182 protein-coding genes, 2 rRNA genes, 8 pseudogenes and 6 riboswitches (1 of these 198 only partly in view) are annotated in these 186,234 nt (G+C 35.7%); of the genes and pseudogenes, 151 read left to right on the forward strand and 41 right to left on the reverse strand.

Annotated elements, in window-relative coordinates; genetic code table 11:
• Both AC3WVZ_RS28355 and rrf read left to right on the forward strand, forming a co-directional pair.
• Nucleotides 1–1,936, forward strand: a 23S ribosomal RNA gene (locus tag AC3WVZ_RS28355) (it extends 986 nt beyond the left edge of the window).
• A gap of 48 nt (nt 1,937–1,984) precedes the next feature.
• Nucleotides 1,985–2,100, forward strand: a 5S ribosomal RNA gene (gene rrf, locus AC3WVZ_RS28360).
• 43 nt (nt 2,101–2,143) lie between these two features.
• On the opposite strand, the gene AC3WVZ_RS28365 is transcribed toward rrf, so the two are convergent.
• Nucleotides 2,144–2,395: a hypothetical protein gene (locus tag AC3WVZ_RS28365; protein ID WP_233935751.1), complete on the reverse strand. Its 252-nt coding sequence runs from the start codon at nt 2,393–2,395 to the stop codon at nt 2,144–2,146.
• 275 nt (nt 2,396–2,670) lie between these two features.
• A riboswitch (purine riboswitch) is annotated at nt 2,671–2,772 on the forward strand.
• Between the two features lie 110 nt (nt 2,773–2,882).
• Here AC3WVZ_RS28365 and purE point away from each other — a divergent pair.
• The 12 genes from purE to purD all read left to right on the forward strand — a co-directional run bounded on the left by purE (nt 2,883) and on the right by purD (nt 15,985).
• Entirely contained in the window at nt 2,883–3,368 is a 486-nt protein-coding gene (purE, locus tag AC3WVZ_RS28370; protein WP_000839365.1) for a 5-(carboxyamino)imidazole ribonucleotide mutase, read from the forward strand.
• Nucleotides 3,365–4,516, forward strand: coding sequence for a 5-(carboxyamino)imidazole ribonucleotide synthase (gene purK / locus AC3WVZ_RS28375; RefSeq protein WP_233935753.1), 1,152 nt, complete (start codon nt 3,365–3,367; stop codon nt 4,514–4,516). Before purE ends, purK begins: the two co-directional genes overlap by 4 nt.
• Nucleotides 4,513–5,820: an adenylosuccinate lyase gene (gene purB, locus AC3WVZ_RS28380; protein ID WP_000625682.1), complete on the forward strand. Its 1,308-nt coding sequence runs from the start codon at nt 4,513–4,515 to the stop codon at nt 5,818–5,820. The genes purK and purB overlap by 4 nt, the downstream gene beginning before the upstream one ends.
• 88 nt (nt 5,821–5,908) lie before the next feature.
• A complete protein-coding gene (gene purC / locus AC3WVZ_RS28385) occupies nt 5,909–6,628 on the forward strand; it encodes a phosphoribosylaminoimidazolesuccinocarboxamide synthase (protein ID WP_001170544.1) in 720 nt (239 codons plus the stop codon).
• On the forward strand, nt 6,621–6,875 hold the full coding sequence (gene purS / locus AC3WVZ_RS28390; protein ID WP_000278823.1) for a phosphoribosylformylglycinamidine synthase subunit PurS: 255 nt from the start codon (nt 6,621–6,623) through the stop codon (nt 6,873–6,875). Before purC ends, purS begins: the two co-directional genes overlap by 8 nt.
• Nucleotides 6,872–7,555: a phosphoribosylformylglycinamidine synthase subunit PurQ gene (gene purQ, locus AC3WVZ_RS28395; RefSeq protein ID WP_000666774.1), complete on the forward strand. Its 684-nt coding sequence runs from the start codon at nt 6,872–6,874 to the stop codon at nt 7,553–7,555. The genes purS and purQ overlap by 4 nt, the downstream gene beginning before the upstream one ends.
• Nucleotides 7,539–9,758: a phosphoribosylformylglycinamidine synthase II gene (gene purL, locus AC3WVZ_RS28400; RefSeq protein ID WP_000055564.1), complete on the forward strand. Its 2,220-nt coding sequence runs from the start codon at nt 7,539–7,541 to the stop codon at nt 9,756–9,758. Before purQ ends, purL begins: the two co-directional genes overlap by 17 nt.
• Nucleotides 9,743–11,158 (forward strand): amidophosphoribosyltransferase, encoded by a 1,416-nt coding sequence (gene purF, locus AC3WVZ_RS28405; RefSeq protein ID WP_000879025.1) that lies wholly within the window; start codon nt 9,743–9,745, stop codon nt 11,156–11,158. The genes purL and purF overlap by 16 nt, the downstream gene beginning before the upstream one ends.
• A 105-nt stretch (nt 11,159–11,263) precedes the next feature.
• Nucleotides 11,264–12,304, forward strand: a complete 1,041-nt coding sequence (gene purM, locus AC3WVZ_RS28410; protein WP_001262439.1) for a phosphoribosylformylglycinamidine cyclo-ligase — start codon at nt 11,264–11,266, stop codon at nt 12,302–12,304.
• Nucleotides 12,301–12,888 carry a phosphoribosylglycinamide formyltransferase gene (purN, locus tag AC3WVZ_RS28415; protein WP_000088589.1) on the forward strand — a complete coding sequence of 196 codons (588 nt, stop codon included), beginning with the start codon at nt 12,301–12,303 and terminating at the stop codon, nt 12,886–12,888. The genes purM and purN overlap by 4 nt, the downstream gene beginning before the upstream one ends.
• Nucleotides 12,889–12,912: 24 nt before the next feature.
• The gene (purH, locus tag AC3WVZ_RS28420; RefSeq protein ID WP_000745439.1) at nt 12,913–14,448 is read left to right on the forward strand and encodes a bifunctional phosphoribosylaminoimidazolecarboxamide formyltransferase/IMP cyclohydrolase; all 1,536 of its coding nucleotides are present in this window, start codon (nt 12,913–12,915) and stop codon (nt 14,446–14,448) included.
• 265 nt (nt 14,449–14,713) lie between these two features.
• A complete protein-coding gene (gene purD / locus AC3WVZ_RS28425) occupies nt 14,714–15,985 on the forward strand; it encodes a phosphoribosylamine--glycine ligase (RefSeq protein WP_065211609.1) in 1,272 nt (423 codons plus the stop codon).
• A gap of 36 nt (nt 15,986–16,021) precedes the next feature.
• Here the strand turns inward: purD and AC3WVZ_RS28430 are convergent, their stop codons facing one another.
• The 3 genes from AC3WVZ_RS28430 to AC3WVZ_RS28440 form a co-directional block, all read right to left on the reverse strand.
• Nucleotides 16,022–16,186 carry a type II toxin-antitoxin system antitoxin gene (locus tag AC3WVZ_RS28430; protein WP_001085171.1) on the reverse strand — a complete coding sequence of 55 codons (165 nt, stop codon included), beginning with the start codon at nt 16,184–16,186 and terminating at the stop codon, nt 16,022–16,024.
• Between the two features lie 15 nt (nt 16,187–16,201).
• A complete protein-coding gene (locus AC3WVZ_RS28435; protein WP_000660669.1) occupies nt 16,202–17,047 on the reverse strand; it encodes an SPFH domain-containing protein in 846 nt (281 codons plus the stop codon).
• A gap of 219 nt (nt 17,048–17,266) precedes the next feature.
• Nucleotides 17,267–17,644: a YgaP family membrane protein gene (locus AC3WVZ_RS28440; protein ID WP_000812345.1), complete on the reverse strand. Its 378-nt coding sequence runs from the start codon at nt 17,642–17,644 to the stop codon at nt 17,267–17,269.
• Nucleotides 17,645–17,981: 337 nt separating this feature from the next.
• Between AC3WVZ_RS28440 and pcrB the strand changes: the two genes are divergently transcribed.
• The 6 genes from pcrB to pruA all read left to right on the forward strand — a co-directional run bounded on the left by pcrB (nt 17,982) and on the right by pruA (nt 26,757).
• Nucleotides 17,982–18,671, forward strand: coding sequence for a heptaprenylglyceryl phosphate synthase (gene pcrB / locus AC3WVZ_RS28445; RefSeq protein ID WP_000272103.1), 690 nt, complete (start codon nt 17,982–17,984; stop codon nt 18,669–18,671).
• Nucleotides 18,672–18,683: 12 nt separating this feature from the next.
• A complete protein-coding gene (gene pcrA, locus AC3WVZ_RS28450) occupies nt 18,684–20,933 on the forward strand; it encodes a DNA helicase PcrA (RefSeq protein ID WP_033695235.1) in 2,250 nt (749 codons plus the stop codon).
• A gap of 14 nt (nt 20,934–20,947) precedes the next feature.
• Complete coding sequence (ligA, locus tag AC3WVZ_RS28455; protein WP_000031450.1) at nt 20,948–22,957, forward strand: NAD-dependent DNA ligase LigA; 2,010 nt, start codon at nt 20,948–20,950, stop codon at nt 22,955–22,957.
• 16 nt (nt 22,958–22,973) lie between these two features.
• Complete coding sequence (locus AC3WVZ_RS28460; protein WP_000717030.1) at nt 22,974–24,170, forward strand: CamS family sex pheromone protein; 1,197 nt, start codon at nt 22,974–22,976, stop codon at nt 24,168–24,170.
• Between the two features lie 96 nt (nt 24,171–24,266).
• Nucleotides 24,267–25,037, forward strand: coding sequence for a TSUP family transporter (locus AC3WVZ_RS28465; protein WP_000391974.1), 771 nt, complete (start codon nt 24,267–24,269; stop codon nt 25,035–25,037).
• A gap of 172 nt (nt 25,038–25,209) precedes the next feature.
• Nucleotides 25,210–26,757: an L-glutamate gamma-semialdehyde dehydrogenase gene (pruA, locus tag AC3WVZ_RS28470; protein ID WP_000259555.1), complete on the forward strand. Its 1,548-nt coding sequence runs from the start codon at nt 25,210–25,212 to the stop codon at nt 26,755–26,757.
• Nucleotides 26,758–27,007: 250 nt separating this feature from the next.
• On the opposite strand, the pseudogene AC3WVZ_RS28475 reads toward pruA, so the two are convergent.
• Nucleotides 27,008–27,573, reverse strand: a pseudogene (locus AC3WVZ_RS28475) (cysteine hydrolase family protein).
• Nucleotides 27,574–27,815: 242 nt separating this feature from the next.
• Nucleotides 27,816–27,922, forward strand: a riboswitch (SAM riboswitch).
• Nucleotides 27,923–28,045: 123 nt separating this feature from the next.
• Between AC3WVZ_RS28475 and AC3WVZ_RS28480 the strand changes: the two are divergent.
• From AC3WVZ_RS28480 to AC3WVZ_RS28545, 14 genes are all read left to right on the forward strand, one after another.
• The gene (locus tag AC3WVZ_RS28480) at nt 28,046–29,065 is read left to right on the forward strand and encodes a methionine ABC transporter ATP-binding protein (protein WP_139020148.1); all 1,020 of its coding nucleotides are present in this window, start codon (nt 28,046–28,048) and stop codon (nt 29,063–29,065) included.
• The gene (locus tag AC3WVZ_RS28485; RefSeq protein WP_233935754.1) at nt 29,055–29,720 is read left to right on the forward strand and encodes a methionine ABC transporter permease; all 666 of its coding nucleotides are present in this window, start codon (nt 29,055–29,057) and stop codon (nt 29,718–29,720) included. The genes AC3WVZ_RS28480 and AC3WVZ_RS28485 overlap by 11 nt, the downstream gene beginning before the upstream one ends.
• A gap of 21 nt (nt 29,721–29,741) precedes the next feature.
• The gene (locus tag AC3WVZ_RS28490) at nt 29,742–30,596 is read left to right on the forward strand and encodes a MetQ/NlpA family ABC transporter substrate-binding protein (protein ID WP_000721599.1); all 855 of its coding nucleotides are present in this window, start codon (nt 29,742–29,744) and stop codon (nt 30,594–30,596) included.
• Nucleotides 30,597–30,965: 369 nt separating this feature from the next.
• Nucleotides 30,966–31,202 (forward strand): YiaA/YiaB family inner membrane protein, encoded by a 237-nt coding sequence (locus tag AC3WVZ_RS28495; protein ID WP_001254393.1) that lies wholly within the window; start codon nt 30,966–30,968, stop codon nt 31,200–31,202.
• 141 nt (nt 31,203–31,343) lie between these two features.
• The gene (gatC, locus tag AC3WVZ_RS28500; RefSeq protein ID WP_000086999.1) at nt 31,344–31,634 is read left to right on the forward strand and encodes an Asp-tRNA(Asn)/Glu-tRNA(Gln) amidotransferase subunit GatC; all 291 of its coding nucleotides are present in this window, start codon (nt 31,344–31,346) and stop codon (nt 31,632–31,634) included.
• A 15-nt stretch (nt 31,635–31,649) separates the two neighbouring features.
• On the forward strand, nt 31,650–33,107 hold the full coding sequence (gene gatA / locus AC3WVZ_RS28505) for an Asp-tRNA(Asn)/Glu-tRNA(Gln) amidotransferase subunit GatA (protein ID WP_000051433.1): 1,458 nt from the start codon (nt 31,650–31,652) through the stop codon (nt 33,105–33,107).
• Nucleotides 33,108–33,121: 14 nt separating this feature from the next.
• Nucleotides 33,122–34,549, forward strand: coding sequence for an Asp-tRNA(Asn)/Glu-tRNA(Gln) amidotransferase subunit GatB (gene gatB, locus AC3WVZ_RS28510; protein ID WP_001047685.1), 1,428 nt, complete (start codon nt 33,122–33,124; stop codon nt 34,547–34,549).
• 557 nt (nt 34,550–35,106) lie between these two features.
• Nucleotides 35,107–36,012 (forward strand): diacylglycerol kinase, encoded by a 906-nt coding sequence (locus tag AC3WVZ_RS28515; RefSeq protein ID WP_000977679.1) that lies wholly within the window; start codon nt 35,107–35,109, stop codon nt 36,010–36,012.
• A 140-nt stretch (nt 36,013–36,152) separates the two neighbouring features.
• The gene (locus AC3WVZ_RS28520) at nt 36,153–36,881 is read left to right on the forward strand and encodes an HAD family hydrolase (protein ID WP_098678380.1); all 729 of its coding nucleotides are present in this window, start codon (nt 36,153–36,155) and stop codon (nt 36,879–36,881) included.
• A 154-nt stretch (nt 36,882–37,035) separates the two neighbouring features.
• Nucleotides 37,036–38,400 carry a 4-aminobutyrate--2-oxoglutarate transaminase gene (gene gabT, locus AC3WVZ_RS28525; protein ID WP_001093019.1) on the forward strand — a complete coding sequence of 455 codons (1,365 nt, stop codon included), beginning with the start codon at nt 37,036–37,038 and terminating at the stop codon, nt 38,398–38,400.
• Between the two features lie 115 nt (nt 38,401–38,515).
• Entirely contained in the window at nt 38,516–39,883 is a 1,368-nt protein-coding gene (locus tag AC3WVZ_RS28530) for a sigma-54 interaction domain-containing protein (RefSeq protein ID WP_050229112.1), read from the forward strand.
• Nucleotides 39,876–41,327, forward strand: coding sequence for an NADP-dependent succinate-semialdehyde dehydrogenase (gene gabD, locus AC3WVZ_RS28535; RefSeq protein ID WP_000358132.1), 1,452 nt, complete (start codon nt 39,876–39,878; stop codon nt 41,325–41,327). Before AC3WVZ_RS28530 ends, gabD begins: the two co-directional genes overlap by 8 nt.
• Nucleotides 41,328–41,374: 47 nt before the next feature.
• Nucleotides 41,375–41,698, forward strand: a complete 324-nt coding sequence (locus AC3WVZ_RS28540; RefSeq protein ID WP_000263262.1) for a DMT family transporter — start codon at nt 41,375–41,377, stop codon at nt 41,696–41,698.
• Nucleotides 41,699–41,830: 132 nt separating this feature from the next.
• Nucleotides 41,831–42,322 (forward strand): DUF4352 domain-containing protein, encoded by a 492-nt coding sequence (locus tag AC3WVZ_RS28545; protein ID WP_000915109.1) that lies wholly within the window; start codon nt 41,831–41,833, stop codon nt 42,320–42,322.
• Nucleotides 42,323–42,367: 45 nt separating this feature from the next.
• Here AC3WVZ_RS28545 and AC3WVZ_RS28550 read toward each other — a convergent pair whose 3' ends face one another.
• From AC3WVZ_RS28550 to AC3WVZ_RS28560, 3 genes are all read right to left on the reverse strand, one after another.
• The gene (locus tag AC3WVZ_RS28550; RefSeq protein WP_000007349.1) at nt 42,368–43,597 is read right to left on the reverse strand and encodes an aminopeptidase; all 1,230 of its coding nucleotides are present in this window, start codon (nt 43,595–43,597) and stop codon (nt 42,368–42,370) included.
• 116 nt (nt 43,598–43,713) lie between these two features.
• Entirely contained in the window at nt 43,714–44,796 is a 1,083-nt protein-coding gene (locus AC3WVZ_RS28555; RefSeq protein ID WP_001233727.1) for a polysaccharide deacetylase family protein, read from the reverse strand.
• A 688-nt stretch (nt 44,797–45,484) separates the two neighbouring features.
• A complete protein-coding gene (locus tag AC3WVZ_RS28560; RefSeq protein ID WP_069354795.1) occupies nt 45,485–46,552 on the reverse strand; it encodes a tyrosine-type recombinase/integrase in 1,068 nt (355 codons plus the stop codon).
• A gap of 824 nt (nt 46,553–47,376) precedes the next feature.
• Between AC3WVZ_RS28560 and AC3WVZ_RS28565 the strand changes: the two genes are divergently transcribed.
• Nucleotides 47,377–48,603, forward strand: a complete 1,227-nt coding sequence (locus tag AC3WVZ_RS28565; RefSeq protein WP_232339725.1) for an AimR family lysis-lysogeny pheromone receptor — start codon at nt 47,377–47,379, stop codon at nt 48,601–48,603.
• Nucleotides 48,604–48,961: 358 nt separating this feature from the next.
• Here AC3WVZ_RS28565 and AC3WVZ_RS28570 read toward each other — a convergent pair.
• A pseudogene (locus AC3WVZ_RS28570) lies at nt 48,962–49,310 on the reverse strand (helix-turn-helix domain-containing protein).
• Between the two features lie 146 nt (nt 49,311–49,456).
• On the opposite strand from AC3WVZ_RS28570, the gene AC3WVZ_RS28575 reads away from it, so the two are divergent.
• The 10 genes from AC3WVZ_RS28575 to AC3WVZ_RS28620 all read left to right on the forward strand — a co-directional run bounded on the left by AC3WVZ_RS28575 (nt 49,457) and on the right by AC3WVZ_RS28620 (nt 54,267).
• Nucleotides 49,457–49,693, forward strand: coding sequence for a helix-turn-helix transcriptional regulator (locus AC3WVZ_RS28575; protein WP_065484921.1), 237 nt, complete (start codon nt 49,457–49,459; stop codon nt 49,691–49,693).
• Between the two features lie 32 nt (nt 49,694–49,725).
• On the forward strand, nt 49,726–49,914 hold the full coding sequence (locus AC3WVZ_RS28580) for a helix-turn-helix transcriptional regulator (RefSeq protein ID WP_023523419.1): 189 nt from the start codon (nt 49,726–49,728) through the stop codon (nt 49,912–49,914).
• Between the two features lie 15 nt (nt 49,915–49,929).
• Complete coding sequence (locus AC3WVZ_RS28585; RefSeq protein ID WP_176116570.1) at nt 49,930–50,085, forward strand: DUF6906 family protein; 156 nt, start codon at nt 49,930–49,932, stop codon at nt 50,083–50,085.
• Between the two features lie 335 nt (nt 50,086–50,420).
• Complete coding sequence (locus AC3WVZ_RS28590; RefSeq protein WP_069354797.1) at nt 50,421–50,723, forward strand: hypothetical protein; 303 nt, start codon at nt 50,421–50,423, stop codon at nt 50,721–50,723.
• 298 nt (nt 50,724–51,021) lie between these two features.
• Complete coding sequence (locus AC3WVZ_RS28595) at nt 51,022–51,840, forward strand: conserved phage C-terminal domain-containing protein (RefSeq protein WP_233935756.1); 819 nt, start codon at nt 51,022–51,024, stop codon at nt 51,838–51,840.
• Nucleotides 51,791–52,654: an ATP-binding protein gene (locus AC3WVZ_RS28600; RefSeq protein ID WP_233935757.1), complete on the forward strand. Its 864-nt coding sequence runs from the start codon at nt 51,791–51,793 to the stop codon at nt 52,652–52,654. Before AC3WVZ_RS28595 ends, AC3WVZ_RS28600 begins: the two co-directional genes overlap by 50 nt.
• A 13-nt stretch (nt 52,655–52,667) precedes the next feature.
• The gene (locus AC3WVZ_RS28605; RefSeq protein ID WP_069354800.1) at nt 52,668–52,955 is read left to right on the forward strand and encodes a hypothetical protein; all 288 of its coding nucleotides are present in this window, start codon (nt 52,668–52,670) and stop codon (nt 52,953–52,955) included.
• A complete protein-coding gene (locus tag AC3WVZ_RS28610; RefSeq protein WP_069354801.1) occupies nt 52,952–53,218 on the forward strand; it encodes a hypothetical protein in 267 nt (88 codons plus the stop codon). The genes AC3WVZ_RS28605 and AC3WVZ_RS28610 overlap by 4 nt, the downstream gene beginning before the upstream one ends.
• A 38-nt stretch (nt 53,219–53,256) precedes the next feature.
• A complete protein-coding gene (locus AC3WVZ_RS28615) occupies nt 53,257–53,424 on the forward strand; it encodes a DUF3954 domain-containing protein (protein WP_069354802.1) in 168 nt (55 codons plus the stop codon).
• A 33-nt stretch (nt 53,425–53,457) separates the two neighbouring features.
• Nucleotides 53,458–54,267, forward strand: coding sequence for a phage antirepressor KilAC domain-containing protein (locus AC3WVZ_RS28620; RefSeq protein WP_069354803.1), 810 nt, complete (start codon nt 53,458–53,460; stop codon nt 54,265–54,267).
• Between the two features lie 129 nt (nt 54,268–54,396).
• On the opposite strand, the gene AC3WVZ_RS28625 is transcribed toward AC3WVZ_RS28620, so the two are convergent.
• On the reverse strand, nt 54,397–54,600 hold the full coding sequence (locus AC3WVZ_RS28625) for a spore germination protein (protein ID WP_069354804.1): 204 nt from the start codon (nt 54,598–54,600) through the stop codon (nt 54,397–54,399).
• A 215-nt stretch (nt 54,601–54,815) separates the two neighbouring features.
• On the opposite strand from AC3WVZ_RS28625, the gene AC3WVZ_RS28630 reads away from it, so the two are divergent.
• From AC3WVZ_RS28630 to AC3WVZ_RS28650, 5 genes are all read left to right on the forward strand, one after another.
• Complete coding sequence (locus tag AC3WVZ_RS28630) at nt 54,816–54,929, forward strand: DUF3983 domain-containing protein (protein WP_127064183.1); 114 nt, start codon at nt 54,816–54,818, stop codon at nt 54,927–54,929.
• A 123-nt stretch (nt 54,930–55,052) separates the two neighbouring features.
• A complete protein-coding gene (locus tag AC3WVZ_RS28635) occupies nt 55,053–55,205 on the forward strand; it encodes a hypothetical protein (protein WP_078188177.1) in 153 nt (50 codons plus the stop codon).
• A gap of 26 nt (nt 55,206–55,231) precedes the next feature.
• Nucleotides 55,232–55,717 (forward strand): ArpU family phage packaging/lysis transcriptional regulator, encoded by a 486-nt coding sequence (locus AC3WVZ_RS28640; protein WP_233935758.1) that lies wholly within the window; start codon nt 55,232–55,234, stop codon nt 55,715–55,717.
• Entirely contained in the window at nt 55,714–56,256 is a 543-nt protein-coding gene (locus AC3WVZ_RS28645; RefSeq protein ID WP_065485748.1) for a site-specific integrase, read from the forward strand. The genes AC3WVZ_RS28640 and AC3WVZ_RS28645 overlap by 4 nt, the downstream gene beginning before the upstream one ends.
• 206 nt (nt 56,257–56,462) lie before the next feature.
• The gene (locus AC3WVZ_RS28650; RefSeq protein WP_069354806.1) at nt 56,463–56,687 is read left to right on the forward strand and encodes a hypothetical protein; all 225 of its coding nucleotides are present in this window, start codon (nt 56,463–56,465) and stop codon (nt 56,685–56,687) included.
• 281 nt (nt 56,688–56,968) lie between these two features.
• On the opposite strand, the gene AC3WVZ_RS28655 is transcribed toward AC3WVZ_RS28650, so the two are convergent.
• Complete coding sequence (locus tag AC3WVZ_RS28655) at nt 56,969–57,724, reverse strand: zinc-dependent metalloprotease (RefSeq protein ID WP_069354807.1); 756 nt, start codon at nt 57,722–57,724, stop codon at nt 56,969–56,971.
• A 553-nt stretch (nt 57,725–58,277) separates the two neighbouring features.
• Here AC3WVZ_RS28655 and AC3WVZ_RS28660 point away from each other — a divergent pair.
• From AC3WVZ_RS28660 to AC3WVZ_RS28705, 10 genes are all read left to right on the forward strand, one after another.
• Nucleotides 58,278–59,219, forward strand: a complete 942-nt coding sequence (locus AC3WVZ_RS28660) for a hypothetical protein (protein ID WP_069354808.1) — start codon at nt 58,278–58,280, stop codon at nt 59,217–59,219.
• A gap of 9 nt (nt 59,220–59,228) precedes the next feature.
• On the forward strand, nt 59,229–59,600 hold the full coding sequence (locus AC3WVZ_RS28665) for a hypothetical protein (protein WP_069354809.1): 372 nt from the start codon (nt 59,229–59,231) through the stop codon (nt 59,598–59,600).
• A 110-nt stretch (nt 59,601–59,710) separates the two neighbouring features.
• Nucleotides 59,711–60,580 (forward strand): transposase, encoded by an 870-nt coding sequence (locus tag AC3WVZ_RS28670; protein ID WP_078185954.1) that lies wholly within the window; start codon nt 59,711–59,713, stop codon nt 60,578–60,580.
• A 172-nt stretch (nt 60,581–60,752) separates the two neighbouring features.
• A complete protein-coding gene (locus tag AC3WVZ_RS28675; protein ID WP_069354810.1) occupies nt 60,753–61,067 on the forward strand; it encodes a hypothetical protein in 315 nt (104 codons plus the stop codon).
• Complete coding sequence (locus tag AC3WVZ_RS28680; protein ID WP_069354811.1) at nt 61,064–61,456, forward strand: HNH endonuclease; 393 nt, start codon at nt 61,064–61,066, stop codon at nt 61,454–61,456. Before AC3WVZ_RS28675 ends, AC3WVZ_RS28680 begins: the two co-directional genes overlap by 4 nt.
• 82 nt (nt 61,457–61,538) lie before the next feature.
• Entirely contained in the window at nt 61,539–61,964 is a 426-nt protein-coding gene (locus AC3WVZ_RS28685) for a P27 family phage terminase small subunit (protein ID WP_069354812.1), read from the forward strand.
• Entirely contained in the window at nt 61,961–63,685 is a 1,725-nt protein-coding gene (locus tag AC3WVZ_RS28690) for a terminase large subunit (RefSeq protein ID WP_069354813.1), read from the forward strand. Before AC3WVZ_RS28685 ends, AC3WVZ_RS28690 begins: the two co-directional genes overlap by 4 nt.
• 15 nt (nt 63,686–63,700) lie before the next feature.
• Complete coding sequence (locus AC3WVZ_RS28695; RefSeq protein WP_233935760.1) at nt 63,701–64,885, forward strand: phage portal protein; 1,185 nt, start codon at nt 63,701–63,703, stop codon at nt 64,883–64,885.
• Nucleotides 64,875–65,456 carry an HK97 family phage prohead protease gene (locus AC3WVZ_RS28700; RefSeq protein WP_069354815.1) on the forward strand — a complete coding sequence of 194 codons (582 nt, stop codon included), beginning with the start codon at nt 64,875–64,877 and terminating at the stop codon, nt 65,454–65,456. Before AC3WVZ_RS28695 ends, AC3WVZ_RS28700 begins: the two co-directional genes overlap by 11 nt.
• A 1-nt stretch (nt 65,457) precedes the next feature.
• The gene (locus AC3WVZ_RS28705) at nt 65,458–65,598 is read left to right on the forward strand and encodes a hypothetical protein (RefSeq protein WP_233935761.1); all 141 of its coding nucleotides are present in this window, start codon (nt 65,458–65,460) and stop codon (nt 65,596–65,598) included.
• Here AC3WVZ_RS28705 and tnpC (AC3WVZ_RS28710) read toward each other — a convergent pair.
• On the reverse strand, nt 65,593–66,996 hold the full coding sequence (gene tnpC / locus AC3WVZ_RS28710; RefSeq protein WP_233935200.1) for an IS66 family transposase: 1,404 nt from the start codon (nt 66,994–66,996) through the stop codon (nt 65,593–65,595). The genes AC3WVZ_RS28705 and tnpC (AC3WVZ_RS28710) overlap by 6 nt on opposite strands.
• Nucleotides 66,997–67,099: 103 nt before the next feature.
• On the opposite strand from tnpC (AC3WVZ_RS28710), the pseudogene AC3WVZ_RS28715 reads away from it, so the two are divergent.
• From AC3WVZ_RS28715 to AC3WVZ_RS28745, 7 genes and pseudogenes are all read left to right on the forward strand, one after another.
• Nucleotides 67,100–69,847: pseudogene (locus tag AC3WVZ_RS28715) on the forward strand (phage tail tape measure protein); the annotation flags it as partial.
• On the forward strand, nt 69,848–70,531 hold the full coding sequence (locus AC3WVZ_RS28720; RefSeq protein ID WP_069354824.1) for a phage tail domain-containing protein: 684 nt from the start codon (nt 69,848–69,850) through the stop codon (nt 70,529–70,531).
• Nucleotides 70,528–72,870 carry a phage tail spike protein gene (locus AC3WVZ_RS28725; protein WP_233935762.1) on the forward strand — a complete coding sequence of 781 codons (2,343 nt, stop codon included), beginning with the start codon at nt 70,528–70,530 and terminating at the stop codon, nt 72,868–72,870. The genes AC3WVZ_RS28720 and AC3WVZ_RS28725 overlap by 4 nt, the downstream gene beginning before the upstream one ends.
• Nucleotides 72,871–72,884: 14 nt before the next feature.
• The gene (locus AC3WVZ_RS28730; RefSeq protein ID WP_233935763.1) at nt 72,885–74,024 is read left to right on the forward strand and encodes a BppU family phage baseplate upper protein; all 1,140 of its coding nucleotides are present in this window, start codon (nt 72,885–72,887) and stop codon (nt 74,022–74,024) included.
• Between the two features lie 89 nt (nt 74,025–74,113).
• Nucleotides 74,114–74,395: a hypothetical protein gene (locus tag AC3WVZ_RS28735; RefSeq protein WP_069354826.1), complete on the forward strand. Its 282-nt coding sequence runs from the start codon at nt 74,114–74,116 to the stop codon at nt 74,393–74,395.
• A gap of 2 nt (nt 74,396–74,397) precedes the next feature.
• A complete protein-coding gene (locus tag AC3WVZ_RS28740) occupies nt 74,398–74,601 on the forward strand; it encodes a hypothetical protein (protein WP_069354827.1) in 204 nt (67 codons plus the stop codon).
• 59 nt (nt 74,602–74,660) lie between these two features.
• The gene (locus AC3WVZ_RS28745; RefSeq protein ID WP_233935764.1) at nt 74,661–75,701 is read left to right on the forward strand and encodes an N-acetylmuramoyl-L-alanine amidase; all 1,041 of its coding nucleotides are present in this window, start codon (nt 74,661–74,663) and stop codon (nt 75,699–75,701) included.
• On the opposite strand, the gene AC3WVZ_RS28750 is transcribed toward AC3WVZ_RS28745, so the two are convergent.
• Nucleotides 75,683–75,934: a hypothetical protein gene (locus AC3WVZ_RS28750; RefSeq protein ID WP_233935765.1), complete on the reverse strand. Its 252-nt coding sequence runs from the start codon at nt 75,932–75,934 to the stop codon at nt 75,683–75,685. The genes AC3WVZ_RS28745 and AC3WVZ_RS28750 overlap by 19 nt on opposite strands.
• A gap of 1,304 nt (nt 75,935–77,238) precedes the next feature.
• The gene (locus AC3WVZ_RS28755) at nt 77,239–77,469 is read right to left on the reverse strand and encodes a helix-turn-helix domain-containing protein (RefSeq protein ID WP_069354830.1); all 231 of its coding nucleotides are present in this window, start codon (nt 77,467–77,469) and stop codon (nt 77,239–77,241) included.
• Between the two features lie 451 nt (nt 77,470–77,920).
• Between AC3WVZ_RS28755 and AC3WVZ_RS28760 the strand changes: the two genes are divergently transcribed.
• From AC3WVZ_RS28760 to AC3WVZ_RS28770, 3 genes are read left to right on the forward strand one after another with little or no spacing between them, the layout of a single operon-like run.
• Complete coding sequence (locus AC3WVZ_RS28760) at nt 77,921–78,241, forward strand: hypothetical protein (protein WP_069354831.1); 321 nt, start codon at nt 77,921–77,923, stop codon at nt 78,239–78,241.
• 11 nt (nt 78,242–78,252) lie between these two features.
• The gene (locus AC3WVZ_RS28765; protein ID WP_069354832.1) at nt 78,253–79,419 is read left to right on the forward strand and encodes an FtsK/SpoIIIE domain-containing protein; all 1,167 of its coding nucleotides are present in this window, start codon (nt 78,253–78,255) and stop codon (nt 79,417–79,419) included.
• Nucleotides 79,409–80,017, forward strand: a complete 609-nt coding sequence (locus AC3WVZ_RS28770; RefSeq protein ID WP_078187019.1) for a replication-relaxation family protein — start codon at nt 79,409–79,411, stop codon at nt 80,015–80,017. Before AC3WVZ_RS28765 ends, AC3WVZ_RS28770 begins: the two co-directional genes overlap by 11 nt.
• On the opposite strand, the gene AC3WVZ_RS28775 is transcribed toward AC3WVZ_RS28770, so the two are convergent.
• Nucleotides 80,014–80,895: a helix-turn-helix domain-containing protein gene (locus tag AC3WVZ_RS28775; RefSeq protein WP_069354834.1), complete on the reverse strand. Its 882-nt coding sequence runs from the start codon at nt 80,893–80,895 to the stop codon at nt 80,014–80,016. The genes AC3WVZ_RS28770 and AC3WVZ_RS28775 overlap by 4 nt on opposite strands.
• Nucleotides 80,896–81,263: 368 nt before the next feature.
• Between AC3WVZ_RS28775 and AC3WVZ_RS28780 the strand changes: the two genes are divergently transcribed.
• Nucleotides 81,264–81,860: a hypothetical protein gene (locus AC3WVZ_RS28780; protein WP_233935766.1), complete on the forward strand. Its 597-nt coding sequence runs from the start codon at nt 81,264–81,266 to the stop codon at nt 81,858–81,860.
• A 51-nt stretch (nt 81,861–81,911) separates the two neighbouring features.
• On the opposite strand, the gene AC3WVZ_RS28785 is transcribed toward AC3WVZ_RS28780, so the two are convergent.
• Nucleotides 81,912–83,108 (reverse strand): NupC/NupG family nucleoside CNT transporter, encoded by a 1,197-nt coding sequence (locus AC3WVZ_RS28785; RefSeq protein WP_001200484.1) that lies wholly within the window; start codon nt 83,106–83,108, stop codon nt 81,912–81,914.
• 202 nt (nt 83,109–83,310) lie between these two features.
• Nucleotides 83,311–83,412: riboswitch (purine riboswitch) on the reverse strand.
• A gap of 121 nt (nt 83,413–83,533) precedes the next feature.
• Between AC3WVZ_RS28785 and rlmD the strand changes: the two genes are divergently transcribed.
• From rlmD to AC3WVZ_RS28875, 18 genes are all read left to right on the forward strand, one after another.
• Nucleotides 83,534–84,910 (forward strand): 23S rRNA (uracil(1939)-C(5))-methyltransferase RlmD, encoded by a 1,377-nt coding sequence (rlmD, locus tag AC3WVZ_RS28790; protein ID WP_233935767.1) that lies wholly within the window; start codon nt 83,534–83,536, stop codon nt 84,908–84,910.
• Between the two features lie 666 nt (nt 84,911–85,576).
• Nucleotides 85,577–86,743, forward strand: a complete 1,167-nt coding sequence (locus AC3WVZ_RS28795; RefSeq protein WP_161945244.1) for a DUF262 domain-containing protein — start codon at nt 85,577–85,579, stop codon at nt 86,741–86,743.
• Nucleotides 86,727–88,040, forward strand: a complete 1,314-nt coding sequence (locus tag AC3WVZ_RS28800; protein ID WP_161945243.1) for a DUF3696 domain-containing protein — start codon at nt 86,727–86,729, stop codon at nt 88,038–88,040. Before AC3WVZ_RS28795 ends, AC3WVZ_RS28800 begins: the two co-directional genes overlap by 17 nt.
• Nucleotides 88,037–88,600 carry a hypothetical protein gene (locus AC3WVZ_RS28805; RefSeq protein WP_233935768.1) on the forward strand — a complete coding sequence of 188 codons (564 nt, stop codon included), beginning with the start codon at nt 88,037–88,039 and terminating at the stop codon, nt 88,598–88,600. The genes AC3WVZ_RS28800 and AC3WVZ_RS28805 overlap by 4 nt, the downstream gene beginning before the upstream one ends.
• Nucleotides 88,601–88,653: 53 nt before the next feature.
• Nucleotides 88,654–89,426 (forward strand): IS5 family transposase gene (locus tag AC3WVZ_RS28810; RefSeq protein WP_425594293.1). Its coding sequence is split into 2 segments (ribosomal slippage): nt 88,654–88,984 and nt 88,984–89,426, totalling 774 coding nucleotides; the frame shifts between segments, so codons are not numbered across the junction.
• A gap of 72 nt (nt 89,427–89,498) precedes the next feature.
• Complete coding sequence (locus AC3WVZ_RS28815; RefSeq protein WP_233935769.1) at nt 89,499–89,822, forward strand: hypothetical protein; 324 nt, start codon at nt 89,499–89,501, stop codon at nt 89,820–89,822.
• A gap of 350 nt (nt 89,823–90,172) precedes the next feature.
• Nucleotides 90,173–90,715, forward strand: a complete 543-nt coding sequence (locus AC3WVZ_RS28820; RefSeq protein WP_233935770.1) for a hypothetical protein — start codon at nt 90,173–90,175, stop codon at nt 90,713–90,715.
• A 49-nt stretch (nt 90,716–90,764) separates the two neighbouring features.
• Nucleotides 90,765–91,418 (forward strand): hypothetical protein, encoded by a 654-nt coding sequence (locus tag AC3WVZ_RS28825; RefSeq protein ID WP_233935771.1) that lies wholly within the window; start codon nt 90,765–90,767, stop codon nt 91,416–91,418.
• A gap of 1 nt (nt 91,419) precedes the next feature.
• Nucleotides 91,420–91,569 carry a hypothetical protein gene (locus tag AC3WVZ_RS28830; protein ID WP_233935772.1) on the forward strand — a complete coding sequence of 50 codons (150 nt, stop codon included), beginning with the start codon at nt 91,420–91,422 and terminating at the stop codon, nt 91,567–91,569.
• Complete coding sequence (locus AC3WVZ_RS28835; RefSeq protein WP_233935773.1) at nt 91,566–92,342, forward strand: hypothetical protein; 777 nt, start codon at nt 91,566–91,568, stop codon at nt 92,340–92,342. Before AC3WVZ_RS28830 ends, AC3WVZ_RS28835 begins: the two co-directional genes overlap by 4 nt.
• The gene (locus AC3WVZ_RS28840; protein ID WP_233935774.1) at nt 92,342–92,629 is read left to right on the forward strand and encodes a hypothetical protein; all 288 of its coding nucleotides are present in this window, start codon (nt 92,342–92,344) and stop codon (nt 92,627–92,629) included. Before AC3WVZ_RS28835 ends, AC3WVZ_RS28840 begins: the two co-directional genes overlap by 1 nt.
• A gap of 242 nt (nt 92,630–92,871) precedes the next feature.
• The gene (locus AC3WVZ_RS28845) at nt 92,872–93,861 is read left to right on the forward strand and encodes a tRNA dihydrouridine synthase (RefSeq protein WP_100651562.1); all 990 of its coding nucleotides are present in this window, start codon (nt 92,872–92,874) and stop codon (nt 93,859–93,861) included.
• Nucleotides 93,862–94,230: 369 nt separating this feature from the next.
• On the forward strand, nt 94,231–95,427 hold the full coding sequence (locus tag AC3WVZ_RS28850; RefSeq protein WP_100651560.1) for a hypothetical protein: 1,197 nt from the start codon (nt 94,231–94,233) through the stop codon (nt 95,425–95,427).
• A 262-nt stretch (nt 95,428–95,689) separates the two neighbouring features.
• The gene (locus AC3WVZ_RS28855) at nt 95,690–96,208 is read left to right on the forward strand and encodes a YehS family protein (protein ID WP_100651558.1); all 519 of its coding nucleotides are present in this window, start codon (nt 95,690–95,692) and stop codon (nt 96,206–96,208) included.
• A gap of 94 nt (nt 96,209–96,302) precedes the next feature.
• Nucleotides 96,303–97,010, forward strand: a complete 708-nt coding sequence (locus tag AC3WVZ_RS28860; RefSeq protein WP_233935775.1) for a M48 family metallopeptidase — start codon at nt 96,303–96,305, stop codon at nt 97,008–97,010.
• A 140-nt stretch (nt 97,011–97,150) separates the two neighbouring features.
• Nucleotides 97,151–99,139 carry an AAA family ATPase gene (locus tag AC3WVZ_RS28865; RefSeq protein WP_233935776.1) on the forward strand — a complete coding sequence of 663 codons (1,989 nt, stop codon included), beginning with the start codon at nt 97,151–97,153 and terminating at the stop codon, nt 99,137–99,139.
• Between the two features lie 67 nt (nt 99,140–99,206).
• Nucleotides 99,207–100,610 carry an IS66 family transposase gene (gene tnpC / locus AC3WVZ_RS28870; protein WP_233935200.1) on the forward strand — a complete coding sequence of 468 codons (1,404 nt, stop codon included), beginning with the start codon at nt 99,207–99,209 and terminating at the stop codon, nt 100,608–100,610.
• 133 nt (nt 100,611–100,743) lie between these two features.
• A complete protein-coding gene (locus AC3WVZ_RS28875) occupies nt 100,744–101,835 on the forward strand; it encodes a DEAD/DEAH box helicase (RefSeq protein WP_233935777.1) in 1,092 nt (363 codons plus the stop codon).
• 86 nt (nt 101,836–101,921) lie between these two features.
• Here AC3WVZ_RS28875 and AC3WVZ_RS28880 read toward each other — a convergent pair whose 3' ends face one another.
• Both AC3WVZ_RS28880 and AC3WVZ_RS28885 read right to left on the reverse strand, forming a co-directional pair.
• Nucleotides 101,922–102,617 (reverse strand): N-acetyltransferase, encoded by a 696-nt coding sequence (locus AC3WVZ_RS28880; RefSeq protein WP_100651552.1) that lies wholly within the window; start codon nt 102,615–102,617, stop codon nt 101,922–101,924.
• A gap of 14 nt (nt 102,618–102,631) precedes the next feature.
• Nucleotides 102,632–103,741 carry a mandelate racemase/muconate lactonizing enzyme family protein gene (locus tag AC3WVZ_RS28885; RefSeq protein ID WP_233935778.1) on the reverse strand — a complete coding sequence of 370 codons (1,110 nt, stop codon included), beginning with the start codon at nt 103,739–103,741 and terminating at the stop codon, nt 102,632–102,634.
• Between the two features lie 93 nt (nt 103,742–103,834).
• Here AC3WVZ_RS28885 and AC3WVZ_RS28890 point away from each other — a divergent pair, with 93 nt between their 5' ends.
• A complete protein-coding gene (locus tag AC3WVZ_RS28890) occupies nt 103,835–105,106 on the forward strand; it encodes a transcriptional regulator (RefSeq protein WP_233935779.1) in 1,272 nt (423 codons plus the stop codon).
• On the opposite strand, the gene nhaC is transcribed toward AC3WVZ_RS28890, so the two are convergent.
• Entirely contained in the window at nt 105,095–106,516 is a 1,422-nt protein-coding gene (gene nhaC / locus AC3WVZ_RS28895; protein WP_233935781.1) for a Na+/H+ antiporter NhaC, read from the reverse strand. The two genes, AC3WVZ_RS28890 and nhaC, sit on opposite strands and share 12 nt — an antisense overlap.
• 293 nt (nt 106,517–106,809) lie before the next feature.
• On the opposite strand from nhaC, the gene AC3WVZ_RS28900 reads away from it, so the two are divergent.
• The 3 genes and pseudogenes from AC3WVZ_RS28900 to AC3WVZ_RS28910 all read left to right on the forward strand — a co-directional run bounded on the left by AC3WVZ_RS28900 (nt 106,810) and on the right by AC3WVZ_RS28910 (nt 109,476).
• Nucleotides 106,810–107,925 (forward strand): M20 peptidase aminoacylase family protein, encoded by a 1,116-nt coding sequence (locus tag AC3WVZ_RS28900; RefSeq protein WP_000853516.1) that lies wholly within the window; start codon nt 106,810–106,812, stop codon nt 107,923–107,925.
• 193 nt (nt 107,926–108,118) lie between these two features.
• Complete coding sequence (locus AC3WVZ_RS28905; protein ID WP_001005624.1) at nt 108,119–108,727, forward strand: SAM-dependent methyltransferase; 609 nt, start codon at nt 108,119–108,121, stop codon at nt 108,725–108,727.
• Between the two features lie 3 nt (nt 108,728–108,730).
• A pseudogene (locus tag AC3WVZ_RS28910) lies at nt 108,731–109,476 on the forward strand (hypothetical protein).
• 40 nt (nt 109,477–109,516) lie between these two features.
• On the opposite strand, the gene ahpF reads toward AC3WVZ_RS28910, so the two are convergent.
• Nucleotides 109,517–111,043, reverse strand: coding sequence for an alkyl hydroperoxide reductase subunit F (gene ahpF / locus AC3WVZ_RS28915; protein ID WP_233935782.1), 1,527 nt, complete (start codon nt 111,041–111,043; stop codon nt 109,517–109,519).
• Between the two features lie 14 nt (nt 111,044–111,057).
• Entirely contained in the window at nt 111,058–111,621 is a 564-nt protein-coding gene (gene ahpC, locus AC3WVZ_RS28920) for an alkyl hydroperoxide reductase subunit C (RefSeq protein ID WP_000924420.1), read from the reverse strand.
• A 591-nt stretch (nt 111,622–112,212) separates the two neighbouring features.
• On the opposite strand from ahpC, the gene mtnK reads away from it, so the two are divergent.
• From mtnK to AC3WVZ_RS28935, 3 genes are read left to right on the forward strand one after another with little or no spacing between them, the layout of a single operon-like run.
• Nucleotides 112,213–113,442 carry an S-methyl-5-thioribose kinase gene (mtnK, locus tag AC3WVZ_RS28925; protein WP_233935784.1) on the forward strand — a complete coding sequence of 410 codons (1,230 nt, stop codon included), beginning with the start codon at nt 112,213–112,215 and terminating at the stop codon, nt 113,440–113,442.
• Between the two features lie 9 nt (nt 113,443–113,451).
• The gene (gene mtnA, locus AC3WVZ_RS28930; RefSeq protein ID WP_002025237.1) at nt 113,452–114,498 is read left to right on the forward strand and encodes an S-methyl-5-thioribose-1-phosphate isomerase; all 1,047 of its coding nucleotides are present in this window, start codon (nt 113,452–113,454) and stop codon (nt 114,496–114,498) included.
• A gap of 53 nt (nt 114,499–114,551) precedes the next feature.
• A complete protein-coding gene (locus tag AC3WVZ_RS28935; protein WP_000926557.1) occupies nt 114,552–115,193 on the forward strand; it encodes an L-fuculose-phosphate aldolase in 642 nt (213 codons plus the stop codon).
• 41 nt (nt 115,194–115,234) lie between these two features.
• On the opposite strand, the gene AC3WVZ_RS28940 is transcribed toward AC3WVZ_RS28935, so the two are convergent.
• The 3 genes from AC3WVZ_RS28940 to AC3WVZ_RS28950 are packed head-to-tail and all read right to left on the reverse strand — an operon-like array spanning nt 115,235 to nt 118,248.
• Entirely contained in the window at nt 115,235–116,242 is a 1,008-nt protein-coding gene (locus tag AC3WVZ_RS28940; RefSeq protein WP_000983751.1) for a FecCD family ABC transporter permease, read from the reverse strand.
• On the reverse strand, nt 116,239–117,279 hold the full coding sequence (locus tag AC3WVZ_RS28945; RefSeq protein ID WP_002025239.1) for a FecCD family ABC transporter permease: 1,041 nt from the start codon (nt 117,277–117,279) through the stop codon (nt 116,239–116,241). The genes AC3WVZ_RS28940 and AC3WVZ_RS28945 overlap by 4 nt, the downstream gene beginning before the upstream one ends.
• Before the next feature lie 48 nt (nt 117,280–117,327).
• Nucleotides 117,328–118,248, reverse strand: coding sequence for an iron-hydroxamate ABC transporter substrate-binding protein (locus tag AC3WVZ_RS28950; protein WP_000732597.1), 921 nt, complete (start codon nt 118,246–118,248; stop codon nt 117,328–117,330).
• A 333-nt stretch (nt 118,249–118,581) separates the two neighbouring features.
• Between AC3WVZ_RS28950 and AC3WVZ_RS28955 the strand changes: the two genes are divergently transcribed.
• On the forward strand, nt 118,582–119,631 hold the full coding sequence (locus tag AC3WVZ_RS28955; RefSeq protein ID WP_001078299.1) for an NAD(P)/FAD-dependent oxidoreductase: 1,050 nt from the start codon (nt 118,582–118,584) through the stop codon (nt 119,629–119,631).
• Nucleotides 119,632–119,826: 195 nt separating this feature from the next.
• On the opposite strand, the gene AC3WVZ_RS28960 is transcribed toward AC3WVZ_RS28955, so the two are convergent.
• Nucleotides 119,827–120,195 carry a hypothetical protein gene (locus tag AC3WVZ_RS28960; protein WP_000235476.1) on the reverse strand — a complete coding sequence of 123 codons (369 nt, stop codon included), beginning with the start codon at nt 120,193–120,195 and terminating at the stop codon, nt 119,827–119,829.
• 186 nt (nt 120,196–120,381) lie between these two features.
• Between AC3WVZ_RS28960 and AC3WVZ_RS28965 the strand changes: the two genes are divergently transcribed.
• The 3 genes and pseudogenes from AC3WVZ_RS28965 to AC3WVZ_RS28975 all read left to right on the forward strand — a co-directional run.
• Nucleotides 120,382–120,621, forward strand: coding sequence for a helix-turn-helix domain-containing protein (locus tag AC3WVZ_RS28965; RefSeq protein WP_002025240.1), 240 nt, complete (start codon nt 120,382–120,384; stop codon nt 120,619–120,621).
• 235 nt (nt 120,622–120,856) lie between these two features.
• A complete protein-coding gene (locus AC3WVZ_RS28970; protein WP_000051525.1) occupies nt 120,857–121,372 on the forward strand; it encodes a spore coat protein B in 516 nt (171 codons plus the stop codon).
• A gap of 20 nt (nt 121,373–121,392) precedes the next feature.
• Nucleotides 121,393–121,569: pseudogene (locus AC3WVZ_RS28975) on the forward strand (spore coat protein); the annotation flags it as partial.
• 118 nt (nt 121,570–121,687) lie between these two features.
• Here the strand turns inward: AC3WVZ_RS28975 and tnpC (AC3WVZ_RS28980) are convergent.
• Complete coding sequence (gene tnpC / locus AC3WVZ_RS28980; RefSeq protein ID WP_233935200.1) at nt 121,688–123,091, reverse strand: IS66 family transposase; 1,404 nt, start codon at nt 123,089–123,091, stop codon at nt 121,688–121,690.
• Between the two features lie 103 nt (nt 123,092–123,194).
• Between tnpC (AC3WVZ_RS28980) and AC3WVZ_RS28985 the strand changes: the two are divergent.
• From AC3WVZ_RS28985 to AC3WVZ_RS29005, 5 genes and pseudogenes are all read left to right on the forward strand, one after another.
• Nucleotides 123,195–123,473: pseudogene (locus AC3WVZ_RS28985) on the forward strand (spore coat protein); the annotation flags it as partial.
• Between the two features lie 162 nt (nt 123,474–123,635).
• Entirely contained in the window at nt 123,636–124,304 is a 669-nt protein-coding gene (locus AC3WVZ_RS28990) for an LSm family protein (protein ID WP_233935786.1), read from the forward strand.
• Between the two features lie 238 nt (nt 124,305–124,542).
• Nucleotides 124,543–125,808, forward strand: a complete 1,266-nt coding sequence (locus AC3WVZ_RS28995; protein ID WP_000434719.1) for a hypothetical protein — start codon at nt 124,543–124,545, stop codon at nt 125,806–125,808.
• Nucleotides 125,809–125,945: 137 nt separating this feature from the next.
• On the forward strand, nt 125,946–127,172 hold the full coding sequence (locus AC3WVZ_RS29000) for an ATP-binding protein (protein ID WP_001046103.1): 1,227 nt from the start codon (nt 125,946–125,948) through the stop codon (nt 127,170–127,172).
• A gap of 229 nt (nt 127,173–127,401) precedes the next feature.
• On the forward strand, nt 127,402–127,782 hold the full coding sequence (locus tag AC3WVZ_RS29005) for a hypothetical protein (protein ID WP_000424116.1): 381 nt from the start codon (nt 127,402–127,404) through the stop codon (nt 127,780–127,782).
• 28 nt (nt 127,783–127,810) lie between these two features.
• Here the strand turns inward: AC3WVZ_RS29005 and AC3WVZ_RS29010 are convergent, their stop codons facing one another.
• Nucleotides 127,811–128,443 (reverse strand): cyclase family protein, encoded by a 633-nt coding sequence (locus AC3WVZ_RS29010; protein WP_000862977.1) that lies wholly within the window; start codon nt 128,441–128,443, stop codon nt 127,811–127,813.
• 85 nt (nt 128,444–128,528) lie between these two features.
• A riboswitch (SAM riboswitch) is annotated at nt 128,529–128,641 on the reverse strand.
• Between the two features lie 149 nt (nt 128,642–128,790).
• Here AC3WVZ_RS29010 and AC3WVZ_RS29015 point away from each other — a divergent pair.
• Both AC3WVZ_RS29015 and AC3WVZ_RS29020 read left to right on the forward strand, forming a co-directional pair.
• A complete protein-coding gene (locus tag AC3WVZ_RS29015; RefSeq protein ID WP_000147462.1) occupies nt 128,791–129,900 on the forward strand; it encodes a PRK06851 family protein in 1,110 nt (369 codons plus the stop codon).
• Between the two features lie 111 nt (nt 129,901–130,011).
• Nucleotides 130,012–130,794: a nucleotidyltransferase domain-containing protein gene (locus AC3WVZ_RS29020; protein WP_001208237.1), complete on the forward strand. Its 783-nt coding sequence runs from the start codon at nt 130,012–130,014 to the stop codon at nt 130,792–130,794.
• A 13-nt stretch (nt 130,795–130,807) separates the two neighbouring features.
• Here AC3WVZ_RS29020 and AC3WVZ_RS29025 read toward each other — a convergent pair whose 3' ends face one another.
• Nucleotides 130,808–132,109, reverse strand: coding sequence for an MFS transporter (locus tag AC3WVZ_RS29025; protein ID WP_065211605.1), 1,302 nt, complete (start codon nt 132,107–132,109; stop codon nt 130,808–130,810).
• A 143-nt stretch (nt 132,110–132,252) separates the two neighbouring features.
• Nucleotides 132,253–133,779: an FAD-dependent oxidoreductase gene (locus AC3WVZ_RS29030; protein ID WP_167316799.1), complete on the reverse strand. Its 1,527-nt coding sequence runs from the start codon at nt 133,777–133,779 to the stop codon at nt 132,253–132,255.
• A 581-nt stretch (nt 133,780–134,360) separates the two neighbouring features.
• On the opposite strand from AC3WVZ_RS29030, the gene desB reads away from it, so the two are divergent.
• The gene (gene desB / locus AC3WVZ_RS29035; RefSeq protein WP_000661226.1) at nt 134,361–135,446 is read left to right on the forward strand and encodes a Delta(10) desaturase DesB; all 1,086 of its coding nucleotides are present in this window, start codon (nt 134,361–134,363) and stop codon (nt 135,444–135,446) included.
• Nucleotides 135,447–135,499: 53 nt separating this feature from the next.
• On the opposite strand, the gene AC3WVZ_RS29040 is transcribed toward desB, so the two are convergent.
• From AC3WVZ_RS29040 to AC3WVZ_RS29050, 3 genes are all read right to left on the reverse strand, one after another.
• Entirely contained in the window at nt 135,500–136,255 is a 756-nt protein-coding gene (locus AC3WVZ_RS29040; protein ID WP_002025246.1) for an amino acid ABC transporter permease, read from the reverse strand.
• 43 nt (nt 136,256–136,298) lie between these two features.
• A complete protein-coding gene (locus AC3WVZ_RS29045; RefSeq protein ID WP_000823765.1) occupies nt 136,299–137,093 on the reverse strand; it encodes an ABC transporter substrate-binding protein in 795 nt (264 codons plus the stop codon).
• 122 nt (nt 137,094–137,215) lie between these two features.
• Nucleotides 137,216–137,938: an amino acid ABC transporter ATP-binding protein gene (locus AC3WVZ_RS29050; RefSeq protein WP_000616927.1), complete on the reverse strand. Its 723-nt coding sequence runs from the start codon at nt 137,936–137,938 to the stop codon at nt 137,216–137,218.
• Between the two features lie 210 nt (nt 137,939–138,148).
• Between AC3WVZ_RS29050 and AC3WVZ_RS29055 the strand changes: the two genes are divergently transcribed.
• From AC3WVZ_RS29055 to AC3WVZ_RS29090, 8 genes are all read left to right on the forward strand, one after another.
• Complete coding sequence (locus AC3WVZ_RS29055; RefSeq protein ID WP_233935788.1) at nt 138,149–139,441, forward strand: methyl-accepting chemotaxis protein; 1,293 nt, start codon at nt 138,149–138,151, stop codon at nt 139,439–139,441.
• 146 nt (nt 139,442–139,587) lie between these two features.
• Nucleotides 139,588–140,037: an arginine repressor gene (gene argR, locus AC3WVZ_RS29060; protein ID WP_167316801.1), complete on the forward strand. Its 450-nt coding sequence runs from the start codon at nt 139,588–139,590 to the stop codon at nt 140,035–140,037.
• Between the two features lie 268 nt (nt 140,038–140,305).
• On the forward strand, nt 140,306–141,538 hold the full coding sequence (gene arcA / locus AC3WVZ_RS29065; protein ID WP_000682331.1) for an arginine deiminase: 1,233 nt from the start codon (nt 140,306–140,308) through the stop codon (nt 141,536–141,538).
• Between the two features lie 30 nt (nt 141,539–141,568).
• Nucleotides 141,569–142,567: an ornithine carbamoyltransferase gene (argF, locus tag AC3WVZ_RS29070; protein ID WP_000930289.1), complete on the forward strand. Its 999-nt coding sequence runs from the start codon at nt 141,569–141,571 to the stop codon at nt 142,565–142,567.
• A 99-nt stretch (nt 142,568–142,666) separates the two neighbouring features.
• Nucleotides 142,667–144,082, forward strand: a complete 1,416-nt coding sequence (gene arcD / locus AC3WVZ_RS29075) for an arginine-ornithine antiporter (RefSeq protein ID WP_000503412.1) — start codon at nt 142,667–142,669, stop codon at nt 144,080–144,082.
• A 37-nt stretch (nt 144,083–144,119) separates the two neighbouring features.
• Entirely contained in the window at nt 144,120–145,082 is a 963-nt protein-coding gene (gene arcC / locus AC3WVZ_RS29080) for a carbamate kinase (RefSeq protein ID WP_233935790.1), read from the forward strand.
• Between the two features lie 200 nt (nt 145,083–145,282).
• Nucleotides 145,283–145,972, forward strand: coding sequence for a Crp/Fnr family transcriptional regulator (locus AC3WVZ_RS29085; protein WP_001081905.1), 690 nt, complete (start codon nt 145,283–145,285; stop codon nt 145,970–145,972).
• A 156-nt stretch (nt 145,973–146,128) separates the two neighbouring features.
• A complete protein-coding gene (locus AC3WVZ_RS29090) occupies nt 146,129–146,812 on the forward strand; it encodes a hypothetical protein (RefSeq protein ID WP_000619186.1) in 684 nt (227 codons plus the stop codon).
• A 124-nt stretch (nt 146,813–146,936) separates the two neighbouring features.
• On the opposite strand, the gene AC3WVZ_RS29095 is transcribed toward AC3WVZ_RS29090, so the two are convergent.
• Nucleotides 146,937–148,271 carry an FAD-binding oxidoreductase gene (locus AC3WVZ_RS29095; RefSeq protein WP_233935792.1) on the reverse strand — a complete coding sequence of 445 codons (1,335 nt, stop codon included), beginning with the start codon at nt 148,269–148,271 and terminating at the stop codon, nt 146,937–146,939.
• 244 nt (nt 148,272–148,515) lie between these two features.
• Here AC3WVZ_RS29095 and AC3WVZ_RS29100 point away from each other — a divergent pair, with 244 nt between their 5' ends.
• Nucleotides 148,516–150,180, forward strand: coding sequence for a glycoside hydrolase family 13 protein (locus tag AC3WVZ_RS29100; RefSeq protein ID WP_233935793.1), 1,665 nt, complete (start codon nt 148,516–148,518; stop codon nt 150,178–150,180).
• 205 nt (nt 150,181–150,385) lie between these two features.
• Nucleotides 150,386–150,772: pseudogene (locus AC3WVZ_RS29105) on the forward strand (PTS transporter subunit EIIC); the annotation flags it as partial.
• 119 nt (nt 150,773–150,891) lie between these two features.
• Here AC3WVZ_RS29105 and tnpC (AC3WVZ_RS29110) read toward each other — a convergent pair.
• A complete protein-coding gene (gene tnpC / locus AC3WVZ_RS29110; RefSeq protein WP_100910632.1) occupies nt 150,892–152,295 on the reverse strand; it encodes an IS66 family transposase in 1,404 nt (467 codons plus the stop codon).
• A 51-nt stretch (nt 152,296–152,346) separates the two neighbouring features.
• Between tnpC (AC3WVZ_RS29110) and AC3WVZ_RS29115 the strand changes: the two genes are divergently transcribed.
• The 3 genes from AC3WVZ_RS29115 (at nt 152,347) to AC3WVZ_RS29125 (ending at nt 157,731) form a co-directional block, all read left to right on the forward strand.
• Complete coding sequence (locus AC3WVZ_RS29115; RefSeq protein ID WP_425594298.1) at nt 152,347–153,654, forward strand: PTS transporter subunit IIBC; 1,308 nt, start codon at nt 152,347–152,349, stop codon at nt 153,652–153,654.
• Nucleotides 153,655–153,658: 4 nt separating this feature from the next.
• Nucleotides 153,659–154,450, forward strand: a complete 792-nt coding sequence (locus tag AC3WVZ_RS29120) for an endonuclease/exonuclease/phosphatase family protein (RefSeq protein ID WP_000771997.1) — start codon at nt 153,659–153,661, stop codon at nt 154,448–154,450.
• A gap of 305 nt (nt 154,451–154,755) precedes the next feature.
• Nucleotides 154,756–157,731 (forward strand): YhgE/Pip domain-containing protein, encoded by a 2,976-nt coding sequence (locus AC3WVZ_RS29125; RefSeq protein ID WP_233935795.1) that lies wholly within the window; start codon nt 154,756–154,758, stop codon nt 157,729–157,731.
• Nucleotides 157,732–157,771: 40 nt separating this feature from the next.
• On the opposite strand, the gene topB is transcribed toward AC3WVZ_RS29125, so the two are convergent.
• Nucleotides 157,772–159,961, reverse strand: coding sequence for a DNA topoisomerase III (topB, locus tag AC3WVZ_RS29130; RefSeq protein WP_233935797.1), 2,190 nt, complete (start codon nt 159,959–159,961; stop codon nt 157,772–157,774).
• 209 nt (nt 159,962–160,170) lie between these two features.
• Nucleotides 160,171–160,283: riboswitch (TPP riboswitch) on the forward strand.
• 72 nt (nt 160,284–160,355) lie between these two features.
• Here topB and thiM point away from each other — a divergent pair.
• Nucleotides 160,356–161,165 carry a hydroxyethylthiazole kinase gene (gene thiM, locus AC3WVZ_RS29135; RefSeq protein ID WP_016121778.1) on the forward strand — a complete coding sequence of 270 codons (810 nt, stop codon included), beginning with the start codon at nt 160,356–160,358 and terminating at the stop codon, nt 161,163–161,165.
• Between the two features lie 15 nt (nt 161,166–161,180).
• Nucleotides 161,181–161,840 (forward strand): thiamine phosphate synthase, encoded by a 660-nt coding sequence (gene thiE / locus AC3WVZ_RS29140; protein WP_000090960.1) that lies wholly within the window; start codon nt 161,181–161,183, stop codon nt 161,838–161,840.
• Nucleotides 161,841–161,955: 115 nt separating this feature from the next.
• Here thiE and AC3WVZ_RS29145 read toward each other — a convergent pair whose 3' ends face one another.
• Complete coding sequence (locus AC3WVZ_RS29145; protein ID WP_000498704.1) at nt 161,956–163,269, reverse strand: anaerobic C4-dicarboxylate transporter family protein; 1,314 nt, start codon at nt 163,267–163,269, stop codon at nt 161,956–161,958.
• A 281-nt stretch (nt 163,270–163,550) separates the two neighbouring features.
• Nucleotides 163,551–163,635: riboswitch (cyclic di-GMP riboswitch) on the forward strand.
• Between the two features lie 134 nt (nt 163,636–163,769).
• On the opposite strand from AC3WVZ_RS29145, the gene AC3WVZ_RS29150 reads away from it, so the two are divergent.
• Complete coding sequence (locus AC3WVZ_RS29150; RefSeq protein ID WP_233935799.1) at nt 163,770–165,512, forward strand: methyl-accepting chemotaxis protein; 1,743 nt, start codon at nt 163,770–163,772, stop codon at nt 165,510–165,512.
• A 136-nt stretch (nt 165,513–165,648) separates the two neighbouring features.
• Nucleotides 165,649–168,468, forward strand: a pseudogene (locus AC3WVZ_RS29155) (amino acid adenylation domain-containing protein); the annotation flags it as partial.
• A gap of 31 nt (nt 168,469–168,499) precedes the next feature.
• On the opposite strand, the gene AC3WVZ_RS29160 reads toward AC3WVZ_RS29155, so the two are convergent.
• The 3 genes from AC3WVZ_RS29160 to AC3WVZ_RS29170 form a co-directional block, all read right to left on the reverse strand.
• Nucleotides 168,500–169,561 carry a tyrosine-type recombinase/integrase gene (locus tag AC3WVZ_RS29160; RefSeq protein ID WP_233935801.1) on the reverse strand — a complete coding sequence of 354 codons (1,062 nt, stop codon included), beginning with the start codon at nt 169,559–169,561 and terminating at the stop codon, nt 168,500–168,502.
• A gap of 468 nt (nt 169,562–170,029) precedes the next feature.
• Nucleotides 170,030–171,433 (reverse strand): IS66 family transposase, encoded by a 1,404-nt coding sequence (gene tnpC / locus AC3WVZ_RS29165; RefSeq protein WP_233935200.1) that lies wholly within the window; start codon nt 171,431–171,433, stop codon nt 170,030–170,032.
• A gap of 304 nt (nt 171,434–171,737) precedes the next feature.
• Nucleotides 171,738–172,097, reverse strand: a complete 360-nt coding sequence (locus tag AC3WVZ_RS29170; protein WP_098687089.1) for a helix-turn-helix domain-containing protein — start codon at nt 172,095–172,097, stop codon at nt 171,738–171,740.
• Between the two features lie 146 nt (nt 172,098–172,243).
• Between AC3WVZ_RS29170 and AC3WVZ_RS29175 the strand changes: the two genes are divergently transcribed.
• From AC3WVZ_RS29175 to AC3WVZ_RS29225, 11 genes are all read left to right on the forward strand, one after another.
• Nucleotides 172,244–172,480, forward strand: coding sequence for a helix-turn-helix transcriptional regulator (locus AC3WVZ_RS29175; RefSeq protein ID WP_233935803.1), 237 nt, complete (start codon nt 172,244–172,246; stop codon nt 172,478–172,480).
• Between the two features lie 31 nt (nt 172,481–172,511).
• Nucleotides 172,512–172,700: a helix-turn-helix transcriptional regulator gene (locus AC3WVZ_RS29180; protein WP_000549469.1), complete on the forward strand. Its 189-nt coding sequence runs from the start codon at nt 172,512–172,514 to the stop codon at nt 172,698–172,700.
• A gap of 14 nt (nt 172,701–172,714) precedes the next feature.
• On the forward strand, nt 172,715–172,870 hold the full coding sequence (locus AC3WVZ_RS29185; protein ID WP_341065121.1) for a DUF6906 family protein: 156 nt from the start codon (nt 172,715–172,717) through the stop codon (nt 172,868–172,870).
• A 39-nt stretch (nt 172,871–172,909) separates the two neighbouring features.
• Nucleotides 172,910–173,671, forward strand: coding sequence for an ORF6C domain-containing protein (locus tag AC3WVZ_RS29190; RefSeq protein ID WP_233935805.1), 762 nt, complete (start codon nt 172,910–172,912; stop codon nt 173,669–173,671).
• Between the two features lie 15 nt (nt 173,672–173,686).
• Nucleotides 173,687–173,995: a hypothetical protein gene (locus tag AC3WVZ_RS29195; protein WP_233935807.1), complete on the forward strand. Its 309-nt coding sequence runs from the start codon at nt 173,687–173,689 to the stop codon at nt 173,993–173,995.
• 177 nt (nt 173,996–174,172) lie between these two features.
• Entirely contained in the window at nt 174,173–175,057 is an 885-nt protein-coding gene (locus tag AC3WVZ_RS29200; protein WP_233935809.1) for a conserved phage C-terminal domain-containing protein, read from the forward strand.
• A gap of 14 nt (nt 175,058–175,071) precedes the next feature.
• Nucleotides 175,072–175,986, forward strand: a complete 915-nt coding sequence (locus tag AC3WVZ_RS29205) for a P-loop NTPase family protein (protein WP_233935811.1) — start codon at nt 175,072–175,074, stop codon at nt 175,984–175,986.
• A 12-nt stretch (nt 175,987–175,998) separates the two neighbouring features.
• Nucleotides 175,999–176,286, forward strand: a complete 288-nt coding sequence (locus AC3WVZ_RS29210; protein ID WP_233935813.1) for a helix-turn-helix domain-containing protein — start codon at nt 175,999–176,001, stop codon at nt 176,284–176,286.
• Nucleotides 176,283–176,549: a hypothetical protein gene (locus AC3WVZ_RS29215; RefSeq protein WP_088114640.1), complete on the forward strand. Its 267-nt coding sequence runs from the start codon at nt 176,283–176,285 to the stop codon at nt 176,547–176,549. Before AC3WVZ_RS29210 ends, AC3WVZ_RS29215 begins: the two co-directional genes overlap by 4 nt.
• A gap of 50 nt (nt 176,550–176,599) precedes the next feature.
• On the forward strand, nt 176,600–176,764 hold the full coding sequence (locus tag AC3WVZ_RS29220; protein WP_000817805.1) for a DUF3954 domain-containing protein: 165 nt from the start codon (nt 176,600–176,602) through the stop codon (nt 176,762–176,764).
• 228 nt (nt 176,765–176,992) lie between these two features.
• Nucleotides 176,993–177,190, forward strand: a complete 198-nt coding sequence (locus AC3WVZ_RS29225; RefSeq protein WP_233935814.1) for a hypothetical protein — start codon at nt 176,993–176,995, stop codon at nt 177,188–177,190.
• 293 nt (nt 177,191–177,483) lie between these two features.
• On the opposite strand, the gene AC3WVZ_RS29230 is transcribed toward AC3WVZ_RS29225, so the two are convergent.
• Nucleotides 177,484–178,713 carry an IS110 family RNA-guided transposase gene (locus tag AC3WVZ_RS29230; protein ID WP_233935816.1) on the reverse strand — a complete coding sequence of 410 codons (1,230 nt, stop codon included), beginning with the start codon at nt 178,711–178,713 and terminating at the stop codon, nt 177,484–177,486.
• 369 nt (nt 178,714–179,082) lie between these two features.
• Between AC3WVZ_RS29230 and AC3WVZ_RS29235 the strand changes: the two genes are divergently transcribed.
• From AC3WVZ_RS29235 to AC3WVZ_RS29265, 7 genes are all read left to right on the forward strand, one after another.
• On the forward strand, nt 179,083–179,319 hold the full coding sequence (locus AC3WVZ_RS29235; protein ID WP_098311455.1) for a hypothetical protein: 237 nt from the start codon (nt 179,083–179,085) through the stop codon (nt 179,317–179,319).
• Between the two features lie 117 nt (nt 179,320–179,436).
• Entirely contained in the window at nt 179,437–179,835 is a 399-nt protein-coding gene (locus AC3WVZ_RS29240; RefSeq protein ID WP_233935817.1) for a YopX family protein, read from the forward strand.
• Nucleotides 179,836–179,979: 144 nt separating this feature from the next.
• Nucleotides 179,980–180,111, forward strand: coding sequence for a DUF3983 domain-containing protein (locus tag AC3WVZ_RS29245; RefSeq protein WP_142326415.1), 132 nt, complete (start codon nt 179,980–179,982; stop codon nt 180,109–180,111).
• A gap of 104 nt (nt 180,112–180,215) precedes the next feature.
• Nucleotides 180,216–180,377, forward strand: coding sequence for a hypothetical protein (locus AC3WVZ_RS29250; RefSeq protein WP_233935818.1), 162 nt, complete (start codon nt 180,216–180,218; stop codon nt 180,375–180,377).
• A 26-nt stretch (nt 180,378–180,403) separates the two neighbouring features.
• Nucleotides 180,404–180,892, forward strand: coding sequence for an ArpU family phage packaging/lysis transcriptional regulator (locus AC3WVZ_RS29255; RefSeq protein WP_233935820.1), 489 nt, complete (start codon nt 180,404–180,406; stop codon nt 180,890–180,892).
• Nucleotides 180,889–181,431: a site-specific integrase gene (locus tag AC3WVZ_RS29260; protein WP_233935821.1), complete on the forward strand. Its 543-nt coding sequence runs from the start codon at nt 180,889–180,891 to the stop codon at nt 181,429–181,431. The genes AC3WVZ_RS29255 and AC3WVZ_RS29260 overlap by 4 nt, the downstream gene beginning before the upstream one ends.
• 208 nt (nt 181,432–181,639) lie before the next feature.
• Nucleotides 181,640–181,885, forward strand: a complete 246-nt coding sequence (locus AC3WVZ_RS29265) for a hypothetical protein (protein ID WP_098125869.1) — start codon at nt 181,640–181,642, stop codon at nt 181,883–181,885.
• A gap of 258 nt (nt 181,886–182,143) precedes the next feature.
• Here the strand turns inward: AC3WVZ_RS29265 and AC3WVZ_RS29270 are convergent, their stop codons facing one another.
• Nucleotides 182,144–182,896: a zinc-dependent metalloprotease gene (locus AC3WVZ_RS29270; protein WP_098425424.1), complete on the reverse strand. Its 753-nt coding sequence runs from the start codon at nt 182,894–182,896 to the stop codon at nt 182,144–182,146.
• Nucleotides 182,897–183,150: 254 nt separating this feature from the next.
• Here AC3WVZ_RS29270 and AC3WVZ_RS29275 point away from each other — a divergent pair, with 254 nt between their 5' ends.
• From AC3WVZ_RS29275 to AC3WVZ_RS29310, 8 genes are all read left to right on the forward strand, one after another.
• The gene (locus tag AC3WVZ_RS29275) at nt 183,151–183,690 is read left to right on the forward strand and encodes a hypothetical protein (protein ID WP_345743020.1); all 540 of its coding nucleotides are present in this window, start codon (nt 183,151–183,153) and stop codon (nt 183,688–183,690) included.
• A 182-nt stretch (nt 183,691–183,872) separates the two neighbouring features.
• Entirely contained in the window at nt 183,873–184,091 is a 219-nt protein-coding gene (locus AC3WVZ_RS29280) for a hypothetical protein (protein WP_233935824.1), read from the forward strand.
• Nucleotides 184,092–184,152: 61 nt separating this feature from the next.
• Nucleotides 184,153–184,428, forward strand: a complete 276-nt coding sequence (locus AC3WVZ_RS29285; RefSeq protein WP_098425422.1) for a hypothetical protein — start codon at nt 184,153–184,155, stop codon at nt 184,426–184,428.
• Nucleotides 184,415–184,627: a hypothetical protein gene (locus tag AC3WVZ_RS29290; protein ID WP_233935825.1), complete on the forward strand. Its 213-nt coding sequence runs from the start codon at nt 184,415–184,417 to the stop codon at nt 184,625–184,627. The genes AC3WVZ_RS29285 and AC3WVZ_RS29290 overlap by 14 nt, the downstream gene beginning before the upstream one ends.
• 250 nt (nt 184,628–184,877) lie before the next feature.
• On the forward strand, nt 184,878–185,012 hold the full coding sequence (locus AC3WVZ_RS29295) for a hypothetical protein (protein WP_282082058.1): 135 nt from the start codon (nt 184,878–184,880) through the stop codon (nt 185,010–185,012).
• An 11-nt stretch (nt 185,013–185,023) separates the two neighbouring features.
• Nucleotides 185,024–185,257, forward strand: a complete 234-nt coding sequence (locus AC3WVZ_RS29300) for a hypothetical protein (protein ID WP_098128141.1) — start codon at nt 185,024–185,026, stop codon at nt 185,255–185,257.
• Complete coding sequence (locus tag AC3WVZ_RS29305; RefSeq protein WP_233936612.1) at nt 185,247–185,618, forward strand: HNH endonuclease; 372 nt, start codon at nt 185,247–185,249, stop codon at nt 185,616–185,618. Before AC3WVZ_RS29300 ends, AC3WVZ_RS29305 begins: the two co-directional genes overlap by 11 nt.
• Before the next feature lie 111 nt (nt 185,619–185,729).
• Nucleotides 185,730–186,233, forward strand: a complete 504-nt coding sequence (locus AC3WVZ_RS29310) for a phage terminase small subunit P27 family (protein ID WP_233935826.1) — start codon at nt 185,730–185,732, stop codon at nt 186,231–186,233.
• Nucleotide 186,234: the final 1 nt, after the last annotated feature.

The following is a 186,234-nucleotide window of genomic DNA, read 5'->3' on the forward strand; positions in this document are numbered from 1 at the left end:
AGTCAGACTGCGAGTGATAAGATCCGTAGTCAAAAGGGAAACAGCCCAGACCGCCAGCTAAGGTCCCAAAGTGTGTATTAAGTGGAAAAGGATGTGGAGTTGCTTAGACAACTAGGATGTTGGCTTAGAAGCAGCCACCATTTAAAGAGTGCGTAATAGCTCACTAGTCGAGTGACTCTGCGCCGAAAATGTACCGGGGCTAAATACACCACCGAAGCTGCGGATTGATACCAATGGTATCAGTGGTAGGGGAGCGTTCTAAGGACAGTGAAGTCAGACCGGAAGGACTGGTGGAGTGCTTAGAAGTGAGAATGCCGGTATGAGTAGCGAAAGACGGGTGAGAATCCCGTCCACCGAATGCCTAAGGTTTCCTGAGGAAGGCTCGTCCGCTCAGGGTTAGTCAGGACCTAAGCCGAGGCCGACAGGCGTAGGCGATGGACAACAGGTTGATATTCCTGTACCACCTCTTTATCGTTTGAGCAATGGAGGGACGCAGAAGGATAGAAGAAGCGTGCGATTGGTTGTGCACGTCCAAGCAGTTAGGCTGATAAGTAGGCAAATCCGCTTATCGTAAAGGCTGAGCTGTGATGGGGAAGCTCCTTATGGAGCGAAGTCTTTGATTCCCCGCTGCCAAGAAAAGCTTCTAGCGAGATAAAAGGTGCCTGTACCGCAAACCGACACAGGTAGGCGAGGAGAGAATCCTAAGGTGTGCGAGAGAACTCTGGTTAAGGAACTCGGCAAAATGACCCCGTAACTTCGGGAGAAGGGGTGCTTTCTTAACGGAAAGCCGCAGTGAATAGGCCCAAGCGACTGTTTAGCAAAAACACAGCTCTCTGCGAAGCCGTAAGGCGAAGTATAGGGGGTGACACCTGCCCGGTGCTGGAAGGTTAAGGAGAGGGGTTAGCGTAAGCGAAGCTCTGAACTGAAGCCCCAGTAAACGGCGGCCGTAACTATAACGGTCCTAAGGTAGCGAAATTCCTTGTCGGGTAAGTTCCGACCCGCACGAAAGGTGTAACGATTTGGGCACTGTCTCAACCAGAGACTCGGTGAAATTATAGTACCTGTGAAGATGCAGGTTACCCGCGACAGGACGGAAAGACCCCGTGGAGCTTTACTGTAGCCTGATATTGAATTTTGGTACAGTTTGTACAGGATAGGCGGGAGCCATTGAAACCGGAGCGCTAGCTTCGGTGGAGGCGCTGGTGGGATACCGCCCTGACTGTATTGAAATTCTAACCTACGGGTCTTATCGACCCGGGAGACAGTGTCAGGTGGGCAGTTTGACTGGGGCGGTCGCCTCCTAAAGTGTAACGGAGGCGCCCAAAGGTTCCCTCAGAATGGTTGGAAATCATTCGTAGAGTGCAAAGGCATAAGGGAGCTTGACTGCGAGACCTACAAGTCGAGCAGGGACGAAAGTCGGGCTTAGTGATCCGGTGGTTCCGCATGGAAGGGCCATCGCTCAACGGATAAAAGCTACCCCGGGGATAACAGGCTTATCTCCCCCAAGAGTCCACATCGACGGGGAGGTTTGGCACCTCGATGTCGGCTCATCGCATCCTGGGGCTGTAGTCGGTCCCAAGGGTTGGGCTGTTCGCCCATTAAAGCGGTACGCGAGCTGGGTTCAGAACGTCGTGAGACAGTTCGGTCCCTATCCGTCGTGGGCGTAGGAAATTTGAGAGGAGCTGTCCTTAGTACGAGAGGACCGGGATGGACGCACCGCTGGTGTACCAGTTGTTCTGCCAAGGGCATAGCTGGGTAGCTATGTGCGGAAGGGATAAGTGCTGAAAGCATCTAAGCATGAAGCCCCCCTCAAGATGAGATTTCCCATAGCGTAAGCTAGTAAGATCCCTGAAAGATGATCAGGTTGATAGGTTCGAGGTGGAAGCATGGTGACATGTGGAGCTGACGAATACTAATAGATCGAGGACTTAACCATATAATATGTAGCAATGTTATCTAGTTTTGAAGGAATATGCCTTCATAGTTTGGTGATGATGGCAGAGAGGTCACACCCGTTCCCATACCGAACACGGAAGTTAAGCTCTCTAGCGCCGATGGTAGTTGGGACCTTGTCCCTGTGAGAGTAGGACGTCGCCAAGCAAGAACCTAAGTTATTTTGACTTAGGTTTTTTTGTGTTTATTTTTATTTACCGAATGCTATAATCCGTAAATTTAATAAAGCTACAGACGAAAAAAGAATGAAGTAGAGACTCTTTAAAATAATAGTAATGATTTTTTGTGTTTCTGATTTTCCTAATGTCGCTAAAGTAATACTTAAAATAGGACACATTATTTCTATCATAAGTATATATTTTAAATAATGAGATGCTATAAATAAATATTTAATAATTACAGAAATTACTGCAATAGAGAAAAATAAATAGGATAATAGCATAGTTCTTTCTTTAACAGTTATCCTCCTTAGAAATTAAATCGTTATAATAATACAAGAGTGTATATATTTTGATTAAAAACATACTGAAGTGCTATTTAAACGATAAATACATAAAATAGATCTCTAGAAATATATATTCTAATTCCCTTTTCTTCTTGTATATAGTTGCAATTCTTCTTTTGAATATAACTAAAACACGAACGTTATTAACTGCTAATAAAAAAACATTCGATTATTTATTGACATTGTTTATGAAATATTGTTAATATAGCCATAGAAACAATAATATAAGACCTCATATAATCGCGGGGATATGGCCTGCAAGTCTCTACCTAACGACCGTTATTCGTTAGACTATGAGGGAAAGTCACTCGGTATTTTTCTATTCACAAGGGATACGTATGCCTGAGTAGAGCGCTTTCTCTCATAGTAAAAGAGAAACTGTTCTATTTCAGGCTTTTTTTATTTGAATCGGGGGGATTCTAATATGAAATCACTAGTTGGAGTCATAATGGGAAGTACGTCAGACTGGGAAACAATGAAATATGCTTGTGACATTTTAGATGAATTAAATATACCGTATGAGAAAAAAGTTGTATCCGCTCATCGGACTCCGGATTATATGTTTGAATATGCAGAGACGGCTCGTGAACGTGGATTGAAAGTTATTATTGCTGGAGCTGGTGGAGCAGCACATTTACCAGGGATGGTTGCAGCGAAGACAAATCTTCCTGTAATTGGAGTTCCAGTTCAATCAAAAGCATTAAACGGCTTAGATTCATTATTATCCATCGCCCAAATGCCAGGAGGTGTTCCAGTTGCAACTGTTGCAATTGGTAAAGCCGGTTCAACGAATGCTGGATTACTTGCCGCACAAATACTTGGATCATTTCATGATGATATACATGATGCATTAGAATTGAGACGAGAAGCGATTGAAAAAGATGTGCGTGAAGGTAGTGAGCTAGTATGACGAGAATCATTTTACCTGGAAAAACAATCGGTATTATTGGAGGCGGCCAGCTAGGAAGAATGATGGCATTGGCAGCTAAGGAGATGGGATATAAAATTGCTGTTTTAGATCCTACAAAGCATTCGCCATGTGCACAAGTTGCTGATATTGAAATTGTTGCACCATATGATGATTTAAAAGCAATTCAGCATTTAGCAGAGATAAGTGATGTTGTCACATATGAATTTGAGAATATTGATTATAGATGTTTACAATGGCTTGAAAAACATGCGTACTTACCACAAGGTAGTCAGTTGTTAAATACAACACAAAATCGTTTTACAGACAAGAATGCGATTGAGAAGGCTGGGTTACCAGTAGCAACGTATAGATTAGTTCAAAATCAAGATCAGCTTACAGAAGCAATTGCTGGGTTATCATTCCCTTCCGTCTTAAAAACGACGACAGGTGGATATGATGGGAAAGGACAAGTTGTTTTAAGAAGTGAAGCTGATGTTGAGGCAGCAAGAAATCTTGTGGATAAAGCAGAATGTATTTTAGAGAAATGGGTGCCTTTTGAAAAAGAAGTATCAGTTATTGTGATTCGTAGTGTAAGTGGTGAAACAAAAGTGTTTCCAGTAGCAGAAAATATTCATGTAAATAACATTTTACATGAATCTATCGTTCCAGCTCGCATTACAGAAGAGCTTTCTCAAAAAGCAATTGCGTATGCAAAGGTACTTGCGGATGAATTAGAACTTGTGGGAACACTAGCTGTAGAGATGTTTGCTACAGATAATGGTGAGATTTATATTAATGAATTAGCGCCAAGACCTCACAATTCAGGACACTATACACAGGATGCATGTGAAACGAGTCAATTTGGTCAACATATTCGAGCAATCTGTAATTTACCTCTAGGAGAAACAAATTTGTTAAAACCAGTTGTCATGGTAAACATTTTAGGCGAACATATAGAAGGGGTCCTAAGACAAGTGAATAGATTAACCGGGTGCTATTTACACTTGTATGGAAAAGAAGAAGCAAAAGCACAGCGAAAAATGGGGCATGTTAATATTTTAAATGATAATATTGAAGTCGCTCTAGAAAAAGCGAAGAGTTTGCATATTTGGGACCATCAAGAACAACTGTTGGAGGGAAAAAGATGATTAGTCGTTATACACGCCCTGAAATGGGTGCGATTTGGACGGAAGAGAACAAATTTAAAGCGTGGTTAGAAGTTGAGATTTTAGCTTGTGAAGCATGGGCTGAGCTTGGCGATATTCCAAAAGAAGATGTTAAAAAAATTCGTGAACATGCATCATTTGATATTGATCGTATTTATGAAATTGAAAAAGAAACACGTCATGACGTAGTTGCATTCACTCGTGCTGTATCAGAAACGCCAGCATTAGGCGAAGAACGTAAATGGGTTCATTACGGTTTAACATCTACAGATGTAGTAGATACAGCATTATCTTACATCTTAAAACAAGCGAATGAAATTATATTAAAAGACTTAGAGAACTTTGTAAGCATTTTAGCTAACAAAGCGAAAGAGCATAAATACACAATCATGATGGGAAGAACACACGGTGTTCATGCAGAACCAACGACATTTGGTTTAAAACTTGGTCTTTGGTATGAAGAGATGAAACGTAACGTAGAGCGTTTCAAACAAGCTGCTGATACAGTTCGTGTTGGTAAACTATCTGGTGCGGTTGGTACATATGCAAATATCGATCCATTCGTAGAAAAATATGTTTGTGAAAATTTAGGATTAGAAGCAGCACCAATTTCAACACAAACATTGCAACGTGATCGTCACGCACACTACATGTCAACACTTGCACTAATTGCAACATCTATCGAAAAGATGGCAGTTGAGATTCGTGGTTTACAAAAGAGTGAAACACGTGAAGTTGAAGAAGCTTTCGCAAAAGGTCAAAAGGGTTCTTCTGCAATGCCACATAAACGTAATCCAATTGGTTCTGAAAATATGACTGGTTTAGCTCGTGTTATCCGCGGTTATATGATGACAGCTTACGAAAATGTTCCATTATGGCATGAGCGTGACATTTCTCACTCTTCGGCAGAACGCGTAATTTTACCAGATGCTACAATCGCATTAAATTACATGTTAAATCGCTTTGGTAATATTGTTAAAAACTTAACTGTATACCCAGAGAATATGAAACGTAATATGACAAGAACATACGGCTTAATTTATTCTCAGCGCGTAATGCTTACACTAATCGACAAAGGTATGGTACGTGAAGAAGCTTATGATATCGTACAGCCTAAAGCGATGGAAGCTTGGGAAACACAAGTACAATTTAAAGAGCTTGTAGAAGCTGATGAGCGTATTACAAGCAAGTTAACACAAGAAGAAATTAATGAATGCTTCAACTATGAGCATCATATGCAACACGTTGATACAATCTTTGAACGCCTTGGATTAAACGAAGCGTAAAATTTCATATGGCACAGAATAGAGTCATTCTGTGCCATTCTTTATAAAAATATTATTCACATTTTTCAAACTACAGGGGGCTTGCGAAATGCAAAAGCTAGAATTGCTGTATGAAGGTAAGGCAAAAAGAATTTATCGTACAGAATCAGCAGATATGGTTTGGGTAGAGTACAAAGATAGTGCGACTGCTTTCAATGGGGAGAAAAAAGAGACGATTACAGGAAAAGGTCGTTTGAACAATGAAATTACAACTTTATTGTTCAGAAAGTTACAAGAAGTGGGAATTAAAACACATTTTGTTGAGAAGTTATCTGAGACAGAACAACTTGTTAAAAAAGTGAGTATTATTCCTTTAGAAGTTGTCACAAGAAATGTAATTGCAGGAAGTCTTTCAAAACGATTAGGAATGGAAGAGGGAACTGTACTTGCAGAACCAATCGTAGAATTTTACTTCAAAGATGATGATTTAGGAGATCCGCTTGTAACGGAAGATCATATTCGTGTATTAAACGTTGCATCGCCAGAGCAAGTAAGTGTATTACGAGATATGGCTCTACAAATCAATCAAGTGTTGATTGATCATTTCGCAAGCTGTCGTGTAAGATTAGTAGATTTCAAATTAGAGTTTGGTGTAACGGAAGAAGGAGAAATCATTTTAGCGGATGAAATTTCACCAGATACTTGCCGTTTATGGGATGAAACGAGCAATGAAAAGTTTGATAAAGACGTATTCCGTCGTGATCTTGGAAATTTAACAGATGCTTATGAAGAGATTTTAAAACGTTTAGGGGGAATTTCACATGTATAAAGTTAAGGTATATGTAACATTAAGAGAAAGCGTATTAGATCCACAAGGAACAGCAGTAAAAGGAGCACTTCATAGTCTTTCATTCACAGAAGTACAAGACGTTCGAATCGGAAAGTACATGGAACTAACAATTGATAAATCTGTATCTGATTTAGATAGCAAGGTAAAAGAAATGTGTGAAAAACTATTAGCGAACGTTGTAATGGAAGACTTCCGTTATGAAGTTGAGGAGGTTGTCGCACAGTGAAATTTGCCGTAATAGTATTTCCGGGTTCGAACTGTGATGTCGATATGTTCCATGCAATTAAAGATGAGCTTGGCGAAGAAGTAGATTACGTTTGGCACGATACAGAGAATTTAGATGAATATGATGCAATTCTACTACCAGGTGGATTTTCTTATGGTGACTACTTACGCTGCGGTGCTATCTCTCGCTTTGCTAATGCAATGAAAGCAGTGCAAAAAGCTGCTGAGCAAGGAAAGCCGATTTTAGGTGTATGTAATGGATTCCAGATTCTTGTTGAATCAGGATTACTACCAGGAGCATTAATAAGAAACGAAAACTTAAAATTTATGTGTCGCACTGTTCAGTTACGTGTTGAAAATAATGAAACGATGTTTACATCACAATATGAAAAAGATGAAATAATTAATATTCCAATCGCGCATGGTGAGGGGAATTACTATTGTGATGAAGCGACTCTTAAACAATTAGAAGAGAACAATCAAATCGCATTCCGTTACGTAGAAAACCCTAACGGTAGCGTTTCAGATATTGCTGGTATTGTAAATGAAAAAGGAAATGTACTTGGTATGATGCCGCACCCAGAGCGTGCTGTAGATGAATTACTTGGCGGTGCTGAAGGGTTAAAAGTCTTTCAATCTATCTTAAAACAGTGGAGGGAAACATATGTCGTTAATGCTTGAACCAAATCCAACACAAATTAAAGAAGAGCGTATATATGCGGAAATGGGGTTAACAGACGAAGAGTTTGCCATGGTTGAAAAGATTTTAGGTCGTCTGCCAAATTATACAGAAACAGGGTTATTCTCTGTAATGTGGTCTGAACATTGTAGTTATAAAAATTCAAAACCAGTGCTTCGAAAATTCCCAACAACAGGTGAGCGTGTTCTACAAGGGCCTGGGGAAGGTGCTGGAATTGTAGATATTGGTGATAATCAAGCAGTTGTATTTAAAATGGAAAGTCATAACCATCCTTCAGCTATTGAACCATATCAAGGAGCTGCAACAGGTGTTGGTGGTATTATTCGTGACGTATTCTCTATGGGAGCACGTCCGGTAGCTCTATTAAACTCACTTCGTTTCGGTGAATTACAGTCACCACGTGTGAAATATTTATTCGAAGAAGTAGTAGCAGGAATTGCAGGATACGGTAACTGCATCGGTATTCCGACTGTTGGCGGCGAAGTACAATTTGATCCATGTTATGAAGGAAATCCACTTGTAAATGCAATGTGCGTAGGTTTGATTAACCACGAAGACATTAAAAAAGGGCAAGCACATGGTGCTGGTAACACAGTAATGTACGTAGGAGCATCAACTGGTCGTGACGGTATTCACGGTGCAACATTCGCGTCAGAAGAACTATCTGAAAGCTCAGAAGCGAAACGTCCAGCGGTTCAAGTAGGGGATCCATTTATGGAAAAACTTCTTATTGAAGCGTGTTTAGAATTAATTCAATCTGATGCACTTGTTGGAATTCAAGATATGGGTGCGGCTGGTTTAACATCATCATCTGCAGAAATGGCAAGTAAAGCAGGAATGGGTATTGAAATGTACTTAGATGATGTACCACAGCGTGAAACAGGAATGACACCATATGAAATGATGCTATCTGAATCACAAGAGCGTATGTTAATTGTCGTGAAAAAAGGTAGAGAACAAGAAATAGTAGATTTATTTGAGAAGTATGGTCTTGCAGCGGTTACGATGGGGAAAGTAACAGAAGATAAAATGCTTCGTTTATTCCATAAAGGTGAAAAGGTAGCTGAAGTTCCAGCAGATGCTTTAGCAGAAGAAGCACCAATTTATCATAAGCCATCAAAAGAAGCAGCATACTTTGCTGAATTCCAAGCAATGAAAATGGAAACGCCAAAAGTAGAAAATTATAAAGAAACGTTATTCGCTTTATTACAGCAACCAACAATTGCAAGTAAAGAGTGGGTATACGATCAATACGATTACCAAGTTCGCACAAGCACAGTTGTTACGCCAGGTTCAGATGCTGCAGTTGTACGTGTACGCGGTACAGAAAAAGGATTAGCAATGACGACAGATTGTAACTCTCGCTACATTTATCTAGACCCAGAGATGGGCGGTAAAATTGCAGTAGCAGAGGCAGCGCGTAATATCGTATGTTCTGGCGGAGAGCCACTTGCAATTACAGATTGCTTAAACTTCGGTAACCCAGAAAAACCAGAAATCTTCTGGCAAATTGAGAAATCAGTAGACGGTATGAGTGAAGCTTGTCGCACATTACAAACACCAGTTATCGGCGGAAACGTATCGATGTATAACGAGCGTAGTGGTGAAGCTGTATATCCAACACCAACTGTTGGGATGGTCGGACTTGTGCATGACTTAAAACATGTAACAACACAAGAGTTTAAGCAAGCTGGTGATTTAGTGTATGTAATTGGTGAGACGAAAGCTGAGTTTGGCGGAAGTGAATTACAGAAAATGATTCACGGCAAAATTTTCGGTCAATCACCAAGTATCGATTTAGATGTAGAATTAAAACGCCAAAAACAAGTATTAGAAGCAATTCAAGCTGGTCTTGTTCAATCTGCACATGATGTTGCTGAAGGTGGTTTAGCAGTTGCGATTTCAGAAAGTGCAATTGGTGCTAAAGGCTTAGGTGCTACTGTGAAATTAGATGGAGAAGCAACAGCTGCATTATTCGCTGAATCACAGTCTCGCTTCGTGATAACTGTAAAACGTGAAAATAAAGAGGCGTTTGAAAAAGTGGTAGAAGCAATCCAAGTTGGAGAAGTAACAAGTACAAATGAAGTAACAATTCATAATGAAGAAAATGAAGTATTACTTACAGCAAATGTAGATGAAATGAGAAAGGCTTGGAAAGGGGCAATCCCATGCTTGCTGAAATAAAGGGGTTAAACGAAGAATGTGGCGTTTTCGGAATTTGGGGGCATGAAAATGCAGCACAAGTTTCATACTACGGATTGCACAGTTTACAGCACCGTGGGCAAGAAGGCGCAGGCATTGTCGTAAATAATGGGGAAAAAATCGTCGGTCACAAGGGGTTAGGTTTAATATCAGAAGTGTTTTCAAGAGGTGAGCTAGAAGGATTAAATGGAAAATCAGCAATCGGACATGTACGATATGCAACAGCTGGTGGAAGTGAAGTTGCTAACGTTCAACCATTGTTGTTCCGTTTTTCCGATCATAGTATGGCGTTAGCTCATAACGGAAATTTAATTAACGCAAAAATGCTTCGTCGTGAATTAGAAGCAGAGGGCAGTATTTTTCAAACTAGTTCAGATACAGAAGTACTTTTACATCTTATTAAACGTAGTACGAAAGATTCTTTAATTGAAAGTGTAAAAGAAGCTTTAAACAAAGTGAAAGGTGCGTTTGCGTATCTTTTACTAACTGGAAATGAAATGATCGTTGCATTAGATCCGAATGGGTTCCGTCCGCTTTCAATTGGAAAGATGGGGGATGCTTACGTTGTAGCATCTGAAACATGTGCTTTTGATGTAGTAGGTGCAACATACATTCGTGATGTAGAACCGGGTGAATTACTTATCATTAATGATGAAGGAATTCACGTAGATCGTTTCACAAACGATGTAGAACATGCAATTTGTAGTATGGAATACATTTACTTTGCACGACCAGATTCTAATATTGCAGGCGTTAACGTTCATGCAGCACGTAAGAATATGGGGAAACGTTTAGCGGCAGAAGCTCCTATTGAAGCAGATGTTGTTACTGGTGTACCAGACTCTAGTATTTCAGCTGCGATTGGCTATGCGGAGGCGACAGGTATTCCATATGAGTTAGGATTAATTAAAAATCGTTACGTTGGACGTACGTTTATTCAACCTTCTCAAGAACTGCGCGAGCAAGGGGTTAAGATGAAACTTTCCGCAGTAAGAGGTGTAGTTGAAGGGAAACGAGTTGTTATGATTGATGACTCTATCGTAAGAGGAACGACAAGTAAACGAATTGTTCGTATGCTTCGTGAAGCTGGAGCGACAGAAGTTCACGTAAGAATTGCTTCACCACCTCTGAAATATCCATGTTTCTATGGCATTGATATTCAAACGAGAAAAGAATTAATTGCAGCAAATCATACAGTAGAAGAAATCCGTGAAATGATCGGAGCAGATTCTTTAACATTTTTAAGCGAAGATGGATTAGTAGATGCAATTGGACGTCCATATGAAGGGAAATATGGTGGCCTATGCATGGCTTACTTTAATGGGGACTATCCAACAGCTCTTTATGATTATGAGCAAGAGCTTTTAGAAAGTATGAAATAAGAAAAGTGAAACAAGCTTCTACTTCTTTTGATGTAGAAGCTAGCTCCTTTCTTAAAATAGCCCGCCCTGGATGGGGAGAAATTAAAAGACGAGGTGTAAATAACGATGGCGAATGCATATAAGCAAGCAGGAGTAGATATTGAAGCTGGATATGAAGCGGTATCTCGCATGAAAAAACACGTACAAACAACTATGAGAAAAGAAGTACTAGGCGGTTTAGGCGGTTTTGGAGGTATGTTTGATCTATCAAAATTTGCATTAGAAGAACCTGTATTAGTATCTGGAACAGATGGCGTGGGAACGAAATTGATGCTCGCTTTTATGGCAGATAAACATGACACAATTGGTATTGATGCAGTAGCAATGTGTGTAAATGATATTGTTGTCCAAGGAGCAGAGCCGCTTTTCTTCCTTGATTATATTGCTTGTGGTAAAGCTGAACCTAGTAAAATTGAAAACATCGTCAAAGGTATATCAGAGGGCTGTCGCCAAGCTGGTTGTGCATTAATCGGTGGAGAAACAGCTGAAATGCCAGGAATGTATTCTACGGAAGAATATGATTTAGCTGGTTTTACAGTTGGGATTGTTGATAAAAAGAAAATTGTAACAGGTGAAAAGATTGAAGCTGGTCACGTGCTAATTGGCTTAGCATCTAGCGGTATTCATAGCAATGGTTACTCTTTAGTACGAAAAGTGTTACTAGAAGATGGGGAACTATCTTTAGAGCGTATTTATGGCCGCTTAGAACTACCTCTTGGTGAAGAATTATTAAAACCAACGAAAATTTATGTCAAACCTATTTTAGAACTATTGAAGAAACATGAAGTATACGGTATGGCGCATATTACAGGTGGTGGATTTATTGAAAATATTCCACGCATGTTGCCAGAAGGAATCGGTGCCGAGATTGAACTAGGATCTTGGGAAATTCAGCCGATCTTTAGTTTGCTTCAAGAAGTTGGAAAACTGGAAGAAAAAGAAATGTTCAATATTTTTAACATGGGTATTGGTATGGTAGTAGCAGTGAAGGAAGAAGATGCAAAAGATGTTGTTCGTCTTCTTGAAGAGCAAGGAGAAATGGCTCGTATTATTGGACGTACTATACAAGGAGCTGGCGTTACTTTTAATGGGGGCACAGCACTATGAGTAGATTAGCAGTTTTTGCTTCTGGAAGCGGATCTAACTTTCAATCTCTCGTTAATGCGGTAGAAGAAAAAAGATTGGATGCAGAAATTAGTTTATTAGTATGTGATAAACCAGAAGCACGCGCTGTTGGACGGGCAAATTATCATCATATTCCGTGTTTTGCTTTTTCAGCGAAAGCATATGAGTCAAAAGAAGCATTTGAAAAAGAGATATTAAAGAAGCTAGAAGAATATGAAATTGATTATGTTATTTTAGCTGGATATATGCGGTTAATCGGGCCGACGTTACTAGAAGCATACGGCGGGAAGATTATTAATATTCATCCATCATTACTACCGAGCTTTCCGGGTAAAGATGCTGTCGGTCAAGCGTTAGAAGCAGGTGTGAAAGTAACTGGAGTAACAATTCATTATGTAGATGCAGGTATGGATACAGGGCCAATTATTGCGCAAGAAGCAGTGGTTGTTTCTGAAGGGGATACGAGAGAAAGTTTACAAAAGAAAATTCAACAAGTTGAACATAAATTATACGTAAATACAGTGAATCAAATTGTTCAGTCTGTGAAAGAATCAACTGTTAACTAACATACAACCAGGGGTGAAGGATAAATGAAAAAGCGTGCATTAGTAAGTGTTTCAGATAAAACAGGAGTAGTAGAATTTGTTAAAGGGTTACTAGAACAAGGGATTGAAGTTATTTCAACAGGTGGTACGAAAAAGTTATTAGAAGAAAACGGTTTACAAGTAATTGGTATTTCTGAAGTAACTGGTTTCCCTGAAATTATGGATGGCCGTGTGAAAACGTTACATCCAAATATTCATGGTGGTCTATTAGCAGTTCGTGATAATGAAACACATGTAACACAAATGAATGAATTAGGTATGGAGCCAATTGACTTTGTTGTTGTTAACTTATACCCATTTAAAGAAACAATCGCTAAGCCTGATGTAACATTTGCTGATGCAATTGAAAATATTGATATCGGTGGCCCGACAATGATTCGCTCTGCTGCGAAAAATCATAAATTCGTATCTGTAATTGTAGATCCAGTAGATTATGATATTGTGTTAGCAGAACTGAAAGAGAACGGTGAAGTAGCAGAGGAAACAAAACGTAAACTAGCAGCGAAAGTATTCCGTCATACAGCAGCGTATGATGCGTTAATTTCTAACTACTTAACAGAGCAAATGGGTGAAGAAAGTCCAGAAACATTAACTGTGACATTTGAGAAAAAGCAAGACTTACGTTATGGCGAGAACCCACATCAAAAGGCAACTTTCTATAAAGCGCCATTCGCAGCAACTTCTTCTGTTGCATACGCAGAACAATTACACGGTAAAGAATTATCGTATAACAATATTAATGATGCAGACGCAGCACTTAGCATCGTAAAAGAATTTACAGAACCAGCAGTAGTAGCAGTAAAACATATGAATCCATGTGGTGTTGGAGTAGGAACTGATATTCACGAAGCATATACTCGCGCTTATGAAGCAGATCCAGTATCAATTTTCGGCGGTATTATTGCAGCAAATCGTGAAATTGATAAAGCTACAGCAGAAAAGTTACATGAAATTTTCTTAGAAATTGTTATCGCACCTTCGTTCTCGCAAGAAGCTTTAGAAGTGTTACAAAGTAAGAAGAACTTACGTTTATTAACTATAAATATTGAAAAAGCGACAAGTGCAAGCAAAAAACTAACTTCTGTACAAGGTGGACTTCTCGTTCAAGAAGAAGATACGTTATCATTAGATGAAAGTACAATTTCAATTCCAACGAAACGTGAACCTTCAGAGCAAGAATGGAAAGATTTAAAATTAGCTTGGAAAGTTGTAAAACATGTGAAATCAAACGCAATTGTTTTAGCGAAAGATGACATGACAATTGGCGTCGGTGCGGGACAGATGAACCGTGTAGGTTCTGCAAAAATCGCAATTACACAAGCTGGTGAAAAAGCACAAGGTAGCGCACTTGCATCTGATGCTTTCTTCCCAATGCCAGATACATTAGAAGAAGCAGCAAAAGCAGGAATTACAGCAATCATTCAACCAGGCGGATCAATCCGTGATGAAGATTCTATTAAAGTGGCAGATACTTATGGGATTGCTATGGTGTTCACTGGCGTACGTCATTTCAAACACTAATAGAGGATGTTTAAAAAGTCCGGTTAAGATAACCTTCGCATGTCGTCGTTGCATCGCTAGTGCGGTACTCATGTAGGAAAGCTACACTCCGTGTCCTCCTGGCAAATGCGCCTAGACCTGCTCGGTTCTCTTAATCCTCCTTTTTAAACCTTTATTGATATGGATGTTTAAAAAGTCCGGTCGAGATAACCTTTTATTGATATGAAAAAGCAAACTAGGAGCATAGCTTCTAGTTTGTACTTATTTAATTATTGGGGGATGAAATATGAATGTTTTAGTAATTGGCCGCGGTGGGCGTGAGCATGCTTTAGCTTGGAAGTTTGCACAATCTGAAAAAGTAGAAAAGGTATATGTAGCACCAGGTAATGAAGGTATGAGAGATGTTGCAACACCAGTTGATATTGATGAAAATGATTTTGATGCATTAGTTTTATTTGCAAAAGAGAATAATGTTGAGTTAACTTTCGTTGGACCAGAAATTCCGCTTATGAATGGAATTGTTGATCGTTTTAAAGAAGAGGGACTTCGCGTATTTGGTCCGAATAAAGCGGCTGCTGTTATTGAAGGTAGTAAAGCTTTTACAAAAGAGCTTATGAAAAAGTATGATATTCCAACTGCGGCGTACGAAACTTTTACAGATTATGAAGAAGCAGTACAGTACATTCAAAAAGTTGGTGCACCAATCGTTATTAAAGCTGACGGCCTAGCTGCGGGTAAAGGGGTAACGGTAGCAATGACGCTTGAAGAGGCATTACAAGCTGTGAAAGAAATGCTACAAGATGTGAAATTCGGCGCGGCAAGTAAGAAGGTCGTTATTGAAGAGTTTTTAGATGGACAAGAATTTTCATTAATGGCATTCGTGAATGGAACAACTGTACATCCAATGGTAATCGCCCAAGATCATAAAAGAGCTTTTGATGGTGATAAAGGTCCAAATACGGGCGGAATGGGTGCATATTCTCCAGTACCACAAATTCCAGAATCAGCAGTTCAAGAAGCGATTCAAACCGTATTACATCCAACTGCTAAGGCGATGATTGCAGAAAACCGTTCGTTTACAGGTATTTTATACGCAGGTCTTATTTTAACAAATGATGGTCCGAAGGTAATTGAATTTAATGCACGCTTCGGTGATCCTGAAACAGAAGTTGTATTACCTCGCTTAGAAAATGATTTAGTTGACGTATGTAACGCTGTATTAGATGAAAGTGAACTAACGTTCCAATGGTCAGAAGAAGCTGTAATCGGTGTTGTACTTGCTTCTAAAGGATATCCAGAAGCATATAAAAAAGGTGATATTATTAGTGGACTAGATGCACTGCAAGATGTGATTGTTTTCCATGCAGGTACAGCAATGAAACATGGGGACTTTGTAACGAACGGTGGCCGTGTATTATTTGTTGCTTGTAAGGCAAATAGTTTACAAGAAGCAAAAGATAAAGTATATAAAGAAATCGGTAAAATTGAGAGTGATGGTCTATTTTATCGAAGTGATATAGGATATCGTGCAATTGGGCATGAGATGACGAAAAGTTAATATGTAAAAATCCCGCTGAGGAATCAGCGGGATTTTTTATGCATCTTTATCTTTTTTTAATTTCCCTTTTTGCTTTGCCATTTCTCGAAGTAAATACTCGATGTGTGCATTGACGCTACGAAATTCATCATTTGCCCATTTTTCGATGACTGCGTGTAATTCAGGATCAATACGTAATGGAAAGCTTTTCTTTTTAGCCATAATTACTTATAGCCCTTAGTATAGGCTTCCTGTATTAATAACTGGCTGCGCACCTTTATCTGAAACGATGGCAACTAATAAGTTGTTTACCATATTTGCTTTACGCTCGTCATCGAGTTCTAGTACGCCTTCTTCATCTAACATATGGATGGAATCTTTCGCCATCTTCACAGCACCTTCAACAATTTCTTTTCTAGCAGCTAATACTGCTTTTGCTTGCTGGCGTTGTAGCATTGCATGGGCAATTTCTGTTGCGTAAGCTAAGTGCGTTAAACGAGTTTCTAATACTTCTACACCAGCAATTTCAAGACGCGCCTCCAACTCACGTTTTAATTCTTCAGAGATTTCTTCAGTATTTCCGCGTAACGTAACGCAGGTTTCATCTTGGAAATTGTCATAAGGATATTTTGTTGCAACATGGCGGATTGCCGTTTCGCTTTGAATTTCTACAAATCGATCATAATGTTCAACACCAAACATTGCTTTTGCAGAATCAACAACTTTATATACGATAACAGCTGCAATTTCAATTGGATTTCCATCAACGTCATTTACTTTTAATTTTTTACTGTTAAAGTTTTCAACACGTAAAGATACAGTTTGACGGAATGCGAACGGAATCGTTAAAAATAAACCGTTTTGACGAATTGTTCCTAAATAATTACCGAAGAACGTAATAACCTTTGCTTGATTCGGTTGAACAATACCGATACCTGTAGCGAGAACTGCGGCTAATATAATAGTTAGTGCCGCTCCTATGAAAATTTCTTGTGCAAGGAAAAATACACCGATAGCAGCTAAAATCAAAATTCCAATAATACCGAGAAAACCATTTACATAAAATACTTGTTTTTCTTTCATATGATCGCCTCCTGATATAAAAATGATATCACTTTTATATCATTTTAAGCAAGAGGTATGCATCTAATTTTCTGAATTTTATTGGTTGATATCTTTTATATACATTTTAAGGTTCAAAAAGAGAATATACGTTCTGTTTTATGGTAAAATAAAGAAGACTTAACCGCCCACTGCAGCAGCTAAGTCCCTTTGAGAGCATCTTACATCGTGACAAATGATTCAAAGCGGTTTTGCCAGGATTATATCTTCAATCGCTGACTCAATCTCTTTGTCAGAAGCGTCATAACTTCCTTTTGACTCTGGCTTGTCATGAGTGGAAGTTTGATTCACTTCTTCTTTAGCATGTCCTTTTTCAGCAAAATTCATGCTAGGCATTTTAAATGCCCCCATGTTCATGTATTTTCCGAATTTCCACATTTCAACAACAGGGCAGAAACGAACAATTCCTTCTGCAACTTTCATTGCACCAATCCATAGAAAAATGTTAGACCAAGTGCACCACGGCTTGCGTACAAGTTTAGTTGCACTACATCCGAAGAGGACGAGCCCAAGTGTAATTCGAATTAGAGCGTTTATTGTCCCGATATTTTGCTTCATTAGAAAAACACTCCTTTTTATGAAAGTTGAAATAGATAATACTATTTCTTTTATTAGTATCCCGTTTGATTTTTGGGATATGTAATCCAACATTTGACGTGGAAAAAGATGTTGGAATGTGCGTGTGTGTAAGTAACTTTTTTTGTTATAATGAAAGAATGCATAAAAGGAACTTCAAAATTAAATCCTCTAGTTTAAAAAATATGGAAGAGGTAATTCCAAACTTAATTCTCCGTTTTAAACAAATATTTAAGATGAAGTTAAAACAATAATGATGAAAATAAACTGTTATTTTGAACAGAAATATATATAACTAGAGAAAAGGAAGGGTGTTTTCATGTACGATATTTCCGGATGGAAACATGTATTTAAGCTTGATCCAAATAAGGAGTTAAGCGATGAACATTTAGAAATGATTTGTGAGTCTGGAACTGATGCGGTTATTGTAGGCGGAAGTGATGGAGTTACAATTGATAACGTATTACACATGCTAGTTAGCATTCGTAGATATGCAGTTCCTTGTGTATTAGAGGTTTCTGATGTAGAAGCAATTACACCAGGATTTGATTTTTATTACATCCCAAGTGTTTTAAATAGCCGAAAAGTAGAATGGGTAACAGGTGTTCATCATGAGGCATTGAAAGAATTTGGGGATATTATGGACTGGGACGAAATTTTTATGGAAGGGTATTGTGTTTTAAATCCAGAAGCGAAAGTAGCCCAGCTTACAGAAGCGAAATGTGATGTAACAGAAGATGACGTTATTGCATATGCTCGTTTAGCAGACAAGCTATTACGTTTACCGATATTTTATTTAGAATATAGCGGTACGTATGGAGATGTTGAACTTGTTAAAAATGTAAAAGCAGAATTGAAACAAGCTAAGTTATATTATGGCGGTGGTATTTCTAATGCAGAACAGGCGAAAGAAATGGCACAATATGCTGATACAGTAGTTGTTGGAAATATTATTTATGATGATATAAAATCGGCGTTAAAAACAGTTAAAGCAGTAAAAGGAGAGTAGGTGCAGGCGTATATGAGTATGACAGATAAGTTATTAAACGGTTTAAATCCACAGCAACAAAAAGCAGTACAAACAACGAATGGACCACTTCTATTAATGGCAGGTGCAGGTAGTGGTAAGACACGTGTGTTAACACATCGTATTGCGTATTTACTTGGTGAAAAAGGTGTAGCACCATGGAATGTACTAGCTATTACCTTCACAAATAAAGCAGCTCGTGAAATGCGTGAGCGTATTGATACACTTGTGGGACCAGAAGCAGAAGATATTTGGATTTCGACGTTCCACTCTATGTGTGTACGTATTTTACGACGGGATATCGATCGTATTGGTATTAATCGTAACTTTACAATCTTAGATTCAGGCGATCAGCTAACTGTAGTCAAAAAAATTATGAAAGAGCGCAATATTGATCCGAAGAAATTTGAGCCGCGCTCTATTTTAGCGGGTATTAGTAATGCGAAAAATGAACTGTTATCTGCGGATAAATATGCAAAAAAAATTACAATGGCTGATCCATATGAAAAATTAACGAGCGATGTATACACAGAGTATCAAAAACGTCTTTTGAAAAATAATTCATTAGACTTTGATGATTTAATTATGACCACGATTCAGTTATTTGAACGTGTTCCAGAAGTATTAGAGTTTTATCAGCGTAAGTTCCAATATATTCACGTTGATGAGTATCAAGATACGAACAAAGCGCAATATCTTCTTGTTAAACATTTGGCAGCGCGTTTTAAAAATCTTTGCGTTGTAGGTGACTCTGACCAGTCTATTTATCGCTGGCGTGGTGCAGATATTTCTAACATTTTGTCGTTCGAAAAAGACTATGAGAATGCACAAGTAATTTTGTTAGAACAAAACTATCGTTCGTCACAAAATATTTTAAATGCAGCGAATGCTGTTATTGAAAAAAATACGAATCGTAAGCCGAAGAAATTATGGACAGACAATCAAGTTGGAAGTAAAATCTCGTATTATCGTGCTGCAACTGAAAAGGACGAAGCGTATTTTGTTGCGAAAAAAATTCGTGACGATATTCAAATGGGGAAACGAAAATATACTGATTTTGCAGTGTTATATCGTACGAATGCTCAGTCTCGTATGGTCGAGGAGATTTTCCTTAAATCTAACATTCCGTACAAAATTGTCGGAGGTACGAAGTTCTACGATCGTAAAGAGATTAAAGATATTTTGGCGTACTTACGTTTAATCGGTAATCCAGATGATGAAATTAGTTTTGCACGTATTATTAACATGCCAAAGCGTGGTATTGGTGCGACTTCTATCGATAAAATTATTAATTACGGTGTGCAAAACGGAATTTCATTAACTGCTGTATTTGATGAAATTGAGCATGTTGGAGTAAGTGCAAAAATTACAAAGGCAGTAAAAGAATTTGCGAATTTATTAAATAACTGGGTAAATATGCAAGAGTATTTATCTGTTACAGAATTAGTAGAAGAAGTTATTGAAAAAACAGGCTATCGCGATATGTTGAAAAATGAACGTTCTTTAGAAGCGGAAGGTCGTTTAGAAAACTTAGACGAGTTCTTATCTGTTACGCAAACATTTGAATCTCAAAGCGAAGATAAGAGCCTTGTTGCATTCTTAACAGATTTAGCACTTGTTGCTGATATTGATCGTGTAGATGAAGACCCAACTGCTGGTGAAGAAGTTATTTTAATGACGATGCACTCAGCGAAAGGATTAGAGTTCCCGGTTGTCTTTATTGTTGGCTTAGAGGAGGGGATATTCCCTCATACTCGTTCTCTTATGGAAGAGGATGAAATGCAAGAAGAACGTCGTCTTGCTTATGTAGGTATTACCCGTGCAGAAGAAGAGCTATATTTATCTAACGCGCAAATGCGTACTTTATTTGGTAGAACAAGTATGAACGCTGCGTCTCGATTCATTACAGAAATCCCGACAGAACTAGTGGAATCATTAAATGAAACAGCGCCAAAGCGTGAAACATCGTTTGGTGCAAAAGGCAGAACGGCAAGTAGCGGCAAAACGACAATCACAACGACAACACGCTCTCGTTCAGCTTTCGCGCGCCCTGCAGCTAAGACGACAGGCGGCGAACAAATTGGCTGGGCAGTAGGAGATAAAGCTTCCCACCAAAAATGGGGAGTCGGTACAGTTGTAAGTGTAAAAGGTGAAGGTGATGCAAAAGAATTAGATATTGCATTCCCAAGCCCAATTGGTGTTAAACGTTTGTTAGCAAAATTTGCACCTGTGACGAAACAATAGAAAGGAATGAGGATATGTCAAAAGAGATAGCAAAAAAACGTATAGAAGAACTGCGTGATTTATTAAATACATTTAACTATCAATATCACGTATTAGACAATCCTTCTGTTTCTGATGCGGAATATGACCGTAATATGCAGGAGCTTATAAAATTAGAAGCAGAGAACCCAGAGTTTATGAGTGAAGATTCTCCCTCCGTTCGCGTTGGGGGGACTGTTCTTGATATATTTGAAAAAGTAACACATAAGTCACCAATGTTAAGTTTAGGAAATGCATTTAACGAAGGAGATTTACGTGATTTCGACAGAAGAGTACGTCAAGGAATTGATGGTGCGAATGTAAGATATATATGTGAATTAAAAATTGACGGGCTTGCCGTTTCGCTTCATTATGAAAAAGGACGCTTCATTCAAGGGGCGACACGTGGTGATGGTGTAACGGGTGAAGATATTACTCAAAATTTAAAAACGATTAAAGCTATCCCACTTCGTTTAAATGAAGAAGTAACGTTAGAAGCACGAGGCGAAGCTTATATGCCGAAGCGTTCATTCGTTAAACTAAATGAAGAAAAAGAGCAAAATGGAGAAGATGTATTTGCGAATCCGCGTAATGCAGCAGCAGGTTCAATACGTCAACTTGATCCGAAAATTGCAGCGAAGCGTAACTTATCTATGTTTGTGTATGGTCTTGCGAATGTAGAAGAAAAAACAATTCCATCACATAGTGAATCGCTTGATTTCTTAGGTGAACTTGGATTTAAGACAAATCCAAATCGCCGTACATGTGAAACAATTGAAGAAGTTATAGCTTATGTAGAAGAATGGCAAGAAAAACGTCCGCATCTTGATTATGAGATTGATGGAATCGTTATAAAAGTAGATGATGTTGCCCTTCAAGAAAGTCTAGGAACTACAGCGAAGAGTCCAAGATGGGCGATTGCTTATAAATTCCCGGCTGAAGAAGTTGTAACGAGATTAACAGGCATTGAATTAAGTGTTGGCCGAACAGGAGTTGTAACACCGACTGCAGAACTAGAGCCAGTGAGAGTTGCTGGTACGATTGTTCGTCGTGCTTCTTTACATAACGAGGATTTAATTCGTGAAAAAGACATTCGAATTGGTGACTACGTTGTTGTGAAGAAGGCTGGAGATATTATTCCTGAAGTTGTGAACGTTATTTTTGATAAGCGTACTGGTGAGGAAGAAGAATACCGCATGCCAACTCATTGTCCAGCATGTGAGAGTGAACTTGTTCGTTTAGAAGAAGAAGTAGCACTTCGTTGTATAAATCCAACTTGTCCTGCTCAAATTCGAGAAGGGTTAATCCATTTCGTTTCAAGAAATGCAATGAATATTGATGGACTTGGAGAACGTGTCATTACACAACTCTTTGATGCTGATTACATTCGTACATTTGCTGATTTATATGCATTGACGAAAGAGCAATTATTACAGTTAGAACGTTTTGGTGAAAAATCAGCAACAAACTTAATACAAGCAATTGAAAATTCTAAAGAAAACTCGTTAGAGCGATTATTATTTGGTCTTGGAATTCGCCACGTTGGAGCGAAAGCAGCACGTACATTTGCAGAGCACTTTGAAACGATGGATGAGCTTGTAAAAGCAACGGAAGAAGAACTAAAAGCAATTAATGAAATTGGCGAAAAAATGGCTCAATCTGTTGTGACATATTTTGATAATGAAGATGTATTAGAGTTATTACAGCAGTTTAAAGAGTATGGCGTGAATATGACATACAAAGGTATAAAAATTGCAGATTTACAAAATGTTGAATCTTACTTCGCAGGAAAAACGGTTGTTTTAACAGGTAAGCTAGAAGTTATGGGGCGAAGTGAAGCGAAGAAGAAGATTGAGGCATTAGGTGGAAAAGTAACGGGAAGTGTTAGTAAGAGTACGGATTTAGTTGTTGCAGGTGAAGCGGCTGGTTCGAAATTAGCACAAGCGGAGAAACATAATGTTGAGGTTTGGAATGAAGAGAGGTTCTTACAAGAGCTAAATAAGTAAGAGGTGCAAACTTACCATGAAAAAAATAGCATTAGCGGTATTAAGCCTTGGCCTACTTGTAAGTGGGTGTAGTGCAGGTGCCGACAAAGATGAAAAAGTGGCTGAGAAATCGGGGAAAGCAAAAGAACAATCAGTTGTTCCAAAATACGCTATTTCGGATGAATATTATAAGACGACTATTCCATTTGATGGTGGAAATGCACGTGGTTTAGTGGTGCAAGGGTTAAATAGTCGTCTTGATATAGATGAATTTGAAACAGGGTTAATGCGAATTGCAAAAGAATCATTTAGTACGAAAGATAATTTTTTAAAAGGCGGAAAAGCTCTAGATACTCAAACTATACAGATGCTTGTTAAAAGAAAACGTACAGATGCTGAACAAAAGGAACTAGAGGACAAATTAAAAAAAGATGCAGTTAAATTTCCTAATATAGGATTAAACCCTGCATTAGGAACAGGATCCGAATCACTAGAAGTGAAAAATAAAAAAAATCCAATATATATTTCAAATATTTTAGAGCATGATTATTATGTGAAAAAAGGCGATAACGGCGAGGAACGCGTTGGTATGGTAGTTGGATTAGCAATGAATTCTGTTCAATATTTTAACGAAGAGCATGGTTATCCACGTGAAGCTGCAATCCCGGATGAAAAGATGTTAGCTGAAGGGAAAAAAATGGCGCAAGAAATTTTGAAAGTCATACATCAAAAAGAACCTGAAACCAAAAATATTCCAATAACATTTGCGATTTATCGCCAAGCTCCAAAGTCTTCGCTCGTGCCAGGTAACTTTGTTTCTTATGCAAATGCCGAAAAAGGTAGTGAAACGGTTGAAGATTGGCAACAAATTAATGAAAAATATTATTTGTTCCCATCAGAGCAAGCGAAAACAGATAATAAACGTGAAGACCTTGCAAGAGTATCCAACTTTAAGGCAAAACTAAGCGATTATTTCCAAGGCGACTATACAGCTGTTATTGGTACTGGTATGTATAGAGATGATGAATTAAGAGAAATGAAGCTTGATATTCCTGTCCAGTTTAATGGAAAAGCTGAAATAGTTGGTTTTACACAATATGTGGCAGGGCTTGTTATGGAATACTTCCCGAATTATATGAAAGTACAAGTAACGATTAAATCTGTAGAACGCCCAGAAGCTATTATTATACGTGAAGCAAAACAAGATGAACCACTTGTGAAGATTTTAGATTAAATATGAAGGCTGTTCCTCTATGGAACAGCTTTTTTTCTTATGTAATTTTGTTATAATTTAAAATGTTGTAAAAAATAGGGGTAAGGGGTAAATCTCATGGAAGAATTAAGTTTTCAAGTCATTATTTTATTAATTGCATTCGGTTTTTTAGCAGCTTTTATTGATTCCGTTGTTGGAGGAGGAGGGTTAATTTCGCTTCCTGCGCTTATGTTTGTTGGCTTATCGCCAGCTTCGGCAATTGCAACGAATAAATTAGCGGCAACAATGGGGACGTTTACGAGTGCGATGTATTTTATTCGATCAGGAAAAGTTGATTTTAAAATTGTAGGAAAGTTAATCCCGTTAACTATTGTTGGAGCTGTTGCAGGTGCTTTAGTAGTAAAATTTATTCCACCGGATATTTTACGCCCATTAGTACTTGTAATGTTGGTATTTATTGCTATTTATATTATTGCAAAAAAGAATTGGGGAAGTGTGTCTACCTATAAGAAGATGACGCAAAGAAAAACATTAATATTTTTCTTTGCTATTTTAATGATAGGATTTTATGATGGATTTTTTGGACCAGGGACAGGGTCGTTTTTAATTTTTGCATTTTTATTAATTGGCTTGGATTTTATTCAAGCGGCAGCATCTGGAAAACTTTTGAACTTTGTTAGTAATATTGTATCTTTAATTACTTTTTTATTTTTAGATATAATTCATTTTGAATACGGTATTATCATGGGATTATCAATGATCTTAGGTGCTTATTTTGGATCGAAGTTTGCGGTTCAAAAAGGTGTTGGATATGTAAGAACTTTATTTTTATTAGTTACTATATTATTGATCGGGAAAAATGTTTTGGAATATACTCATATTTTGTAGATTCATACGCATGTATGAATCTCTTTTTTTTATTATATTTTAAAAATTTATTATATTTTAAAAATTTATTAATTTTTAAAATATAAGTCTAGGAATATTTGAATAAATCTAAATTATCGTGTAGAATAATGTTGTAAAATGTAAACGTTTTTCTAAGGGGAGGCTAAAAAAAATGGTAGTAGCATACAAACATGAGCCATTTACAGATTTTTCAGTGGAGGCTAACAAATTAGCGTTTGAAGAAGGTTTAAAGAAAGTAGAATCTTATCTTGGACAAGACTATCCATTAATTATTGGGGGAGAAAAAATCACTACAGAAGACAAAATTGTTTCTGTAAACCCTGCAAATAAAGAGGAACTTGTTGGTCGTGTTTCAAAAGCAAGCCGTGAGTTAGCTGAAAAAGCAATGCAAGTAGCGGATGAAACATTCCAAACTTGGAGAAAATCAAAGCCAGAAATGCGTGCAGACATTTTATTCCGTGCTGCAGCAATCGTTCGTCGCAGAAAACATGAATTCTCTGCTATTCTTGTAAAAGAAGCAGGTAAGCCATGGAATGAGGCAGATGCTGATACAGCAGAAGCAATCGACTTTATGGAATATTATGGTCGTCAAATGTTAAAATTAAAAGACGGTATTCCAGTAGAAAGCCGTCCAATTGAATATAATCGTTTCTCTTACATTCCATTAGGAGTAGGTGTTATCATTTCTCCTTGGAACTTCCCATTCGCAATTATGGCAGGTATGACAACAGCTGCTTTAGTTTCTGGTAACACAGTATTACTAAAACCAGCTAGTACAACTCCTGTAGTAGCAGCGAAATTTATGGAAGTATTAGAAGAAGCTGGCTTACCAGCTGGCGTAGTAAACTTCGTTCCAGGTAACGGTTCTGAAGTTGGTGACTACTTAGTAGATCATCCTCGTACACGTTTCGTAAGCTTCACGGGATCTCGTGATGTAGGTATCCGCATCTATGAGCGTGCAGCGAAAGTAAACCCAGGACAAATTTGGTTAAAACGTGTTATCGCTGAAATGGGCGGTAAAGATACAATCGTTGTTGATAAAGAAGCAGATCTTGAATTAGCAGCTAAGTCTATCGTTGCATCAGCATTCGGATTCTCAGGACAAAAATGTTCTGCATGTTCTCGTGCAGTAATCCATGAAGATGTATATGATCATGTATTAAATCGTGCTGTTGAATTAACAAAAGAATTAACAGTTGCTAACCCAGCAGTATTAGGTACAAACATGGGTCCTGTTAATGACCAAGCTGCATTCGATAAAGTAATGAGCTATGTTGCAATTGGTAAAGAAGAAGGTAGAATCTTAGCAGGTGGCGAAGGAGACGATTCAAAAGGCTGGTTCATCCAACCAACAATCGTTGCTGACGTTGCAGAAGATGCTCGCTTAATGAAAGAAGAAATCTTCGGACCAGTAGTAGCATTCTGTAAAGCGAAAGACTTCGATCATGCACTTGCAATTGCAAATAATACGGAATACGGTTTAACAGGTGCTGTTATTACTAACAACCGTGACCATATTGAAAAAGCACGCGAAGACTTCCACGTTGGTAACTTATACTTCAACCGTGGATGTACTGGTGCAATCGTAGGTTACCAACCATTCGGTGGCTTTAACATGTCTGGTACAGACTCTAAAGCTGGTGGACCTGATTACTTAGCACTTCACATGCAAGCAAAAACTACTTCTGAAACTTTATAAGAAATAGTAGAGGAGCTCTTCACAGAATGTGAAGAGCTCCTTTTAAAATTGAAATCCTATATATTACCATCGTTCGAAGGGAATGAGCTAAAACCTATTAATAGCGGGATAAACATGTGAACAGAAATAAAATGATGAGAAAAGTTGACTTATTAGTCATATTTTTTAGTATTCATTTTGAGAATTTCCTGTATAATACAATTTGAAAGAAAATCTATGGTTCGACAAGGAACACTCCTTTCGGTTTTGCTCACTGAAAGGAGTGTTTTTTTATGTAGCTAAAAATTCTTGCGTGCTTATTACATTTGCATATACGCCATTTAAACTAGCTAAAATTGTATTGTGAATGTAAACAGCTGGTATAGTAGCGTTCTTAAAAGACAGGTCTTTTGTAGCACAAGCATCATGTATAACGGTACATTGAAAGCCAAAATCGAATGCAGCCCTTACTGTAGCATCGATACACATATGAGTCATCATCCCACATACAACGACATGTTCAATATTTAAACGTTTTAATTGCTCTAGAAGATTAGTTTCTCGGAAGCTATTTGGATAATGTTTGACTATAACTGTTTCTTCTCTAAGTGGACGTACGCTTTCGTGAATATGTACACCTTCTGTATTAGGTAGGAAAAAAGTAGCGTCATCTTTTATAGCTACGTGTTGGATATGAAAAATAGGTTCGCTGTTTGTTCTAAAGTGTTGTAATAACTGATTAGCATATTCGCTTGCTTCTACTGGATTACGCAATTCCATCTTTCCATTTGGAAAATAATCGTTTTGAATATCGATGAGTAAAAGAGCTGTTTTCATATATTTATCTTCCTCCGAGTTTCATATTCAAATAAATTTATTCAATTCGTAGAGAAGATTCTCCTGTTTAAAAATATGAGGAAGAAGAATTTTAAATAACCTTGAAAGTTACTATTTTCTCATGAATTTTCATCTGAAAATTTTAATAAAGGAATAATTAATATTTTTCTAAAAAATGTATTGACTCTTATTATTCTGAGTTCTATAATGAGAATTAATTAAACGACAATTAAATCGATACATTCTTATCCAGAGAGGTGGAGGGACTGGCCCTACGATACCTCAGCAACGGGTTTTTTTAATACCGTGCTAACTCCAGCAAGCCATATAAAGGCTTGGAAGATGAGAAGATGTGAACGAGTACATATAAGTGCTCTCCTTCTTATCTTTATGGTTGATAAGAAGGAGAGCACTTTTTATTTTACCTCGAAAGCTCTGCTTCAAGTTTTTACAGCATATAGGAGGGGAAAAAATGATTTCTTTTAACAATGTAAGTAAAGTGTATGAATCAGCTGGGCAATCTGTTCATGCGGTGGAGGATGTAACATTATCAGTTGAGAAAGGCGAAATTTTTGGCATTATTGGTTTTAGTGGCGCTGGAAAGAGTACGTTATTACGCTTAGTAAATATGTTAGAGAGACCGACGGCAGGAACGATTTCAATAGATGATAAAGATATTACATCATTATCGACGAAAGAATTACGTAAACTGAGACAAAGAATCGGAATTATTTTCCAAAGTTTTAATTTATTTAATTCAAGAACAGTATTTGGAAATATTGCTTATCCATTAAAGTTAGCGAAAGTACCAAAGAATGAGATAAAAGAAAGAGTAAATGAACTGCTGAAGTTTGTAGGGTTAGAAGATAAAGCAAACTATTACCCAGAGCAGCTATCAGGTGGACAAAAGCAGCGTGTGGGCATTGCTAGAGCACTTGCGACATCGCCAGATATTCTTATATGTGATGAGGCAACATCAGCCTTAGATCCAGAAACAACGACAGAAATTCTAAACTTATTAAAGAAAGTAAATAGAGAATACAATTTAACAATTCTTCTTATTACACATGAAATGCATGTTGTGAAAGAAATTTGTCACCGTGTAGCTGTAATGGAGAAGGGAAAAGTTATTGAAGAAGGAAAACTGTTTGATGTTTTCACGCAACCAAAAACAAAGACGACTCAAAACTTTGTACGTTCTGTCATTAATGATCATTTACCGGAAAGTGTTCTAGCGAAAATTCAAAATGGTGGTCAAATTTATCGTCTAACATTTACTGGTGAGGAGACAGGACAGCCGGTACTATCATATATCGCAAAAAACTATAACGTCGATGTAAATGTACTGTACGGAAATATTATTGAACTTCAAAATGTGCTATTTGGAAATCTTCTTGTAGAGTTGCAAGGGGAGCAGAGGGAAATTCAAAAAGCATTACAACATCTAAGACTGCAAGTGCAGCTGAAGGAGGTAGAAGCTCATGCGAGTTGATTGGAGTATATTTTGGCCGCGCATACTAGATGCGACGGGGGATACCCTCTTAATGGTAATTGTAATCCTTATATTTGCTACAATTCTTGGTATACCTCTAGGTTTACTTTTATATGTAACGAGAAAAGGAAACTTTTTAGAAAATAAATGGGTCTTTTCTATTCTTAACATCATAATTAATACAATTCGTCCGGTACCATTCATTATCTTTTTAGTAGCGTTAAGTCCACTAACGAGAAGTGTTATCGGAACGACGATTGGAACAGCAGCAGCAATTTTCCCGATGACGTTAGTCGCATCAATTGGTATTGCTAGAATGGTTGAAACAAACCTTGTTTCCGTTCCGAAAGGAGTAATTGAAGCAGCGCAAGCAATGGGCGCCTCGCCAATTAGAATTGTTTTTGAAATCCTTGTACCAGAAGCGTTAGCGCCATTAATCTTAGGTGTCACATTTATGACAGTTGGTTTAATTGAATTTTCTGCAGTTGCTGGGCTTGTCGGTGGTGGCGGTCTTGGTGATTTAGCAATGACATATGGTTATCAACGTTTTGATACATCAGTTATGTTCGTAACGGTCGTGTTACTTATTATTCTCGTACAGATAGCTCAAAATTTAGGGAATTACTTTGCGAAAGTCTTGTTACGCAGATCATAAAAAGGAAGAGAGGAAAAGAAAATGAAGAAAATTTTAGCATTTGCATTATCAGCGATTGTAGGAGTCTCAGCATTAAGCGGCTGCTCAAGTGGAGACACGGGTGCAGGAGCGAAAGAAAAAGTAGTTCGCGTCGGTGTAACTGGAACGGATGGAGACGCTTGGGAAATTTTGAAGAAAAAAGCTGAAAAAGAAGGGATTAAGATTAAACTGGTGGAGTTCTCCGATTACACAACGCCAAATAAAGCGTTAGCTGATGGAGATATTGAACTAAACTCATTCCAGCATATTGCGTTCTTAGAGCAATTTAAAAAGGAACATAAGTTAGATATTACAGCTGTTGGTACAACACAAATTGCACCAATGGGTTTATACTCTGAAAAATATAAGAAATCAAATGAAATCCCAGATGGTTCAGAAATTGCAATTCCAAACGATCCAACGAACCAAGCACGTGCATTAAAACTTCTTGATGCAGCTGGATTATTAAAGCTGAAAAAGGATTTTGGTCTATTTGGAGATCCAAGTGGTATTGCTGAAAATCCGAAGAAATTAAAAATTACACCGGTTATCGCACAGCAAACACCTCGTGTGTTAAAAGATGTAGCGGCATCAGTTATTAATAACGGTGTTGCTGGTCAAGCTGGATTAGATCCAGCGAAGGATCCTATTTTCTTAGAAGATCCAAAGAATGAAAATGCGAAGCCTTATATTAATATTTTCGCAGCTCGTACGAAAGATAAAGATGATCCAACACTGAAAAAAGTAATTGAATTATACCATTCAAAAGAAGTAACAGATGCAATTAAGAAAGAAACAAATGATGGTTCAATTTCAGTAGATCTTTCACTTGAGGAGCTTGAAAAAATCGTAAAATAATGATTGGGTTTAATGGACTAACAGAAGGAACCCCTCCGCTGTTAGTTCGTTCAACATATAAACTTAACAAACAAACCCTAATTCTGTACCTTCCAATTTTGTATAACGTAGAATCCAATGTTTGTTAAGTAGAGTAATGAACCAGGAGTTTTCCTGGTCTTTTTTTATGAATGAAAATAGCTAGCGAACAGTAAGGTAATCTGAAAAACCAATTGTTTAGATTGTTTTTTCAGATTAGGCAGAAAACTTTCTTTAAAATAGTATTCTTTTATGATAGATTTATAAATATAAAACTAGAATTTACATAAAAATCCATCATGGTAAATATACTTATCTATAATGGGTATACAGCTAACGAGGGGGAGAACGATGAGAAGACGTAATACGCAAGCGTTCACATTTTTAGCATGGACTTCATTTGTTTGTGCGCTTTCAGGTATGCTAATTGGGATTTATACGTTAGATGAAACGCTTAGTGTAAAAGGATACTATTTAATTGGAACATTATTTTTAACGATGTCTTGTTTTGTATTACAAAAAACAATTCGTGATAATGAAGAAGATAACGAGAGATTTCCAAAAAATAAACCGTTAGATAAAGAGTAAATTGTAAAGAAAGGCATTTGCCTTTCTTTTTTTATGTAAAAATGGCGTAAGTACGCTGTGTTGACTTGCTTGAAGTACTGAAAATTTGGTATCATCAATAGTATTGTAGATTGAACGATATATTATGGAGGTGGCCTAGCCGTGTCAAGAATTTCCGTTGAGAATGTAAAGCACGTAGCACATTTAGCACGTCTTGCAATTACTGATCAAGAAGCAGAAAAATTTCAAAAACAACTAGATGCAATTGTTACATTTGCAGAACAGTTAAATGAATTAGATACAACAGATGTAAAACCAACAACTCATGTATTAACTATGAAAAATGTTATGCGTGAAGATGTACCAGAAAAAGGTTTACCAGTTGAAGAAGTATTAAAAAATGCACCGGATCACAAAGATAATCAAATCCGTGTTCCAGCAGTATTAGAATAGAGGAGGGGAATTTCGATGTCATTATTTGATCATTCAGTATCAGAGTTACATAAGAAGTTAAACAACAAAGAAATTTCCGTTACGGATTTAGTAGAAGAATCTTACAAACGTATTGCGGATGTTGAAGATAACGTAAAAGCCTTTCTTACATTAGATGAAGAAAATGCACGCGCAAAAGCGAAAGAATTAGATGCAAAAATCGGCGCTGAAGATAATGGTTTATTATTCGGTATGCCAATTGGTGTAAAAGATAACATTGTAACTAACGGTCTTCGTACAACTTGTGCAAGCAAAATATTAGCAAACTTCGATCCAATTTATGATGCGACAGTTGTGCAAAAGCTAAAAGCTGCTGACACAATTACAATCGGTAAATTAAACATGGACGAGTTCGCAATGGGTTCTTCAAATGAAAACTCAGGATTCTACGCTACGAAAAACCCATGGAACTTAGATTACGTTCCAGGCGGATCTAGTGGTGGTTCTGCAGCAGCTGTAGCAGCAGGAGAAGTACTATTCTCTCTAGGTTCTGATACGGGTGGTTCTATCCGTCAGCCAGCTGCATATTGCGGTGTTGTAGGTTTAAAACCAACTTACGGACGCGTATCTCGTTACGGATTAGTAGCATTCGCATCTTCACTTGACCAAATCGGACCGATTACACGTACAGTAGAAGACAATGCATACTTATTACAAGCTATTTCAGGTATTGACCGCATGGATGCAACTTCTGCAAACGTTGAAGTTGGAAACTATTTAGCTGGTTTAACAGGCGATGTTAAAGGTTTACGCATTGCTGTACCGAAAGAATACTTAGGCGAAGGTGTTGGCGAAGAAGCTCGTGAGTCAGTACTAGCTGCTTTAAAAGTATTAGAAGGTATGGGCGCAACTTGGGAGGAAGTATCTCTTCCACACTCTAAATACGCTCTAGCAACGTATTACTTACTATCTTCTTCTGAAGCATCTGCTAACCTTTCACGCTTTGATGGCGTGCGTTACGGTGTTCGTTCTGATAATGTAAATAACTTATTAGATCTTTACAAAAACACACGTAGTGAAGGTTTCGGTGATGAAGTTAAACGTCGTATTATGCTTGGTACATTTGCTCTTAGCTCTGGTTACTATGATGCATATTACAAAAAAGCACAACAAGTACGTACATTAATTAAGAACGACTTTGAAAATGTATTTGCTAACTATGATGTTATTATTGGACCAACAACACCAACTCCGGCATTTAAAGTGGGAGAAAAAGTTGACGATCCAATGACAATGTATGCAAATGACATTTTAACAATCCCAGTAAACTTAGCGGGTGTTCCAGCGATTTCAGTTCCATGTGGATTCGGTGCTAACAACATGCCACTTGGTCTACAAATCATTGGTAAACACTTCGATGAAGCGACAATTTACCGCGTTGCACATGCGTTTGAGCAAGCAACAGACTATCATACAAAAAAAGCAAGTCTGTAAGGAGGCGAGCATAGATGAATTTAGAAACAATTATTGGTTTAGAGGTTCACGTTGAGTTAAAAACAAATTCGAAAATTTTCTCTGCGAGTCCAACAGAATTCGGAGCGGAGCCAAATACACAAACAAGTGTAATTGACTTAGGATACCCAGGGGTACTTCCTACTTTAAATAAAGAAGCAGTTAACTTTGCGATGAAAGCTGCAATGGCATTAAACTGTGAAATCGCAACGGAAACGAAGTTTGACCGTAAAAACTATTTCTATCCAGATAACCCGAAAGCTTACCAAATCTCTCAATTTGATAAGCCAATTGGTGAAAATGGTTGGATTGAAATCGAAGTAGACGGCAAAAAGAAACGTATCGGTATTACACGTCTTCATTTAGAAGAAGATGCTGGTAAATCAACGCATACAGCTGATGGTTCATTAGTAGACTACAACCGTCAAGGTATGCCTTTAATCGAGATCGTATCTGAGCCAGATATGCGTACGCCAGAAGAAGCATATGCATACTTAGAGAAGTTAAAATCAATCATTCAATACACTGGTGTATCTGATTGTAAGATGGAAGAAGGTTCCTTACGTTGTGATGCGAACATTTCTCTTCGTCCAGTTGGACAAGAGAAGTTCGGTACAAAAGCGGAACTGAAAAACTTAAACTCATTCACTTACGTACAAAAAGGTCTTGAGCACGAGCAAGTGCGCCAAGAAAAAGAACTGTTATCTGGTGGTATCATCCAACAAGAAACACGTCGTTATGATGAAGCAACGAAGAAAACAATCTTAATGCGTGTGAAAGAAGGATCTGACGATTACCGTTACTTCCCGGAGCCAGACTTAGTTGAACTTTACATTGATGATGAGTGGAAAGAAGCAGTTCGAGCTTCTATTCCAGAACTTCCAGATGCACGTAAAGCTCGCTACGTTGCAGAACTAGGCTTACCAGCTTATGATGCACACGTGTTAACATTAACGAAAGAGATGTCTGATTTCTTTGAAGCAACTGTTGCAGACGGTGCTGATGCGAAATTAACATCGAACTGGTTAATGGGTGAAGTACTTGCATACTTAAACAAACAACAAAAAGAATTAAAAGACGTTGCATTAACGCCTGCTGGTTTATCTAAAATGGTTCAATTAATTGAAAAAGGTACAATTTCTTCTAAAATCGCGAAGAAAGTATTTAATGAATTAATTGAAAAAGGTGGAGACCCAGAAGAAATCGTTAAAGCGAAAGGTCTTGTTCAAATTTCTGACGAGGGTACACTTCGTAAAGTTGTAACAGAAATTCTTGATAATAATGAGCAATCTATCGAAGACTTTAAAAACGGTAAAGACCGTGCAATTGGCTTCTTAGTTGGTCAAATTATGAAAGCTACAAAAGGACAAGCAAATCCACCGCTTGTTAACAAAATCTTACTTGAAGAGATTAATAAGCGATAATAGTAGTAACTTTTAAAGATTAAGCAGAAAAACACCCGTACATGGGTGTTTTTCTAGGTTAATCAAACGTTTGTTTAAATGAGACAAAATCGTTTAAACAAACGTTTGATTAACTGTCAAAAGTGGAAAAATGTTTGTATAGCAACTATGGTATGATAGTTGCAAAAAGGTGGGAATAATGATAAATCTAAACATAGAGGTTTTTTTCATCTCATGAAATAATAGATAGTTATTATTCGTTATATGTAAATTTTTATGGAAGAATGGATAGAAATAAAGTGAAACTTTAATCAGTGGGGGGTTCATCCAACACTGATTATTAGCCCTCACCAATCGGGCATTTACTGCCCGCAAATAGCGGGATAAATTTTGGAGTCAAATAAAAAACCATTGAAATGAATATTTACTTTTGATGGACTACACGAATCGGGTTCTTACTGCCTGTTTGAGCGGGATAAAAGAAGGATAGCAAGATGAGAGGAGGTAGGCATGGGAATACTGAATAGAAGTTCAGTATGTTCTTTTTCGATACATAAAGAAATTTCCTGTGCTAATAAATGATGAAGCGAGCAAGAATTATTTATAATCCTACTTCTGGGCGTGAGCTATTTAAGAAGAGCTTACCAGAAGTATTACAAAAATTAGAACAAGCTGGCTATGAGACATCTTGTCATGCGACAACGGGTCCTGGAGACGCTACTGTGGCGGCGAGGCAAGCTGCAGATCGTAAGTTTGATGTTGTTATTGCGGCTGGTGGCGACGGTACGTTAAATGAAGTAGTAAACGGTTTAGTTGGGCATGAATTCCGTCCGAAATTTGGAATTATTCCAGTTGGAACGACAAATGACTTTGCACGTGCAATTGGTGTACCTCGTTCTATTGAAGAGGCAGCAGATATTATTTGCGAAGGAAAAACAGTGCCATTAGACCTTGGTAGAGCGAACGATACATATTTTATTAACATCGCTGGTGGCGGTCGTATTACAGAATTAACATACGAAGTACCGAGTAAGCTAAAGACAGTATTAGGGCAGCTTGCTTATTACCTAAAAGGTATCGAGATGTTACCATCATTGCATCCGACATATGTTGAAATTGAGTATGATGGAAAGTTACTACAAGAAGAAATTACGATGTTTTTAATTACGAATACTCGTTCAGTAGGTGGATTTGAAAAGGTAGCACCGTATGCATCTATTAACGATGGGTTATTTGACCTATTAGTACTGAAAAAAGGTTCTATCGCTGATTTAATTAAAGCAGCAACACAAGCACAACGTGGTGAACATATTAATAATCCAAAAGTGTTATATACACAAGCGAACCGAATTAAAGTACATTCACCAGATAAACTAATGATTAATTTAGATGGTGAGTATGGTGGAGATGCACCGATGGAATTCGAAAATATATATCATTGTTTAGAACTATTTGTTCCTGAACATCAAGAGGATGCCCTGTAAAGGCATCCTTTTTTACTTTGTTAAAATGAATTGTAAATTGGGAGTTAGTTTGATTTTTATGGTATTTTTACAATTCTTTTATTTTACATCCATACTTTATTGATACACTGGAAGAGATAAGAAATGAGAGGTAGGATGCTATGGAGAAGGTAAAAGCAATACTATTTGATAAAGATGGGACATTAATGGATTTTCATTCAATTTGGATAAAAGTAGCTGAATGTATAAGTTTATATCATTTACCAAGTACAATAGGGCAGACCTTATTAGAAGAGATTGGTGTAGAGGGAGCATTTGTTAATCCAAGGAGTGCAATAGCTGCTGGAACAAGCCTTGATGTAGCGAAGGGGCTTTGTAATTATATTGAGTCTGCTAGAGAAGAAGAGATGCATCAGTGGGTAAGTGAGAAGTTATTTTCCCTTATGTATGAGCATCGTTCGCATATGAAAATGACAGCAGACTTACCGAAAGTGTTACAGGCATTAAAAGATAAAGGATTTATATTAGGGGTTGTCACGGCGGATGATTTCGCACCAACAGAATTATTTTTAAAACAATATAAGTTGGAGAACTTTTTTGATTATATTATAGCCTCGGATACATTCCCTGCGCAAAAACCAGATAAAAAGATTATAGAAGTGTTTTGTGAGAAATTTAATTTAGAATCATGTGAGGTTGCGGTTGTTGGAGATACGCCAACTGATTTACATTTAGCTAAAAATGGCGATTGCTATGCAATTGGGGTGCTATCTGGTACAGGAGACCGTCCAACATTAGAACCACTTGCTGATTTAGTGTTAGATTCTGTTGGAGAGTTTATTTCTCAATCGGGTGAGTTTTTCTGGGAGAAAGAAAAGTCTAATGTGTAAGGAAAATAAGTCTATAAAGACTCTTAATGAGTCTTTATAGACTTATTTTTTATGCCTGGATACAAAGAATATAGGATAAATGCTAGAAAAGAAAGTTGGCATATATTTTGCAATAAAAAGAGAAAACAATGTAAAGAAAAGGATGGGGTACGCAATGAACACAAAAAAATTTGCTAAAGTAAATGAACAAATTCCAGGACCGAAAGCGGCATCTTTATTAGAACGCCGTCAAAATATAGTACCAAAAGGAGTAAGTAACGGCATCCCAACGTTTGTACAATCTGCCAATGGTGCTCTTGTAACAGATGTTGATGGCAATCAGTACATTGATTTTGCAGGAGCAATCGGGACAATTAACGTAGGGCATTGTCATCCAACGGTTAAAGAAGCGCTCCATAAACAAGTCGATCAATACATTCATACTGGATTTAACGTCATGATGTATGAGCCATATATTGAATTAGCAGAAAAGCTTGCGGCATTGGCACCAGGAAGTTTCGATAAGCAAGTCCTGTTTTTAAATAGTGGTGCAGAAGCAGTTGAGAACGCGGTGAAAATCGCTCGTAAATATACGAAGAGACCTGGTATTATCGCATTTTCTAAAGGTTTCCACGGGCGTACATTAATGACAATGACGATGACAAGTAAAGTGAAGCCATATAAATTTGGGTTTGGTCCCTTTGCTCCAGAAGTATATAAAGCGCCATTTCCATACGAATACCGTCGCCCAGAGGGATTAACGGAAGAGCAGTATGATGATTTTATTATTGAAGAGTTTAAGAACTTCTTCATATCGGAAGTAGCACCAGAAACAATTGCAGCTGTTGTAATGGAACCTGTTCAAGGGGAAGGTGGATTTATCGTCCCAAGTAAGAAATTTGTTCAAGAAGTACGCCGCATTTGTTCAGAGAACGGCATCTTATTTGTAGCGGATGAAATACAAACAGGCTTTAGTCGTACAGGAAAATATTTTGCAATTGATCACTATGATGTCGTTCCAGATTTAATTACAGTGTCTAAATCATTAGGTGCTGGTGTACCGATAAGTGGTGTCATTGGACGTAAAGAAATTATGAATGAGTCTGCACCAGGTGAACTTGGTGGAACGTATGCAGGAAGTCCATTAGGATGTGCGGCTGCATTAGCTGTTCTCGATGTAATAGAAAATGAGAAATTAAATGATAGAGCGATAGAATTAGGAAAAGTCGTAATGAACCGATTCGAAGAGATGAAAAATAAATATCATTGCATCGGTGATGTGCGTGGGTTAGGCGCAATGTGTGCATTTGAGGTCGTTCAAGATCGTAAGACGAAAGCACCTGACAAAACGTTAACGGCTAATCTATGTGCAGAAGCAAATAAGCGTGGGTTACTGTTATTATCAGCAGGGACATATGGAAATGTTATCCGTGTGTTAATGCCTTTAGTTATTACAGATGAGCAACTTGAAGAAGGTTTAACAATAATTGAAGAATCATTGCAAGCTTGTTATGAGCAAACAAACATCGCTCGCGTTTAAAAACTGAAGTATAAATAGCAAACATTCTAGCTGACTCTATATTAAATGCAGAAAATTCACTTTATAATAAAGGTAGTGAAGTGGATCGATGGATTTGAAGTTAGGGGTGGCTAGGATGGTTGCAGAAAAGGAACGAGTGTTAATGGATTTAAAAGATGTATTTGAATATGCGTTTGACGAAATTTTTGTTACAGATGAGCAAGGGATCGTTGTGCGTGTAAATAGTACATGTGAAAGGCACTACCAACTAGCTGCAGAAGAGTTAGTTGGTAAGCATGTAAAAGAACTACAAAAGGATGGAATCTTTTATCCATCAGCGACATTAGAAGTGATTGAAAAAAAGAGGCCAATTGAACTCGTTCAAACTACAAAATCAGGAGAGTATTTACACGTTCGTACAAGGCCTGTTTTTGATGATGAGGGAAATTTAAGAAGAGTGATTAGTTATTCTCGCGACCTTACTGAACTCTATCAATTACGTCAAAAGGTAGAGGAAATGGATAATCAGCTAAAAACATATAAAAAAGAATTAAGAGAAACATATGAGCATGAAGGACTTATTTTTAAAAGTCTAGCTATGCAAAAAATAGTCGATACAATCAAAAAAGTATCTGTAGTGGATAGTACTGTTCTCGTTTTAGGCGAGACTGGAGTAGGAAAAAGTCGATTAGTACGCCATTTACATGAAGTGAGTCACCGTAAGCATGAAAGTTTCTATGAAATTAATTGTGCGGCATTGCCAACTAATTTAATTGAATCGGAGCTTTTTGGATATTCAGGTGGATCTTTTACAGGTGCGAATCGTGAAGGGAAAAAGGGACTATTAGAATCCGCGCATAAAGGAACTCTTTTTTTAGATGAAATCGGTGAAATGCCGCTTGAAATTCAAGCGAAGCTTTTGCAAGTATTGCAAGAAAAAACATTTCGTCCTATAGGCGGAAGAGAATTAAAAAAAGTGGATGTTCGAATTGTGGCGGCAACAAATAGAGATTTAAGCGAGATGGTGAAACAAGGAAAATTTCGGAAAGATTTATACTATCGTTTGAATGTCATTCCAATTGCAATTCCCCCGCTTAGGGAAAGAACAGAAGATATTTTGCCGCTTATTTATCATTACTTGCAGCACTTTAATAAAAAGTACGGACGTGATGTGAAACTAGCGCCGAGTACGTTACAAATGTTTGTTGGATATCCGTGGGAAGGGAACAATAGAGAAATAGAGAATGTAATTGAGAGAATTGTTATTACTGTTGATGATGTTGTAACGGTAGAGGATTTGCCACTCTCTATGCAAGAGGCTGCAGTTGAACAATCGGGGCAAAGCCTTTATAAAATGCTGGAAGAGGTAGAGAGAAATATAATTCTTAAAGCGTATAAAACGTATGGATCAAGTTATAAAGTGGCTGAGTTTTTGCAAATTAGTCAATCTGCTGCTACTAGAAAAATTAAGAAGTTCATAGAGGAGGAAGAAAACATTGGATAAAAAGGCGACTTTCGTAAGTATAGATAAAAAGGCGATGTATATAAATGGTGAGTGGATTACACTACAAGAACAAATTGAAGTAAATAATCCTGCGACGAAGGAAATATTTGCAACTGTACCAAAAGGCGGAGTAACAGAGGCAAAGCAAGCTGTTGATGCTGCACATGAAGCTTTTAAAACGTGGTCTAAGTTAACGGCAGCAGATCGTGCAACGAAGTTAAAAAAGTGGTTTACGCTTATTGATGAAAATAAAGAAGAGATCGCAGCGATTATGACGAAGGAACAAGGGAAGCCGTTTGCAGAAGCGCTTGGTGAAGTAAATTATGCAAACAGTTTTGTTGAATGGTATGCAGAAGAGGGGAAACGCGTATATGGTGAAATGATTCCTGCTGCTCATCCGAATAAGCGCATTTTAGTTATGAAGCAACCAGTTGGCGTTATGGCAGCTATTACACCTTGGAACTTCCCAGCTGCTATGATTACGAGAAAGGTAGCCCCAGCGCTTGCAGCAGGCTGTACAGCCGTTGTGAAACCGGCAAGTCAAACGCCATTAACTGCATTGAAATTAGCTGAATTAGCCCATGAAGCAGATATTCCAAAGGGTGTAATCAATATCATAACAGGTAGTGCAAAAGCAATTGCTGATACATGGATGGAAGATGGTCGCGTTCGAAAAGTGTCCTTTACAGGGTCAACGGAAATCGGGAAAGAGTTAATGGCTAGTGCGGCGCAAACGATGAAAAAAGTTTCGCTTGAGTTAGGGGGACACGCTCCGTTTATCGTAATGAATGATGCAGATTTAGATAAAGCAGTAGAAGCGGTGATTGGTTCGAAATTCCGTAATGCAGGACAAACGTGTATATGTACAAACCGAGTATTCGTTCAAGAAGAAGTATACGAAGTATTTGTAGAGAAGTTCCAAAAGGCAGTAGGGCAGTTGAAAGTAGGAGACGGTTTCGGTGACGGAACGACTGTCGGGCCACTTATTGATGAGAATGCAGTTTCAAAAGTACAAGAACATATTGAAGATGCTATTCAAAAAGGTGGAACAGTTTTATATGGTGGTCAAAAGGTCGCAGAGTTAGAGGGACATTTCATTCAACCGACTGTAATTGGGTTGGCAAATGATACGATGCTTTGTATGAATGAAGAAACATTTGGGCCAGTGGCACCAGTTGCGAAATTTAAAACAGTTGATGAAGTAATCGAACGTGCAAACAATACACCATACGGTTTAGCTGCGTATATTTTCACGAAAGACATTAGCCAAGCATTCCAAATTAGTGAAGCGTTAGAGTACGGTATTATCGGTCTAAACGATGGTCTTCCATCAGTTGCACAAGCACCATTTGGTGGATTTAAAGAAAGTGGTATCGGTCGTGAAGGAGGCCATTTCGGCATCGAGGAATATTTAGAAATTAAATATATTTCATTGGGATTATAAGTAGTATACTAGAATCTCTATAAGGTAACAGAGAAGGAGATTCTAGTATGGTATATTGGCTATTATTACTTGTTACAATTATTTTTGAAGTAGCTGGAACAATTGCGATGAAACTATCAAATGGTTTAACAAAGCTCGTTCCAAGTGTACTGATTTTCGTGTTTTATGGGATTTGTTTCAGCGTGTTTGCCATCGTTGTGAAAAAGATTCATTTAAGTATTGCTTATGCTATTTGGTCTGGCGTTGGAACATTACTTATTACAATCATTAGTGTGTACTTTTTTAAAGAGCATATTAGTTTATTTCAAGCATTTTGTATTCTTTTTATTGTTTTGGGTGTCATTGGGCTTAAGGTTTCATCGGCATCATGAAAGCTATCTTTTGTAGAAGATAGCTTTTTTCTATTTGTGCAGTTAGCAATTAATACGACAAAATATGACAAGAAAGAGTAAAGAGTTTTGTTATGATACATATGAAATATTGTCTTATGTGGAGGAAAGAGTATGTTAAAAAAGGTAAGTCAAATTGTTTTAATTTTTGGCATAGCTTTTAGTTTAAGTGCTTGCACTGAGACTAAAGATAGTAATGAAAGTAAACAAGAAGATGTTCAAGATAAAGTGTATAAAATAGGGGAGACAGTAGACGTAGATGGTTTGCAAGTAACTATCGATTCAGTTAAATTAGGATATCCGGATTATGATGAGAATAAAAAGAAAGAGGAGATTTTGGGGATTATTTTCAAAGTAGAAAATAATAGTAAAAAGGAAATACCTTTTGCATTTTATGAATTTGAGATTACCGATAAGAAAGGTACAAGATTTAAAGAATATAATAACCCTGATAGCTTTATTAGTAAAAAGTTAGCACCAGATGAAAAAATTCAAGATATCATGCTATTTGACGTAGCGAAAGAAAATACGTATATCGCTACGTATAGACCGGAGTTTACGCATGAAAATAGAACGATAAAATTTGAATTGAAACCAAATAAATAAAGAAACACATTGGATTATCCAATGTGTTTCTTTATGGTAATAAATTTAAAACGCCCAGTTACCTTTACGGAAGATAGGCTCATGTCTGCCATCAGCAGTAATACCGTCAATATCAAGCTCAGCTGATCCAATCATGAAGTCGTTGTGTGTGATACTAGCGTTTGCGCCGTTTTCAGCAAGTTCTTCTTTAGACATTGTTTTTCCGCCAACTAAGTTAAATGCATAAGCATTTCCGATTGCAAGGTGGCAAGATGCATTTTCGTCAAATAGTGTATTGTAGAATAAAACATTTGTGTTTGAAATTGGTGAGTCATGAGGTACTAAAGCTACTTCTCCTAAGAAGTGAGAACCTTCATCTGTTTCTACTAAATGTTTTAAAGCTTCTTCACCAGCTTCAGCTTTATAGTCTACGATACGCCCGTTTTCAAATGTTAACGTGAAATTATCGATAATATTACCTGCAAATACTAACGGTTTTGTACTAGAAACTTGGCCGTTTACACCTGTTTTAAGTGGCATTGTAAATACTTCTTCAGTTGGAATATTAGCCATAAATGGTACGTTCTTTTCATTTAAGCTACCAGCACCAGCCCATACATGTTTTTCTGGAAGTTCGATTGTTAAATCTGTTCCAGGACCTGTATAGTGAAGAGCTTTATAATGCTTTTCGTTTAAGTAATCCACTTTTGTATGTAATGTTTCATCATGTTCTTTCCATGCTTCTACAGGATTTTCTAAATCAGCACGAGTAGCTTTGAAAATAGCATCCCATAACTTTGCTTCTTGTTCTTCTGGCGCTACGTCAGGGAATACTTTTGCAGCCCATTCTTTCGTAGGAACAGAAATGACACACCAACTTACTTTATCTGCTTGTACGTAATCACGGTATACTTTCATTGCTTCTCCAGCTACTTTATGAGCTGTTGCAATACGCGATGCTTCTACACCTTTTAATAAATCAGGGTTTTCTGCATAGATAGACATAAATGCAGCGCCTTCTTTTGCTAATTCTTCACGAGCATGTGCTTTCCAAGATGGAAATTCAGCGAAAGCTTCTTCCGGAGCTAGATCGAACTTTAAGCGTGTTAACGTCTCATCATTCCAATCTACATATACGTGTTTTGCACCAGATTTATATGCTTTTTCTGTAACGAGGCGTACAAATTGTACAGCTTCAAGAGGTGCACTAATTGATAAAGTTTGTCCAGGTTGAATATTAACACCAACATTAACTGCAAGAGCAGCATATTTCTCTAACGTTTGTTCAAATGACATATGTATAATCTCCTTTAATTTGAAAGATTTCTTACTATATATAATACAAGAAAATTCTAAAAATATATATAAATATAAAGTAAAAAGAGAGCTCAAAATGTATTGAGCCCTTATATTTACTTAATTGAAGAAGCAAACTGCTCTACAGTCGTTGTATGGTGTATACGAACGCGCTTCATCTTTAACAATTCATCAGGTTCACCCTTCGTAATGAATTGCCCAGGCTTTGTCGTCGTCGCAAATTGATAATACTTCTTCGTTTCTGTAACAACCTTATCATCTACATGACCGAATGGATAAGCAATCGCGATAACAGGCTTACCTGTTATTTTTTCTAGCTTTTCTTTTGAACCTTTTAACTCTTCCTCATAGTTTGTAATTTTCGGTAAGTCTGCATGTGTTGCAGTATGAGATTGCACCGAGAAAATGCCGGAATCAACCATTTCTTTTATTTCAGAAGTAGACAATGCTCCTTCTACATCAACGTTATCAACAATCATATATTCTGTTGCTGCCGGTTTAAAAGTATCATCTTTTAGCTTTTGTAAAACGCGAAATGCATTCATATTATTTTTCATACCGTCATCAAATGTAACGAAAATCGGCTTATTTACTTTATTTATATCACCCCAGCGTTCAAACGTTAAAAGCGTATAACCATTGTCTTTTAAATGTTTCATTTGTGCTTCAAAGTTAGCTGGTGATACGAATAAGTCTTTAATACCTTGACCATGATAATCATCGATTGCGTGATACATAAGAACAGGAACCTTTTGTTCGAAAGTAATAGTAGATTTCGTAAGCGGGATTGTTTTCCCATCTTCTTTCATTCCTATTGCTTCAATTTGGAACTCACCGCGTTTTCCTTCAAATTCCTTTATATCAAAAGGAATTGTAAATTGTTTCTCCTTTTCTTTAGAAGAAAAAGATTTAGCACGTTCCTTTCCATCAGCTGTGCGCCAAATTTTATATTGTACTTCATTTAAAGAATCTTTTAAGTCTGTAATATGAATACTTGTGTTTGTAGATTCGTGTGTGATGGGAGTATAAGAAATTTTACCTTGTTCTTGTAGAGCGTCTTTTTGTATAGCTACTTCTTGAACCTTTTTCTCTTTTTTAGGTTCTTGGCTTACATTGCTAGTATTGCAGCCTGCTAGAATGGCAGACGTACATAAAGCAATTGCTGCGTATTTTCTCATAAAAATCACCTTCTATTGTGTAGTATGTTGCATATTGACATTAAAATCCCCACCGCTATAAGAGTGGTGGGGATATACCCTTGTTCATCATATCATTTGAAGAAAATGAGGGGAATATGATTTTTAGGAGGCTATTAAGGTAATAGATTAGTGACTTTGAATAGATGTGTTTTTTTGTTTCTTATTAGAATTAATAATAATATAACCGACTACAAAGATAAGAGGAATAATGAAGACATAGATAGGCATTCCCCATACATAATAGCTTTTCAGCGTTAAGACTAGTAAATGTAAGAAATCGAAAATAGCGTGAGCTTTCATAATATCCTCCAATGGTTTTTTGAAAATTATAACATTTTTAACTTGTTATTTGTATAATTTGGAAAGTGATTTAAGCTAATTTTAAAGTAAGAAGAATACATATTAATATGCAATTTTGCATAAGGATATGTATTTTATTAAAATATAAAGATTTTATACTATAATGAAAACCGCTATAAAACTAAGTAAGAATAATGTATGGAGTGGAGAATAGAAATGAAATATAAAAAAATAATATATATCTTTTTCATATCGCTATTTATAGTTGGTTGTCAAAGTGAAGTGAGTAAAGCGAATAGCGTGGAAGAGTATATTCTCCTTTAAAGTTATTATATCAATAATTTTGGTTTCAATGGTAACTATTTGGTCATGTTTGTGTGAAATCTTTTTCCATATATGCAACTACTTCCTCTTGTTTTGATGGGTATAAATGACTATACGTATCTAATGTAGTTGAAACACTTGAATGACCTAGCCGCTGTGCTACTACGAGTGGGCTGACACCTTTATTTATGAGATAAGATGCATGAGAATGTCTGAATTCATGAAGTAAAATTTTTTTGCTGCCAGCAATTTTTAAATAATTAGCGTATTTTCTGTCCAGAGTAGTTGTGGATATACAAGTATAAAACTTTCCAAATACAACATAATCATTTTTTAATGGTGCTTCTACTGTAGCAAGATTTTTTAGCTCTTTCAATAAATTGAGGATGTGTATTGGTAACAAGATAATTCTGTTTGATGATTTTGTTTTTGGTTTGGTGACTTTTCCTCTATAAGTTGTTTTATTAATGTTAATCGTATTGTCTTCAAAATTTATATCTTCCCAAGTTAATGCCAATAATTCACCTTTTCTAGCACCACTGTAATATAAGATGGAAAAGAATACTTTGTATAATGAATCGTCTACAACTTCGATAAATTGTTTGAACTCATCAAACTCCCAAAAGTTCATTCGTTTATTGGATTCTTTTTCAAAATTACCTGTAATTCTTGCTGGGTTATTCATAAGACCATGAAATTTAATTGAAAAATTAAATATCGCAGATAGTACGGCATGAATCTTCTTTAGATGTTTAGCTGAGTATGTATTTATAACTTTGTTTTGATAATTCATGATATGTTTCGGTACGATATGATCTATCTTTATCTTTCCAAACTCTGGTACTAAGTGGTTGTAAATAACATTTCGAATAGTGACTATTGAAGATTCCTTCCTCCTTTGACAATACCAATCAAAATAGCTATCAGCTACTTGAGCAAACGTCAAGCTAGAGTTCGTTTCTTTTTCAACTAACATTTTCGCTTCCGCTTCACGTGCTTCCTTTTTCGTTTTAAACCCCCGACGTTTGACTTGTTTTTGCGTGCCATCAAACTGACGGACTCTGACAACGAAAAAATACGTTCCACGTTCTTTATCCTTGTACACCACCATAGGGAATCCCTCCTGTATACATAAAGATTGATAATTCAATTTATTGAATAGATTATAACTTGTTTGTTACCAAAAGAAAAGACTCTCAACATAAATTGAGAGCCTTTCTTCGACTTGAACCACTTTAATTTTAATAACATATTACCTACATGAAAATAAAATTGCTGTTTAAAATAGTATACTATATTTAAATCCGAAAATACTCCAAAAATAAAATTCCCCACTAGGATTAGTGGGGAGATTGGTTAGGGACACCAATCAGGATGATGCAAGTAAGGATAAAATCATACTACCATAAAAAGGGGTTGACACATATTGAGAAAGTTCGACATTTATTTCTTGTAATATTGTAATGCGATTTGAAATTGGTTGGGTATATTCATCAAAAATTGGCTGGTTTCTGCATTTAATTTTAGTAGGATATAATAAAAATGAACCGATATTCATTAAAAATGGAAAATGTTCTAAGACATTTTTATGGAAATACAACGAATTTTTTGGCACATATATTTATCAAGTTGTAAGGGATGGAAGAGAATGTAGGTTCGTGATAACATTAATCTTGTATACAGTATATGGGTTTCTATCAAACTAATAGACAGAATAATCACGAAAATAATAATTTAAAACATAAAAACTCGCAGAGCGTGTGTAAGAGGTGATCGTGACAAAACCGCTCACACCGTTCATCCTACTACCTTAGGACAAACATTTGCATCATACGAGTTCCTTCTCAGTTTAACATACATTCATCATTCGTAGTGCAGTTTAGAGGTTGAGAAAATAGGATGGTGGATTTTTATGTTTTAAGGGAGGGGACTGATTTGAATTTCTATGAGAAAATTTGTAATTTAATTGAAGATCGGGATGACCTAAACTTTACAGAAGTAGCTAGTAAAATGGGTGTTTCGAAACAATATTTACAAAAATTTAAAAATCAAGGTATCATTAGCTTTCCTAATTTATTGAAATTGGCTTCAATTGTAAGTACATCAAATAAAACTGCTGCAATGTTTTTGCAGGAATGGTGTTTAGAATTGGACAGTACAGAGGCAATAAAACATAGTTTTGAATATGCTGCATTGATTCGTGATAAAGTTTTGTTGAATAAATTACTAGAAAAGCACAAGAAAGAATCAGGTACAGTAGGAGAATATGTAAACATTTATGGAGTGCTATATAAATATATGAATGATGAAATTTCAGGTACTGAGATTATTAAATATTTAAAGAAGTATAATAGACCCACTGATAATATGCTGAATATTTTGATTGACATTATGAAATGTTATGATTATTATCACCAAAAAAAATTCAATACCATGTTTGATTTAGTGGATGAAGTTGAAAAAGAATTAGACTTGATTGAAGAGAGTGATCGTAAAATATTTCTCAAGGAATGTTACATGTATCGACTTGCAGAAGTATTTTCCCCACTAAATTTACAAAGAAAAAACTTAGAGTCGGCTCGATATTATGCTAATGTTCTAATTGAAGCAAGTTTATGCACTAAAACTGTTTCGGACGGATTATATTTACTTGGGATGTCATTTTTAGTTGATGACGAGGAACGTTGTTTACGCTATCTACAGGAAAGTTATGATTTAGCAAAACAGGTAAATGACAAAGCAATTGAAGTAGCAGCAAGATTTAATTTAGATGTTGTTAAAATATACTTGCATATTAATTTGCCAGAGGATTCAGATTCACGTTTGATTAGATACCAAATGAATCCTATAAGTGAAGATTCAAGGGCAGGATTAGAAGAAATTTTAAGGGAAAATGGAGAAAAGGACTTTTTGAAATATTTTTTAGCTGTTACAGATGCTCAGCCAGGCGGGTTATGTGTGTGCTTTAAGGAATTTCTTGCCCAATCAAATTATTTTTTTGTAAGTTTAGTGGCTAAAGAAATTAAAAAAAGAGGAGATAATTCCTTGCTAGTGCAACAAATGATTGATTATAATATGGATAGAGGAGTGGATGAAAATGAAAAAATTAGCTTTAGTACTTTGCACCTTTTCAATGTTAGCGGTGAGCATTGTTTCGTATAATATAATAAAACAGGATTCATATCGATCAGTAGAAATTAAACCAGGTGGTTAAAGACACAGTGTATGCTGTGTTTTTTTATTTGAACTATAATTCCTTTTTATTGAAGATGTATTTTTTCGGTAAACTAAAACCATAAAAAAAGAATTTGTTTACTTCTCTAATATAAGCCTAAAAAAATGATAATATTTTTTGTAGATAGGGTAAAATTATGAGGAGGAATGGAAATGACGAAAGAAGAGATTGTAGAATTATTTTTGAAAACAATAGATGAAACGCAGCCTGAATTAGTCGAGGAGTACATAGAACAAAGTTTTAAAATTTAAAAAATAGCCCGTCTCTAATATGAGGGATGAGGGGCTATTTTTTTTCGTTATTATGGTATTCTTCTAGTGTTTTGGTGATTGCGAGCATTTGTTGTAGGACAATGTCCTGTTTATCTTCAGGTAATGTATCTAATCGTTCCATAATTTCCTTAAACTTGTTGTGTTTTTTTTATATCTAATTCGGTACTACGTCCTAGTATAAAATCCGTTGTTACTTCTAGTATTTCAGATAATTTTGCAATAGTATCTGGTGAAGGAAAACGTTCTTCGGACTCATAATAACCAATTACACGAGACGAAGCGCCTACCTTTTTTCCTAGCGTTTCTTGTGTCCAGTTACGTTGCTTTCTTAGTTTTTTTATTCTAGCACCTATACCTGTCATTTTCATCACCTCATAAGGTTGTTCACTTGAACAACCTGTTCTCTTTAGAGACAATCATAGCACATTATGTTCGGAAAGTCATTGACAATGTATAAATTATTCGATATGATTAAAATCGAACGAAACGTTCTATTGAGGAGGCAGACATGAAACAGTCAATTATTTATCATAAAATCGCTAAACATTGTGGTGTTACTGAAAGATATATAAGAATGTTGGATAAGAAAGAACGGATTCCATCAATGGAAGTTGCTAAAAAAATTTCTGACTTTTTAGATGAACCAATCGAAGAGATTTTTTTTAATTGCCATACGAACGAAACGTTCGTATTTGAGCGGTTTTACCCAAAGCTAATTGAAGGAAACACTTCAATTAAGCGTTAATGTGAATAAAATTTAAACAAGGAGCGATACCCATGCATAAAAACCTATACATCGCCAGAAAAGAGCAACGCATGACACAAGAGAAAGCAGCAAATTTGATTCATATTGCACCAAGAACATATTTTGCTAAGGAACATGGTAAAAGTGACTTCACCCTAAAAGAAGCTCAAAAACTAGCAAAATACTTCAAAACAACAGTGGACGAGCTGTTTGAGAAATAGAGGGAGAGGAAGCAAGTGAAGAACGGTAAACGACCAACGAAGCGAGAGAAGATACATATTAACTCGTATAAGTTAAATCCAGAAAATTGGTTGATCTATAAGAAAGCGGATGGACGACTACATTTGATTCATCGTCATACGAACTCAACACGAGTCATTCCAAGTGCGTAGAGTGTGTGAAAAAGAAAAAGGACTCTAGCGGAATGCTAGAGCCGTCAACATGGAATGTGAGTTTTGTATACGAATTTATTATAACATAATTTTTTTTAACCAATATAGATAACCAATATGCAATTGTGCATAATTTGTGAAAAAGAAAAAAGCCCTATGAAGGGCTTTCTGATACCATGTAATGGGTAGTAAATGAGAAGGTGGTATCGAGACGAACTTATGAACGTCAAAATCTTTCGACAAATCTAATATAGCATAATCCTTTTCTAGAAAGCACTGGGAAATGTGTCCAAATGGTGAGAGGTTATCGTATGTAAAGAAGAGAGGGAATTGGTGTGACCAAATCAGTCCTAACAAAAGACTTAGAAAAGAAACAAATACTCGATGAATTTTTACAGTATTGTGAAAAGAAACAAGTTGAAGCTCTGCAAAAGAATGATCCCTATCAGTTTTGCATCTGGATTAAAGAAGCTCGATTAGCCCGAAGGGAATTGGCAGAGCTGTATCGTGCGAAAGAGAAGTATGATGAGGAACGTGCACGTATTCAAGGGATTGTAAGGCGTTTGAGAAGTGTAGGTGTGAAAGTGGATGTTGTGGAAAGGGTGCATGGTATTGAGTTTTTTGAGGAAGGCGTTTAAATATGAAAAAGCCCTATAAAATAGGACCTTTTCTGTACCTAGCCATCATATTTGATGTAAATGAACATTCATCTTGATTAGTATATCATATGTAAACGGATTCGTCAGTATGTAAAATTTATAACCAGACAAAAAGACCTGAAATCAGGTCTTTCTATCCGCGATACTAGTATAGAGCAAGATACCAAACTGAAAACACAAGCTACTCGAAAGCTCTTATAGTATAACAAATCATGTACATAAAAGACAAGTAGATAAGTTACGAGAGTGTATGTTGTGGAAGGGGTGAAAACAGGAGATGAGTGGACAGATATTTGAGGTGGAAGCTTTTGCGAGGAATGGTTTTACAGTACGTCACGCGTATGTAGATCTCACAGGGGATTTAATAGCGGGGATTTTGTTGGGACAAATTGTGTATTGGTATCTGCCGAATGAGCAGGGGAAGAGTAAATTGAAAGTGAAAAAGAATGGTGCATTTTGGCTGGCGAAAAGCCGTGAAGATTGGGGGAGTGAGATTCGCATTACACCGAAACAATATGATCGAGCGATTAAAATTTTAATAGAAAAAGGGTTTGTAAATGTGCAAACATTTAAGTTTAATGGGGCACCTACACATCATATTCAACTCAACATTCCTGAAATAAACCAAAGGGTAAAATCCATTTTGACCTTTGGGAAAATTTCAAATGCCTCTTTGGATGAAATGGAACTTACCGAAAGGGGAAATTCTTTAACAAAGATTACTACAAAGACTACTACAGAGATTACTACAGGAAAAGACACTATCCCCTACGAAGAGATTATTTTGTATTTGAATGAAAAAGCCAATAAATCATTTAAACATCAAACGCCTAAAAACAGAACGTTAATTAAAGCGAGATGGCAAGAAGGATTTATCCTATCGGATTTTCAGAAAGTTATTAATCAAAAAACAGTGCAGTGGTTAACAGATGCACGTATGAAACAGTATATACGACCAGAAACGTTATTTGGAACGAAATTTGAAAGTTATCTAAACGAAGAACCAGTGAATCATTCAGATGGACCAAATGGAGGAGGAACGAATCATGCAATCACTCGGAAAGACAATCGCTTCATCGAAGCATACGACTTTTAAAGAAAGGGTCCAACAGTATACGGTGTCAGCGAATCGATGTCAAAATATATTTGTAGTTGGACAACATCATATCAAAGATGTTTGTAACAAGCGAATGTTGAAGGATATTGCAACGAAAGAAGAGTTTTGCCCACATTGTAGAGTTGTGGAGCAGGAAGACCAACGGTTAGCGCAAGAAACGGTACACATCAAACAGAAACAGGAAATTGTAAGTTTGTATGATTCGTTTGCAGATCATAGTTTAATTAATGAAAAATTGAAAAAAGCAACGTTCGAAAATTACATACCACCGAACAAATCGTTATCAGGTGCCAAACAAGACTTGAAATATTTTGTAGACTCGTTTGCGCAAACAGAACCAACAAGTCGTATTCTGACAGGTGGGTATGGAATTGGCAAAAGTCACCTTTGTGTAGCGGCTGCAAAAGAACTCATGAAGAGAGGGCACAGCGCACTGTTTATTCAGATGAACATGCTGTTTACAAAGATTAAAGAAACATGGAATAAAAATAGCGACATGACAGAAGGAAAGCTGATGTCACTCCTTGCAAAGGTTGATGTATTGATTTTGGATGACTTTGGAGCGGAATTTACAGAGAAAGACAGAGAGGGCGTAACGTGGAAACAAACGAAGACAAATGAAATCGTGGACAGCCGTGTCGGAAAAAGTACATTATTTACTACGAATTTTACGGTAAAAGAACTAGGGGCAATGTATGGAGAACGAGATTTTAGCAGGATGATGGAAAATGCAGAGGTGCTACACATGCAGGGTGAAAATTATAGATTGCGAAATTTCAAAAAAACGATATAGGAGGAGATAATCAATGGGAAAGCGTATGACAGAGTTACAGTTAGAAAATTATACGATGGCCGCGCAGAATCGAAAATATAGGAAGAGTGAACGCCGCAAACTCTATATTGCATTAGAAGAACTGGACATGTTTTGGGATGAAGATGATGTATGGCGAGTACAAGAGGCATGGAACAACAATGAGAGTGTATTTGCAATTGGTCAGAGGATAGAACGAGACCCAGATGAAGTGGCGTTACTTCTTATGGATTTAGCAAAAAAAGGAAGGATTGAAAAAAGAGTCATAGGGTTAGGCGCATGAGACAACTCACATTTGAAGATGTGGTAGGTAGTTTGGATTATACAGCGGAGTGTACAGCAGAACGGTTTGTATCGCAGTGTATAGCGAAACGAACATATGCAGTAGAGTTTTTTGATCAAGATGAAAAACAAAGGTTGTTCTGGTTTGAAGCAAAATCTGGGGCGGGAGCGGAAGAACAAGCAAGGGATATGTTCGGAAAGATTCAAGTCATCAAAGCGTATGTATCCAAGCTGACGTTACAAGAAATTATGGAGCTAGATTAAGAGTTCCTTTCAGAAAATGTAGGGGAGAGGTGCTGAATATGAAGAGAGAAATCAATGTAATGATAAATGGCGTATATATTGTGAAGGATGGAGAGGCCACATGGGTGAAACCGCCAGAAAGTGGGTATGGGCAACAAGTTGTATATTGGGTAAATGGAAAGGTGACACATACACAAACAACAGCAACTGTTAAATTTCAGTCATAAAGTTTGAATTTTGTAGAAAAGGAGAATTGAGAAATGCCGCAAATGCAAACATTTTCACATAACATGTTCGGGAATGTAGAGATTTTTATCAAGGATGGAAAAGAGTACTTTCCAGCAATCGATGTTGCGAAAGTTTTAGGGTACTCCAATCCTCATGATGCTTTAAGTAAACATTGTAAAAAAGATGGGGTCGCGTTTTGCGAGGTCATCGATTCACTCGGAAGAACACAAGAGAAGAAATTCATAAACGAGGGGAATTTATATAGATTACTCGTAAAATCCAAACTCCCACAAGCAGAACAATTTGAAAAATGGGTATTTGATGAAGTGCTGCCAAGTATTCGAAAACACGGGGCTTACATGACACCACCTACTATTAACGCGTTATTACAAGATCCAGACTTGTTGATTAGCCTTGCTTCACAATTGAAAGACGAACAACTTGCTAGGCAAATGGCAGAACAAAAGAATCTCATGTTAACACAGCAGGTTGCAGAAAATGCATCCAAGATTACCTACCTCGATCAAATTCTTCAATCAAAAGATACGGTAACCGTTTCGCAAATTGCAGCTGATTATGGATTGTCTGCCGTTCGATTAAATAAAATCTTAAAGGATGAAAAAGTACAGTATAAAGTAAACCAGCAATGGCTACTATATGTGAAACATCAAAATAAAGGCTATACAAAATCACAAACGGTTGACGTAACGCATGCTGACGGTAGTCGGTCTATAAAAATGAATACGCGCTGGACACAAAAGGGTAGATTGTTTATTCATGATATGCTAACGAAACGAGGAATTATTCCGGAAATGGATAAGATAAGAAAGCGGTTTACATGATATAGGGTGTGCACAGATTGGGAAGGGGAACGAAAGAAAAGAGCAGCTAGCAAAAAGCTAACTACTCTAATCATGGAATGTGGTTCAAAAATGGGTTATCTATAGTATGAACAGAATATTGATTTGTATTCAGAGTGAGGCAATAAAGTTGTTCCAACCTGGTCTTGGTTTACAGCAAACACCATTAAAGGTATTGACAATGAAGGCTGCATGAGATGCACCAGAATCATGATAGCCTTTTCTATTTTCTTTGGGAGAAACGTTATAAAAATTACCCGAATGAAATGAACCATTGCTTGTTTGAAAGACTACATTTCCAAAGATAGAGGGCATGTTGTTCACCTGCTTTTGAAGAATAAGTTAGTTTTGTATATGAGGAATGAGTCTAGAGGTTCTGAGTAAATAATTTTTATAAAATAATTCGTTTGTAAGTAGGAACGGATGGGTGCCATGCGCAATTCGATTATTTTTAAATGTAATGGGTATTAAATGAATTAAAACGTCCGAAAATGGAGAGTAAGGGTGTTGAAAGAGAAGGAGTGAAGGGTTTGGCTAAGATGAAGAAAAAGAAATTAAAAAAGGCAATCGCTCGTCGTACAAAGGCTATGCAAAAAGAAGAAAAAGACAGACTAGAGAAAGCTTGGAGAAATCTTTTTATATAGCTGAGCATGATGAAATACATATAGTCCGGCTAGAAAACTGGAGGACACCGATTTTTAGAACAGCAATCAAACTGTTTTAGGAAAGGGTGCCCTTTTTCTTATTTTGTAAGGGGGATGGAAAGAATGAAAGCGCGAAGGGATCTATTACGTGAATGGGAAAAACAAATAAAAAAGAAAAAATCAAAAGAGAATTTTAGCACTCGTGAAATTGAGGATTTAATGGGGGTGCATGGACCACGTTATGAGCGTAGACGTGGAGCGTTAAGACAAAAGTAATAAAGAAGAAAAAGGAGTGGTCTGGAATGACGGAGCAATTATCTTTTTTACCAAAAATAGATCGAGCAGCAACACAAGAGAATGTAGAGGGAATTTTGGAAAGTGTACGTATATATAAGCAATTTGGAATGATACGTAAGGAAATGAAAGTCACGCCTTCTTATAAAGTGAGAGAGCATGGTCCTACACATACAGTTGGCAAACTGTTAGAGGATGTAGCAATCGCTAATATCCAACAAAGCAAACGTGAAGAATGGTTAGAGAAAATAGCATTTCGAGTGGAACAAGCATTGAGTCGATTCGGAAACAGTACAGCTGGAAAAAATCAGCGGGACATTATAGTGAAACGATATTTAGAAGACGAAGATGTATGCGATTATATGGTGTATAACGAAATTGGCATGAGTGAACGTACGTATCGACGTGTGAAAGCGAGAGCGTTTTATAAACTGTCTTTTGCTCTTAGATTAGAAGTTTATGAAACTGAAAAAACTGGAGGGAATGAATCATGAATTTTGTCCAGCCCATACGTGATCCAGAGCAAATCCAACAAATCAAAGAATATTTAAAAGAAAAGAATGAACGAAACTATATGTTGTTTGTTCTAGGGATTAATACAGGGCTACGCATAAGCGATATTCTAAAATTGACAGTGGGAGATGTACAAGGGAGTCATATTTCCATGCGTGAAATGAAGACGGGGAAGCAAAAACGGATTCAAATCACATCATCTTTAAAAAGAGAATTGAAATGGTTTAACGAAGGAAGAGGAGAGGAGGAATATGTACTAAAGAGTAGAAAAGGAAAGAATCGACCAATTGGTCGTAGTATGGCATATAAGATATTAAAGCGTACGGCTGGAGAGTTTGGATTGGATGAAATCGGTACCCATACATTACGCAAAACCTATGGATATCATATGTACTTGCAAACGAAGAATATTGCTTTATTGATGGAGATATTCAATCATTCATCAGAGAAAGTCACGCTACGGTATATAGGAGTCAATCAAGACGCAATGGATAAAGCAATGAGCAGATTTAAAATCTAATCATTGTTTTTTCTTTTGTGTTTTTTAGGAATGAACCATAACTTTCGGACTGTCGCATTGGAAAATGAAAGTTTGATAACATCATAGATAACAAGGGTTCTGGTGTTTCAATGAATGACACACAATATAAGATATGGGTAATTGAAACACATAAACTTGTCCTCTTGCGTATACAAGTTATATATAATAAAAGAGAGGTGAAGCGAATGGCGTGTGAAGAACTGTTACAAGCATTGGTTCAATTTCAAATGCAACAGAGAGGAAACCCTAACACATTAAGATTAAACCCAGATTATTATAGAATGATACTTGAGCAACTGGCATATCCAGAATGGCTAATTCAAAAGAAAATCATGAATTTGGAACAAACATTTTTAGGAGCTTCAGTAGAATTAACAAATGAAATTAAAACGTTTGAAATAAGTGGATAAATAGTGGCAGAGTCGTGACCACTTTTTGGCAGGAAAAGTGTCGGTTGTTTTGGAAGAAACGTGTTATATTTGTATGGTGGGAAGTGGCGGAAAACACACCTCATACAAATTTTTATTATTTGGTCTAGACGATCCATAGTGATGGTACGTAAAATCCGAAACCAGCTTTCGATGGTACAAGATTGAATGTAGCCGTTGAAAAGAAAGAGCATCCTTTGAGATGCTTTTTTGCTTTTATGTAGCAAAGAGTATGTTTCATACCCTTTGCAAGTGTTCTTTAGTTAAGAACCGTACCAATTACGGTGGCTTTCAATTAAAGCATCGTGTGAAGCATCCCAATAATTCACAGAGTAAGCGTAGTCATAGTTCATCATACATTTAATACCGCTACCAGAAGCATCATGTGATAATCCGTAATTGTGAGACCATTCATGCTGAATCGCATATGGAGTAGAGGTTGTCCCTTGATCAAGCACAACGCTAACACCGCTTTGAGGCGCTGAAGAATAGACATAAGCAATGCCACCAGCTGTAAATTTACTATCCTTAGTAAATCCAATGACAAAGTCATATTGTGTATTATTTTTCCATTCAGCATTTAAATCAGCTAAAATGGCACTACTATTTGCACCGTCAGATTTCCAGTTCGCGTAGCCTTTTACAATAAAGTTAATGTTATGCTCTGCCCAAAAGCTATTATCTGCTTTTTCTACCATTTGTGCAGTAATTGTTTTCCAGTCAGGATGAGCTGCACGGTATTCTTCATCAGCTGCAATTAAAATTGTAACCGTACGAGTTGGAGCTAAAGCATGAAGCAGAGAATTAGAAATCTCGATGTCTGAGGATGAGAAGGGATTTAGAGGAGTTGTGATTTTAGCGGGATTAACCTTTGGCAAAGGCTCACCTATAACTGGTAGTTTGCTAGATATGGAGTGTTGATGTGTATCCACTTCTTGTGCATGTGTAGGAATAGAAGTGAAAGGTAGTAATAAGAGTGTGCTACATGCTAAAGCTGTAAACATTCGTTTAAAATTCAAATTCTTGTCCTCCTAATGAAATGATATTATTCTAAAGCATTATATGAAAATTTAATAATGTTAGTGATAGGACAAATACCTTATATTAAAAGAATTCTTAAAATGTGGAGGAGGCGGAGGAACATTTTATTTTTCAAAAGAAAGAACAGAATAAGGAAGTGAAGCAAGAGCCTGTAAAAAGAAATAAAGATTGTACAACAAATAATATGTGGTTTCATCATACAATGACATCAAATGTAACGTATGGAAGCTATGACAGTGATAGCCATTCATCTTCTTATACTTCGCATTCTTCGTATGATTTAGGAAGTATTAGCCGAAGGGCTACTTTAATTTTGGAGGCTAGCCTTTTTGCCTTTCATTCAAAAAGGCGGGAGTAATTTTGAAAAAATAATTATTAATTTTATTAAATATTTGTTTAATTTTGTTAATGAAACACATGTTTCATCTTTATTATATTAGGAATTTTTTTGTATTACCAGACTTGTTTAATTGTTTAATAAGATATAAGTTTATTAAGGTATAAAAATTTGTATCTTATTAGGAGGATTTTATGAACATTTTATCTAGAAAATTTTTAAGTGGGTTAATTGTAGGTGCTATGAGTATATCTATAATGACACCTTCAATTAATGCTGAAAGTAAAAATGCACAAAAAGAAGCGAACTCGACAGCTTTAATGATTGAAAAAAACACAGGGGTTGATGATATTTTAAATGATTTTAAAATAGATTCTAAAGAGAAAAAAGTTATTAAGAATGAATTAAGTACAGTGGAAATTCCGACTACATTAAACTCAAACCCTATTACTATTAAGGATAGAGCGGAATCTTTACATATTTCTCTTCCAGACTTAAATTCGAGTGAAGTTATTCAAACAAATAATGGGACTCTTGTTTATCAAGATGAAAAGCAACCAGCTGATTTAGCTGTACAAACGACTAAAGATGGTGTTCGATCATTAATTAAAATTAAAAATCAAACTGCACCAAAAGAATACGAGTTTGTTATTGATATCCCAAATGGTGGTAAACTAGTTACAGCTGCGGAATATTTAGGCGAAGAATATGATACAGGTGAAGTATTTATAGTTGATGGAGAAAATATCATTCAAAGTGTTTTTATGCCTGCTTGGGCGAAAGATGCAAATGGAAAATCAGTTTCTACACAGTATAAAGTCGATGGAAATAAATTGATTCAAGTGGTTGATTTTGATGAGAACACTGCATTCCCAGTGATTGCTGATCCTGATTGGATTAAAATAGGTAAATGTTCTGGTGCTTTAGCCGCTTTTGTAGGTGGGAATTTAATTGCTGTTTCTAAATTGCTTAAAATTAAAAAATATATTAATGCATTAGGTGGTTTTGGAGAAGCTGCAAAACTTCTTGTGCAAGCATCTACTTGGGAAGAAAGAATGCGTGTAGGTGGACAAGCTCTTGTAGGATTAGCTGGAGAATTAACTGGTGCTACAGGTGTTTGGGCTGCATGTAAGTAGGGCTTTATAATGGAATTGATACTTATTGGAATTAATGTTTTATTTGGGATATGTATTTTGATATCTGGATTAGTATACTTTAAAAATACAATTACAACTTATAAAGATGATATTGAAATTAAAAATAGTAGTAAAGATTTTAATTTTAATATTGTAGTAGATATTATTTTTATTTGTATTTTTATAGTTATGCCAACATGGATTACTAATTCAAAAGTTGATTTTTTAGTAGATGTAATAATACCTAGTTTTATTATTGTAGGTGGAATAGAAGGGATAAAATATCTCTTTCGAAATAAGTATGCTAATCTACTAAGCATGAGTTATTTTAAATATTTAATCCTTATAATTTTAGGTATTTTAAATGGATTAATTATTTAGAGGGTGTTGCAAAACTCATAAATATTCAAAAATAAATGCATAAAAAAATCCGTTTTCCTGGAAGAATGATAGTAACCCAAACTATCTCCAGAAAGGACGGATTTACTAGTATGATAACCAATTTTGATCAGAATCACTCCATTTTACAAATTTTATTTGCCTACGTAGATAGTTTAACCATTGGAGGCGTTCCGCCTATTACAGGCCGCCCACCTATCTGTAGAAAAGCTTTACTCAAATGTTTTTTTGTGAAAACGGTATTCCAAATCAATTCATTACGCAAGTTAACTCGCTTTTTGCATCAATATCCTTCATTTCGTGTATCTTGTGGCCTTTCCTTTGTTCCACATATATCCACTTTTTCACGTGTAGGTACTTGGTTTCGCAACGAAGGTATTCCGTTGATTCATAAACAAACTCTTGAAGAAATGAATTTAGGATTGATTCCGTGTGTTTTAATTGATAGCACTGCCTTACGGAGTAGTTTATATGATTCCCAAGCAAAATGGGGGAAATCTACTCGTTATGGTTGGTATAAGGGATATAAGGCTCATGTCTGTTCTACACCAGAAGGTGTTGTATTGTCGTATGCATTTACAACAGCGAACGTACATGATAGCAAAATGGCCCCTGTATTGCTTCAAGATATACAAAGTCAAAATGTGTTATTTTCCATTGCAGATGCTGCTTATGATAGTCAGCGCATTTATGAAATTGCAAAAACATGTGATATTTTTGCGGTGAATCCAATTAACCCACGTAATGTCGAACAAAGCAAAAATACACATCGCCGTGTATTATCTCATTTTGCACAAACCATCTTTGGCAAACAGTTGATGAAAGAGCGTGGGAAAATTGAACAACAGTTTGGTAATCTCAAAGATAAAGGGCTGGAACAGCCACGGTGGTATGGTCAAAATCGCTATTTATTACATGTTCAGCTAGTTTTTCTGATTCATAACATTGCATATTTATTTTAGTTTTGCAACACCCTCTATTTAATTAAGAAAGACAAACTTGATATATATCAAGTTTGTCTTTTTATTTTTAAAAGTGAATTGATAAAGAGTAGGAATACTATAACATAATGAATTGCATACGATAATTTTAAATATGTCCTTTGATAACGATAAAATGAAAGGATGAATCTGAATGGTAGTAGAGACAAGAAAGACAATAGTGGGTACAGAATACTGGGATACAGCTGAAAAGCGAAGCTTATTTGTGCCAACTGGTGAAGAACCAGGATTTGAAGTAACAGTTAATCATGAGAGTATAATCGCTGATAAAGGATTTACAACAGGAGGCTATTTGACTAAAGATAAGTTGGTAATTGGTGAAGCAGGTACAGAGCTTATCTTACATAACAAGGCAATAAAGGAGTTATGTGAGTATGCTGATGAGCTAGGTATTGAGATTCCAGATGATGTTAAAAAGAAAAAAGACATCATTGACTTACTATCATGAAATACTGTGATTTCAATGGCTGCCATAACAAGATAAGCAAAGGACGTTACTGTGAAGAACATAAGCGCAACAAGCCGAGGAAGAAGAAGGATAAGAAGAACATCTACCATCATGAGAACAAGCCATTCTATCGTACGGATGCATGGAAGTTTGTCAGGTCTCAAGTTTACGAAAGAGAGAATGGTTGCTGTCAACGATGTGGAAGGTTCGTCTTTGGTAGGCGTGCTCATGTTCATCACGTAATACCAATCAAGGAAGATCCAACTCTTAAATTAGAAGAGAATAACCTAAGATTACTTTGTCCAGTTTGTCATACAATCGAAGAAAATGAAGATAAACCGAAAAAAGTGTTTCCAAGTTATTTTGGAAGCCCCCCTATCAAAAATTAAAATTTCCTCTTTGGGGAGGATAGGTAGCGTAGGGGGCACGTCAATGGTTGCACGATGTTGAAAAAGGAAGGGGGGTGTGAAAATGGCTCGTATGTCAAAGAAGAAAAAGTTGGAAATGTTAGACGTGGCAAGGGATGGAGAACGAAAAAGGATTGCAAAATTGTTGACGGATGAGGGGATATTCACACCTTCCTTAGAACCTTTACTTGATAATTATCTAGACGCTTTTATCATTTATAAATCGATGTTTGAAGAATGGAAAGCCGATGGCTTTGCTCCTACAAAAACGCATCAAAACAAGGCTGGAGCCGTAAATGAAATGAAACATCCACTCGCCCAGCAAGTCGAAACGTGGAATGATAAGAAGAATAAAATGCTAGAAGCGCTCGGCATGACGAATAAGGGGAAAAGTGTACAAAAAGCACCAAAAAACGATCAAAACAAGGGGCAGAATGAACCACAAGATGAATTAGCGGCGCATCGAGCCAAATGGCGGAAATCTACATGATGATTACACCAGGTGTGAACTATGCGGATCAGTATGCAAGTCACGTCATGCGGCATAAAAAGAAATACCCGAAATCGATTATTCTTGCGGTAGAGCGATATAAGAAGTGGAAAAAACGGAAAGATATTTGGTTTGAAGTAGATCGAGCAAATGAAATGTTAGATTTTGTCCAGTCGTTCATCCGTCATGTTAAGGGGCCACTCGCAGGTCAATTGATGGAATTAGAACTTTGGGAAATGTTTGTTTTTGCGAATATGTATGGTTGGTATCGTAAAAATGAAAAAGGGAAAATTGTCCGTGTTGTTCGAGAGGCATATGTGCAAGTTCCAAAGAAGAACGGGAAAACAATTATTGCAGCTGGGGCATTGCTCTATGCGATGTACGGAGAACTGGAACTGGGAGCGGATTGTTATTGTGCAGCATCTGATTATGAACAAGCACAAAATGCAGCGGAACCTATTGCGCAAGCAATAGAAAACTCGGAACCGTTGGCACGACATACACAGGTGTATAAAGGAATCAATGGTACAGTGAGTGGTGCCATGTACCGATATCATAAAAATGGTATTGCTTATCAGAATAAATTTAAGGTATTAACGAAAAACACGAAGGGTCTTGAGGGAAAGAACCCTTATTTTGTATTGAACGATGAATTACATGCACAAGAAAACATGGACATGTACGATAATTTAAAATCTGCCCAGGTATCTCGTGAACAGCCCATGATGCTGAATATTTCAACGGCAGGTAAAGGTTCATCGAGCGTCGGAATGCGTGTATATAAACTTGCAAAAGAAGCGTTGGAAAAAGATAATGATGATCCTTTATTTGTTGCAATTTGGGAGCCAAACAAAGGGTATGACTGGACGGATAGAACAGTATGGAAGATGGTGAATCCGAATATTGGTGTTTCTGTTACGATGGAGCAACTCGAGAATGAGTATAAAAAAGCGCAACAATCCGCACATTCAAAAGCAGAATTTCTTTCCAAGCATCTAAATGTCTTTGTAAATAGTGCAGACAATTATTTTGAACATGAACAAGTTCAACATGTACTTGTGGAAGATCTGGGTGATCTTACAGGAGAAATTTGTTATGTAGGATTGGACTTATCGAAAACCACAGACTTAACATGCGTGAGTTTAAACTTCCCTTCACATAATGAGGAAGGAAGGTCGATTATAAAAGTGAAACAGATGTATTTTCTTCCGAATGACAATATTGATTTTAAAGAAAAAGAGGATAATGTTCCCTATACTTATATGGTTGAACGTGGTTTTGCTATGTTTTGTGATGGGAAAATGATTGACCAAGATCAAGTTATGGAATATATCGTTGAAAGTATGAATTTGTACGATGTACAACAAATAAATTATGATCCAGCAATGTCCCAAAAATTAATAGAGAAGCTTGAAAACCTCGGTTTAGAATGTATTGCAGTCAATCAGTATCCAAACGTTATGAATGCTATGATCGATGATTCGGAAATTCTCATCTATGAAAAGCGTTTAATAACGGATAATCCACTGTTTATATATTGTGCACTGAATATGGTGGTGGTTACAAATATGAACGGAATGAAAGCCCCAAGTAAAAGGCAGTCCAAAAAGAAGATTGATGGATTTGTTGCTTTTTTAGTTGCCCATAAAGAAACGATGATGGTGATGGATGATGTGAGTGAAGAGGGAATGGATGAATTGATTGGTGAGATTTATAGATAGAAAGAAGGTGAGCAATTGGGGTTACGAGATCGGTTTTCCAATTATTTATATCGTAAGCTAGAAAAACGTGGCTATCTGGATGATGTGTTAGGTAAAAGCATTCGCTACGGCGGTGTGTATGTTACGGATTCAAACATCTTGCAGTCTAGTGATGTATACGAATTACTACAAGATATCAGTAATCAAATGGTATTGGCTGATATCGTTGTGGAAGATGAATTTGGTAATGAAACCAAAGATGATAGGGCACTTCGTATTTTAAAGAATCCGAATGATTATTTAACACAATCTGAATTTATTAAGTTAATGACCAATACCTATTTACTTGAGGGAGAAACGTTCCCTATATTGAATGGAAACCAAATACATCTAGCTTCCAATGTTTTTACAGAGTTAGATGATTATTTGGTGGAGCATTTCAATATTGGTGGTCATGAAGTACCTCCATTTATGATTCGGCATGTAAAAAATATTGGTGCAGATCATGTAAGAGGAAAAGGTATTCTTGACTTGGGAAGAGATACACTCGAGGGAGTTATGTCAGCCGAGAAAACGTTAACTGACAAATATAAAAAGGGTGGACTATTAGCATTCTTGCTAAATTTGGATGCTCATATCAATCCACAGAATGGTGCACAGTCAAAGTTAATCAACGCCATTTTAGATCAACTGGAATCCATCGATGAATCACGATCTGTAAAAATGATTCCTCTTGGAAAAGGGTACTCAATAGACACGCTTAAAAGCCCACTAGACGATGAAAAGACCCCAGCATATCTAAATGTATACAAAAAGGATTTGGGTAAGTTTTTAGGTATAAATGTGGATACATACACAGAGCTAATCAAAGAAGATATAGAGAAAGCAATGATGTATATTCACAATAAAGCGGTAAGACCCATCATGAAAAATTTTGAAGACCATTTGAGTCTTCTTTTTTATGGCCAAAATTCGGGAAAACGAATTAAGTTTAAGATTAATATTCTTGATTTTGTTACGTATAGCAACAAGACAAATATCGGTTATAACCTGGTACGTACCGCTATTACTTCACCTGATCATGTCGCTGATATGCTTGGATTCCCTAAACAAAATACAAAAGAATCACAAGCAATTTATATTTCAAATGATGTAACTGAAATCGGTAAGAAAGAAGCGGCCGATGGTCCATTGGGAGGGGGTGAAGAGAATGAAAATTGAGGTCCGGGGGAACCAAGTCATACTTGATGGATATGTAAATGTTGTGGACAGAGAAAGTCGAATGTTGCCTTCTCCAAGGGGATATTTCAAAGAGAGAATTGTCCCTAAGGCGTTTGAAAAAGCGTTAAAGAAAGCAAAGAATGTGGATTTACTTTTTAACCACGATAAAAATAGAAAGCTTGGTTCTATTGAAAACGGAAATCTGGAATTGTATGAAGACAATATTGGATTAAGAGCCATCGCTACAGTTACAGATGAACAAGTAATTGAGAAAGCAAGAGATAAAGAATTGCGTGGTTGGTCATTTGGCTTTGTTTCTGAAAAGGACTCATGGGAAGAGGGCGAAGCGGGTGTTCAAAAACGATCTATTGAAGAATTAGAACTCTTAGAAGTTTCTATTTTGGATATGACACCAGCCTATGTTGCCACTTCCATTGAAACCAGAGGCGAAAATACAGCCATGATTGAAATGAGAAGTGAAGAAACGGCTGTACAAACAGTTGTAGACGACGAAAGGGAAGAAAGAAATCATTTGATTCAACAAATAAAAACTGTTTTGGAGGGAATATAGGATGAAGATAAAAGAAATTGTAACTACTCAGCTTCTTCAAATAAAAAAACAGGCCAAATACATGTTTCCGATTCGAAAACATGAAAAGAAAATACTCCAATCAGAGAAAGAATCTATGCCAAATAGAGAAATTCTCTTATGAAGTCGTGTTATTCCAAGGAACCGTTCTAGTTTCTATGACTTGGTTTATCGCTTGTAAGACCGATTGTTTTTGTTTTTTCATGGTACTCATAAAGCTTCGTATCTGACAAAAAGATTCTGCGCCTTTCTTACTTCGGAAAGTCCCAGACACTTTCTGTTTTACTTTCGTCATCCGAATATCCCGTTCTGCTTGATTGTTATCAAATGGAATGGCTGGATGTTCTAAAAACCCTAGAATTCTGTCAGAATACTTGACGAAGCGATTCCATAAATTTTGAGAAGGCGTCTGCTTTCCTTTCTTCTTTTGTTTCGTGGAAAGAATCTGTTGTTCTTTCAATATGGATTGATACATAATAAACAGATTCTTTTGCGTCGCTTTTGGCATGGTACCTTCGGATTGCTTTTTCATCGTCAACGCTTGCGTTAGAAATTTCTGCATCTGTTGTGCCCATTGTTCTCCAGTACTATCTATAATTCCTTGTAAATCTCGTAAGAGATGGGCATTACATAAAACGTGACGACAATCTGTATACGCATCATACGATTTCCAACCATCATGCATCGCAATTCCAGAAAAAGATGGCAAGATTTCTCCAGCATCCATTGCTTCTTTTCCACGTTTTTGATGAATATGTTGCAATGTCACCTCCGGTGTACTGGCAGTATGTAACCATTGTGTTTTGTTTTCTACACGCATACCAGTTTCATCAAAATGGACAACAGGAGACTGCAGAATCTTTTCCTTTACTTCTTTTATGAATGGCTGCAATTGAGAAGCGAAAGCCTGTGTATGATTTACCAGGGTTCCTTCGCTTATAGAATGTCCAAAACAATCCTGAAAGAATTCTTTTGTTCGCTTCAAAGAAATGCATTGATAATGCGTTAAATAGGGAATCAGTCTTTTTATATTTGGACCATATTGAACAGGACGAGATACTGTCGAAGGAAATTGGGCTTCTTGGATAGAATGGCAATGTGGGCATTCTTTCTGTTCTACTTTATGTTCTGTCACTTCGATCTGAATAGGTGGTAAGTCATACACTTGGCGAATGCGATACCCTTTTACAGGCTCGTGGTTCAAGGAAGTATGACAACAAGTACAATATGTAGGAGAATGTGTAATCGTATGATCTGGAGTCGCTGTCAAACCAAGAGTATGTCCCTTGTGGCCCAACTGGCCACCCGTTTGACGATGAGACGGTTTGCGCAAACTTTTTGTAACGGGCTTACCCAAACCATCTGTAGAAGGTGGCTTATGACTATTTTTGGAGTTTTTTTTTGAAGCATTTTCTAGTTCTTGTATACGTTTTTCTAACTTAGAAAATGTTTCTTCAAATAAAGAAATAACAGCTTCAGGTCCTTTTTTATATGTATCTAAAATAATTTTTCGATCGACCATAAGATTCACCTCCCCTGTTTGATATACTCAGTATTTACAAATGGGAGGCATATGAAACTAGTAAAATTTAAAAAAGACACCGAAAGGTGGCTGAGTAGTTACGAACAATTTAATGGAAGCCGCTGAAGTCCTCCAAGGAATATCTGAAAAGTTAATTGAAATGGGAAAGTCGATTGTAAATACAGCAATAGAGTTTGATGGATCACAGAGGAAAATTCAAGCTTCATTAGGGTTGACTGGGAAAGGTGCCGAAAACCTTCAAAAGATTGCAGTCGATACATGGAAAAAAGGCTTTGGTGAAAATCTTGAAGAGGTAGACAATGCACTTATAAAAGTCTATCAAAACATGAGAGATGTTCCGTATGACGAGCTTCAAATGGCGTCGGAAGATGTTCTAACACTAGCTAAAGTTTATGATGTGGATTTAAACGAAGCAACACGTGGCGCAGGGCAATTAATGTCACAGTTTGGTCTATCGACACAAGAAACATTTGATTTACTTGCTGCCGGTGCTCAAGAAGGTTTAAATTATTCAGACGAGTTATTTGATAACCTCTCTGAATATGCGCCTTTATTTAAACAAGGTGGTTTTAGTGCGCAAGAAATGTTTACGATTTTAGCAAATGGAACAAAAAGTGGTTCGTATAATTTAGACTATATCAATGACCTGGTGAAGGAATTTGGTATCCGTGTACAAGATGGATCTAAAGGTGTATCAGAAGGATTCGGTGATTTATCTGAAGAGACACAAAAAGTATGGAAATCATTCAATGAAGGTAAGGGAACGGCAGCTGATGTATTCAATGCTGTATTAGGTGATCTTCAAAAGATGGATGACAAAGTAAAGGCAAACCAGATTGGTGTTGCTTTATTTGGCGTGAAATGGGAAGACATGGGCGCTGAAGCTGTACTTAGTCTAAATAATGTACATGGTGGTCTTGGTGATGTAACTGGACGTATGGATGAAATGAAGAAACTTCAGGAAGAATCTTTGGGACAGCAATTTCAAAAAGCATTAAGAGAAACGCAGGCTGCGTTAGAGCCGCTTGGGAAAAAACTTGCTGAATTAGCTAAAGATGTTTTACCTCCGATAGTAGAGGGGATAAAGTTTTTAGTTGATGGTTTTACTAAATTACCAGAACCGATTCAAAATTTCACTTTTATTTTTTTAGGGTTAACGACTGTAGTAGGTCTTTTAGCTCCTATTATTGCAGCTGTAGTTGTATCATGTATAGCGTTAGGTACGACGATTGGAACAGTTATGCTTGTTATTGCCGGAATAGCTGCTGTAATTACAGGGATTATAGCGGTGATTCAAAACTGGGGTGCCATAACTGACTGGCTTTCTGAAAAATGGTCACAATTTAAAGAGTGGTTTGGCGAATTGTGGGCAGGTATAGTTCAGGCATGTAGCGATGGATGGTCTGCCACATTTGAATATTTTTCGGAAGCGTGGTCTTCATTTATTGAGATGATGCATGAATTTTTTGATCCGATAGGTCAGTTTTTTAGCGATTTATGGAATGGAATTTCTGATACGGCATCGGAAATTTGGACAGGTATTACTGATTATTTTTCAGAATCGTGGTCTTCGTTCATTGAATTAGCAGATAGTATATTGTCTCCTTTAGGTGAATTTTTCAGTGGATTGTGGACGGGTATTGTTGAAACGGCAACTTCTATTTGGGATCAATTAAAGATAGCTTGGCAAGAAACATGGGATACAATACTCACAGTTTTAAATCCGATTATCTCAGCAGTTTCCACAGTTTTAGAAGCAGGTTGGCTACTCATTCAAGCAGGGGCACAAATTGCATGGGCGGCAATATCTCAATATATTATACAGCCGATTCAGGAGGCGTATGATTGGATAAGTGCGCAAATTGGTGAATTAGTCACATGGCTTAGTACGCAGTGGGAACTTATAAAGGCTGCTGCACAAGTTGCTTGGGGCTTATTTAAACAATATATTACTCAACCTGTTCAAGAAGCATGGGATTGGGTTAAAGAACAGATTGGTACGCTTGTTTCTTGGCTAAATTCACAATGGGAAACAGTTAAATCATATACTTCTGCAGCATGGAATTTAGTAAAACAATATGTCATTCAACCAGTTCAAGAATTGTGGAATGCAACGAAAGAAAAATTGAATGATTTAGCGAATTGGATACTAGGTAATTGGGCCAAAATCCAATCTTATACACTTACTGCATGGAATCTAGTTTATAAATATATTATTGATCCAGTGATTTCAGCTTATAATTCTGCAAAAGAGAAATTCAATGATATGTACAATACGGCACGGGGAAAATTTGATTCTGTAAAGAATGCAGCGCAAGAAAAATTTGATGCAGCAAAGAGATTTATCATTGATCCGATAAAAGATGCGGTAGATAAAGTAAAGGGATTCATTGATAAAATCAAAGGGTTTTTCAGTGATTTGAAATTAAAGATTCCGAAACCGGAAATGCCTAAAATGCCACACTTCAGTCTGCAGACTAGTACGAAAAATATTTTGGGTAAAGACATTACTTTCCCATCTGGGATCGATGTGCAATGGCGTGCAAAAGGAGGTATCTTTACTAGACCTACCATTTTCGGTATGAGTAATGGTCAGTTGCAAGGTGCAGGAGAAGCGGGGCGAGAAGCAGTTTTACCGTTGAATAAAAAGACATTAGGTGAGATTGGTGAAGGGATTGCAGCAACAATGTCTACTGAACCAACTATAATTAATATCTATAATCCTTCAGTGAGGGATAATCGTGATATCGACCACATGGTCGGAAAAATAGATGATGCACTTGCTCAAAAAGGGCGTCATTCAAAAATAGGAATCGGGAGGACGACTTAATTGTTGGATATAGGAATCGATAATGAATTAGCAAGTAGTTACGGATTAGGTTTAGTAGATCGTCCAGTGATTCCAACTGCAAAACAAAAGGTAGAACACATAGAAATACCAGGGCGACATGGTTCACTTACAAAGAAAGGGGCGTATGAAAATGTCCCTTTTAAGGTGAAATTTAATATGTTGGAAAGGGAAAATATTAAACCTTTCATAAGACGTGCTAAACCTTGGTTGTTACAAGGGAGAACACTCTTTTTCACAGATGACGAGGTGTATCGGAAGATTCAGCATGTTGAAATGGGAGACATCACAACTGAAATTGAGGAACATGGTGAATTTGAAGTGGATTTCACTTTAGATCCCTTTGAATATACAGAGGATGTAAATCTAAAGCTTACCAAACCTGGTGTAATTTATAATCCAGGTACAATGGAATCTGATCCTAAGTTTTGGATTGTGGGAAATGGTACTTTCCGTATAACAATCAATGATGTCTCTTTTCAAATAAAAGATGTGAATGGTTCTGTTGTCATAGACTCAGAAATACTTGAAGCATATACCGATACCATATCAATGAATCATAAAATGGTTGGACAGTTCCCTATATTCAATGTAGGAGAAAATACAATAGAGTGGTCAGGAGCAATTCAATTTATGGAAATCAGGCCTAGGTGGAGATATAAATGATTACTTTATATAAACAAAATGAGACTGATTTTACACACAATGGCATAGGGGCTTTAGATAAAAATATGTATAACGCAACTGTTGAGGAAGAACTCAATGGTTTATTTTTATTTTCATTTCGTTATCCATTGTTTGCACCACATGGTTTGGAAATAGAGGGAATGAGCATCATGAAAGTTCCAACTCCTGATGGCGAACAACTATTTCGAGTAGCAGCCCCTAAAGTCAGTATGGGTGAGATTACAGCGCAATGTTATCACATTTTTTATGACTTAACAGAAAATCTAATTGAAGACATTTTTGCTGAAACAACAAATGGTAATGGAGCTATGAATCGTATGTCAGCAGGATGCCAATACAAGCATCCTTTTCAGTTTTATTCAGATATACCAAAGATAGCCAGTGCACGTATTGTCCGGAAAAATCCTGTAGAAGCATTATTGGATTCTAGTCAAGACAATTCATTTGTTAATCGTTGGGGCGGCGAATTAAAACGAGATAATTTTGATGTAAAGATGCTACAAAATCGTGGTATGGATCGTGGGGTAGTGATTCGTCATAAGAAAGATTTATTAGGGTATGAAGGTAATGTGGATTGGAAAAGTCCCATAACGAGAATCATGCCACAAGGTTTTGCTGGGTTATTTCTTCCTGAAAAGTACGTGGATAGCCCACTTATAAATAAGTATCCTCATCCGAAAATTAAAGTGGTTGAATGTAAACATATTAAAGCAGCTATTGGTGAAAATGCTGATGACGAAGATGCTGTTCCATTAGAAGAAGCGTATAGATTATTACGTCAAGCAGCTAAAGATATGTTTACGATTCAAAAAATTGACCAACCTAAAGCAACTTATAACGTTACGTTTCAGGAGTTATCACAAACGGAAGAGTATAAGGATTATAAGCATTTACAGAGTGTTTATATGGCAGATACGGTTACGGTTGAGCATCAAGAAGATGGTATGGATATAAAGGCGAAGGTAATTGCTTATAAGTATGACCCAATAAAAAAAGAGTATCTAGATATAACCATTGGTAACTTCAAAGAATCTTTTACGGATGTTTCTGGTAGGGTTGACCTGGTACAAGAAGAGTTATCAAATATGCCAAGTTCGATTTTGGATGCAGCAAAAGCAAATGCTACAAGCCTTATTCATTCAGGATTCGGAGGACATGTCCGTATGTATCCAGATCGTATTTTAATTATGGATACGAAAGATGAAAGGAGTGCGAAAAAGGTTTGGCAATGGAACTTGAATGGATTAGGGTATTCTTCCACAGGTGTGAATGGACCATATGGAACTGCTATTACAAGTGACGGAAGAATTGTTGCTGATTTTATTACTGCAGGTACGTTAAGTGGGAATCTGGTGCAAGGCGGAGAAATAACAGGTTCAACATTACGAACTTCAGATAGTGTCAACTATGTAAATATTTCAAAGCAATTTATACGTTTGTATGAGTCATCTAGAACAAGGGTGTTTGTAGGGTATTACAAAAACAGTAGAAATGAAATACAACCAACTCTTATTTTAGGCGGAGATTCAGATTCCACAGGGGCAAATGGTGCTATTATGGTGTACCAATTCTCAGATACGAGCGTTAAGTCTGGTGGAATCGGAATGACAAAAGGACTCGAGGGCAATGGATACTTGAATGCAGCTTCTTTATACTTTTCACAAACAGGGAATGCGATGCTCGACGCTGATAAAATGATTGTCCTAGATGCCCAAAGTGAGATGAGATTTAAGGTTAAAGATCAATTCCGCTTTTATCGTAATGACAATTGGATTGCAAGTATCGGGGTTGCATCTGGAGGGGATACAGATATCATGCTCCCAAATGCGATCATACGCAATTCGAGTTGGGACAATGGGTATATCCAAGTGAAAACCGCTCTTGGGACATATTATCAAGGAGTAATTGCTTCAGACTTCAAAGTTTCTTCAAAAGAAACATATAAAACCAATATCCGTCCTATTACATCCAGCTTACTTGAAAAGGTAATGGAATGGGAAATGAAACAGTACAATTTGAAAACAGATATTCCAAAACTGTATGAGATGCGTATGAATCGTAAAGAAGGAGAGCCGACAATTACTACAGAGGCAATCCCTACACATTATGGTTTAGTTATTCCAAAAGAATCAGAGGAAAATGGTGTGGGGTTATATGGGATGATTTCGCAGACTGTTAAAGCATTTCAGGAGTATGTAACCCAAACAGATGCTAGATTGGAAGAATTAGAGCCATTAAAACCTAAAGGGAACGTAAAGCATAGGAATAGAATAAAACGTCAGAGAAGACCGTCTAGACACGTAAACAGAAGTAGCTAGAAAGAGGTGTAGTCATGCGAAATGAGGAAATTATGATAGATTTAGCAGATCCTGTGTTTACCAAAACCATTCGTTCTCGGCAGAATGACAAGAATGGATTAAAGCTTACGGTGTACGTAAGAGAAAAAGGGGAGAAGGTGGATTTAACAGGATATGTGGTTAAATATGAAGCGACAAATCATACAGGAGTATTCATTCGAGATGATGCTCAAATAGTTGATTCAAAAAATGGTGTGTTTTCCTATACGTTTACATCTCAAGCTGTTTCCACATCGGATGAGTGGACGGCTTATTTTGTGATGGAAAAAAGTACAGAGCGAATGAGTACACCAGACATCCGAATCCAATTACGAAGAGATTTAACAGAAGGAAATATCCAAATAGCAAACTATATTTCTGAGTTTGATGGAGCGATAGAACGGGTAAAAGGATATCGAAAAGAGCTAGATGAGGCGAACAAAAAAATAGGCGAGTTAAAGCCCTATATTCAAAGTCAGTTTGAGGCAACGAATCAGAAAATCAAAGAGATTACGCCGTATATAGACGAGCAATATCTGAAGACGAATAAAAAGATTGAAGAGCTAGCTGCCAGTATTGCGGCGAATGGTGTGGTGAAAAAAAGCGGTGATACGATGACAGGAGACTTGACCGTTCCGACATTGTATGCAGGAGCCAAAACGAAACAAGTGATTGTCGGGAGTGGGACAAATGATGTGTACATTGGGCATTCTGTTACGAAGAAATATTTGCAATTCAAAGATGATGGTACGCTTTCCTATAGCGGGAAGAGAATAGGTTTAGTAGAGGATATGGCGGAGGCGACCAAAACGTTCCTGCAAGGGTTTACGAACTTTAAAAATGGCTTTCGTTCCAATGGTAGTGGCAATTCCCTTTTTTATGGGGTAGATCCGTTTGGATTTAAGCATATACGAGGGCTTGTGGAAGGGGGGAGTACAGAGGCAGGGGTGGTGATTGGCTCATTGCCTGATTTTATGAAACCTACCTATTGGGCAACCATTACAGCAGTGTACGATACGACGGGTGGCGCAGCCTATTCTCCATGCGCAGTGAATATTACTTGGAACGGTGATATCATTTGTCAAACGAAAAGAAGTGCTTCCAGTTTTATTATTATCAATGGGATGTACCTGTAGGAAGAGCATGTGAAATCATAAAAATAAAAAACGGCTTTGTGAACAAGAGGGACAAGTGTCTCTCTTTTTTGGGAAAGGAGTTGAAAAACATGAGCATTGAAATTGGCGTACTGATTGGAGCATTATCACTCGCCATCAGCTATTTTGGCTACGCCCTGAATAAATCTAAATCCATCAAGGCAGATGGACAACAGAGTGCGGAAGTAAAAGCAGAACTGGGATATATCCGGAAAGGTGTGGATGATATCCGGATTGATCTGAAAGCAAGTGAAAAACAAATGGTAGCACTAGGAGAACGAGTCACGAGGGTAGAGGAAAGTACCAAACAAGCGCATAAACGCTTAGATACAATCGAAAAGGAGACGAATTAGACATGACAAAAGAAAACATTCAAAAACGATTACAAAATTGGAAAACATGGGTGGCACTTGCCTCCCTTCTGGGATTTATTTGTGCAAAGGCTGGGTTACTGGAGACAAAAAGTTTTATCGATGAAGTGTTACCGTATCTTTTCACACTTGGTGTCGCTTTAGGGATCTGGAGTGACCACGAAGGAACAGTACAAACAGACAAATAAAAAACAAAGAGAACGCATCGCCAATCGGTGGTGCGTTTTTCTATGGGAGGAGAAACAAAATGAAACGATTACTAGGGGTAACTGCAACATTATGTATGGTATTTTCACTTTCTACAAGTGTTTTTGCGGACAGAGTACTGCTGATACCTGATTTACCAAAACAACCCTATCGAAACGGTGTAGGTGCTTATGAAGGAGTGGTTGCCCACAGTACCGCAACACTAGAAGCACCGGCCATTAATATTCAAAAATATGAGACACGTACCTGGAGAAATGCATTCGTTCATTACGCAGTGGACTGGAATGAAACGATTCAGATTGCGGATACAAAATACATTGCGTACGGTGCAGGGCCAGGAGCCAATAAACGATTTGTCCATGTGGAATTGTGCGAGACGGCAGATTACGCCAAGTTTAAACGGAGCTATGAGAAATACGTAAAGCTGTTAGCGAAAATCTTAAAAGATAACAATCTGTCAGTTGAAAAAGGATTGTGGACACATAACGACGTGAGAAAGTATCTTGGCGGTACAGATCATGAAGACCCGATTGATTATTTACGTAGCTATGGTGTGTCAGAAACTCAATTTAGAAGTGATGTGCAACGGGCATATAACAATTCTAGTGTTGAAGTTTCTGTTCCGTCTAAACCAGAGGAAGTACCAATAGCAGTAACAGATGGGATTGCTTATATTGAAGGCTACAATGTGAATTTACGTAAAGGACCAGGTACAAGTTATTCTAAGATTCGTCAGCTGAATAAGCCTGAAGCGTATCAAGTGTGGGGAGAGCAAGATGGATGGCTCAACCTTGGTGGTGACCAATGGGTGAAATATAATCCAGCGTACATCAGGTTTGAAAAGCAAGAATCAGTAAATCCAGTTGTAGGGAAACGTGTGGTTTCAAAAGTTGATAACCTCAGGTTCTATCATTCACCTTCATGGCAGGATAGCGCTGTAGCGGGTACATTGGACGCAGGGGAAGGATTTACAATCGATGAAAAGGTAAGTGTGGATGGCTTCACGCAATTTAAAGTGCACAATTCGAAAGGGCGCACATACTATGTGACATCAAACAAAGCCTATGTGTATGTGAAATAGGGAAGAAAGAAAAAGGAGGTTTTCGCCTCCTTTTTTTTAAAATGAAACATTTCTTCAGGTATATCCTCTTTTATAATCCACTCTAACATATCAGGTAATAGCATGATGGTTACACCAAAAATAACTCCGAAACCTAATCCTAATAGTAGTGAAGTTTTCAAGTAATAGCCGATGAATAACCAAATGCCAGCTAACAGTAGTAATAAAAGTGCAATGGATAGTTTGAAAATCAATTCGTTCTCCCCCAATACAGGATATCTTATATTTAATTATAATGATTGAAGAAGATGAAGTGAATTAAAAAATGAGTAACAAGGAATCGGAAGAGATTACGAAATTTGGGGTGGGAAACAAATGTGGTACATATAAAAATGTCGAATAGTAGCTAGGTATAGGGGAGAATGTCATACAAATAGAAAGAGTTGGTGCATTATAGGTAGGGTTAACATAGAAATATGTTGTAAAATAAAAAGGTTCTTCTATCTGAAGAACCCAGTTTGTAGAACAGTATAAGATATATTATCCCCGTAGTTGTGTTCTATATTATTTTTATGTTAGGCCAAGGAAGAATATGATAATGAAAAACAGAATACATTTGACCAAGGTGTACTCTGATTCAGTGGTTTCTCTTGAACCACTTTATATATATGCAGAAAATTATGTTGTATAATTCAAAAAATAGAAAAGGCAATCCAGGGTGGTGAGTCTGGATTGCCTTTTCGTATAGAAAGAATCGTGTATAACATAACAGGAGCAGTTTAATATATGTAAAGATTTTTAAAAATATGTTTAAAATATAAGAGGGCGCCTTCCCCAGTTGAAGGCGCCTCTCACGTGGTGATTCTCTCGATGACATTTACAGTATATCCAACATTATTGAAAAGTAGAACTTTTTATTGACGCATAATTCTATATGATCTATATTTTATATAGGTTCTCTAATCTATTGCACAATGAAGAATCCGTCTCCTATTGGAGGCGGATTCTTTGTGTATTGTCAGAAATAAATAGCACCTTCGGAGTGAGGTGAAGGTGCTATTTGGGGTGAAGAAAATCGTTGATGTTTTCCTCGTGTAGTATAAGTATATGTAACAATGCATGAAAATATGCAAAAAGCATGCTAGGGTGGTGAACCAGAATGCTTTTTGGTATGTCATAGTGACGTTGTCCAAGGAGTTAGTACATGATATGCAGATGAGCGCAGGAATATGATAAAATGTTTTCGTTTCAATAAAAAAGAGCAATCTCAGGTTGGGAGAGAATGCTCAATCGCTTATTAAAACACTTTACGGAAGTCAGCACTATAGGTATATGAGTAATGAATCTGAAATAGAACAAAAAAACACCTTCTTCAGTTGAAGGTGTTATAAATGGAGGTAACGCTTTGAATCATAAATAGTATATCCACTAACGTGTTAAATTAGAACTCGTTATTGGCGGGTATATTTAAATATAGTATATTTTAACTATTCCATTTTATAATTGAATGGTTAACCTGCAAAGAGCCGTTTCCTTTTGGGAGGCGGATTTTTTGTGTTTACATATCCCAAAAATGTGTGATTTTCTTATTAGTCTCATGTATTCTTACGACTTTCATTATTTTTTGCATGGTGTTTGGCGATGGAATGTAATCTTTGTCATTGCACAATTGTCCGAGTGTATTTCGGTTTACCTTACTTATTTTTGAAAATTCTTGTATCGAGTAATCGTATTTAGCTAAAAATTTAGCAAGTTTTGTTTTGTGTCTGCCAATGCCTCTTCCCCACATATTTCATTCCCCCGGTGTTCTTTTTATATCATCTTGTCCAAAATGCAAAAAGCTATACGCAGTTGCAAAAATAAATGTGCATATTGTCCAAGCCCTCCCCAATATGATGTACCAAGGTAAGAGAAGTTCCAGTTACCAAAGTAGCTATCAAGGTAGGAACAGGTGAATGTACCAAGGTAGGTATCATGGTACGTTTTGGATTTCTACCATGGTTCCTATCAAGGTAACGCTACCATGGTAATGGGTGCGTAAAGCGTTAGTTCACTTGCATTTTATATTCTGTTTATAAAGGGGCGAAAGAAATGAACAGCAAGATGGCATCATACGAAGAAACTTGTGAATATTGTAAATGTTTGTTATCCGATTGGTTGTTTTGGAGATGGAATGTAAAGAAGTATTGTTCAGAATCTTGTGCGGAATACGATAAAAAATAAATGAGGGAGCTGAGCGTATGTGGGAGACAAAACAAATTATTCCCTTTCGGGATTTCATGAGTGGGTCGTACAAAAAGAAAGAGAGACAAATACAAAAATATCATGCAGGGAGTCCGTTGGCTTTTCTTCATATGTCCGATTCCATGATACATACGTATTTTGCGTTAGGAATAATGGGAACAGTTTTAATCGGGGCAGTATTGCTAGAAAGGTATTTGATTCAAAATGATTATATTTCCGCAGCGAAATTTGTATCTGAAGGACTACATCATGGAATACGAATGGGTGGAATTGGCTTTGTTGCGTATGTTTTCATTCGCATTGTAATCATGTTCTAAGGAGAGATGATATGGAAATCATAAAAGAATGGCTTCATAGGAAGGCTTTAAAGCATCAACTCATTGATGTATTTAATAAGGCAGGATTATATAGGGAACATCAAACACGTGGAGGGAAAGTACCGATTTACCCTAAAATTCATGCTGTTTCTTCTTCAAAAGAAAGCGTGAAATATGTATTTACTATCCCAAACGGATTAGATCCAAAGACAATTGAAAAGAAATGGTTTTGTTTTCAGCAAATATTAGGGCAGAATGTAGTAATTGAGGGAGATATTAAAAGGTTTGTACTCCATATATTTCATTCGGATGGTGGTTTAAAACCATATAACTACAGTTACAAGCAATGGCAGCCGTTAGTAAAAGAATACCGTCTTCCTATCGTAGTAGGACGTGACCAGTTCGGAAAAATGATTATTTACGATATGGTGGATGCAAACACACCGCATCTTCTCATTGCAGGAGAAACAGGTAGCGGAAAAAGTAGTATGGTGCGAGTTATCTTGTCTACACTGATTCAAGGTATATCGCCTGATGCATTACATTTGTATCTTGGTGATTTGAAGAATTCCGAGTTTCATTTTTTACGACGAATCAAACATGTAAAAGAAGTATGCATGGAAGAACACGAAATGAAGAGCATGCTTCAAAAAGTATGGAATGAAATCAGAGAACGTAGAAAGCTCGTGGAAGAATATGAAGTGGATCACATTGATGAGTATAACAAATTAAATACTGATAAACAGAAACCCTATATTCTCCTAGCAATTGATGAAGTAGCGATGCTACAAGATGAAAAAGAATGTATGACGATTATAGAAAAAATATCGGCAGTTGGTCGGGCATTAGGCGTCTATCTGATGCTATCGATGCAACGTCCAGATGCAAAAGTGTTAGATGGTAAATTGAAACTAAACATGACAGTAAGAATGGGCTTTAAATGTGCTGATGCGATTAATAGTAATATCATGGGTACACCAGGCGCAGAACACATTGAACAGTCAGGACAAATGATTCTAAAATTAAATGGACTCAAGAAAGTGCAAGCACCATATTTAGCATTAAACAAAGCGAAACAAATGATAGAACCGTATCGTGTACCAAAGGATAAATACATGATTTCAAATCAGCAACAAGAAAAAATTCCTGTGTTTGGAGTGTTGAACCATGAAGAGTAGAGATCAAGCCATTCTGAAAGATTTACGCCGTTTTCGATGCATGTCTCGTGATGATATTATTGATTTGCATTTTCAAGGACTCAAGAAAGCTGTTACGTGTTGTAATACAGTCATGAAACGATTAAGACGAGATGGGAGTGTGGATGTAAATGTGTCACAGCAACCATATATCTATTTTCCACAACCGAGTACGATTCGGAAAATGAGTCAAAAGATTCCGCATTTCCTCGGCATCGTGAACGTATATAAGCAACTTCTTCAGTACGAAAAGCCGAAAGTATTCAAAGTTGAGCCAAAATACGGTAAAGCATACATGGAACCTGATATTTTTACCATATGGCGACAAGCTCCTTTTTTCATAGAGGTACAGAATTCGGTCTACAGCAAGAAAGTTATGCAAGAAAAAGTAGATCGTTACGAATCCTACTTTCATAGTTTGGAATGGCAGCAAGAACCATGGCAACCCAAGAAATCCAAATACTTCCCTTCTCTCCTGGTAATTACAGATAGCCAGTATGACATCTACTCTCCCAATTTTCGCATATTTCAAACAAAATCGATGCATGATTTCATGAATCAAATGGCGATTCGGAATTAAAATGATTCGCCAATCATCTTTAGAAATAACGTATTCTGAGCCAAAATATCTTTCTTACGATTTGCAAGATTATGTATATCCCTAAAGCTATCGATATAGTCATAGACCATATGTTTAAACGTGCGTGTAAAATAGCCAATCGGATTTCTCATCAATGTACCGTTATGTTCGTATTCATGCGTTTTAGAGAACAGGACAGAAGAAGCATTCGCAAGAATGTTGTGGAAGATATCTGTATCCGCTAGTAAACTACATTTCTTTGCAGCTTTTTTTGCAATGTTCCTAGCATTTTTGAAAGACTCGTTAATCATTTTAGAATCAAAAGCATGTCCTAATTTCCCACGCATAGATTGTGGTACACGGTAATCGATGAAATCTGAATCCTGTTGAATAGGTTGTGAAACGTCCTCTTTACGTTTATTTATCTTTTTACTCTTTTGTTTTAAGGTTTTAGTAGTTGTTTTTGGGGTGTGACAAATTTCAGCATTTTTAGCTGGTTCAGGTGTGACAATTTGGTCTTCTGCAATGATTGATTGAATGATAATCACGTTACATGTCTGTCTCTTGTCGCTTTTACGTTTCATTTCGAGTTGTTTAATAATACCAAGGGATTCTAAGTATTGGCATACACGAATAACTGTTCTACGGCTAATATGAAGTGCGTCCGCAATGTTATTTTTGGTTTTAAAAGAAACACCAAGGTATTTAGCGGAATAGTGGTGTAAATGATCGAGTACCGCCATTTGGTTTTTATTTAATTTATATTGTTTCTTATACGCTCGCACAGTGTCATTTAATTCCTTGAGAGTTTGAAAGGATGCTAAGTTTTCATATGTTTCTACACTTGCAATAATAGTAATCACTGGTTTCTTTTTCATAACGGTTTGTCTCCTTTTTTAGAAACAAAAAAGCAACAGTATGCCACAAAATGTAAGCAAACTGTTGCGAGGAGACCCTTATGTACGATAAAATAAGGTACATGAAGAGTTACAGCAAGTGTTTGCCTAGTTATGGTAGGCGGACGGTTAATAAAGTGTGTCACCACTTTATTAACACGCTGTGCTCTTTTATTTTTTGTTAGTTTTATTTTGAATTTTTGAGGTAACAAATTGGTCACAAATAACTAGAAAAGTGTTGCCATTTATAAAATCAGGTAAAGCACAAAACAGCGTAATATAGCTGTTTGTTGCGCTTTTAGGTAATTTAAGTTTTATAGATAGTAGAAGAGTATATTCCATCGCATCTTATGAATGCGGAAGTGACGGCGGATATTATGACACTAGAGATGGAACCAGATACTCTTAAAAAGGTAGGGAGTATTGGTCAAAGAATGAGAGAGCATCTAGCGAGTAATATGGAATGGTATTTAAAATATGTAGAAGAACATGCAGAGAAAAAAAGTTTTCCATATCACCCTAATTTCGGTGTTACAAAAGAAGAGTATGAGTTTGTACTAAATGCAATTGATCAAAGTAAATTGGTTAATACAAAAGATGGAAAGCTGAAATTTAAGAAAAAAAATGATCATGAAGTAGAGATTTTTTCAAGTGAAAGTATAAAGCTCCTTAAATATGTAGTTATTAATACGAAGAAGAATACAGTAAAAACATCTCTAGGCGAATGTGAATATTTTGGAGAAATACTGGCGTCACCAGAACAGAAGTTAACTGGTCCTTGGCACGGAAAACAATGGATGTTAAAAAAAGATGATTTAATATATATATTTTCTTTAGGGAAAATGGAAGCAGAAAATAAATCAATTATTGATATTTCGGTGAAAGGTAAATATAAGGGGGAAATTATTAATAAGGAAGAGGCATTAGAGTTTTCTTCAGTTTCTTAAATGATGATAATAAAAAAATCACCTTGCTGTCTAAGCAAAGGTGATTTTTTATTAAATAAACAATCCAGCGATTGTCGCAGATAAAATAGAAGCAAGTGTTGATGCAAATAGCATTTTCCAACCAAATTTAGAAACAACGCTTCCTTGCTTTTCAGAAAGGGCACGGATTGTACCAACGATTGCACCAATTTGGCTAATACTTGCGAAGCTAATTAAGAATACTGTAACGATTCCAACTGTACGTGGAGCTAATGTTGTAGCTGTGTCTTTTAAATCAAGGATTGCTACAAACTCATTTAAAACAATCTTCGTACCCATAATACCACCAGCTGGGATAATATCTTGAGTTGGAATACCCATTAAGAATGCGAATGGAGAAAGTACGTAACCGAAGATTTGTTGTAAAGTAACAGCATGTCCCATTGCGCCTGAAGCTGCACTAATTACGTAGTTTACAACTTCCATCACACCGATAAAGGCGATCATTAATGCGGCAACGATACCAGCTACTTTTAAACCATCAAGCGCACCGTTAATCATTGCGCCGATAAAGCTGTCTCCGAATAGAGTTCTATCAAATTTCTGAATCACTTCATCTTCTTTCTTCGTATCAACTGGTGTTAATAACGAACAAACGATTAAGCTTGAGAATAAGTTTAGCGGAAGAGCTGCCAGTACGTATTTTGCATCTAACATCATTACGTATGATGCTGTAACAGAAGCAGAAACGGAGCTCATCGCAGAACAACAAATGATAAACATACGGTTTTTATTGAAATGCTGTAAATCGTTTTTAATAACGATTAACGCTTCACTTGAACCGAAGAATACAGAGTTTACTGCGTGGAATGACTCAACACGTGGTAAACCAGTAATTTTTGAAATAGCACCGCCGACAACGCGAACGATGAATGGTAAAACACCTAAATAACTAAAGATTGAAAGTAGTGCTGAGAAAAATACGATAATTAATAATACGTTTAAGAAAAAGACAAAATCTCTGTGAATTCCATTAAAGAGAAAATCGACACCTGTCGTACCAAGTTTAATTAGTTTGTTGAAAACTTTACTAATGAAAATAATGATTTGTTGACCAATCTTTGTAGCAAACATAAACCAACCGATTAAAATTTGGAAACCAATCATAATTGCAATTGCACGGAAGTTGATTTTACTTTTGTTGTTTGACAAAGCAAAACATAAACCTAACACGGCAATAATACCGATAATGCTCATTACATATTGCATGTAGTTGCCCCTTTCAGAAGTTCGTATAAAGTTTGTACATAAAACGCTCGTTATATTACTAAAAATAAAGGAATGAGGTTTTATGTCATACGTAAGATGTCTGACCTTTTAGAAAAATAAAAATAAAAAAAGACCCATATGGATTCACTTTCATCTATGAGAGAAAGCTAATCAATATGAGTCCTTTTTTGCGCATAGGCTAATATTCATTAGTTTTCCCCATAGTCCAGCAATTTAAGGTTGCCGGGTAGAAACTCTCGATCCATATTATCAAGTATATATGAGGTAACATCGTCCGTATTAAATTAGTAGTAGCGTAACATTAACAGAGAAGTATCGTCAATAGCTTTTTTTCTTCCAATAGAAAAAGACCATATAAGTATGATAAAATGTAACGCAGTGTTATGAAAAAGAGAGGTCGGAAAATGAGTACTAAAATGACGCCACCAGTTGAGAAAAACGAGTTTATAGATGTAGTATTTGAAGATTTAACACATGATGGTGCCGGTGTTACGAAAGTAAAGGGCTATCCTATTTTCGTTAAAAACGGATTACCAGGTGAAGAAGCGCAAATTAAAATTATTAAAGTGAAGAAAAACTTCGCATTTGGTCGTTTAATGAAGCTTCATACAGAAAGTCCATATCGTAAAGATGCTGAATGCCCAGTATATAATCAGTGCGGCGGTTGTCAGCTTCAGCACTTAACTTATGAAGGACAATTACAAGCGAAAGAAAAACAAGTACGTGACGTTATGCAGCGTATCGGAGGACTAGCTGATGTTCCTGTTCATCCTGTACTTGGCATGAAGAATCCGTGGGTATACCGTAATAAAGCACAAGTACCAATCGGAGAACGTGAAGGCGGACTTGTAGCTGGTTTTTATCGCCAAGGAACGCATGACATCATTAATATGGAATCATGCTTAATTCAGGCAGAAGAAAACGATACATTAATCCAAGAAGTAAAACGTATTTGTGAAAAGCACGGTATCACTGCGTACAACGAAGAGCGTAACAAAGGAACACTTCGTCACGTAATGGCTCGTTACGGACAAGTAACAGGGGAAATTATGCTTGTCTTCATTACGCGTACAGCAGAATTGCCGAACAAAAAAGCAATTATTGAAGAAATTGCAGCGAAATTCCCAGAAGTAAAATCAATTGTTCAAAACGTAAATACGAAGCGTACGAATGTAATTTTCGGAGACAAAACGACAGTACTGTACGGATCAGAATACATTTATGACTTTATCGGTGACATTAAATTTGCGATTTCAGCACGTTCATTCTATCAAGTAAACCCAGAGCAAACGAAAGTGCTTTACGATAAAACGTTAGAATACGCAAAATTAAATGGTAACGAAACAGTAATCGATGCCTATTGCGGCATCGGATCAATCTCGTTATTCCTAGCGCAAAAAGCGAAAAAAGTGTACGGCGTTGAAATCGTCCCAGAAGCAATCGAAGACGCAAACCGAAACGCAGCACTAAACAACATGACAAACGCTGAATTTGGCGTAGGAGAAGCTGAAGTAGTTATTCCAAAATGGTACAAAGAAGGCGTAATCGCCGACATAATGGTCGTAGACCCACCGCGTAAAGGCTGTGACGAAGCATTACTAAACACAATCATCGACATGAAGCCAAACCGCGTCGTATACGTATCGTGTAACCCAGCAACATTAGCACGTGATTTAAAAGTACTAGAAGAAGGCGGATATAAAACACAGGAAGTACAGCCTGTTGATATGTTCCCGCATACGACGCATGTGGAGTGTGTGGCTTGGCTTAAGTTGGTATAAATAAAAGTAGGTGGTAGCGAGAATCTATAAAAGATTCTCGCTGTACTGTCTGCTTTTATTTCAATTCTTTTAATGAGACGGTGTAATATTTCTGGGGTCAAAACATTAATATGTGAATAATTCTCTAGTTTTTTGATGTTGTCGTTTCTGGCTGTTCTTGAAACGTCATCTGCGGTTCTAACTCTCTAATTCTAATTTAGCATTAGATACCCCTTTTAAGCTGCCCTTATTTTGTTACACTACTATTCTGTAATCTTCTCAAGAAATCATTCCATCAGCTAAGAATCGAATAAGGGTTATGTTGTCTCATTCGTATGATTCTTTGCTTTTTGCATGCAAGACGAGTGTGAAATTAATAAATTAAGATCGTTTTATTTAGAGATTTAAGGTTTTGTGTGGTCCATATAAGTTTTATGGGAATAATTTAGCAACATTCTATGACGATTTTAAAGTAAGGGGGATTTTCCTTGAGTTTGAATAGTGAAAAATTTTAAATGAAAAGCACAAAAGAAAATGAGCTGTATACATAATTTTTAGAGTTTAAAGATACTTATCAATGAAGTTTTAAATATATCAAATGTTTTAGTTAGTCCTAATTTTTATTAAAGGGTTTTCTTATGCTAAAATTGTTAATAATAATATTAAATGACCTTAAGGGAGCTAAGTATGAAAAAGAAGAGGAGATCATTAATCGAATTTAATAAAACTATGTCACAAAGCTATTTAGTTGAAGAAAGTATTAATGGACAATTTGGCATCGGAGAAGAAGATGAGGGTAACAATTTATCCTATATTCCAGAAGAAGAGAGGGAAGTTTTTATAGATAGGGCTCAATTATCTATTTTCGAGTTACATCGTAGATGCCGGAGAGGAGATATTATTCTCCAGCCATCGTATCAGAGAAAAGATGTATGGACTAAACCCAAAAAATCAAAACTTATTGAATCAGTTCTAAGGAATATACCTGTTCCTTCTATTTATTTTGCAGAAACAAGAGAAGGTAGATGGGAAGTAGTAGATGGTCAACAGCGCCTGACATCTTTCTTTGAGTTTTTAGATAATCAATATCCTTTATCACAGTTACCTGTATTAGCGCAATTTGAAAAAAAATACTTTAAGGATTTAGACAGTTACCAAAGAAAGATTGAAGATTACCAGTTGCATATATTTATTATTAAGAAGGAATCACATCCAGATATTCGATTTGATATATTTGAGAGAATTAATGAAGGTGCGACCCAATTAAATGCTCAAGAGCTTAGAAATAGTATATACAGAGGCATCCGGGTAAAATTATTAATAAGATTATCTAAAAATCCAAATTTTATTAAATTAGTGAAGGGTAATTTACAGGAAAAAAGGTTAAAACATCAAGAAGCTGTATTAAGATTTATTTCTTTCTATATTAAAGGACCTGGTGGGTACAATGGCAACTTAAATTCATTTTTAAATAGTACACTTGATGAAAACTTAATAAATGAGCAGAATATTGAGGAACTTGAAAATGTGCTTAATGTTACAATGAGCACAATTTATGAAGTTTTTGGAAAAGATGCATTTATTAAAGCTAATTCTCAAATTAAGAGAATAAATATGTCTCTTTTTGATATTTTATCGTATTCTTTTGCAATTTATGAAGCTGGTGTAATACTCGATCATAAAGAAGAAATTGTAAAAGGATTAAATATATTAATCCAAAAGGACGATGAATTTAGACGTTCTATCACATCGAATACACTAACTAAGAAGAATGTTACTTATAGATTTAATAAGTGGTTGGAATTTTTCGAGAAAATATTGAATGGAGAAAATTACTATGATCAAACATTTTGAAGTGAAAAATTTTAAATGTCATGAAGAGAATAATCATTTTGAATTGCCAGGTATAACAATTGTTTCAGGAACTAACAATTCTGGTAAATCCTCTTTATTACAGTCTATTTATTTATTAACTCAAACAAAATCCAAAGGTTATTCTATATTAGCTGTAAATGAAGAATTAAAATTAGGGAGTTTTTCAGATATACTTAGCAAAAATCAACCAAATACCGAAACAATTGAGCTGTCTTTTACCTTTGAAGAGAAAGTCTTAAAAAAATATAATGTTGAGGAATTAATTGTTAATTTAGCTTATAAAAATCCGAGTGACTTTTCGAAAATCAAAATACCCTATTTTGAATCAAATCCAGTTTTATATTTCATGGAGATATATTTTAAAAAAGAAGGTGAAGAATTAGACACCATTACCTTGGAAATTGTAGATGAAATAACTCCAAATATATTGTATAAAATAGAAGGAAAAGAGGATGCTGGTTTTTGTAAAATTAATGGAATAGTGCCTGAACCTATCATATATAGAGCTCCTAATGAAGAAGAAAGGATAATTTGTTCACCTACTTTAGATAAAATTAGGGGCTTTTTGAGATTAATTAATAATGAAAATATAAAATATATAAAGGCTTTCAGATTAGATGATTATATAGAAGGCGGTACATCTTTAAAAAATAATTTAGGTTTATCGGGTGAATATACCGCTGAAGTAATTCATAAGTATTGGAATAATCCGGCTGATTTCCATAGTGAGACAGGGATGGAAGCTTTAACGTTTTCTAGGGTTTTTGATCAATGGATCAATAAACTGTTAGGTGATAATTATAAAATACGCTCTAATTCATTAGATAAAGATAGATTTAAAATTACTATACAAGAAATCAAAAGTGGGAATGAGTTCACTTTGAATCAGGTAGGATTTGGAATTTCTCAAATTCTTCCGCTTATTACGCTTTTATTGACAAGTAAAAGAGATGAGATAATTTTAATTGAGAATCCAGAGGTGCACCTTCATCCTAAATTACAATCCTTGTTTGTAGACTTATGTATTTTCGTTTTAGAGAACGGAAGGAAGTTAGTGATAGAAACGCACAGTGAACATATTATTAATAGATTACGGTATAATGTTAAGAGAACTCCGGTTTTATTAGAAAAAATTAATATTTTATTTTTTGAAAAAGAGGATGCTAGTATAATTTACTCGGATATAGAAATAACAAAAGAAGGTAGATTGGCTTATTGGCCTACAAACTTTTTTGATCAAACATATAATGATTTATTAGGATTGATAGAAGAATGAGTAGCTTTTATTTAAATCATAGTGTCTTAGCGTGTCAAAAAGAAGAACAAGAAGTAAAAATTAAATTAAAAGAAATTGTCGAATTGATAAGCTACTTAAAAATGGAAAAATTTCAAGTGTTCGTTTTTTCTAACTTATGGGATGTTTCAGTTTTAGGAGGCACTCTGAGGTCCTTTTTACACAGTATGCCTAATCAGGAAGAGGCAAAACTAATAATGCTAGGTCTTGTAAATACTGGTCCTTTCTATTATGAGGACGTAGCTAGTAAATCTTTAATTATGACTCCAATTGTAACAAGTAATAGCTTCGTATATAAATTATTAACTATTTGCTTTAATGAAAAACATTCATTAATAGTATCCTTGAAAGAAGAGAAAGATTTAATTGCGAGGAAGTATCATATTTCTGAAGATTATCATTCCCATGAGGTAGATAATTATATTGGTAAAGATGAATTACCAGCATATTTTGAGTCTATAGATAGACCTAATAACATAGATGATGTATTTAGAAAGGTCTCTGAAAAGAGAAGCAACATTGTAATCTTAGGGTGTGTCTAAAAACTATTTCTATGGTAGGATTACCTCAAACCATTTAGAGAGAGGTATTTTCTATGACGCCACGCCGCTACGAACTTACAAATGAACAATGGGAACAAATCAAAGACTTTTTCCCACCGTATTCTACTGGTCGTCCGCCTAAAAGAAGTAATCGTGAAATGTTCAATGCTATTTTATGGATAGCTAGGAGCGGCGCTCCCTGGCGTGATTTGCCGGACCATTACGGCTTATGGAAAACCGTGTATGCTCGCTTCTGCAAATGGCGTGATGAAGGTGTCCTACTGACCATTTTTCAAGAATTAAATGCTGAACCGGATTTTGAAAATCTCAGCATAGATTCAACCAGTATCAAAGCGCATCAACATAGTGCTGGTGCAAAAAAAAGGCCATAAATCATGAGTTTCATCAGCATATTGGCATGAGTCGCGGTGGAAAAACTACCAAAATCCATACAATTGTTGATGGTTTAGGCAACCCCATTTTATTTCATTTGACTGGCGGAAATATTTTTGATAGCACTCCAGTTTGCGAGCTTTTGGATGAAATACCAATTAAGGGCAGCAATATTCTTGGTGACAAAGCCTATGGTTCTCATACGATTCGTAACTATATTACCAATCATGAAGCAACCTATACCATTCCACCCAGATCAAATGCGAAAGCTCCTTGGAATGTGGATTGGTATTTATATAAAGAACGCCATTTAGTGGAGTGTTTTTTCAATAAAATCAAGCATTTCCGTAGAATCGCAACACGGTATGATAAGCTGGCATCTTCTTTTTTAGCCTTTGTGTATATCGCTGCCATTTTTCGATTAACACAATGAACAACAGTTTTTAGACACACCCTAGATAAAGCAAAAAAAAGTGCTAGGCAACATAACTTTCAAGGTAGATTTTTGGATGTAATGAATGGCTTATTGGCTCTAGCAGACATAGAGTTAAATTTATTATTAGAAGATGTGTCTGATGAAGAGAGGAAGAAAATCTTTTTGGATGAAACTAAGCTTAAGATCTCAGGTGAATCTGATGAAACATTGAAGGTTCGTAAATATAAAGCCGAAAGAGAATGTGTTATCCCAGGATTAGGGAAAGAGGTGTTTGCATGGCATGTGAAAATTGGTAACAAAACTAGGATTCATTATTATATTGATAAAGATACTCAGCGAGTATACATAGGGCATTGTGGTAAACATCTTGGTACAGTTTCCCACAATTCTTAATTAATCAGTTGAGTTGCATTTTTATGCCTAGTTTTTTTAAACGTGAGTATTAAAATCGCTTATCTTAATCCCATTTTAAAACTCACTTGTACAGCGCGAATGTACTATTTCATCCTAGTTTGACTTTTGTAGATAATTAAATTAATAAATTCAATGATAATAATTGATTACGAGAGGTAAAATATATTAATTGTAAGTGGATAAGAACATATCTTTTAATAAGTATTTATTAGAATTTATAATTGGAATATTTATATTTTATAATTTATAATTTATAAAAAAAGAGGCAATTAAACTTCGGTGGAATTGCCTTTTATGTTCCTTTAAATTTAATAAAATGAGGGATATCTATGTCGAAAATTCAACCTGAAAAGTATTATGAAGCTTGTATTACTCATCATTTAGTTAGCCATTTTGAGTATATGCTAGATAAAAAAATCTATCCTTTTAGTATCAGTCAGATTGAAGAAAAAATAGAAGGGTATGATTTTGGTTACAAAGTATCACAAAAATCATTCTTTATACAATATAAAAAACCTTACAGATTAATCCCAGAAGATACATATCATTGGAAGATTGACATAGAACAACTTCGAACAATTAATAGCAGTACAAATGGTATTAATACATATGATGCACTACCATCTTTTTGGGATGCTATGGACTGGTATGAGGCCTTGGATAATACATTTTTCATTGGTGCTCTAAGTTTAGAAAATCAAATAAAGAAAATAAATGAGGGGAAAATTGTAAAAACGACTTCAATTAGTGTAGAGAAAATTCGACTTGATAATTGGAAGAAGATAAGCCATATTTTTATACAATCTTTGAATAACGTAGCTGTGGATAAAACTGATATAAATTATGGCATTGATACTATATTAAGAAATTAGGTGAAGATGCTAAAGTTTCTACATGGTTGTATATTTTGGAGGGAGACTGATGAAATATAAAAATTTTGAGGTTTTAGGTAGTTATAGTTTAAGAGATGGTGGCTATATAAATTTTTCTATGGGGAAAAATTTGGAGTTAGGTACAGAGATAAATACTTATATACATGAACTGTTCCATATGCATCTTACTAATTGCTCAAATTTAGGCTTCTTATTACTCTTATTTGAAAAAGAGTGTAACCTTGCCTTAGAGGAACTGGATAAATCACATTATAATAAAATTCGGGAGTTGTCTACAATTATTTTTAACCGTACAGTCAATGTGCAAGAGATTTATGCTAATAATCAAGAATTACTGTGGATTGAAAAAAATATTAATTTGGAAATTAAGAAAGAGTTTTTTGAGCGTAAACCTAAATATTATCAAAAATACTGTAGTAAGATGAATATCATCACTAATAATCAGAATCTAAATAACGAAGAAAAAAGATATTGGATTGAGAGAATATGTTTACACTCATTGAATATACAAATTTATTCAGATGAGTTTCTAAATTCTTTAAAGTCTAAAAAGAATTTAAGTGAGTATTTTTCTAAGGAAAATCACCCCGATACAAGACTTGATAAAGCTTTAGAAAAGTATTCAAGAAATGAAAACTTTGAGGAAACCATTGAGATAAAGTTACATAAGTGTGTTTTTTAGAATGAAAGATATGGGTATAATTAAATATTTAAACAAAAAAATAAACGAATTTAAAAATACAGAAAATATTTCTTGGTGTGGGGATATTTTGGGTGAAATAAGTATGAAAGAATTTATCCAGTTAAATCAAAAAAAATGGATGAAAAAGTGAGGTTATTTGATTTTAACAATTTTCCAGTAATAAAAGTCGAAAATATATCTAATTATATAGATTTAGGTGTTTTCGCTATCAAGAATTGTAAAAATATAATTGATAAGGAGAATTTCTATTTTATAACGGGAGCATTAATTGAGTCAACGCCATCATATGTAAGCGATGAAGCTCCACTGGAATTCTTAAATAGCCATGAAATTAAAGTCATAGGTATATCAAGTGATGAATTTGACATACCTAAAATGAGACCTACCTATATAGAGGTCAATCACGCTCCGATAGTTGTGTTAATAGATAGTTATAGTAATGCTAGAGAGATAATTAATAAGATTGTAATGGAGGGGGAGTTGTATATAGGGGATCTTTATGATCAAAGCACGAAAAATTTTTCTACAACTTTATTTTTTAGAGAAAGAACGAAACCAAGAGTGATTTTTATTTTTCCGACTTTGAAAAAATTATCTATTAGGTTAATGAAAGATTTAGGGATAGAGAGACAGTTAGTATATTCAGATAACGAAAAATTCACCAAAATACTATCTTTATTTGGAAGCGAATTAGAAATGTTAAAATTCGCTAAATGGATATTTAGCTTTATTATGAAAAGTAGCTGTAGATTTACAGTTTTAGAAGATCCTGCAACAAAAATGATCTTTAATTTAACTAGATCGTTATTTAATGATGTTATGAAAATTAGAATTCCAGATTATTATAATCAGTGGGCAGCTCTTCCAACTAAAAAAACTGTTGGGAGCCATATTATGCTTTAATGGAATTTGAAAATAGAGAAAATACAGGTTTTTTTAAAACTATTAATCAAAATGCTTTGATTTTTTTCCTTGATAAAAATAGCGCTTTGAATTATAGAAAAAGGTTACTAAAAATGGATTCGGGATTTTCCAGATTAGAGGTAGTAGGAATAGATAGGCATTATTGGAATGCGGCTAAAAAGCATTTTAAAGAAATAAATATAAATATTTTCATATGCTTGGATGCAATACAAAATTTAGGTGAATTTGTAGATTTTCAAAAATTGGATAAAATAATAAATGATTAAATATTTACAGATTTATTGTTTTGTGAAGGCGAGTTAGTACACTATACATTTTATTTATAAAAATACGACGCAGAAACAGTTTTAGTTATAGTAAACATTGTAGCTTTTCACAAATTATATATGCCAAAATACATTTGTGTTTGATAATAAGTTATTAGGCATGATATAAGTGTAACATCGGGCTTTATATTTTTTATTGAGAGTTTGAAATTGCATTCATATTGAGAGGATTTGAATTTGAAATGATAGATAATTTTTGGCGTGATTTACCACGACCATTTTTTGTACTTGCACCAATGGAAGATGTGACAGACGTTGTTTTCCGTCACGTAGTAAGTGAAGCTGGTCGCCCGGACGTATTCTTCACAGAGTTCACAAACTCGGATAGCTATTGTCATCCAGAAGGTATGAAAAGTGTACGTGGCCGTTTAATTTTTACAGAAGATGAACAACCGATTGTGGCACATATTTGGGGAGATAATCCTGAATATTTCCGTCAAATGAGTATTGGCATGGCAGAGCTAGGATTTAAAGGTATTGATATTAATATGGGTTGCCCAGTACCGAATGTAGCATCGAGAGGAAAAGGTAGTGGCCTTATTCTACGTCCAGATGTTGCGGCAGAACTTATTCAAGCCGCAAAAGCGGGCGGACTACCTGTAAGTGTAAAAACGCGACTTGGCTTTAAAGAGTTAAGTGAGTGGGAAGAGTGGTTAACACATATTTTCGAACAAGATATTGCAAATCTTTCTATTCATTTACGCACAAGAGAAGAAATGAGCCAAGTAGATGCGCATTGGGAACTAATTCCGGAAATCAAAAAATTACGTGACCGTATCGCACCAAATACGTTAATAACAATCAATGGAGACATTCCTGATCGTCAAACTGGGTTGGAACTTGCTGAAAAATACGGCATTGATGGCGTTATGATTGGACGAGGTATCTTTAAAAATCCGTTCGCTTTTGAAAAAGAGCCGAGAGAGCATAGCAGTAAAGAACACCTTGATCTTCTAAGACTACAGCTTGATCTTCAAGATCAATATGCAGAAGTACTACCACGTTCAATTACAGGACTTCATCGCTTTTTCAAAATTTATGTAAAAGGCTTCCCTGGAGCTGCTGAACTAAGAAATCAATTGATGAGCACGAAATCAACTGATGAAGTGCGTGCGTTGTTGGATAAGTTTGAGGCTAGTGTTGGTGAGGTTGAGGGTAGTGAAATGGTGTAACTCCCCTGAAGATAGAGGGGAATAGATGGTATTAATTTGTGGGTAGTTGTTTAGTTTAGTTTTAAATTCTTTTGCAGAAGGAAACTTTTATTTTGATAAAGTTTGTTTTTTGAAAGAAAAAGGTTTAAGAATGTAATAAAACCATTAATATCTTACACTCTGCATAGGTGGGAGTGGAGGGCTTGGTTTGAAATAAATAGCTGAAAAGGTAAGGCATCGTTATCGGTGCCTTACCTTTTTATTTTAGGTAAATTGAAGAGGGATATTAGAATTAATTTGAGTTGTATTTATTGAAACCATTCTGCTATTTTTAGGGGTATCGTTATGATAAAATATTAAGAAATCTAATTTTATAAATAGAGGTGGATAATGTATCATTTATCAGAATTTAAAGAACAATTAGGCGTGTATTGGGATTTAATAACGTTATTTTTAGGGGCGGTCTTAGGAATAATGATTCCAGCTATGTATAAACAAATATGTCATTACTATAAAAGATTAAGAGTAAAATTAAAATTGAAAAATTTGGCTGGAATAGAGGATTTAAATATTTTAAAGATAAGCAGTGCGAATCCTTACTATGGGAATAATGATATAAATATTAATGTTGGTGAAAGGTGTTTATATATTGGATTTCCAAAAAAATTGTTAGATCAGGTTTTAAAACACGATGAAAAGTTCGAGATACATGCAGATTGCTCATTTGATGGATCAAAGATGTTTGAAGATGTTATAAAACAGACTGGAATTTCTGATTTGAATGCTCTTATCGAGAAACATAAGGATATTGTTGCACAACAGTTTGTTAATCAAGAGGAAGGATGCTTGTTTAATAGACCTAAATTTGGAGTTTATAATATGAACACAGATCAGCGTAAGGGCTATGAGGAAGTACCGGAAGTGAAAATGGAGTTGTTTCATACGGATTATTTTACTCATCGGGTTGTTAGATCAATTTATGGTGAATTAAAAGAGCGTGGAGATATGATTTTAGATTTAGACCAAGAAAATATGAAAGAAGGCTTGAAAAAATATAATTTCTTTACAACTTCATTGGGGATTAATGCCTTTGTTATAAGTGATTCTAAAGATGGGGAAAGTATTATTTTTAGCAAACGTGCCCAAGGAGCTGCGTATTCTGAAAATGCTTATAAATATAACTCTACGGTTATGGAGGGGATATCCCAAACAGATTACAATTCGTATGAGGTATCTTTGAAGAAAGCATTAGAGCGAGGAGTCTACGAGGAATTGGGGATATCCTCTAGTCTTTGGGATAAGTTTGAAGCGGACTATAGATTTTTTGACGTTTTCTTGGAGAAAAATTACTTTGAAATTGGAATAACAGCTTCTGTTAGATTAAATACTTTATTTGAAGAATCGATTAAAGATTTACCTGGTCAGGATAAAGAATTAGAAATAGGTAAATTAGTGGCTATACCAAAGCGTAAAAGAGAATTAGAGAAATTTATAAATGAAAATGATATATATAATCAGGGGTTATTTACTTTGAAAATGATTTGTGCGAGAGACTTATTGTTTTTGATGTTGAAAAGAAAGTCTTAAAATTTTAAAGGGTTAACTATAGAGGAGAAGAGAGATTTATTGTATTAATAAATTTCTATATAAAAGATAGGCATATGTTGTAGAGTGCCTACCTTTTATATAGTGAGTAATTTTTCGCTATTCAAGGTTTGTATACTTCCACAAGCATTAATCCACTCAAGACTACAAAACCTCCCCCTAAAATGTTAAAGTAGTAACTTGACGACATTCATTTACACATGCTAAAAGCATTACTATAATCAACTTTTCAGGAGGAAACACAATGGCAATGAGCAACAACGATATATTAAAAAGAGTAAGGTACGCTTTAGATATAAGAGATATAGATATGGTAGAAATCTTTAAACTTGGTGGTATGGAAGTAACGAAAGAAGACGTAGTTGATATGCTTACAAAAATAAAGAGAGCACCTCAGCATGAATCTGAAAATGATGATGTAATCGAAGATGAGTACGTATTAACATGCGACATGATGATGTTAGAGGCATTTTTCAATGGATTTATTACTTTAAAAAGAGGGAAGCAAGATCCGAAACCAGGACAACCGGCACCTGTACAAAGCAAAGAGAGTGCGAATAACCTTCTTCTAAAGAAAATGAAAATTGCACTATCTTTAACGAGTGAGGATGTACTTGATATATTAGATAGCGTAGGCGTTACGGTAACAAAGGGAGAACTAGGTGCCCTATTAAGAAAAAAAGGCCATAAAAATTACAAAGAGTGCGGCGATAGATACGCAAGGAATTTCATTAAGGGATTAGGTGTAAAGTATAGAGGGTAATGAGTCCGATGAAGCGGTAAATGATATAATAGGTAGAGTAGGGCGTTTGTGTCCTATTCTTTTTTATTTGTAAAATAATACACTAGGTGATGAAATGGTACATACATATTTAGGTGAAACAATTAATTTTCATATAACTTATAAGAAGAAAAAGTCGGTGCGTCTTTTTGTAGATTCGTACGGAAATGTGGAAGTGCAGGCTCCGAAAGGTACGCCTGTTGAATACTTAGTCCAGTTGCTAGAGGAGAAGTGGGATTGGATTCAGAAAACACGTAAGGAAATGCAGGAGCGAGCGCTTGGACCACAGGAAAAGGATTATGATCAAGGAGAGGGCTTTCTGTATTTAGGAAATACGTATCCGATACAGATCTCCCAAGATACAAGTATTACACAAGACAATGCAGTGTTTGAAGGGAATAAGCTACATATTTATGTGAAAGAGCTTAAGGATGAGGAAATACAACAAGCATTAAAACGATTTTACTATAAGCAGTGTAAGTCATTAGTAGAGAAAAGTATTAAAGTGCATCAAAGTAACTTCAAAACAAAACCACGTTCTATTCGTATTACAGATAGTAGTCGTACGTGGGGAACTTGTGATTCAAATTTACAGCTAACATTCAATTGGAAGCTAGCGATGGCACCACAGCGAGTAATTGATTATGTAGTTGTTCATGAAATGTGCCATATGGTTCATTTAAATCATGATCGCTCTTTTTGGCGTCTTGTCGGGAAGATAATGCCCGATTATAAGGAAATGGAGAATTGGTTAGCGTTATCTAGTTGGAAGATGACGGTTTAGTAGGAGTTCCCAGCCCGAGGTATTGTGTAAATGAATATTATTATTTGAATCATATAGAGTTATTAATTTTCAGTGCATTGTGATATTATCAAGAATATAAATGGATTAAAATGGAATATTATTGTGGTGGGAGTGAGAAAATGCAAACAAATAATGTGAAATCAGTCCTTGAAGCGTGGCGTTTGATAGAGTCATTAAATCCAAGTGAAGTTCCTGGTAAGGAAGAAAGAATAAAAAAGAGTTATTTTAAAGATAATCAAGATAGAAATAGAACACAGTTAATACAACTTGAGGAATACCCTTGGGAAGAAAATCAATTGAAAGATGATGAGAACTATAAAGTGCAATATCAGTACTATATGTCTTGTTTTGAACATTATAAACTAGTTGATTTTATAAGGGGAATTTTAAAAAATAGTGACGAGGTTATTAATAAAGATTATAAAACATTATTTGGCTTTTCTTTTTCTGTAGATGATGAAGGGAACTATATTACAGGTTCAATATTTGTTCCTTTGCTTATGTATGTAATGAAAAGGATGATACAGAATACGGAAAATTATTATAGTAATCTTCTTGTTCAATTTGAAGGTCAATTAAAGTTGTTTGAGGAAGAGATAAAAAATACTTTTATTAATGGAGTAACAAGCGAGGCCTTAATCAAAGTTCAGCAAATTTACCAACGTTATTTTTATCAAGTAGAAGATAGTAATATAAATTATTTGGAATTGAAAGTAGTTAAAGCGGATAAGAAAGTTCCTATTCAAAACTTTAATAGTTTTTATTTAAGAGATTTGGTTAATATATTGGAAAAAGGGGAAAATGAAGCGCTTCGTCAGTTTATTGAGGGAGTGAATACTGAACAACGTATAGATATAAATGAGAATCGGGAATATATCGAAACGATTTTACAACCTAGCCGTATACCCGATGGACGTTGGCCATCACCTGTAGAACATAGATTATCATTGATGCAGCAAGTAGCTGTTAACCAGATTTTAAATAGTAATCAACAAATTAGTTCTGTTAATGGGCCACCTGGAACAGGTAAAACTACATTGTTAAAAGATATTTTTGCAAATATTGTAGTTGAAAGGGCAAAGGAAATAATAAAGTTTAAAGATCCTACCCAAGCATTTCAAAAAGAGAAAACAATTAAAGTAGATGACTATCATTATCCAATATACATATTGGCTCCTAATTTAAGAAAATATTCAATGGTAGTTGCATCAAGTAATAACGGGGCTGTTGAAAATATTTCAAAGGATTTACCAAAAGAAAAAGAAGTAATACGTACGTCTAATGAAAAGGGACCGAATCATTATGATGCTTTGTATGCTGAAGAGGCAAGCGAACTAGAAATGTATTCATCGGTAGCGCAAGATCTTTTAGGAGATGAGATAAAAACATGGGGCCTATTTTCAGGGGTTCTTGGGAAGTCAGAAAATATTTATAACTTTGGTCAAGCCTTGTATAAATCAAAGGAGAATGGTAAAGGATTTATACAGCAACTAGAAGAAGAGAGCAAAATAATAACATTAGAAAACTGGGAAAATGCGGTTGAAGATTTTCAAAAGTTTTTTGAATCGATACTTAAGAAAAAAGAAGAACTTCAAAAATTCTCTAATAATTATAAGGTGAATTTATCTTTGAATGACTCATTAGAAAAAAAGAAAGAACAAATCCTTATATTTGAAGAAGAGAAAACAAAGATAGATGACAGATGCGAGTATTTAGAAGTGCAAAGAAAGCTGACAGAGCAACAAATTCAAATGGTACCTAAGCTATCTTTTTTTAAAAGGCTTTTGGGCAAGAAAAATGTTAAAAAACTGGAGTTAGAAAAGGAATTAAATGATATTATTTGTGAATTAAAGGGAAAACAGGAAGAAGCTTATTTAAAAGGGGAACAAATAAAAGATAATAAGAAAATAATAGAGAAAATAAAGGTAGAGAATTCTATTTTTATAGAGCAACAAAATTATTATAAAGAACAGGGTGTAGTACTACCGAGTGAAGAGTATTGGTCAAATTCAAAAGAGGCATATGAATATCGTCAACTAAATACAATTTGGCTTACCGATGAATTGAACTTTGGTAACTACTCAGCCACCTTTCGGTGTCTTTTTTAAATTTTACTAGTTTCATATGCCTCCCATTTGTAAATACTGAGTATATCAAACAGGGGAGGTGAATCTTATGGTCGATCGAAAAATTATTTTAGATACATATAAAAAAGGACCTGAAGCTGTTATTTCTTTATTTGAAGAAACATTTTCTAAGTTAGAAAAACGTATACAAGAACTAGAAAATGCTTCAAAAAAAAACTCCAAAAATAGTCATAAGCCACCTTCTACAGATGGTTTGGGTAAGCCCGTTACAAAAAGTTTGCGCAAACCGTCTCATCGTCAAACGGGTGGCCAGTTGGGCCACAAGGGACATACTCTTGGTTTGACAGCGACTCCAGATCATACGATTACACATTCTCCTACATATTGTACTTGTTGTCATACTTCCTTGAACCACGAGCCTGTAAAAGGGTATCGCATTCGCCAAGTGTATGACTTACCACCTATTCAGATCGAAGTGACAGAACATAAAGTAGAACAGAAAGAATGCCCACATTGCCATTCTATCCAAGAAGCCCAATTTCCTTCGACAGTATCTCGTCCTGTTCAATATGGTCCAAATATAAAAAGACTGATTCCCTATTTAACGCATTATCAATGCATTTCTTTGAAGCGAACAAAAGAATTCTTTCAGGATTGTTTTGGACATTCTATAAGCGAAGGAACCCTGGTAAATCATACACAGGCTTTCGCTTCTCAATTGCAGCCATTCATAAAAGAAGTAAAGGAAAAGATTCTGCAGTCTCCTGTTGTCCATTTTGATGAAACTGGTATGCGTGTAGAAAACAAAACACAATGGTTACATACTGCCAGTACACCGGAGGTGACATTGCAACATATTCATCAAAAACGTGGAAAAGAAGCAATGGATGCTGGAGAAATCTTGCCATCTTTTTCTGGAATTGCGATGCATGATGGTTGGAAATCGTATGATGCGTATACAGATTGTCGTCACGTTTTATGTAATGCCCATCTCTTACGAGATTTACAAGGAATTATAGATAGTACTGGAGAACAATGGGCACAACAGATGCAGAAATTTCTAACGCAAGCGTTGACGATGAAAAAGCAATCCGAAGGTACCATGCCAAAAGCGACGCAAAAGAATCTGTTTATTATGTATCAATCCATATTGAAAGAACAACAGATTCTTTCCACGAAACAAAAGAAGAAAGGAAAGCAGACGCCTTCTCAAAATTTATGGAATCGCTTCGTCAAGTATTCTGACAGAATTCTAGGGTTTTTAGAACATCCAGCCATTCCATTTGATAACAATCAAGCAGAACGGGATATTCGGATGACGAAAGTAAAACAGAAAGTGTCTGGGACTTTCCGAAGTAAGAAAGGCGCAGAATCTTTTTGTCAGATACGAAGCTTTATGAGTACCATGAAAAAACAAAAACAATCGGTCTTACAAGCGATAAACCAAGTCATAGAAACTAGAACGGTTCCTTGGAATAACACGACTTCATAAGAGAATTTCTCTATTTGGCATAGATTCTTTCTCTGATTGGAGTATTTTCTTTTCATGTTTTCGAATCGGAAACATGTATTTGGCCTGTTTTTTTATTTGAAGAAGCTGAGTAGTTACGAACTTTGAAAGAGGCTTGCTGTTTTTAAAGGCTATGAAAATTCATAAGTTACTACTTACGTTCAATTTTAAAGCGATTAAATCCACTATACGTTTACTTAATAATCGCACAAAGTTAGATTTGAATGATGCGGAGAATAGAAGGTATTTAAAAAATATTTGGGAAACAATTCATTTAATTACACCTTTAATTAGTACGACTTTTGCAAGTTTTAGTTCTATGTATAAAGGTATAGAAAAGGATAGCATTAATTATTTATTTATAGATGAAGCAGGACAGGCAAGTCCGCAACAGGCAGCTGGTGCTATATGGAGAGCAAAGAATGTAATAGTAGTTGGGGACCCTATTCAAATTGAGCCAGTTGTCACAATCGACCAAACAATTTTAGGGGATATTAGAAAATATTTTAGTATAGATAATAAATATATTGATATGGGAAGTTCTGTTCAAACATTGGCAGATTTAGCCAATCCATATGGTACATTTAATAATTCTGGACAATGGATTGGAACACCATTATGGGTTCATAGAAGGTGTTTAGATCCAATGTTTACAATAGCTAATGAAATAGCTTACGAAAATAAAATGGTATTAGCTCAAAAAGAGCGAGGAAAGAGTGTGTGGTTTGACTGTAAAGGTTTGACCACAGATCGCCAATTTGTAGAGCAACAAGGAAAATTAGTAATAGAGCATATTGTGCGCCTATGGACAAATATTTCAAAACCGCCAAATGTATATATAATTTCTCCTTTTACTGCAGTAAAGGATAGTATGAAACAAGAGTTGGAAAGTAAATTGAAGGATATGAACATCTCTCGTACGTTAATTAAAAATTTCTTAAAAAATTCTATAGGTACTGTTCATACATTTCAAGGAAAGGAAGCAGATGTTGTTTATTTTATAACTGGCACAGATATGAATAGCGATAGTGCGGCTAATTGGTCATGTTCGAAGCCTAATTTGTTAAATGTTGCAGTTACAAGAGCCAAAAAGGAATTTTATGTGGTAGGTGATTATAAACGATTTTCTCAGAAACCGTATTATAAATCTATAGTAGATAATGTAGATAATGTTCAGAGGGAAAATATCCATTCAATGAATAAGTAAAATTATTTATAGGTTATGGGTACGTTAAAACAAATGACCAATGAGAAGTAAGATGCATTGGTCATTTGTTTTTTTATAATAGGTGATTATTTGGAGAATTTAACGAAAAAAGTATTATTTAGTTTTACCATCTCATACCCACGATACCCCTCCGAAAGCAACGCCTGCTGTCCAACAGCGTCACTCATCGGAACACTCTTAACATCCGTCCAATTTCTTTCCTTGCCTCCACGCAATTCCTTCACAAAAACATACCGCATACTCCCGCCATATTTCATCTTCAATGCAGCAATCTCCATTCCTTGCGCAAATTTATCCTTTAAACTAGGAATGTTAAAAGGAGCAACGGTGCAGCAAACGTAATCGTATTTGCTATCTTCGTTTTGTAATTCGTCCATGATAACTGTCGCCAATATTTTTTGCATCCCATTTCCTCGGCAGTTCGGATGAACGTTTGAGATTTCTTGATAGATGACGCGATGTAGTTCGCTTTCTGCTATGCCAATATCAAGTCCTAAATGTTCTTCGTCGATAGGAGGGACGAGTAGGGCACGAAATGCGATGAGCTCGTTTTGTATAAAGGCACCGATCATCATCCCGTTTCCTTCTAGAATGTATTGAAATTCTTCTAGCGAGAGTGGTTGTAAACGACTTTTATCTTCTAGTGCTTCAACTACAATGTTTTGTAGTGATAAAATTTGTTCGATGTGCTCTAGTGATAGTAATGTAACGTGAAATGATTCGTTATTTTGTTTTAATGTTCCTTCGTATAGAACCGTCATATGATAGTCCTCCTTTAGCGTACAACGTCTTGAAAGACGGTTAGTTCTTGTAGTGTATCTTCGTTTATTTCAATGCCGAGTCCGGGCTTTTCGTTTAAGCGAATGAATGGTACATCATAATGTAAGTTTCCGATGTCTTTTGTGAATTTTAATGGCCCTGTTAGCTCTACGCTCGTAATGATTTTCTTTGAGAAAGCGACATGGAATCCTGCGGAAGAGGCAACAGATGATTCGACCATTGATCCCACTTGGCATTCAATGCCTGCCATTTCTGCTTGATGAGCGAGCTTTACAGCTGGATATATGCCGCCGCATTTCATTAGTTTTATATTTACTTTATCAGCAGCTTCTAATTTAATAATTTGGCGCATTTCACGAGAACTTTTTAATCCTTCATCAATCATAAGCGGGAGGTCTGTTTTAGAACGAATATGAGCCATGGCATCAATATCGTCCGCGATAACAGGTTGTTCAATCCAGTCAATGTTTAAATGTCCTAATGAACGTAGTGCTGTTAATGTGTTTGCGCTATTTTTCCAGCCTTGGTTTACATCAACGCGAATAGCGATGTCATTTCCTACACGTTCTCGTACAGCTTCAATACGTTTTACATCTTCTTTTACATTTGTACCAACTTTCATTTTGAAAGATTGGTAACCTTTTTGAATCATAGAAGCAGCTTCTCCAGCCATGTTTTCTGGATTGGCAATACTTAAAACGTGAGTGACAGGGAATTCTTCATGGTAGCGCCCGCCAATTAATTGATATACAGGTTGATTTAGTTTTTTGCCCATTATATCAAAACAAGCAATATCAATTGCGGCTTTCGCTGTTGGAACACCGTAAATTGTATTGTCCATCATGTCGTGTATTTTTTCGATATTCATTGGATTTTCCCCAATTAGAGCAGGGGCTAGCGTATGTTTTAAAGTATGGAAAGTACTTTCCCATGATTCACCTGTGACGTGATCATCAGCAACGCCTTCACCGTAACCGATAATACCTTCATCTGTTTCCATTTTGACGATAATAGAGGGCATATTAGAATAAGAGCCATAACTAATAACAAACGGATTGCGAAGCGGTAAACGAATTGCGTAAAGATGAATAGCTGTAATTTTCATTGAATAGAAACCCCTTCCTGTTTACAATAGTTTTATACATTTGATATAGTTGACGTTAAATAGTCGTTAATTAATGATAAGGAGTTAGAGAAAATGATGATAAAAATTGCAGTTGTCGGTTCAAAGGAATTTATGGACAACCTTTTTCCTATTGCTCAAAAATTAGAAGGAATAGAAATTGATCCATATATTTACCTTCATCCGGCGGAATCTTCTGAACTATTAAAGTGTTTAAAGCCTTGTGATGTCATCTTTTTCTCAGGTGCTTTACCTTATTATATGGCAAAAGAAATAAGAGAACAATTACGAATTCCAAGTACATACTTACAGCAAGACGAGACAACTGTCGCATCTTCAATTCTTTCTATCATGTATCATCAAAGTATTCAACCACATAACATTTCCATCGATTTAGTAGACCGCTCGTTTATTACAAATGTGTTCCATGATATCGGTATAAAAGAAAGCCCGCAAGTGTTGGATTATGAAAATATGCTGTGGAGTAAAGATGAGATAAATAGAGTTATCGATTTTCATGTAGCTAAATATCAATCTGGAGAGGCTCATTTAGCTTTAACTAGTATTCACGCTGTTTACGACGAGCTTCAAAAAATAGGTGTTCCTTCAGAGCGTATGATTGATCCAACACAATCCATTATACATGGGCTAAAAGATGCAAAAATAAAAGCTGAGTTAGCAAAAAGCTATTCAGCTACTGTTGGTGCTTGTATTATTTCTTCCTTAGAATTACGAACGAGTTTGCTTGAAAAACTAGATGTCATTTCAAAAGAACTACGTGGTTCATTTAAACAAGTGGATGAAATGACATGCATTTTGTATACAACTCGTGGTGATATCGAATCAATTATTAAAACAAATGCGATAGATAACTTGTTTGCGAGCGTAGAAGAAACGATAGCTATTGGATTTGGTTATGGGAAAACCGTGAAAGAAGGGGAGCAAAATGCAAAAATCGCTCAAAGTTTTGCAAAGAACAATCCAATAAATCGTTGTTTTTATATACTAACAAGTGATAAAGATTTGTTTGGTCCGTTCCCGAAAGAACAGAGAGTACAAAGTTTGAAAAATGATAATCCGGAACTAATGAAAATAGCGAAGGAAACAAAGCTTAGTCCGGCCAACTTGTCAAAAATCATTCAATTTAGTCAATCGCACCCGTCATTGAAGTTTACAGCAGCTGATCTTTCTGAGTACTTACAAGTGACTCGAAGATCGACAGAAAGGTTGTTAAAGAAATTAGTTGATTACGGGTATGCTCATATTTGCGGCGAGGAAATGCCCTATCAACAAGGGCGACCTCGCGCACTATATGAACTGAATTTACCGCTATTTTTAAGCTTCTAGTTGAGCTTTTTGTTTCTTTAGTAGTTCTGCTTTTTCAATGTCTGATAGTTTTACAATTGTGAAGCCTGTTATACCATAAATGATTGAGATAATAGGTACGATGAAATTCAAAATAGCATAAGGAGCATATTCAAATGCACCTACGCCAAGTGTTGCGAGAATAAATACACCGCACGTATTCCAAGGAACGAAGACAGAAGTTAATGTTCCACCATCTTCTAATGCTCTGGATAAGTTTTTTGAATGTAGTCCTTTTTCCGTGTATGCATTTGCGTACATTCTTGAAGGGACAACAATTGAAATATATTGTTCAGAGCAAGTAAGGTTTGTTGCAAAACAAGATGCGATAGTAGAAGCGATAAGCCCTTTTGCTGATTTCGCTAACTTTAAAATTTGATTTACAATTGAGCGAAGAATACCTGTATGTTCTAATACTCCTCCGAAAGTCATAGCGACAATTGTCATAGAGACTGTATTCATCATCGAATCTAAGCCACCGCGGTTAAATAGTTCGTCTACTAGCTTGTTTCCAGTGTCTATAACAAATCCAGCTTGGAGTGCACCGACAGATGCTGAGACAGAACCACCTTGAATAAAGACTTGTGATAAGAATCCTAAAATAATACCGACGAGAATCGCTGGTATAGCAGGGACTTTTTTAGCGACCAATACCATAACGACTACGGGTATAATGAGTAGAAAAGGCGAGATAACAAAGTTTTGTTGCAATACTTGTAACGTTTGATCGATAGTCTTCGCATCAATATTGTTAGCGCCGAAGCTTCTTCCTAAGACCGCGTAGACGATAAGAGTAATAATTAAACCTGGAACTGTAGTAAATAACATATGACGAATATGTGCGAATAAATCTGTATTTGTTAATCCTGCGGCTAAGTTAGTTGTATCTGAAAGCGGTGACATTTTATCGCCAAAATAAGAGCCTGAAATAATGGCACCAGCAACCATTGGGGCTGGAATTCCCATACTTAGGCCAATTCCCATTCCAGCAACACCAATTGTGCCCATTGTAGACCAAGAGCTACCAATTGCTAATGCTACGATAGAACAAATGACGGTAATGGAAACTAAAAATAGTGATGGAGTTAAAAGTTTTAAACCGTAATAAATCATCGTTGCGACGATTCCACCGCCAATCCAAGCACCAATTGTTAAGCCAACAAGAATAATAATGACGATAGCGGGTAATGCAAGACGAATCCCTTTATACATTGCTTCTTCAAGATCATTCCATTTGTAACCGTAACGCCAAGCGACAATAGAAGCAACGGTTGTACCAACAATAAGTGGAACGTGAGGGGTTTGTTTTAATACAACAATTGTAACCATCATAACTGCAACGGTAATGATAATAGGGATAATCGCTATTCCAAAAGGTATTTCTTTTTTCATAAAGTTCCTCCTTGTTACGTATGTTTGTTTGTATTTTTAGAATTGTCGTAAAATAGACGTTTATTAGGTTATGATAACTAAAAGTTTATGTAAGCGTCAACATAAAAAACAGAAAATAAGGAATGTTCTAGTTGTTTGTTTAGTTTGTAATATAAGTGCAGAGTAAGCTTTTTAAGTATTTAAAAATAAATAATTGACTTTTTTCTTAAAATTCAATATGTTCATAAAAACATCTGTTTTTCATAAGTATAATTAACCCGAATCGTTTGTAATGTGGGAAGGAGACTGGAACGTTGAAAACATTAGAACTACAAGAGCGCTTAACGGAGATTTTTCAGCATTTACACGAAAACCCTGAAGTAAGTTGGAAAGAATATGAAACGACAGCGTATATTACTGACTTTTTAAAAGAAGAAGGAATTTCATATAGAACATTTGATGATTGTCCAGGTGTAATTGCTGAGATTGGAGGCGGGAATCCAGTTATTGCGATTCGTGCTGATATGGATGCACTTTGGCAAGAAGTAAATGGAGAATTTAAAGCGAACCATTCATGTGGCCATGATGCTCATATGACCATTGTAATGGGACTTATTTTACAATTGAAAAATATGAGATGGAAAAGTGGTACGGTTAGATTTATTTTTCAGCCAGCAGAAGAGAAGGGGAATGGTGCTTTGAAGATGGTGGAGAAAGGTGCTGTAGATGATGCTGATTTCTTATTTGGCGTCCATCTAAGACCAATTGAAGAACTATCTTTGAAACAAGCAGCCCCATCTATTCGTCATGGAGCAGCAGGATTTTTAGAGGGTATGATTCATGGGGAGGATGCACACGGGGCAAGACCACATCAAGGTGTGAATGCAATTGATGTCATTTCCATGATTAATATCGGTTTGAAAAATATTTGGCTGCCACCGCAAAGTTCTTATTCAGTAAAAATGACGAGATGCCAAGCTGGTGGTGATAATTTAAATATTATTCCGGGAAATGGTCATTTCAGTTTAGATGTAAGAGCAGAGAGTAATATACTATTAGAAGAATTAAAGAAAAAGATTGAGCATGTAATAGAATCAGCTGCATCGATGGGATCAAAAACTTCATACGAATGGATGGATCTTGCACCAGGAGCAGAGGTTTCCGAAGAAGCAGAGCGCTTTATGCGTAAAGGTATTCTCGAAGTGTATGGGGAAGAGAGATGCACAGGGCCTCTCTATACGACAGGAAGCGATGATTTCCATTACTATACAGTGAAAAGACCACATTTAAAAGCTGTCATGCTTGGACTAGGAGCAGACCTACAACCTGGATTACACCATCCGTATATGAGGTTTGATCATAGTTGTATTATGGATGGGGTAGAAATATTGAAACAAACTGTATTGAAAGTGTTAGAAGACAGGGGCTAGAGAGCTCCTGTTTTTTTGTCGTGAATTGTCGGTAAATCGATATATTTGAAAAATCGTTGATATATTTGAAGTTATGATAGATATATTGAGAAAATCGTTAATATAATTTCACGTACCTATTAATTTGATGAAAAATGAGCCTCCAGTACATGGTGTATAATAATAAGTACCATTTTTTAATAGGAGAAAACGAATGAACGAACAATATTACGATGCAGTTTTACATATAAAAACAGTCGGTGAGCAAAAAGGGTTTAACAAGTCTATGCATTATCATCGCTATGAACCGACACCGTATAGCGGGTTAGATGAGTTATTGAATCAATATGAAATACGAAGTAGCGACCGAATTGTAGACTTTGGGTGCGGAAAAGGGCGATTAAACTTTTATATGCATCATAAATGTGGTGCTTCAGCAGTTGGAATTGAAATGAATGAAGAGTTTTATAAAGAAGCGATGGATAATCGAGATCGTTATGCACGAAAGGCACGAAACAGTAAGGGGAAAATTCAATTCCAATGTTGTTTAGCGCAGGAATATGAGATTGATCCACATGATAATAGGTTTTATTTCTTTAATCCATTTTCTGTACAAGTGTTTATGAATGTAGTAAATAACATTTTGCTTTCAGTAGAAGAAACGGGGAGAGAAGTGGATATTATTTTATATTATCCTTCTGAGGACTATATTTTCTTCTTAGAAAATCAGACTGCGTTTGAGCTGAAGAAAGAAGTTAGATTGCCAGGTGCTTATGAGAAGAATGGGAATGAGAGGTTTTTAGTTTATAGATTGGAGTGTTAATGTATGGGGGCTTGGGGAGTAGCAATATTATCAGACGATATTGCTGAAGATATTAAGTTACTGTATAAGGATTTGTTAGCAAATGAATATTCAAATGAGGACGCAAGTAGGATTGTAATTGAGGAATACAAGAATGAATTAGATAATGAAGAGACTATTGTTTTTTGGTTAGTATTTGCTTCCATACAATGGAGGTTAGGGAGACTTCAAGAGAATGTTAAGCAGGAGGCATTGCAAATAATAGAAAGTGGTGCAGATTTAGCCCGTTGGGAAGAAGAACCTAAATTACAGAAGAAACGTGAAGTAGTTTTAAATAAACTAAGAGAGCAGTTACATTCTCGGCAGCCAGAAGCTAAAAAAGTGCCGAAAAGATTTATAGCTAATACTTCTTTAAAAGCGGTGATGCTGTTAGTTATGAATTAGTATCAGGGAGTTGTATTATTCTTAAAGTAATTGAGATTATTGAGGAATGGCACGGAGATAGGTATCCTCTATTTGAAATATGTGACTGGGAAGGCAAAGAAGTTCCTTCAAAGGAACAAATTAACCAATTTGGTTTAAAGAAAAGGATTTATGAAGATGGAAAGCAAGAAATGATGAAACTTGCTATTTATCCTTCAGGAAAAAGAGATAATCCAACTAAGAGAATGCAAATAGTAGCAGAAAATGTAAAAGTAGTATTGAATGTAGGTACACCTTATACAGTAATGAGTTGGAAGGAACTTGATAACTATTTACATGAAATATAATAAAAAAGACGCGCTACCTATTGGTAGCGCGTCTTTTTTATTAGTTACGGATTAAGTAATCAAATGCACCTAAAGCTGCGTTTGCACCTGAACCCATAGAGATGATGATTTGTTTGTACGGATTATTTGTACAGTCACCTGCAGCAAACACTCCTGGTACGTTTGTAGCGCCGTGCTTGTCTGTTACGATTTCACCGCGAACGCGTTCAACTGTTTCGCCTAACCAGTCTGTGTTTGGTACAAGACCGATTTGTACGAATACACCTTGTAATTCAACGTGATGAACTTCTTCAGTTTCACGATCGATGTAAGAAATATCGTTTACTTTATCAGTACCAGTGATTTCTTTCGTTTGAACGTTTTTCAGAACAGTTACGTTTGGTAAGCTGTTAAGACGCTCTTGTAATACAGCATCAGCTTTTAATTCTGGCATGAATTCAAGAACAGTTACGTGCTTAACGATACCTGCTAAGTCGATAGCTGCTTCAATACCAGAGTTACCTCCGCCGATAACTGCTACGTCTTTTCCAGTGAATAATGGACCGTCACAGTGTGGGCAATATGCTACACCTTTATTTTTGAACTCAGCTTCACCTGGTACGCCAACATTACGCCAGCGAGCACCTGTAGAAACGATTACGCTCTTACTTTTCAGAATAGCGCCGTTTTCAAGTTCCACTTCAATAAGTTCTTTTTTCTCTAAACGTTTCGCACGTTGTAGATTCATTACATCGATGTCGTATTCTTTTACGTGCTCTTCAAGGCTTGCTACTAGCTTAGGACCTTCAGTCTTTTTCACGCTGATGAAGTTCTCAATGCCCATAGTATCCATTACTTGACCACCGAAGCGCTCAGCAACGATACCAGTGCGGATGCCTTTACGTGCTGCGTAAATTGCTGCACTTGCACCAGCAGGGCCGCCACCAACAACAAGAACATCGTATGGATCTTTATCAGAAAGCTCTGATGCATCTGGACCGTTACCCATTTTAGCTAAAATTTCTTCAAGTGTCATACGACCGCTTCCGAAAGATTCGCCGTTTAGGTAAACAGTTGGTACTGCCATAATGTCTTTGCTTTCTACTTCCTCTTTGAATGCAGCGCCATCAATCATAGTATGTGTAATACCAGGGTTAAGAACGCTCATTACGTTAAGAGCTTGTACAACATCAGGACAGTTATGACAACTTAGGCTGATATAAGATTCAAAATGATATTCGCCTTGAATGTTTTTAATTTGATCGATTAATTTTTGTTCAACTTTTGGAGCGCGTCCACTTACTTGTAGTAAAGCTAACACTAATGATGTAAATTCGTGTCCTAATGGAATACCAGCGAATACGACACCAGTGTTTTCACCAGGGCGGTTTACGCTAAAGCTTGGTGTTCTCTCTAATTCAACTTTTTCTACTGTAATCTTAGATGACATAGTAGCTAATTCGTCTACTAGAGATAACATATCTTTAGATACGTTATCGTCTCCTGCGCTTACTTTAAGTAAAATATCGTTCTCCATTAATTGAAGGTATTGGGATAGTTGTGTTTTTATATCTGCATCTAGTATCATTTTGATCGAACTCCTTAGATTTTGCCTACAAGGTCAAGGCTTGGTTTAAGTGTTGCAGAACCCTCTTGCCATTTAGCTGGGCAAACTTCACCTGGGTTGTTACGTACGTATTGAGCAGCTTTAATTTTGTTAACAAGAATGCTTGCGTCACGGCCGATACCGTCAGCATTGATTTCCATAGATTGGATAACGCCGTCTGGATCGATGATGAATGTACCACGAGCAGCAAGACCTTCTTCTTCCATTAAAACGTTGAAGTTTGTAGTGATTGTGCGAGTTGGGTCACCAATCATGATGTACTCGATTTTGCCGATAGTTTCTGAGCTATCATGCCATGCTTTGTGAGTGAAGTGAGTGTCTGTAGATACAGAGTATACTTCAACGCCTAAGTCTTTTAGAGTTGCGTATTGGTTTTGTAAGTCTTCAAGTTCAGTTGGGCAAACGAATGTGAAGTCAGCTGGGTAGAAACAAACTACACTCCATTTTCCTTTTAAACTTTCGTCAGTAACTTGGATAAATTCTCCATTATGGTAAGCATTAGCTTTAAACGGTTTTACTTCTGTGCCGATTAATAACATATTAAAATTCCTCCTAAATGTTGGTTTTGAGCATCAAAAAATAGTGTGCTCATAAAATATATTTTTTAATTAACTATAATAATTCTAATTCGATATTAATTATCATATAGAAGTGGTTATTTTGTCAAGAGAATAAACCAACTTTATACCGATTTAATTAATATTTATTCTCAATTAAGGCTAACAGAGAATGGAAAGGTAACTTTAAGTTTATAAATTTTCAATGATTGTTTGAAAGAGTAGTGTGTATGTTAGAGATATGGTGTAAGTGTAAATTCTTAGGAAGGAAATATTTCTTAGAAGTTATGTATTTGAAAAGGAACTGCTTATTTCTATTTTACAAAGAATTGTGCGATAAATAAAATAAAATGAATCGAAATCTTTTTGAACAATTTTTGTCATCTCGAATATATAATTAGGAAGTATATTACGCTGATAGTTAGAAATATTGACTCAAAGTGCTAACGAGATATAATAAAACCTAGATATACCTTTCAAAAAGAAGAATACATATTTATAGGATGAAAAAATTCAACCTATTATTTTTTATAGCTTTTAGAAAACGCTTACAATTAGTGTGGAGGGGAAACCATGTCTAAGTTCATGAAGTATTTTTTAATGGAAGCTAAAGATGTGATTGCATATGTGAAAGAGAAATTATCTAAGTTTGAACATGCAAAGGGGTTACAGTGTAAAGAAATAGGTGATGGCAATTTAAATTATGTGTTCCGCGTTTGGGATGAAAAAGAGAACATGTCTGTCATCGTAAAGCAAGCTGGGGATACAGCTCGCATTTCAGATGAGTTTAAGTTGTCGACGAATCGTATTCGTATAGAATCAGATGTTTTGCAGTTAGAGGATGAGTTAGCACCTGGACTTGTTCCTAAGGTGTATTTATTTGATAGTGTGATGAATTGTTGCGTAATGGAAGATTTATCGGATCACACAATATTACGTACAGCACTTATAAATCATCAAATATTTCCGAGGCTTGCTGACGACTTAACTACTTTTATGGTAAATACACTTTTATTAACATCGGATGTTGTAATGAATCATAAAGAGAAGAAGGAACTTGTGAAGAATTATATAAATCCTGAATTATGTGAGATTACAGAGGACCTCGTATATTCAGAACCATTTACAAATCATAATAAGCGTAATGAGTTATTTCAGTTAAATGAGGGATGGATTAGGGAACATATTTATAGTGATAAAGAGCTTCGTATGGAAGTAGCGAAACGTAAATTTTCTTTTATGACGAATGCACAGGCATTACTTCATGGTGATTTACATACTGGTTCTGTTTTTGTAAGAGATGATTCTACAAAGGTTATTGATTCTGAGTTTGCTTTTTATGGACCTATGGGATATGACGTTGGGAATGTAATGGCGAATTTAATGTTTGCTTGGGTGAATGCAGATGCAACGATGTCACCTGGAGCTAAGAAAGATACGTATATGGATTGGTTACAAACTACGATGGTAGAGGTAATTGATTTATTTAAGCAGAAGTTTTTAGGTGCTTGGGATATTCATGTGACCGAGATTATGGCGAAGGAAGAAGGCTTTAGCGAAGTCTATTTGCAATCTGTATTAGAGGATACAGCTGCAGTGACAGGTCTGGAATTAATTCGCCGTATTGTTGGATTAGCGAAAGTAAAAGATATTACTTGTATTGGGAATGAGGAAGCACGTGCTAGAGCGGAGCGAATTTGTCTTCAAGTAGCGAAGGGTTTTATTTTACGAGCGAATCAATATAGAACGGGCACAAGTTTTGTAGAAACGTTAAAAGAACAGTCAATGCACTACGCGAAGTAAGGGGAGAATATGATGGAAGAGCAATTAATACCAATTCAGTGGAAAGATGATGCTTTAGTTTTGTTAGATCAAACGTTATTACCAAATGAAATTGTCTATGAATCTTTTAAAACAGCTGAAAGTGTGTGGGATGCGATTCAAGTAATGAAAGTACGAGGTGCACCCGCGATTGGTGTTTCAGCTGCTTATGGAGTGTATTTAGGGATAAAGGAATTTGCTGAAAGTACGGAAGAAGGATTTATGGATGAAGTAAGAAAGGTATGTACATACTTGGCGACATCAAGACCGACTGCCGTAAATTTATTTTGGGCACTTGAAAGAATGGAAAGTGTAGCGACAGATAATATTCATTTATCAATCTCACAGCTGAAAAATAGATTACTAGAAGAGGCAAAAGAGATTCATAGAGAAGATGAAGAAATTAACCGTCAAATTGGAGAACATGCATTAACATTATTCCATGATGGAATGGGAGTATTAACACATTGTAATGCTGGTGCGTTAGCGACAACTAAGTATGGTACCGCGACAGCTCCCATGTACTTAGCGAAAGAAAAAGGATGGGACTTAAAAATCTATTCTGATGAAACACGCCCTAGATTACAAGGTTCAACGTTAACAGCATTAGAACTGCAGCGAGCAGGCATTGACGTTACTGTTATTACAGATAATATGGCAGCTATGGTCATGTCACAAGGGAAGATTGATGCGGTAATTGTTGGATGTGATCGTGTGGCAGCAAATGGTGATGTAGCAAATAAAATTGGCACGTTAGGCGTATCTATTTTAGCTAAGTACTACAACATTCCGTTTTATGTAGCAGCGCCAACACCGACAATTGATTTAAAGACATCGACAGGAAAAGAAATTCCGATTGAAGAAAGAGATGCTTCTGAAGTGATTAATCGCTTCGGAAAATATTCAGCTCCGAAAGAAAGTAAAGTATATAATCCAGCATTTGATGTTACTCCACATGAAAATGTAACAGCGATTATTACAGAAAAAGGGATTGTAAAGGCACCGTTTACGGAGAATTTAAAAAAGCTATTTCAATAAGTAGATAAATGTAAAAGTCAGTCATCATAAGCTTCATACTTAGGGGGATGTATATGTTATTACAAAAAGAAAGAGAAGAAATTGTAGCGTATGGAAAGAAAATGATTTCTAGTGGTTTAACAAAGGGAACGGGCGGTAATATTAGTATCTTTAATCGTGAACAAGGTCTTGTTGCGATTAGCCCAAGTGGTTTAGAGTATTATGAAACAAAGCCTGAAGATGTAGTTATATTAAACCTAGATGGTGAAGTAGTAGAAGGAGAGAGAAAACCATCAAGTGAATTAGATATGCACCTTATTTACTATAGGAAGCGTGAAGATATAAATGCGCTTGTGCATACACACTCTCCTTACGCGAAGACGATTGCATCATTAGGATGGGAGCTTCCTGCTGTATCGTATTTAATTGCTTTCGCAGGACCGAATGTGCGCTGTGCACCGTATGAAACATTTGGTACGAAGCAATTAGCGGAGGCTGCTTTTGAAGGCATGATTGATCGCCGTGCTGTTTTACTTGCAAATCACGGTTTAATTGCTGGTGCAAATAATATAAAAATGGCGTTTACTGTTGCAGAAGAGATTGAGTTTTGTGCTCAAATTTATTATCAAACGAAAAGCATTGGGGAACCAAAGCTATTGCCAGAAGATGAGATGGAGAATTTGGCGAAGAAGTTTGAAGGGTATGGGCAGCAGTAGAATGAAACAAAAACACCCTCAAGAAATCTTGAGGGTGTTTTTTAAGCTTTTTTAAGCAACAAATACATAAAGTAAGGAGCCCCAATTAAAGCAACGACAATACCTGCTGGAATGCCATTAGGATCAACGATATTTCGTCCGATTGTATCTGCTAATAATAATAGCCATCCGCCGATTAAAAGGGCGATAGGCATGAAGATTTGATGTCTTGGACCTACTAAAGATTTCGCGATATGAGGAGCCATTAATCCGATAAAGCTAATTCCTCCTGTTACGGAAACAGCTGCGGCTGCAAGTGCAACGGCTGCAACTAATAAGTACCTGCGTTCTTTTTCAATTTCAATTCCAACGCCAATTGCGACTGGTTCGTTTAATGCTAAAATGTTTAATCGATTTGCTTTATAGAAAACAAACGGAATGAATACGATTAACCATGGGAGCATTGCTAAAACGAAAATCCAGTCATCTCCCCAAATATTTCCGGCAATCCATTTTGAGATAAAGTCCACTTTCATACGATCAGCGGATGAAATAAGGACAATCATCGCTCCAGATAGTGCAAATGCAAAACCGATACCAGTTAATGTTAATCGTATTGGTTGAAGTCCAGTTGATTTACTATATGAAAACACGTAAATTAGAACAGCTGTCAGAAATGCCCCAATAAATCCAACGACAGGTAGTAAGTAAAGAAATGAACCTACGTCTATTGGAAAGTATAAAAAGAAAATAGCAACAGCAACACCAGCCCCAGAGTTAATACCAAGAATACCAGGTTCAGCTAAATCATTTCGGGTAATTCCTTGCAGAATAGCCCCTGATAAAGCGAGAGCCATACCAGCTAATAATGTAATGACAATTCTAGGTAGTCTTAAAGAGTATAAAACAAACTCCTCTTTAAAAGTCCCTTGCCCCATTAATGTTGGGAGTAGTCGATCATAAGATAAAGATGCTGAACCAAGTCCCATTCCAACTACAATGGTTGTGATGATTACTATAAGTAAAGCGAGTATAATGAGACGCTGTTTTCTTAAAATAGATTGCATCATGAGAATGTTTTTCCTCCTTTACGTACAATGAATAGGAAGAATGGTAACCCTACAATCGCGACAATTGCCGCAACTGGTGTTTCGTATGGAGCGTTAATAGTACGTCCGATTGTATCTGCAAGTAGCATAAAGGATGCTCCAGCAATTGCTGACATCGGTATAACAAATCGGTAATCTGGACCGACAATTGGGCGTACCATGTGAGGTACCATTAAGCCGATGAATGCCATATTTCCAACAAGAGCTACAGATGCACCTGCAAGTAAGATAATAATGATAAATAAAATAGTTTTAATAACAATAATTTTTTGACCTAGTCCAATAGCCACTTCCTCACTGAAACTAAGAACTGTCAATTTTTTTGCTAGTAAGATAGCGATAAAGATACTAATTGAAATGACCGGAATAATAATTTTTAATTGGCTCCAAGTTGTTCCAATTACGCCCCCAGCAGTCCAAAGTGATACATCTTGTGAAATTTTAAAGTAAATGCCGATTCCTTCTGAAATTGCGAGTAGAAATGCTGAAACTGCAGCGCCCGCTAATACAATTCGAAGAGGAGAAAGGCCGCCTTTTTTCACCATACCAATTCCAAATACCATAATTGCGCCAATTGCAGCACCGATAAAGCAAGCTAATGTTAAGTAAAGATAGCTGATGGAAGGGTTGAAAGCAAGTGTCAGTGCAAGCGCAGCATTTGCTCCACCAGATAGCCCTAATAATCCAGGATCCGCAAGTGGATTTCGTGTTAATCCTTGCATAATTGCCCCAGAAACGGCTAATCCAGCTCCTACAAAAATAGCAGCAACTTCACGTGGTAAACGTATTTCTCGAATAATAGATATTTTGTCTCCTTTAGCGGAGGAAGTGAGTGCTAACCATACATCTTTTATTGAAGTATCTGCAGCACCTAATACCATTGCAACCATAAAAATAAGAAAGAATGCAATTAAGCTTAAAATTAGTTTGTATGTAAAAGCTATAGAACGTGGATTGTCATGATCTTTTGTCATTCGTTTCACATCTTTTCTGTTCATAGAATAAAGGAAGAGGAATTCTTAAATTAAGAATTCCTCATGTTTGTATTATTTACCAAGAAAGCTCTTCTTGAAGAAGTCTAGTTGGAAATCTAATGTAAGTGGATCATTGAAATAGAATTCCATCATGTTTGCTTCATATACGCGATTATTTTTTACTGCTGGGATGTTTTTATATGATTCTGTCTCTTGGAATGAGTTATCAGTATCTTTGTTTTTACTTACGATTAAGTAATCACCAGCAAATTCAGGTAATACCTCAGTAGATAATGCGTAGTAACCTTCTTTTAATGCTTTCTCTTTTACTTTTTCAGGCATTTTTAATTTCATTTCTTGGTACAGGATTTCTGTTCCACGGCCCCAGTTCTCGCCGTATACATAAAGCTGTTTGTTGAAGTTTTCTACAACAGAAACTGTTGCATCTTCACCGATTTTTGCTTTAATTTCTTTACCAGCTTCTTGTGCACGTTTCTTGAAGTCATCAACCCAAGTTTTTGCTTCTTTTTCTTTATTTAATAACTTACCGATTTCTAAATGCTGTGTTAAGTAATCAACTTTTCCGTAAGTGTATGTTACAGTAGGCGCGATTTTCTTTAACTTATCGACATTTTTAACATTTGATAAACCGATGATTAAATCTGGATTTAGTTCAGCGATTTTTTCAACATTTTCATCAGATACTTCAGCAACATCTTTAAGTTTGCTATCAAAACGTGGGTTTTGTTTAGACCATGAATCTACCCCAACAAGATTTACACCTAATGACATTACGTTACCAGCGAATGATGATAATACAACAACGCGTTTTGGATTTGCAGGAACTTCTACTTTTTTACCATCTTCAGATTGGTATGTAATTGTTTCTGATTTGCTACCTTTTGCATCGTTCTTTTTGTCTGTAGAGCTATTGCTACAAGCGCTCATAACAAGAACGAAAAGGACTGTTAGTGAAATAAATAACTTTTTCATCGTCTTTCTCCTTTAACATAGATGATATGTGTATACAATAATTTGTTTAACTGCAATCTTTTTGAAATAGTAGTGGTAATGCAAAATAATTTATTAAAAATCTTGAATATGAGATTTTATAATATAGTAATAACCATATTAACGAAAGAAGATGTAATCTCAAATTTGCTAATTATTAACAAAATGATAATGATTATCACTATTGATTCTTTAAATAATATAATTTTATATAGGTGTATTGTCAATAGTAATTTTGATTGTAAATTTTGCGGAAACAGGTTATATTTTATTGAGAATGATAATCAACGATTAATAGCTGAGGAGTGAGCACGAATGAATCGAGAAGAATTGTTTGATGTAACCGTGATAGGCGGAGGACCTGCAGGGCTTTATTCAGCTTTTTATAGTGGACTCAGAGAAATGAGAACGAAAATAATAGAATTTCAACCACATTTAGGTGGAAAAATACATGTGTATCCGGAAAAAATGATTTGGGATGTAGGAGGACTATTGCCAGTTACAGGTGATAAGTTAATTGAACAACTTGTACAGCAAGGGTTAACATTTAAGCCGGAAGTTGTATTAGATACAAAAGTAGAATCGATTATTCGTAATCAAGATGGTACTTTTACATTAAAAACAAGTACTGGCGAAGAACACTTTTCAAAAACAGTTATCGTCGCAACAGGAAGTGGTATATTGAAACCGCAAAAGTTATCTATTGAAGGTGCTGAGCGATTTGAAGTATCGAATTTAAATTATACAGTTAAATCTTTAAAGCGTTTCAAAGGTAAAACAGTTATTATTTCCGGTGGAGGCAATTCTGCTGTTGATTGGGCAAATGAATTGGAACCAATTGCGAAAAAAGTGTATGTAACCTATAGAAAAGAAGAATTATCTGGTCATGAAGCACAAGTAAAACAACTTATGAACAGCTCAGCGGAGTGTTTCTTTAATACATCGATTACAAAATTAATTGCCGGTGATAATCATGAAGCGATCGAATATGTAGAATTAACAAATCATGAAACAGGTGAGGTTTCTCATTTACCTATTGATGAAGTTATTATTAATCATGGATATGAACGCGACATTACATTATTAGAAAATAGTGAGTTAGACGTTGCAATTATAGATAATTATTATATTGCAGGTAATGCAAATAGTGAGTCTTCAGTAGATGGATTATATGCTGCTGGAGATATTTTAAAGCACGAAGGGAAACTACACTTAATTGCAGGTGCATTCCAAGATGCTGGAAATGCTGTGAATAAAGCAAAACAATTTATCCAACCAGATGCAAGTGAGTACGGAATGGTTTCTTCTCATAATGAAGTATTTAAGAAGAGAAATCGCGAACTGATTAAGCAGATGATGAAATAATAAGGAACAAGTATACCCCCACGTATTTCTCTATTCAAGTGAATGAGAGATGTACGTGGGGGTTTTCCTGTTTACTATATTTTCTATCATTATAATGACACCGGTTTCATCAGTTCATATGATATGAACATTTTATTGGTAAAGCATCCTAGAAAACAATTTAGCTATGTTTTGCTTACACAGAACATGGCTAAATTACGCTGTCCCTTTAGCGCGTTTATTAGGAAATGGCATATTTAGTATAGAAGCAATATACTGTTTTCCGTGTTTTCGAGCCAATGATTCTAATATTTGACGGACGCGTTTTGTAAGATGACCTTGTTTTTGGATGGCTTCACAATATGCGTCATAGAAGGCATATTTAGCCCAAAGGAAATCATCTTGTTGGAATAAGAAATGATTTTTGTACCATTCACCAATTGTATGATAACAATTGTTTTCATGTATTGCTGTGCTTTGAGAAAGAAAACGATCAGATAAAGATACATTCAAATGAGAAATTGTGTTTTCTGTTTCAACTTGCAGTGTTTTTTCTAACATTGTAATGATGTGACGAGTAGCCATATGTTAACTCTCCTTTGTGTAAATGGGTAATACCATTCTATATTTAAAAAATTCTTACTATATAATACTATACAATATATGGAATGCATCTACCTGCTTTTTGAACTGCATTTACAAAATCTTTTTTATTTGTTTACAAAAATAAAGTAAAGTAAGATACAGTATAGATGAAAAAATAATAAAGGAATGAACGCATTGTATATAACAATAGAAGAGACTGCGGAGTATTTGAATTTACCAAAATCGTATATTGAAGAGTTAATTCAGCAAAAGAAAATTCGTGCGCTATTCGATGGAGAGCAATATTTAGTAAATAAAGAACAATTCAATACGCATTTAGAACAAATGGAGAAATATAAGCAATTAGTGGAAGAAATATTGAACGAACCAATTCCAGAAGATATGGATGTTAAAGACGAAGATTAAACTATGGGAAATCCCTTATGAAGATATGCAGAAATGTATCTTCATAAGGGATTTTTTGTTTGAAGATATCAAAAACATAAGGAGTTCTTAGCCTTTCTTCAAATTTTGATAGGTAGTAGTCTACCATGTTAAAAGCATATTTTTTTCTAGCTAGGACAAACATAGAGAACGTAACCTGTACAGATACATATACTATCAGTGCAAAAGCTTATAAATTAATGGAAGGGGTTTTCTCGTGAGTTTATTTCATTGTGATTTTTTGAAAGACTTAATTGGATCTTTTGTGAGAGTAAACAGGGGTGGTCCAGAATCTCAAAAAGGAACAATAATATCAGTATGTCAGGACTACTTCGTATTGAAGAATGAAAAAGGTGAGCTTTATTACTATCAACTTAAACATCTAAAAAGTATTACAAAAAATGCGAAAGAATGTGGATCAAGTGATTGTGAGTGGGAAGATTGCGCCTGTGCAGAAGATTTTGAAGCACTACTTGAAAGTTTCAAATATTGCTGGGTGAAAATTAATCGCGGCGGTCCAGAGAAAGTGGAAGGCATTTTGCAAGATGTTTCTTGTGACTTCGTAACATTAATCGTAAAAGAAGAAATTATATTAATTGCAATAAAGCATATTAAAAGTGTTAACTATAATGCTTTAGCATGCGGAGAGAGCGATGAGAGCGACGATAGTAAGGAAAGTAGTGATAATTCAGGTCGTGCTCGTGCACAAAGACAATCAAGTAGAGGAAGATAATAAGAAAGGGGGATACGAAATTGGAGAATGTATTATGCTGTGACCAAATTAAATGTTTAGTTGGTGAGACTGTAAAAGTAAACCTTCGTGGACCAGAAAGTCGAGTTGGTGAGCTCGTATCGTTAGGAAAAGATTATCTAACGTTACAGTTACCTCATGGTGAATTAGTATATTATCAGTTGAAACATGTGAAGAGTCGTAACTACTCAGCTTCTTCAAATAAAAAAACAGGCCAAATACATGTTTCCGATTCGAAAACATGAAAAGAAAATACTCCAATCAGAGAAAGAATCTATGCCAAATAGAGAAATTCTCTTATGAAGTCGTGTTATTCCAAGGAACCGTTCTAGTTTCTATGACTTGGTTTATCGCTTGTAAGACCGATTGTTTTTGTTTTTTCATGGTACTCATAAAGCTTCGTATCTGACAAAAAGATTCTGCGCCTTTCTTACTTCGGAAAGTCCCAGACACTTTCTGTTTTACTTTCGTCATCCGAATATCCCGTTCTGCTTGATTGTTATCAAATGGAATGGCTGGATGTTCTAAAAACCCTAGAATTCTGTCAGAATACTTGACGAAGCGATTCCATAAATTTTGAGAAGGCGTCTGCTTTCCTTTCTTCTTTTGTTTCGTGGAAAGAATCTGTTGTTCTTTCAATATGGATTGATACATAATAAACAGATTCTTTTGCGTCGCTTTTGGCATGGTACCTTCGGATTGCTTTTTCATCGTCAACGCTTGCGTTAGAAATTTCTGCATCTGTTGTGCCCATTGTTCTCCAGTACTATCTATAATTCCTTGTAAATCTCGTAAGAGATGGGCATTACATAAAACGTGACGACAATCTGTATACGCATCATACGATTTCCAACCATCATGCATCGCAATTCCAGAAAAAGATGGCAAGATTTCTCCAGCATCCATTGCTTCTTTTCCACGTTTTTGATGAATATGTTGCAATGTCACCTCCGGTGTACTGGCAGTATGTAACCATTGTGTTTTGTTTTCTACACGCATACCAGTTTCATCAAAATGGACAACAGGAGACTGCAGAATCTTTTCCTTTACTTCTTTTATGAATGGCTGCAATTGAGAAGCGAAAGCCTGTGTATGATTTACCAGGGTTCCTTCGCTTATAGAATGTCCAAAACAATCCTGAAAGAATTCTTTTGTTCGCTTCAAAGAAATGCATTGATAATGCGTTAAATAGGGAATCAGTCTTTTTATATTTGGACCATATTGAACAGGACGAGATACTGTCGAAGGAAATTGGGCTTCTTGGATAGAATGGCAATGTGGGCATTCTTTCTGTTCTACTTTATGTTCTGTCACTTCGATCTGAATAGGTGGTAAGTCATACACTTGGCGAATGCGATACCCTTTTACAGGCTCGTGGTTCAAGGAAGTATGACAACAAGTACAATATGTAGGAGAATGTGTAATCGTATGATCTGGAGTCGCTGTCAAACCAAGAGTATGTCCCTTGTGGCCCAACTGGCCACCCGTTTGACGATGAGACGGTTTGCGCAAACTTTTTGTAACGGGCTTACCCAAACCATCTGTAGAAGGTGGCTTATGACTATTTTTGGAGTTTTTTTTTGAAGCATTTTCTAGTTCTTGTATACGTTTTTCTAACTTAGAAAATGTTTCTTCAAATAAAGAAATAACAGCTTCAGGTCCTTTTTTATATGTATCTAAAATAATTTTTCGATCGACCATAAGATTCACCTCCCCTGTTTGATATACTCAGTATTTACAAATGGGAGGCATATGAAACTAGTAAAATTTAAAAAAGACACCGAAAGGTGGCTGAGTAGTTACGAAGAGTCTAGTGAAGAAAGTGAAAGAAAGTAAATGTGGCGATTGCTATAGTTCATGTTTCTGCTCTGATGAGGATACTTTTTTAGATATATTAAAAGACTTGAAGTATAAGTGGGTAAAAATTAATCGTGGCGGTCCAGAGTGTGTGGAAGGTTTATTAAGTGAGGTACACCATGGCTGTATTACACTAGTAAACGGTGATGAAGTTATTTATGTAATTAAGTCTCATATTAAGAGTGTGAGTCAAGTAGTTAAATGTAAAAAGAATGAAGATGAATAATGTTTAATAAATAAGAGGGGCATTATGAGGGAAAGAGAAGAACAATTTCTTATTTCGATAGTATGAAAAGGAATTACTTACTATTAAAACAGAACTTTGCCCTGATTATTTTTTTAGAAATGGAAGACAGATAAGAAGAAATTCGTAGGAAGGAGGATATAGATGAATGAGTTAAACAAAAGTATTGGAGAAAATATATATGTTAAATTAATCGGTGAAAAAAGATTTAAAGGTGTATTAATTGATGTAGGAAATGATATCGTTGTTCTTTACAATGGACAAGACTACGTATATATATCTTTATATCATGTACAATATTATAAGTTTTTAAGATCAAATGATGAAGAAATCTCAAAACCAGATGTGGATTCTGTAATTAAGAGAGAGTCTCCTTCAATTTCTTTGAGGAAAGTATTAAGTACATCTAAAGGGATTTTTACGGAAATTTATGTAGCCGGAAATGCTCCAATACATGGTTATATTACAAGTGTGATGAACGATTATATTGTTTTTTATAGTCCAGTTTATAAAACTGTATATATATCTTTAAAACACTTGAAATGGTTAATTCCGTATAAAGAAAATCAAGTGCCTTATGCCCTCAATAAAAATGAACTCCCCGTGAATCCGTTAAATATTACGTTAGCTCGAACGTTTGAAGAACAGCTTATTAAAATGGCTGGGAAAATTATGGTGTTTGATTTAGGTGAGGAGTCCAATAAAATTGGAAAAATGGCGAAAATTGATGAAGGTCATATTGAAATATCAAAAGCACGTGATGCGAAAATGTATGTAAATATTCAACATGTAAAATCTGTCCATTGTCCGTAAGCTAGTTGAAAGGGCTGGCTTTTTCTTTTATATGCAGAAGAAAAGGTCGAGCCTATTTGTTTTAGTTTAATTTGGAGATGAGGGGAGAATGAATTGAATATAAGAATAGTATAGTGTGATTTTTTAAAAGGTAACTTTGCACTAACTTATAAACATTGTGTACGAGCTATCTTATTATATATTCAATTTATTTTTTGAGGAGGAGCTGCTCAACTAATTTATTAAAGGGGTTTTGTTTGTGGAGCAGTTTCCGAATTCGTTATCAATTACATTGCTTGGTAGTGCTGGTGGAGCAGCAAAAGCAGTTTTAGCAATTTTAAATCAAGCGATAGCAAATGAAAAAGATCCAATTTATGAAGTATTAAAGAATGCCAAATTTCATTTGGTGGATATAAAACAAAAAGATAGGACTTATTATGATGAGTTGTTTTCGAATCTGAAAGGTCAATTATATTTATATGAAATAAACCTTCAAAATGTAGTGGAATTTAAACAACATTTAAAAGAAAAAAGAACGAGTGTTGTGATTGATGTTTCAGGGGCAGATACAATTAGAGTATTAAGCTGCTGTAATGAACTAGGAATTTGTTATATTAACTCAGCCTTGGAAAATGAGGCAGTAGATCAGGACGATAGCTTAATTGGCTTTCAGCTTACGGAAAGATATACAAGGTTTGAGAAGGAGAAAGAGAAATTTACAAATACAAAAGCGATTATAGGTTCAGGTATGAATCCAGGTGTTGTTCAATGGATGGTTGTTGAGCTTATGAAGGAACGACCAAATGAAAGGCCAAGAGCATGTTATATTGTAGAACATGACACGTCATTTTTGAATGATACAGCACTTATAAAGCCACATACACTTTATGCTTCATGGGCAGTAGAGCGATTTTTAGATGAAGCAATCTGGAGTTATCCGATGTATATGAGCCATCATCGTCCTCTTTACTTTTATGAAGATGTATATGCTTCAGAGTATAAAGTGAAGTTAGGAGAAAAAGAATTCTATGGTTGTTTAATGCCACATGAGGAAGTATTAATTTTAGGGAAAAACTTTAATATGGAAGTTGGTTTTCTTTACCGAATTAATGAGTATACAACAAATATAATTAGACAGAACTTAGATCAAGTAGAAGATTTATGGAACTGGAATCGTAAAGTGTTTAATCCAGCGGAAGAAGAGGTTGCTGGAGAGGACTTGGTCGGTGTGTTACTCGTTTATGAAAATAGTGAGACATATATGTATAATGTGATGAATAGTAGCCAAGTTTTTCGTAAATATAAAACGAATGCAACGTATTTTCAGGTAGGGTGCGGGATTTATGCGGGCTTGTCCAGTTTACTTTTAGATCAATTTGAACAAGGTGCTTATTACGTTGAGGAGTTGTTATTAAATACAGAAAGTAAGTACGGTGAGTATTTAAATTTATATATGAAGGATTTTGTAATAGGGCATAATAATTTTACGGATGGATTGTTACATGACAGGGTAAGATGGATGTAAGTTGTTACCAAAAGGAAGGAGAGATCTCCTTCCTTTCAGTATTATAAGGTTAAATATTGCCCTGAAAGCAATTTCATACTTATACTTTAAGGAGATAACAATGAAAGTTTTTTGTATCGATCAAGGGGAGTTTTTATATGAATAAATACAAGAGCTTGATTTATGAAGAAAGAAGAGCCTTAAAGGTATTTATATTATTATTTTATATTATATTCTTTTTATATGACGCTATATATTATTTTGTATATCCTGCTATGAATATTAGTGGAACAGCGGTAGGTTGGCCAGAAGGTAGTCTTGGGATAGGTGTGCCTATATTTGTAATAGCATTATTTCCTATTTCTATATATCTTCAAAAAAGAGGGTATGTATATTCTGTAAAATATTTATTTTTATTTGGGTACATGTTTATCAATCTTGTGAATAATTTAATGATTTATTTGCGAACGGATAGACCTTTTGAACATGGCAGTATGGTAGAAATGTTATTAATTTTATTTGCCCCAGTTTTCGTGAATAGAAAATACTTTTATTTAGTGTCCTTTAGTGTAATTGGAAAGTACGTATTTTTCACATTGCTATTACAAGATTTAAAAGTGATAATTCCACTTGTTTTATGTGTATTTTATTTCATTATTTCACATTCTTTATTAAAACGATTTCAATCTTATGTAAGAACAGTGGTTGAAATGATGAACAATATGAAAGAGACGGAAAATTTAGCTGTGATTGGGACTATGTCTACAACAATTGCTCATGAAATTCGAAATCCGTTAACAGCGTTAAAAGGGTTTACGCAAATGCAAAAAGAAAGAAATCCAACTGATACGATGAGCTACGACATTATGCTACAAGAAATTGAAAGAGTCAATGGATTTGTTAGTGAATTGATGTTGTTAGGAAAACCAAAGCCAACAAATTATGAAAGGTGTAATATACGAGACATCCTTCTATATGTTGTGCATCTAATGGAAAGTTATGCAACGCAATATAGAGTTAAATGTCATTTACAAGTAGATGGGAATTTACCGGCTATAAACGGTGATGATAAGCAATTAAAACAAGTGTTATTAAATATCATTAAAAATGGAATAGAATCAATGCCAGAGGGTGGAGAAATTCATATCCGTGCATATCAAAAAACGCAAGGACATTTGTGTATTTCTGTTGAAGACCAAGGATTTGGTATAGAGAATGAGAAGTTAGAAAAAATTGGCAAGGCGTTTTACACAACAAAGGAGACTGGTACAGGACTTGGATTAATGATTACATATAAAATTATTAAGGAACATCAAGGGAGTATCACGATCCAAAGTAGTGTAGGAGTAGGAACGAAAGTAGAAATTTTTTTGCCGACCTTTTAATGTATTGGGAGAAAAGATTTTTCAGAAAAGTGTTCTTGTTGTGTAAATATAAACATTTTATAAAATGTTTCAAGAAGGGTTTTTTTTATAAAATACTTCGTTTATAATGGAGGAAAATATCGACATGAGATTGATTGCTCATGTAGCGGTTCAGTAGTGTTATGAAAAGATAAGAAGGGGTGCACACGCATCCTTTTTTCTATGCAGATATTATGAAAGAGGTGGTATGATGGAATTAACATTAAATTCGACTGTATGTTTACACACGATTCAATTTCGAAAAGAGCAAAAGAATTATATTGTAAAAGATACAATTACAGGAGAAAAATATGAAATGCCGCCACTTTGGATTGATGCATTGGCAATGATGCGTGACGGTTTTTTATTGGGGGAAATTGAGGAGAAATTAAAAGAAGAGTATCCATCCGAAGAAGTGAATATGTTAGCATTCACGAGGCAACTGTTAGAACTAGAACTTGTTGAAATGGTTGATGGAGAAGAGATAGCTTGCACAAAGAAGAAAGAGATAGATTGTTTAGCTTGGGTGCGTCCCCGTGTGGAACAATTCTTTCTTAATTTAAATAGAAAATATAGAAGCAAAGACCAATAGTGGCCTTTGCTTTTTTTATAGGCTATGTTTAAAAAATAACAGCAAATGCTCTTGCGAAAGCACCGTCACTATTTTTAATTTTTAAAGGTGCTGCTGAGAAAAAGAAACGTTTTGCTTCGATAGCATCTAGGTTTGTTAAATTTTCAATTAAGTAAATATTATTCCCTAGTAATATGTGATGAATCGGTGATGTTTCTGTTGTGACTTCATCAGGAGAAATGAAATCTAAACCGATAGATTTTACTTTTAATCGCACTAGTTCTTTAGCTAATTCTTCAGAAAGATAAAATGCTTCCTTTTCATAAGCTTCTGTATTCCATTTGGTGGATAGATTAGAATGAAAAATAACAATATCACCTTCTTTTATGTCAGTATTATGCAATACTGCCTTAGGTAATTTTCGCTCTTGAATATGTGTTACATCTATAAGAACAGCTTCGCCTACAAATTGATCTAGCGGTAATTGATCGATGGTCGTTGCGCCTGAAATGAAATGCGCAGGGGCATCACAATGCGTGCCAACATGAACGACAGAATGAAAATCTGTAACTTGATATCCTGATTCTTCAACACTTGTAACAGCTTCTAGTTGTATTTTAGGTGTTCCAGGAAATTGAGACATATTATTTTCAAATGTTTGTGATAAATCAATTACTTTCATTTTACATACCTCCAATATATGTTTTTCAAATAATAAAAAGCTCATCCTTCAGTATCAAGAAAGATGAGCTTTACATGCTAGTTGAGTTTTATCTTCCAAAATGCATTGCATTTTGCAGGAATTAGCACCTATTCAGTTTATATAAACTGAGGTTGCTGGGCTTCAAAGGGCCGGTCCCTCTGCCTCTCTTGATAAAGAAGTATTCAGTTTTTAAAATCGGAATTTTCCGATAGTTAAATTGTAATTCATTTCCTTTTTGCGTGCAATACAAAATAGGTATTCACCCAAATAAAGCTGCTCGCATATTGTAGCTTATGTAAATAGAATGCTGCGAAGGAGTGAGTGCAGTGACAGGAAATGTATTAAATTATTATGCTGGTGGTAATACAGCTAGGGGATTTCACAATTTATACGAAGAGAATTTAAAAGGATTAGACAGATTATTTATCTTAAAGGGTGGCCCAGGAACGGGAAAATCTTCTTTAATAAAGGCAATAGGTCGTGAATGGATTGAAAAAGGATATGATATTGAATTTTTACATTGTTCTTCTGATAATAAATCGGTTGATGGTGTAATTATCCCAAAATTAAAAGTAGGAATTGTTGATGGGACATCGCCGCATGTTATTGAGCCAAAAATGCCAGGAGTTGTTGAAGAGTATATAAATTTAGGAATTGCTTGGGACTCAGATAAACTAAGAAAGCAGAAGTTAGAAATTGAAAGATTTGTTTCAGAAGCAAGCAAAGCTTTTCAGTCTGCTTACGCACGTTTTAAAGAGGCATTGGTTATACATGATGAGTGGGAGAAGATATATATTGATAATATAGATTTTAATAAAGCAAATGAACTAACCAATCAGCTAATCCAGAAATTATTTGCAGATAAAAGCGGGAGACAATCGCTTGTAAAACATCGTTTTTTAGGAGCTGCTACACCGAAAGGAGCAGTTGATTTTGTTCCTAATTTAACAGAAGGGTTACCACATCGTTATTTTATAAAAGGGCGCCCAGGCTCTGGAAAATCAACGATGCTCAAAAAGTTAGCTAAGGCAGCTGAAGAAAAAGGGTTTGAAGTTGAAGTATATCATTGCGGATTTGACCCGAATAGTCTTGATATGGTTATCGTAAGAGAATTAGGCTTTGCAATTTTTGATAGCACTGCACCACATGAATATTTTCCAAGTCGCGAGGGTGATGAAATTATTGATATGTATGCCCTTATTGTTACGCCAGGGACTGATGAGAAATATGCGAAGGAAATTCGTGATGTTTCCATTCAATATAAAGCAAAAATGAATGAGGCGATGTCTTTCTTAGCGAAAGCAAAATCGGTTCGTGATAAATTAGAACGAATTTATATTGCTGCTATGGATTTTTCAATAGTAGATGCATATAAAGAGGAGATTCAAAAAGAGTTTGAACGAATTGCTGCTACTGTAATTGAAAAGCAACAATAGACGTTTCATTAGGCTGTCAGTAATTTCTGACAGTTTTTTTAGTATGTAGTAAAATTAATAGTGTATTGTCGAATTTCCAAGGAAATAATCAAAAAATGGAGATGTTATGAAATGAGAGAGAAAATCGAGTTGGAGTTAGAAAGAATTGAAAAAGAGAATGATGTAAAAATTTTATTTGCGGTGGAATCAGGGAGTCGTGCTTGGGGGTTTCCATCGAAAGATAGCGATTATGATGTTAGGTTTGTTTATATACATCCGGTAGAATGGTATTTATCAATTCATGACAAACGAGATGTAATTGAATATCCAATTAGTGATGATTTAGATATAAGTGGTTGGGATATTAAAAAGGCGTTGCAACTATTCGCGAAGTCGAATCCTGCTTTACTTGAGTGGATTCGATCACCAATTTTTTATTCGAAAAACTCTAATTTTCCAGAACTACTTCAACAGATGAGTGAGAAGAATTTTGATCCAAAAGCAACGATATATCATTATTTACATATGGCGTCGAAAAATTATCGTGAATTTTTGCAAGGTGAGAATGTAAAGCTGAAAAAGTACTTTTATGTATTACGTCCCATTTTAGCTTGTAAGTGGCTAGAAGAGAAAACGACTTTACCTCCTGTAGAATTTGATCGATTAATTACAGAATTATCATTAGAACGTAGCGTGTTAGATGAAATTGAAAAGTTGTTAATAAAGAAAAAAGCAGGTACTGAATTAGATGTTGGATTGAAAATTAAGGTGCTAAATCAATTTTTAGAAGAACAAATTCATTACTATCAGCAATATGTAAAAGGAATTGAAAAGGGATCAGGAATCGATATTGAGAGTTTAAATACATTGTTTCGAGATATGTTGTTTGAAGCATATGAAAAAGAGCACAAGTAAGTTTGTGCTCTTTTTATTTTGTAGGAATGAAGAAAACAGATATAGCTGCGATAAGACCTGCAAAGGAGAATAAGTAAAAATTCCATGCTAAGTCATATTGCATTGTCATAATAATACCGACGAGAATTGGGCTAGCAATTGCACCAACTCGGCCAAGCCCCAGTCCCCAGCCTAAGGAGGTAGCTCGGATATGTGATGGGAAGTATTGTGTTACATATGCATTTAATATTTGAGTAATACCGACTGATCCAATACCAGCAAGGCCAATTAAAAGATAAATGATTGTAACAGATGGTTTGATTGTTAATAGTCCGATACATATGGCTGCCATAAGATAAGAGATGCTAATAACAATTTTTGCTCCTATACGATCAGCAATTGCTCCAGCGAATAATGCGCCGATAGCTGCGGTAATATTTAGCATAAGTAGAAATGACAGACTAGACCCAAGAGGATATCCTGCCTGGCGCATCATCTGTGGTAACCAAGTGTTTAAACCATATATTAAAAACATTCCCATTATATAAGTGATCCAAAAAAGTAGCGTTGCTTTTATGTATTCTTTTGAGAATAAAGTAAAAAATCCATTTTTCTTTCGTATAGTAGATGGAGCTTGATGAGTTTTATCTTTTACATGAAATTCAATTTGAAAACGATTAAGAATTTGGTTCACTTCTTCTTGGCGATTACGTGATAATAAAAATTGAATGGACTCGGGTAAATAGCGAATAATGAAAGGAATGAGGAGTAGTGGAATCATTCCGATACCAAACATAATTCTCCATCCGAAATCTTCTAACATAAGCATGGACAAAATAGCACCTAACACGATACCTAAAGGATAGCCAGTAAACATAAGAGCATAAATAAAAGATTGCCTTTTTTTTGGTGAATATTCAACAGTAAGTGCTGAAGCTGTTGGGATAACACCGCCTAATCCGATTCCTCCTATAAATCGAGATAATCCAAATAACTCAGGAGAAGGAGCGATAGCCGCTAAACCCATTGTGATAGAAAAAAGTGCTAAACAGCATATAAGCGTCCATTTACGGCCAATTAGATCTGTAATCGTTCCAACTAGAATAGCCCCAATAAACATCCCAAATAAAGCATAGCTTGCAATTGTACCAGCATGCGCTGGTGATAGCGCCCAGCTTTTGTCTTCTAGGAGCTTTGGTAGAACGGCACCGTAAATACCTAAATCATATCCATCAGCTAAAATGGCTAGCCAACAAATAAAAACAACAAGTTTTGTAATAGAGCTTGGAAAGATAGTTTCTGTAGATTCTAGATGAGGTGGAGCTGAAGGTTGCATAATATTCACCCCTTTTAATTTGTAGATGAATATATTATTTTATTTAATGTTAATATTTTCCTCATTGTGTCGAATTTTATCTGAAAAGGGTTTATAACAAATAAAGAAGTTCAACAGTAATTTTGTTGAACTTCTTTATTTGTTTACTCATTATCAACTCGTTTTAACGGTCGATCTGCTGGGCCTTCAAGAACGTCTCCCTCAATTGAAAAACGAGAACCATGGCAAGGGCAATCCCAAGTACAATCACCATTATTCCATTCAACTTCACAGCCGAGATGTGTACAAGTTGTATCGACGATATGTAATTTTCCTTCTTTGTCCTTATAAGCACCTGCTCGTTTACCGTTAACATGTACGACAGATCCTTCACCAACTTCGAGATCTTCTGGCTTACGTAATGCGGTTTCAATCTTTCCTGCAATTAAATGTTTCGCAACATCAATGTTTTGGGAGAGGAACGTTTTTATATCTGGATTTGCATGGAAGCGTGATGGTGCATACAGTTCTTTATAGGGACTGTGAACTTTTAGGATGGAGTCCTTCAGTAGGTGAGCGGCAGCAGTTCCAGTTGTCATTCCCCATTTGCGATATCCAGTTGCAACAAATATATTTGGATTTCTTTCGTTAATATGTCCGATATAAGGAAGCTTATCTAGAGTAATTAAATCTTGTGCTGACCATCTATAAGGAACTTCATCTATTCCAAAAGTGGCTTCAGCAAAAGAATAGAGTGCTTCATAATGAAGCATCGTATTTATTCCCTGACCTGTTTTATGACTCTCTCCGCCAATCAAAATTAATTTTTCTCCATTGTTTGTTATATAGCGTAAGGAGCGCTTTGGATCATCAATACTTAAATACATGCCACCTGGATACTCCGTTTTTGCTTTTATTGCAAGAGCATAAGAGCGTTCAGCATACATACGCGTAAAGAAAAAGCTATTCGCATCATAAAAAGGAAAGTGTGAACAAGAGACGACATATTCACAAGTGATACGATGGCCCTCCTTTGTAATGACTTGTGGAGAATCTCCTTTTTCCACATCGATAGCTGTCGTTTGTTCGTAAACTTTTCCGCCCATCTCCACAAACTTTTCTAAAAGTGTTTTCAAATAAAGAAGGGGATGGAACTGGGCTTGATTTTTCATGACAAGTGCAGATTGTACTGGAATTGGAATCGATAGAGATTGAACATAGTCACAAGGTATATTTAATTTTTGATAGGCTTCATATTCTTTCGATAAATTTCTTAATCCGTTATCGGTAGTTGTATATAAATATGAATCTTCATTTGAGAAATTACAGTCGATTTTATATGTTTGAACAGTTTCGTTTATGAATTGTAGAGCATGATTATTTGATTCATAGTAAAGCCCAGCCTTTTCCATGCCGAAGTGATTTATTAATTCATCATAAATAAGATCATGTTGTGCTGTTACTTTCGCTGTTGTATGCCCAGTCGTTCCATTTAAAATACGACCAGAATCAATTAAAACAACATCGATGCCTTCTTTTGCAAGTAAATAGGCAGTAGTAATACCTGTAATACCAGCACCGATAATAGCAACTTTCGTCTTTATATTTTCGGATAAACGAGGGAAAGTAGGAAACTGAGTAGATTCAATCCAATAAGATAGCGGCAGTTGTGGAAATGTATCACTTGTCATTGCGGAAACCTCCTGATTTTAGAACAATTTTCCTTTTAATATTTCCATATTATATGAAATTCATGTGTGTTGTTTTAGAAGTAGTCTATTTTTATTAAAAGAGGTTATAAATTATTTTAATATAATTAATTAGGTGGGGCATTATGATGTAGTAGGATTTATATAAAACTAAATTCAAGTGATTCTGTTTGTTGATTACATAGGGAGTTATTGAATGAGATAGAGTCTATGGCGTTTAAGAAAATGTCTATATATAGTGGGTAAATCCTTATGGAATCTATACATTTTCTTTAGTGAAATAAAGTATGATTATAAAAATATAACCACCTTTTATTACTAGGTCATAAAAGGTGTTGACAATATAGAAATTCTATTGTTATGATTCATCATGTGGAAAGGTTGATAGAGAGTAAAAAGAGAAATGTTTTTCATTGATAATAAAAGCGAAAAATAAGTGACGATAGAGTGAGTATATTTTCCTTATAATAGATGCTTTTTGGATCATCTAGTAAAATCAATCTGGAAGCAAGAATTGATATATGTAAGTTGCGCAAGGCGCGGCATAAGAAAGGAGCAAAAGGATGAAGGAGCTTCATACGTTTGGGTGGTATGCAGCACGTGTATCACCACATTTGCCGAAAAAAGCATTTAAACCAGTGCCTACTCGTTTATTTGGTGGACTGGCTTATTTGCTTGTGGCATTGGCGGGATTAATATCGATTGGTGTATTTGAATTGAATGTGTGGGCGAATCTAGGAATTGCGATTGTTCTTGGATTATGTTTTGCTTCACTAGGATTTTTAGGGCATGAAATTTTACATGGAACTGTTGTAAGAAAGGCATGGCTTCGTGACTTCTTAGGCGCGATTGCATTTATGCCATTATCAACAGGGCCAAAGCTTTGGAGAAAGTGGCATAATGCAACGCATCATGTTCATACACAGCATGAAGAGAATGATCCAGATGCATGGCCGACACTTGAGAAACTTAAGAAGAGTAAGTTTTTGAGTTGGGTATATCGTATGCCTTTACATGTACGTTCATTCTTTAGTTTTCTGTCACTAACAATTCAATTTACATTGCATTCGACTCGAATGTTCTTTCATTTTATAAAAGAGTTCAAGTCATCCAATCAAAAATCTGTATGGCTTCAACTTCTTTTGCCTTGGACAGTTTGGATTAGTTTATTGTTTATTATGGGACCTGGAAAATGGTTATTTGCATACGTCATTCCGTTGTTAATTGCTAACTTTATTGTAATGGCATATATCGCAACAAATCACCGCTTAAATCCAATTGTTCCAGTAAATGATCCGTTAGCAAACTGTTTGTCAGTAACAGTGCCGCGCTGGGTAGACGTTTTACATTTCAATTTCTCATATCATACAGAACATCATCTGTTTCCCGCTATGAGTTCTAAATACTATCCGTTAGTAAAAGAGAAGATTAAAGAAATGTGGCCGGAACGCTATCATGAGATGCCGATGACAAAAGCTTTGGCAGCGCTATGGAATACACCACGTGTGTATTATCAAGGAAGTGAATTAGTGGATCCGCATAGAGAGCACTTCTATGGTTCTTTAGGAAATGGACTAGATCCTCATAATATTTCATATCGTGAGGAACATATAGAAGAAGAAAAGAGTATTAAAAAAGTAAATCAGTAAAATTTAATATATTTTTGCAATGAAAAAGCAAGCCATCTCAGGCTTGCTTTTTCTTATAAAGAAACTTCCTTTTTGTTCCTTTTATGGACTTGGACGGAGTTAGTTTCTTTTCGTTGTAGTCGTTTTTCTAAAAGATTAACAAAATAAGTAAATAGAAGAACAAGTATGAGATAGTATGCACCAACGATTATGTAAGTATCTAATTGTTGGAAATTACCTGCTGCAATTGATAAACCTGAACCCCATAATTCGGACATTCCTACATAAGCAACAAGTGAAGAATCTTTTAATCCGATAATAAATTGGTTTCCTAGAGGAGGAAGAGACAGACGAAATGCTTGTGGTAATATAATTCGTCGCATAGCTAAAGGATAAGGCATGCCTAAAGAGCGAGCTGCTTCTAATTGTCCCCGGTCAACGGATTGAATAGATCCACGGAAAATTTCCGTAATATATGCTCCGTTATGAATTGCTAAAGCGATTGCACCTGCCCAAAAAGGGGTGAAAACAACAACGGATGTAATTCCAAAATAGAGAATGGCAATTTGAACAATTAAAGGTGTACCACGAATAATAGCAATGTAGACATGAGCGATACTATTTAAAACTTTATTGTTAGAGATTCGAAAGAAAGCGAATAATAATCCAATTAATGAACCGAGTACTAGGGAAGTTAATGTTAATTGTAATGTGACAATAGTAGCCTTTAAGAGTGTGGGATAGGAAGAGATAAAAATTTCAAACATGCGTTTCACCTCATATTGTATAGATTTTAGTAGAGAATGAAATGCCCCACATAAAATGAACATTTAATCAGTGGGGCATTGTTTATGAATCTTTTGAATGGCTAACTTACTTCGTTTTTTCCTCTTCACCGAGAATATTACGCCCGAACCATTTTTTACTGATCTTTTCATACGTACCATCTTTAATGATTTCATCTAACGCTTTATTTACTTTCTCAACCATTTCTTTATCATCTTTGCGAATAGCAATTCCCATTTCATCAAGATTTAATGGTTTTCCGGCTTCTTTTATCTTCGATTTTCCTTCTTTTATCATACGTAGACCAACCATTTGATCCGTAATTACTGCGTCAACACGCCCAGGCTCTAAGTCCATAAGAGCAGTAATATCGCTGTCATATTCTGTGATTTGATCTGTATATTTTGCAACAAGATTTTTAAAGGTACTAGCTTTTACAACACCAATTTTCTTACCTTTTAAATCTTCTGGAGAAGAGATAGCGGTATTCTTTTTAGCCACAAAAATTTGGGCGCCAGAGCGATAGTACGGATTTGAGAAACTAACAGCTTTTAAGCGCTCCTCTGTAATTGCCATACTACCCAGTATTACATCATATTTCTTCGCTTGAAGACCTTGAATCAGCGTTTCCCATGGGTTTGTAACGGGCGTAGCCTTCATGTTCATCTTTTTAGCAAGAGCTTCACCGATTTCTACATCAAAGCCGACAAGTTTGCCGTCATTTTCTTTATAGTTAAAAGGTTTGTATAATCCACTCATCGCATAGCGAAATTCTTTTTCACTATTTGATGAAGTAGTAGAGCTTTCTTTGCTACAAGCTCCTAGTATGAAGGATGTACATAGTGTAATGCTCGCAACAATGGTTAATAGTTTTCTTTTCATAAAACCCCTCCTATATATTGATCATACGGATGGTTTTTTAGTATGTTATTGAAATATTTTATTTGGATGATTAGTTGTGCACCGTATGAATGTATTCCTTTTCGTTTGAAACAAAAGTTACATTATAAAACGTTGCGTAAAAATTGTTTTGCCCGTTCATGTGATGGAGCTGAAAAGAATTGTACTGGCGGAGCATCTTCTACAATCTTTCCATCGTCCATAAAGATGACGCGATCAGCTACATCTTTTGCGAAATTCATTTCATGAGTAACAATAACCATTGTCATCCCTTCTTCAGCAAGTTCTTTCATAACTTGCAATACTTCTCCAACAAGTTCAGGGTCTAAAGCTGAGGTAGGCTCATCAAATAGCATAATCTTAGGGCTCATTGCAAGAGCTCGTGCAATGGCAATGCGCTGTTTTTGACCACCTGAAAGAAGATGAGGAGTTACATCCGCTTTATCTTGAAGGCCGACTTTTTGGAGAAGTTGATTTCCAATATCCTGTGCATTTGCTTTCTCTAATTTTTTTACGTGAATAGGTGCTTCTATGATGTTTTCTAGTGAGGTCATATGAGGAAAGAGGTTAAAGTGCTGAAAAACCATACCGACATTTTCACGGACTTTATTTAAATTTGAATGCTTTGGATCAATTCGCTCACCTTGTAAGTGAATTTCGCCTTCATCGTACATTTCTAAAAAGTTAAGACAGCGAAGTAATGTACTTTTACCAGAACCACTGGCACCAATTAAAACAACAACTTCTTTTTCTTTTACTTCTAAATCAATTCCTTTTAACACATCAAGTGAACCGAATGATTTTACTAGATTTCGAACTTGAATCATACAAAACCCCCAGTTAAAAATATATTTTACAAATGTTGCCCTGTATTTCTGTTATTAGTCATAAATTGTCAGAATCCTTTATTTTTTTCGTGCAATTTGATATTCAAAGAAATAATGATTTTTAAAATCTCTATATCCTTCTATAATGAAAATATGGATAATAATATATAGGTAGTATTTATATTGCTTATAAAAAGGGGGAAAGGGAAGATGGAAAAAGAAAGAAAAACATTTTCTTTTGGATTACGTACACAACTTATGCTATTCACTACAGTTTTAGCTTTCATTACATATTCAACAAGTATATTTTTTATTTACGTGATATACGATTATTTTCAAAGTTATGTAAGTCAAACTGTATATAATATTATCGTTATGTTATTAGGGGTAGTATGGTCTGGAATTTTAGCATATGGAGCAGCCGTATTTTTAATTAAACCGCTTCGCAAGTTAGAGGAAGCGGCAAGAAAAGCAGCTGAGGGTGATATTCGTGAAGATGTTCCATTACCGAAGACAGATGATGAAATTAAATCTTTAAGTGTTGCATTTAATATGATGTTAGGAAACTTAAGGGGCATGGTAAAAAATATTGATACAACATTTTCGTATACAAATAATCAAGTACAGCAGATTAGAAAACAAACAGGCGAAGCAACGAGACAAGCGCAAGGTGTATCTGAGACACTTGCAGAGATTTCTTCAGGCGCTGAGCAATCAGCGGCATCAATTCAAGCAATTGTTTCTGCTGTTGATACAACGACTTCTATTGCAAGTGAAGTAGAAGAAAAAGCGAAGCAGTCTGATACATTGTCTTCAGAAATGGTTGAAGCTTTAGGGCATAGTACTCGTGTCTTTACGTCTTTAATTCAAGGTATTCAAACATTGGCAAAAGAAAATGAAGATTCAATGCAAAATGTACAGAAGTTAGAAGAACGAATGAAACAAGTAGAACATATTGTGTCTGTTGTGAGTGCGATTGCTAGCCAAACGAATTTATTAGCACTAAATGCTTCTATTGAGGTAGCTCGCGCAGGAGAGCATGGAAGAGGCTTTGCGGTTGTTGCGGAAGAAGTACGTAAACTTGCTGATGAAAGTGATCATTCTGCAAGAAACATATCGCAGTTATTACGGAATATGCAAGATGAAGTACAACAAGTTGCAATGAAAATGACAGAACAAGTGAAAATAGCTAAAGAAGAGGCGAAACGTGGGGAAGCTACGGAATTAATTTTAAAAGAAATGTCATCAAGTGTTATGGAAGTAGCCGATGCAACTCAGCAAATTAGTAGTTATATGAATGAACAAGTGAGCCACATTCATCAAACAGGAGCACAAACAAAAGCTGTAGCAGCAATTGCTGAAGAAACGTCAGCTGGTTCGCAAGAAGTAGCACGTGTGACGATACAACAATCTAAAAATATGATAGTAATCGATCAATTATTAAAGGATTTAGAGAAGCAAGCAACTGATTTGAAACAAACAATTGAACGATTTTCAATGTAAAAGGAAGAACAGAATATTGTTCTTCTCTTTTTTATTTAGCTTGATTTAATATTTACAGTTAAACTATGAACGTTTCCGCAACATTCTTTTCTGTCCCTTTCGGATGAAAATTATAGCGAGCTATAATATTAAAAGGGGTGTCTTTTATGAAAAAAGAAAAAAGACAACGGTTAATTAAACAATTTGTAAAGGAGTATGAAATAGATAAGCAAGAAAGATTAGTAGAATTGTTAGCAAAAAAAGATGTATTAGTAACACAAGCTACGGTTTCTCGCGATATTCGTGAGTTAAACTTAACGAAGGTACCTTCTCAAGAAGGATTAATGATATATAAAGTTTTCTCAGAAGAGCATTTACAAACTGATATAAAGTTAAAGAAAAAATTACGAGAAGTTGTTGTAAAAATTGATTGTGTAGATCAATTAATGGTTATTAAAACATTACCTGGTAATGCACATGTTATTGGTGTTTTATTTGATAAATTAGATTGGAAAGAAAAAATAGGATGTATATGTGGAAATGATACATGCCTTATAATTTCACAGTCGAAATCAGATAGGGAGATTATAGAAGAAAGATTAAATTTAATTATTTAGATGCAAAAATCCTGTTTTTAATAAAATTAAAAACAGGATTTTTGTTTAAATACGGAAGTTAAATATTCAATATATATGCGTAATATATGTATTTTTTATTGAGAAAGCAAGATAGTTTGTTATAAAAATACATATTCGTATGATTTTAAAAAAATAACTTGTTTAATATTTCACAATGATAATGTGGATGCTTTCACAAAGATGAAAGTACAGAGCATTTATTATGTACTTGTAAGACATCAAACATATTTAAAAGGAGGTACAACAAATGAAACATCCGATACATGTTACTTCAGAAATTGGGGAATTACAAACGGTTTTATTAAAACGACCGGGTAAAGAAGTGGAAAACTTGACGCCAGATTATTTGCAGCAATTATTATTTGACGATATTCCATACTTACCAATTATTCAAAAAGAGCATGATTATTTTGCACAAACGTTACGCAATCGGGGTGTTGAAGTTCTTTATTTAGAAAAACTAGCCGCTGAGGCGTTAGTAGATAAAAAACTTCGAGAAGAATTTGTTGATCGTATTTTAAAAGAAGGACAGGCCGACGTAAATGTTGCACATCAAACTTTAAAAGAATATTTACTTTCCTTTTCAAATGAAGAATTAATTCAAAAAATTATGGGCGGTGTACGGAAAAACGAAATTGAAACAAGTAAGAAGACACATTTATATGAATTAATGGAAGATCACTATCCGTTTTACTTAGATCCAATGCCTAATTTATATTTTACTCGTGACCCAGCAGCTAGCGTGGGCGATGGCTTAACGATAAATAAGATGAGAGAACCAGCGCGTAGACGTGAATCATTATTCATGGAGTACATCATTAAATATCATCCAAGATTTGCAAAACATAATGTACCAATCTGGTTAGATCGTGATTATAAATTTCCAATTGAAGGTGGCGACGAGCTAATTTTAAATGAAGAAACAATTGCAATTGGAGTATCTGCTCGTACTTCAGCTAAAGCAATTGAACGTTTAGCTAAAAATCTCTTTAGCCGACAAAATAAAATTAAGAAAGTGTTAGCAATAGAAATTCCAAAATGTCGAGCATTTATGCATTTAGATACAGTATTTACAATGGTTGATTATGACAAGTTTACAATTCACCCAGCCATTCAAGGGCCAAAAGGGAATATGAATATTTATATTTTAGAAAAAGGATCAGATGAGGAAACTCTTAAAATTACACATCGTACTTCTTTAATGGAAGCATTAAAAGAGGTATTAGGCTTAAGTGAATTAGTTCTTATTCCATGTGGAGGAGGAGATGTAATTGCTTCTGCTCGTGAACAATGGAATGATGGCTCGAACACATTAGCAATTGCGCCAGGTGTAGTTGTTACATATGATCGCAACTATGTATCTAATACGTTATTACGTGAACACGGTATAGAAGTGATTGAGGTGCTAAGTTCGGAATTATCTCGTGGTCGTGGGGGTCCACGTTGCATGAGTATGCCAATTGTTCGTAAAGATATTTAGTATAAATAACGGAGAAAGTAGGGATGAATTATGTTAATGACTAGACCAAATTTAAAAGGAAGAAGCTTTCTAGCAGAAAAAGATTTTACACAAGAAGAATTGTTATATTTTCTAGATTTGGCAGCAGAATTAAAAGAGAAAAAGAAAAATGGTATCCCGCATCATTATTTAGAAGGTAAAAATGTAGCGCTCTTATTTGAAAAAACTTCTACTCGTACGCGTTGTGCATTTACAGTAGCATGTACAGATTTAGGGGCAAATCCTGAATATTTAGGGAAAGGTGATATTCAACTTGGGAAAAAAGAATCTGTAGAGGATACAGCAAAAGTGTTAGGGCGTATGTTTGACGGAATTGAGTTTCGTGGATTTAATCATGAAACTGTAGAATCTTTAGCACAAAATTCTGGTGTGCCAGTTTGGAATGGATTAACAGATATGTGGCATCCAACACAAACACTAGCAGATTTATTAACAATTAGAGAACATATAGGGAAATTGAAAAATGTGAAGCTCGTTTACGTTGGCGATGGGCGAAATAATGTTGCTAATAGCTTACTAGTTGGTGGAGCAATCGTTGGAATGGATGTACGTATTTGTACACCGGAATCTTTATGGCCTGCACAAGAAGTAATTGATTTAGCAAAAAAATATAATGAACAAGTAATGATAACAAGTAATGTGGAAGAAGCTGTTGCGAATGCAGATGTAATTTATACAGATGTATGGGTGTCTATGGGGGAAGAAGAAAAATTTGCTGAACGTGTCGAGTTATTGAAACCTTATCAAGTAAATATGAAAATGATTAAAGCAACAGGGAATGAAAACGTGATTTTCTTACATTGTTTACCTGCATTTCATGATGTTGAAACGATGTATGGCGAAGAAGTTTATGAGAAATATGGGTTGAAAGAAATGGAGGTAACTGACGAAGTATTCCGCAGTAAACATTCAAAAGTATTTGATCAAGCTGAAAATAGAATGCATACAATTAAAGCGGTTATGGCAGCTACTTTAGGAAACATGGAGTAAAGAAGAAAGGGAGTCTTCCTTTCTTCTTTCTCCTCCTTTAGACACGATCATTCACTATTGCTTTTGTATTGTTATTGCAATTAAAGAGAGGTGAGTGGAATGGGTGAAGATAAGAAATTAGGGTTGTTTACACTAACGGCTCTTGTAGTTGGGTCTATGATTGGCGGTGGAGCCTTTAATTTAGCGAGTGATATGGCAAAAGGTGCTGGTGCTGGAGCCATTATTATTGGCTGGGTTATAACAGGAATTGGGATGATCGCACTCGGATTATCTTTTCAAAATCTAACTGTAAAACGGCCAGATTTAGATGGTGGTATTTTTAGCTATGCAAAAGCAGGGTTTGGTAATTTTATGGGGTTTAATAGTGCGTGGGGATACTGGCTATCTGCTTGGCTTGGGAATGTAGCTTACGGTACATTATTGTTTTCTTCATTAGGATATTTCTTCCCGATCTTTGAAGGCGGTCAAAATGTAGAATCCATTATTGGTGCAAGCGTATTATTATGGTGTGTTCACATGTTAATTTTACGTGGAGTTCAATCAGCAGCCCTTGTGAATTTAGTAACTACAATCGCAAAATTAGTACCTGTATTTGTATTTATTGTCATAGGAATCTTTGCGTTTCATATTGATACGTTCTTAGATGGATTTTGGGGGCAAACTGGTTCTTTTTCATGGGGAGCAGTTGGCAGCCAAGTTAAAAGTACAATGCTTGTAACTTTATGGGTATTTATTGGGGTAGAAGGGGCTGTTGTTTTATCCAGTCGAGCAAAAAATAGAAGTGATGTAGGGAAAGCAACCGTTATTGGCTTAATTGGTACACTCATCATTTACATTTTAATCACATTATTGTCTCTTGGACTTATGCAGCAAGCAGACATTGCAGGTTTGAAAAATCCGGCTATGGCTTATTTGTTTGAAAGTGTTGTTGGAAAATGGGGTGCTATCTTTATTAATTTAGGTTTAGTCATCTCTGTATTAGGTGCTTGGTTAGGTTGGACTTTGCTCGCTTCTGAAATTCCATATTTAGCGGCTAAAGATGGAGTATTTCCAAAATGGTTCGCAAAAGAAAATAAAAATAAGGCTCCAGTAAATTCATTATGGATAACAAATGGTTTAATACAAATATTCTTGTTAACATTCGTCGTTTCTGATCAGGCGTATAACTTTGCATTCTCTTTAGCATCTTCAGCTATTTTAATCCCATATGCTTTTTCAGCATTTTATCAACTGAAGCATAGCTTAAAGTCTGAAGAAGCAGATCGAAATAAAAATATAATAATTGGCTTGATCGCAAGTATTTATGGCGTGTGGTTAGTTTATGCAGCCGGTTTAGAGTATTTATTATTAACAATGACTTTATATGCGCCAGGTATTTTTATTTTTTACAATGTTCAAAAGCAAAAGAGTTCGAAGCAAATATTTACTCGAGTGGAATTAGCATCATCCGTAGCAATTGGTGCTTTAGCATTCTTTGCGATTTATGGATTAATTACAGGCAGTATTACTTTATAAAGCGCTGTGAAAGCGAAATCAACTGGAGGGCTGGAATATGGCACGAAGAAAAATTGTAGTTGCACTAGGGGGAAATGCGATACAGTCTGGAGAAGCTACTGCGGGAGCGCAGCAAGAAGCGTTGGAAAAAACGGCAGAACAACTTGTGAAAATAATGGAAAATGATGTGGATATAGTAATTGCGCATGGAAATGGCCCACAAGTGGGGAATATTTTATTACAGCAAAAAGCTGCAGAAACGGAAAAGACACCTGCAATGCCATTAGATACTTGTGGGGCAATGAGCCAAGGGATGATTGGATATTGGATGGAAAATGCAATTGAAAAGGCATTGAAAAAACGGAATATAAACAAAGATGTAGCAACGGTTATAACACGTGTTGTTGTGGATAAAAAAGATGAGGCATTTAAAAATCCAACTAAACCAATTGGTCCTTTTTATACAGAAGAAGAGGCCAGAAAATTAATGGATGAAACAAAAGCAGTGTTTAAAGAAGATGCTGGTAGAGGATGGAGACGTGTTGTTCCATCACCGAAGCCTGTAAGTATTCATGAACATAAAGTGATTAATTCTTTGGTCGAAGATGGAAACATAGTGATAGCTGTGGGCGGAGGTGGAATTCCAGTAATTGATTCTGAAGAAGGGTTAAAAGGAACTGAAGCGGTTATCGATAAAGATTTCGCTGCGCAGAAATTAGCAGAATTAGTAGATGCCGATACGCTCGTTATTTTAACTGCAGTTGATTATGTGTATGTAAATTATAATCAACCGAATCAAAAAAAATTAGAGCATGTCACAGTGAATCAATTAGAAGAATATATTGAAGAACAACAATTTGCTGTGGGAAGCATGCTTCCAAAAATCGAAGCTGCTATTAATTTTGTTAATACAAATCCAAAAAGAAAAACGATTATTACGTCTTTAGAAAAAGTATATGAAGCACTAGAAGAAAAAGCCGGTACTATTATTTCAAAACAGAATGTATGCATGTATGTTTAAATTATTATGTACGCTACTTAGTAGTAAAAAAGAATGAGGTTAATAACTTCATTCTTTTTATTTATTAATATTTTTTGTACTCATTGTTCATAAAGTTTTCATGATGAAATCTGAATATACAAGTTAATTATGATAAAATTCAAATTGAATACGCTTTCTTGATTTTTCGCTCCAACATACAGCAAGAGAGAGGGAATTTTATGAATAGACGGAACGTAGTGAAAGACTTAAAGCAGTTCGAATTATTTGCTCATTTAACAGAAAAAAAATTGAAAGGCTTAACAGAGTTTGTTTATTGGCGAACTTATAAAAAAGGTCAATTTTTATTTTTAGAAGGGGATTCAAGGGAAAGAATTTACTTCATGTTAGATGGTTTTGTAAAGTTAGAGCGGGTTAATCAAAATGGGAACTTATTATACGATGACTATGTAAAGCGGTATTCTATTTTTCCTTATGGTGGTATGTTTACAGACAGAGGATATAACTATACAGCAGAAGCAATGACGGATGTGGAGGTATATTATATTCCAACGGTAATCTTTGAAGATATGGTAAAGTCCAGCAGAACACAATTGATGTACGTTGTTCAGCAATTATCATCTATATTAAAATTGAACGAAAATCGAGTGCAAAATATTACAATTCCTAATGCACAAGATCGTGTTATCCAAACGTTAAATTATTTAATGCAGGATTTAGGAGAACAGAGTGGAGAAAAGATTGTAATTTCATGTCCACTTACAACAATTGAAATATCCAAAATATCTGGAACATCTCGAGAGACAGTTAGCAGCGTATTAAAACAATTAAAAAATGATAGCATTGTTACAATTTTAGATAAAAAAATTACAATACATGATCCAACATATTTTGAAGAAATCTCTATGTGAAAATTGTATATTGATTTTTTAATTCATAGTGTATATTAATAAGGTTCTTTATATATTTATAAGGAACTTTTTTACGTTATCCTCTATAAAAAGATTGTATAGTATGGTAATAATAGCTAAAATCGATAATAAAATACAAAGTGAAGGGGAGAAAGAATGATTCGTATTGAGTATGATCGATTAGTAGCTATTTGTTACAGTATAGGGGTTTTGTTATTATTAAAAATTCCAAATGATAATGAATTAATTGGGGAAAAACTATTCAATGTCTATAAGATTCCGATACATACGTATGTTTATATGGATTATAAAGTCTCAAATATATTGATTGTTTCTTTCATACTACATGTAATTGCATTCATATTATTTTTAAAATGGCTAGGAAAAAAGGAGTCTAGTACATTTAGAAAAATGAATAAAATAAAAGTAGTAGGTACTAGTATTTTGATTGTAATGATGCCGTTTATTTTAAATACAATCCTCCAGACATTGAATAAAACATGGTATTATGCAGGAAAAACAGGGGTAGAAGCAATAGAATATAAAAAAGAAGACAGCCAGTGTAGAATGGAGAAAAATGGAGAGAATATCCAACCGAAGTGCATTGTTACTTTAAAAAATTATCGTAATCATTCACAAGCATTAAAAGTTGTTTTATATGATAATGCAAACGAGAATTCAAAAAGCTATCCAGTACCGAAACCAGTCTATTTACAAAAACATGAGACAAAGCAATTTGAATTTCAAGTTCCTGTTTCTTATAATAGAGGTATTGAAAAAGATAAAGTACCAAATATTAAATTACATTCATTGCATGAAAATGATACGAAATACAATTAATCTGTAAGTAAAAGTTTATGAGTAGGAGCAAGAATTTGAAACGATATAGAAAATCAACTTGAATCATCCAACATACTGCGAGGTAACGGTATATTGGATGATTTTTTTATGTTATCCCCTTTTTTCACGTATGAAAAGGAGGAATACTTTGTTGGAAATGAAAAACATCACAAGGATCATACATGGTTTTTACTTTACGTAATCTGTGAAAGTTAGAGCCATAATAACTAGTTTGCCAATTTTTAATGTCAATATCGGGCCAGTTCACATAGTCACCTAGTGTATAAGGATCTAAGCTTTCTCGTAAACCTTTAACCCAGCGTATATTTCGATTTTCTTCATCATCGCATTTCCAAGAGGTAATGTATTCTTGAGCAATAATTGCTTTACGATGAAAATAAGCCGTTTCATTCGGCGAAATATTTTCAACAGCACCTATGAGCGATTGATGCCAAATACTAGCATCTTTATTTGGTGCATGAGAAAGAAAGGATTGCATGATTTGAATGCCTTTAAGGGGAATAGGTTTATAGACATAGGAACCAGAGCGCTTGAAATTTTCAGGGATGTTACCTCCATTAAAAAATTCAACAGCCTTTATATAAGGAACTTCTTCTATAAAGAGAGAGGGGCTACCAGTTTCAAGAAGAGGGGATAATAGGGAATGGAGTTCAGAGGGAGAACCGATAAACTCGCCTTGTGCTTCGATTTTATTTCGTTGCTTGGCGAATAATTCGATCGATGAAGTGAGACGTTCATCTATATAAGGTGCCCAGTTTTGCCACGCTTGAAATGCAGCAATAAAGTCTTCCCATTCCCATGTAATTGAGAAAATTGATATATTTTTTATCGGGTGGACTCGAAAAGTTAAGGAAGTGACAATTCCGAAGTTTCTACCACCGCCACCACGGCATGCCCAAAAAAGGTTAGAGTTCTCTTGTTCATTTGCACGAATGAGTTTTGCACCAAATTTTTCACATGCTTGTACCATTTCCACTTCCATTAATTGATCACATGTTAATCCATATAAGCGCGAAAGCATACCAATACCACCACCAAGTGCTAATCCAACAATTCCAACGCTTGCACTTGTACCAGCAGGAATTGTAACACCGTAATTCCAAAGTTCTTTATAAACAGTGCCAAGATTTGCACCAGCCTCAATTGTTGCTGTTAATTTCTCTGTATTAACAGTAATGCGATGCATTTCACTCACATCAATAATAAGTCCTCTATTTAAAAGAGAAAAATTTTCATAGCTATGACGTCCACTTCTTAACCGAAATGGTATATGACGTTCACGTGCCCATTTTAAGGCGTTACAGACATCCTTGTTATTTTGACAAAAAACAATAATACAAGGGAGTTTTGGAATACTTAAATTTAAATTCATTCGGGCTACGTCGTAGTCAGGATCTGTGGGAACAACGATACGACCTGTTAATTTTGTTTGCTTCAATTTATTACTCCTTTCTAAAATAATCAGAGTTTTTTATTAATATATGAAAAATGTCTGTAATACGCGTGGACAAGGAGAGGTGAAGAATGAGATTTACCTTTGTGAGAAATAAATAAAGCATAAGAATAAAGAATCTACATAGAGTTCAATGAAAACAGTTGCAAACTGTTCATATTTTGTTATGATAGTGTTACGAAAACGTTTGCATAAAATTTCCGATGGGATGCAAAAGGAGAGAATGACTATGAATAAGACATGGTGGAAAGAAGCGGTTGCTTATCAAATTTATCCACGAAGCTTTATGGATTCAAATGGTGATGGTATTGGAGATTTACAAGGTATTATTGCAAAACTGGATTATTTAAAAGATTTAGGTATAGATGTAATTTGGATTTGTCCAATGTATAAGTCGCCTAATGATGATAATGGTTATGATATTAGTGATTATCAAGATATTATGGATGAGTTTGGTACAATGGCAGACTTTGATGCTTTACTAGATGAAGTTCATAAGCGTGATATGAAGCTTATTATTGATTTAGTTATTAATCATACGAGTGATGAACATCCATGGTTTATTGAATCACGTTCATCTAAAGATAATCCGAAGCGTGATTGGTATATTTGGCATGATGGCAAAGATGGTGCGGAGCCAAACAACTGGGAAAGTATTTTTAATGGTTCGGCATGGGAATATGATGAAGAAACAGAACAATATTATTTACATTTATTCTCACGTAAACAACCAGATTTAAACTGGGAGAATAAAGAAGTTCGCGAAGTACTATACGATACGGTTAATTGGTGGCTTGATAAAGGTATTGATGGTTTCCGCGTTGATGCGATCAGTCATATTAAAAAAGAAGAAGGCCTCAAGGATATGCCAAATCCAAAAGGGTTAAAATATGTGCCATCTTTTGATAAACATATGAATGTGAAAGGTATTCAACCTTTATTAGAAGAGCTAAAAGAAAATACATTCTCTAAGTACGATATTATGACTGTTGGTGAAGCAAATGGTGTTAAGATTGAAGATGCTGAGCTTTGGGTTGGAGAAGAGCAAGGTAAGTTCAATATGGTATTCCAATTTGAACATTTAAGTTTATGGGATGCAGAGAAGAAGAAAGACCTTGATGTTGTAGGATTGAAAAAAGTATTAACGAAATGGCAAAAAGGATTAGAAAGTAAAGGATGGAACGCTTTATATATTGAGAATCACGATAAACCACGTATCGTTTCAACATGGGGAGATGATAAACAATATTGGCGTGAAAGTGCAACAGCTCTAGGGGCGATGTATTTCTTTATGCACGGTACACCTTTTATTTATCAAGGCCAAGAAATTGGTATGACAAATGTTCAGTTACCAAATATTGAAGATTACGATGATGTAGCAATTAAAAATTTATATCGCGAGAAAATTGCAGAGGGCGTACCACATCAAGATATGATGGAGATTATATGGGCTTCTTGCCGCGATAATTCACGTACACCTATGCAGTGGAATGATGAGATGAATGCTGGTTTCACAACAAGTACACCTTGGTTTAGCATGAATCCAAATTACAAAGAAATTAATGTTGAAAAGCAAAAAAATGAAGAAAAGTCTATTTTCAATTTCTATAAGAAAATGATTGCCCTGAAAAAAGAGCACGATGTACTGAACTATGGTACGTATGATTTACTTTTAGAAGACGATCCACAAATTTATGCATATACACGTACGTTACAGGATGAAAAAGTCATTGTAATTAGTAATATCTCAAAAGAGGAAGCTGTGTATAATGAGGGTTTATTTGCACTAGAACGCAAACGTTTGCTTTTAAATAACTATGAAGTTGCGGAACATGAAGAAGTAACAACAATTGCTTTAAAGCCTTATGAAACAAGGGTTTATCGCATTTCATAATAAAAAAGGATGCTCTTTGAGCATCTTTTTTTATGAAAAAAAATAAATTTCTATTGCAAAGTGAAAACGCTTTTATTAAAATAGATTTATGAAAACGGTTGCGTAAAGATAAAAATAAAGTAACATAAGGAATCGTTTTCATAAAGGGAACAGAAATTATAATTTAAATCATTATGTTTTTATAAATAAAGGGGAGGAAGAACAGATGAAAATTACGTCTTTTGATTTTTGGCAAAAGTTCGGGAAAGCGTTATTAGTTGTTGTAGCCGTAATGCCAGCAGCTGGTTTAATGATTTCCATCGGTAAGTTAATTGGTATGTCTGCTGGGGATGTTAACGCAGTTCATACAATCGCTCGCGTAATGGAAGACATCGGTTGGGCAATCATTACAAATCTACACATCTTATTCGCAGTAGCAATTGGGGGATCTTGGGCGAAAGATCGCGCAGGTGGTGCATTTGCAGCGCTATTAGCATTCGTCTTAACAAACCGAATTACAGGAGCTATATTTGGGGTAAACGCTGAAATGTTAGCGGATTCAAAAGCGAAAGTTTCTTCAGTAATAGCGGGAGATTTAATTGTAAAAGATTACTTGTAACTACTCAGCTTCTTCAAATAAAAAAACAGGCCAAATACATGTTTCCGATTCGAAAACATGAAAAGAAAATACTCCAATCAGAGAAAGAATCTATGCCAAATAGAGAAATTCTCTTATGAAGTCGTGTTATTCCAAGGAACCGTTCTAGTTTCTATGACTTGGTTTATCGCTTGTAAGACCGATTGTTTTTGTTTTTTCATGGTACTCATAAAGCTTCGTATCTGACAAAAAGATTCTGCGCCTTTCTTACTTCGGAAAGTCCCAGACACTTTCTGTTTTACTTTCGTCATCCGAATATCCCGTTCTGCTTGATTGTTATCAAATGGAATGGCTGGATGTTCTAAAAACGCTAGAATTCTGTCAGAATACTTGACGAAGCGATTCCATAAATTTTGAGAAGGCGTCTGCTTTCCTTTCTTCTTTTGTTTCGTGGAAAGAATCTGTTGTTCTTTCAATATGGATTGATACATAATAAACAGATTCTTTTGCGTCGCTTTTGGCATGGTACCTTCGGATTGCTTTTTCATCGTCAACGCTTGCGTTAGAAATTTCTGCATCTGTTGTGCCCATTGTTCTCCAGTACTATCTATAATTCCTTGTAAATCTCGTAAGAGATGGGCATTACATAAAACGTGACGACAATCTGTATACGCATCATACGATTTCCAACCATCATGCATCGCAATTCCAGAAAAAGATGGCAAGATTTCTCCAGCATCCATTGCTTCTTTTCCACGTTTTTGATGAATATGTTGCAATGTCACCTCCGGTGTACTGGCAGTATGTAACCATTGTGTTTTGTTTTCTACACGCATACCAGTTTCATCAAAATGGACAACAGGAGACTGCAGAATCTTTTCCTTTACTTCTTTTATGAATGGCTGCAATTGAGAAGCGAAAGCCTGTGTATGATTTACCAGGGTTCCTTCGCTTATAGAATGTCCAAAACAATCCTGAAAGAATTCTTTTGTTCGCTTCAAAGAAATGCATTGATAATGCGTTAAATAGGGAATCAGTCTTTTTATATTTGGACCATATTGAACAGGACGAGATACTGTCGAAGGAAATTGGGCTTCTTGGATAGAATGGCAATGTGGGCATTCTTTCTGTTCTACTTTATGTTCTGTCACTTCGATCTGAATAGGTGGTAAGTCATACACTTGGCGAATGCGATACCCTTTTACAGGCTCGTGGTTCAAGGAAGTATGACAACAAGTACAATATGTAGGAGAATGTGTAATCGTATGATCTGGAGTCGCTGTCAAACCAAGAGTATGTCCCTTGTGGCCCAACTGGCCACCCGTTTGACGATGAGACGGTTTGCGCAAACTTTTTGTAACGGGCTTACCCAAACCATCTGTAGAAGGTGGCTTATGACTATTTTTGGAGTTTTTTTTTGAAGCATTTTCTAGTTCTTGTATACGTTTTTCTAACTTAGAAAATGTTTCTTCAAATAAAGAAATAACAGCTTCAGGTCCTTTTTTATATGTATCTAAAATAATTTTTCGATCGACCATAAGATTCACCTCCCCTGTTTGATATACTCAGTATTTACAAATGGGAGGCATATGAAACTAGTAAAATTTAAAAAAGACACCGAAAGGTGGCTGAGTAGTTACGATTACTTTACTTCTGTACTTGGTGCACCTGCATTAAACATGGGAGTGTTCGTAGGGATTATCACAGGTTTCTTAGGAGCTACTTTATATAACAAATATTATAACTATAATAAACTGCCACAGGCATTAGCATTCTTTAATGGAACACGATTTGTACCATTCGTTGTAATTCTTTGGTCTACAGTTACTGCGATTGTATTATCACTTCTATGGCCATTCATCCAAAGTGGGTTAAATGAATTTGGTCGCTGGATTGCAGCTTCAAAAGATAGTGCACCAGTTGTTGCACCGTTTGTATATGGAACGTTAGAGCGTTTATTATTACCATTTGGTTTACACCATATGTTAACGATTCCGATGAACTATACAGAGCTAGGCGGAACATATACGATGCTAACTGGTTCAAAAGTTGGACAAGTTGTAGCAGGACAAGATCCATTATGGCTTGCATGGATTACAGATTTAAATAATTTATTAGCAAATGGAGATACGAAGGCATATAACGATTTATTAAATAATGTTGTACCAGCTCGTTTCAAAGCTGGACAAGTTATCGGCTCAACAGCAGCGTTAATGGGGATTGCATTTGCGATGTTCCGTAACGTTGATAAAGAAAAGCGTGCAAAATATAAACCAATGTTTTTATCAGCAGCATTAGCAGTATTCTTAACAGGTGTAACAGAACCAATTGAATTCATGTTCATGTTTATTGCTCCAGTATTATATGTTGTATATGCTATTACAACAGGACTTGCATTCGCGCTAGCTGATTTAATTAACTTACGTGTTCATGCATTTGGATTTATTGAGTTAATTACTCGTACGCCAATGATGGTTAACGCAGGTTTAACAAGAGACTTAATCAACTTTGTTATTGTTTCATTAGTGTTCTTCGGTCTTAACTTTACACTATTTAATTTCTTAATTAAAAAATTCAATTTACCAACACCAGGGCGTGCAGGTAACTATATTGATAATGAAGATGAGGCATCAGAAGGAACAGGAAATGTACAAGACGGTTCATTAGCAACAAAAGTTATCGATTTATTAGGTGGAAAAGAAAATATTGCTGACGTAGATGCTTGTATGACGCGCTTACGTGTAACAGTAAAAGATTTAGATGTTGTTGCACCAGAAGCACAGTGGAAACAAAATGGTGCTTTAGGGCTTATTGTAAAAGACAAAGGTGTACAAGCGGTATATGGTCCGAAAGCTGACGTATTAAAGTCAGACATTCAAGATATGTTAGGTGCGTAATAATATGAAATTGCTAACTTTAAACTGTCATTCTTGGCAAGAAGAGAATCAAATAGAAAAGATACAATACCTTGCTAAAGTAATTCAAGAAGAAGAGTACGATGTCATCGCATTGCAAGAAGTAAGTCAGTCCATACAAGCTGAAAATGTATGCGGTAACAAGAAAAAAGATAATTTTGGACTTTTACTATTAGAAGAGTTAAAAGCGCTACATGTAAAAGATTACAATATTACTTGGGATTTCTCTCATATTGGTTATGATGTGTACGAAGAAGGATTAGCAATTATAACGAAGCATAATATTATAAAAGAAGATACGTTCTTCATTTCAGAAAACGAGGATACAACGTATTGGAAAACGCGTAAAATTGTAAGTACAACAATTGCTTATAATGGTAAGGATATAACGTTTTACTCTTGTCATCTCGGTTGGTGGAATGATGAAGAAGAGTCATTCAAAGGTCAAGTCGATCGTTTGATGGAGCGTGTAGATAGCAATAAGCTCGCCTTCTTAATGGGGGATTTTAATAACAATGCTCGATTGAAAGGCGAAGGTTATGAGTATATGATGCAAAAAGGGTTGTATGACACATATGAATTAGCAATAGAGAAGGATGAAGGAACGACTGTCCAAGGTGAGATTGCTGGTTGGGATGAAAATAAACATAATTTGCGAATCGATCTAATATTGTGTAACCAAAGTAAAAAAGTTCATTCTTCAAAAGTTATTTTTAATGGTACAAACAGAAATGTAATTTCAGATCATTTCGGTGTAGAGGTTCAATTGGATATATAATAGAAGAAATCCTCACAGAGAATAAAAGCTGTGAGGATTTTTTTTAGGAATACAAGTATTTCCAAGAGAAAATACTTGTATTTTTTATGACATTTCATATATATTTGTTATTATTGAATGTAAAACCGATTTGGTCATTTTGTATTCATACTTTGACTCACTTCGTTATATAATGAAGTAAGTGAAAGTTAATGGGAAAAAATAGTACGTTTTTGGTTAATACACGATGTAGAAAGTGATATAATTGCAAAATGTATGTATCATTTTCTAAAGAAGGAAAAATATATAATTAGGTGATAACTTCTATGAAACAGATTTGGCGTATTTATAAGACAGATTTACGGAATGTAGCCAAACATTGGGCTGCAATTGTTATTGTTTTAGGATTAATGATTTTACCATCGTTATATGCATGGTTTAACATTAAAGCTTCTTGGGATCCATATGGAAATACAAAAGAGGTTCCCATTGCAGTTTCTAACCAAGATGCAGGTTCTAATTTAAGAGGGAAAGATATTAATATCGGGAAAGAGATTGTAGACTCCCTTAAGAAAAACAAAAATCTTGGCTGGAAATTTGTAGATGAAAAACAAGCAATTTACGGAGTTGAGCGTGGAGATTATTATGCAAGTATTACGATTCCAAAAGATTTCTCTGAAAAAATTGCAACTGTTCTGGATGAAAATCCTAAAAAACCAGAACTGGATTACTATGTGAATGAAAAAGTAAACGCGATTGCACCGAAGATTACAGCAAAAGGTGCATCAGGTATTACAGAAGAAATTAGTAAAAACTTTGTAAAAACAGCAAACGGTGAGATTTTTAAAATCTTCAATGACCTTGGAATCGATTTAGAAACAAACTTACCAAGTATCGAGAAAGTAAAAGATCTTGTCTTTAAGTTAGAAGCGCAGTTCCCAGAAATGAATACACTTATGGATAAGGCGTTAGATGATGCAACTCGAGCAGAAGATGTTGTGAAAGTAGCGCAAAAAGAGTTGCCAGTTGTAGAGAGTGTTATGAATGATGGGCAAGAAGCGTTAGGGAATTTAGATAAATTCTTTGCGAGAAATGATGAAACATTGCAACGTGCCCCAGGAACTATTAAGAATAATTTAATGGTAATGCAAAAAGGTTTAGATGGTGCGGCGGCAATTACGGATTTCTTAAAAAATCCATCATTTGATTCTAATCTGACACTTCCAGATCCAGCTAAATTCCCAGTGTTGCCTAATATAACTATTCCGCAAGTACCACAAATCCCAGAAATTCCAGCGTTACCGCAAGTGAATGGTGGGGGGTATAAAAATATTGCTAAAAATATTAATCAAACTGTAAATAATGTTTTTAGTTCGATACGTGTCGGAACAACTTATGCACAAGGTGTTATAAATGGGTTGCAAAATGGTAATTTTGATCCGGAAAAAGCGAAGCAAGATCTTAATAAGGTTTCTGAGACGCTGCAAGGTCGTGCAGATAGTGTTTCATATTTAATTGATGTCTTTACTAAATTTAAAGAGTCTGCATCAACTGATTTTGGAAAAGAATTCTTCCAAAAGAGAATAGAAAAATTAACAAACCTTAAATCAGCTATTGAAAATGCAAATGGTGGCGTTAAAGATATTGCCAATATTATTGGTACAGGACAAGAAGTGAAACAAGATGTAAGAGACGCTGCTAATAAAAAGTTAGATGCAATAAATAACTTGGTAAATCAAGCAGAAGCAGATTATAATGCTACGTTTGTAGCAGATTTCGAAAAAGCAGTAAGCACAGCTGAGCAATTGAAAAACACAGCTGAAAATGTAAAAGAAGATGCTCAGCAACTAAGAGGTAATTTAAATCAAGATATCAAAAAAGCAAATGAGTTAGTAAACCAAACAAATGAAGCATTAGACAGTGGTAGAGAAAAATATGATAAAGCTGTAAATGATTACAGCAGATTAAAAACAGAGCTTGAAAAAGCAAGAGAAGACTTAAGTAACAAAGGTGTTAATGGATTAGATTCTACAAAAGTAGCCTTAAATGATTTGAATGGGCAGTTCAAAGCAAGTTGGAATTTAGTTAATGACATGATTCCAGTTCTGGAAAGTACAAATAAAGTGTTAGCTGATGTGAATAGTGATAAAAATCTTAATGGCACAATTTCTAAGTTAAATAAAGCAAAAGATGGTTTGCAAAAAGGAATGGAGTTAACTGATAAAGGAATTGACGCTATTAATAAAGGTCAAAAACCAGCAGCTGATGTTATTGAAAGTATTAATCAAGTGTCTAAAAGTGTTTCGGGCCAAATTGGTGACATTTTAGCTAAATATGACTCAGAAATCACTCCAAATTTCAATGCAGCAATTGCTCGCACAAAAGAGATGTCTAAAAACACATCTCAAATTTTAAAAGAGGCAGACAAAAAGCTTCCAGATGTTAAAAAATTACTAGAAGATTCATCAAAAGGTTTAGTAGATGGTAAAAAGAAATTAGCAGACATTAAAGCTGAAATGCCAGCTACTGAGAAAAAGATTAAAGAATTAGCAGATAAAATTCGTGATTTTGAATCTGAAGAGGATTTAAAAGACATTATACGCTTATTGAAAAATGATGTTGAAAAGCAAAGTGATTACTTTGCGAATCCAGTAAATTTAAAAGAAAATAAATTATTTGCGATGCCGAACTACGGTTCAGCGATGTCACCATTCTATACAGTGCTTGCATTATGGGTAGGCGCATTATTAATGGTTTCATTATTAACGGTAGAAGTACACGAAGAGGGCGCGAATTATAAGAGCCATGAAATTTACTTCGGACGTTTATTAACATTCTTAACGATAGGTCTTTCACAAGCGGTTATCGTATCGATGGGAGATATATTCTTACTCGGTACGTACGTAGTCGATAAGTTCTGGTTTGTGTTATTTAGTTTATTTATTGGTGGAGTCTTCGTTTGTATCGTATACTCACTCGTTTCTATTTTCGGAAACGTTGGGAAATCGATGGCGATCATTTTACTTGTACTACAAGTAGCAGGATCGGGCGGAACATTCCCAATCCAAATGACACCAGCGTTCTTCCAAGCGATTTATCCGTTCTTACCATTCACATACGCAATTAGCGCAATTCGTGAAACAGTTGGCGGAATGCTTTGGGATATCGTAACGCGAGATTTACTTGTGTTAAGTGCTTTCGTAGTAGTTATGATTGTTGCTGCGTTATTACTGAAAACACCAATTAACAAATCAAGTGAAAAATTTGTTGAGAATGCAAAAGGAAGTAAAATCATTCACTAAAATAAAAGGTTCCTACCGATAGAGGTAGGAACCTTTTTGTTTAATCAAATTTTAATTTTTTTAATGCTTCTGCGAATGGGTTATTTAATGGTTCTTCTTCTTTTTTCTGTTGTTTCATATATTTTTGAACGTCGCGCTTATCAGCTTTGTTTCCAGATTCTTTTTTACGTCTTTCTTGGAATGTTGATAATTTCTCGCGATAGCCACATTTACATGCAAAGATTTGGCCTGCACCCTCACCACGTAATTCTAGTTTCTTCTTACATTGCGGACAGCGAGCGTTTGTTGTACGAGATACATTTTTACGATGACCACATTCACGATCTTGGCATACGAGCATTTTTCCCTTTTTGCCGTTTACTTCTAGCATTGGTTTACCGCAGTCTGGACAAGACTTCGTTGAAATGTTGTCATGTTTATATTTTTTATCACTCGATTTAATTTCAGAAACAATTTCTTTCGTATAGTTCTTCATTTCCGAAATGAATACTTCTTTCTTTAATTTTCCTTTTGCAATTGCTTCAAGTTTTTGTTCCCACTCACCAGTTAGTGTAGGTGATTTTAATTCTTCTGGTACTAAATCAAGTAATTGACGACCTTTTGATGTAATGTGAATATCTTTACCACGTTTTTCAATTAAGAAAGAATTGAAAAGTTTGTCGATAATATCTGCACGTGTCGCTACAGTACCTAATCCACCAGTCGATTTTAACGTATCAGCAAGTTGTTTATTTTGCGTATCCATATATTTTGTAGGATTCTCCATTGCTGAAAGTAAAGTTGCTTCATTAAAGCGTGCAGGTGCTTTCGTTTGACCTGATGTTTGCATAAGTAACTTTACAGTTAATGTATCGTCCTTTTCAATGTGAGGTAGAATCTGCTCTTTTACGTCATCAGTTACATCATCGTCTTCAAATCGATTTTCGTATACTTCCTTCCAACCAGCATGTAAAATCGTTTTTCCGCGTGCAATGAATGTTTCATTGCCGACCTTTGTGCGTAACGTTAGTTGTTCGTATTCGAATGCTGGGAATAAAACAGCTAAGAAACGTTTTACAACTAAATCATAAATTTTGCGTTCTTTATCTGTGAATGCTGAGAAGTTAACGTATCCTTCTGTTGGAATAATCGCATGATGATCGCTTACTTTACTATCATCAACAAATGATTTGTTAGGTTTGATAGGCTTTTGTAATACTTTATGTGCGAAGGGACGGTATTCTCCAACACCACATGCTTTTAGACGTTCTGGAAGTGTTCCAACGATATCAGATGAAATGTAGCGTGAATCTGTACGAGGGTACGTTAGTACTTTATGCTGTTCATACAATTTTTGCATAATATTTAATGTTTCTTTAGCAGAGTAACCGAACTTTTTATTCGCATCACGTTGCAATTCAGTTAAATCGTAAAGACCAGGAGAGAATGACTTCTTCTGTTTCTTATCAATTTCCACAACAGTAGCATTTTGTTTATCTAAACGTTTTACAATACCATCGATTTTTTCTTTATTAAAACTACGGCTATTGCCATTTGCATCTTGCCAAGTAAGTTTGAGCTTCGCCATTGTTTGAGCTTCGATGCCGTAGTAAGTTTGTGCTTTGAAGTTCTTTATTTCATCCTCACGACTAGCAATCATAGCAACAGTAGGGGTTTGTACACGGCCGCAATTTAACTGGGCATTAAAGCGAGTCGTTAAAGCACGAGTTGCATTAAGACCGATATACCAGTCAGCTTCTGAACGCGCAACTGCTGAAGCGTATAAATTGTCATAGGCTTTACCTGGTTTTAAATTTGCAAAACCATCTTTAATTGCTTTATCGGTTACAGAAGAAATCCATAAACGTTTGATTGGTTTATTTAGCTTAACTTTATCGATAATCCAGCGTGCGACTAATTCCCCTTCACGTCCAGCGTCTGTTGCTACAATAATTTCATTTACATCTTTTCTAAGTAGCTGACTTTTTACAGCATTAAATTGTTTACCAGTTTGTTTAATAACCGTTAATTTCAAACGCTCAGGTAGCATCGGTAAATCTTCTAAATTCCACTTTTTATATTTCACATCATAACTTTCTGGATCTGCTAATGTAACGAGATGACCTAAAGCCCAAGTTACAATATATTTACTACCTTCAAGATAGCCGTTTCCTTTTTTATCACACTTCAGTACACGAGCAATATCTCGTGCAACGGAAGGTTTTTCAGCGATTACAACGCTTTTTGACATATTAAAAACATCCTTTCAAATTTCCATAAGTTAAATATAGCATACATCTTCTTGAGATTCAGTTTCGCTCCATATTTCAGCTGTTTTTAATGGAGTTAACAAAATCCCAACTGATTAAAGTTTCACTTTATCAGTTGCCTCTATATCAAATAGAAAAGTAAAGAACTTGTTATTTTACTAGAATAAGAGTAGACTTTGAAGTAGATGAATAAGAAACACATGGGAGTTTGTGGATACAAACTGAGAGTATGGCTACTAGTCCGTCATTGACCATTTGAACCTGTTGGATAATGCCAGCGTAGGGAGAGTGTAAAAGCACATATTCAGGCACTTTGCGTACGCGTAAAGTGTCTTTTTGTGTATCTCCCATCATTATAGTTAGGAGATGAAAAGGATGAATATGAAAGAAATTAGTAAAGTAGTGGATTTGGTGAGAGAATCTAATCCGCTTGTTCATAATATTACAAATGTTGTTGTAACAAATTTTACTGCTAACGGTTTGTTGGCACTTGGGGCATCGCCTGTAATGGCGTATGCGAAAGAAGAAGTAGCAGAAATGGCTAGCATTGCTGGAGCGTTAGTATTAAATATGGGGACACTTCGTCCTGAAGAAGTAGAAGCGATGTTACTCGCGGGTAAATCAGCAAATGCGAACAATGTGCCAGTACTATTTGATCCAGTTGGTGCAGGAGCAACTTCGTACCGAACAGAAGTTGCGAGACATATTCCGGCTGAAATTGAGTTAGCAATTATCCGCGGAAATGCAGCTGAAATAGCAAATGTTATTAATGAGAAATGGGAAATTAAAGGGGTAGACGCTGGTACTGGAAATGGAAATGTTGTAAGTATTGCAAGGCAGGCAGCAGATGAACTAAATACAGTTGCGGTCATTACTGGAAAAGAAGATGTTGTTACAGATGGAGAGAGAACTATTGTTATTCGAAATGGTCACCCTATTTTAACGAAAGTTACGGGAACAGGTTGTTTACTAACTTCTGTAATAGGAGCATTTGTAGCAGTGGAAAAAGATTATGTAAAAGCAGCAGTAGCAGCATTAACGTTTTATGGTGTAGCTTCGGAACTGGCAGCTGCTAAGACCGTGGAAAAGGGACCTGGTAGTTTCCAAATTGAATTTTTAAATCAGTTAGCGAATACTACTTCTGGTGATATTGAGAAGTATGGAAAGATTGAGGAGTTAGAGTAAGAGGGAGTGAAAGAAATGGCACGCATTGAAATAGATAAAATGTCTAAGCTATTGCAAGTGTATTTTATTATGGGAAGTAATAACTGCACAAGGGATCCTTTAGCTGTATTGAAAGAAGCGTTAGATGGTGGAGTGACAATTTTTCAGTTTCGCGAGAAGGGGGAAGGTTCTTTAATCGGAGAAGATAGAGTGCGCTTTGCAAAAGAATTGCAGACGCTTTGTAAGGAATATAGCGTTCCTTTCATTGTAAATGATGATGTAGAATTAGCCATTGAATTAGATGCAGATGGTGTTCATGTAGGACAAGATGATGAAGGAATTACATCTGTTCGTGAAAAAATGGGAGATAAAATTATCGGCGTATCTGCTCATACAATTGAAGAAGCACGCTTTGCAATCGAAAATGGAGCAGATTATTTAGGCGTTGGACCTATTTTCCCAACGAGTACGAAAAAAGATACGAAAGCGGTTCAAGGAACGAAAGGATTAGCCTATTTTAGAGAACAAGGAATTACAGTGCCAATCGTTGGTATTGGTGGGATTACAATTGAAAATACAGCGGCAGTTATAGAAGCGGGTGCGGACGGTGTTTCAGTTATTTCAGCAATTAGTTTAGCTGAATCGGCGTATGAAAGTACGAGAAAATTAGCTGAAGAAGTAAAGAGAAGTTTGTAGGGAAGGACGTGTAGCATTTCAAGTGCTGCATGGAGAAATAGACTGCCCCAAAATTTAAACAAACATTTGATTAAAAAAGCACAAACCTTTTTAAATAAAGGTTTGTGCTTTTTCTTTAAAACATAATTGAAATTAAGAGCATTCCAATTCCGATAGAAGTGAATGTTGCGATTAGACCTGGAATCATAAAGCTATGATTTAAAACATATTTTCCAATGCCAGTTGTACCAGTACGATCAAAGTTAATGGCAGCAACGATTGTGCCGTAGTTTGGAATGAAGAAATATCCGTTTACTGCAGGGAACATCGCAATCAGTAGCGCTGGTGGAATACCAAGGGATAGTCCAAGTGGCATTAAGGCACGAACAGTTGCTGCTTGGCTGTACAGTAAAATAGATAGAATGAATAGTGCGATGGCAAATAGCCAAGGTGCACTTGTTACTAAATGCTGAATGGATCCTTGAATCATATTTAAGTTTCCATTAAAGAAAGTATCTCCCATCCAAGCGATACCGAAAATAGCAACAACTGCTGTTGCCCCCGCTTTAAAGACGTTACCAGACACAATGCTTTCTACATTTGGTTTACAGAAAATAATAATAAGAGCCGCGATAGTTAACATAACCATCTCAATTGTATTCGGCATGGAAAGACGGGCTAACTTCCCATCAACTATCCATCCTGGACGAAGTGCTTCAAATGAACCAAGAAGTACAACAAGGAAGGTTCCTACAAGGAAAAGGATAACTGATAATTTTGCGCCCTTTACACCTACAAATTCTTTTTTCTCTTCAAGCTTAGGAATCATTCCTTCTTTTAATCGTTTTAAGTATTCAGGGTCTTCATTTAATTCTTTTCCCATCTTACTAGCAACGAATGCTGCTAACATACAAGCAATGAAAGTGGAAGGAATACTCACTTTTAAAATATCTAATAAAGTGATTTTATAGTCAGCTAACATTGCTAAAAGAGCAACTGTGGCAGCTGAAATTGGACTAGCTGTAATTGCTTGTTGAGAAGCGATTACGGCAATCGACATTGGGCGTTCCGGTCTAATCCCTGATTCACGAGAGACTTCTGCAATAACAGGAAGTACAGAATAGGCAACGTGACCAGTACCTGCACATAGTGTGAATAAATAAGTAACAATTGGAGCAAAAAAAGTAATACGCTTTGGATTTTTTCGTAATGCCTTTTCAGCTAGATGAACAAGATAGTCCATTCCTCCAGCAGCTTGCAAAGCACCAGCAGCTGTAATTACTGCCAAAATCATAAGCATTACATCGATAGGAGGCGCGGTTGGTTGTAGGTGGAAGACAAAAACGAGTATTGCCATACCAACTCCACCCATTACTCCTAAACCAACTCCGCCTAGGCGTGCACCAATAAAAATACAGAGTAACAAGGTAAGAAATTGTAGCCAAAACATGATAAACTACCTCCGAAATTCATTAGTTAAGATATATTCGAATAGTTTAATTTGAATGAAAATTAAATAAATACCCGAAGAAATCCTTGTTATTTATACATTTTTTATTATATAACACAAAAAAAGTAACATTCACGTACTTTTTGAAATTATTTCAAAAAAGCAATGCATTAAAAATTGTATTTATATCTCTAAATAAGTAGACATTTTGATTTATATGTTGTAATCTTTGAAAGAGAATAAATTAATTCTCATAGAACTCCCATATCGTTCAACTCGTTCAGCGAGAAAGGCAAACTGATGGAAACATGAGGACGCAAAACTACAGGAGCTAAGGTCGAAAGGCTACGCTAGCCAGTTACCGGACGGATAGGGTTGGTCTTGGCCAATGCTTTTACATTGGCTTTTTTTTATTCTCGAACATATTGAGAAACATTTTCAAACAAAATATCCATATATTTTGTTTTTTTGTTTGTGTTGATTAAGGAAGGTGGATATTAATGAAAAAATATTGGCATAAGTTATCGTTCCTTCAAAAGAACGTCTTATTAACCGTATTAGTTATTTTGACACTTGTTGGAAGTATGGGTGCATTAAGTTTCAATATGTTTCAAAATAGTATGATGTCTTTATTTGAAAGGCAGTCTATTGAAACAGGAGAAATAGTATTGAAAAAACTGGATGTAGAATTAGTTAGAGACATGGCGAAAGATCCTACAGCCGAAAAAGTGAAAAAAGAAAAGTTAACAGAGAAATTAGATGAAGTATCAAAAGAATTGAAAAGCGTTGGACAAACGTATGTTACAGGAGCAAAGCCGAATGAAAAGCGAGAATTACAACTCGTTGGTTTGACTACAGAGTTAACAAATGCGTTTCCTATAAAGCCGGGAGATTATTATGAACAACCCGCTCATTGGATGAAGGCATACGATAAAGTGATTGATACGAAAAAGGCTCAAATGACAGAAGTATATGAAGATGAAATAGGTTCGTGGGTGACAATATTAGAACCAATTACAGATGGAGAAAACAATATTATTGCAATTGTTGCCGCTGACTTAGATGCTTCCATTGTTCCTATTACAAAAGAGAAGTTTATGATACAGGGTTTACTCTTTATCATTATTTCATTAGCAATTGCGACTATTACTCAATTCTTTATCGTGCGTCACTCGCTAGCTCCATTAAAAGATTTACGAGAAGGGTTACGTAAAATTGGTGAAGGTGACTTGAGTATTAAATTAAAAGAAAGACCAGATGATATTGGAATTATTAATGTTTATTTCAATAACACGATTGAAAAGTTTAAAGGGATTATAGATAAAGTAAGGCAAACTGCTGAGCAAGTTTCTTCTTCTTCACAAGAATTGTCGGCGAGTACAGAGGAAAACAGCATGGCAGTTCAAGAGATTGCAAGTTCTATTGAAGGTTTAAGAGTCGGGGCACAGTCTCAAAAAACTTCAGTACAACAATGTTTAGGGATTGTACATGGAATGGAAGATAAGGTAGAAGAGATAACTGGGGCTGCGAAACAAGTTGCGGTTGCTTCTGAAGGTATGGAGCAACATTCAATTGAAGGTAATGAAGTGATTGGACAAATTATTAATCAAATGAGTTTAATCCAAAATGCAGTACAAGATTTATCTTCCATCATTTATTCGTTAGAAACAAGGTCAAAAGAAATTAGTGATATCGTAACTGTAATTACAGGCATTTCAAATCAAACAAATTTATTAGCTTTAAATGCTTCTATTGAGGCTTCACGTGCTGGAGCAGCTGGAAGAGGGTTTGCAGTTGTTGCTGATGAAGTACGAAAATTAGCAGAACAGACGGAAGCGTCTGCTAAAGATATAGCGAAATTAATTGGTGAAACACAAGCTGAGACAGAAGATGCTGTAGTTTCCATGCAAAAAGGTTCAAAAGAAGTAGAAACTGGAATTTCGCTTGTTCAAAGTAGCGGAGATTTCTTTGAAAAAATCTCAAAATCAGCGCAATCTGTTACAGATCAAGTAAAAGCTGTTTCTGGTAATTCGAGTGATATTTTACAAAATAGCCAGAATATTGGTCAAGTCGTAAATGAATTATCACATATTGCAAATACTTATGCCAACAGCAGTAGTAATGTTGAAGAAAGCATGAAAGAGCAAGAAATATCAGTACAAGATATTGCAGAATTAGCGACTTCTTTAAGTTGGCTCTCTCAGGAATTACAAGAGCTTATTGGTGAGTTTAAAAGCGAATAAGGAGAAAGTTCAATTCTAATCAAGGGCGTATCTCCGCTACTGATTATGAATTGAACGAATCTGCCCTTTAATAAGGGATAAAAAAGGTGTGAATTTTCACACCTTTTTTATATTTAAGAGAGGAATTTACATAAATATGAAATTAGCAATTTCTTATAGTGAGATGGTAAAAGAATTTTTAGGAAAAGTAGAAGGAAGTATTAAAATACCTAAAGATGTGCAAGGAACAGAACTTAGGATAAAAAGGAAAACGGAACTGTTTTCAAATTTGACTCACATTGTAGATTTAATAGGAGCGACTGCAACGTGGTTATATCATATTTCTAAAGAAAAACATATTGTCGTGCTTTATCATGTAAGAGGAAGTTTATTTCCGATTACTATTGAAGTTTCTAATTTTCTCTCCTATGAAAGTTTAAATTTACAAATTGAAGAGCAACTGGAGCAAATTAAAGAAATGAATGAGGAAGAAATAGAAGAGTTTCAAAACGGTAATACGTTATATGAAATGTCACCTATTATTATTGGTGAAACATATTATGAGCTAAAAGACACGAATACATTACAATTTGTATTTAGTAAAAATATGCAAAGTGTAGAAATAATATTTAATAGTGTTAATTGGAAAGAGACAACAATTACTCGTTATGCACAACAAATACAAGGTGTTTTAATTAATAAATCACAAAATAATAATAATCATATAAATAATTTTAATGTTATTACAGAGGCCGAGATGGCACTTTATAGTCAAGTGAATGATACGACAGCAGTATATCCTGAGAAAAGTATCGTCGATATGTTCTATAATACTGTTACTCAATTTCCAAATCGTATAGCTTTATCTTCAAGGGAAGGTACTTTAACTTATGAGGAGCTAAATAAAAAAAGTAATCAAATAGCTCATATGTTAATTAAAAACGGCGTCCAATTAGGAGACTATGTTGGAATATTTATGAAACGTAGCATAGACACAGTAGTAAGTATGGTAGCTATATTAAAAGCTGGTGCAGCGTATGTTCCGATTGATCCAGATTATCCGGAAAGTAGAATACAGTACATTATTCAAGATAGCCAAGCGAAAGTTATATTGATGAAAGAGACGCCTATAACATGTGATGGGGTTCAAACAGTTTCAATGTATGATAGTGAAACTTATGAAGATACAGATGTAAAGTTGTCTATTCATTGTGATGATGTAGCTTATATGATTTATACATCTGGTTCAACAGGGAATCCAAAGGGAACGATGTTAGCTCATAGAGGCGTTGTTAATCTGTATACTTGGATGAAAAAGCAATATGAATTGACAGAAGAGGATGTATTTGCCCAATTTCCTTCCTTTAGTTTCGATGCTTCTGTATGGGAGTCATTTGCTTCTTTATTCTGTGGAGGAAACTTATATGTACTATTAGAGGAAGAGCGATTGTCTGTAGAAGCATTTGCAAATGCAATCTATAAAGTGAAAGCAACTTCAATCTTGGCATTAGCAACAATTTTTGTTCGACAAGTAGCAACTTATTTAGCAGAAGAAGATATATATAAGCTAGCTTCCCTAAAAAGAATTGCGATTGGCGGTGAAATGTTGCCTGTAGAGGTTATTAAATTGTGGAGAGAAAGAATAGGTACAAATGTTGAAATTCATAATGTATACGGACCGACAGAATGTACTGTAGTGACGACAACCTATAAAATACCTAGTCAGTTAAATGAGGATGTTGCGAGTATTCCCATTGGTAAACCATGTGCTAATTATCAAGTTATGATTTTGGATGAGAATATGAATCTTTGTCCAATTGGTGTACCTGGTGAATTATATATAGATTCAGTGGGATTAGCAAAAGGGTATTTTAATAAGCCTAATAAAACAATTGAAGCTTTTATTCCGAACCCTTTTAATCCTATAGTTAATATATATAAAACAGATGATATCGTTAAGTTGCTAGAGGATGGAAATATAGAGTTTTTACATCGGAAAGATGATCAAGTAAAAATTAGAGGACATCGTATTGAACTAGGCGAAATCCAAAGTAAAATTTCTCAAAATCATAATATAAAAGAAAATGCTGTTTTTGCTAAGAAGAGTAAGGAAGGTAGCCAATATTTAATCGCGTTCTATACAACTTTAAATAAAAAAGAAATACCAGAATTAGTTTATCAGTTACAAGAGCAATTACCAGATTATATGGTGCCATCTAAACTAATTTATATTAATGAATTACCACTTACACCTAATAAAAAGATTGATGTTAAGAAGTTAGCTCAGTTAGAAGAAAAGTATGAACCGGTTCGGCTACAAGAATATGTTGCACCTTCTAATAAAGCAGAAAAACAAATAGCGAACGCTTGGGCGGAAGTATTAGGAATTTCAAAAGTTGGAGTGCATGATGATTTCTTTACAATTGGTGGACATTCATTAAAAGTATTACGAGTCTTAACATTGTTAAAAGAAGATTTCTCACATTTAACAATTCAAGATTTCTTTAAAGAAAGAACGATATATGGATTAGCTCGAATTGAGCGAGAAGTAAAAGTAGAGAAAGAAGAAGTATTTCGTGAATATAAAGTGATTCACGAACCAGATACTATCACGTATGCAAACGTTTTGGAAGAAAACCAGATTTCAAATGTCTTTTTAACAGGAGCTACTGGTTATTTAGGATCACACATATTATATGAATTGTTGAGAGATACATCTGCTACTATTTATTGTTTAGTAAGACCAACTAAAGATGTGCAGCAAAGAATTATAGATACATTAACAGGCTACTTTAATGATATATGTGAAGAATGGTTACAGCGTATACAGGCCGTAGCTGGTGATCTTGGAGAACAGTATCTTGGGATGAGCGAAGGAGAATTTATGTTCATCAGTTCTAAGATGGATACGATAATTCATTGCGGTGCAGATGTAAGACATTTTGGAGATGTAGTTCAAGATTGTAATATCAAGGTCTAAATCGGTTATGGAAACGAAATGGAAACAATTATACCAATTCCGTTTCCATAAATGCAACTACTTCTGCTTGTTTTGACGGATATAAATGACTATAGGTATTTAATGTTGTTGACACGTCCGAATGACCTAGACGTTGGGCTACCACAAGTGGACTGACCCCTCTATTGATTAAGTAAGATGCATGAGAGTGTCTAAATTCGTGAAGTAGGATTCTTTTAACCTTGGCAATACTTACATAGTGGTTATATTGTCTAGCAAGTGTAGCAGTTGATATGCTAGTGTGAAACTCTCCAAATACAACATAATTATTTTTTACTGATGCTGTTAATGTAGCATGTTCTTTTAATTTTTTCAATAAGTCGATAATCAGCGATGGTAACATGACTATTCTGTTAGAAGCTTTGGTTTTTGGTTTTGTAATTTTTCGATTGTGTTCAGTTTTGTTAATGTGAATTGTTTTTTCTTCAAAGTCAACATCATCCCAAGTTAGTGCTAAAAGTTCGCCTTTTCTAGCCCCACTGTAATAAAGAGTAGAAAAAAATGCTTTATAAAGAGGATGCTCAATAACATTGATGAATTGCTTGAATTCTTTGAACTCCCAAAAGTTCATTCTCTTATTAGATTCTTTTTCAAAGTTTCCTGCAATACGTGCTGGATTGTTTGTTAATCCGTGAAATTTAATGGCGAAGTTGAATATGGAAGAAAGTACAGTATGAATTTTTTTTAAATGGTTAGCAGAATAGCTATTTATGATTTTATTTTGATAATTCATAATGTGTTTAGGTGTAATCTGATCAACCTTGATTTTGTGAAACTCCTGTTGTAAATGATTGTATATTACATTTCTTATAACGTTTATTGATGTGTGCTTCCTCCTTTGACAATACCAATCAAAATAACTATCAGCAACTTGAGTAAAAGTTAAACTAGAGTTCGTTTCTTTTTCAACTAACATCTTCGCTTCCGCTTCACGTGCTTCTTTTTTTGTTTTAAAACCACGACGTTTTACTTGTTTTTGCGTGCCATCAAATTGACGGACTCTGACAACGAAGAAATAGGTACCTCGTTCTTTATCCTTGTAGACCACCATAGGAATCCCTCCTGTATATATAAAGATTGATAATTCAATTTATTGAGTAGATTATAACTTGTTTGTTACCAAAAGAAAAGGCTCCCAACATAAATTGAGAGCCTTTTCTTTGACTTGAACCATTTTAATTTTAATAACATACTACCTACATGAAAATAAAATTGCCGTTTAAGACAGTATAGCATATTTAAATCCGAAAATACTCCAAAAATAAAATTCCCCACTAGGATTAGTGGGGGAGATTGGTTAGGGAAACCAATCAGGATAATACAAGTAAGGATGAAATCATATTACCATAATGATTGTGGGGCGTATATTGAGAAAATTCGACATTTGTTTTTTGTAATATTGGTAACTACTCAGCTTCTTCAAATAAAAAAACAGGCCAAATACATGTTTCCGATTCGAAAACATGAAAAGAAAATACTCCAATCAGAGAAAGAATCTATGCCAAATAGAGAAATTCTCTTATGAAGTCGTGTTATTCCAAGGAACCGTTCTAGTTTCTATGACTTGGTTTATCGCTTGTAAGACCGATTGTTTTTGTTTTTTCATGGTACTCATAAAGCTTCGTATCTGACAAAAAGATTCTGCGCCTTTCTTACTTCGGAAAGTCCCAGACACTTTCTGTTTTACTTTCGTCATCCGAATATCCCGTTCTGCTTGATTGTTATCAAATGGAATGGCTGGATGTTCTAAAAACCCTAGAATTCTGTCAGAATACTTGACGAAGCGATTCCATAAATTTTGAGAAGGCGTCTGCTTTCCTTTCTTCTTTTGTTTCGTGGAAAGAATCTGTTGTTCTTTCAATATGGATTGATACATAATAAACAGATTCTTTTGCGTCGCTTTTGGCATGGTACCTTCGGATTGCTTTTTCATCGTCAACGCTTGCGTTAGAAATTTCTGCATCTGTTGTGCCCATTGTTCTCCAGTACTATCTATAATTCCTTGTAAATCTCGTAAGAGATGGGCATTACATAAAACGTGACGACAATCTGTATACGCATCATACGATTTCCAACCATCATGCATCGCAATTCCAGAAAAAGATGGCAAGATTTCTCCAGCATCCATTGCTTCTTTTCCACGTTTTTGATGAATATGTTGCAATGTCACCTCCGGTGTACTGGCAGTATGTAACCATTGTGTTTTGTTTTCTACACGCATACCAGTTTCATCAAAATGGACAACAGGAGACTGCAGAATCTTTTCCTTTACTTCTTTTATGAATGGCTGCAATTGAGAAGCGAAAGCCTGTGTATGATTTACCAGGGTTCCTTCGCTTATAGAATGTCCAAAACAATCCTGAAAGAATTCTTTTGTTCGCTTCAAAGAAATGCATTGATAATGCGTTAAATAGGGAATCAGTCTTTTTATATTTGGACCATATTGAACAGGACGAGATACTGTCGAAGGAAATTGGGCTTCTTGGATAGAATGGCAATGTGGGCATTCTTTCTGTTCTACTTTATGTTCTGTCACTTCGATCTGAATAGGTGGTAAGTCATACACTTGGCGAATGCGATACCCTTTTACAGGCTCGTGGTTCAAGGAAGTATGACAACAAGTACAATATGTAGGAGAATGTGTAATCGTATGATCTGGAGTCGCTGTCAAACCAAGAGTATGTCCCTTGTGGCCCAACTGGCCACCCGTTTGACGATGAGACGGTTTGCGCAAACTTTTTGTAACGGGCTTACCCAAACCATCTGTAGAAGGTGGCTTATGACTATTTTTGGAGTTTTTTTTTGAAGCATTTTCTAGTTCTTGTATACGTTTTTCTAACTTAGAAAATGTTTCTTCAAATAAAGAAATAACAGCTTCAGGTCCTTTTTTATATGTATCTAAAATAATTTTTCGATCGACCATAAGATTCACCTCCCCTGTTTGATATACTCAGTATTTACAAATGGGAGGCATATGAAACTAGTAAAATTTAAAAAAGACACCGAAAGGTGGCTGAGTAGTTACAAAAAAGAATTTGTTTACTTCTCTAATATAAGCCTAAAAAAATGATAATATTTTTTGTAGATAGGGTAAAATTATGAGGAGGAATGGAAATGACGAAAGAAGAGATTGTAGAATTATTTTTGAAAACAATAGATGAAACGCAGCCTGAATTAGTCGAGGAGTACATAGAACAAAGTTTTAAAATTTAAAAAATAGCCCGTCTCTAATATGAGGGGCTATTTTTTTCGTTATTATGGTATTCTTCTAGTGTTTTGGTGATTGCGAGCATTTGTTGTAGGACAATGTCCTGTTTATCTTCAGGTAATGTATCTAATCGTTCCATAATTTCCTTAAACTTGTTGTGTTTTTTTATATCTAATTCGGTACTACGTCCTAGTATAAAATCCGTTGTTACTTCTAGTATTTCAGATAATTTTGCAATAGTATCTGGTGAAGGAAAACGTTCTTCGGACTCATAATAACCAATTACACGAGACGAAGCGCCTACCTTTTTTCCTAGCGTTTCTTGTGTCCAGTTACGTTGCTTTCTTAGTTTTTTTATTCTAGCACCTATACCTGTCATTTTCATCACCTCATAAGGTTGTTCACTTGAACAACCTGTTCTCTTTAGAGACAATCATAGCACATTATGTTCGGAAAGTCATTGACAATGTATAAATTATTCGATATGATTAAAATCGAACGAAACGTTCTATTAAGGAGGCAGACATGAAACAGTCAATTATTTATCATAAAATCGCTAAACATTGTGGTGTTACTGAAAGATATATAAGAATGTTGGATAAGAAAGAACGGATTCCATCAATGGAAGTTGCTAAAAAAATTTCTGACTTTTTAGATGAACCAATCGAAGAGATTTTTTTTAATTGCTACACGAACGAAACGTTCGTATTTGAGCGGTTTTATCCAAAGCTAATTGAAGGAAACACTTCAATTAAGCGTTAATGTGAATAAAATTTAAACAAGGAGCGATACCATGCATAAAAACCTATACATCGCCAGAAAAGAGCAACGCATGACACAAGAGAAAGCAGCAAATTTGATTCATATTGCACCAAGAACATACTTTGCTAAAGAACACGGTAAAAGTGACTTCACCCTAAAAGAGGCTCAAAAACTAGCAAAATATTTCAAAACAACAGTGGACGAGCTGTTTGCGCAATAGAGGAGGGGAAACAGGTGAAAAACGGCAAACGACCAACGAAGCGAGAGAAAATGCATATGAATTCGTACAGCTTAAATCCTGAAAACTGGTTGATCTATAAAAAAGCGGATGGACGACTACACTTGATTCATCGTCATACGAACTCAACACGAGTCATTCCAAGTGCATAGGGTGGACAAACATTATTACAAATGAGGAGGATTTTTTATATGAATGAATTAACAGCAGCAAACGAACAACCCTTACATAATGAACTGGTATTCGAAAAGAATGGTGAGGCAGTAACAGATAGTTTAATGATTGCTGAAATGTTTGGCAAACGACATGACAATGTCTTGTCAGATATTAAGCTTCAAATAGAATATGCAGGAGAAGAATTCTCACTCCTAAATTTTCAGGAGTCAAATTATAAAACAGATAGAGGACGAAGTTACCCAAAGTACAATTTAACAGAGGAAGCATTTACATTAGTTGTTTTTGGCTATAACACGAAAGAGGCTGTACAAACCAAAATTCGATTTATACAAGAATTCAAGCGCATGAAAAACCACATCCAGAACCAACAACAAATCCCTACAGATCCTATGAGCATTTTAAAACTTACTTTTGAAGCATTAGAGGGACAAAAACAAGAACTCCAACACATTAAATCAGATGTCAAAAATTTACGAGAAAACGCACCATTATTCGCAGTAGAATGCGATGAAATTTCAAACGCAGTAAAACGTCATGGTGTTACTTTATTAGGTGGTAAACAGGCGAATGCGTACCAACACGCAGGATTGAGAGGGAAAGTATATCGGGATATTTATAACCAGTTATATCGTGAATTTGGTGTGACGAGTCATAAAGCTATCAAACGTTGTCATTTAGAAATAGCAGCGCAAATTGTTAAAGAGTATACATTGCCAATTGTATTAAGTGAAAAAATTAATTTAGTAAATTCGCAAATCAAGTTTAAAGAGATGTAGAAAGGAGAAAACATCATGACCAAATCTGTTCTAACAAAGGATCTGCAAAAGAAACAAATACTAGAGGAATTCTTACAGCATTGCGAACAACAACAAATTGAAGCGCTACAAAAGAACGATCCATATCAGTTTTGCACTTGGATTAAAGAAGCACGATTGGCTCGACGGGAGCTTATAGCGCTATACCGTGAGAAAGAAAAATATGATAACCAACTTGAAAAGGATCGTAAAAGCATTTTAGGGATTGTGGAACGTTTAAGAAGTAGAGGGATTAATGCATCAGCCGTGGAGAGGACACATTACGAAACGTTAGTAGGATGTTAAAGGCTATGGATGTAGCAAACTCACATGAAAAGACTCCTGTACCAGCAGGAGTCCATAGAAAATAAAATGTATCTCTAGTATATCATGGACGTGTGAAAAAGGGTACAAGCTGATGAGATGAGCCTTATCAAATTAAAATACAGCTTTTGTAGTTTTCGAAGGGGAGGAATTAGTGACATGGCAATATTTAGACAAATTCATACATCATTTTGGAATGATGTGAAAGTGCAAGAAGACTTTACACCAGAGGATAAGTATTTTTTCTTATATTTATTAACGAATCCACAAACAAAACAAATTGGTGTATATCAAATAACAAAAAAACAAATGGCTTTCGAAACTGGATATTCACACGAGACTATAAAAGCTTTAATGCAGCGTTTCGAGGATTATCACAAGTTAATAAAGTATGATACTGAAACTAGAGAGTTAGTGATCTTTAATTGGGGGAAATACAATCTTAAAAAAGCTGGTAAGCCAGTAGAAGATTTAATAAAGAAAGAATTAAAAGAAGTGAAAAATATATCCTTGTTAATTCCAATCTGTAAACATATAGAGCAAAAATCCATTAGGACACTCGTTGAAACATATATTCACGAATCGTATAACGATACGTCAACGAACCGTGGTGCGAATCGGGGACAAGAAGAAGAACAAGAAGAAGAACAAGAAGAACAAGAAGAAGAAGAGTCATCTTTTTCAAAGAATGACATTCCGAAATCCATTCCCTATCAAGAAATTCTTGATTATCTCAATGAAAAAGCGGGTAAGAACTTTAATCCTAAAGCAGAAAGTCACAAAAAGTTAATTAGAGCTAGATGGAATGAAGGTTATACAGTTGAAAATTTCAAAACCGTCATTAATAACAAGGTATCACAATGGCTTGGGAAGTTTGATAGAGAAGGTAAACCTCTTAATCAGTATTTAAGACCAAGTACATTATTTGCTCCAAAACACTTTGATAATTATTTGAACGAAACGGTTAGTAAACCAAAATCTAATCAACAACAATACGGTAATCACATAGATATTCCTGGATTCAAAGGGAATATGCCATTTTAAAGAGGTGAACAGAAGTGCAAAAAATGCAGAAATCATTTGAAAAGCTTCCATCCTTAAAGTTTGCGGATGAATATTGCGAAAATCATACATTCAGCAAAGGTGGACAAGTAACTGTAAAGCCTGTAAGAATGATGATTGATAAAAATGATGGTTCGATTTATTGTCCAAGATGCAAAGTAGAACAGCAGGATTCAATCCTATTCCAGCAAGCCAACAATTACTACAAGAAGATCAATCGAGAACGGCAGAAAAATCTTCTCTTTAAGCATAGTGTTATTGAAAATCAATCAATTACAGAATCAAGGTTAGAATCCTATGAAACAGATTGCCCAGAAACAAAAGCAAATAAGAAAAAGGCCATAGAAATTTTGGAGCGTATCAAAAAGGGCGAAACTTTAAACGTTTATATTGCAGGAATTCAAGGGGTGGGGAAAAGTCATTTAGCTTATGCAATGCTATACGAACTAGTAAAACATTACTGGACAATCTCTGATGGAGAAGCTCTTAATGATGAATTCGCATTTAAGGAAATGAAAAGTTGTTTGTTTGTGGAGATAGAAAAATTAATTCGTCTAATACAAGACTCGTTCCGAAATAAAGAGTCGAAATACACGATGGATTATTGCATTAGCTTAATGGTTGAAGCGGATTTTTTGGTTATTGATGATTTAGGTGCTGAAAGTGGTTCTATGAATAGAAATGGAGAAGCGAGTGATTTTGTTCATAAAATACTTTACGGTGTTGCGAATGGGCGACAAGGCGCAAATAAGACGACAATTACAACATCTAATTTATCAAGCCAACAATTATTTGTTAAGTATGATCCGAAACTAGCAAGTCGATTGCTAAATGGTGTGTCAAAAGAAGAAACGATAGTATTCCAAAATACAACTGATAAACGGATTTTAAATTTAGATATCGGATTCTAAGGAGGAAATGAGATGCCAAGACTTGGAACGGATTTGGAAAAGGAAAATTACACAATGGCGTTACAGGAGAGGAAGTATATGAAGCACGAGCGACGTAACTTGTATATCGCTTTAGAAGAACTGGACATGTTTTGGGATGAAGATGACGTATTACGAGTAAAGAATGCTTGGAAAAACAACGAGAGTGTGTTTGCGATAGGTGAGAAATTACAAAGAGATCCGGACGAAGTTACTCTTCTTATTATGGATTTAGCAAGAAAAGGTGCGATTGGAAAACGGACGTTGGGGTTAGGGGCATGAAACAATTAACCTTTGAAGATGTTGTAGGAGCCATGGATTATGCCGCACACAGTACTGCTGAACAATTCCTTTCCAATCATTTGGTTACACCAACTTACGCAGTAGAATTTTTTGACCGAGATGAAAAACAGAAGTTACGTTGGTTTGAAGTGAATACAGAGGCTGAAGCAAAAGAAAAAGCAGAAGAAACATACGGGAGAATTCAAATCATTAAAGTATATGTGTCCAATCGAACATTGAAAGAAATTATGGAGCTGGACTAAAGGTGTTTTTCATCAAGAGAGCTCTTATATGCAAAGGAGAACACGTGTAAATGAAAAGAGAAATAGATATAAAGACTAAGGGAATCTACATTGTAGAGGATGGGAAAATCATTTTTGTAGAACCACCAGAAAGCGGCTATGGACAACAAGTTTTATATTGGGTAAATGGAAAGTTGTCTCATACACAAACAACGATTACGAAGAAGTTCAAATAAAATCATACGATTCAAAGGTAATCCGGTAAATAAAAGCTCTACTCTCAAAAGGGCGAGAGTAGAGCCTGTGGATGCAGCTACTGAGTACACGGGATGGTGAACATCAGCAACTACATAATAGCATGAGTATTCAGAAAAAACATCGAGTAAATATTTCCGATTTTTCAAATGATAGTCAACCGGAATGGAATAAAATTTGAATTTTGTATAAAAACGGAGGGGAAAAAGATGGCCTTTAGAACAGAGGAAATTAAAACATATCAAACGGTTGTAATTTGTGATGAATGCGGAAAAGAACAGCTACTATGCACAACAACTCATCCGCCTAGTTTCGATACTAAAATGAACGGTGCACTGTCTGCATGGTACACATTTAAACAAGAAGGAAAACAATTTAAAAATTACTGTAAGGAATGCAATTTTTAACAAAAGCGTTATTTTAATCGGAATGGCAGATGATTGACCAAATCACCTGCCAAGTGCCTAAACAGTCCGGAGGGGTAAAGCTCCGTTTTGAAAGAGTATAGCTGACTCGTAGATAGTATGTGTAATGTGAAAAAAGATTATTCGAAAAGACCTGCGGTAGTATGTCAACTGAAAAATAATACCTTTTGAAGTTATCAAAGGACAAATTGCTTAAAAAAGACATCACGAAACTAGACCAGTAATTCATGTAAAATACTGGAATTAATTAAAAGGTAGCGATGACAAGTTTTATGTCACACGTTCACACACCTTTCAGGCGTAAAGAGTTGGTGATTACGTAGTGGCGCATCCACCAATCGCACAAATTTTCTTGCGGTTAGAACGAGTGCACGTTTGTGTTGATGTTTTGGTACTTCATTATACTTTTTTGCGTAATATTCTTGGTATTCCAATACATGCTTCCTTACAGAGTTGGCGGCTTCAACTAAGTAATACCCCAAGTAATGATTCCCATTACGAGATAATGAAGTGTTTTCAGCGGTGAACCGACCAGATTGATATGTACGCCAATATAACCCGGCATATTTGGCGATTTTGGTTTCATCGTCAAATCTTTCGATTTGGCCAATTTCAGCGATAATACCAGCGGCATATATAGGTCCAATTCCAGGAATGGATTCTAATGTTTGCGTTAATCCAGCCATGATCCGCTTAATAGATTTTTCTAGTTCTTTAATTTGTCTTTGATAGGTACGAATGATTTCAATTGACGTTCCTAAAAGAATATCGATTGAGTCTTCTACCACCTTATCTAAACGATACGATGTGCGAACAGCCTTTTGAATGGTTGATGCTACACATTTCGGGTCACCAAATCGGTTTTTACTCTTTTCCTGTAGGAACTCAGCGAGTTCCTCTAAAGGCATATCAGCTAGCTCTTCTAGACTGAATTTTTCAAGAAACAATTCCATCATGGCGTTACCAAATATAGAAGAATCGACTTCTTGTGAGAACGTATTACATTTATAACTTAGATGTTGTAGAAAATGTTGCTTCTCCTTTGTCAACATTCTAACGAGTTGATAACGAGATCTTGTTAATTGCTGTAATGCCACGTATTGACGCTCTTTCACGATGGACATTTGATTCCGTCCAAACCGTAGGTAATCAGCGATGACAAAGGCATCAATTTCGTCAGTCTTATTCATGTCTGAATAACTTTTCTTGAAGTTGGCGACTTGTTTTGGATTTAGAAGAAATACCTTTGTTCCAAATCTTTTTAAGTCTTCATCATGGTGGAGAAACATAGATGGATGAAAACTATAAACAGATGTAGATTCTAAGCCGATTTTTAAAGTTTCAACCTCTTGATTGATTGTACACTGTAATAATCGTTCTTTCAGAACCTGTGCACCTGGTAAGTCATTACTAACTGAAAAAGAATCTAATCTTTCTCCTTCACCATTTAAAAAACAAACTTTCATATCAAACGAACTTACATCTAGACCAACAAATAATCTCACGTAAGAGACCTCCTTTCGATTTAGAATCATTGCTTGGACGTCTCGAGATATCTCTAGTGTGTACGCCGACCAACAACCTCGTGTATAAGAGCTAGTCCTGAATCGAAAGCCGCCCTAGAGCTACTAACATCTAGGTTCGAGGGTCAGGCTGCTCAGCCTGAGAGTAGGGAGCCCCGCGCGTTCACTGAGAAACACTCTTTTCGTGTGGTAAATCCACAGGGGAATGCAGAATTGTCCCAAATGATCCTAAGACCATTATCTAGAAATATCTTGAGACGTCCAAGTATTTTCTTTATTACAGGACTCTTATTAGAGAGAAAAACTAAGCCTGAGATAGGGCTTAAATATTAATATACGAGGAGAATGGATATGAAAGATTACTATTTAGTTAGAAAAGGCAAGTTATGGGTTAGCGATGCTGGTACTACTCATGATGATATGCAAGCTCCATTTGATGTAATTACAGTGGTAGGTGAAAAGAAATTGGCGCAAAAATTCTATTCAAAAGCATCAGCTAAATATTGTGCAGAAGTTTTAGGGTTTAACATTATTGAAGTCAAAGTTGAGGTAAAAGAAATCGAAACAGAGATGGCATTTTATGAATAAGAGCAGCTAGCAAAAGCTAACTGCTCATCTCCAAGGGGGAACAAGGAGAAAGTAACTTAATGGGTTGTCTACAGTATTGACGGAATATTAAGTTTTATTCAGGGGAGGAAGAAAGAAATGAGAGAAATTAAGTTTCGTGCATGGGTGTTGCAAGATGAGGTTGATGGTGAATATATAGCGGCTGAATATATGGAGGATAATGTTGAAGCGTTTCATGATCCACTTTATGAACATAAGCAAGGGAACATGGTGTTAATGCAGTATACAGGATTAAAGGACAAGAACGGCAAGGAAATTTATGAGGGTGACATTGTAAAAGCCTGGTCTACTGGTTCATGTGGTACATTCGAGGTTCGTTGGAGACAAGGAGGAGCACCGTGTTTCATGTTATATCCAGCGTTTCAAAATGGAGAAAGGTGGAGATTGCATGGAACACAAGATAAGCATGGTAATTATTACGATGATGTAGAGGTTATTGGTAATATTCATGAAAATCCAGAACTCATAAAAAACTGAACAAAATAATCCTTTTGTGAGGGAAAGGAATTTATAAAATAGGTACAATTCACATTTTAATTATTTTTGAATGTAATGGTATCAAATTAGTTAAAACGCCCGAAAATGGACAGTAAGGGTGTTTAAAGAGAAGGAGTGAAGGGTTTGAATAAGATGAAGAAAAAGAAATTAAAAAAAGCAATCGCTCGTCGTACAAAGGCTGTACAAAAAGAAGAGCAAGAAAGACTAGATAAAGCTTGGAGAAATCTTTTTATACAGCCTAGCATCATGAAATAAATATAGTCCGGCTAGAAAACTAGAGGACACCGATTTTTAGAACAGCAATCAAGCTGTTTTAAGAAATGGTGTCCTCTTTCTTATTTTGTAAGGGGGATGGAAAAATGAAAGCACTAAGAGATCAATTACGTGAATGGGAAAAACAAACTAAACAAGCAAAAAAGAAAAAAACAAAAGAGAATTTTAGCACGCGTGAAATTGAGAATTTAATGGGGATGCATAGACCTTGTTATGAGCGTAGACGTGGAGCGTTAAGGCAAAAGTAATAAAAAAATAAAAGGAGTGGTCTGGAATGACGAAGCAATTATCTTTCTTACCAAAAATCGATAGAGCAGCAACACAAGAGAAATTAGAGGGCATTTTGGAAAGTGTACGTATATATAAGCAATTTGGAATGATGCGTAAGGAAATGAAAGTCACTCCTTCTTATGAAAGGAGAGAGCATGGTCCTACACATGCAGTTGGCAAACCATTAGAAGATGTAGCAATCTCCAATGTCCAACAAAGTAAACGTGAAGAATGGTTAGAGAAAATGGCATTTCGAGTGGAACAAGCATTAAGTCGATTCGGAAACAGTGCAGCTGGAAAAAATCAGAGGGACATTATAGTGAAACGATATTTAGAAGACGAAGATGTATGCGATTATATGGTGTATAACGAAATTGGCATGAGTGAACGTACGTATCGACGTGTGAAAGCTAGAGCGTTTTATAAACTGGCCTTTGCTCTTAGATTAGAAGTTTATGAGATAGAGAATCAATACGGGGGTGATGACCTATGAATTTTGTCCAGCCCATACGTGATCCAGAGCAAATACAACAAATCAAAGAATATTTAAAAGAAAAGAATGCACGTAACTATATTTTGTTTGTAATGGGAATTAATACAGGTTTACGTATAAGTGATATTTTAAAACTAAAGGTTGGAGATTTAAAAGGTAGCCATATCTCAATGCGTGAAATGAAGACAGGTAAGCAGAAACGTATACAGATTACAGCAGCATTAAAGAGAGAGCTTCGATGGTTCAATGAAAACAGAGAAGATGATGAGTACCTATTAAAAAGTAGGCAGGGAAAAAATCGGCCAATCGGTCGTAGTATGGCATATAAGATACTAAGTGGAGCGGCAGCAGAGTTCGGATTAGATGAAATAGGAACACATACGTTGAGAAAGACGTACGGGTATCACATGTACATGCAAACGAAAAACATAGCATTACTTATGGAGATATTCAATCATTTGTCAGAGAAGGTCACGTTACGTTATATAGGTGTAAACCAAGATGCAATGGATAAAGCAATGACTAGGTTTAAAATCTAATCATTGCTTTTTTCTTTTTAAATCTATACAGTTACTCATAAATTTCGTACTGTGTAACTCAAAAGGGGAAGTATTATAAAGTCAATGATACCAAGGGATTCAGCGAAAGGGTCAGTTACACACAATTAAACATATGGGTAATTGACAAGCATAAAATGATAAAATTCTGTATATTAATTAAATATATTGGACACGAGGTGATGATGGATTGGTATGCGAAGAGCTACTGTGTGAATTGGTTGAGTATAAAATGTTACAAGGCGAAAAGCCAGATCTATTAAGGATAAATCCAAATTATTATAGAATGATATTAGAGGACTTGGCTTATCCAGAGTGGTTGATTAGAAAGAAGGAAAAGATGAAAGAGCATGAGTTATTAGGGATTAGAATAGAACTTACAAATCAAATTGAAAAATTTGAAATGAGAATAGTGAAAAAAGTGGCAGAGTCGTGACCGCTTTTTGGCAGGAAATGTGCAGGTTATTTTGGGATTTTCGTGTTATATTTGTATTGTGAGAAGTGGCGGAAAAACACAACTCACTATGTTGTTTCTAAATTTCTAAACGGTTCATAATGACGGCACATAAAATCCGAAACCAGCAGATGGTACTGATTGAATGCTACCGTTGAAAAGAAAGAGCATCCTTAGGGATGTTCTTTTGTTTTTATGTAGCAAAGAGTATGCAGTATACTCTTTGCTAGTTTTCTACAGTTAAGAACCATACCAATTACGGTGGCTTTCAATTAAAGCGTCGTGTGCAGCATCCCAATAATTCACAGAATAGGCATAGTCATAGTTCATCATGCACTTAATGCCACTACCAGAAGCGTCATGTGATAATCCGTAATTGTGAGACCATTCGTGTTGAATTGCATAAGGAGTAGAGGTTGTCCCTTGATCAAGCACCACACTAATACCACTTTGAGGTGCGGAAGGATAGACATAAGCAATGCCGCCAGCTGTAAATTTGCTATCTTTGGTAAAACCAATTACGAAGTCGTATTGTGTATTGTTTTTCCATTCGGCATTTAAATCCGCTAAAAGTGCACTACTATTTGCGCCATCGGATTTCCAGTTCGCATAGCCTGTAACAACAAAATTAATACTATGTTCGGCCCAGAAACTATTATCTGCTTTTTCTACCATTTGTGCAGTAATTGTTTTCCAATCAGGATGAGCAGCGCGATATTCTTCATCAGCTGCGATTAAAATTGTAACAGTACGAGTAGGAGCTAAAGCATGAAATAGAGAATTGGAATTTTCGATGTCCGAGAGTGAAAAGTTACCAAGTGAAGAGGTTACTTTCTGACTCACTTTTGGTAAAGGGTCCCCTATGAAGGGGTGTTTGCTAGAGATGGAGTGTTGATGCGTATCCATTTCTTGTGCATGTGCAGAAATAGAAGTAAAAGGTACCAGTAAAAGTGCACTACATGCTAAAGCTGTAATCATTCGTTTAAGCTTCAAATGCTTGTCCTCCTAATAAAATAATGTTGTTCAATAACATTATATAGAGATTTATTTATATTGGTGATAGGACAAGCACCTTATTTAGAAAAGAATGTATAGAATTTTGAGAAGGTTAAGGAAAAAGGGGGGGGCCATGAAAAAGAAGAATATAGAGATGTAAAGTGTAGTTGTTGAGAAATAAATTAGCACCTTACTACAGAAATGAACCTATTGTACAATACGTTTGTAAGTCAATCTATGTCATGGGAGTGATGAATTTGAAACGTATGATGGGTGTAGTTTCTACAGTTTTATTAGCCGGAACAATGGTGTTTGGTGGATCAAATGTATTGGCACATGCGGATACTGCTTCGAAGCCTTATAAAGTTGTAACGCCAGGAGAACCTAACGAAAATCCTGTAGCAGTTGGTTTTGATACGCGAAAAGAGTTCGAATCCTATGTAAAGAAACACCCAGTTGTACCAAACTTATCAAAAGCATTCCAATCATCAAGGATTTATTCTACTTTTTATCATGATATTCATTTAAAAGGAGCGCAGTTTCCAATAGATGCAAGCCGTAATCCTGTTATTATTACTAATTTTAATAGTAGTAATAATGATAAGGTTTCCTCCATACTTACACATCCGTTTGGGAATTACACAATGATTTATGAACATATTAATGCGCAAGGTTATGCATTGGCTATTGTCAATAATGGAAAATATCTAAATTTGACAGATGTTAGTATGGGTGATGGAGAAAGAACATGGAATGATCAAGTATCTTCTGCGACTGTAAAAGCAAATTAAGTGCATTAAAAGATGTATAAGAGCGTATGAAAGGAGAAAACCGGACAATTTTGTTCGGTTTTTCGTATAGGAGAGAAAACAATTTAATTTTGAGGATAAGGATAAAGTAAATGTAGTTTTGATAACAAAGAGTGATAATACATACTGGATTGTAATACTAGTAAGGAAAGGAGAGTGATCAGATGGAAAAAATATTTTCTACACATGTTAGTTTGGCGAATGGGAAAACACATATCTTACATATGAAGTTGGAGAGTTTTATAGACAAAGTGGTTGCGCCAGATGGAAGCTTTAGGGAAGGACTGATACGCTTCGATGACATTGTAATAAACCCAGAACATATTGTTTCTTTGCAGCAAGTCACTTCTGTACGAACGCGTAGGGCGAGTCGAACTATATAGGGAATGTGGAGAAGGCACCTATAGCGGGTGTTTTTTCTATTTTATGAGGAGGATTCACAAAATGGCTAATAACAAATTAATTATTGAAGTAAATGCGGATACAACTGGAGCGTTAGAAGGCATTAAGGAAGTAACAGAAGTTGCAAATGAATGTGCGGAATCGTTAGAGAAGTTAGAAAAGGTTATGAATAGGCTTACGAATAAGAAGAAACAAGAGGATATAAAATTTGTCCTGACATTAGGTGAGAAAGTAGTAGTTAAATCTATTGTTGAGCATACAGCGGATTCAATTCAAGGTCGCGTAATTAAAGGGAGTGAGATAAATGAAACTAGATAAACAAGAACAAGCTGTTGCAATTGGTACATTCATTTCAATGCTAGGACAAGATCTTGTAAATGAACGCATCGATAAACAGAAATTAGAAAGAGTACTTCCTATCTTTAATGAAATGCAAGATAATACAACACCAAAGCAAAAGAGAGAAGCAATGCTTAATTTGCTTGGTAAAGTGGTAGATGAATTTTTAAAACAATAGCCATAAAAAAAGGAAAAGCAACTCGCTTGGGGAGCGAATTACTTTTCCTGATGGCAATGTTAACTCTATTATAACAAGTTGTATTTATTTGTAAATATATAATCGGAATATTCTTTCTAAAGGAGTGAGATAGATGCAAGTCTACTGTTCTAATTGTCCTTAATATTACGATATAAAACTACAAGTAACATAGATTCTGTTGTACTTGAGTAACCGAATGGCTATTTTTTAAAATTGAAGGGTGAGAATAATGAATAAAAAGGATTTAATAATCAAACTAATTGAGGATTGTCGGATAACGATGAAAGAGGCGAGGGTGCTACAAGATTTGGAGCCTGTTCCAGATACACGATACGACCGTTTGTATACGAAAATAAACGAATAACAGGGGGAATAATGATGTTGTGGGTATTAGGGTATCTCATTATAGGTATGGTGTATGCATCGATTCAAATGCGCCCCACTTTGCATAAGATGTTGAAAGAAGAGGAGGGTGATGAGAAAGGAGAAGCAATCGTGATGGCCGTTGTACTTATTCTCATATGTTTGTTTGCGCCATTATGGCCAGCATTGTTGACATTCAGAGTGATAAAGCTATGTAGTAAGGGCAGTGGTACAAGTGCCAAGTAAACCGATGAAGCCATGCACTTCACCAATGTGTACAGCGTTAACGAAAGACAAGTACTGTGAGAAACATCAAGATAAGATACAGGAGAACACCAGACATTATGATAAATACATACGAAACAAAAGCTCACGTTCCTTCTACAACTCAAGACTGTGGAAGGATATGCGTGAGCTTTTGTTTCGTAGAGATCATGGCTTATGTGTTCAATGTAGAAGCAAGGACATTATCAAGATAGGAGATGTAGTCGATCATATCATTCCGATTCGTGTTGATTGGTCGAAACGATTAGAACCAACAAACTTACAAACACTCTGTCATGCTTGCCACAACAAGAAAACAAAAGAAGATGAGAAGAAAAAATGATAAACAGCCCCCCACCTTGAAAAAGCAAGTAATGGTGCCCTGGAGACCGCCGCCTAGCTTTCCGTGCAAAAAGTTCGTTTTATTCTATAAAAGGGGGTTCAGCTGAGGGAGGTGGTTCACATAGGAAGAAAAGCGAAGCCGATTCATTTGCATTTATTAGAAGGTAATACAAATCGATTGACAAAGGATGAAATCGAACAACGATTAAAAGCTGAAAAACAGTTACAAGCAAAAAAGGACAAAGTAAAGCCACCAACGTGGTTAGATTCAGTTGCGAAGAGAGAGTTCAAACGAATTGCTGGTGAATTATTAGAGTTAGATGTTATTACAAACATAGATGTGAATGCATTAGCAACGTATTGCGATGCTTATTCTGACTATGTTGCATGCACCAAAATTATCCGAGAAGAAGGACTTCTTGTTGAATATACTAATAAGGCAGCTGAAACCAATAAAGTTCCACATCCATTACTTACAAAGAAAAAGCAATTGCATGAACAAATGAAGGCTTTGGCTGTTGAGTTTGGTCTCACACCGAGTGCAAGAGCGAAAATTGTCATTCCAAATCGTAAACAAGGTCCGAAAACAAATGTAGAAAAGGAGTTTGACGTATAAC

The sequence above is a fragment of the Bacillus sp. CPT56D-587-MTF genome (assembly GCF_058792335.1).

Coding starts and splice junctions, on each gene's coding strand:
- AC3WVZ_RS28940 (WP_000983751.1), bottom strand. CDS start 116,242: ATGATGCAATCTATTTTAAGAAAACAGCGTCTCATTATACTCGCTTTA.
- AC3WVZ_RS29055 (WP_233935788.1), top strand. CDS start 138,149: ATGGAAAAAGAAAGAAAAACATTTTCTTTTGGATTACGTACACAACTT.
- AC3WVZ_RS28530 (WP_050229112.1), top strand. CDS start 38,516: ATGGTTGCAGAAAAGGAACGAGTGTTAATGGATTTAAAAGATGTATTT.
- AC3WVZ_RS28965 (WP_002025240.1), top strand. CDS start 120,382: ATGAACGCATTGTATATAACAATAGAAGAGACTGCGGAGTATTTGAAT.
- AC3WVZ_RS28945 (WP_002025239.1), bottom strand. CDS start 117,279: ATGAACAGAAAAGATGTGAAACGAATGACAAAAGATCATGACAATCCA.
- AC3WVZ_RS28785 (WP_001200484.1), bottom strand. CDS start 83,108: ATGCAATATGTAATGAGCATTATCGGTATTATTGCCGTGTTAGGTTTA.
- AC3WVZ_RS28860 (WP_233935775.1), top strand. CDS start 96,303: ATGGTACATACATATTTAGGTGAAACAATTAATTTTCATATAACTTAT.
- ahpF (WP_233935782.1), bottom strand. CDS start 111,043: ATGATACTAGATGCAGATATAAAAACACAACTATCCCAATACCTTCAA.
- ligA (WP_000031450.1), top strand. CDS start 20,948: ATGTCAAAAGAGATAGCAAAAAAACGTATAGAAGAACTGCGTGATTTA.
- AC3WVZ_RS28850 (WP_100651560.1), top strand. CDS start 94,231: ATGTATCATTTATCAGAATTTAAAGAACAATTAGGCGTGTATTGGGAT.
- AC3WVZ_RS28855 (WP_100651558.1), top strand. CDS start 95,690: ATGGCAATGAGCAACAACGATATATTAAAAAGAGTAAGGTACGCTTTA.
- thiM (WP_016121778.1), top strand. CDS start 160,356: ATGAATATGAAAGAAATTAGTAAAGTAGTGGATTTGGTGAGAGAATCT.
- AC3WVZ_RS29215 (WP_088114640.1), top strand. CDS start 176,283: ATGAAACAATTAACCTTTGAAGATGTTGTAGGAGCCATGGATTATGCC.
- AC3WVZ_RS29050 (WP_000616927.1), bottom strand. CDS start 137,938: ATGATTCAAGTTCGAAATCTAGTAAAATCATTCGGTTCACTTGATGTG.
- nhaC (WP_233935781.1), bottom strand. CDS start 106,516: ATGAAAAAAGAAATACCTTTTGGAATAGCGATTATCCCTATTATCATT.
- AC3WVZ_RS28555 (WP_001233727.1), bottom strand. CDS start 44,796: ATGAGAAAATACGCAGCAATTGCTTTATGTACGTCTGCCATTCTAGCA.
- AC3WVZ_RS29020 (WP_001208237.1), top strand. CDS start 130,012: ATGAGAGAGAAAATCGAGTTGGAGTTAGAAAGAATTGAAAAAGAGAAT.
- AC3WVZ_RS28950 (WP_000732597.1), bottom strand. CDS start 118,248: ATGAAAAAGTTATTTATTTCACTAACAGTCCTTTTCGTTCTTGTTATG.
- AC3WVZ_RS28705 (WP_233935761.1), top strand. CDS start 65,458: ATGAAGATAAAAGAAATTGTAACTACTCAGCTTCTTCAAATAAAAAAA.
- AC3WVZ_RS29285 (WP_098425422.1), top strand. CDS start 184,153: ATGGCTAATAACAAATTAATTATTGAAGTAAATGCGGATACAACTGGA.
- arcD (WP_000503412.1), top strand. CDS start 142,667: ATGGGTGAAGATAAGAAATTAGGGTTGTTTACACTAACGGCTCTTGTA.
- AC3WVZ_RS28730 (WP_233935763.1), top strand. CDS start 72,885: ATGCGAAATGAGGAAATTATGATAGATTTAGCAGATCCTGTGTTTACC.
- AC3WVZ_RS29100 (WP_233935793.1), top strand. CDS start 148,516: ATGAATAAGACATGGTGGAAAGAAGCGGTTGCTTATCAAATTTATCCA.
- AC3WVZ_RS28615 (WP_069354802.1), top strand. CDS start 53,257: ATGAAGAGAGAAATCAATGTAATGATAAATGGCGTATATATTGTGAAG.
- purS (WP_000278823.1), top strand. CDS start 6,621: ATGTATAAAGTTAAGGTATATGTAACATTAAGAGAAAGCGTATTAGAT.
- AC3WVZ_RS28690 (WP_069354813.1), top strand. CDS start 61,961: ATGATGATTACACCAGGTGTGAACTATGCGGATCAGTATGCAAGTCAC.
- AC3WVZ_RS29125 (WP_233935795.1), top strand. CDS start 154,756: ATGAAACAGATTTGGCGTATTTATAAGACAGATTTACGGAATGTAGCC.
- purN (WP_000088589.1), top strand. CDS start 12,301: ATGAGTAGATTAGCAGTTTTTGCTTCTGGAAGCGGATCTAACTTTCAA.
- mtnK (WP_233935784.1), top strand. CDS start 112,213: ATGTCTAAGTTCATGAAGTATTTTTTAATGGAAGCTAAAGATGTGATT.
- AC3WVZ_RS28520 (WP_098678380.1), top strand. CDS start 36,153: ATGGAGAAGGTAAAAGCAATACTATTTGATAAAGATGGGACATTAATG.
- AC3WVZ_RS29030 (WP_167316799.1), bottom strand. CDS start 133,779: ATGACAAGTGATACATTTCCACAACTGCCGCTATCTTATTGGATTGAA.
- AC3WVZ_RS29225 (WP_233935814.1), top strand. CDS start 176,993: ATGGCCTTTAGAACAGAGGAAATTAAAACATATCAAACGGTTGTAATT.
- ahpC (WP_000924420.1), bottom strand. CDS start 111,621: ATGTTATTAATCGGCACAGAAGTAAAACCGTTTAAAGCTAATGCTTAC.
- AC3WVZ_RS28625 (WP_069354804.1), bottom strand. CDS start 54,600: ATGCCCTCTATCTTTGGAAATGTAGTCTTTCAAACAAGCAATGGTTCA.
- tnpC (WP_233935200.1), bottom strand. CDS start 123,091: ATGGTCGATCGAAAAATTATTTTAGATACATATAAAAAAGGACCTGAA.
- AC3WVZ_RS28435 (WP_000660669.1), bottom strand. CDS start 17,047: ATGAAAGAAAAACAAGTATTTTATGTAAATGGTTTTCTCGGTATTATT.
- rlmD (WP_233935767.1), top strand. CDS start 83,534: ATGAGTACTAAAATGACGCCACCAGTTGAGAAAAACGAGTTTATAGAT.
- AC3WVZ_RS28800 (WP_161945243.1), top strand. CDS start 86,727: ATGATCAAACATTTTGAAGTGAAAAATTTTAAATGTCATGAAGAGAAT.
- AC3WVZ_RS28645 (WP_065485748.1), top strand. CDS start 55,714: ATGAATTTTGTCCAGCCCATACGTGATCCAGAGCAAATCCAACAAATC.
- pcrA (WP_033695235.1), top strand. CDS start 18,684: ATGAGTATGACAGATAAGTTATTAAACGGTTTAAATCCACAGCAACAA.
- purF (WP_000879025.1), top strand. CDS start 9,743: ATGCTTGCTGAAATAAAGGGGTTAAACGAAGAATGTGGCGTTTTCGGA.
- AC3WVZ_RS29250 (WP_233935818.1), top strand. CDS start 180,216: ATGAAAGCACTAAGAGATCAATTACGTGAATGGGAAAAACAAACTAAA.
- AC3WVZ_RS29275 (WP_345743020.1), top strand. CDS start 183,151: ATGAATTTGAAACGTATGATGGGTGTAGTTTCTACAGTTTTATTAGCC.
- purC (WP_001170544.1), top strand. CDS start 5,909: ATGCAAAAGCTAGAATTGCTGTATGAAGGTAAGGCAAAAAGAATTTAT.
- AC3WVZ_RS28845 (WP_100651562.1), top strand. CDS start 92,872: ATGATAGATAATTTTTGGCGTGATTTACCACGACCATTTTTTGTACTT.
- purH (WP_000745439.1), top strand. CDS start 12,913: ATGAAAAAGCGTGCATTAGTAAGTGTTTCAGATAAAACAGGAGTAGTA.
- AC3WVZ_RS29190 (WP_233935805.1), top strand. CDS start 172,910: ATGAATGAATTAACAGCAGCAAACGAACAACCCTTACATAATGAACTG.
- tnpC (WP_233935200.1), bottom strand. CDS start 171,433: ATGGTCGATCGAAAAATTATTTTAGATACATATAAAAAAGGACCTGAA.
- AC3WVZ_RS28480 (WP_139020148.1), top strand. CDS start 28,046: ATGATTTCTTTTAACAATGTAAGTAAAGTGTATGAATCAGCTGGGCAA.
- AC3WVZ_RS29295 (WP_282082058.1), top strand. CDS start 184,878: ATGAATAAAAAGGATTTAATAATCAAACTAATTGAGGATTGTCGGATA.
- AC3WVZ_RS28640 (WP_233935758.1), top strand. CDS start 55,232: ATGACGGAGCAATTATCTTTTTTACCAAAAATAGATCGAGCAGCAACA.
- AC3WVZ_RS29000 (WP_001046103.1), top strand. CDS start 125,946: ATGAATAAATACAAGAGCTTGATTTATGAAGAAAGAAGAGCCTTAAAG.
- AC3WVZ_RS28485 (WP_233935754.1), top strand. CDS start 29,055: ATGCGAGTTGATTGGAGTATATTTTGGCCGCGCATACTAGATGCGACG.
- AC3WVZ_RS28605 (WP_069354800.1), top strand. CDS start 52,668: ATGGGAAAGCGTATGACAGAGTTACAGTTAGAAAATTATACGATGGCC.
- AC3WVZ_RS29260 (WP_233935821.1), top strand. CDS start 180,889: ATGAATTTTGTCCAGCCCATACGTGATCCAGAGCAAATACAACAAATC.
- AC3WVZ_RS29300 (WP_098128141.1), top strand. CDS start 185,024: ATGATGTTGTGGGTATTAGGGTATCTCATTATAGGTATGGTGTATGCA.
- AC3WVZ_RS28610 (WP_069354801.1), top strand. CDS start 52,952: ATGAGACAACTCACATTTGAAGATGTGGTAGGTAGTTTGGATTATACA.
- AC3WVZ_RS28955 (WP_001078299.1), top strand. CDS start 118,582: ATGAATCGAGAAGAATTGTTTGATGTAACCGTGATAGGCGGAGGACCT.
- tnpC (WP_100910632.1), bottom strand. CDS start 152,295: ATGGTCGATCGAAAAATTATTTTAGATACATATAAAAAAGGACCTGAA.
- AC3WVZ_RS28550 (WP_000007349.1), bottom strand. CDS start 43,597: ATGTCATTTGAACAAACGTTAGAGAAATATGCTGCTCTTGCAGTTAAT.
- AC3WVZ_RS28825 (WP_233935771.1), top strand. CDS start 90,765: ATGAAATATAAAAATTTTGAGGTTTTAGGTAGTTATAGTTTAAGAGAT.
- AC3WVZ_RS28760 (WP_069354831.1), top strand. CDS start 77,921: ATGTGGGAGACAAAACAAATTATTCCCTTTCGGGATTTCATGAGTGGG.
- AC3WVZ_RS28830 (WP_233935772.1), top strand. CDS start 91,420: ATGAAAGATATGGGTATAATTAAATATTTAAACAAAAAAATAAACGAA.
- AC3WVZ_RS29145 (WP_000498704.1), bottom strand. CDS start 163,269: ATGTTTTGGCTACAATTTCTTACCTTGTTACTCTGTATTTTTATTGGT.
- gatB (WP_001047685.1), top strand. CDS start 33,122: ATGAATTTAGAAACAATTATTGGTTTAGAGGTTCACGTTGAGTTAAAA.
- AC3WVZ_RS28770 (WP_078187019.1), top strand. CDS start 79,409: ATGAAGAGTAGAGATCAAGCCATTCTGAAAGATTTACGCCGTTTTCGA.
- AC3WVZ_RS29005 (WP_000424116.1), top strand. CDS start 127,402: ATGGAATTAACATTAAATTCGACTGTATGTTTACACACGATTCAATTT.
- AC3WVZ_RS28665 (WP_069354809.1), top strand. CDS start 59,229: ATGGAATTGATACTTATTGGAATTAATGTTTTATTTGGGATATGTATT.
- AC3WVZ_RS29235 (WP_098311455.1), top strand. CDS start 179,083: ATGAAAGATTACTATTTAGTTAGAAAAGGCAAGTTATGGGTTAGCGAT.
- AC3WVZ_RS29175 (WP_233935803.1), top strand. CDS start 172,244: ATGAAACAGTCAATTATTTATCATAAAATCGCTAAACATTGTGGTGTT.
- AC3WVZ_RS29200 (WP_233935809.1), top strand. CDS start 174,173: ATGGCAATATTTAGACAAATTCATACATCATTTTGGAATGATGTGAAA.
- AC3WVZ_RS28465 (WP_000391974.1), top strand. CDS start 24,267: ATGGAAGAATTAAGTTTTCAAGTCATTATTTTATTAATTGCATTCGGT.
- mtnA (WP_002025237.1), top strand. CDS start 113,452: ATGATGGAAGAGCAATTAATACCAATTCAGTGGAAAGATGATGCTTTA.
- AC3WVZ_RS28575 (WP_065484921.1), top strand. CDS start 49,457: ATGAAACAGTCAATTATTTATCATAAAATCGCTAAACATTGTGGTGTT.
- AC3WVZ_RS28890 (WP_233935779.1), top strand. CDS start 103,835: ATGATGATAAAAATTGCAGTTGTCGGTTCAAAGGAATTTATGGACAAC.
- purD (WP_065211609.1), top strand. CDS start 14,714: ATGAATGTTTTAGTAATTGGCCGCGGTGGGCGTGAGCATGCTTTAGCT.
- tnpC (WP_233935200.1), bottom strand. CDS start 66,996: ATGGTCGATCGAAAAATTATTTTAGATACATATAAAAAAGGACCTGAA.
- thiE (WP_000090960.1), top strand. CDS start 161,181: ATGGCACGCATTGAAATAGATAAAATGTCTAAGCTATTGCAAGTGTAT.
- AC3WVZ_RS28650 (WP_069354806.1), top strand. CDS start 56,463: ATGGCGTGTGAAGAACTGTTACAAGCATTGGTTCAATTTCAAATGCAA.
- AC3WVZ_RS29170 (WP_098687089.1), bottom strand. CDS start 172,097: ATGACAGGTATAGGTGCTAGAATAAAAAAACTAAGAAAGCAACGTAAC.
- AC3WVZ_RS28820 (WP_233935770.1), top strand. CDS start 90,173: ATGTCGAAAATTCAACCTGAAAAGTATTATGAAGCTTGTATTACTCAT.
- arcC (WP_233935790.1), top strand. CDS start 144,120: ATGGCACGAAGAAAAATTGTAGTTGCACTAGGGGGAAATGCGATACAG.
- AC3WVZ_RS28805 (WP_233935768.1), top strand. CDS start 88,037: ATGAGTAGCTTTTATTTAAATCATAGTGTCTTAGCGTGTCAAAAAGAA.
- tnpC (WP_233935200.1), top strand. CDS start 99,207: ATGGTCGATCGAAAAATTATTTTAGATACATATAAAAAAGGACCTGAA.
- pcrB (WP_000272103.1), top strand. CDS start 17,982: ATGTACGATATTTCCGGATGGAAACATGTATTTAAGCTTGATCCAAAT.
- AC3WVZ_RS28840 (WP_233935774.1), top strand. CDS start 92,342: ATGGAATTTGAAAATAGAGAAAATACAGGTTTTTTTAAAACTATTAAT.
- AC3WVZ_RS28700 (WP_069354815.1), top strand. CDS start 64,875: ATGAAAATTGAGGTCCGGGGGAACCAAGTCATACTTGATGGATATGTA.
- AC3WVZ_RS29290 (WP_233935825.1), top strand. CDS start 184,415: ATGAAACTAGATAAACAAGAACAAGCTGTTGCAATTGGTACATTCATT.
- AC3WVZ_RS29240 (WP_233935817.1), top strand. CDS start 179,437: ATGAGAGAAATTAAGTTTCGTGCATGGGTGTTGCAAGATGAGGTTGAT.
- AC3WVZ_RS28600 (WP_233935757.1), top strand. CDS start 51,791: ATGCAATCACTCGGAAAGACAATCGCTTCATCGAAGCATACGACTTTT.
- topB (WP_233935797.1), bottom strand. CDS start 159,961: ATGTCAAAAAGCGTTGTAATCGCTGAAAAACCTTCCGTTGCACGAGAT.
- purK (WP_233935753.1), top strand. CDS start 3,365: ATGACGAGAATCATTTTACCTGGAAAAACAATCGGTATTATTGGAGGC.
- AC3WVZ_RS29115 (WP_425594298.1), top strand. CDS start 152,347: ATGAAACTAGTAAAATTTAAAAAAGACACCGAAAGGTGGCTGAGTAGT.
- AC3WVZ_RS28755 (WP_069354830.1), bottom strand. CDS start 77,469: ATGTGGGGAAGAGGCATTGGCAGACACAAAACAAAACTTGCTAAATTT.
- argF (WP_000930289.1), top strand. CDS start 141,569: ATGTTAATGACTAGACCAAATTTAAAAGGAAGAAGCTTTCTAGCAGAA.
- AC3WVZ_RS28885 (WP_233935778.1), bottom strand. CDS start 103,741: ATGAAAATTACAGCTATTCATCTTTACGCAATTCGTTTACCGCTTCGC.
- AC3WVZ_RS28745 (WP_233935764.1), top strand. CDS start 74,661: ATGAAACGATTACTAGGGGTAACTGCAACATTATGTATGGTATTTTCA.
- AC3WVZ_RS28880 (WP_100651552.1), bottom strand. CDS start 102,617: ATGACGGTTCTATACGAAGGAACATTAAAACAAAATAACGAATCATTT.
- AC3WVZ_RS28540 (WP_000263262.1), top strand. CDS start 41,375: ATGGTATATTGGCTATTATTACTTGTTACAATTATTTTTGAAGTAGCT.
- AC3WVZ_RS29085 (WP_001081905.1), top strand. CDS start 145,283: ATGAATAGACGGAACGTAGTGAAAGACTTAAAGCAGTTCGAATTATTT.
- AC3WVZ_RS29210 (WP_233935813.1), top strand. CDS start 175,999: ATGCCAAGACTTGGAACGGATTTGGAAAAGGAAAATTACACAATGGCG.
- purM (WP_001262439.1), top strand. CDS start 11,264: ATGGCGAATGCATATAAGCAAGCAGGAGTAGATATTGAAGCTGGATAT.
- purE (WP_000839365.1), top strand. CDS start 2,883: ATGAAATCACTAGTTGGAGTCATAATGGGAAGTACGTCAGACTGGGAA.
- AC3WVZ_RS28460 (WP_000717030.1), top strand. CDS start 22,974: ATGAAAAAAATAGCATTAGCGGTATTAAGCCTTGGCCTACTTGTAAGT.
- AC3WVZ_RS28495 (WP_001254393.1), top strand. CDS start 30,966: ATGAGAAGACGTAATACGCAAGCGTTCACATTTTTAGCATGGACTTCA.
- AC3WVZ_RS28595 (WP_233935756.1), top strand. CDS start 51,022: ATGAGTGGACAGATATTTGAGGTGGAAGCTTTTGCGAGGAATGGTTTT.
- AC3WVZ_RS28580 (WP_023523419.1), top strand. CDS start 49,726: ATGCATAAAAACCTATACATCGCCAGAAAAGAGCAACGCATGACACAA.
- arcA (WP_000682331.1), top strand. CDS start 140,306: ATGAAACATCCGATACATGTTACTTCAGAAATTGGGGAATTACAAACG.
- AC3WVZ_RS28685 (WP_069354812.1), top strand. CDS start 61,539: ATGGCTCGTATGTCAAAGAAGAAAAAGTTGGAAATGTTAGACGTGGCA.
- AC3WVZ_RS28440 (WP_000812345.1), bottom strand. CDS start 17,644: ATGAAGCAAAATATCGGGACAATAAACGCTCTAATTCGAATTACACTT.
- AC3WVZ_RS29010 (WP_000862977.1), bottom strand. CDS start 128,443: ATGAAAGTAATTGATTTATCACAAACATTTGAAAATAATATGTCTCAA.
- AC3WVZ_RS28515 (WP_000977679.1), top strand. CDS start 35,107: ATGATGAAGCGAGCAAGAATTATTTATAATCCTACTTCTGGGCGTGAG.
- AC3WVZ_RS28660 (WP_069354808.1), top strand. CDS start 58,278: ATGAACATTTTATCTAGAAAATTTTTAAGTGGGTTAATTGTAGGTGCT.
- AC3WVZ_RS28795 (WP_161945244.1), top strand. CDS start 85,577: ATGAAAAAGAAGAGGAGATCATTAATCGAATTTAATAAAACTATGTCA.
- AC3WVZ_RS29195 (WP_233935807.1), top strand. CDS start 173,687: ATGACCAAATCTGTTCTAACAAAGGATCTGCAAAAGAAACAAATACTA.
- AC3WVZ_RS28765 (WP_069354832.1), top strand. CDS start 78,253: ATGGAAATCATAAAAGAATGGCTTCATAGGAAGGCTTTAAAGCATCAA.
- AC3WVZ_RS29120 (WP_000771997.1), top strand. CDS start 153,659: ATGAAATTGCTAACTTTAAACTGTCATTCTTGGCAAGAAGAGAATCAA.
- AC3WVZ_RS29160 (WP_233935801.1), bottom strand. CDS start 169,561: ATGGTGGTCTACAAGGATAAAGAACGAGGTACCTATTTCTTCGTTGTC.
- purB (WP_000625682.1), top strand. CDS start 4,513: ATGATTAGTCGTTATACACGCCCTGAAATGGGTGCGATTTGGACGGAA.
- AC3WVZ_RS29220 (WP_000817805.1), top strand. CDS start 176,600: ATGAAAAGAGAAATAGATATAAAGACTAAGGGAATCTACATTGTAGAG.
- AC3WVZ_RS28560 (WP_069354795.1), bottom strand. CDS start 46,552: ATGGTGGTGTACAAGGATAAAGAACGTGGAACGTATTTTTTCGTTGTC.
- AC3WVZ_RS29255 (WP_233935820.1), top strand. CDS start 180,404: ATGACGAAGCAATTATCTTTCTTACCAAAAATCGATAGAGCAGCAACA.
- AC3WVZ_RS28780 (WP_233935766.1), top strand. CDS start 81,264: ATGAATGCGGAAGTGACGGCGGATATTATGACACTAGAGATGGAACCA.
- AC3WVZ_RS29090 (WP_000619186.1), top strand. CDS start 146,129: ATGATTCGTATTGAGTATGATCGATTAGTAGCTATTTGTTACAGTATA.
- AC3WVZ_RS28430 (WP_001085171.1), bottom strand. CDS start 16,186: ATGGCTAAAAAGAAAAGCTTTCCATTACGTATTGATCCTGAATTACAC.
- AC3WVZ_RS28990 (WP_233935786.1), top strand. CDS start 123,636: ATGAATGAGTTAAACAAAAGTATTGGAGAAAATATATATGTTAAATTA.
- AC3WVZ_RS28775 (WP_069354834.1), bottom strand. CDS start 80,895: ATGAAAAAGAAACCAGTGATTACTATTATTGCAAGTGTAGAAACATAT.
- AC3WVZ_RS29180 (WP_000549469.1), top strand. CDS start 172,512: ATGCATAAAAACCTATACATCGCCAGAAAAGAGCAACGCATGACACAA.
- AC3WVZ_RS28545 (WP_000915109.1), top strand. CDS start 41,831: ATGTTAAAAAAGGTAAGTCAAATTGTTTTAATTTTTGGCATAGCTTTT.
- AC3WVZ_RS28725 (WP_233935762.1), top strand. CDS start 70,528: ATGATTACTTTATATAAACAAAATGAGACTGATTTTACACACAATGGC.
- gabT (WP_001093019.1), top strand. CDS start 37,036: ATGAACACAAAAAAATTTGCTAAAGTAAATGAACAAATTCCAGGACCG.
- gatA (WP_000051433.1), top strand. CDS start 31,650: ATGTCATTATTTGATCATTCAGTATCAGAGTTACATAAGAAGTTAAAC.
- desB (WP_000661226.1), top strand. CDS start 134,361: ATGAAGGAGCTTCATACGTTTGGGTGGTATGCAGCACGTGTATCACCA.
- AC3WVZ_RS28735 (WP_069354826.1), top strand. CDS start 74,114: ATGAGCATTGAAATTGGCGTACTGATTGGAGCATTATCACTCGCCATC.
- AC3WVZ_RS29040 (WP_002025246.1), bottom strand. CDS start 136,255: ATGTTCATTTTATGTGGGGCATTTCATTCTCTACTAAAATCTATACAA.
- argR (WP_167316801.1), top strand. CDS start 139,588: ATGAAAAAAGAAAAAAGACAACGGTTAATTAAACAATTTGTAAAGGAG.
- AC3WVZ_RS29280 (WP_233935824.1), top strand. CDS start 183,873: ATGGAAAAAATATTTTCTACACATGTTAGTTTGGCGAATGGGAAAACA.
- AC3WVZ_RS28905 (WP_001005624.1), top strand. CDS start 108,119: ATGAACGAACAATATTACGATGCAGTTTTACATATAAAAACAGTCGGT.
- AC3WVZ_RS28935 (WP_000926557.1), top strand. CDS start 114,552: ATGTTATTACAAAAAGAAAGAGAAGAAATTGTAGCGTATGGAAAGAAA.
- pruA (WP_000259555.1), top strand. CDS start 25,210: ATGGTAGTAGCATACAAACATGAGCCATTTACAGATTTTTCAGTGGAG.
- AC3WVZ_RS28740 (WP_069354827.1), top strand. CDS start 74,398: ATGACAAAAGAAAACATTCAAAAACGATTACAAAATTGGAAAACATGG.
- AC3WVZ_RS28960 (WP_000235476.1), bottom strand. CDS start 120,195: ATGGCTACTCGTCACATCATTACAATGTTAGAAAAAACACTGCAAGTT.
- AC3WVZ_RS28865 (WP_233935776.1), top strand. CDS start 97,151: ATGCAAACAAATAATGTGAAATCAGTCCTTGAAGCGTGGCGTTTGATA.
- AC3WVZ_RS28490 (WP_000721599.1), top strand. CDS start 29,742: ATGAAGAAAATTTTAGCATTTGCATTATCAGCGATTGTAGGAGTCTCA.
- AC3WVZ_RS28620 (WP_069354803.1), top strand. CDS start 53,458: ATGCCGCAAATGCAAACATTTTCACATAACATGTTCGGGAATGTAGAG.
- AC3WVZ_RS28675 (WP_069354810.1), top strand. CDS start 60,753: ATGGTAGTAGAGACAAGAAAGACAATAGTGGGTACAGAATACTGGGAT.
- AC3WVZ_RS29025 (WP_065211605.1), bottom strand. CDS start 132,109: ATGCAACCTTCAGCTCCACCTCATCTAGAATCTACAGAAACTATCTTT.
- AC3WVZ_RS28365 (WP_233935751.1), bottom strand. CDS start 2,395: ATGCTATTATCCTATTTATTTTTCTCTATTGCAGTAATTTCTGTAATT.
- AC3WVZ_RS29045 (WP_000823765.1), bottom strand. CDS start 137,093: ATGAAAAGAAAACTATTAACCATTGTTGCGAGCATTACACTATGTACA.
- AC3WVZ_RS28635 (WP_078188177.1), top strand. CDS start 55,053: ATGAAAGCGCGAAGGGATCTATTACGTGAATGGGAAAAACAAATAAAA.
- AC3WVZ_RS28680 (WP_069354811.1), top strand. CDS start 61,064: ATGAAATACTGTGATTTCAATGGCTGCCATAACAAGATAAGCAAAGGA.
- AC3WVZ_RS29150 (WP_233935799.1), top strand. CDS start 163,770: ATGAAAAAATATTGGCATAAGTTATCGTTCCTTCAAAAGAACGTCTTA.
- purL (WP_000055564.1), top strand. CDS start 7,539: ATGTCGTTAATGCTTGAACCAAATCCAACACAAATTAAAGAAGAGCGT.
- AC3WVZ_RS28670 (WP_078185954.1), top strand. CDS start 59,711: ATGATAACCAATTTTGATCAGAATCACTCCATTTTACAAATTTTATTT.